Consider the following 230,686-nt stretch of genomic DNA (forward strand, 5'->3'; position numbering starts at 1 on the left):
GACAACGTGCCTACCTTCTTACAATAGAGTTTTTTCTATTTATGGACAGTTAATTTATACCATTTGGCTAATGTCAGCTTTTATGCAACGCTAGTGGATTATCGCCACTTAATTCGGACCATATTGGTGCAATCTTTAATTTTCGTTGAGATTAAGTGGCGATTATCAATTTAGCTTTGCATTCACATCCATACAGGTGAAATTTAGTTGGCGATTTTCCACCTAAATTTCTGAAGAAAGCTTGTAGCGGAATCACAGACTATTGGCCATTGTATCCCCACTATTGCTTCCCCTTCCCCCTCCCCCTGCCCCTAACCCAGGAAACTCCCAGCAGGAGCAGCGGAATCGCCACCATATTCACAGGCAGCACGTAACGGATCCAGACCCCTTTCAGCAGGTGGCCGGCTGGGGGATTCAATGTAATAACGATCATCGTGAGGATGAACGTCACCGGAGCTACGATCCAGAGCATCTTCTTCCAGCTGCCTGTCTTCCCGGTCCATTCGGCAATTCCATAGCTGGTGATGAACATCATGATGGATAATTTGACGAAGATGCAGACCAGCCAGATTGCCATCACAAAGATATCCATATTCTGAATAAACTCCATCAGATAGACCAGCTTGACCATCTCAAAGAAGGGGAACTGCAGCCGCCCGCCGACAGCAGGTCCGAAGGTCATGATGATCCACAGCACGCCCAGCAGCAGCACGACCCCAGAGATCGCTACACCCAGCAGCAGCGCCTTGCGCGTTCCCTTTCCTGGCTTCTCCGCGAAGGGGAACAGCATCAGGAGCAGGACAGCTTCGCCAAGCAGCGAGAGCGGTGCAAACGCGCCGTTCATAATGGCCCCGGGGCCCGTATCTGCATATACAGGCAGCAACAGGGTCCAGTCGAGATTATTGAAGGTCAAGCCAAAGGTCAAGGCCAGGATAACCATCAGAATCGGGCCCCAGAGCTCGCTGACTCTGCCGATTGCTTCAATTCCGCCATGATGCACCGTATATAACACTACTGCAATCATGGTTCCGATAATTACCCAGGCAGGTGTTTTATAAAGGACACTTAAGCGGATAAACAGGTACTCGTCCCGCAGAATCAGGCCCATCACCCAGAACCATTGCAGAACAAAAGGAATGACGATCAGCCTGCCGGCCCATTTCCCCAGTATAGCCGTACTCAGTCCTACCAGGGTCTGCTTGGGATACCGGGAGCTAAGCTTGGCGGCGATATAAGTAATGGCCAGCGCCAGGACTCCGGCCACAATAAATGAAATCCAGGCGTCCTGCTTCGCCCTCAGGATGGTCGGCGTCATCGAGACCAGCAGGTTGATTCCAATCTCCAGCATCATGATGATCCAGAATAGCTGCCGGTTGCTGATCTTCATCTATTTCTCACCGCCGTCCCGGGTGGGCAGCAGGGATTCTGCGGTAATGCCCGTTCCTGTTATATTCAGCTTCACCTTGATGTCCAGCTCTACTTCCGGAAAAAGGGTTTCCCAATCGGAGGCCAGCTTCTTCCAGCGGTACGGATGACGGCGGTGTATAGTATCCCCGAGGCCAAAGATATCGCTCTTGAACTCCTTCTGCACCTTCGCGACGACTCTTTCTACCTTCTCTTCCAGGTACTGATTCATCCGATCCTCCACCTTCTGTACATTCCCGGGCTGGGAGAGGTTTAGCGGCGAATCATTCTCTTCAATAAACCCTTTGCCCTCCAGCAATATGCGAAAGCTTGGCCGGTCACCATCAAATCCAGGTGTAATATGGCTCTTGAAGTTATCAACGTTGACCGTTACCGTCTGTCCCTTGGTTGCTCCGGAAAGGGCATCTGCAGCCCCTCCCCCCGGCTGATCCGCATCCACGGCATTCACGATTGTAGTAAAAGCCCGCTGGCTCAGCCGGTTGGTCATCCAGAGCCTGACCCAGTATTCATCAAACTTCAAATATCCCGCCAGCTTCAGGCGGTTATTGAACACAGCGGCTCCGTATAACCCGAGCGTGGTTTGCGGCGGGCTGTCGTTCTTGCTCTTTTTGTCTAGCTTGACTTCAGGCGGCAATAGGATAAGGGCCGGCATAACTCCGCACCCGGTGCCGTTGGCCGAGATGTAGAAATCGAGCAGGGAGCGGCTGATGGACGCCCCGCTCTTTTCCTGGATTTTCTGCACGGCGATTGCCGGGTTGGTCTCCAGCTGGTAAGCCAGGCTCATCGCCTCCTGCGCGGTCCCTTCCCTGACGACAAATATATTCGTCCGCGGACGCATCAGCGGGCTTCTGCCATACTCGTCCATGATGGAGAATACCCCCTGCTCCGCCAGCTTCTCCCCGATAAAAATATTCCGGCGGTGCCCCGGGAAGAGCACCCGGGACAACTTTCTCTGCATGTTCTGCTGGGCATCCCTGTTATTGCGGCCATAGGCGCTTTCCGTCATGAAGCCGGACCGGCCTCCCTGCTCACCACCCTGCTGCCCCCCGGTTTGCGAGGCCAGCGGCAAGACCAGGTTGGCCGTCGCCAGATAGCTGCCGTTCTCCATCAGATCCATGCCCCAGCCCAGGATAATCGCCTGGTCGTTCAGTTCCTGGCGGTCCCAGCAACCGGTCAGGGCCAGCGGGAAGACGAGAAGTATGAGCCCTATTTTTCTGACCATAAGCCGTTTCCCCTTCCCGCCTGTAAGATTATCCGCCGCGTTTGGGGAACCTCTCGGTTTTGCCGTCTGTCAGCCAAGGCAGCAGCTTGCGCATTCTGTATTTGGGTGCACGCACCAGCACATCATTCAGATTGCCGATGGAGCGCGGCGCATAAGGCGCCATATAAGGCACGCCGAAGGGCTTAAGCGTAACCATATGCACCGAAAGCAGGATCAGAAATAACACAATTCCATAAAAACCGAGAATGCCGGCGATAATCAGCAGGGGAAAACGCATCATCCGGTAGGCCGTCCCCAGATTATAGAGCGGGAAAGCAAAGGACGCAATTCCCGTCAGGGACACGATAATGACCATCGGCGTGGAGATGATTCCCGCTGCCACGACCGCTTGCCCGATCACAAGCGCGCCCGCAATGCTGACCGCAGGCCCTACCTGCTGGGGCAGCCGGATACCGGCCTCACGCAAGCCTTCAAAAATAAATTCCATAATGAGAGCCTCCGCAACAGCCGGCAGCGGCACGCCCTCCCTGGCCGAAGCAATGCTGACCACAAGCGGCGTCGGAATGACCTGCAGATGGTAGGTGGTGAGGGCCACATACAGCGAAGGCAGCAAGAGGGAAATATGTACAAAGGTATAGCGGATCCAGCGCACAAAGGTAGCGTAAATGAACCGGTCGGTATAATCGTCTACCGCCTGCAGGCCGGACCAGTACGTCATCGGCAGAATGAGCACAAACGGTGTATTGTCCGTGATAATAATAACCTTGCCTTCCAGCAGGCTGGAGACTGCCACATCGGGCCGCTCCGTGTTCTGGATTTGCGGGAAAGGAGAGAACGCTTTATCCTCAATATATTCCTCGATATTGCTGGAATGGATAATTCCGTCGATATCAATCTTTTGCAGCCGGGATTTCACTTCCTGCACGAGGCTGTCTTTAACAATGCCCTCCATGTAGCCAATTACAATCGCCGTTTCGGTCAATCTGCCCAGTGTCATGCTCTCCAGCTTCAGCTTGGAGGAACGGATGCGCCGGCGGAGCATGGTGGTATTGGTCCGCAGCGATTCCATGAACGCATCCCGCGGGCCGCGGACGACCTTCTCCGAGGTGGGTTCCTCAATCGAACGCTGCTCCAGCTTGACCAGGTCGGCCAGCAGCGCAAAGTTATTCCCCTCGATGAGCACTGCCGTTTCACCGCACAGCACGCCCTTGATGACTTCCTGGGCATCATATACAGCACGGAGCTTCAGCGTAGGTATAAAGATCCCTTGGAGCTCCGCATCCCGGTGTTCGTCCACGAGCGGATCATGACGGAGGTACTCCTGCAGCGGCCGCAGTACAAATTCATCCAATGCACGGGTGTCGCACATGCCGTCCACATAAATCAGTGTTGCCCGGTCCACGCCGCCAATGCTGCAGCTCCGGTACATAATATCTGAGCAATTCTGAAATTCCTGCTGCATCCGCCCGATGTTAACCGCAAGCTCCGGCTGCAGCAGTTCCGGCTGCATTTGCTTGCCCGCTGTTGTTGTCTGTTGTTCCATGCGGCACCCCCTAATGTTGGTATTTGCCGCAGCTGGGGAAATTATGCATTCTAACAGCCATAGCTGCCGCAATCTAGGCCGGAAAGGCCAACAGACATATTTGCAGGCTTTCGCAACGATTGCGTATAGAGTCTTATGCTTAATGCTTAAGAATCAACTTTTATGTTCCATCTAATCCTGGCCATATTTCTTGCCGTTATTAATTTATAACTAGCAAGTCAGACACCTGCATGCCCGCAATAATTCTCCTGGTAACTAACAAATGATATGTTGGGAGGTATGACTTAAGATGGTGACTGACTATTACCGATCATTTACCGGTAAACGCTTACTGAATAATATTTATGACGCCACGGGTGTTTTATTAATCTCTAAAGATACCATTCTTCTGGAAAGCCACATCGAAAAACTGGCCAACTTTAACATCCGCACGGACGAGATTCAAGCTGTCGCTAACAACAGCTCCGGAGCGAACAATGCTGTTCCGGAGCCTGTGTAGCCCCGTATAAAGCAGGCCGAAAAGCATCTGAACGACATTAACAGCTTCGTGCAGCAGAGCGGGGTTATCCCCATTGCCGAAGTTGAGGGCAAGGTACTTCCTTTCATTGAAGAAACCGCCAGAAGATATAATTTGTTTCAGGTGTTCTCCGCGCTGAAAGATCAGGGTGATTACCGGCACAAGCACTGTATCGGGGTAGCCGTTATCGCCGCCTCGCTTGGTAAACTGCTGGGGTTAACACAGCAGGAGCAGACCCTGCTGGCCACAGCAGCCACGCTCTATGACATCGGCATGGTGAAGCTCCCCTCCTCCATCCTCAGTAAGACCGGGCGGCTGGATTCCCATGAATATGCGATCATGAAGCAGCATACCGTTTTTGGTTCCGAGCTTTTGCAGCATTCGGATGTGGACCCCCGGGTTGCCTTGGTAGCCCTGCAGCATCATGAGCGGGAGGACGGCAGCGGATATCCGCACGGCCTAAAGGGAGACCGGATCGATCCATTGAGCAAAATCGTTGCATTGGCCGATGTATATGTAGCCTTGACTTCTGAACGCCCTTACCGGGCCGCCCTTCCTACTTTTGAAGTCATTGCGGAAATACATAAGCAGATCATTCAGAACCGGTTCGACTCTGGTATTGGGCTGACCCTGCTCGATATGCTTCTTGCCAGACAGATAGGCTGTGAGGTGCTGCTGTCGGATGAGCGTAAAGGAAAGATTCTGCTGACCAATGTGAATTACCCCGCAAGGCCGCTCGTTGTCCTGGATAATCAGGAATGTATCGATCTTCAGAAAATACATAACCTTCATATCACACAAATTATTGGGTAAGAAGACTTCTTATTGATGTACCTGCTCTAGCTTTGATTCATGAACATGAGAGTGGAGGCCCCTTTTTGCCGGTGGGGGTCAGGCACCTTCAGCATATTCGTGTCGACTAAATATTTAAGGATGTAGGCACGCATGGCTCCCGATGCCATACTGTTCTGCGACCAGTAACGTACATACTTACGCGCATGCTCCGGCTGGCCTTCGAGATTCAAGCGGTAGACCTCCTGATCCAGTTTCATTGCAGCCGCTTTGACCCGTTCTGAGGGTTGCGGGATATTCGCTTGCAGACGTTCCCCGGTTTGCTTATCTTTGCAATAGACGATGTTCACTTCAAGACCGGATCCGGTACGGAGCAAATATTGCTTGTCAAATAGACGGCGGTAGATATCAATATTCGCATCGTTTTGCGGCAGACTCCCGTTGATCACTTGCATCAGATAGATGAAATCCGAACTCCAGTTGTCTCTCCAGCCGTACTGCCTGCCGCACCACCGGGTATCGGCTTGCCATGCCTTCAGCATGAATTCATCGGAATCACGGTACATGTCACCGCAAAAATAATATTCAGCACGGTTAAAGCTGACGTTAAGCGGTCTGTCGATTGTTGCGTGAGCAGCATAATAGCCGCCATCTATCCGGCTGACTGCAACCTCTGAATGACTCACTTTGCCCAATTCTTTGAAGTTCAAGCGGTTACCGGCATACGGAATGAGGCTCCATAACAGCATATTAAAGTCGCCGCCAGGAATATAGACACCGGTCTCCCGGAACACCTCCTCCTGCGCAAAGAATGGTCTGAAATATTGCTCGGCAGCGATTTCCGCATACTCTGCAAACAAACGGTGCAGTGCTTCGATTTTCCCTTGAGAGGGATCCTCAATGTACATATTCGTACGATATTTACCGCCCGGTAGTGGTTCCAGGAATCCGTATTTCTCCAGTATGGCAATCTCATCCCCGATAAAGACAGGCGGAACCCCCAATTCTTCAGCCATTTCCTGAACCGTTAGCAGCTTGTGATAGGCGGCATAAGCGATATTTTGTCTGATCGCTGTTCCCAGGCCATCGTAATAGTATTTCACTACGATTTCCCGTTGCTGGTGAGATAGGAAGGCGATTTCCCGCCGCAATGCGCTGGCTGTTTCCTGTCGGATGATTTCGTCGAAGCCCTCATCTCTGGACATCAGCTCATAGTCTTCTATCCGCAAATGATTGGCCGCCTTCACTCTCTCACCGGCGTATTTTGCCCACACATAATGCGCGATCTTAAACACGTAGCTGTTCAAATCAAAAACCTCGCTCTTCTTGAGCAGCGTCCGGTACACCTCCAGCGTTATTCTTCCCGCCAGCTCCTCGGCTTCGGCAATATTGCCCGTCTTATTCAGCGCAAATCCGTACAGCGGCTTCATATACGCCTTGATGACACGGTCTGCATGTTGTTTATCCATGAATTGAAAGCTCCCTCTTCCCGGATGGCACTCTATTAAATACTGCAACGAAAGCGAAAAAGGTTGGGCAGATCAGGGTGGAAATTTTGCGTGGTTATCATTTCAAAGCTACAGGATGAATCTTCTTAGGGTTTCTATTTTACCTTCTGTAAAAACAATACTACAAGCAGCTGATCTGCCACCATTTCTCATTTGGTGAGAAAAGAACAACCAAAGTGTGGATTGTGCAGTCCAGGCCATGTAACCGTCAGGCTCATTCACTTAACCAAGCGGTCATTGAGCAAACTTCCGGCCAAATGTAATATGTAGTTGACTAGTCGCTACTACCAATACCGGAGGTTGTCCAAATGAATATAGAAATCGGGAATAAGATCAGAGCTCTGCGATTACAGAAGGGACTAACTCAGGAACAACTTGCTGCAAAACTGAACATGTCGTCCCAAGCCGTCTCCAAGTGGGAGAATAATGTATCCCTGCCCGATATTCAGCTGCTGCCGAGCCTGTCCGTCATATTCGGCGTCACAATTGATGAGCTGTTTGCTTTAACCGATGATACCCATTTCGCGCGGATTGAAAATATGTTGAATACGGAGCAATTTATAACCACTGAGGATTTCACCTATGCCGAACAATTTCTTAAAGAAAAGTTAAAGGAGGAAGCTAAAAAAAGCCATTCTCTCACCTTGCTGGCCGAACTGCACCTTCAACATTTAGAAGAGCACCGGGAAATCGCCTCCCATTACGCCAAGGAAGCACTGAAATCCAATCCTGACAGCAAACGGAACCATAATGCATTACGTGATGCAGAGAATGGTGCCATATTGGACTGGAACTTCTCTAATAACCATAACCTGATCGAGTATTACACCCATTTTGTGCAAAGTCATCCTGATTATTGGCAAGCTTATGTATGGCTCTTGAACTACTTGCTTGCAGACGGCAGAAGCACTGAGGCTAAAGCCATTTTGGAACAGTTAAATCGTATACATCCAGGGTATTTGTATCCACTCTATGGGGGACTGATCTGTAAGGAAGAGGGGGAGCTTGCCCAGGCCCTATTGCTTTGGGAACAGATGACAGATTTGTATGCCGATGAATGGCTGGCGTGGTCTTCCAGAGGAGACTGCGCAGCTAAACTGTGCAGATATGACGAAGCAATTGAATACTACAACAAGGGCTATGAACTGCAGCCGCATCCAAAATATTCAGATGCATTAATAGCAAGGGTTCACATTTACAAAATACAAGAGAAGTACGATAAAGCGATTGAAACGCTTGAAGAAATCCTTTCACTGCTGGAGAAGGATTGGCATATTACAGAGGGCAAAACTGTTGATGCATTCAAAGAGGAAATTAATGATCTAGAAATATTGCTGCATCAATAAGTACGGGTAGAAAGTCAAAGAAGCCAGCCGCCTATGCAGGCGACTGGCTTCTTAACAACGGATAAACCACTCATATCAGCCAACTGCTGATGTATCTATGATCAGAACACCATATGGCGGCATGTCAAACGTTCCCTCAAGCCGATCCCCTGTTAATAGATCGGCAGCTGTTTTTTTAAATTCAAGCTGTGCCGGTTTATTGGAATAATTCAACAAGAAGAGATAGGAGGCTCCATTAAGGGCACGGATTCCCGCTTCTACTTCTGCCGGAGCAGTCAGCCATTCGTCCACCGGTGATTTCAGCTGGATTTCTTCAATCACTGCGTCCACTACCGGTTCATTGAAGGCAGCACCATAATACCATACCTCACCCTGGCCCACTGCTCTTCTGGTTAAAGCCGGCTTCCCGCTGTAGTACTCCGAAGCATACTCCGCCATAACCTCCACATCTTTACTTACTACGCTGATGACTTCATTGAAACCTACAGCAGCTGTTCCCGGAGACAATACCCCTTTGCCTTTCCAGCTCAATTCAGCTGGTGCGATAATCCCTTTAATCAAGGTGAAATCTTCAATGGTAATTCCGCACAGCTCAGCCACAGGGCCAGGAAAAGGGCGCATGTAACAATGCCCATTTGGATCTTTATACCCGGTTCGTGCGCCCAGGATCAGCTTGCCTCCAGCTTCAACATATTCTGTCAACAACGCCGCTGTTTCATCTGTCATTATTGCAGCATGTGGATAAACAATCACCTTATATTTTAATAAATCCTCCAGTAGGTTCTCTGCTCTCAAGGTAATCAAATCTGCAGGAATATGTTTATACTGAAGCTGCTTGTACCACGAACGCACACTTTGCCACTGAAGCGGTCCATGCCATTTATCCAGTTCACCATCCCAAGTATTGTCATAATCCTGCATGATTGCAATTTCAGCCTGATAGACCGTCCCTGCAATCAGACTGCCAACTTTGGAGAACTCCTCACCGACCTGTGCAACCTCACGAACCCGTCTGTTCGGCTGGTTATGATAGTCATTTATACCATGCCAGTACATTTCGGTGCCAAAGGTTGCCGTGCGCCATCTGAAGTAGACCAGCAGATCGGTACCGTGAAGCACGGACTGATAGGACCATAAGCGGATTTGGCCCGGTCTGGGTGTACCCATATCAATGCGGTTTACCCATCCTCCGGGACCTGACTGTTGCTCCATCACGCAAAAATTAGGTGATATCGATCTGGTATTGGACAGGTTCATACTCCAGGCACGATCCAGGAGCGGATGGTCCTCGGTACTCGGGGAGATGGTAGAGAACTGCGGATAAGAATCGTAGGAGAAGAAATCCAGATGCTTGTCCGTTAATTCATGACTGTCCAAGTGACCAAATGTTCCGTTATGAGTAATCCAATGACGGGGAGCGAATGCCCGGATAATATCGGATTGAACCTTGGCAAAGGATATCGCATTGGCCGAAATGAATCTTTTCTCGTCCAAAGCGAGGTGCGGATTGGGCGAATCAGCGGTCGTAGGCCGGGTTAAAAACACCTGCTCCCAATCACTGTAGGTTTGGCTCCAGAACACCGTTCCCCAAGCCTTATTAAGGCTATCCAGCGAGCCATAACGTTCCTTTAACCACTCCCTGAATGCAATATGATCAGCCTCTGCATAAAATACATTGATCTCACAGTTAAGCTCATTGTCAATCTGCCAGCCGATAAGCGCAGGGTGATCCTTATAGGCTTGTACCATATTCGTTACAATCCGTGTACAGAGCTCCCGGTATTTGGGACTGCTGTAGTTGTAGTGGCGCCGCATGCCATGTCTGTACAATACGCCCTCTGCATTGGCATTTAAGACCTCAGGATATTTATGCGTCAACCAGGCCGGCGGCGTGGCCGTCGGAGTGCCCAGGATCACCTTTATTCCATATTTATGTGCCAGGTCCATGACTTTGTTAAAGAACTGAAATTCAAATGTACCCTCCACCGGCTCAAGCATTGCCCAGGAAAACTCAGCCATTCGAATAACTGAAATATTCATGTCCCGCATCCGCCGAAAATCATCTTCCCACAGCTCTTCCGGCCAATGCTCCGGATAATAACAGACACCTAAAGTCAGCTGATCCATTTGGATTGAATTATTCATGATTTCTGTTGCCTCCTATTCTTGATAATTCCATTGTAGTGGAGGCCCGGAAATAATAGAATGACAATATGATGCGAAGTATATTAATATCTTGTCCAATCACATGTATCTATTAATGACAGCAGGTATACTTCTCATAGTGCTATATTATTATTTTGTGTTAAGAGGTGTCTTATGAAGGAGCATATATTCTTTCCGAAACCGCGCTTTCAGCGGCATATTTGCTTTCCGGATTTCATCGGAGGCTACAATGAATACCCTGAACACCGTGTAAACCGGGAGTACGCTACCCGAGAGAATCACTTGGACCGTTACTACAATTTACATATAGTGCTTGACGGTAAAGGTGCTTTATATTATGAAGGCAAGACTTTTGAATTAGCGAAAGGGCAGGGATTTCTGTATGGTCCCGGCTTGAGGCAGACCTATCAATCCGATGAATCTGAGCCTTGGGATATCCGCTGGGTGCATTTTTATGGGGGAGGGCTTGAAGAATTTCTGGATGGAAAGGGTCTGGATGAACCCTGGCTGTTCCGCCTGGCTGATATGGTTCCATTCGATAATAGTATTGAAAGACTGCTGCAACTGGGCAGGACATATAAAGTAGATGATGAATTTGAAGTAGCCGCTGCCCTATACGAGCTCTTAATCAGACTTCAATTATCGGCGAGCCAGTTAAATATTCCAGCCAATCAGACCGACGAGAAAATACGGACAGCCGCCAATTATGTGCGTGCACACTGTAAAGACCGTCTCTCTCTGGAACAGGCAGCGGCTATTGCAGGCTACAGCACACACTACTTCAGCCGGAAATTCAATCAATTGTTTGGAATCTCATTTTCCGATTTCGTACTGGAATCCAGGCTACTCCGGGCCAAGCAGCTGTTATCTTCCACAAACCTTTCGATCAAGAGAATATCCATGGAGACCGGCTTCTCCCAAAGCAGCTACTTTGGCAAGTGTTTCCGGGCATTCGCAGGAATGACGCCATTGGAATTTCGTGATATACATAAGGCTTACGGTTCCTCGGCCAATGGATCCTTCATTCCGGAGGAATAATTTCCGGGCATTTGTGCTTTCCTGAGCCGTTCAGATGCCGGTTGGTTTTACCCTGAATAAATTGAAGACTTCGAGGCGAATAGCCCCGAAGTCTTTGGATGAGTATAAACGAGTTCCTTCTTATCAACTATCTCAAAACTCCCTGTAGAAATCGTCGCGCATTTCCGAGAACACCAGGTAACACTGCTTACCGTTCAGCAGCCTGGCCGGCACACGCCATACTTCCCCGTAATAATAGCTGTCTGCAATCAGTTCTCCGTCCGCATAAATCTGGGCTGCGTCGCCATAGTAATCAATGTTCACAAAGCCTTGCGAGCCTGTAACCGTGATCTGTTTCCAGGTCAGCTTGCGCTCCCCGCCGATGTGGAGCTCCCCGGCATATGCCGGTTCGAACGGAGGCTGCTCCACCTCTTCGAACGTGGCGACCGGCTCGATGAACGGCTGCTGAACGGACTGCGCTGCGAATTTCCCGCCATCCCAAATCCAATAGCCGAAGTCTCCGTCTTCCACGGAACACATCTGGCCCTCCCGCTTGTACAGATCGCAGGCGTCGCCTGCATAAATTGCGCCATCCAGCCGGCGTACATACTTCGCCTGTTCCCAAGTGAGCGTGACAATGGTAACACCGTCTGCCTGCAAGGCCGATTCAAGTCCCGCTTCCGGTTTAAACACCGTTCCGTCTTCCCATTGATATTCTGCGGCTATGCCGGGAATCTGCGCGAAGAAATACGTATCTCCCTGTCTGCACAGCGGCTGAGTTGTTGCATATTTCAGTACTTTCCCCGACAGATTCATCCGGAACGGCATAAAGAAGCTGATCTCCCCGCATATGTCAATCGGCGGGAAAGTAACGGTCCCCGTATTGATTACGGCCCCCCGGATATTCTCCAGTTTGGAAAGACGCTGATAATGGTTGACAAAGACAAACCCGCTTTGACCGTCGGTGCGCATCACATACCGGAGAGAATCCGTATCCTCCCGTTTCACGGCATCCTCGGCCTCTATTCTGGCCATCGGGGCAAGAGCCTGTCCGAAATCCTGTACAAACAAGTGCAGCAGATTCAGCAGCCTGTACTGCTCCCGCACCTCGCCGTACTCCGACAAGGCGGTCTGAAAATCATAAGACAGAATCGGATAGTCGTTCGGATAGCCCGTGGCCTTCGACTCCTGGAACGTGGACAGCTTGCCGATCTGATTCGTTCCGCCATGGTACATATAGTAGCCGATCAGGTTATTGCCGTCCCCGAGCTTCACCAGTGAGATGGCGTAAATATCCATGCCGCTGATGATAGGCCTCCGGTGATGGGTCACCTGCAGTCCACCGCCCAGTTCGCAGGTCGCGAAGGGATAGCGTTCATACGGGAGCTGCCAGTCTCCGTCTTCATCGGTGCTCTGCGGAAGAAGGTCCGCCCCTATCCCTGTATCGTTGCGCATGCCGGTAAAGAAATAATGGGGAGACGGCGGAAGCGGATTCAGGTGGTCCTCCCAGGGCGCTTCACAGTACCCGCCAAATACAGGCACCACTTCATCGACAGGAATCTTGGCACCGGTGACGGCATTCCAGCCCGTAACGGTGTAGATGGGGGCAATCATTCCGCAGGCGATCGCCAGCTCTTTGAGGGCGGCCAGATGCTCGGCATCATTCGTCAGCTCATTCTCCAGCTGGACGGCAACGATATTGCCTCCATCCTTATAGAAGAGTCCTTCTACCTGCCCGGAGATCTTCTCATACAGAATGTGGACTTTGTCCAGGTATTCCGGATTATTCTCGCGCAGCTTGTACGGTTTATCAAGCAGCCAATCCGGGTATCCCCCGTTCCGGCATTCACCGTGCGCCCACGGGCCAATCCGCAGCACAACCTCAAGTCCCGCCCTTGCGCATTCGAGAATGAAGGCGCGCAGATCGTTGTCGCCGGTAAAGTCGAATACCCCTTCGATTTCCTCGTGGTAAATCCAGAATACATAAGTGGAGACCAGCGTAATGCCGCCTGCTTTCATTTTACAAAGCTCGTCGTACCAACACGCTCTGTCATACCGTGAATAATGGAATTCCCCCATCACCGGAATCCATGGCGCGCCGCCGCGCGTTATATATAGGCTCGTTACATCGATTTTCTCACCCGCCGGATTTTCTCCTCCGAGATTTAAATGATGGGTCAGCATTTCGGGCTGCTTATAGTCCTTGAACTTGTACATAGGCAGTCTTCCTCTCCGGTTTCGATAGTTCATTCCCCAGTGTACCATTCCTTCTCCCACTGCGGGTATCCCCAATGTAACGCAAGCCGGAGTACAAGCCAATTGATGATATTCGGCTAAGCATGGATTATGTTCTTGCCCGGCGCCTGGCGGGGCGGCCTGACGGGTACCGGCGTGCTGCTATGATGCGATAATCCCTGCACCGGACCCGGTGTACGTAATCAGTTGGCAACAGGCAGGATTGGTATGAGTGAACCGTCTTGTACCACAGCACCTAAAGCTTCCTCGAAAAGTAAACCATCAGGGCAAAAAATATAACCAGGATAAACAGCAGCGCAGCCAATAAGGTATAGAAGACCAGAGAATTAAAGAAACCGGCGACAATGGCGGCAATGGCCAGCCCCACAAGAATTACGCTCATACTGAGCGACCCGGCACTCAGGAGAATCTGACTGCTGCGCTCGTCGTTTTCCTTAATGTACAGCTTCTTCAGCTCCGTATCGCTTTTGGATGCTCTCATGTACTTGGCAAGATAAGAAACCACGAACACCTCTACGCCGATAAACGCACCGATATGAAACCCTTTAATAAAGCTGGGCAGCTCGGGCAGCCCCCCGCGGAACATCAAAAGCCCTACATAGATGAGCAGCGTGGCAGCGGCCACCAGTGACAGTGCGTTCGTGCGGTTCCTGAGACTTACCTTATATTTCTCCATTACATCTCCTCCTCCACTTCGCTGAAATCGAAAACATCCTCAATCGTCAGACCGAAATACTTCGCGATCTTATAAGCAAGCACCAGGGATGCCGTATATTTCCCCACCTCCAGTGAGGTAATCGTCTGCCGGGTAACACCCACGGCTAAGCCCAGCTCCTCCTGCGACAGCTTATGCTGCTTGCGCAGCTCGGCAATTCTTGTCTTCAAGCGATCACTCCCTTGCAACGTTTACTTTGCATAATCAGCATAGTTTACTTAGCATTTTATGTCAAGCAAGCTTTGCAAGTTTTGCAAAGTTTATTTTGCACTAATACATGGTCAAAAACTGAATCCCTGCGGTATGTGACCACATCAAAAACCTTCCGTTCGTTGAATGGAGTTACCATACAACGAACGGAAGGTTTCTATCAGGGTCCTTCAATTTACCAATTGAAGGAGATGATTGCGCAGCTGATGATATGCCGGCTCCCCGACTTACGTATACAGCCTAATCAGGTCTTCGAGAAACATCCGGAAATCATCGGCATAGGATTGCGGCCCTATAATTTCCAGATTTGTTCCGAACCCGGCCAGGAACTGAAATCCGTACCGATCCTGCGGAACCTCAATGAACACTTCCGAACGCCCGGAATCATAAGGCTGAATGCTTTTATGCCCGAATCTTTCCACAAACTGCTCCTTTATGCTGTGCGCAACCAAAGCCTTAACGGTGACCAGCTCCGGCTCGTAATGCTGCTGAACGGGCAGCTCATCCGCCTCTCTGGGGACAAAGGTCCGGGGAGTCATCTGAAGCTTCTCCATCCGGGACAGTTTAAACGTCCGGTAGTCCATCCGGTCTACGCAGAACCCCCGCAGATACCAGCTCATTTCACTAAAATGAAGCTGGTACGGCTCGACCTGCCTGTTCGTCAGGGAGCCGCCCCGGTCCACATAATCGAAGGCAAGTAGCTTCGTCTGCATGATGGCCTCCTGGCACATTTTCAGATAAGGGATCATCTCCGTACGGCCATCCCAATTATAGAAAGACAGATGAACAGAGCTTTTCCCGGCGCCTGAGCCAACCATCGATTCGATCTTTTTAATCGTCAGCGCTACATCCTCACTAACCAGAAGTTGTCCCAATCCGCCAAGTGCGGTCAGAATATTCTCCAGATCCTTGCTGCTCAGGAGCCGTTTATCGATCTTATATTCATCCATAATGCCATAGCCGCCGTGAACGCCGTGTAGCGCATAGATGGGGATATTGGCCAAGCTGAGCGTTTCCATGTCGCGTATGATCGTTCTCTTAGACACGTTTAATAACTGCGAGAATTCAGTAGTTGATACAATATTCTTCTGCAGCAGGATCATGACAATGGAGATTAACCGCTCTATTTTATTCATGGAACCACCCTCTTTTGCGTCAAAAATAATATCTGCGAGCCGCTAATGGTGACAATCTAATTGTCACCTATTATAGCCTATACTTCGGTTATAACAAGAAGGAGGTTTTCATTATGTCAGTAATTGCATATCTGAACTTTGACGGAATCACAGAGGAGGTCATTGATTTCTATGCAGAGGCTTTGCAGGCAAGCAAAGTAAAAAAAGCCAGATTCAAAGATATCCCGCAAGACCCAAATTTCCCGATGCCCGTCCATGAGCTGAATATGATTATGGAATCATCCGTGGAATTCGCCGGCGGAACCCTCATGATGTCGGATATTCCGCCCTCAATGAAGAGCACAATGGGCGAGCTGGTGCAAGGCAATAACGTACTGATCAGCATCATTATCGATGATAAGCAAACACTTGCCACTTATTTCGCAAATTTATCGGAGGGCGGTCATGTGATCATGCCGCTGTCCGAAGTGCCATGGTCCTCATGCTTCGGCATGCTGGTTGACCGGTTCGGCATTGTGTGGAAGTTTAACCGGGATGCGGAGAGGTTCCTGGAGCGGCTAGTATAGTATTGGGCAAAAAAGGTAAGGGCTTCACATTAAAAAGCACCCGATTCCCTTGCGGGGGCCCGGGTGCCTTTTATCGAACATCCATATATTCGCTCACCGGGGAGAATTTCAGCCCTACATTAACAAAACGGGTCACCCTGCAAAGGTCGCCTCTCCCTGCTGATCCACCTTAGTCATCCTTTTCATGAGCCGATGACCGTGGATGAAGCCCACCTCACGTTTTCATAACCTCCGTTCACACCATTAGTTGGATTTTCGTACACTAATTTTGTCCTAAGAACGGATTGCAGTAAGCTAAATGGATTATCGCCACTTAATTTGAACAATAATAGCACAGTAATTCATTTCCACCCAGATTAGGTGGCGATTATCCCACTAAATCAGTGATACCCTCGATATCGGCGAATTTAGGTGGCGTTTATCCAACTATTCACAGCTGGACATAACCGGTAGTCCCCGCATTGCTGCTATAACCTAGTGGTAACCACCAAGAAATCCGGAGAGCAAGCAGCGGCCTTGGTCTTCATGTTTTTGACAAGCTGGTTGAACACTTCACTTCGGAATTAACGCGGAATCCTAACCGGCTTGCGGAAAGGCTACTTGAAATAATCTCCGTTACTCACCCAATCCACACACCAACCAACTCCCTCTCCCTGCATGCCACCTTGATCATTTCCAGGGCATTTCTTGCTCTAAATTCAATAAACTCCCGGGTGTAGCCTGTTTGCTGATTAATAACCTCAATATTATTAAGCACTATTAGGAATTCTCTTTCCAGCTTCTCCAAATCGTCATCAAAAGCAAAGATATCCATTTCCTTTAACGAAGGGATTAACTCACAGCCAAGCTCCTGCACAATTGGATGTCCCCAGAGTGTATGCCTGCATACCTCGAAACCAAACAAATCATTGTGCGGTTCCGGCACTTGCTGTTCCAATAAGTCAGTATCAACCTCTATAGAAATATCCCTCTTTCGCAGCAGACTCACCATTAACGTCATAACGTCATCTAACCCCCTCTCTTTAATTATCCAGATTATAGCGCAATCGCCCAAAAGATTCAGTGTCAAAAGCATTGCAGGAAAAAAGAAAAAGAGACGAAGCGCTCACCCCCGCTTCGTCTCACAAATATAAATTTAATGATTCCGTGCCTGCCCGACGCGGGAGATCAGTTCGCCGATCAAATCGTCCGGCGACCGCTCACCCAGCCATTTCTGCCCGAACATCTGGAACACTTTGATAACCGGGAAGTCCTCCCAGAACCCGACGAATTCCTCGTTGAGGTACACCTTGTCCGTCACATGCCCGTTCATTTCATTCAGCGTCTGCTCTAGTACATCCTTCGCCGCAGGATCGCTTATCCATTCGCTCAGCAGGCTGAACTTGTGGAAGCTGATTTCTTCCTTCCCGAAGTCGCAATGCAGCCGTTCCGTGATCCGGATATCCCGGGAGGAGCTGCCCAGCGCGATCTGAAAATATCCGCTTTCCGCAACCCAGCGGTTGTACTTCGTGTTGTAATAGGAGAAGTCTCTCTCTTCCAGCTCAAAGACCACTTCGCGTTTCTCGCCCGGCTCGAGCTCGATCTTGGCAAAAGCCTTCAGCTCCTTCTCCGGCCGCACCCACTTGCATTCCTCATCGTGCACGTACAATTGCACGACTTCCTTCCCTTTCCGCTTGCCTGTGTTCTCCAGCCGGAAGGATACCTTAACGCCGTTCTCCCCTTGAGCCACCTTGAGCTCCGTATAGGTAAACGAAGTGTAGGACAAGCCATGACCGAACGGGAATTGCGGCGCCAGCTCTTTACGGTCATAATAACGGTAACCCACGAACAGGCCTTCGCGGTAGTACAGCTTGCCGTTCTCTCCCCGGATCCGCATGTGCGACGGGTTATCCGACAGCTTCACCGGGAAGGTCTCGGACAATTTACCCGACGGGTTCGTCTGTCCAAACAGGACCTCCGCAACCGCTCTGCCCATCCCTTGGCCGGACAACCAGGAATGGATGACGCCGGGAACATGCTGCACCCATGGGCGCATAACCAGAGCGGAGCCGCTGCTGGTCACCACGATGCACTTCGGCTGCACCGCTGCAACCGCCTGAATCAGCTTCACCTGATGCTCCGGAAGCTCGATGCCCTGCAAATCATGCATCTCCGATTCGGCATATTCCGGTTGGCCTACGAACAGCACAGCCACATTGGAATTCACGGCCAACGCCACACTTTCTTGAATCAGACCTTCATTAACGGAGTCATCTTCAGGGTAGCCTGCCGCATAGCCCAGTGTAACCGAATCTCCGGCAAGCTCCTGCATTTCATCCCAGGGGATATCGACCCGGGTAGGAGTTACCTTGGCACTGCCCGCCCCCTGGATTCTCGGCTTCTTGGCGAACCGTCCAATGACAGCAATAGACGAGAGGGCTTCCTGCCGGAGCGGGAGAATCGAGTTCTCGTTCTTCAGCAGCACAATGCTTTCTGCCGCCGCTTGACGGGAGAGTGCATGGTAGTCCGGTGCTTCGCCAAGCTCCGCAGTTTGGTTGCCGGTAACCCGCTCCACCAGCTTCAGGATGCGCGCTACGCTCCGGTCCAGCTGTTCTTCGGCCAGCGTCCCGTTCTGGACCGCTTCCACGATCGCCTTGGTGTTGTAGTCGGCAGGACCCGGCATTTCCAGATCAAGCCCGGCCTTCAGCCCGCGTATCCGGTCATTGACGGCTGTCCAATCCGACAGTACAACCCCCTCATAGCCCCACTCTTCTCTTAAAATATCGTTCAGCAAATGCTCGTTCTCACTTGCATACGTTCCATTCAGCAGGTTATAGGAGCACATCACCGTCCAGGGGTCGGATTTCTTGATGATGCGTTCAAAGGCGCTCAGGTAAATCTCGCGCAGCGTCCGCTCATCGATTTCCGAGCTGGTCACCATCTTCTCAAACTCCTGGTTGTTGCCCGCAAAGTGCTTGAGGGAAGCGCCCACCCCTTCGCTTTGAATCCCGTTGATGAAGGCGGCCCCGAGTTCACCGGTCAGGCAGGGATCCTCCGAATAATATTCAAAGTTTCTTCCCCCCAGCGGCGTTCTCTTCATATTCACACCCGGCCCGAGCAGCAGCTCGACATCCATGGCCTTCGATTCACGGCCCAGCGCGACGCCAACCTCATGCAGCAGCTCCGTATTCCAGGAGGAGCCGATTGCAGAGCCTGTCGGGTAGCAGGTCGCGGGGATATTTTCCGTCGTAATCCCCATTTCCTCGTCGCTGTTGGTCTTCCGGATGCCGTTGGTGCCGTCATACATATGAACGGGCGGGATGTTCAACCGTTCAATCCCCTTGGTCATCCACATATTTAAACCGGCGCAGATGGAGGCTTTTTCGTTAAGCGTCAATTCCTTCAACAGTTCATTGATCGATCTATTCATAGGTTTCCACTCTCCAATCCATTTATATCCTGTTCTTTCTTCAGCTCCTGGGCATCATACAGCTTGAAGAACGGGAACCAGACCACGAATACAATCAGCAGGACCACCGCCAGCAGCAGGAGTCCGCCCACTCCGGACATCAGGTAGGTCGACAATCCGATCGGCGTATACCACAATTGAAAGATTTGACTTGGAATCCGCGCAAAGCCCATATCCAGCGCCAAATATACAATAATCGGGGTGATGAGTCCGTTGATCCACATCGGTACCATGAGCAGCGGGTTGAAGGCAATCGGCGCCCCGTAGACGACAGGCTCGTTAATATTGAAGAGGGACGGGACAATCGTCGCCTTGCCGACAGACTTCAGTTTCTTCGATTTGGCCATCAGGAACCAGATGACGAGCGGTAGTGTAGCCCCCATCCCCCCGATGCCCAGCCATCCCGAGAAAAAGGTCTCGAAGGTGTTGATATTGACCGGATCGGCTCCGGCCGCGACAAGAGCGGCATTCTCTTCGATGGCAGGTATCCATATGGCATACCAGATCGGTGTCATGACCCACGGGCTTACGCCGAAGGAATACAGCACGACGCCAATGAAGTTGAAGAGTACAAATCCGGTCAGGCTTTGTCCCACGGCATTGATGGGTTCAAACACGTTCACGATCAGCGCGAAGATGTCGAAATGCAGCTGGTACACCAGCAGCCAGCCTGTCGTTAAGACCAAGGCGATGGGCACGAGAAAATCGAACCAGTCCATGATGAATTCGGGAAGCGAGGACCCTTTTTTAAAGAAGGAAAACTTATTGCATACATTCATGACCAGGGCAACGAATACGCCCACCAGGAGCGCCGTAATCATCCCGGAAGGGCCAAACCGCTCAAGGATGAACTGAATGGTTCCATCCTCGTTCACGGTCGGGCCAAGCAGCATCACGAAGAGCGAAACCCCCGTCATCCCCGCAAGCAGCTTGATTTTGTGGCGTTCCTTCTTTTCCATGACCACATAAGGCGTCAGAAAAGCAATAAACAACCCGAGCAAGCCGAAGCTGAATGTCGTGATGGGCGTCAGATCCGGCATTCCCGGAATGAAATCCTGCAGAATCGAAATTAACGTAATGATCGAGCCGATAAAAATCATCGGAATCGCCACCATGATGGCTTCCTGAATCGACGCCACCCAGATATTCTTCGTAAACGCCTCCAATTTGGGTGCAAACGATTCGGCCATCCACTGCATAAAACGCTTCATCTTATTTCCCCCTATCTTTCTCTTAGCTGCTACAACCCTAGTATAAAGTGAAATGTTATCGCTTTCTTGTTGTAACTTGCCGCGTACAGGTTCGTTTTTTGTCCACTTCAGGTCCTTAGCTTCAGTTTTTCTTTCCGTTCCCGAAATAAACAACAAAAAACATCCCTCCGCTACGGAAAGGATGCTTTTGAATCGAATTTTGAGTTCCAGTTAATACTGCCGGTCGAGTGTAAGCAGCATTACGCCGTGCGGAGGCAGCACGATCTCTTTACGCCAACTCTCCTCCTGCACCAGCTCTGTGCGGATGACCGGGCCGCTTCTGCCGTTTAAATAGGCGATTTCTTCCTCCGTTAAAGCATGGGGCGCTCCCATGCGGACCCACTCGTCAAAGACCGACCCGTGCTCCCGGTCCAGCCGGTAAGTAACACATCTATATGTACCTGTGAGCGAATCCAGCGTAAGCTCGAAGGCCTTGCTGCCTTTCTCCTCGAACACTTCATAACGGCTGGAATCGGATAATTCCGACCAGTCTCCACTGGCAAACAGCTGATCTACATGGACATAGTGGTAAAATAGAAACTGCATGCTGCCGCCCTGTGTCCGGGTTCCGACATAACCGTCCCCCCGGATCAGCAACTCATCACCCAGCTTCTGCATCAGCTCGAACGCGTAATAAGCCGGCTTCTTCAGCCCGTCGCGGTTGATCAGGCCAAACCCTCCATAGAACGGGGAAGCGGGAACGATGCTTTCTTCAAAGATATCGGTAAAAGACCAGAAGGCCATCGCCTTGACATCGCCAAGTGTATTCATCGTGTGATAGATAACGAACGGAGCCATAAACATCGTATCATGCAGCAGGTTCCGGTCATACAGTGAGAAGTTCCACTCGGTAATGTGAAGCTCAACCTCTCCGTGCAAGGACGCATTCAGTTTCTGGCGCAGCCGGTCAATGCTCTCCTTATAGAAGGAGGGCGCCATAATCTTGGTCAGACGGTCCTCTTCAGACTTGAGCTTAGGATACTCCGAATAAATATGGAACGAAAAGAAATCCAGAGGCACCTCACGCTCCCGGCAATAGGCCAGGAAGTCTTCAGCCCAGGTATCGTTCCAGAGGGAGCCGTAACCCATGGCCGGACCGCCTGTTCTCAACCCGGGCATCACCGATTTGATGGCATGAACGGTGGATTCATAGAAGGCGAAGTACTCCTCCTTGCTGCCGGCCCAGCAGACCCCGGACAGGTCAGGCTCATTCCATACCTCGAAATACCACTGCTTCACTTCCTCTGCACCATACCGGTTCAGGCAATGACGGATGAATTCGCGGATCAGCGCTTCCCACCGGGCAGGATCGGCCGGCGGACTGATATTCCCCTTCCACCAGAACAGCGTTTCCCTGGACCGCGCCAGCTGGCTTGGCATGTAGCTTAGTTCTACAAACGGCCGGACGCCCTGCTCCAGCAGGAAATCATAGAGCTTGTCTACATAAGACCAATTGTAGCTGGGGCTTCCCTCCTCATTCTCGCTGTACACCATCATCTCGTCATTGAATATGCCGTGAAAGCGGATGTAGCGAAACGGAATCCGGGACCTTATATCGCTCAGCTGCCTTCGCCAATCCTCGCGCAGACCTTCGGCCGCCCGGCCGGCGGTCATCGTGATATTCCAGTGCTTCTCATAGGCAACCGCGGGGGACTCTCCCCTGAGCTCGATCCGTTGATGCTCTGCCGCCGGGGACGCGGATGGTGCGGGCAGCGCCTGGGCTGCATCACTTCCCGCGTCCAGATACCGGTACAATACGCCTATTGCGTTCAGCGTATCTACCTCATAATACACACCGCTGGAAGATTCCTCGTACGTCTGGGGCTTCCGGTTCAGATTCAGCTTCCGGGGCTCCGGCGCAAGCGCAGCCTCCCGGTAGGCGCCGGGGGTGCATCCATACTTCTCCTTGAAGTATTTGTTGAACAGCTTAATGTTGGCGAAGCCGCAATCCAGAGCGATTTCCGAAATCGTCTTCTCGCTCGCGGTTAGCTGCGCCAGGGCTTTCTCCAGCCGGATGAGCGTCAGGTACTTCTGGAAGGGGATGCCGATTTTACCGGTAAAGAAATGGGAGAAGTAATGCATGCTCAGATGCTCGGAATCCGCGATATCCTGCAGCGTAATCTTCTCATTATAATGGCTGTCGATATAGGCCAGCACCCGGTTCAGCCTTTTGTAATCGAACTCTTTGCCGCTCTCCTCCGTGTCCGGATTCGTCCCGTCGGCGAAATACCGCAGAAGGCAACCGCATAATGCCTGCAAGCGGGCCTGTGTATAATTCCGGTAGCCCGGCGATTTCTTGTTAAGCTCCCATACCATTTGCGCCAGGTTGTGCTTGATGCTGGTGATATGGTCCACTGCCCCATTTCCATCTATGGCTGAACTACAGGAAATAAAGGTATTATTGTTCAGCAGCTCCGGCCCAAACTGTAAGGTCAGCAGCACATTATCCTGGTGGGTGAGCTCGATTTTATGGACAGACATGCTGTTAATCACGATCACGTCATCCTCACGGAGCGTATACTGCTTCTGATTCAAATACATGGTGACGGAGCCGTGAAGGACATATACCAGCTCCACTTCCTTATGCCAATGAAAATCGACGTGCTGCACGCTGTTGACGAAGAGCTTCATCGGCTGGTCTTCCTGATGCTGAATGAACTCGTACAGATATCGAATGGTCTCTCCCCCCTCTAGGTGCGTACGATAATCATATCATTAGCAGGAAGACATAAGAATACACCAGCCGGTTCTGATTGTACAATTGCAGGTTTGGTTTATTGCCCCATCAATATTTTGGCATACGGCGAATCAATCGGGATCATGATCACCGGCTCATTCTGCAGCGTGGTTACATAACTCTCCAGTGTACGGTAGAAGCTGTAGAACTCTGGAGACTTACCATAGGCTTGATTATAGATTCTGGCGGCTTCCCCTTCGCCTTCAGCAATGATTTTTTTGGCGTCGGCTTCGGCTTGAGCCATCAGCTCAGTGGAGGTACGGTCGGCCTTGGAGGTTATTTTCTTGGACTCCTCATCCCCTTCAGACAGATAACGCGCGGCAATGGATTGACGGTCCGAAATCATCCGGTTGTATACACTTTGCTTGTTTTCTTCCGGCAGATCCGTACGTTTGATCCGTACGTCAACTACTTCAATTCCGTAATTATCACGGGTTAAGGCGGCAATGACGTCCTTGGTGATCTCGTCGTTAATGTTGCCCCGTCCGGTGTCCTCGCTGATAATATTTTCATAATTGACTTCCGACAGCTTACGGCGCACCGAGTTATATACCGCTTCATCAATACGCTGAATCCCGCCGCTTACCGATTGTACGGTTCTCAAGAACTGCGAGGCATTGGTAATTCTCCAGACGGTATAATTATCAACCACAATCGGCTTCTGGTCCTTGGTCAGAATGGTGGTTGGCGAGCTTTCGTAAGTCATCTGATATTTAGGAAGCTCCGTGACATTCTCGATAAAAGGAATTTTAAGCTTCAGCCCAGGCTCTTCAACGGTACGCATAGCTTCACCGAAACGGAGGACTACCTTGTATTCCCCCTCTTTCACGATATACATAGAGCCGGCAAGCAGAATCACTAGAACTACCGATGAGATCAGGGCAATGATATGGTTTCTTTTCACTGGGCATCTCCTCCTTGCGGTGCGGCCGCAGCTGGCGGATTCACAGTTGCCGGAGCAGGCGTGCTGGCCGGGGTGCTGCGCATCAGCTCATTCAGCGGCAGATAATTCACAGTATCACTATTCGAGTTGGTAATGAAGATTTTGGCGTTAGGCAGAATGGTTTCCAGCGTCTCCAGAATCAACCGGCTTTCAGTTACGCTCTGGTTGTTGGCGTATTCGGCATAAATGGCGTTGAACTGGGCTACGTCACCCTGTGCGTTCAGGATACGCGATTTCTTCTCCCCTTCGGCATTCTCAAGCAGCGCTTGCGCTTCCCCGCGTGCTTTGGGAATGATATCGTTCTCATATTTCTTGGCGTTGTTGATCTTCGTGTTCTTCTCTTCACGGGCATTGGTCACCTCGCGGAAAGCTTCCTCGACCTGGCCGCTCGGCGGCTCAATATCCTGGAATTTGATATCAATGATCTGAATGCCGGTATTGTATTTCTTCTGCAGGTCAACCAGCAGCTCCCGGACTTTATCCTGAATCACTGTCTTTCCGTCGGTAATCGCATAATCCAGCTTCTCGGAACCAATCACAGCACGAATCGAAGAGCTGGCCGAATTACGCAGGAATTTGTCCGGGTCGTCAATGTTATACAGATAATCGTGAATATTGCTGATCTTCCATTGTACTACAGCATCGGCAGATACGATATTCTCATCGCCCGTAATCATCATCGCTTCTTCTTCAACGGCTACCGCTCCTTCAGCCTCCTGACGGTACCCGATATGGATCCGCTGGGTCAGCTCCGCAGGCACCGTGACCACTTCCTGTATGGGATAAGGCCATTTGAAATGAAGTCCCGCTGAGGACTCGTTCGTATACTTGCCAAATGTCAGGATCGCTGCACGTTCCTGCTCCTGCACGGTATAAAATGAAGTGGAGCCCAGATAAATCAACACCGCGGCAGCGGCTACCCCCCAACCAATCTTCTTGTACGTTCCCGGCTTCAGCTCCGGCATTTTGCGTCCTGGCGCCGGACCGCCGCCATTCTGATTCATGAAATCCAAGATACATCGCTCCTTTTTTGCGTATCTAAGTCCCTATAAAGCTTCATATACGTAAATAAAACAAAAAAGTCGCAACATTCGCGACTTTATTCAGGCTTGCTGGATTTTGCTTTAGTTCTCTCTGTTTTCACTCAATCTCATGTCGATGCAGCCCATTCCAGCGAGGAAGTTGGCTGCTTCCCACGCCCCCTCAGAACAAGTTACTATTGGTTAAGGTAATCATCTAAAAATTGATTTAAACATTTTGATTCTTCTTTTTCTAAATTCGTCAATAGCAAATTCATTCGTTCTAGTATATGTTTATTATTCGTTAAATTGTATTTTATTGCATGGTTTGTAGTAATTTTAGCTTGAGCTTCAATGAGTGAGAAATTATCTATGAATCCGCAGTTCATTTTCCCCAAATGCTGATTTTCATGCAGATATTTCATTCTTAATGTCGCTATTCTCTTATGCTCATAAAGTAGATAAAAGGGTCTGATATCAAGTGAACCTTCATTATCAGATGTGTTATTTACATAATTTTTAAGTGTAGAGTATATCTGCATACCAAAATCAATGTTTATCTGGTTGTGATAATTATAAAGCTTCCAGTATTCCGGAATTTCATTAAACAAATAATTATTTATAGAATTAATTATACCTTCGATACTAAAATCGTATTCAAACTCCTTATTGAATTTATATAAATAAACCATTCCATTTAGATAATCAGGATTATTAGTTAGATTTTTTTTGGTAAACGCAAGATCAAAATCCGAAAAAGATATTTCTTCTTGGCTATAGACCCCATCTTTAAAAAAATCAGAAATGTAGAAAATTCTTCTATCTAAATCATATCCATAAACAAACATGTCATGACTTTTATGTACATTTTTATATCGATCACTTACAGGTACATAAAAATAATTCATCATTATATGAACATAATAGTTTGAATCAATATTCTCTATTATAAAATCAATCACCGAGTCCCATTTTTTCAAAATAACTTCTCGATCTATTTTTTGGCTAATTAAATATCTGCAAGTATCCGATGGTCGCAATTCATAAGGTATTGGAAAATAAAAATCGCCCCAATTATGTTTGTAATCCTTATTAATAAATAGCTGAATATAATTGCTAAAAATCCATGGATAAGTATTCTCATAACAGGTAAGAATGGATAAAATATGAGCATGTTGCGTGTATGTCGTTATCATCGGATATGTAACAGGTAATATTCTGTACCCCTTATTTTGTAATATTAAAATCCTCTCCTAAGTTTAATTTTTTTTCTATATATTCACTCAGTGTATTTAATGTGGGGAATTTCGAAAAATCAAGTGCATCATCATCAAATTCTATATTGAAATACTCTTCTATACCGACTACCAATCTTACGAATGTAATAGAATTCACGTCCAATAACATGGATCCATCGTTCTGTATAAAAATAATCCTCTTATCATCAATTGTTATAGCATTTGCTATTTCAATAATTTTTTCATTTAAGGTCATTCAACTCACTCCATTCAATATTTTTCATAGAACCTAATGATCATCATCAATATATGCATAAAGCTTTAACCACTTATGTTCTATGATGTAATTACTATTTATATTTCTGATTATTTCTTCAATAACCATGGGATCATCTTCTAAATGATAAGTACATATTGAAAGTTTCGGAGAGTACTTCCTTATTGTATTTGCTGCTCCAAGCAACATAAATCGTTCAGCACCTTCAATATCTGCCTTAATAAAGGATACTTTAGTAATATTATTTTCCTTTACATAATCGTCAATAGTAGTTACTAGACAATTTATTTTTTCATCGTATTCGTTTTTAAATACCATAGAACTGCCTGTCTCCCGGCCTTGTGGTACCGAAAACTCTACAGTGCATTTCTTATCGGATAGCCCCATATTACATATGTTGTATAGAGAGGGCTCATAATGGCTCAAGTTTTCCTTAAGAGTAGTAAATGTCCGTGGTATAGGCTCAAATGCGTGAATCTGGCAACCTTTAGATAAGGCTATTGCTGAAAAAGAACCTATATTTGCTCCGCAGTCAAAAACAATATCTCCTTGTTGTAAAGCCACGCTATTATATTCAAATGGCCCTTCTTCAGGCATAGATAAATCTGAAAACAAACTTGGTAAAATAGAATCACCCAGTTGGACTTTACAATTTTCTTCCATAAAAAAATTATCAATAGTATAATTACCAATTTTAATAGTGGTTGATTTAGTATCTACATTTCTTTCATTAAGATAGTTAATATAATAGTTATTGTAGAGAACTTTAATATCCTTCTTTGAGAGTCCAATAATATTACTTCGTGAGTACTGATGCAGTAATTTAAGAATTATATGCTTATTTTCTGATTTAGCATTATTACAAATTAAAATTTTGTATTCTTGATCACCTATTTTATCTGCTTCATCATTCAATATCATATCCCTTACGTAATTACAGTCAGTGAAAAAGTACACTTTTTCTGCTTGTAGTCCTGTTAAGATTTTTACAATGTGGTCTTCCATATAATTTGAAATGAAAAGGATAATTTTTCTCTTTTCAATTAAATTAATAATATTATTTTTCATAACACAGCCCTCACTTCATATTATGATTTTGCTGTATATCCGCCATCGACCATTAAGTTCTCACCTGTAATAAAACTTGCATCATCAGAAGCTAAGAACAATACACTTTTGGCTACTTCCTCTGGTGTACCCACCCTCTGGAGTAAATGTTTGCCTCCAATTTCGGGGTGTCTATCAGCTTCCTCACGATTGACTCCATAATCTCTGCCTATATAAAACTCGTTATTTTTTGTCCATATCGTTCCCGGACAAACGTTATTTACTCGAATGTTATATTTCGCTAAATCCATCGCCAGGCATCTGGCCATATTAACAACAGCACCTTTAGAGGTGTTATACGTTAAATATTCTGGCTGAGCAATGAATCCTGATATGGAGGCGATATTTACAATTGCACTGCTTTTGTTTTTTTTCATAGCTTCAAGACAATATTTTACGCAAGTAACGTATCCAACCACATTAGTCATAAAGACCGCCTGCCACTCCTCCACAGAAGCATCTATTCCCTTTATTATGCCTTTGGCAGCACAGTTCACAAGAATATGAATAGCACCGAAATGCCTATAAACCTTATCTGACATTGCAGCTATATCTTCTTCCTTTGATACATCTGCATATATGAATAATGTTTCAAATCCCATTTTATTCAATTCCTCTTGTAGCGCCGTTCCTTTTTCAATATCAAAGTCAACAATAGCTACTTTTGCACCTTCTTTAGCAAAATTTTCACAAGTAGCTCTACCTATTCCTTGCGCACCACCCGTCACAATAACTACTTTGTCTAAAAATCTCATTAAGGATTCCTCACTTTTTTTGGTTTTTAATAACTATACAAAAAAACGCTCAATCAATTTATATCTATACTCATACGGAATTTCTAACCCCTTTAAACTGTCAATGCTGTGACTATCTTCTATCACTCCGTGATAATCACTTCCCCCGCTTATGATCAGTTTTTTATTATTAGTCATCTCTATTAAGTGTGATGTTTCTTTCTGAGTATGTTTTGGATAAAAACATTCCATCCCGTTAATACCCAGTTCTATTAAATTGGAAAAAATTGAGTTTATTCTATTCATATTTCTGGTAATTCTCATCGGATGTGCTAAAACCGCAAACCCTCCTGAGGCATGAATGCATGCAATGGCGTTTTCAACCGGTACAGCCGCTTCAACATTTATCTTTAACAGTATCCTGTCAAGATAATAACTGAATGCCTCTTTTTTATTGGCTACATAACCTTTTTGGATCAATTGTCGAGTGATCTCATTCAAGTTTGCGTGACGGACTTTTAAGCAGCTATAATCTAATTTGACATTTTCTCTGGAAAGATAAAAAAGAACTTTTAGAATTTTCTGGGATTGTATTTTATTAATATCCTTTATTAAGGAGTCTAATTCGGCACAAGGAGATAACTTATATCCCAATATGTGTATTATTTTTCCTTCATAAGACACAGAAAACTCTGCCCCATTTACTAATTTAACTTTATGAAACGAACTATCAGCCGGCAAAGTCAGCTGATTATGATCTGTGAAGGAGGCATATTCCACTCCGCTCTTCTCTAGCTGGCCTATTAAAGCGGATGGTGTATGAGCTCCATCAGAGTGACATGTGTGTATATGAAGATCTATTTTACACATTTATTTAATCCCTCTTTCTTTGTTCATGCCACTCGGCACAAATAAGCTCTGTAACCTTTTTCATATCTTTATTGTTTCTAACCAACATCACTTTACTTCCCTCCTTCACTGTAATACTGTTCTTAAAAAATAAATGCTGATTGACGGCATATCTTAATAAACCTTCTTTTGACAATAAGAAAAGAATATTTTCTTCATTACCCCCACAGACTTTTGTTTTATGTAACATCCTTTTTATACTTCGTTTTATTATTCTAAACAGAAGAACTGGTAGTGATATTTCCATTTTTATCAGAATAGTTGCACGAGTATTCAGATATTCACTGGCAAGTTCATAATAACCATCAATAATCCATTCATTGTTGTCTGCTATTGTTTTAACATCTTTAATAAAGTCTTCATCTTCTGGTCGGCTCCAATTACTTTTCCAATAAAAATTATCCAACTCATAAGTACAAACATTTAGCTTTTCAGAAAGTAAATGACTAAAATAAGTTTTACCTGCTCCAGGCGGACCGATTATCCATACTCTACTCATCAATAACACTACTTATCCATGCACTGGTTAAATGCATATGTTCTATATTCTGTTTTATTGCATACATCTCAATGTTTAAAAAATCAGGAAATAAAACTTCGAGTCCATTCGCTTCAGGAAAAAAATCTTTAAAATCCAAGAAATACTTGTTAATATCTACATCCAAGTTGTTCTCTAAATATAATAACTTTTCATTTTTATCTAATTTTTTTACTTGGAAATCGTTTTCACTCCAAAATTCAGGGAAAATTATCTTATCGACTTTATACTCAGGCACTATTTCACAGCCAAATAATCTGCACATATCAGCGGGATACAAAAATATATGGTTAGATAGTTCTTCTATAAAATTATCAGGGTGCTCTAATGAATGAGAAAAATCAAAATCTTTTAAAACATTTTCCATAGATTGGATTGCATCTTTACGTATAGATAAGGCTCTAGGCCAACCATATCCCAGGAATTCTCCCTTTTCATTAATTGTGATAGATAGATCATCGTTAGATACAAACTTGCCTTCTCCTTTTGATAATAAGGATAGAATAGAACTGGTTTTCCCAGCCTTCTTCGGCCCCATAAAACAGATACCTTTATCTTTATAAACAACCATACCTGAATGAAAAAAAGAAATACGCTCATCCAATAACAGGTGTTTTAAGATGTCCCTGCACAAACGAACAGCGATCTGCAATCTCAATCGACGATCCTGCGGTTGTAGAATACATATAGATTTTTCACCTGGATTAAACAGATATTCCCGCTTCGGTTCTAAATCACCTTTGAAAGATGGGGTTATACTTTCCCAGCCAGTCCGCTGATTCAGGTTAGAATAATCGACAAAAATTGACCAATACCTTTGATCGTTTATGCTAGTTGTAGTCACCTCAAAGAAGGGTTCTACTTTGTCTTTAATAAACTGAATATCATCCTTCATAACTAAAACAAACACCTTATGCTGTTTCCTCTTAATTTCAACCCAAGATAAATCCAATGTATAATCATCTCCACAGTATTTTAGAATATCAACTTCTGTATAATTGGACGCAGTTGACATTCGGCCATCTCAGAACCATTAAATGTCCAATTTATGTACCATAGTAGTTTATCAACATTATTACCGAAGCTCAGAAGGTGCTCTGGTTTTGGAATATAAGCGACTCCTAGTATTAATGGAATAAGGTGAATTTCTTCTTTGGTTAATTTCGCCACATTATGATATTGAGCTAAAAATCTCTCTGCCATACCCACATTTATAGCGAATGAATTATGCATACATCTGGATAGCAAATAGAAAGCCTTTGCAAAGTCAGAGACCCTTGGGCCTATTTTTGAATTATCCCAATCAATTACAGCCGAAAGGCCGTCATCATTAAAAATAAGGTTTCTGCTATGGAAATCCCCATGATTAATTACGTTCTTCAAATTCATCATTTGATACCCTGATTCTGAACTCCTCTTAATAAGAGCCGCATAATGTTTAGTCATCCTCGAAAGCGTATGATTATCTACAAACTTTCTGATTATTTCTGTTGAACGTTTTAATTTCTTTTCTCCTTCATTCGTCCAATAAACAAAATCTTCAATGGTATCATTATTATTTTTATCAACATCCATACTGTGAAGTTTTAATAATACATTTATGCAGCTCTTAGTATCATTTCTATCTCCGAGTTTATGAAACCGGCCGTTAACATAAGGCCTCAACTGCCATAGATAGGAGTTATGTACAAGTACAGTGTCACCACTTTTTGTAAAAACATTAGGCTTAAAGGGGATCTTAGTTTCTGCCAGTTTAGATGACAGCCAGTTTTGAAATTCAATGAATTTTTCCGGATGATGCATTGGCATTCTCTTTAAAACATAATCTCCGTTTGAGGTATGAACCTTCCAATTCATATTTGAACTTCCATTATATAAATCTTCATAGGATACCAGCTTTTCCCCATATTGCTGCAATGCATCTTCTATATGATTTTTCATATTCAACATCAAACTCTTTTTCATAGTATTTTTGAAATTTTATTTAAATAACCAATTTAATTCCGAATCATTCCTGAAAAATTTACCGTTTATATCTTGCTTATTTAGCGCAAATAATCTCTCCATAAAATGTACAGGTTTACTTGGCAGATCAAGGGCTGACATGGTTCCCATATCTGTCTTTATCCAACCGGGGCACACGGATGTAATGGCTATATCCTGTTCGATTGTGGAGAAATACTTCCCAAGGCTAATTGTAAGGGTATTCAGTAGAAGTTTTGACGCCCTATATGCATAGGAATATTCATCAAACTCGCTTATCCTTCCCATACCGCTTGAAATATTGATAATTCTCCCATAGCCTTGAGCAATCATAAACGGCATAGTATTATTGATTAATGTATACGGGGCTAAATAGTTTACTTGCAGTGTTTGTTCCAAATCATCAGGCGTCAACATGGTTATGTTCCCGAAGTTTTTTCTAGGATCATCCAAATATATACCTGCATTGTTAATCAATACATCAATTTGTCCATACCTTTCAATAACTGTATTTATGGAGTCCTTAACTTGACTCAGATCAGTTAGTTCAAGTTCGACAGAATCACATGGAATTAGTGATTTACCGCGAACGCCTCCAATCACAATATGCCCCTTTTCTACCAAAGATTTTACCAATTCAAGTCCTAATCCACGATTGGCACCTGTAACCAAGACAACTTTCCCTTCCATAATTGTCCCCAATCCACTGCTTTTGTGAAAATTATGACTTTTGATGAATTCCGGCATCCAATTTTAGCTCTGTATAATTTAGTTTTCCATTAATCATTACGGGTAGACTTTTTTTCCAAATATATATAATTGGAATCATATAGTCTGAAAGCTGTTTTTTTAATGAGTCAATAATTTTTTCTCTTTCAATCTGTTCTTCAGCTTGATAGAAACAGACTATTAAATTTGTTTCTGTTAATATAACCGCAGCTCTGCTAATATTTGAGATACACCTCTCAATAGTTTTCTCAATCTCATCAAGCTCAACTCTAAAACCCTTTATCTTTACCTGACGATCTAATCTACCGCATATCTCCAGTTCATCGTTCTCGTTCATTCGTCCTAAATCACCGGTTCGATACAGCCTGCTTCCCTTTTCATTAATAAAAAAATGTTTTTGAGTAAGTTCTTTTTTATTTAGATAACCTCTGGCAACAGCCGGTCCACCAATACATATTTCCCCTGTTAGAGATTCATTAGCCTCCTTCTGATCAATAAAAACGTTATACCCTCTTAGTGAATTTCCTATGCTTACCGGCTTATTGGGATCAAATCGTGCTGCTGTTGCCCAAATGGTAGCTTCTGTAGGACCGTAACAATTATATATGTCGGCTTTGGTATACCTGTATAATTTTCCAATTAAGACTTCCGGGAATTTTTCCCCTCCGATCAGTAGTTTACGCATTTGTTGAAAAAATTGAAGATCCGTATCAAAATAATCCAGAAAAAACTGCAGATAAGTTGGTGTAAACTGTAAGACATTTACCTTTTCCTTTAGCATGATATCTCTTAATAGTTTTGGATTAAGTTTTTGTCTCCTATTGACCAAAATACAAGTAGCACCGTATGCCAATGAAACCAAGGTTTCCAAAATAGAGATATCAAAAGTGAAAGAAGTACTTGCCAATACGCGAGCGTCATACTTTTCGAATTCCAGAACATCGTTTATTGCATCAAGAAAAGTATTAAAACTCTGATCCTCGATTATAACTCCTTTTGGATAACCTGTTGAGCCTGAAGTGTACATAATATACATCATGTCATCAGGTTCTCTTTCAGGGAGAATTTGAGTGACTTCCCCTCGATAAACTTCATTTAATACTTCGCAATTAATGATATGTATTGTGAACATGTTTACTGTATTTAAGTTGAAGGTTTTATTAATAATCAGATAATCCAGTTTGGCATCACTGATAATATAGTGTAATTTCTCAGTTGGCACTTTTTCATCAATGGGTAAATAAGCTGCTCCTGAAAAAATCACAGCCATAATGTTTATAAGAACTTCTAGGGATTCATCTGTAACTATGCCTACAATTGTATCCTTCTTAACACCTAAACGAACTAATATTGCAGCTCTTTCTTTGACGCAAGTTATTAATTCGCCATATGTCAGCCTTTCCTTAGTTGTGATAATCGCAGACTTATACTTTTTTTCCAAGGCAGTAGAATTCAACAAATCTATAAATGTTTTCATAATTAAACTACCCTTCTTATGCTATAACATACTTTTAAGAATCCTTCTCATATCCATATCAATTACACTAATCGAGGTTAAATTGCGGATGACTTCATCCATTTTTTTGCGTTTATATTTATAGTATTCTATGAAAAGATATACTTGATCTAACATCTTCAGCCTTTGTTTCTGCAAATCACTCAACTCTGCCCAATCCAGTTCCGGGTAAATATTATTTAAATAATTCAAATATTTTAAAGACCGTTTTGATAATACACGACAAATACCTACTGCATCCCGGGTAGAAGTTAACATTAAATCATCCAATGGGTCTTGTTGTATAACTTCCAATGCAGAAATTACATTATCTTCACTAATTACTGTTTTTATATGTTCCCAAAATCGGGCCACGCTTTTCAGTAAATAATCTGTCTCTGTCTTGACCGTATCAGGCAATGTCATGATATACATCGTATTATCATAACCCGCTTCAAATTTTTTTCTTGTCAATGTAAATTCCTTTTTTGAAATGAAATCTATAAATGTTACGTTAGTATTTATATCGGTAAGTAACACCAGATGATTGTCAACCTCACTTAGGTAAGAGGCCGTACTTAATAAGGAAATTCTTTTCGGTTCAATTTTGACTACCAACGGCAATGAGTGACTTGAATAATTTTTTTCCAATAAAGAAAAACTGCCCGTTTCCATATAAAAATTAACTAGATCCATATCATTTCCTATATGGTGCAATCTCCCGACTGAATCATAGGTCAAGTAATTTTGATTATTCTTGAGCATTCCATCCAAAACAGTATTTAAAGAAAAGAATGAACTATAATAAAGAATCTCCTCATTAAGTCCAAGGTATCGTAGAACCGCACAATAGCAATATTCAAAACAAGTAATATTATGACTTTCGGGTATATCGATCTTAAACATATTTTCCCCTATCCGAAATACTCGAACAGCTTAAAGTCATTCGCTTATTTCCATTCATCTGGTATATGCAATAGATCCTCAAAAAATGGTCCAGAAATATTTCTTTTCCATTCCATTAAACTCTGAAGTTCTTCATTAATTTTTAGCGTTTCATCATTTTGAACTGAAAAAACCTTAGTATATTCACCTTTCGTCCCATTAATTTCATAGAAACAATCTTTTTCGATCAGTTCTGTTGATTTCACTCCTATACAAGGGATATTTAATTCTCGTGCAATAATTGCGCTATGAGACAAAACTGAACAGGATTCTACTATACATCCAACTGCCTTTGCAGAAGCATGCAATACAGCACCGTTAATACGTTTAGCCAACAGTATCGATCCAACCTGAAACTTTTTTGCGTCTGCAATATTTGCGACATATTCTACTTTCCCGCTTACATACCCATTTACCAGCGGTAAAGCACTTCCTATTTCATCGTTACGAAATTCTATATTTCGAGTCGCACTTCTTATTTGTAAAAAAAACAGCTCATCGTTTTGATTTAAGCACCATTCAATATCATAAGTATCAAAGCCTAGCTTTTTTCCAGCTTCTTCAAAACCATATAAAAGGCTTTCAATACACTCATTGGTTAAGGTGCTGGTTTGTCTCATTTCTTCAGGTAATTTCACCTTGGTTAGAAGGTAGTCCTCTTCTTTTTCATCCAACTTTACAGTTTCCCCGTTATAATTCTTTTGGTCTAATTGAATACAAAAGTTTTCACCTTCAAGCGGGTTAGTTCTTGAATATATAGGATAAATACCGAATTCTTTCATTCCTCTAACTTCTCTTATTAGTTCATATCCGCTTTTTTTGTAAACCCATTGATCCGGTTCTGTTAACCCGTCTACCACAGCTTTTGTCAACCCAAAGCTGGAATTTATTACGATATGCTCTTGATCCTTAAATGTTACTCCGCCAACCTTTGAATTTACCATTGATTGAAGAATAACTGCACAAGGCCTAACAGAATCAATTTGATTTCTTGTGCAAAGTTCGTATACTGCCTCATTGAAGCTACTGGACCAAATGGAAATAATAGCGTCTACAATACTCATTATTTTTTTTACATTGACCACCGTAGTAAATATTCCAGCGAAAGAGAATACATCCGAATCCTCTAATGTGCTGGAACTTCGCACAACTAAGGAGGTATGGTTACAGTTATTAATGACCCGGCTAACCTCATACCAAAGCTCCCTTTTTATTTCGTTAGGAATCTCATTCATGAGGTAGCTTTCAGAACGTTTGAAATCTTCGAGATTCACATGATCGCAGTGAATTCCTGCCTGATTTAAAATCAGTTCAGGAATATTCGCTTCTATTATCCAGGTTTGCGGCACCCTAAACCCGGCATTTTTTAAATCTAAAATATTCTTCGCTTTATTACCAATTAAATGAAAGTTCGAATCGAGATAATCATCTAGATTCTTAACCAATATTGTTTTGGACATTGATTCTCTCCTTTACAACGGAAATTGTTTTTATAATTTCATTAATAGTTTTGAATCGGTCCACATCAATCATATCTTCATCGAACACTATCTCATACTTCTCCTCGAGAGCAAATATCAGTTGAACCAAATTCAGTGAATCAATACCAATTAAAAAAAGGTCATAATCATCATTTATCTCATAAATATCTATAAATAACATACTGCCTAAAGCCTCTTTAATAATTTCTCTAATCTCAACATTCATTTTCAGTTCTCCCCTTCCGTCTTAAACAACGTAATTTCATCATGACACCACAATCTATTTTCAATGCTACCTTCCCAATAGATTATCCCGTTATTCTGTCCAAAAGCATTATTGATGCTATTACTCTCAACTGTTAACCCCAAACTTTTGGAAATATCAGTTTCGAAGATTTGATCTGTATGATAAATAACCCAGCTAACCTGCTTATAGATCGAACTATCTTGTAAGATCAAAGGAAACTCCTCTACTAACTCTGATTTGAAATTAAGCCAGTACAGCAGTAAGTCATTAAACATGCTTAACCTGATACTAATATTTCTTTTTATAAAACGATATGACCATGCATGACGATATAAATGAAGTACTATATACAAAAAATGATAGGCATGATTTAAAACAGGAATCTTAAGGCGCTCATTGATCTCCAACTCAAACACTCCAGAATAAAGATATTCCCCAAATTTATTTTTACTCCCCCTATTTATCCAATCATAATCTGTTGATACGTCAATTTTTACTGTAGGAAGAATATCATCCCCTGTACTAATAAGATAATCTGACAAATGATCTTTGGTTAATTTAAATAGAAGCTGTTGCTGTCGTGAGTGAGAAGAAATTTGATTTGTCAGATAATCATATTTTCCTAAATAAACATTACCTTTGCTAAACAGTTCATTTACAGTGTCTCCATCCATTCCATCTATCAAGATATCCAGGTCAGATATTGTTTTAATATAGTGGTTATCGTAAATCAATTTTTCAAGAACGATCCCTTTTACAGCGGCAAATTTTATATTGTTCTCACTAAGCAAATCAAGAGCATGCGATATATATGTATAGTAAAGATTTGTCTTGTGTCTGTTTACCAAATAGTTGTTGGATAAGAACTCCTTTAAGTAAAAAGGAACTTGATCCAGCAGAATTGGGTTATCTTTAAAAACATGCCATATGAGTGGTAGCATTTTGTGCTTTATCCCTTGATCTATAAATACGCCCCAATCAACCTTATTATTTTCAAATATTTTCTCAATTTCATTGCTATTTTTATTGAAGAAGGATAACGCTAATTTTTTTAAAATTTCCGTGGCTGCTTCCATAGTTACCTCTTTTCTAGACAAAAATCATTTAAGGTTTAGATCAACAGATAAATAAGCAATTAACTTTGTTGTTGTTAATCTAGCAACATCAACATCTAAATTAAATGCGGATTTCCCAATAAAATACATAAATTTTGTGTTTATAATGTGCCGGTCCTCTTCTTCCGTAGCTACATTAAGCAGAAAAGTAATCAAATAATATAATCGATTATTTTTTTGTGCTTTTTTAGCATATTCTTCATCTAATATTTGATAAATCTTCTGTAACTGGCTGTTACGGCTACTATTAATGCGATTTAATTCCATATGAATATCTTCGGCTGTTAGCGTTCCATTTAATGTTTTTAATGCTTTTAGAATCAATTCGTCACTCTCTAATGCCGGTGTATAGAAATTCCACTCACTCTCCCTGGTAAAGAGAAATTCATTACATTTATAATTATCGATATCCTCTTTGGTGAGTGAATTATTTCGTAGCTTAAGCGATAGCTCCAGTTCCTTTTTCCTTTGCTGAATTCGGTGCGATTCTACCAAAGAAATCATGAAATCATCCACTGTATATTCACTTCTATAATCATTTTTAAATAATTGGTTTAATGTATCCGACGGCAAAATCAAATTAAGAAACGCATACCCCTGTGATATTGAATAGTAGTGAAAACACTTTTCCAATTCCTTACAATCCACATTTTTGTGATTGGCATATTTTTGGCTTAATGAATCGACAGATGTATTGAATGCTAATAAGTTGTCTCGCATTCTGGATGAAAATATCCTAACAGCATCACTGTCTCCAAACATCAAACGATATAGCTTTGAATAAAATGGAATCCATTCATCAACTCTGATTTGAACGGTATTGTCTATATACCGTACATTTTCAAATGGTGAATCCCCAAAAAAAGTAAATGGTAATTCTTTATATGTCTGTAGTATGGATTCAACCATATACTTTATTTTTACATTCTCAACACTAAAAATAAAATGATCAGCAGTTATACTAAACCCCATATAATCACTCCACTCGGATGGATAATATTGAAGATATTACATATCTAACCTTCATATTGTTACTCCTATCCTCTATTATTCTGTAATTGGAAGTCCTTATAAATTTTCAAAATAATATCTTCTATGTCCAGTTTCTCAACATAAATGTTAAGAATATTATTGTCCCTGGCAATACTGTTAATTACGTTACCTACTATGCCTGAGTCTTCTACTACAACTACTACGTTCCTGCCTTCTCTTTTATTAATTCTTGCTTTTGGAGGTACCACCAATTCCTCGTCTTCGGCAAGTTCCACATATACTTTCTTCTCAACGAAATAATCGCTAAACAGCTTATCAATTTTGTCATTAAAATAAATTTCACCTTTATTTATAATAATTAACTTATTACATAAAGACTGTATGTCATCTAAATCGTGTGTAGTGATAAATATCGTCACGCCCATCACTTCATTAATTTCCTTAATAAAGTTATGGAATTTCTTTTTCATCTCTATATCTATTCCGATTGTTGGCTCATCAAGAAAAACCAGCTTTGGTCTATGTAAAAAGGTTGCTGCCAGTTCGCACCTAACACGCTGTCCTAGACTTAACTGCCTTACAGGAGTATTTATCAATTCCTCAATACTTAGCATTCTTATCAATAATGCCAACGATTCGTTATATTCCGCTTCACTTAGTTTGTATATCCCTTTGAGCATCTCAAACGAATCCTTAGCAGGAAGATCCCAAAGAAGTTGTGAGCGCTGCCCGAACATTACTCCAATGTTCTTCACATATTCCTTTCTTGATTTCCACGGTATTTCACCGTCTACAAGACATGTTCCGCTGTCCGGCTGTAAAATGCCTGCTAATAATTTTATTGTTGTGCTCTTCCCTGCTCCATTGGGTCCTATATAGCCCACAATATCCTGCTTCTCAATAGTAAAACTCAAATTCTTGATAGCATCTACAGATTCAAACTCGTTTTTTGAAAATAGACTTGAAAATTTATGAATTCCCTTTTTTGGAGTTCGTTTAAACACTTTATATTTCTTACTAAGTCCCTTTACTTCTATGTAACTCAACATTTCCACGCTCCTCGATTGAAGCCTGCGATCAGCATGATTGAGGGATAAAGCCTATCTCCAATCCTTAATCACAGGCTTTTTTTAACTAAAAACAATTCGCTGTTCAGATATTATTATTTTTAAATTAACTTCCACTCGAAACATAAGATTTCTCGACTTTAAAAAATATCCATATTGAAATAATAAAAAAAATGTAACAAACAGCTGGTGCCCCAAACCCTACTATCCGAGGCACGGAAGTGGATTTATCCAGGATTGCAGAAATCGGGAAATAAGAAACGGTTGTCGCTGGAAGAACATATGTAAATATATTGCGTATCCAAGCAGGGAAAATAGTCATCGGATACTGCATTGTTGATACACTCCCTTGAATAAAGATGCTCATAAATTCGGTATATTGCATAATCTTGAATGAAATTATTCCAGTGATAATATACAGTGAAGCATACAGAAGCCACCCGCCGACTACAGTAAATAACAATATAATCCATTCTACTCCAGTAATGCTTCCTGCATTCATTACTATTCCTATACAAAGAACGACAATGGATTGCATAGCACGCCCAAGCCTTACAAACTGGAAGCTAAATGCACTGATCTGCAAGACTGTATTTCGGGGTCTTAATAAATATCTGTCATAATCCCCATTCCTGATAAGAGATGTCATATTAGTCTCAAAACCTCTCATCAGCACTTCTGCCATTGCAAATGAAAGGTTTATAATGCCATATGTAAGAAACACCTCGTTAAAAGTCCATCCTTTGATCTGACCAAACCTATAAAATAGCGCCCACATTGCTGTAAACTCAAGAAAAAATACTATAAACTGATTTATAAATCCTACAACAGCATTTAACGGGTATTCTAATTGGCCTCGAAGTTGCAAAAATATTATTCTCAAATACAAACGAATATTTCCCAATCTTTCCTACACCCCTATCCACCTTGTACAACTATTTTTTTTGTACCTTTCTTGAACATAACAGAATTCAATAAGAAGAATATCAAAAGCCAAACCAACTGAAGAAGTATATACAGCATGCTTTCACTGTATGTGTATTGCCCAGTCAAAATTAACGCAGGGGTATCAATAATTCCTTTAAAAGGCTGCAAGATTAATAAGACCTGAAGTGACTCTGGAAAATATGATAAAGGTATTATTGTGCCACTTAAGACCAAAGCCATTGAATTTATAATTCCCAAAAAATTAGATGCATCAATTGTGTACAGTGTAATTGAATACAAAAAGACCGTAATCATACAGCTTAACAGATATGCAATAGTGATACTGATAATAAATAACAGCAATATTTTACCTGAGGGTATTGTGATTGCAAATTCACCAAATCCTAGTATAGGAAGTAAAATCATATTGAAAATAACTATAGGGATAACCCGTATCAAACTGTTTGTAACCCGCCATGAAATGGTTTTTATATACATCAGAGCAAACAAATTCACAGGACGTACCAACTCATAGGCAATATTTCCGCTGCGAATGCTGTATAAATCTTCTCCATTTACATTCCAGGGGATGATCGTCAGGAATATTTGGGTCAGCCATATATATACAACTACTGAATCGGGATGAAGTGGTGAATTTTCCGTTCCTCCTTCCATAAATCCATATAAGGTGAATATTTTGAAGAAAGCAAAAAATATCTGCGCAACTATTCCTGATAATGCAGCTGCACGAAATACCATAACTGTCTTAAATCTTGTTGCAAACAATGCATTCCATGTTCCCATTTGAACTCCTTTCGAATTATATAAACTCAAATTTAGAAAAATTATTTTTAATAAATTTCACAATAAAATCAGTATCTTTATCTTCAGCAATGTCATAAATAGACTGTTCGCTTCCCTCAAACCAAACATAGGGATTTTTAGAAAGTTGTAATATTTGCTCTTCAGAAAATCCGCTATCGATCAATTTTAAACCTAAATTTGTTTCACCTACTGAAACGGGACGATTATTTTCGTTTGTAAAATATCGCATCGTTGCAAACATACCTTCAAGAGGACTCGGTGAAATATGAAATCCATTCAAAAAAACACCAACGTTTTTTAAACCAAGTTTTTCTTGATGAGAGTATATAAATCCACGTAATGAATCCTTTTTTGCCAGACTGGGATTAAAAACGCCAATAAGTTCAGAGGTAAGTACATGATAATCAGTATTCGATGAACAATCGAATGTCAATATAGCATGTTCCTCCTTATTGAAGTGCAGAACTTGATGGGGATGAAATGCATTTATTATTCCATATTTCCGAGTATCATCTTCGAAGAGAAGCATGTAGGTTCCGTTTCCAATCTTATGCGAGCCTACTTTATGTGCATTTTTTTCTAAGGTCTCCTCGGATATATTGGTATGGGTTTGTAAAAAGGGATATGCTCCTATGATCGTTCTATCTTTATATTCTTGCTCGACAACTTTCCTGTAACTTTCCGTATATCCATCGAGCCCTTGCTTAGCGCCTTTATTCAGAATGCTGTACTGTAATTCTATAAGCTTGTGTTCTTTCAGATATGTCCCACTGATAGCACAACAGTCGTTAATTCTAACCTGATGCAGGTTAAATAATTCAAGGAGCTTTCCGATTATAGCTCTAACATCAACTCCATCTAAAGTACTTAGGCATTCCGGTTTAACCATGATAAGGAACTGGTTTCTATAGTCACTTATATGATTGGTGAACTTATAACTTGAACCTGCAATTTTAGTTTTACTTATAGAGCCTTCCCCACATGATTTAAGCGCTTCCAAGATGGCGTCTACCGTGTTGACCTGTATCATCCGCTACTCCTGCCTATCTATTAGATTATCAAATGTAACTGGATTAAATTCCAGAGTTTGTTACCACATGATCTCCCCATTAATGATTAAGTTTTTCGAAATACTATTTACCTCATTCAAACAATCACATATCATTTGTGTGATTTCTTCTTTCTCATGCTGACTTTCTACCCATCCGGATATTTGAACAGAAATATGATCTGGCTCATTCATGGGAGCTTCCTTTGAAGTAAACACATGTACCTCTACAGCCTTTTCTATGTAATCATAAATTTTCAAGGCAAGTTTTTGGGCTAATACTCCGTAGATCTTGCCAGTATGATCCATGGGATTTTTCCCGGCCGGCGCCTCAATACTCATTGATCTCATAGGAGTTATCAGACCATTAATTCTATTCCCTCTTCCTACAACCCCGACATCTCCTGTATCAGCTACAGATCCCAATACCGTTAGATAGTAGTGCTGATTTTTGTCTTGTGGATTAACTGACAATTCAACCTGAAAATCGAACGCTTCCGAAATGAAATGTTCTATTTCATGAGTTATTTCAGCTTTACAGGCAAAATATTCATCAACACTGCTTACTCGCTGAGCCAAAAAAGGGATATTAATCAATAACTTATAGGTGTTATACTCACGGCTGCCAACTATCTTAATATCCCAACCTGTTTCAGGGTGATTTGTTTTAAATTTCTCTCCGTTTAAATACTGTTCTGTGTGTAAGACTAGTCTTTCTAAATTGCTTAATGGCGCATATGCAGATAATAAATTACAGTCATTGGAGACCGAGAGGTTATGATCCAAAGAAACAAGATCGTTTTCGGATTTTGGCTGGTATCTGGAATTAAGTCTCCCAGCTCCTTGATAATCCACTATCTCATTAATAACAGTTAGATGCTCTGAGGCTTCAAACCCTGTTAACACTTCACTCAAGACATCATCAGCTGCACTCCACAATATTCTGTCTAGAGGAATGCTCACACCCTTATAAGTTTTTGCGGCCTTACCGGCAAATATTACGCGATAAGGAGCAGTTATCTTTCCCTCGCCAAATTTAAAATCAGCGCAACCTCCGATAAGCATTACTTTATCAAACCAATGGTGTGCAACCTTTTCATAGTGGTCAAGAAAATATCGGGAATAATACACCGATGCTCTTTCAGCAATTGCATCGCATATTGTATCTGGGTGTCCAACCCCTTTACGTTCAACTAATTCAAAAGGAAGCTGATGAATGTCGGGCTTACTATTTTCAGTTATATGAATCATATTTTTATTCCCTTCTTTTGTTGAGTAGTTCATTAACACAAGCGTTTTATCAACGATTCAAACCATTAGAAATCCAGTTGAAAAATAAGCCTATCGTAAAAGTTCTGCTTCAATAAATCACCTATGGACTTGTTTAATCCATATATGGTATTTCCCTTGCGATATACTCGAATTTCTTTATTTTCTTTGGTTTGATTTAATTTCTCACCCTTTCTAAACATTTCGATCTGATAATGATCACAACTTTGCCCGCATGTATTATCTAACACAAACTTCAGATTATCAGGCCTCGTTAGCGTGCGCATCATACAATGCCTTCCGGTAGTAACAAAATAATAGGGAATATATACAGATATATTAATTGTGTCATCTATTTCAGGTGCGGCAAGCATCCCCTGAGGTGCAAAATCCAACTCTGCCCTTTTTATCCCGGAATCGTATAGAAACTTTCGGTATTCTCCGGCAAATAGACTGGAACTTTGTAAATATTCAAGACCCGCTTCATTGTAATATTCTTCATATTGCCCTTTTAAAAAGCGGGGATCCCGATTCATCTTGTCGATTGTCCTCCCTGCAACCGGCAAAAGGCTTGGATAGTTACATTGGAGCAATTTAAAAACGCCCCAATCATTAAACACAATTTCTATGCCGGGGCAATATTGTGCCAGATAATCAAAAATCTCTTCCAACCTTTTAATCCCATAATCCGTCACAACAGGAGTCAAAAATGTCAGCTCATAGTTCATTTTGACCCCGTCAATCGCTCTCTTCACTTCATTTAATGTAGGAATCAGAAATTCACAAAATTCAGCTCCATAATATATCCGATCCACTGCTATATGTTTTATTTCTTTATAAACTTCACTTCTAATTTTATAGCTTCTGGCGTCATATTTATCTTCTCTTTCAGTGTCCCATGTATAGGAAGAAATATTTTCGATTACAGATATATCATTAGTCATATACGACAGTTTAACCATGATATTACTCCTTTTATGATCATCTCATAGCCAATAAGCAACGAAATTTATTGTCACACAATTCCGGCCATTGAAAGGTCTCTTTCCCAAACTTCATCAGGTCTGCTCTTTCTGCCCCTTCTTCAGCTAATCTGATTGCCTTTTTTATGAATTTGACCATCCCCACTTTGTCTTTAGTAGACAAACCCCGTGTAGCTATTTTCAAAGCTTTAATAGAAGGAATCTGTTTCAGCGAAGGAATGGTACAGATAGCGCAGCCCATATTTCTCCATCCATTGATGGTATACCCTTTCGGAGAAGGGAATGTCCATTTATTAAATATATCTTCATTCCTGCACAATTCTTGATATTCCGAATAGTTCAATTCAGTTCCCCGCTGATTATGATAATATTCATAAGAAAATTTCTCAGTGCAAATTCCTCCTATATTGTGGCACACTTTGCAGTTTCCATCGTCATAAACACATTTCCCTTCTAAAATAAAATACTCATATTCCATGTCAGGATTAGCATTTATTATTGCCGTTATTTCGTTAACTGTCATATGTCTAGGAAAAGTAATCCGCTTAATATTTAGTTCCCCGTAAAATTTACCTGTCCATGAGTTGTTAACCTGTTGGCAGGTACTTAAAATAATATTTAAGTGTGGATACTTGTCTGTTATAAGTGATATAAGTCCTAAATCAGCTACAATAACATCGCGGATTCCAATCTGTGAAATTTCATCAAGATAATCAAACATCTCAGGGTAACTCTGTCCGGGAAAATATACTGCATTTATCGCTAAATAAAGTTTAACTTTTCGTTCTTTTGCTTCTTGAACCATTTTTTCCAGTGAACTTTTATCTTTCACATTGGTAGTAAGTTTTTCCCGTCTATTTAAAGATATAAATATCTCTTGATATCCACCGTAATCAGTGAAGTTCTTATTGTATTTCGCAATCCATGATTCTGGTAAATAGCCACAAAAGAATTCGTCCGCACCATATTTACTTAGAATAGGTATTTCCCCTTCTTTATCTACCCCAATCAATATATTCATATGACTCACTCATCCCCTTTTTAAAGCGCATACAAAAATTTTAAAACATAGATTCACTCTAAGGGTATTTCGATAGTTTTACATAAGCTCTCGATCCAGCTTCTATTTTTAGTTGTATAACCATTCTTTCTTGATATCGTTCCAAGCATGATACGATTATAAAATTCTTTTGAATCTTCCTTGTTATAAGAAATATTTGCAGTTAATCTTTTTTCGTTAACAGCCATCTTGACAGAAGGCAGAATATAATCAAAATTAGCCTTCTCATTTTCATAAACAGCATATATTTCTTCTTCATTAGTACATCTTTCAAAGAAGTTGACATTAAGTATGCCCTCAATCAGATGATTTTCATGGCTATACCATAGAATTTTTTCTAGAATGCTAAAGCTTTCATTTAAAAATCCAGTTCTTTTACATATAGATTCATGTGCTGAGACAGATATACCTTTTATTTTGTATAACTCTAATTCGAGAGCAACGGCAACGGTTGCACTATATGAAGTTGTGGTTCCATAGTTCAGCCCAAAATTCATACCTGATATTACTAAGTCAATAGATTTGTCTATTTCTTTCATATACTCAATTGCCACATGTAAACAATCTATCGGTGAACCTGAAACAATAAAAAGATTCTCAGCAGCTTTTTTCACATCAATCTGTTTTCCAGCACTAAATCTAAAGGAATACGCTGAACAATTCTCATAAGGAAAGAAACAAAAAACGCTATGACCTTTTGATAGTAAAAAAGTTCGCTGCTGTTGGATAACTGCTGAATTGTAACCGTCATCATTTATCAATACAATATTCATTGTTTATGGATTCATTAAAAACTCATCTGTAGCTTTATAAGCAAGTTCATCAGGCATTTGGATATAAGGTGACTTCATAAAATAAGCACTTGGTGCATCAAGTCTACCATAAATCCCCATCCGTTTTGCTACCATAATGCATCTTATTGCATCAGCAAGTACCCCTGACGAATTTGCTGAATCCACTACTGTCAATTTACCTTCAAAGGTCACAGGACAGCCACTAAAGTTCTGACCTTCAATCCAAATTCTGCAAGTTTTGTTGTCATCCTGATTTTCTATGTAACTTACGTTTACAGACAGATCAAAATTATTATCACTACCGGCTTTTATACCCCTGGCTTTGGATTTATGTTTCTCACTGCCTCTGGGTGTTTGTAAATTCAAAAAGTCAGTATTGCCTCCATAGTTTATTTGGTAGCTTTTATTTATCTCTATACCACGAATCTGAAACAAGTGCATAAGTGTATGATGGAGTATTGTACCACCAAGTTGACTTTTAAAATCATCACCAATAATAGATGTCTTATTTTCTTCCGCTAGTCTCACTATCTCTGGATCATGGCTTGCGAGAACCGGGATACCGTTTACAACTCCGATTCCAAGATTTAATGCCGCCTTGATATATGTATAACATGCTTGATCTGAGCCTGAAGGCAGTAAAATAACCATGACATCGGCCTTACTATCACGCAACACCTGTTCAATATCACATTCAGGTTCTGGTGATACTGTGACAATTCCCTCAAAATGTGGCCCCCAACCATCTAGGACAGGTCCTTTCTGGACTATTACACCCATTTCCGGCACGGATGTAATTGTTTTAGTACAATTTGGAGGAGCAAAAATCGCCAAGCTTAAGTCTTGTCCGACTTTTCCTTCAGCAATATCAAATGCCGCCACTACCTCCATATCCCCTATATCATACCCACCTGCAACTCGATGCATCAGTCCAACGCTGTTGCTTTTATCATTTCGATAATACTCAATGCCTTGAACAAAATTACTGGCACAGTTACCTACACCAACAATTGCCACCTTAACTTTTCCCATAAAATTGTCATGTGATGTATTTAATAAATACATCACTACCCTCCCCATCTAAATGTATTTATCAACATCACAGAATATAAAAGATACCTCTTCTTGCTGAATGTGACACTCCCCTTTCAAGATAGCTACAGATTCAACATTTTACACTATGTGATTTTATTCCAATTACATTCTAACATTAGAATACTTTTTTTTACAACGGATCATTTTATATCAATTCCAAGAGAATTATGTCGCTTTTTAAAACTTTATTGCAAGGTTGGGATAATCACACCAAACCAAGCTTAAATAAGCATGTAACTGAACATTTCATTTAATATTTTAAAAATCAATATTTAGATTGATCCATCAACATAAACAGCGGCATTCTAGACTTTATAAATAAAGCCTTAGACTGCCGCTGTTGCCGTTCAACTAACGTTTCCCGTTAGAATAATGTATAGTATTGCCAGATGGGCTGCCCCGACATCACTTGGTGTTCAGTGAAGAAGTCAACAGCTTCCTCGAAATTGGGTACTACAAATCCTGAGGATCTATTGTACCTGTAAAAATTGCGTTATATATATCCTAAATCTCCTTAAATAGAAGCTTTACTTTGCTCCCATTTCCAACGACCTGCAATCACATTTTGAGCTAATGTTAGCGGACAACCTTTTTCGATGGTGTCAAATGTTTGCCGTTTCAAGGGAGCTTAATAGCAGGGAGAAGGAGATATCAGAATGGGAAATATTTCCATTTACCTTCGGAAATCACTTCGACAGCTCCGTCGATCACTTGGATGGCGGTCTGATCATCAATTGTATACGCCGGCCTCCGCATCCCGGCGGCCCATTTCTCAGCAGCCGCCATCGTGTTATGCGGCAGCATTTCGTGATCCAGATGCGGAAACATGGCAAAATCAACCAGTCCCAGTGCTTCATCCCCCCCGCTGGGTGGTGTCCAACCTACGAAGAATTCCCCGATGTTAGGTGCCATCACCATACTCCCAGCGCTCATCCCCACATAGACTGCCTTAAGCGACGGCAAAAGGTCTGCCAGCCCGGATTGCCGCATCCAGTGGCACAGGTAGAGGGCATCGCCGCCCGCCACCAGCAGGACGTCCGTCTCCCGCACCAGCGGCACCCAGCGGGCTTCGCCGATGCTGGTCAGCGCAGTGAGCTCCAGCACACCAACGGACTTCCAGCCCAGGTTGACCATGGGATTCTCTTCTTTCCCGCTGATGAACTCCCAGGCTTTGACTCCGGGACCGACCCAGGGGTGTCCATACATCGCAGTGGGGATGCACAGAGCGTTAGAGTCGGCGATCGGCTTGCCCAGCATGTCAATTAGCGCGTCATGTATGCTTTTGTTATTAATACCCGCAGATGTCAGCAATAATTTCATACCTTCACTCCTTGTCATTTGGAACTCTTTAATTGAACCAGGAATTTATAAAGCATACATTAGAAATACCCTGCTTGAAAACTGACGTACCCCTTGGATTCAAAAAAACAACCACTGGGTGCCCTTGCGTTCTGAGTAGTTATTTCGAACTCGCTATTATAAACTGTTGATCGATAAAATTGTTTCGCTTTGTTTTAAACTAACCAGCTCAGCACTTTCATCCCTAAGCTTTCTTGCGGCCAGCTTATCATAGGAAGGTTCGGATGATTTTACTTCTTTACCGCGATCAATGTATTTCGCATTGCGACTGTTTACTGCAAGATTTGCTTCATCTATATTCCGTGAAGATGATTACAGTTCTTTTCTTCACTGCGATGCCTCCATATAAATGACCATAATCTACAGTAAAGATAGCATTGGTTATCAAGTTTCCAGGGAATATCTGCCCTTTGTGTGTGACCGGACAGCACTAAATTAACTTTTTCGTCAAGGAAACTGATCATTTGATCAAACGTTTTGCCTCCGTCATGATATCCGAGACTGCCATATACACCGTATGTCGGTGTAATACTCTTAAATAGCTTCATGGCCTTTTCAGGATTTTTCAAAGCTTTATAATCGTCATTAAAAATATCTCCAGCGATACATACAAGATCAGGCTCCGGAAGGTGTAGACAGGCCGTCCGTAAAAATCTGCACCATGGTTCACCACCTCCTCTGAAAAAGGAGAGGGAATCCCCCCTTCCACCCTCAGTAAATCTCTTCCCCGGTTATCCGGACTTACTTCCGCCCCGAACCGCTTCACCTTCCACATCCAGACTCGGAAGTACATGGTCCAATCATTTCACAAAGAGAACACCGTGGGCTAACGCCAGTCCCCCTACCTTAACCATTGGCTCTTCTACCAGAGTATTAGACGACTTATTCAAATTCGATAAAAGGTACTGGCTTCAGGTGTGAATTTTAAAATGGCCTTAACGTCATTATCTCCAACTGCGTGATTAACCTCTCGCCAGACAAACAGCAAGTATTTCTTGAGGCCTATCGTGTCCTTTAGCCCCGGCGGTCGTCTGTCTGGCCATATCATGCTCCGGGAAAGTGGCTTTACTGAGATCAGCATTGAACTAAAGATGAATCCAGAACATTTATCAAAGACTGGGTTCCCGGTACGAACGTTGATCAATACATCGTTTCTGCTGTAATTAAATCGAGAAAATAATTCTAAGGGGATGTGCGCATATGACCACTACATTAACTGTTCGCCAGACCACACCAGCGGATATCAAAAGCATCCTTCGTATCTACAATCAGGGGATCGAGGACCGGATTGCTACACTTGAAACAGAAGCGAAGGATTCATCTTATATGGAGGCATGGTGAGGGCCATCCTTCATAGGATGGCCCTCACGGCGAGTTTGAATCAATTTCTGCATGTTCGATGTCATGTTCTCAAACTTTTGTAAGAGCAATTCTAAAGCCAAGATCATCTATCTTGAAATCGGGCATGCTTTTCCTTCTACTCGTAGAACCGCAGTTGTTCTGGGCTTCAGCCCAACTCCCTCCCCGGAAGACTCTATAATTTCCGTATCGTTCAGTATCATATAAATCCCAACACCATTCCCATACGTTCCCAATCATATCAAAAAGCCCCCATGGGTTAGGAATCAACTGCCCTACTTGGTGAACTGATCCACCGGAGTTTTCTTGATACCATGCAATTTGATCAATGCTTTCATACCGGTATCCCGCGGTTCCCGCTTTACAGGCATACTGCCATTCAGCGTCTGATAGTAATCGGAAGCCATTCGCTGTCTTTTTAAATATCGTATTTTCACTTTCACTTGTGATGGTGTAGCATTCAGTCCTGCCAAGCATTCTGGACAATTGATTACAAAAGGAAATGGAATCTATCCACGAAACCCCCGTAATAGGAAGGTTATTTACAATCGGATCTATCTCTTCATCATACATGACAAAATGATACAACTGCTGTGTTACCGGATACTTCATTACATAGAAAGGTTCAATCGTTGTAGCCCATGTTATAGCCTTTTTATTACTTCCAGGGTTTGATAACGTGTAATCAGAGCTCAACCATTTATCCGTATTAACATAATCACGTAATTCTATAGTTCCTCCCTGTACGGGCACCATCAACTTCATTAACTCTTTTTGAAAATATTCTCTGTCACTTCTGTACTTTTGATTTGCCATGATAACTCCCTCTAAGCCCCCTACTTATGATACGATTCACTATGCTTATTTTCAACATTCCTGCCGCGGGACATAATCCCGAGCGTTAAAAGAAGCAGCGGCAGAACAAGACTTGATCTATAAAGTCTTAGAATGCCGCTGTTATTGAACTAGCGTTTCCCGTTAGCTTAATCATCCATCCTGTATTGTTTATTTTTCATTATCTCTTCGATAACCCATTGAATTTCTGCTACATTTTTCTGGCTCGTATCAAGAAAATATTTATTATTTAATTCTTACTCCCTGAATTCTTTGATCAAAGCTAGGCATCGATCTCCCATCTGTTGTTCGGGTAATCTAAGCTGGTCTCTTTTCAACAAATTCTCGGGGTCAGTCCATAACACCACATAAACGACATTTTGGGTTAACTCTTTCAGTTTATCTTTTAGCCAAAATGCCTCACCTGGAAAAGTAACATAATCAATGACAACATCAATTCCATTTTGAATGAAATTTTGCGTAAGACTGAAAATATTATTCCATATGAGGGACGTCTCTGATTTGCTTTCCCAAGGTTTCTGCCGCCCACTAACGTGCATATGGCTTACATCATCACCTGATATATAAGCACTGTTTTTTAAGGCGCTCACTAATGCACTTGAAGTTGTGGATTTCCCCACTCCTGCTGGTCCTGACAATAGATATACTGTTTGCATAAACGGTCCCTTCCTCCACAAAACTCATATATTCTCTCTACCCTTATAGAAGCAGTATTTTGTTTCCATCCGGATCGCAAAAAGTAAGCTCCCTGCCTCCCCATGCTGCCGTCGTTGGCGGTTGTATATTCGTAATCTTCTCTTTCAATTCTGCATAGGTTCTATCAAGATCATCACAATTGAACACGAAGTTTACTTTCCCTTCACTTGATTTCCCCCACTTCACTTCATCCCAAATCACTATGACTGGAGCATCTTCAATAAACCCCATAGAAACACCATCATAATTTTCATCCGGCTCTATGATAGGAATTCCTAAGATTTCATTATAGAATTCAACCAACGCTTTCGGATGAATAGACGAAATATTAACACAATGATACTTAATGATCATTTACTTTCCCTCCAAACCCTAATTCGTTTCCATCCAAATCTCTAATGGTGAACTTACGTGTTCCCCATGGGGTATCATACAATGATTCAACAATCTCAACCTTGTCCTTTAATGATTCCCAGAGCTCATCCACATGTTCAACGTCAAAGTTCATTCGGCCATGTGACTGCTTATCCTTCACTTCCATTATCGCAAACTTGGCACCTTCTTCAGATTTAAAATCATAATATGTAGGGTTCTCCATAGGCCAGCCACCGTCATTCTCAAATCCCAGAATCTCTTCATACCACTTCAATGCCCTGGTTATATTGGATACATTTACTCTTACATGATTAAGATGTGTCTTCATTCAGTTCTCCTCTTCACCATTGTAATTATCATATGAACCAATCTTATCTTAGTTAAAGCGTCCTTTAGACTAGCACTATCTGCCACCTTATTCCAAACCGGTCGATAATAACAGTGTACAACTTACTAAAGAACTGTGGTCCAACCTTTTGAATAACCTTCCCATCGTTACTTAGTACTTCAAAGGCATTCTGAAGCTCATCTTCCGAGTCCAGGAACACATTAAAACACACCATATTTCCTGCTGTTTTATTTTCCATTACATCGCTCATATTAAACTTTGTACCGCATAAAGTAATGGTTGAATGCATCACAAGATCAAACATATCATTAGTAATATCCATTCCATGATTATCAGGCGCATCCTTATACAAGGTTACTTGTTTATTGGAAACATTAAATGCTTTCTCATACAACCGAATTGCCTCCAAGCAATTCCCTGAAAAATGGATAACGGGTGATATCACCTTTATTCCTCCTATTCTTCTTTCTTAAGGTTTTTTAATATATTCTTCACGTGATCTTCAGAGTAACCCGTTTTATTGGCAATCGCTGATTCTGACATTCCTGATTTAGCCATTCTAACTAGAACAGCATCCATATCCTCCGCAATCTCAATGATATGGTTATCATAATCATAGAAACGTAAAACCATCTGTCCCCACGGTTGTTCCTTAATATCATGCACAAGCTCGAACCCGTCGGCGATAATCTGATCTCTTAACGATTGGATATCATCAAATTCAAAGTAAACAGCTAAATTCTGTGCTCTCGATAAAATATCATTACTAGTAATCAATTCTGCAAAAAGCGATTTCTTATAAAGTGCAAGACCACCCTCAAAGCCAACATTGTATATGCCAAAATCGGATTCCACTTTACACCCAAGCCATCCTTCATACAGCATTCTGGATCGAACCACGTCCTCAACTACTAAAATAGTCGATTTGAATCCCACAACCATACCTCCCAAAATGGTTTGAATACAATTAACAAATCAGTTCACAGTGATATTACTTAAGGAATGTCTTGTAACGTCCCCTCATTCACGAATTCAGCGTCTCTTGTATTCAATAATGTAGGCGTGTGGAATTTCATCTATTTCAAATTGAGTTCTAAATGCCATTCCGTGACCTGCGATAATTACATAATCATAGTTTGAGTACTTTTCGATAACTTTATCCAATCTTTGCTTCATCATTTCTTTCGATTCCCATAATCGGGTTTCTCCCGGTGGGTAAACTCCTTGATTCAAATCATAATCTGTTCCTAGTTCGTTCAATTGTTCTAAGGAATCATATTGAAAGGACAGATCAGGCTGCCACTCTCTCAAATCAAACTCAATCTGGATTTCAAGATGCAATTCTTTTGATAAAATAGCTGCCGTCTGCAAGGCTCTTGTATAGGGCGAAGACAATATAAGTTGGGCATTTTGAAGCCTTTCATCCTTGGCAGTTTGATGTACTTGTTCAATCCCGCGCGGCGTCAATGGAACCAGGTCCCTGCCATGCCCTTTCAGTTTATACTTTTGATTCATTTCCCAATCGGGTTCACCGTGACGAATCAGATAAAAAGTTGTCATTGTTCACCTTTTCTTTAAGTGAAATAAGTTCCTGGCCTGCCAGGCTAAATATTTCAAGCCTAAGTCGTGGCCGAACTGATGATTCCTTGAAACTGCCTGTGCTGCTTGATGCGTACGGGTCCATTTTCGGCAGCTTCAATTAGCGTCCGTCAAGAATGGCACCCGTCCCTTTTTGTTTGTCGTGTAGGATTGAATGGGATGTTTGCGAAATTTCCACTTTTGAAAACCGCATGAAAGATAACGGAAGAAGGGGTGATACGCTTGGTTCAGGTGTGGAGCTGGGCATTAGCTAATGCTAAACTGTCGACTTCTTTAAGAAAAGGGGAATCATTTTTGTATTGCGCAGGTGTAGGAATCTTCATTGTCTCGCCGATTTCCTGACTCCTCTTGTAGGATTCGATACGGTCATTCAGCATGAGATTGTATCTTTTACGCACACAGCCTAAGCTTATGGAAAAGAATGCAGCTTGTTTATCGTTTGGTACAACCGAACTTCTAGGCTTATCGCATAAGCAGCACCTCGATTCGCAGTGAATAAAAACAGGAATGTACGTTCGTAATCTTTATTTTACCAGACGTGCACCAAAAATCCAAGTTAAAGCCGTTGTCTTCTGTCGACGTCATTATCTCCAACTGCGAGTCGATTACATACTACAAATCTATGAAATAATTGATTGATAAAATGATCTTCGCTACTGTATGTCTCATTTACATTTCGAGGGAGCTTAATGAAGCTTTGACAGTCTTATACTTAATATTCTCAGTCTAGAACTTTATTTGCTTTGGATATAAAAATAAAAAACGTGGGAGCAGCTAAAGCTTCCCACGTTTTTTACATTGTTCTAAAAATAAAACTTGTTTTCAAAACCCACTACAAATCGAAGAAAAATCCATCTGCAATTTGATAAAAATGAAAATCGCTTTGTATATTCATAACAAAGAGGTATAAATCTACTTTTTCGCTTTTCCTGAGCCACTTTTTCTGCTTTCATGTTCATTTTTGCAGCTTCTATGATGCTCAGCTCTTGCTTACGTCACCCGCACCGGCTATACCCGCAGTTCCCGCAGGTCTTGCAGCCCTCGATGTTAATCAGAGAGGCGCTGCCGCAGGAGGGGCAGAGGTCGCGGGAGGCGGTGGAGTGGCTGTGCGTCCCATGGCCGCCGTGGCCGTGGTCCGCTGCAGGGACACTCGCTTTCAGCTCGGCGCTCAGCGCTTCATTGAAATCGAGTTCCAGTGTCGCCGCAATTGGAGCGGCGGCGTGGTCGTCCTGTGCGTTGTTCTGCACATGGGTCTCCAGCGCCTTCGCCACTGCGTCGGCGATCGACTCCACGCGGTTCGCGCCGAAGCCGATCGCGCCGGAGCCGCCGATGCCCTTGAGATGCTTGATCAAGAGCTCGACCTTCTCCCCGTGGTCGCCGTAGCGCAGGAACAGGGAGCAGACGCGGCCGAGCGCTTCCGCCATGGCGAAGACGTCGGAGCCGGCCTTGCCGACATTCAGGAAGATTTCCGCCGGAATGCCGTCCAGGTCATTGATCGTGATATACGCCATGCCGAACGGCGTGTTGATCTTATAGGTTGCGCCGCGCAGTACCTGCGGGCGTTTCTTGTATTGTTTATCCGTTACCCCTGCTTGAGGCGCAGGAACTGCTGCCACCGGTGCGGCCGGGACTGGTGCCGGAGCCGCCGGAACGGCCTTGTCTTCGGCAGCCGCTTCCTTCTTGTCGTCCTTCTTCGAAGTCTCCAGAACCTGCACGTCGCGGCTGCCGTCGCGGTAGATCGTGACGCCCTTGCAGCCCAGATCGAAGGCCAGCTCATACAGCTCCTTCGTTTCTTCGACGGTGAAGTCGTTCGGGCAGTTCGCCGTCTTGGAGATCGAGCTGTCCACCCAGCGCTGGATGGCGGCCTGGACGCGGATATGATCCTTGGCGGACAGGTCCATCGAGGTCACGAAGTGCTCAGGCAGTTCTTCGCCCGGATGGGCCTCCAGCCATTCCTGGGCAATCGGCACGAACTGCTCGTCGTAGCCGAGCCGGCTTTGCCGATAATACTTGAAGGCGAAGTAAGGCTCAATGCCGGTCGAGGTTCCGACCATCGTGCCGGTGCTTCCGGTCGGCGCTTGCGTAATGACGGTAACGTTGCGCATGCCGTTCGCACGGATGGCTTCACCGACCAACGGATAGGTTTTAGTCATATTTTGCATAAACCCGCTCTGCAGATATTTCTCCGCATCGAACGCCTGGAACGAGCCCTTCTCCTTCGCAATATCCGAAGAGGCCAGATACGCTTCGCGGGCCATGAAGCCGTAGAGCTTGTCCAGGAACTCCAGCGATTCCGCACTGCCGTAACGGATGCCCAGCTTGATCATCAGCTCGGCCAGTCCCATTGTGCCGAGACCGACGCGGCGTTCCTTCTGCTGGTTGGCTTCATTTTCCGGGAAATGATACGGCGTCTTGTCGATAACATTGTCCAGGAAACGCACAGAGTAGCGGGTTGTCGTCGCCAGATCGGCCCAAGCCACGTCATGATTCTCTTCGTCATAGAACTTGGAGAGATTCACTGCCGACAGATTGCAGACGCCCCAGCCCGGCAGCCCCTGCTCGCCGCAAGGATTGGTGCAGATAATCGGGTTGAAGTACCAGCTGTTGGACATCTGGTTGTAATATTCCATGAACACTACGCCAGGCTCGGCGGATTTCCAGGCCGATTCAATAATAATCTGCCAGATATCACGCGCCTTGACGGTGCGGTAAGGGATCACATTCCGGCCTGCGGCCTTCCACTTGTCCAGATCACCGTCCCAGACGTCGTCATATTCCGGATCGGTCGTGTCCGGGAAGACCAGCTCCCAGTCCAGATCCTCTTTGACGGCCTTCATGAAGCCGTTGCTCACACAAACCGACAGATTCGCATTGGTCACCTGGCCCATGGTCTGCTTAACTGTAATGAAATCGAGCACATCCGGATGCCAGTCGTTGATCATCAGCATCAGCGCGCCGCGGCGGCTGCCGCCCTGCTCAATCAGGCCGGTGGTGTAGCTGAACAGTCCGCCCCAGGATACCGAGCCGCTCGAAGATCCGTTCACGCCGCGGACAATCGCACGCCGGGGGCGCAGCGAGGACAGATTGATGCCTACGCCGCCGCCGCGGGCCATAATCTCGGTCATTTCCGACAGGGTCTGCATGATGCCGCCTCGGCTGTCTTTTGGCGATGGAATTACGTAGCAGTTGAATAAAGTCAGCTCTTCACTGGCGCCAGCACCTGCCGCAATCCGGCCGCCGGGCACAAGCTTCCAGTCGTCCAGCACCGAGCGGAATTTGGCCGTCCACTCCTCCTGCAGCTCAGGCGTCTTCTCCACGGATGCCATAGCCGCAGCGAGGCGGTCCCACATTTCCTCGGGGGTCTTCTCTATATTAAGCGTCAGCTTCTCGACATCGGATTTCACCAGCTCGCCGCTGCGCGTCTTCACGGTCACCACTCTGCCGCTGCGTTCAACAATCTCGCCGACTTCCTTGGTCGGAAATTTCGGATCATCCTTCGTCAGCACCAGCACCACATCGCCTACCTTGGCATTATTGGTGTCTGCATCCTTCCAGGCATAGCGGTCCAGAAAAATTTTCTCGCTCAGACCCTCCAGACGCTGCTTGCGTTCCACTGTACTCAATAGAAAAACCTCCCGGTGTAAGATATGTAGCACTTGTCCCGTTCCAATTGGTGGGCATGCTGGTGTTACCCACAACAATAACCTCCTGCAGCTCCGGCCTGTATGTAAGGCGGCAAGAAGTTCCTCTTGTCAATAACAAATAACCTCCAAATGGGACGGTAAAACAAAAATTCCCGCTTTTGTAACAATATATTGTGTGCATCAGCCTTTAAACTATACCACATATTGTATCGCAGGTCTTAACTGAAATCCTGAGGCTTGCGGCGGAAATTCGGCAAAAGATGGGGATATTGCCCGCTCCTGCTCGTTTTTTTAGAAAATATAGCATTTGCTGAAGTTATGAACTTGCTCTTTTACGCGCATACTACTTTTACGTATTTCATATAATTCAGCACCGGAGGAGGCTGCACCATGACGCAATTATCCCGAGATTTCCTGCCGCGGACAGGCGGCACCCCTGCCCCGCTGCTGCCCGTTCCCCTGTCTTTTGACCGCAATTGGCTGCAAGATTTGGAGGCGCGGCTCGACAAAGGCGGCCCCTGGGGCGACTGGCGGCTGGCCCGGCTCGCGCTGAAGGGCGAAGAAGCCGGTCTGGTGACGAGCTTTGAGGAGCTGCAGTGCATGAAGCATCTGTCCGGGCTCTCCCCCCTCCCACATCAGCTTGACACAGCCCGCAAGGTGCTGTTCGAGATGTCCGGACGGGCCATTCTCGCCGACGAGGTCGGTCTCGGCAAAACCATTGAAGCCGGCCTGGTGCTCAAGGAATATCTCGTGCGCGGTCTCGTCTCCAAGGTGCTGATTCTGGTGCCGGCCTCGCTGGTGCTGCAGTGGGTGCGCGAGCTGAATACCAAATTCGGCATTTCCGCCATTGCCCAGAAGAAAGCGTATTCCTGGGGCAACGATATCGTCGTCGCCTCCATGGACACCGCGAAGCGCGATCCGCACCGGGAGCTGCTGCTCCAGGGAGAATTCGATATGCTCATCATCGACGAGGCGCATAAGCTGAAGAATAAGAAATCGACCAATTACCAGTTCGTACAGCAGCTCCGCAAAAAATACTGCCTGCTGCTCACCGCCACCCCGGTGCAGAACGATCTCAGCGAGCTGTTCAACCTGATCACGGTGCTGAAGCCGGGGCAGCTCGGGAACCAGGGCGATTTTGCAGCGAATTTCGTGGTGGACAAGCGCCAGCCGAAGAACGAAGAACAGCTGCGCAGCGAGCTGGCCAAGGTTATGATCCGCAACCGCCGCGGCGAAGGTCCTGTACAATTCACCCAGCGTAAAGTGCGCAACATTCCGCTCACACTATCGCCTGACGAACAAGTATTATACGACGCTGTAACCGGCTTCGTCAAAGACCAATATCAGGAGGCCGGAGGCAATCTCAGCAGCATGCTTTCGCTTGTCACCCTGCAGCGGGAGGTGTGCAGCAGCCGTGACGCCGTGTTCATTACCCTGGTGAATCTGATCAAGAAGCTGCCGGCCGATTCGCCGCGCCGCGACAGGATGATGGAGCTGCTCCAGCATATCCGTGCGGTCAAGACGAACACCAAGGCGGAGAAGACGATGGAGCTGATCCGTGAGATGAACGAGAAGGTGATTGTCTTCACGGAATACCGGGCCACCCAGGAATATCTGCTGCAGTATTTCCGTGATCACGGACTGGTGAGCGTCGGTTACTCCGGCGGCATGAACCGCGGCAAAAAAGACTGGATGATGGACCTGTTCCGCGGCCGGGCCCAGGTGATGATTGCTACCGAAGCTGGCGGCGAAGGCATCAATCTGCAGTTCTGCCATCATATGATCAACTTCGACCTGCCCTGGAATCCGATGCGGGTCGAGCAGCGGATCGGCCGGGTCCACCGGCTGGGCCAGCAGAACGATGTCGCCATCTATAATCTCTCGACGCAAGGAACGATCGAAGAGCATATTCTCCATCTGCTCCATGAGAAGATCAATATGTTCGAGATGGTCATCGGGGGGCTGGACGTCATTCTGGAACGGTTCGAGCAGCAGGAATCGCTGGAGAAGAGTCTGTACAAAATCATGCTGGAGGCCCGGAGCGACGCGGAGCTGCGCAGCAGCCTGGATAACATCGGAGATTCGCTCAGCAGCTTGACCCGGGAGCTTCACCAGGAAAGCGGGGTGCAGCCATGACGCTGGATGCCCGGCAGGTCCGCCAGCAGGTGTTGGATTACCTGGAGGCGACGGAATGCAGCCTGATCGAGGTCTCCCCGCTGCATGTGACGGTGAAGCTCTCGCCGCGGGCAGACAAGATGCTGACCGACCGGCCATATTATTGGAGCTTCGTGGAGCGCACCGGCGCAGATCCGGAGACACTGTCGTTCTCCTTCGTCTTCGACCCGGAGAGCTACGACGCCCAGGCCCAGGCTGAACCGGGCAGATCGCCGGGTGCGCCGGGCGATCTGCCCGGCGGGAGTACGGGCGGGATTGCCGGCGGCATGTTTGGCGGGACGAACGTTGGAACTGTTGCCGGAGTCGCTGGCAACATGCAGGGCGGGCCCGTTGTTGGGGCAACCGGTAACGCACAGGGCGGGAATGCTGATGGCGCTACGGCAGGAAACGCTGACGGGACGCCGGGAGTGATATCGGCTGCCTCTGTCGGTGCACCTGCAGATGCAGCATCCGGGACCCAGGCGCCGCAGGACACGATCCTCGGCCGCTACTTCGGGATTGTCCCGGCGCTGCCGCGCTTCGGCCCCGGCATGATCCGCCGCGAGGATGTTATCTACGGCAGCAAGCGGCTGCGGCAGATCTGGGCGGCGGCCCGGGCTGATGGCGAATGCCTCTGCCTGTTCGAGGTACCCGGCGAGCGGCAGCGCAGCACGCTGTTCTCGGCGGCCTACGAGCCGTGGCTGGGCGTCTGTTACAAGGTGGAGATGACCTGTGATCTGAAATGCGAGGAACTGCATTTTGTCGGGATCTCGCTGGTCACCGGCAGGGTGATCCCGGACTTCGGGGCGATGCTCGCTAAGCGGGAGCTGTCGCCGCGTCTGCCGGAGAATGTGCATGTGGAGCCCTATGAGCTGTCCCTTACCGGCGGCGCCGAGCGGCTGGAAGCCTATCTGACCGGCAAACTGGCGGCACTTGACTTCGCCTGGGCTGAAGGTGCCCGGGAGCGCCTGGACATGGAGCTCGGCATCGTCGACATCTATTATGCGGAGCTGCTCAAAGAACCTGACGAGGAGAAGCGGAAAGAGGTCGAAGAGCAGTACAACCGGCGCCGTCAGGAGACTACGTGGCAATACGAACCGAAAATCGCCGTTTCCGCCGTCATTTACGGACTGTTTCACCTGCGCTCCACATAGAATGCGACCCTGTCCGCCAAAGACAGGCAAAAAAACTGTTTAATTCCGCTTACTCTGCGGACAGCATGCAACACCCTTTTCAGGGCTTGTCCCCTAGAATAAATAATATATCTGTGCATAGAAAGGTGAACTGCGACATGATCAAAAATGCCAGGCGGCGGTCTCTGCCAGGCCGCCGCCGTCTTCTGCTTGTCCTCTGTCTCGGCCTGCTCGGCGGCCAGTGGATCGCCGCCCAGCCTCAGGCGGAGGCGGCCCCGAACCCGGCCGGCCGGGCGACAGTGTCCGCCGCGGTTACCGGCAATGAGCCGCTGGCTTCGCTGGCTCTGAAGCCGCTTCCAGCCTCTGCGGCGCTGCAAGCTTTCGCGCAGGAGAGCATCGCGAAGCTGGCCCGGAACGCCCCCTTCACCGGCTGGAAGAATGCTGAAGCCGAGTACTTCCCCCTTGGTCCCGGAACGCACAGCTGGCTGGTCAATGTGCAGAAGGACGGCCTGCGGGTCGGTTATTTAATTATCACCGCCGTACAACAAGGCGGCTATAGCCTTAGTGAATACGGGGCCGGAACGACCGGTCTCCCCTACAGTCTCACCGAACTGCGCCGGGTTCTGGCGCAGGAAGCACTCATCCCTTCAGGTTATTCCGGCAAGCTTGAGCTTACCGCACTTTATGCCCCGTTGCTCCCCGTATGGAAGCTTACGCTGGGGCAAGAGACGCTGTATCTCAGCGCCGCCGTTCCGGGGCTGCTGCCTTGGGACGACAGCAAGGTGCAGACCTTCTTTAATGGGCAGGCGGCTGCGGACCGGACACAGGCGGGTCCGGACGCAAGCTTCATGCCCCAACCGGCCTACCAGGGAGGCGGCGAGGATGACCCCTACGCCGATTTGCGCTGGCTGAGCGCCCCCGGGCTGGGCAAGCTCAAGGCCGCCAGCCTGAGCCTGCTGCTTGCGCAGGGGAACGCCCTGGCCTTTCAGTCCGCCGGCCGCAATGACACGCTGGGTGCGCCGTTTATGGTTACAGGCTACCAGTGCTGGAACCCGAGAACTGCCAGCGGCGGCGCGCCGCTGATGTACGCCGCCTCCGGTCCGGGCGGCCGGCGCTTTCTCCCGCTCTCCCTGCTTGAGGAGCGGGGAACCCTGCATGCCTTGACCGCCGTCAAAGGCAATGTCGCCTCAGTGACGAAGTAGCAGTACCTTTCCGGAGAACTGACGAAATCTGAGCACCATTTCAGCACAAATAAACCTTCCTCTATTCCGGCTGGCTCCGGCAGGGGAAGGTTTATTTAGTGCTGCTGCTTCACGATTTCTTATTGCTGCGGTTCCGGTTGCTGCGCCAGATGGACAGTCCGAGCGGCAGCATCCCGAACCACCTCTGGGACCAGGGCTGCTTGTCGGCCTTACGGCGTTCCCGGCTGGCGCGCGGGTCCTCCATGTAGTCGACTACCTTTTCGGCAATGTATTTCACCAGTTCATCACCGCTGCTTGACGCCATGCCTCCCACCTCCTGTCTGTAACTCTTCTGTCTATAGTTTGCTCCGCAGCGGCCCCTTCTAAACCCGATGGACCTTTTCCGAATAGCTTTGGCAGCAGCGGCACAATCTATAATATATCCCCATAAAGTGGGCCACGGCATGGAGCCGGTTCATCTGCTTTGACAGAGGCTTCTATCTACACACTCTAATCGGTTATAAAACGGTGGCGGCGGCCTCACCGCCGCTTAAGCCACCGTCCGCAGGATCTGTACAAGGAGGCTATCCGCTTGAGCAAACACCCTTATTCCATTAACCGCAGCCGGTTCAACCAGTTAAAGGTTCTGCTCGTTTCCGCAGCGCTGTTCACCCTGGCCGCCGGGCAAGCCGGCACTGCCGCCGCCTCCCCCGCTTCTCCGGCGGTGTCTGCGGAGAACAAGCAGCAGATGCTGGGCCATGACCAGCGCATTATTCTGATCGACGCAGGGCACGGCGGCATCGACGGCGGTACCTCGCACGGTGATATTCTGGAGAAGGATATTACACTGGCGATTTCGCAGCGTCTGTTCCTGCTGCTGCGCAGCGACGGCTTCGATGCCATCCTGAACCGCACCGGCGATTACGCGCCCAGCGATGAGAACCGCTGGCTGCGCAGCAAATCCCGCCATCTGCGCGACCTCGCGCAGCGCAAAGAGCTGGCCGAGACGTTGCCGGCAAACGTCGTCGTCAGCATTCACATCAACTGGGCCAAGTCGCCGTCCAAACACGGGCCGCTGGTGCTGTACCGCAAAGAAGGCCGCAGCTATATGCTCGCCCAGTCGATTCAGGACCAGCTAAACCTGCTGTATGACACCAAGGAGAACCCGCGCGAAGGCCGGCCCTTTTATCTGCTCAACAAAATAACCGCCACAACGGTAATCGTCGAGGCGGGATTTATCAGCAGCCCTGCAGACCGCGAGAAGCTCTGCAGACCGCAGGGCCAGGAGGAACTGGCCGAGGCGATCGCCAGCGGCATTGCCGCTTATCTTATGGAAGCGTAAGCCGCGGGCTCCACTTCCAGCGGGTCTTGACCAGTTCTGTGATGCCGACAAATTCGATGCTCTCCTTCAGCTCGGCAACGCCGCTGCGGATACCCGCGGCGGTCTCTTTGCCCTGAATGCCGACATGGCCGATGGTAATACAGTAATTCTGCTCGAGCGCGTGATCCTTGACGAGCCGCATCTGCTTCAGCACATGCCCGCTGTTATGGACGTCGTCGAGGAAGATGTGATTCTCCACCGGCGGAAGACCGAACCTCCGGGCCGTGGCTCCCGCAATGGAGCGGTAATTGGTATGACTGTCAACAAAGAACAATCCGCGTTCCTTGCAGACGGCCAGGATGATGCTCATCACCCGTTCGTCGCCGGTAACCTTAGAGCCCATATGATTGTTAATACCGACAGCATAGGGTACCTGGTCCAGTGCTGCTTCGACCCGCTGCCGTACCTCGGCATCGCTCATCTGCGTCAGCACCGCGCCTGGCCCCAGCCATTCCGGCTTGCCCTGGCGGGGCTCCATCGGCAGATGCACCAGCACATCGAAACCCAGCTCATGGGCCCGGCGGGCATCCTGCACCGACGTCGGGAGAAAAGGCATTACGGCGACGGTAATCTTCACCGGCAGCTTGAACATCTCCTCCGACCCGCGCATGTTGTTACCGAAATCGTCGATAATAATCGCCACCTTAGGCTTGGCCCCCGATTCTCCGTACTTAGCCGCAGAGGACTGTGCCGGAGTAGCGGCAGCGGATGGCGCCGGAGCGGACGGACCGGCAGATGCCGAACCCCAGGTAGATGACGCTTCCCCGGCCCAAACGGTAGTCCCGGCTGGCAGCAGCAGGATAAGCGCAAGCAGCGCAGCGGTCAGCTTGGATACCGGATGACGGCGATAGTGTAATGCGTTTCTTTGCTTCAATATACAAACCTCCCTCATCCTCAATTATTGCTCTCATTGTTTGAAGCGGGGAGGTTAAATATGTACAGACGCCGCGCGCAATTATTAACAGATGCCTTAGTCCGCCCGGTGGCGCCGGTCTGCTGCAGCAATGGCAGTATAAACATCTGCGGGGGTCACGGCAAACGGCATGTTGCTCATCGGGCCATCAGCCGCGCAGGCCGCTTCGGCGGCAAACATCAGCCGCTCCCGGCCGGCATCCGCAAGTCCGAGCTCCTGCAGTGTAACCGGTAAGCCCGCCGAGCGGCAGAAGTCCGCCGCTTCCCTGATTTCCGCTTCCGGGGCCCCCTCCAGCTCCAGCTGCACCAGCGTGGCGAAGGCCACCTTCTCGCCGTGCAGCAGCCGTGCGCATTCCGGCAGCACAGTCAGACCGTTGTGAACGGCATGGGCCGCAGCCAGCCCGCCGCTCTCGAAGCCGATGCCGCTAAGATAAATATTGGCTTCGATAATATGCTCCACTGCAGCCGTAACTTCTCCTGCCCGCACATCCGCCAGTGCTTGTGTCCCTTCCTGCAGCAGGGTGTCCAGGCAGGCCCGAGCTAGCGCATAGGCGGCGATGGAGCCCGTTCCTCCGGCATGGGTTAATGCCCCGCTGCAGCGGCAGGCTCTCGCCTCGTAATAGGTGGACAGGGCGTCGCCCATACCTGCCGCGAGCAGCCGCGGCGGCGCCTTGGCGATGATATCCACATCGGCGACGACCAGGTCCGGGCTGTGCAGAAGCGGCAGATACCGGTCGAGCACGCCGTCTTCCGTGTAAAGCACTGACAATGCGCTGCAAGGCGCATCCGTAGAGGCGACCGTAGGCACGATCACCACCGGCAGGCCGCTCAAGCGGCTGACCGCTTTGGCCGTGTCAAGCGTTTTGCCGCCGCCGATCCCGACAACGGCTTCCGCACCGCTGAGCTGCAGCTCGTCCACCAGCCGCTGCACCTGCGGGAGGCTGCATTCCCCCGTGAATTCCCGCTGGGTCAGTCCTACATCTGCAGCGGCGAACGCTTCAGCAATCGCTGGTCCATACCCTGTCACCACAAAAGAATCCACAATCACAAAGGCATTGATTGCCCCCAGTTGGGCGCAGTAAGCCCCGAGGCGCGCGATTTCACCCCGTCCCTGAATATATTTTGCCGGTGAAACAGTAATTTGTGCCATGACTGCACCAACCTCCCGAATCGAGTTCCCTTCATTCTAAGGAAGAATTCCGGTGGATGCTGTGAAAAATGCCCGGTGACAGCGGTCCTGTTTTACACTTATCCGGAGCATGGCTTGCCTGCTGCAAAATCTCGATCATGTTCCGTGCCTGTGCCACTTTGTTCGGCCTGTTCGGCTCCTATTCCGAACGGTTCCATGCCTGTTTCGATCCTACTCCTCCAGCCGGCCGAACGCCCGCAGCAGCAGTACATTGTTAATGGCAATGACCGCCTTCCACCAGTTCTCGCTCAGGGCGAATTCCTGAGGATAGCCCTCCCAGCTCCAGGTCACATCCCAGACTCCATCGCTGTTGCGGCCGGCGAGTATGTAATCCAGCTCCCGCTCCAGCAGTGCGGCATTCGCCTTATAGCCGATACTGTTCGGTGTCTCAAAAAAAGCGGAAGGCCGGGTGCTGTATCCGCTCCAATCGGCAGCGCTGTTCCCCAGCAGACGGCTGATCCGCTCTTCTGCCGCAGCAAGCAGCCGTTCGTACGGAAACTGCTGCTGCAAGCCGCTGTGCCTGATGGATTCCAGCAGAATCAGCAAGCATTTCAGCGGATGCCTTTCAATGTCCGGATTCTGGAGGAAACTTTCACTCAGTTCCCGGGCGATCTTTAACCCCCGTTCATACAGCCGGCTGTCTCGATCAGCAACCCGCAGAATGAACCCCGCGAGAATCGCGGACGGATTATAGTGGCTGCGGGCAGTGCTGGACGAATCGGTATGCCACCATGGTGCATGGGGATAATCGTTGTTCGAGGGGATCACATTGTGCCAGGTGTCGCCGTCCATATCGGCGCCGCTGTCCAGATACTTCAGAATGCCCTGCACAACCGGATGGCGGTTGTCGGTCACTTCCAGCTCCAGCAGAAGTTCAACCGCAGTGGAGGTTTGCAGCGGTGCAGAATGCGGGTTCCAGCAGTCTGGCTCCAGCGCATGGCCGAAGCCGCCGTCTTCGTTCTGATAGGCCGTCAGCGCCTCCAGCACCTCCGTCACCGGTCCTCCTGCGAAATGAACATTCCACCTGGCCATTTCCAGCTGGCGGGCGTTCCGCCGCATCCACAGCTCAATCTTTGCCAAATCCGCCTGTACTAATTTCATTGTCAACTTCCCCTTCCGTTGGTATGAATGTTCAAGAGAGCGGCAATTGCGCTGCCTGAATTCCATTCCATTATAAACTGCGAACTGGTGTTCTGGAACATCAAAAGTCACTATGACGAGTAATTTTTTAACAAAAATCACAAAAGACACTCTTTGCGCCTTAGACCCTTCCGTCAGATTTGGTGTTAAAACCGTGCTATTCTATACATAATTAACAATAATGTCTCAACGGCAGAGGTTTGTTCTTTTTACGGCCGTGTTAATAATACAAATATGTACATGCATAATCAAAAAGTACGCCAAAGGCCGGGGGGGAAGCTATGCGCGCGAATGTCCGGGGAAGACCGCTGGATTTCATCAAGCAGCTCTATCAGCATATCAAAGCAGACGACGTACAGGGGATCAGCGCCCAGCTTACGTATTATCTGATTCTGTCCCTGTTTCCGTTCCTGATCTTCGTGATGACGCTGATCGGCTATGCCAACATTCCGCTGGAGGAACGGATTCATGAGCTGTACCGGATTATGCCGGTTGAAGCAGTCTCTATTATTGAAGAGATTCTGGCGGATGTTTCCGCCGGGCGGAATGAAGCGCTGCTCTCGTTCGGGATGCTGGCCACCCTGTGGGCCGCCTCCAAGGGGATCAATGCCGTCATCAAGGGCCTTAACCGCGCCTATGACATCGAAGAGAGCCGGGTGTTCTGGAAAATACGCGGCATCGCTCTCCTCGCTACGCTCAGCATCGGCTTTGTTGTCCTGCTAAGCATCCTTCTGCTCGTGCTGGGCAGCTGGCTGAAGACCCAATTCTTCCGGCTGGTCGATCTGCCGGTTGAATTTCAGAAGCTGTGGGATCTCCTGCAGTATATTGTGCCGCTCTTTATCTTATTTGTGGTCTTTACGCTGCTCTACTGGATTGCTCCCAGCCGCCGGCTGGCTTTGCGGGAGGTCACGCCCGGAGCGCTGTTCGCCACGGTCGGCTGGATCGCCACCTCCGTGCTGTTCTCGGTCTACGTCAATCAGTTCAGCGATTTCACCAAAACGTACGGCAGCCTCGGCGGCGTTATGGTGCTCCTGATCTGGCTCTATATCAGCTCGATGATTATTCTGATTGGCGGCGAGATTAACGCCATCCTGCTAAATAACGCAACCCGGCCGCCCGGCAGAAGCTGACCGACTATCCCGCCGCCTTATAATCCCCACCGCAAAATAGAGCGGGCTCAGGGCTCTGCGCAGGGAACCGCAAAGATTTGGCACCGCACGCGGAGCCTTGCCCGTGACTTGCCCGTGAAGCTGGTTCAGAGGCTTTACCGGGACCCCTGGGACCGCAATAACCCGGCCCCGATTAGTGCAGCCTTGCCGGTGAAGCCGGTTCAGGCCCGTAGGGGTCCCCGGGACCTGAGCAAGAAGAAGGCAGTCCCCGCCGGGGGGACTGCCTTCTTCTGCCTCGGGCACACGCCGCCCTCAGTGATACAGCACACCGCCGCTGCGGGTGCCGGAAGAAGAAGCGCGGCTGCTGCCCGCAGCCTCCGCCCCGGCCAGCTCCGGCAGGTAGGCGCCCTCCTCGCGCAGCCGCCGCCGCAGTGCAGGCACATCGACGGCATGCACGTCATGCCCCGGCAGCCTTGCGGCATGCGCGGCGGCGATGCCGGCGGCTTCGCCCATGGCCAGGCACACCGGCATGACCCGCACGCTGCCCTGCACCTCGCGCTCACAGGAAATCGAACGCCCGGCGACCAGGACGTTGATGAGGCCGCGCGGCGTGAGGCAGCGGTACGGGATGCCGTGCGATTCTCCCGGGCCGTAGCGCTTAATCGTCTCGGGCTTCCCGCCTTCCTGCTTCTCCTCCTTGGCCGTGCCGTGGATGTCAATGAAATAGCTGTTGCGGCAGATCTCGTCGGCGAAGCTGGCGCGCCCGACATAATCCTCTACGCTCAGCACATAATCGCCCGTAATGCGCCGGGTCTCGCGGATGCCCATCAGGGCGCCGGTCGCGGCGACGAACGAGCTCCCGAAGGCCGACGGCAGCGCTTCGGCCAGGGCTTCGCGGTAGACCGCCGCCAGCTTCCGGCCGTTCATCAGCGCCTCCGACACCGAGAAGGCGTCGGTGTTGTCCACATCCCAGAGATGCCCGGCGTTGAAGCCGACCGTCCGCGGTGCAATCATGTTATTGCAGATATGCGAATCGGGAATCTGCGGATATTTGCCCGAGCGCAGAATATCGAAGATCGGGCTGTTCTTGTTGTTCGCGTGCAGCAGCGGCCCGTTCAGATACGCATACTCATCGACATTCCCCAGATTGAAGCAGTGCGTGGCCGGCATCAGCTCGCCGGTCGAAGCGTCGCCCTTCAAGTATTCCGCTCCAGCCCAGGCAGCCACGTCCCCGTCGCCGGTGCAGTCGATGTATACCTTCGCCTGCAGCGCCATAAGGCCGTTCTTACCGGCAGTGACCAGCGCCGTTATACGGCCTTTGTCATCGGTTTCCACAGAACCCAGCTGGGTCAGGAACAAGACGGTCACGCCTGCCCCGCGCACCAGATCATCGTAAATGACCTTCAGCTTCTCCGGTTCGATTGGCACCCAGTCCAGCGCATCCTCCGGCACATGCGGCATTTGCGCCTTCAGCGCCTCGAACACCTTCTGGGCCAATCCCCTATAGATAATCTTCTCATGATCCGAAAAGGGACACCAGGCCGGGACGAGCCCCGACGTCCCCATGCCGCCGAGGCTGCCCGTGGCCTCGATCAGCAGCGTCTTCGCCCCCTCGCGCGCCGCCGCGGCGGCTGCCGTACAGCCTGCCGGACCGCCGCCGACGACGATAACATCCCATTCATTACGCAGCGGTATCTCGCTCTTGCGCATCATATATGTCTTCAAGCCGTTCTCCTCCCGCCGGCTCCTCCGAGCCGCAAATGGACAGGCCCATGGCCGTCCGGAACCGGTTGCTGTCCGGACGGCACGGGCCTGCACTACTGGCGCTGCCTTCTTCAATCGCTGCGGTCTGCTGAATGCTGCCTGCTAACCGCCATACTATTAACGCAGTCTTCGCCGCTGTTATCTGCTACTTGGTTGTGGCATACCATACATTGACTTCCTCGGCGCTCGCGCTGCCGCCGGCCGCATCATATTTGGCGGCAAAATCTGTTACGGCCTCCGGCGATTCTTCGCCGACGATGACCTTAACCGCGAAATCATTGATCATCTGATTCAGCGAGGCATTGTTCTTGGCGTATTCCGGCAGGGACGGCGCAAAAGCCAGCGGATCGGCCACCCGGCCCTCAGCCGGAATTTCCCTGTTCAGATAAGCAAAGCCTTCGAACAGCCGCTCATCCTTCTTGACGCGCGCCTGCCAGTAGATCGGATAGTTGACCTCGTCAATGCCGGTCAGATAGCTGCTGGCCAGGCCGCGCTCATCGGTGAAGATCGGCAGAATCGGGCTGTACACGCCATCGCTGAAGGTGTAGTGCTTGCCTTCCTCGCCGAGCGAGATCAGCTTAAAGGTCTCCGGCTCCAGCTTCGCGTTGATCCACTTGATGGCATCCTCCGGATGTTTGGCCGATTTCGGGATGAATGTGATGCGGTCATAGCCTCCGCTCATTCCGATACCCATCTGGCCGTCCTTGCCCTTCAGCGGCGGCAGATAAGCGAACTTCGCATCCGGGAAGTTCTTGTTCAGCGCGTCCGCCACGGTCGGAATATCATACCACGGCAGCTGAATGACTCCGATCTGTCCGCTGGTGAACTTCTCCTTCAGCGTGGCATCCTTGTTGACGGCGAATTCCTTGTCAATGAGTCCCTGCTTGTAGAGATCGGCCATATACGTCAGGTACTCCTTGAAGCCCGGATTCTGGGCCGTGGACACCAGCTTGCCGTCCTGTTCGGTCCAGCCTGTGGCGATGCCGAAGGCTCCGGTAATATTGGCGACTGTCGCGAGTGCCCCGTCGATCGACATCGGAGCGCCTTTGCCGCCGGCGCCGCCCGGGTCTTTTTCCTGGAAGGCCTTCAGCACCGCAGTGAAATCATCGAGTGTGGTCGGCATTTCAAGGCCCAGCTTATCGAGCCAGTCGGTACGGATCATCAGGTTATAGCCGGCGAATTCGCTGGAACGGTTCGGAATGCTGTAGATTTTTCCGTCCACCTTCATCGCTTCGAACGACGCTTCAGAGATGGATGCTTTAATGTTGTCGCCATACTTCTCAATCAGCGGGCCGAGATCCACCAGTGCGCCCATTTTGGCATAATCGGTGTAAATGGCTTTGTCGCCGGCGATGGAAATCACGTCATAAGGCTCGGCGGATGAGATCAGCAGGTTCAGCTTATCCATCGCTTTGTCGGCCGGCAGCATTTCGTACTTCACCTTGTAGCCGGTCCGTTCTTCAATGACCTTGGCCAGCGGATGGGTGTTGTAGTCGTCCTTCGACCAGAGGTTCAGCACCCGCAGCTCCGGTTTGGTATCGCTTTCAGGTTTGTCAGTGGCAGGAGCCTCCGTTTTCGCCGGAGCCTTGGTGGCTGCGCCGCCGTTTGCGTTATTCTCGCCTGCGCTGTTGTTGCCGGATGATCCGCAGGCCGTTGCCGCCAGCACCAGTCCTGTGCCGAGCAGAAGTGACAACCATTTTCTGTTCTTCATTCTTAATAACCCTCCTAATCTTGTGTGGGGGAACAGCATTTTGTATGAAACGCGCCGTTGCCGGTGCGGCTTCACCCTTTTACCGAGCCGATAAGCACTCCCTTGATGAAATACTTCTGCAGAAACGGATAGACGAACAGAATCGGGACCGTGGAAGCAACTACTGTTGCCGCCCGCACGCCTTCGGGGGACATGTTCATGAGATCGTCGATGCTTTTATTCAGCACATTGGTTGAGCTGGCGTTCATGACCACATCCTGCAGATAGAGCTGCAGCGTCTTCTTCGCCGTATCGTTGATATAGATCATCGGGCCGAAGTAATCATTCCAGAATCCGACGGCGTAGAACAGCGCAATGGTGGCGATGACCGGCATGCAGAGCGGCAAAATAATCCGGAACAGAATCGTATACGTCTTGGCCCCGTCGATCCGCGCCGATTCCTCCAGCGCCTCCGGGAGGCTTTCGTAATAGCTTTTGATTACCAGCATATTGAACACACTGATCATTCCCGGCAAAATCAGCACCCACAGGTTGTCGATCAGGTGCAGCTGCCGCATCAGCAGATAGTTCGGGATCAGCCCGCCGCTGAACAGCATCGTAAAGATGAACAGCACCATGAAGAACGGCATGCCGGGCAGGTTGCCTTTGGACAACGGATACGCGGTAAGCGCTGTCATAAGAATCGAAATGAGCGTCCCGACGACAGTTACTCCTACGGATATGCCGAAAGCCCGGAGGAAGGTGGACGAAGAAATGACTTCAGATATCGTATCCAGCTGGAAATCAACCGGGAAAATGCCGACCTTGCCGGAGGTAATCGCCCATTCCGCGCTGACTGCCTTTGAGAAGACATTCGCCAGCGGCAGCAGCATCATCAGTCCCAGCATGGTAAGGAACACATATACGGAGATGTCGAGCAGCCAATCGCCTTTGGTTCTGTGATTCATGGTTGAAGCTTCCTCCTTCCGTTACCAGATTCCGCGCTTCAGGAATTTTCGGCTGACATAGTTGCCGGAGATAATCAGGATAAATCCGACGACGGAGTTAAAAAGTCCTACCGCGGTGCTGAAGCTGTAATCCATCTTGCCGAGGCCGATCCGGTAGACGAACGTCCCGATGACATCGCCGGTTTCATAGACGACCGGATTGTACATGGTCAGAATCTGCTCCGTGCCGGCATCCAATACCGAGCCCAGCCGGAGAATAAACATCAGCACGATGGTTGGCATGATGCCCGGCAGCGAGATGTGCAGCATGCGGCGGATCCGGCCTGCGCCGTCAATGGCGGCGGCTTCGTATTGCTCCTGCTCGATGCCGGCAATGGCAGCGATGAAGACGATCGCATTCCAGCCGACCTCCTTCCAGCCCGCCGTGAATACCAGAAGGCTGCGGAAATACCGGTTATCAACGAAGAAGCCTACCGCCTCCCCGCCGAACCATTCGATCACATTGTTCACCAGTCCGCCCGAGGTGGACAGAATGGTAATGAACAGGCCTGAGATAATGACCCAGGACAGAAAATGCGGCAAATAGATAATCGTCTGGATCGTACGCTTGAACGCCATGAGCCGCACTTCGTTCAGCACGAGGGCGATAAAAATCGGAATCGGAAACAGCAGCACGATTTTGTACACGCTGATCAGCAGCGTATTGGTGAAGACCTGGGCGAATTCCTCCGATTCGATCAGCTTGCGGAACTGTTCCAGCCCTACCCATTCACTGCCCCTAATCCCCTCAAAAATATTGAACTCCTGGAATGCAATCAGCACACCGTAGAGCGGCGTATATTTGAACAGCAGCAGAAAGAGGAGGCCGGGGATCAGCAGTACGTAGTAATCCCTGTTTCTCCAGGCCAGCCGCCATCTGCCTGCGGCCTTGGCCTTCAAGGCCGGGGCTTTGCTCTTCCGGTGCAAATCGGTGATGCCCGCTCCCAAGATGACTCACCTCCATGGTTTGATGAGTCCATTATAATTCCGCGGCCGGTAGGGCTTGTAGGTGGTAAGATGATTATTTCTGGTCTCTGGCGACTGTAATCTATCGGGTCACCCGTTATTCCGGTGCAACGGCTTTAATGCGCACAGTGACTGTCGTTCCTTGACCCGGCTCCGTATCGATGGACAGCCCGTACTTGTTCCCGGCAAAATAGCGGATGCGCTCATGGACGTTATAGAGGCCGAAGGAGCCGCTTGCGCTGTCCGGCGCTTCGTCTGCGGACGGTCCGGACAGCAGCCGCTTGGCCTGCTCCCGGCTCATGCCGGTACCGTCGTCCGTGACGCTCAGCACAATGTCCCCGCCCTCACGCCGCGCGGTGACGTTGATGCTTCCTTGCTTCCCTTTGGTCTTGCGGATACCATGCAGCAGGGCATTCTCCGCCAGCGGCTGCAGCGTCAGCTTCGGAATAACATAGGCGTCCAGGCCGGGCTCCGCATCAATGGTGAACGTAAAGGTCGAGGGGAATCGGTTCTGCTGAATCTCCAGAAACACCTTTACCAGGTTCAGCTCGTCTTCAATGCTGACGTTGTCGCGGCCTTTGTTCAGGCTGAGTCGGAAATACCGGGCCAGTGATTCGATCATCTGGCTTGTATCCTCGGCACCGTGGGCAATCGCCGACCAGTTGATCATGTCCAGCGCGTTGTACAGGAAATGCGGATTGATCTGCGCCTGCAGCGTCCGCAGCTGGGCTTCGCGTTCCTGGATCTTCGCCTGGTAGGATTCCTCCATCACGTTGTTCAGCCGGCGGATCAGGTGATCGATGCTGCTCTCCAGCAGCCGGAAATCGCCGCCCGGCAGGGGACGCTGGTCCTCCAGCCAGCCGACGCCCTCCTTGCGCATCATCCGCAGGATCATCTGCACTCTCCGCTGCATCTCCTGCACCATGAACATCATCAGCACGAACACCAGAATCAGGAACATGACCGTAATTCCGGCCAGCGTGGCAATGCTGGTGAACTGGCTCAGCCCGGCGGCCCGGTCGGCGATTTCCCGCTGCGACACCTGCGCCACCAGCTTCCAGCCGGTCGCTGCGATCGTAGTGTAGACCACATGCACTTCCTGCCGCTCCTCTGTCCGCCTCAGCACCCCTTCCTCCGTACCGGCAACGGTATGAGCAAAGTCTTCCGGCAGCGTGCCGCTCTCCTGCATCATAGGCAAGCCTTCCTCCCCGGCGGGGCTGTAGATCAGTCTGCCCCCGGCATCCAGCAGCATCGGCGTGTACTTCTGCGAGAACTGCAGCTCGGACATGACCTCCGCAATCAATTCCTCCGGAATATCGAGCACCATCGCGCCGACAATCTCTTCGTAGGAATCCGGATTTCGCAGCAGCCTTGCCGCCGAGAAAATCCGTTTTTCCCCGGCATCCGTATAATTCTCTTCGTATACCCCGGTCCAGACCAACCCGCCCCCGGCTTCCAACACCGCCGGATACCACGGGTACCGCTCAATATCGGCCAGCGGATAGAGATTAATCCGGTCGCCGGCGAAGAGCCGCGAAGGCGCGGCGAACAGGCGCATCCGGTAAATATCCTCATTCACCCGGGCGCTGTCCGCCAGATAGCGCAGCTCCTTAATCTGCTGCAGCTGTGCGGTGACGCTCTCACCCGGCGCCAGATTGTCATACAGCACATGGTTCATGAAGATTGCGTTGCTGCTGTCCCGGATATGGTCCAGCTTGTAGGTCAGGTTCATTCCGGCCTGCTTCAGCGTGAGCTGCATCGTACGGGTCGCTTCCTGCTCCAGAATCCTGCTGGAACGCTCATAGAAGGAAGCCAGCATGATGCTGACGGGCAGCAAGATGAACACGGCGTAAGCCAGCAGCCATTTCCGCGCCGCCAGCATTCCCTGGCCGAGTCCGGCCAGATCCCGCCACCGCAGTTTCATAGAAGTATCACCACTTTCACTGCATGGAATAAGGCTGACTGCGAACCGCTCATAAATACCGCTCCCTGTAGGCGCTCGGCGTACTGCCGGTCATTTTTTTGAACAGCTTGCTGAAGTGGCTCGGATCGGTATAACCGACGGCATAACACACCTCATAGAATTTATGCTGCGGGTCGCGCAGTAATTGCTTCGCTTTGTCGATACGGACCTTCGTCAAATATTCGAACAGCGTCTCACCCGTCTCCTGCTTGAACAGCAGTCTGACATAGGTCGGGCTTAAGAATACGCCTCCGGCAATATCGGCTGCCGTCAGGTTGTCGGCATACCGCTCCTCGATCAGCCGCCGTACCCGCTCGATGATATCGCCGGCTTTGCCGCTGCGCTTTCCCTGCACAAACCCGCAGACCCCCTGCAAATAAGCACCGGTATACTCCAGCAGATCGCGCATCGTCTCCTGCTGCATCACCTGCTTCCAGGCCTCCAGCTCCCGCGCTTCCCACTCCGGGCTCATGCCGCCCAGCTCCAGCAGCACCTGTCCGGATTGCAGAATCAAATGCAGGCTGACATTCTGCGCGTACCGCGGGCCGGCGCCCCGGTTCAGCTCCAGCTGCGCGAATATACGGTTTAGCTCACTCTGCAGACCTTCCTGATTTCCGGCCCGCAGCGCTCCTATGACCTTCTCGCCCCATTCCGCGGCAAAACGGTGCTGCAGATGCTCCCCGCCCTCCATGTTGTCCATGGTCAGAATGCGATTTTTGCCCAAGTACCACTTCCGGTCGGCGGCGCCTTTGGCCTGGCGGTACGATGCAGGCGCCTCCGACAGCTGCCTGGCCCCTTCGCCCACGCCGATGGTTACACTGAGCTTCAGGTATTTGCGCAGACTGTCCCGGATCGCTTCCGCCAGCGTCAGCAGTTCAAGCTCGGGGGAGCCATCCGGTTCAGCCGGGTTAACCGGGTCCGTAAGGTCCACCGGGCTGACCGGGTCTGGTGAGCTCACCGGGTCTGCAGGGCGGATGCTGCCGCTGTCTCTGGGGCCTCCGTCCGCCGGGCCATCGGAGTTATCCCCATTCTTCCCGCTATCTTCGCTTTTCCCGGTCTCCCGTCTCTCCCTGATCTCTCCGTTATCTCCGCCGCCTTCGTTTGCTGTGCCTCCGTTTGCTGTGCCTCCCAAGCCTATCCACGGGTCCACAGCCGCTGCACTCAGCCCCTTCTGCGGCGGATGCGGCAGCAGAATGCCTACATATTCGCCCGGCTCCTTCTCAAAGGCTACGCCGCGCATCCGTTCATCGATCAGTTCCTGAATGATGTTCAGCACCGTGTAAGACAGCAGCTGCCGGCCCCGCTCGGAGCGTGTATCCATCACCAGCGGCACATCGTCGATGACGATGACCATGATGATATAGCCTGCCGATGAGCGCAGCGGCAGCCCAAGGAACCGCAGCTTCTCCTCGATATGCTCCGGGGCCATGCTGTCGCTGATCACCGAGAGCAGAAATTTCTCGCGCAGCAGCGGCATGCTCTGCACCAGCTTGATCTGCATCTCCTTCACCCGCTGCCGCTCACGCTCCTCGGCATCCAGCGCCTCCGTCACCCGGCTCAGCACCGCCGCCAGCTCCTTGCGGCTGACCGGCTTGAAGACATAATCGGCAGCATGGATCTGCAGCGCCGACTTCAAATATTCGGCATCGTTATGCCCGCTGATGAATACGATCTTCGTGCCGGGCAGAGCTTCGCGCACCCCGGCCGCCATCGTAATGCCGTCCATGGCAGGCATTTGCACATCGGTCAGCACAATGTCCGGCTTCAGCTCCCGGATCAGGGCCAGGCCGGTATCGCCGTCATCGGCCGTCCCGGCAAGCCGGATGCCAAGCGCTTCCCAATCCACATACTTGCGCAGCCCATTGACCACGGACGGCTCATCGTCAACAATCACCAGAGTTCTCATAAGCAGATTCCTTTCGCGCTATGCTAAATGGATTTCATTTACTTTCAACGATTAACCCAATTAAATACCATGCTGTCAAAATCTTCTGCAGGAAAAGATTAGAGGGCCTAGTACTTCCCTCGGACCCTGACTGTGCTGAAGAACATCCGCAATAAACCAATGCAAAATAAAAGCATTTTCTACCTCTAGCTTCAACTTATATTCTACTTTCAGAATATTAATGGAATTTCCCCCCTCTAATACGGTCCACTAATTTGCACCTGCCTGTTATTATAAGGTTTTTGCAAGCCCCTTTACTCCAATGCTGCCCGCTGCTTCCGCGCCATCCACTAACAACCGCCCGGATCACGCAACGCAAAAAAGACAGACGCGTCCGCCTGCCTGTCCAGCTCTTATTCGCGCAACTCCGTGATGAGCGTTTAACGCATAAACGAAGGCTTCCGGTCCGAAACTCTGCCGCTCACAATCTCTATATACTCCACGTCCATGCCGTCCACTGACGGCCCCAGATAAATCTGCGATTGCATTGCCCGCCCGGTTCCGGGATGTGCCTTACGTTTATGGCTTACCGCTTTGCGGGGGCTTGCGGACGACGCTTCTTTATTCATCACGAATCCCTCCTATCAGTTCTTTGATGGTGGAGAACAGATCATGATTAACTTCTTCAACATAAAATCTTAGCTGTTCCTCGGTCAGTTCCCGGTTCCCTGAGAAATGAACCGAAAGCACATGCTCCTTGCCCAAAGCATAGCACAGAACATATACCTGGGCAATCTGCTTCCGCCCGAAGAACGTCCAGTTGTCGGTGCCGTAAATTTTCAGCACAACAATCTGCTCTTCCTCCGTCTGCTTCCCCTCATTATCCGCCAGATGGTATCTCCGGCCTTTTCCTACATTTCCGCCGACCTGGCCGATATAATCCTCGTCCACCTGCGTCCAGATCGCCGCGCCTGTCACGCGGAATCCGGCCGGTACCAGAATGGAGTTCCGCACAGCCTCAGCCGCCGCCGCATAGCATTCCCCTGCATCGGGAATCGTCACATTGCGTAAATACTCCAGAAGCGACTGCAGCACACTGTCTTTTCGTGTCTGTACGCTCTCCATCTCTTCAAGCAGCTCATGCCTTTGCCGGAATACCCCTTCGCTGGCCACCGCTGCCAATATCCGGCCGCAAGCAGTGGTAACCGCACTGTCCGGTCCCCTTGAATGATCGGCCATATATTTCAGCAGGGTAAGGCCATCCAGATCAGACGGCAGATGCAGGGAGACCGGCTGGTCTTCGCCGCCGGACGGCACCGTATTGGGAATGATGCAGAAGACCCGTCTGCGGCCAAGGCGCCCCCAGAACAAGCCCATCTCGAATAACGTATTGTCACGGGTAACAAAGTAAGTCTGACCCCGGATGATGGCGACGTCCTCGGCGGCAAACACAAAGATGCCGAAATCGTTCGCATCCAGCTCCCGGTCCAATGCTTCCATAGTGTAGTCGTTGGGCAGAAATGTATTGGCGAACCAGGCATTCACTTCGACATGGAATTCGAGTCCTGCGGCAATCGCCTGAGCATAAGGAATCGCTTCGCGCGAGCTTCCGATAAACGCCCGGGGTCTTCTGTTCATCGTCATCGAATTATCCCCTTAGAGGTATAAATTGGACACCATGAAATTAAGTATACAGGCTCCTTCCGGCACTGGAAAGAGCCCCCGGTTCCCGGGCAGCCGGACATGTATACAGGAAGCCCTATCTTTGTCCCGTCGCCCATTCCCTCTGCCCCGCCGCCCGCACAAAAAAACTCCACAACGGCGAACCCGCTGCGGAGCTGAAAGCTCTAGTCCTGCAAATAGTAAGCGTAACAGGCCGCTGCTTCCGCCTCCCGGAAGCCTTCGCTGGTGTACAGCGCTTTGGCCCGCTCATTCTCGGCATTGACACACAGCATTGTCCGGCCATAGTCCCGCCCATCGGCGTAACGAAGCGCCGCCCGCAGCAGCAGCCTGCCAAGCCCCTTGCCCTGATACTCCGGCAGCAGCGCCAGCGGCCCGATATTCATCGCCGGCACGCCCTCATACTCGTCGGCCGCACCGCGCACAATGCCGACGGGTTTTCCTTCATGGCGGAGCATGAGCATGCCGCCTTCCAGATAATCTCTTCGGGCTGCCATTTGCCCCACCGTTTCCGGTGCTTGCGGCGCCTCGCTGCCCTGCAGCTTGGCGAAGCCGCGGTTGCGCACCTCGCACCAGGCCGCTTCGTCGCATCCCGGCCGGAATGGTACCAGCGCATACCCCTCCGGCAGCACCGGCTCCGGCAACCCCGTGTTTTCCCGCACCAAGATATACGAATAGCGCTCCACTGCGAAGCCCGCCGCAATGATCCGTTCCATTTCATCCGTATGTACGGTTGGCACAAACACATTCAACTTCTCACACCCTGCCGTGTGAGGCAGAACCGCCTGCAAGAGCGCGCTGTATACCCCGGAATCCCGGTCCTTCTCCGCATGCAGAATCCGGAAACGGCCCTTCCGCCCCCGGGACCTGTACTCACCCAGAATGAGCGAGACCGCTCCGGTCAATATACCCTGCGGATCCACTGCGATGTAAGTTGGATTCTCCGGCGACAGGCTGAATTTCTCCAAATCCTCGTCATACAGAAAGGATTCATCCAGCCGGCTGCGGTTCCTCCGGCAATATTCCAGAAACTCCTGCTTCCGCGCTTCTTCCAGCGCTATAACTCTCATCCCGTATCCTCCCGGCTCTCCATGTGACCACAGCATATTTACAAATTTTCGGCATGATAACAAGTATGCCAGGCGCCAGCTTTGGACGGAAGCCCTAAATCCGTATTCATCCCATATATTCCTTCGTGCCGCCAAGCTGAAAATTCACGGCAGGTTTAGCATAATCAATATAATTACCAGTGCGCCCGGCATCAGCGTCGCCGGAAAGCCTCTGTACCGCTCTTTCCGTTCGACAATAACAATCAGGATGATATTCAGCAGCTGGCCCAGGACAATCAGCGGCAATCCTGTCCAAGGATTCAGCTCATCCGGGAACTCCAGAACGGTCAACGTCAGAAAGGCATAATACATCAGATCACCGGCACCGATTATGGGCGTAAGGCCCGCCCGGCCCGGAACCGGCAGACAAATGGACAGCCGGGCCAGAGATTGCCGGTTGTTCATCAGTACGGCATTGGGCGTTCGGCGCCCGATCCGCATAAAGCTGAACACATCCGCCGCCACAATCCCCCCCAGAATAGACACACACCCGGACAGCGAGGGCTGAAGAAAGCCGAAGATTACCAAGGCCAGTGCCACCGGACAGAAGACATTAATAATATTATGCAGGTACAGCACTTTCACGCTTAACGCCTGTTTCCACAGCCGTACACTTACGCCGATTCCTGCAGCCAGCACAAGGAGTGCCGCCTCCGTACGGATCGGCCTTACTATTGCGGCCAACAAAATAACGAGCAGCGTCAGCAGGATCATGTAGTGAAATTCACGGCGCTGCCATTCTTTCCTCGCTACCAGCATCGCTATGCCTCCCTACATTTGTTTGCCGAGCTTCATCGTATACACGATCTGCAAGAGATATGCCAGCAGATAAAGCCCCACCGCCGCAAGTACCAGCCATAAGGGGGACTGCGCTGCAATCAGCAGGAACGGGACAACGATCATCACGATAATCATTCTGTCAAAAGCTTTCGCTTTCGCCTGATAACGGATCGCCATGCTGCGTTCATCCCCGGAGTCAATCCGCTTCTGCCGCTCCTGTTCCGGACGCTTGCGGTAATAACGCCGCGTCAGCAGCATTGCCGTATTGGACCCGATCAGGCCAGCGCCGATCCCCAGCCCCAGCCCGGCCCAGACTTCGGCGCCATTCCAGGCGGCCAGCAGCCCGGCGGCGGCAAGCAGCACGCCCAGGATCAGAAGCCCTCTCTCTACCCACAGCGGCCTATTCATAACGGCTCCTCCTCATAAATAAAAATATCCTCAATGGAGAGCTTAAAGTAGCGGGCGAGTTTGAAGGCGAGTGTAATCGAGGGATTATATCTTCCGTTCTCCAGTGAGCCTATGGTCTGCCGGGATACCTGCAGCGCCTCGGCCAGCTCTTCCTGCTTAATGCCCCGCTCTTTGCGGAGCTCCTCCAGCCGGTTGAGCATCTCCTCACCCCAAATTCATATGTAAAGTTTGCTTTCCATAATGATCATAACACCAGCCCCAAGCGATGTAAAGCGAACTTTCCATGCCATCCAAAAAAAGGTATGCCGTCCTGCTCCCAAATGTTCCGGGCAGCCCCGGCCAGAAAGCGGCGCCTAGGGCAGCCGCTCCCCGATACCGGCGAAGGCCGCCGCCACCAGCTGCCGCACGTATACATCATCCAGCGGCTCACCGGTCAGCAGCAGCCGGTAAAAAATCGGCCCATAGATCAGGTCCGTGCATAATCCGCTGTCCACATCCTCACGCAGCTCCCCGCACTGTCTCCCCCGCTCCAGCAGCTGCCGCGCCTCCTGGCGCCGCGGATGGAAATAACGGGTCTGGTAGGCCTCTTTAAGCCCGGGGTCCTTCTGCCCCTCACCGATAATTTCCGTGATGATTTTTCCTTCCCGGCTAAGCAGGAACCGGGCAAGACTTACTGCATGCTCCTCTATATCCCCGAACACGGAGCCGGTATCCGGCAGCGGCAGCCGTGAGGATGCGGCCGATAAATAACCGTCCATTACGACGGCGGCTTTATTCGGCCACCATTTATAAATGGTGGCTTTGCTGACGCCCGCCCGCTCGGCGATTTTCTCCACTGTTACCGCAGCGAAGCCTGTATCCAGCAGCAGGTCATAGGCGGCGGTAAGAATTGCCTGCTGGGTCTGCACATTGCGTGGACGTCCTCTTTTCATATTCATCTGCACTCTCTCCTTGTAATGGATCATCAACCACAGGTGATTCGCTGCAGCTTAGTCACAGAAACTATACGTTCATTTTACTAAAAAATGAAGGCAAAAGAAAAAGGCAAAAAGACTATTTACAAAACGCTGCGTTCAGTATATTATTTGGATATCGAATTAATAAACTAAACGTTCAGTATTTATTTTAAGGAGGATGATTTACTATGAAACCGGCAACGCCTGCTGCACCTCACCGCATTTCAAGCTGGATGATGTTCCTGCTGGCCGCTTCCTGCGGCCTCATCGTCGCCAATCTGTATTATGCCCAGACTCTGGTGGGTCCGATCAGCGCATCCACCGGCCTTTCTCCCGCTGCGGCGGGCTTTATCGTCACCATTACGCAAATCGGTTATGTGGCCGGTCTCCTGTTTATCGTACCGCTGAGCGATATGGTGGAGAACCGGCGGCTCGCGGTGATCTTCCTGACCATCGCCGCCCTTGCACTGCTCGGCGCCGGCTTTGCCGGCAGTGCCCCTCTCTTCCTGGCTTCGTCCCTGGTCGTCGGTGTAGGCTCGGTGGTCGCACAGATTCTGGTCCCCTACGCCACCTACCTCTCCTCTGAAGAGCAGCGCGGCCGCGTCGTCGGCAATGTGATGAGCGGTCTGCTGCTGGGCATTATGTTCGCCCGTCCGCTGGCCAGCTTCATCACCAGCCTGTGGGGCTGGCGGGCCGTCTTTCTTCTGTCAGCCGGCATCACCGCCGTCCTGACGCTCGTGCTTTCCCGTGCGCTTCCGCAGCGCCGCCCGGACCACAGCGCCCGCTACGGCCAATTGATCGCCTCGCTCGGCACCCTCTTCACCCGTACGCCGGCCCTGCGCCGGCGGGCCTTCTACCAGGCTTGCCTGTTCGGGGCCTTCAGCCTCTTCTGGACCACCGTGCCGCTGCGGCTGGCCGATGATTTCGGGATGTCGCAGCAGGGAATTGCCTTGTTCGCACTGGTTGGCGTCGGCGGAGCCATTGCGGCGCCCATTGCCGGACGTCTCGCCGACAAAGGCCTGACCCGGCCGATGACCGCACTGGCCCTGGTCATTGCCGTCCTGTCCTTCCTGCTTGTCTATCTCGTTCAGGGCCATTCGGCAGGTGCGCTGGCGCTGCTCCTGGTGTCCGCAGTAACGCTCGATATGGCCGTATCGGGCAACCTCGTGCTCGGCCAGCGGGTCATTTATTCTCTCGGCAGCGAAGCGCGCGGACGGCTCAACGGACTCTTCATGTCGATCTTCTTCATCGGAGGTGCCGTCGGTTCAAGCCTGGGCGGCTGGTCGTACGCCCACGGAGGCTGGAATCTCAGCGCGTTACTCGGCGCTCTTCTGCCGATCATCGCCATGTTCTACTTTTTGACTGAAAAGAAGATCCCTATCCCTGAGCAGCTTTCCCAAGGAACCAAGTAAGAAGACTGTCTACCAATCTTGGTCAAATCCGGCCGAGAATTAAACAACACACAAGCAAGCCGCCTTCCCGGGTCATTACGGAGGGCGGCTTGCCTGTGTTTTACGGGATTAGCCCGTCAAGAAACTTTGCCAATTCATTCAAATTATCGCATGTAAACCCGATTTCTGCCGTTTCTCGCCCGACCGGCAGATAGAACGCCAGATTCATACGCCCTTCCATACCGACAATCAGCGCTGTACCGGAATCATCGGCCTGCCCGTGCAACAGTTCGGCAATTCTCTCAGAATTGTCAACATTCCGGGCATCCTCGTCTATTTCGTAAACGGTAATGTTACCACTTTTCATCATGGATATATTATCGTTAAGGATAGTCAGCCGGTCATTCACCCGTTCACGCTTTGCCTCCCCGTCCAGCCCGTAACCGGACAAGATTTCCGCTTCCGTCGGCTTCTGGTCCCGGGCGGCATAGAAATAGTAACGGTCATGAACCGTATGCGCACCGCTTAATTCCGGGGTAATCCCGTATTCTGCGGAACGGTATAACTCAAATTTAAACACCGTTGAAGAAGCGTCATATACCAGCTCAAGCGGACCCGTCCCGGCAACGTAGGCCGGCAATATATAAGTATGGCCCTCAAGCGCCTGTTCCGCATTCCGGCGCCATTCCCGGTAGGACGCATCCGGTTCATTCTCCGTGAACTTGCAGGAAGATACTGTCACAACCAGACCGCCGAGGACTGCAATGAACCGCCATGTTTTAATGCTGACCACCTGCATCTCATGAAATATTCAGCGCTTTTGCTTCAGCATAACAGCCGATAAAGACCCGAATTATTAAGAAAGACATACATTCCGGCTCTCTTGCCAAACTTTAAGGAGGACTTCCGCCATGAACAAAAACCGCACGATTACCGCAGCCGTACTGCTCACCTGCACCCTGGCCGCCGGGGTTACAGCCGTTTCGGCAGCGCCGGCTTTCTTCCCGGGCACAAAGAGCAGTCCGCAGGTTGCCTCAGCCATTCCTGCCTCTGCAGCCACACCAGCCATCTCTGCCGAAACCAGGGAGCAGCTGGCCCGCCAGTGGGCGGAAGCCTGGAAGAGCAGGGACGGAAAGCTGCGCTTTGTCATCATGAGCGGTAAGCTGCAGGAAGAATACCGCAGCCGGCAGGCGCTGGAGACCGGCGATGCGGATAACGACGTCATCCGCTGGTCCAGCCCTTGGGTGGAGGAATATACTATAGCAACGGAGGAAGACACAGTACTTATCACCTACCAGTACACCGATTCCTCCGGCAACCGTTATGAAGGCAGCGAACGCTTAAGCTTCGGAGCTGAGAAAGGGCAGACAGTGGTTACCGGATGTGAAACCCTGGAGGAAATGAAGCAGCTATCCTGACAGCCGCCGCCCCCGGTATGCGGAAGAGGTGGAATCCAGGCTATTATTTTATCCAGTGGTCTCCTGCGTCGGCCGTCTTGTATTCATAACGCTCCGTTGTCTGACCGTCTGCGAATTCCATGCTCAGGCTGCCCTGCCGATGATCCGTTCCGCCCAACTGCGGCGGCGATACATTCCCGTATTTGGACCCTGGCGGCAGCTCTATCGGCTGCAGGATCGAGGTAACCAGCAGCCAAACCTTTTTCCTTCCGTCTTCTTCAACCATGGATACGAAAATATTGTCTTTGGTCAGCAGCTGGTTTAAATCCGGGTTAAGCCGAATCTCCGCCTTCGTCCAGGCCGCGCCCGTGTCCGCACTGTAATAGCACCATAAGCTGGCCCGCTCTCCTTCAACCGCCGAGTAGATAACCCATCCTTCGGCCCCGGTGAACCGGGTAAAAACTTCGTCCGAACCCGCCGGTACATCACCTGGCCTTGGATACACCGGACCCGAGCTGTTCACGGAAGCCGGACTACTGTGAACAACCAATATTTCCTGCAAGCAGAGACATCGCCACTATCATGAATATTATCCTCGGCACTCCGGCTCCTCCTTTAGCAGACGCTGCATGCTGTCATACGATGCAAACACACATTGATTATAGCCAAAATCAGATGGGATAAAGTTACATCCATTCTTGCATTTTCGTAATAACCATTTATACCGCAATGAATATCAGGTCCTCGTCTGTGATAGAGCCTTTGGTTGCTGTGGTCTGACTTCAAATTCCGTTAACTATAAAAAAGCAAAAAATCCCGCTGTTGCCGAAGCAACAGCGGGATTTCTGTAAGCAATGCGGTCGAGAGGACTCGAACCTCCACGGGGGGTTAGCCCACACGGACCTGAACCGTGCGCGTCTGCCAATTCCGCCACGACCGCGTATCTTGTGTGATCCGTTTTTCGCGGCCACAAGATAGATCTTACCACGCTGAGGAATTTGAGTCAACACTTTTTTATAAAACTTTTTTACAAACATTTATTGCATAATTCTTGCTTTCAAAACCTGGAAAGATGTATAATAAGAACAAAAGTTCGCATCATATAAATGAGGTGATTTATAATGGCGACTACTAAGAGTAACCCTTTAAATACAGCAACTATTCCGGCAGAAATAACCAAAGACGAAACATCCCTTGTCAGAAGCTACCTGCTGCTTACATTCATTCATAAAGTATTTGAACGCGATTGCCGGGTAATCGGCAAGAGCGGCCTGTTCAAGACCCCTCAGCTCTACATGGAGCTGGTATCCGGCGCTACGAAGAAGACCTCTGTCATGCTCCAGGAAGTAACCCGTGAGCTGACTTCCCATGGTCTGAAGATCACTACGGTCCGTCAGGATCAGCGCGGCGTTGAAGCCCGATACAATTGCCGGGGCTACACAGGAGAGATGACCATTGCCTGGCCCGGTTTCCGCAATGAGATGATGCAGCGGATGCGCGCCTATCTGGGATTATCCCAGGAAGTCTCTCTTATGCCCAAGGAGACCCATGTGGAGCAGATGGCTTTATCCATCTAAGCTGCAGATGAACCAAAATAAGGGGATGTTCCATTCAGCATTTGCTGATCCGAACATCCCCTTATTTTTAACTCCGGTCTTAATCAGTTCTGCTCCGGAACCCGTCTCGGCTCTTTCACCGGCTGGTAGACATAATTGCGGTCCAGCTTGACCACCCGTTTATTGGGACGGCGCACCATCACCTGCTGATCATCCCAGGCCAGCACAATTCCCCGGATATCGTTGGTCTCCAGCGCATCGCGCACCACGCGTATCTTTTCTCCGGAAATCCGGTAAGCATCCAGTTGTTCGTCGCTGATCATAACGCGCTTCCTCCTTCCACCTTCAAACCATAAAAAAGCCCCGAACATTAATCATCCAGGGCCTTATAACTTGATGAATAAATACGAATGTATATCTTGATGAAGTCTATATCAGCGCTTCATTCTTCTCAAACCAAAAATCAAGCACCTTCGCGGACATTACGCGTTGTTCTAGGTATTCCACCTGATGATCACTAAATTTCTGTCTCCAGTTGAATTCCAGTTCTTCGCACAAGCCCGTGATGGTCAGCAGCTCCGACCAGGCGACATATCGTTTGTACCAGAAAAATTGAGGATGTTCGATCATATAGGGATATAGATCGTCGAACTCCGTATGTTTACAATCCAGTGCACGCTCGAAATGATCTTTGGCCTCGGTTAGTTTATCAATAAAAAATTGCTCTGTCACCGGTTCTTTCCCCATTGTGACGCCTCCTCTCCTATGTCTAGGTTTATTATAAAGGAAAAGTCATGGGGTGAAAAGGAGATGTTTCGAAAATAGGCCTTGTTTCTGCAATTGTCACTTTTCAATCGCCGAAGATAATCTCTCCGCCGGTAAGCGACATGATCTTGACCAATGATTCCAGACGCACGCCCTGCTCCCGGATCGTACGGGCGCCGGCTTGAAAGCACTTCTCGACAACGACGCCAAGCCCGACCAGCTCCGCTCCCGAGCGCTCGATAATCTTGATCAGCCCCCGTGCGGCATCGCCGTTGGCGATGATATCGTCGATAAACAGCACCTTGTCATCCGGGGAAATATATTGGCGGGACAGCATGATGTCGGTAACAATCCCCTTGGTAAAGGACGGCACCCGTTCACACAAGGCGTCGGGATCGGCCAGCAGCGTCTTCTTACGGCGGGCAAATACAAGCGGCACCTTCATTTCCAGCGCAGTGGCAAATGCCACGGCAATACCCGAGGATTCCACCGTCACGACCCGGGTCACTCCGGTATCCGCAAATCTCCGGGCAAACTCCCGTCCCATCTCCACCGTCAGCTCGGGGTCAACCTGATGGTTAAGCAGTGCGTCAAGCTTCAGCACCTGGTCCGACACCACGATCCCTTCCTGCAAAATCCGTTGTTTCAATAACTCCATGACTTTGACCCTCCATTACCTCATAATCCGGACGTTCCTCTGTTACCCCTTGTTAAACCCAAGACGGAAGTCATGTCCTATCTCTCCCCATCATAACCTGTACTATATGGACAGCACAAGATCATGCACGCTTGCAGGCAACCCCCTGCGGGCATTTCTAAGGAGGGAGCCATGAAATCACATATCCGCGTCCTGCAAATCGCTTTTACCTATATCGGCACCATTGTCGGCGCCGGCTTCGCTACCGGCCAGGAGATTCTCCGCTTCTTCACACGTTACGGTCATTGGGCTGTGTTGACGATTCTGCTGTCCGCCGCCTTGTTTATCTGGCTCGGTACCAAAATGATGATCATCGCCAGACGCATTGCTGCGGAATCCTACGAGGATTTCAACCGCCACCTGTTCGGTGAGCGCACCGGAAGTGCTATCAGTCTGTTTACCATGATGATCCTGGTCGGCGTAAACAGCATTATGCTGGCCGGAGCCGGAGCAATTTTCGAAGAGCATCTCGGCTTGCCCTATCAGGCCGGTCTACTGGTAACCGTTCTAGGTTCCTATTTCATTTTGAAACGCGGAATCTCCGGCGTGCTTCAGATCAACAGTGTGGTTGTGCCCTTGATGCTTACTTTGTCGCTGATCATTATATTTAATACGCTTGGCCTCCCTGGAGCGGGCCGGTTCCTGTTCCTGCAGACGGATGAGAGCACGGCGGGCGCGTGGCTGTCCCCTGCTCTCTATACAGCCTTCAACCTCGGCATGGCTCAAGCCGTGCTGGTGCCGGTTGCCCGTCATACGGCAGATGAGAAGGAGCTGGTGCGCGGCGGCATTCTGGGCGGGGCGGGCATCGGCTTTATGCTGCTGGCGGCCCATTTTGCCATGAGCTCGCAGATGCCGGGGATTCTGCAGTACGAAATTCCGATGGGCAGCATCGCCGTCCGGCTCGGTCCGCTGGTGCAGATCATCTATCTGCTGCTGATCTTCCTGGAAATCTTCAGCACGTTCGTAGCCAGCATTTACGGTGTAGGCGTGCAGCTGCAGCAGCGTCTGCCGGCCGCCCCGGCGCTCATTACGCCGCTCCTGATGCTGATCTGCTATTTGCTGAGCCAATTTGGCTTCAGCTCACTGCTGGGCATTTGCTACCCGATCTTCGGAGCGTTATCCATGGTCTGGATCGTGATGCTGGTGCGCGCACCGATGTCTCCTCCCCCGCGTGAGGGCGGTGGCGGCATCAAGATCGCTGCTGCAGGAACCGATGCCCGCCTTCCCAAATAAGCCGGCAGACAGCTCTTATTGGGGGGCGGGGTCTAAACATATCCGCAAAGGGGGATCCGGCCCACATCCATCCGATAAACACCGTTATACTGGCCCTGGTACCAAAAACAGTGCCTGTCATCCCGTATCTGGCACCATCTGGACACTGCTCCCTTACCTCAGACCTGTTCACTTCTCCGCCAGAGGCCGGCTGTTCCGAATAGAGGAAATTACTGCCTCCATTTCAGCGGGCAGGCCCTTTTTCGAGGATTAGTGCAATTATCTACCTCTAATTTCGGCCGGCAAGACATTTTGCAAGCATTAGTGGAATTTTCTACTAATTCAGCTGAGTTCAGCCTAATCGGTCATTTCCGCGAAATCAGAAGTATATTTTACCTTTATTTATAAAAAAGAATAATCAATCCAGAATTTACTGTAACCGCGCGGCGCAGCCAGCCCTGTAACCATTCAGCAAAGCTTATTAATACAGCCGGGAATTGTAGCCCTCGTCCAGCCTTACTGCTATCTCCTCTGCCGACATGCCTTCTGCCCGTGCATGCTGTGCCAGCATCCGGGCGGCGGACGGAAGCTGCTCCGCCGAGGGCCAGGTGCCCGGCTCCCACAAACGGGAGCGCAGCATCGCCTTGCCGCAGTGGAGAAAACACTCCTCTACTTGGACTACAATGCCGACAACGGGAATCTGATTCTGAACGGCCATACCGGCCAGAAGCTCCTGATCCCTGGTGACATAAGCCCTGCCGTTGATGCGCAGGGTTTCCTTCAGGCCGGGGACCAGGAACAGCAGTCCGATCTGCGGATTGGAAACGATGTTGCGCAAGGAATCGATTCTTTTGTTGCCGCGGCGTTCGGGAATCACCAGAACCTCCCCGTCCATGACCTGCACGAATCCGGGGTGGTCACCCCGCGGTGACACATCGCAGCGTCCCGCGGCATCCGCTGTCGACAGGAAGGCGAGCGGCGACTGCGCGATAAACTGCCGGCAATGCTCATCCAGCCGGTTGACCACCTTGTTCTGCACAAGCGAGCCGGGATAGCCGATCAAGGCACGAAGCTCATCCTCACTGCCGACAAACTGGCTGCGGTCCAACTTCTCCATAACAGTCTCCCCCTTAAGTTAGATTAAACGTGAACCACCGCTGCCTCCGGAATCATCCGGGCGGCCGCTTCGGCTACATGGCGGTGGCAGGTCATCATTACGATCTGCCGCCGCTGCCCCAGTTCGCCGAGCAGCTCCAGGGCCGCGCCCAGCCGGCCGTCGTCAAAGTTGACGAACAGATCGTCAAAGAGCAGCGGCAGACGGACCTGCCGGCTCATGGTTTCAGCCAGCGCCAGCCGGATTGAAAGGTACAGCTGCTCCGCCGTACCCCGGCTGAGCAGGGCGCTGTCCAGCAGCCCCGCCTCGCGGTGTTCGGCCTTGAGCTCCTTGTGGCCGAAGGTCATGACGATGCGGCGGTACTCCCCGCCGGTCAGCCTGGCGAAGTAGACGGAAGCCAGACGAAGAACCTCCGGCTGCTTCTCCTGCTCGTAAATTCTGCGTGTTCTGCCGATCAGCTCGGCGGCCAGCGCATGAACCGCATATCGGGCGGCGATGTCACGCAGGGCTGACCGCTGTTCCTCCAGCTGCTGCAGCACATGATCCTTCATGCCGCGTTCCTTCAGGTACTCGCACTCCTGCAGCAGCTTGCCCCGCTGCTGCAGGAGTGCGCTCCGCTCTTCGTCCAGCCCGGCTGCCGCTTCCTCGGCTTCACCCAGCTCCCTCGCCAGCGCTTCGGCATCCCGCTGCTCCAGCATGTCAAGCAGCTCTTCTCTGCCTCTGCTCTCCCAGCCTCCGAACATGGCCAGTTCCCATTGGCGGATGCTGCGGCTCAGCTCCTCACGCCGCTGTACCGCCGCCGCGCGGCGCAGCAGTTCTTCGCCGTCTGCGGCCCCGCCTTCCCGCAGCAGGACGCCGCAGCGCCGCTGCAGCTCTTCCAGGTCTCTATTCCGCTGCACCAGCTCTTCCCTGTTCTCCTGCAGCCGCTCCAGATAGCCTTCACGGCGCAGCAGATCGCCCTTTAGCTGATCCCAGGCCCTGACACGCAGCTCCAACCAGGCCAGAGGTGACATGTCCTGCACTTCCCGTGGCGTTGAGCCTCCCGGTTCGGCCGGCTCCGCTTCGCTGCGCAGCCTGAACACTTCGTCTTTGTAAGCGGCACATTCTGCGGCCAGCACCTTCAGCCGGGCCAGCAGCTTGTTCTCCTGGCGCAGCAGCTCATTCCCTTGCTCCACCCGCGCGAAGACATCCGGCAGCCCGTCGGGCGATAACCCCTCCGGCAACCGCCGTTCCGCCAGCCACCGGACATACTCGCCGTCCAGTTCCATGAAATCGGTCTCGGCCCGCGTCAGCTCTTCGGCCAGAGCGCGCTCCTGCCCGGAGATCTTGTCCACCTCCAGCCGGCAGGCGTCCCGCTCTGCACTCAAGCGCTCGACCCGCTGCCGCCACTCCTTCCAGCTCTCCATCAGCCGGCGCAGCTCGCGCATGCCCGCCTCCAGCCCCTGCGCACCGGGGCTGTCTGTGCCGCCCGGCCTGCGTCCCGGCCGGGCCAGCCCGCTCTCCGGCTCCGCGCCGGAGAGCAAAAGCCCCCGCAGCCGCAGCATCTCGGCTGCGGCCTGGTCCGCCCCGCCGTGCTGCGGCGAGGCAGCTTCGGCCCGGCCCGCGGCGCGCAGGCCGGCCCACAGGGCCAGGTCCGCGGCGGCCAGCAGGCCGAGCGCGGACCAGACGCTGACCGGCGGCGCGCCGGTCAGCCACAGCGCGGCCGGCAGCAGCGGCGTCAGCGCTGCGCCTGCCGCAAGCCCGCGCCGCAGCAGCGCTGCGCGGCGCAGGGTGCCGGAGCCGCGGCCGGTGCCCGGGCCGCGGCGCGCTTCCCCGCCGAGCTGCGCTTCGCGCCAGCGCTCGGCGGCCTGCTGCAGCTCGTCCCAGAGCTGCAGCGTCTCCCGCGGGCTGCGCGGCGCGAGGCCCGCGAAGGCGGCGCCGCCGGCCGCCTCGCGGGCCAGCGCGCGCTCCGCCGCCTGCAGCGCAGCGGCGGCGGCAACCAGGCGGGTGCGGAGCTGCTGGCGCTCCGCCTCGCGGGCCTCCATCCGCCGGTCGTAAGCGGCGAAGGCGGCGGCATAGCGGCGGGCAGCTTCGCGGTCCGCCGCCCCCGCGGTGAAGGCCGCAAGCTCCGCGCGGCCCCAGCCGGCGTCGATACTGCGCAGCTCGCGCCGCAGATGATCCTGCAGGGCGTGCAGCTCGGCTTCCAGCCGCTGCAGCTCCGCCCTGCGCTCTTCATAGACGGACCGGCGGCGGTCGAGCTGCTCCAGCAGCGGCCCCTGCGCTTCCAGCACCCGGTCCGGAGGATTGCGGTCCAGCTCTGCGGTCAACTGTTCCTCCTGGCGTTTCAGGCGGAAGATCACGGCTTCCGCATTGCCGGTATCGTTCTCCAGCACCTGCCAGCGTTCTGCCGCATTCTCAGGGAACGCTTTAATAACCGGCAGCTCTGCCAGCTCCAGCTGCGCGTCGCGCCATTTCAGCCACAGGCTGCGGATATCCAGCGCCTTGCGCAGAGCAGCGCGCTTCGCCTCGGCTTCACCGCGCGCTTCATCCAGGCGTGTAAGCGCCAGCTCCGCTTGGGCAAGCGATGCCTGGTTCGCGTTAAACCGGGGCAGGTACGAGCGGCTTTCGGCTACTTCGCGCTCCAGCTTCTCTATGGTCTGCAGCACCTTGGCTGCTTCCTGGACCTTCCCGCGCGGTTTGTACAGCTTGTCAGCCTCCTGGACCAGCTTCTTCTCAGCGCGCATTATTTCCCCGCCGCCGCCCATGCCGGCATGAAACAGATAGCTGCTCATTTCTTCCGACTGCAAAGCGCTAAGTTCCTGCAGCTCATCCAGCGAAACGGCAAACAGCTGGCGGAACATGGGGCGGGACATGCCGCCGAGCAGACGGCGCTCGAGGTCAGCCTGCTGCAGTTCCTCCACGCGGCCGTCCGGGTGGCTCACCGTCACCGCCAGCCTCTCGCCCCGGCCCTGTTCGGCGCCGGAGGTATACCGGCGGATGCTCCACAGCAGGCCGTCCTCATCGAGCGCGCTCAGCGTTCCGCCGTGAATGCCGCCTTGTGCCGGCTCGTAGCGGCTCTCCGGATTAGCCCGGCCGGGGATGCCGTACAGCATCGCCCGGATGAACTGCAGCGTGGTGCTTTTGCCGGCTTCATTGCGGCCGTAGAGTACCGTCACGCCCTCCCCGAGCGAAAGCTCGCGGTTATGCAGCCGGCCGAATCCGCCGATTTTCAGTTGCTGTATTTTCATGTCGCGTCCCCCCGCTTCTGCCCGCCGGGGCTTCGCTCATTCGCGTCAGCCGCGGTCTTATCGTCCTGGACATCCGCACTTCGGGTCATCCTGCTGTGCAAAGGATCTCCGGCATTAGAGAACAGTTCCGCCGAATCATCGCCAGTCCGTCCCGCATCATCCCGGTTGTACTGCAAGGCGGCGGCCGTCTCCTCCCGGGCTTGTCTTAAGCCTGGGAGAAGCTGCTCACGGCTTGAAGGCAGCCCCGTATCGCCCGGCGGCTCCTGCTCCTCATCTCCGCTCAGCAAAGCGATAGAGAGCTCCACCGCATTCTGCAGCCAGCCGAGCTTCTCGCTCTCTCCGGCTGAAGACAGCAGTCTGCGCAGCTCCTGCTGCTCCAGCAGCGGCCTGAGTGCCCCGGTGACCAGCTCCTCCAGCGCCGCCGGCGATTCCTGGATACCGGCGGAGAGACGCAGCATTTCCCCGAGGAAGCTGTCTTCTGCAAGCAGCCGTTCCCGGTCGACAGGCAGACCCGACTCTATGGAGAAGCTCTCGACCCAGACCAGCCCGGCGTAATCGCCGCGTTCCGCCCGGAGCGTATCTCTGCGCCGCAGCTCTGTGAGTAAATCGTCAGCGGCCCCTTTCCGGGCAAGGCTCCGGTGCACTGCTCCGCGTCCGGTAATCCGGAAGCGGACCACTGTCATCATGCCGGGCAGCTCCTGCCGCAGCGCCTCGACCGCCTGCTCTGCAGCACCCGTCCACTCCGCTTCATCCGCCATCCCTTCGATGGACAGCTCCCGGATCTCCCAGCGCACGGCATCCAGCTCATGAAACGTCAGAGCCGGGACACCTCCCGCGTCCACCTCGACGATGTAGCAGCCTTTGGGGCCGGTTTCCTTCACGCTGCGGCTTTGAATATTGCCCGGGTAAACGATGGGCGGGCTTTCCTGAAGAATTTGCCGTTTATGTATATGCCCGAGCGCCCAATAGTCAAAGCCCCGGTCGAGCAGATCCTTACGGGTGCATGGCGAGTATGTTTCGTGCTGCAGATCGCCGTCAACGTTTCCATGCAGCATCGCAATATGGAACAGTGTACTGCCCGGGATACGGCTATACTTAAGCGCCGTATTCTCCGTCACCTTCGCGGTCGGATAGGAGATGCCGGTAACCACCGCTACTTCTTTGCCGTCACTGCGGCGGCGGGCAATCGCCTGCTCCGGCTGCACGCCGCCGAATACCGTCACCAGAGGCGGCGGCCCGCTGTTCAGCCGCGGGCCGTCCAGCGGATCATGGTTGCCGTGGATGATGTATACGGCAATGCCGTGCCCGCCCAACTCCTGTAGCGCCTCCCGGAAACGGAGCTGTCCCTGCAGCGAAGCGTCCGAGACATCGTAGACATCGCCGCTGATGACGATGAAATCCACTTCCTGCTCCACCGCCAGACGAACAAGCCGCCCGAGGGCGGCGAAGGTAGACTCCTTTAAATAAGAGCGTATCGGCTGCGGCAGGCCGGACAACCCGGCGAAGCGGCTGTCCAGGTGCAGATCCGCAGCATGCAGAAATCGAAACGCCTCCATCCGCTCACCCTTTCATTCCCGGCTGATACTGCAAATAAGTCTTCTTCAGCTCATTGGCCACCCGGGTCAGGGAGTATTGGCTCTTCGCCTTATCCCACGCTGAACGGGACAGTTCATAACGGTAGCCGGGATCTGTAATTACCTTCTCCAGCGCCTCGGCCAGCGCCAGCTCATCGTCCGGCCGGACCAGCAGCCCGTTGACCCCATCCTCGATCTGCTCGGGAATCCCGCCTACACAAGTGCCGACCAGCGCCAGGCAGCTGAGCGCAGCTTCAGCGAATACGGAGCCGAAGGCCTCCGCCCGCGACGGGAGCACGAAGATGTCGAAGAATGGCATGAATTCCTCCGGATGCAGCGTATATCCGTAAAAAATCGTCTCATTATATATGCCAAGGCTCTGCGCCAAGGCTTCCAGCGAGGCCCGGGACGGTCCGTCGCCGATAATATGCAGCACATATTCATGACCACGGCTTTTCAGCTCCGCACAGGCCTTAAGCAGAGTGTCCAGCCCCTTGGCCGGCACCAGACGGGTGACGGTAACCAGCTGCGGCACGCTGTTGTCGTGCGGAACGGGCTTGAATCTTTTTTCATCAAAGCCGTTGGGAATAACCCCGATCTCTTCGGGATGGTCGATATATTGTCCCATGTATCCGGCAAACGCCTGCGATACCGTCATCAGCCGGTCGCTCACCAGCTCCAGTTCACGGTAGATGGATACCAGAAAACGGTGCTCCGGCCCGTCTTCCTCAATTACGCCGTTTAGAATCAATTCCCGCTCATAGCTGGAGTGCAGCGTCTGGATCAGCGGAATTTCCGGATAAATCCGCTTCATGGCCAGCCCGGCAATCGGATGATGGGCATGGATCAGATCATAGCTCTTGCTCATCCGCAGCTTCGTCCACCAAATATAATCCCTGTAGGTCTGGATATATTTTTGCACAACCGGGCTTTCACCGTATTGCGTCCAATCAAAGGTCTGGAACACAATTTCTTCTCGTCCCTTGCCGCGGATCCGCTTGGGCAGCCAGAATAAATCCATATCCCAGCGGCTGGAACGGAAACGCTCCTGCAGGTATGGAATCATCGAGGATACCCCGCCGGGTTGCTCCGGAGGAAAGAACAGCGCTTGCAGCAAATTCATAAGGTACGTCCCCTTTACTATTGCCCTGATTACGGTGAGACCCGGCAATTATGATATAGTTGTAAATATGTACATGAACAGGTACGCTGAGGTCCTATAATTTGATTTTATCGGTAACCACCTGAAACAGCAACCAATAAGAACGGCTGTGCCCTTAATTTCCGTGGCCTATCCGTTTCATGTGAACAACACCGGAGGAGAATGACAGATGACAGAACAACGGCTGCCCGCCGCTTATATGGAGAGTATTGGCGAGATGCTGGGACAGGAGACGGAGGCTTTCCGGGAAAGCTACAGTACACCGCGGACACAGGGACTTCGTTTCAACATGTTAAAAAGCGTTCCCGGCCGCCGGGCCATCGAACAGGCCATAGCACACTTTGCCCTGACACCGGTTCCCTGGTGCCCGTCAGGCTATTATTATGAGGAGCCGGCCCGCCCCGGCCGCCACCCCTACCATACCGCCGGACTATATTATATTCAGGAGCCCTCGGCAATGTCCGCCGCTGAGCTGCTGTCGCCGCAGCCCGGCGAGACGGTGCTCGACCTTGCCGCCGCTCCCGGCGGCAAGACCACGCATATCGCTTCGCTAATGCAGGGACAAGGCCTGCTGGTCTCCAATGAAATTCATCCGGAGCGGGCCAAGATTCTCGCCGAGAATGTGGAACGGCTCGGCATCGCCCATGCGCTGGTGGTCAGTGCGGCACCGGGGGAGCTGTCGCGGCGCTTTCCCGAAGCTTTTGACAAAATCATGCTCGATGCCCCTTGCTCCGGCGAAGGCATGTTCCGCAAGGACCCGGCCGCGATATCCGAATGGTCGCCTGCCCATGTCGAGATGTGCGCGGCGCGGCAGTGGGATATTCTGCAGGACGCCTACCTGATGCTTAAGCCGGGCGGAAGCATGGTTTATTCGACCTGCACCTTTAACCGCAAGGAGAATGAGGAGACCATCGCCCGTTTTCTGGGCGCCTATGCCGACATAGAACTGGTAGAGCAGAAGCGGCTGTGGCCGCACCGGGCCAAAGGGGAGGGCCATTTCGTGGCGCTGCTGCGCAAGGCAGGGCAGGACGAGCCGGGTCCAAGCCGCGGCAAACGCAGCGGACGGGGCAAAGACGGGCAGAACATTCCTGCCGCTGCACGTGATGCCCTGAAGCAGTTCAGCGGCTGGGCCGCAGCGGAGCTGCCCGGCTACCGGACCGAAGGTGTACCGGTCATGTTCGGCGAGTCGCTATATCTGCTGCCCGAAGCGTTCCGGGACAGGCTGCATCTGGGCCTGCTGGACGGGCTGAAGGTGCCGCGCGCCGGGCTGCATGTGGCCCATCTGAAGAAGAACCGCATCGAGCCGGCCCATGCCCTGGCCATGGCCCTGCAGCCGGAACAAGCGGCGCGCGTCCATGATCTAGCGGCGGACAGCCTTGAACTTGCGGCCTGGCTGCGCGGCGAGAGCCTGCAGGTGCCTGCGGACCTGCACGGCTGGACCTTGGTCAGCGTGGACGGCCTGCCGCTGGGCTGGGGCAAGGCCAGCTCCGGCCAGCTTAAGAACCACCTGCCCAAGGGCTTGCGGATCCATAAAGGCTATTCGAGCGAAGCCTAGCTGCCGGATACAATTTCACTTACGAATACCACATAAAGGAATGGTGGCCAAATGGCCATCGGCGGACGTGTAATGGAAGCTTCGCATTCACCTGACTAACCGTCGCATATATTCACTGCTTATATGCACCTTATAAATTTGAAATTCGCCATTGAATGCGAATGCTTGCCAATGATGCGTATGGATTGCAGCATATGCTAACTCATCAAGAACATTTTCTAATAAAATCAACTATTTATTATAACGGCTGACTACTCTATCATTGACACTCTTGCTTGCTAACGAACCGTATAGCCCTTAGCTTGGAACAATCACCCTCTTTGCCGGCGTAACGGACACAGGTGCACTTATTCATAGCGGATAGCCGAATTTCCGCGCATCTTCACTCACATAAGAGCTCTGGTGTCCAATACGCTGCCCAAAACACCTGAATATTCAAAATAGCGTCATCTGGGTCCGTTACGGCGAAAAACCGCTGAAACTATCGTCTTTCATTTTTTTGGTAAAAAGTAAAGACATAAAGCTAGCCCCTTGGAGAGCTGCCTTATGTCTTTGCTTTTGCTTGTTTTTGCTTGTTTTTGCTTGTTTTTGCTTGTTTTTGCTTGTTTTTACTTGTTTTTGCTTGCTTTTGCTTTTGTATTGCTACTTCCTCTGTCCTTGCTCTTAGTGCCTCTGCTCTTGCTCTTAACGTCTCTGCTCCTGCTCTAAGTGCCTCTGCTCTTGCTCTTAACGTCTCTGCTCCTGCTCTTAGTGCCTCTGCTCTTGCTCTTAATGTCTCTGTTTTTGCCCCTGTTTTTGCCCCTGTTTTTGCCTTTTGCCTCTTCCCTTACCCTTGCTTTAACTTTTATTTCTATTCCGTTACCCTCACGACAAGCAATACTTCACCAGAGCGTCCCGTACACCGTGCTCATTGTTCGTTCCGGTCACAGCACCCGCTGCCGCTTTCACCTCAAGCGGGGAGTTGTCCATGGCTACGCCAAGCCCCGCGTAAGTAAGCATGGAAATATCATTATAATAATTGCCGATGGCCAGCACTTCTTCACGGACGATTCCAAGCTTTGCTGCCAGTTGCTTCAGGGCGTTGCCTTTGGAGGCCTCCGGGTGCATGAAATCGATGAAAAATTCGCCGCTGCGTAATACGTTGTACTGCTGGGTCCATGTAGCCCACTCCCGCTGAGCCTCGTCCAGAATCTCCGGCTTCGTAAACACCGTGAACTTCACCACCGGCTCGCGGAACTCCTCCCAGGCCGGCAGCGAGGCCGGCATGATGCGGAAATGCTCATACATATAGAGCGCTTCTTTCGTCAGGTTCTCTACATTATCCACGTACATATCAAAGGCCGTATTGATGTCAAAATGAATGGACCGCTCGCGGCAGTAATCAATATACGGATCAAGCCCGCGTGCATCCATCGCATATTGATGCAGCACCTTGCGGTCCTCCACACGCACCGTGGCCGCACCGTTGTGGCCCAGCACATACCCGCTTAGGCCCAGCTCTTCCATAAAAGGCAGCGAGTTCTGCGGGCTGCGTCCCGTACAGAGTACGATTTGCCCGCCTTGGCGGGTCACCTCCGCAATTGCCTCCTTGTTCTCGGCACTGAGCCGGTGGTCATCGTCCAGCAGCGTTCCGTCCACATCCAGGGCAATCAGTTTGTATTTCATACTCCACCATCCTTGTCTCTTACGATCTCTATTTATAAGCTGTAAATGGATAGCGATTTAAACGAAGTTTTGGCTCCTATCCGGCCGCCCACCCTCAGATTTCCAAATTTTGCGGTTTTGCGGTAGAAACTCGTGACAGTCAGCGCGCATTAGTTGGAAAATCGCCACCTAATTTCCTCTTTACGGAGACAACCAACAAACTAATTGGAAATCCGCCACTTAAAATGGACGAAAATTAAGGATCAACCCCATATCATTCAAATTAAGTGGCGAAAATCGAACTAGATAGCTGATACCCGTAACAATGCCAAAATTAGTTTGCGAAAATCCATCTATTTGCATAACTTCCCGCACCAGTCCTTCTATCAGTATATCCAGGCCATGTAAGTGCTCTTCTTTGCTTCGGTAAACCAAGTATAAAAGAAAACACGCGCTGAGCGGAAGGGATTAGCCTCCTGACTGTCCTGGTTCATTACTTGTCCGGACTCCTCAGTTGCTCACCCTCATCAGCCATTTCAGCCCACACGGCCAATTCACCCTGCACCAGCCAGTTCTCCACTGCAACAGCCAGTTCTCCACTGCACCAGCCCATTCTCCACTGCACCAGCCCATTCTCCACTGCAATAGCCCATTCTCCACTGCAATAGCCCATTCTCCCTGCACAGCTTGTTCAGCCTACACAATCCATTCCCCATGCACAACCATTTCTCCCTGCACTGCCAGCTCAGCCTACACAGCTGAATCACCGCTGCATTAGCAGTTCGCTCTGCACCAGCCAGTTCGCTCTGCACCAGCCAGTTCACCCTATGTAGCGATCTCACCCTGCACAGCCCTACAAGCGATCAGGAGTTACCGCCTAAGCTTCCCCCGCCGGGGCAAGCAGCTTCAGTTCTTCCTCCGTCAGCTCCCGGTACGATCCGGGCGCCAGGCGCTCATCGAGCTGCAGGGCACCCATGGAGACGCGCTTGAGGAAAACCACCTTTTTGCCGACCGCCTGGAACATCCGCTTGACCTGATGAAACTTCCCTTCGGTAATGGTCAGCGAGATATAAGAGATCGTCTTCGTGCCGCGTTCTCGGCTCAGGATGGTCAGCTGTGCAGGCTGTGTGACATAGCCGTCGTCCAGCTCCACACCGGCTGCGAACGCCGCGACATCCTCCGCGTCCACCTCGCCTTCCACCGTCGCCTCATAGGTCTTCGGCACATGCTTGCGCGGCGACAGCAGCTCATGGGCGAGCTGCCCGTCATTGGTGAGCAGCAGCAGTCCCACCGTGTCTTTATCCAGCCGTCCTACCGGAAAAGGTTCAAACTGCACCTGCTCCGGCCGGAGCAGGTCCAGCACCGTCCGGTCCCGTTTGTCTTCGGTAGCGGACAATACACCTGCCGGCTTATTCATCATCAGATAGATGTATTCACGGTAAACTACCCGTTCCCCTCGGACCTCCAACTCATCACGGTAAGGGTCCACATGGGCGCCGCTGTCTTTGACCACTTTGCCATTCACGCTCACCAGCCCCTGTTTGGCGAGCTTGCGGATATCGCTGCGCGAACCGATCCCCATATGGGACAGCACCTTGTCGATCCGCAGTTTTTTGCCGCCTTCATTCATCGCCATAATCTTAAGTCCACCTCCATCCAGCCGGATATTCATTCTTCAGTATCCCGTCCTGCCATTTGCCCCAGCCTGCGCTGTAGCCGTCCACGCAGACAAGCACATAGCCTTTCGCGCCGCAGTCTTCCTTCAGCATCAGCCGCTCTGCCGGGATCGACAGAGTCTCCCCTTTCAGATAGGAGACCGCTTCACCGGCCGCCGCTGATAGCGAGAGACTGCGGCGGCATTCCTCCGGCCGCAAAGCCGTGGCCAGTGGATGGCCGGGAATGAACCGGCCGTTGCGCACTTGGCCCATATACCAGCCCGGCCGGACGGTCTTCAGTCCGGCCAGCGCCTCCTGGGGGACCGGCGAGAGATACAGGTGCTCGCCGAACAGCACAGGTTGACCCGCTGGTGTCCAGCCCAGCTGGTCCCGGGTGAACTCGGCCCAAGCGGCGAACAGCTCGTCCGCACTCCCTGCCACTCTGCGGCTTCCTGCTCCGCCGCTCTGGCTGCCGGAGCGGCCGCCTTTGCCGGCGCGTCCGGCTTTCGTCCGGTCCGCCTGCCCTTTCGCTTCCCGTTCAGCCTGCAGACGTCCCGGGCCCCTGCCGTCGCCACGGCTGTCCGGCAGGCCACGCCCGGAGATGCGCAGCGGCTTATCCGTCCCTGTATCACCTGCTTTCGTCTCTGTATAACCTGCTTCCGCACCCATACCGTCTGCTTTCGCCCCTGCATCGCCTGCTTCCGCACCCATACCGTCTGCTTTCGCCCCTGTATAACCTGCTTCCGTACCCGTATCACCGCTTTCCACCCCGGCAGCACCGCAATGGCGCAGCACCGCCATGAAATGGCCCTCGCCCTTTACCTTGTGCGGCCACAGGCGCGCCGCCTCAGGCACATCGCCGAGCCCGCAGGCAAAAGCGCCGGTTCCGCCGGCGGGAACCGGCGTAAACTCCGGATGCCCGGCCAGGAACTCGCCGATCATCCCTTCATTCTCTTCGACCGCAAACGTGCAGGTCGAATAAACCATCGTCCCGCCCGGCTTCAGCGCCTTGGCCGCGCTCGCGAGAATCTCGCGCTGCATCGCGGCATACTTCAGGGGCGTGTCCGGGTTCCACTGCTTAACCATATCCTCGTCCTTGCGGAACATCCCTTCGCCGGAGCACGGCGCATCAATGAGAATCCGGTCGAAGAAGCCGGTGAAAGCCGCTGCGATCCGCTCCGGGCTTTCATTCAGCACGATTCCGTTACGCACCCCGTACAGCTCCAGATTCTTGGCCAGCGCCTTGGTCCGCTCCGGATGCAGGTCATTGCTGACCAGCATCCCTTTGCCTTGCAGCTTGGCCGCGATCTGCGTCGACTTGCCTCCGGGAGCCGCGCATAAATCCAGCACCCGGTCGCCCGGCTGCACATTCAGCAGCTCCACCGGAGCCATGGCGCTCGGCTCCTGGATATAATACAGCCCGGCATGGTAGTAAGGATGCTTGCCGGGCCGGGCTCCTTCTTCCGTGTAAAATCCGCCGGGACACCACGGAATAGATTCGAGAGCAAACGGCGCCAGCTCCCGGAAGCGTTCCACCGTTATTTTTAAAGTATTGACCCGTATTCCGCCGTAAGGCGCATCCTGGTAGGTCTGCATGAACCTTTCATACTCTTCTCCGAGCAGCTCCTGCATCTTACTCATGAAAGCGCCGGGTAATTGCACCGCCATCTGCCGTCCTCCTGCTTGTCCCCGGTTTAGGGGCTATGAATAATTTCAGGAACACCCGGCATGGGTGCTCCTGAATAAAGTTAAACCTATTTGTGCCGCTTGGGCCGCGGCGGCCGCGGGCCTCTCTGCTGCTGTTGATTAGGCTCGATCTGCCCGGCTGCCGCTTCGACCGCCCGGGCCAGCTCCGGATCCGTAATCTCAAGGGTCAGGTCGTAATAAGCAAACGGCTCCTCAGCATAACGTTCCAGCCGCAAAGTATACACCCCGGTCTCCCGGACCAGCTTGCCCATATCAATACCCAGCGTCCGGTCCGGATATTCCCGCAGCACCCGGTGGGCGTTCTCCAGCATCAAGGTCCCGCCGCGCACATTGCCGTTCCGGAAGTGATACAGCCCTACGGCAACCTGAAGGAGAGCTTTGTATAGCGGGTCGCGGTCCTTAGCCAGCCATAATTCCTCCAGCACCTCATGGCATTCGAAATAATCGCGGTCGCGGTTGAAGTAAACCAGGTAAGCCAGATAGAGCGGTTCATAGCCCATCCGGGATATTGTCCTTCTTGGCCTTAGAGATCATTCCCCGTACATGCTCCAGCAGCTCCTTCATCGCTTCCATATCGTGGGCCTGCCAGATCTCGTTGAATTTCTGCTGGCTTTCGATCGCCTCATTGACCAGGTGGTAGAAATACAGCTGATGAATCGCATGCAGCACCTGCGTGGTCGTATTCGAATTTTCTTCGAACGTCTTCTGCGCATCGAGAATTTCGTCGCGGATGCTCGACATTTCACTGTCCAGGATCGCAGCGGCTTCCGCTGCAGTCTTCAGCCGCTGGCGCATTTCATCAGGCAGGCTCTCCCGGTATTTATAATTGAGCGAGTGCTCGATCGTCGCCCAGAAATTCATCGCCAGCGTGCGGATCTGAATTTCAGCCAGCACAATCTTTTGCCCGAGCGCTGTCTGCACCGGATATTTAATAATCATATGGAAGCTGCGGTAGCCGCTTTCCTTATAATTGGTGATATAGTCCTTCTCATACAATACCTCAAGGTCCTTGCGGGCCCGGATATATTCAGCCACCCGGCGGATATCCTCGACGAATTGGCACATAATGCGGATGCCGGCGATATCCTCGATCCCGGTCTCCAGGTCCTCCATCTTCACGTTCAGGCGTTTGGCTTTTTCCAGAATGCTGGACAGCCGCTTCACGCGGCCGGTCACGAACTCGATCGGCGTATATTCTTCTCTTTTCTTGAGCTCCGCGCGCATCGTTTTAAATTTAACCTTCAATTCTTCCACTGTCTGTTCATAAGGAAGCAAAAAAGTTCCCCAGTCTCTGCCGTCCATCGCCATTGTCCTCCTGTCCATTCATCCTTCAGTAATGATCTGCGCCCACCGCTTCCAGGATATTCCGGTAACCGTCACGGCGCAGCAGCTGCCGCAGTCCGGCATGCAGCCGGCGGTTAATCTCCGGCCCTTCATAGATGAGAGCTGTATAAATCTCAACCAGGCTTGCGCCTGCCCGTATCTTGTCGTAAGCGTCCTGGCTCGTAAAAATCCCGCCAGAGCCGATAATCGGCAGCTTGCCCCCGGTCTGGCTGTAAATGCGGCGAATGACCTCCGTGGACCGGTCGCGCAGCGGTTTGCCGCTGAGGCCGCCGGTTTCGCCCGCTTTCTCGCTCTTCAGCCCCTCCCGGGAGAGCGTCGTGTTGGTGGCGATTACGCCGTCCACACCCGCTTCCGTCAGTGTATGTACCATATATTCAAGCTCGGCGTCGCTCACGTCGGGAGCAATCTTCACGAGCAGACTTTTGGCAGAGCCGCTGTTCCTTCGCTGGAAATCCATTTCCTCCTTAACCTCTGCCAAGAGCCGGGTTAAGTCGCTGCCGTGCTGCAGACTCCGCAGGTCAGGCGTATTCGGCGAGCTGATATTCACCACAAAAAAATCGCCGTACGGATACAGCGTCCGGATACACTGCCGGTAATCCTCATGGGCCTGCTCGTTGGGGGTCACTTTGTTCTTGCCGATATTCACCGCAACCGGAATCCGGCGCCTCTTCAGAGCCGCAAGCCGGCCCGCCATCGCCTCGGCCCCTTCATTGTTGAAGCCCATCCGGTTGATCAGCGCTTCATCCGGCACCAGCCGGAACAGCCGAGGGCTGTCGTTGCCCGGCTGACCCTTGGGGGTCACCGTGCCCACTTCCATAAAGCCGAAGCCGATCGAAGAGAAGCCACCGACCGCTTCCGCGTTCTTGTCGAGGCCGGCAGCCAGTCCCACCGGGCTGGGAAAATGAACACCAAACAGATCGACCGCCAGATCGGGCGTTTCGGGCACGCCGTACATCAGGCGCATGCCCGCGCTGCCGCCGGGGACGAAGGCCGCCTTGCTCAGTCCGCCGATTACGAAGTGATGCGCCTGCTCCGGGTCCATTTTAAAAAAAATCGGTTTACCAAGATGTCGATACAGCACCGTTCTCGCTCCTTCAAGGGATAACCCGTGTTGACCACCAATTCCCCGTATCTGTATAGTTTCTTCTTAATTTTATCCGTTTCCGGGGCAAAAGAAAAGTTTTTTACCGGGTCCGGTCCAGGTCCCCGAGGGCGCGGTATAGTAATTTTACGGCAAACCCATTACAATGTAAGGGTAATCAACGATTAAAGAAAGAAGGATGACAATTATGTCCCAAAAACGCAAACCGCCTACCATCCAGCAGAAAAAAGAAGAGGTCAACCGCAAAGCCATCCTGTGGATCGCCGGAAGCCTGGTTTTGCTCATCGCCCTTTTTGTGGTCCTTTTTATTGTTACAACCTAATTCAGCCAGTGATAGACCTTGCGGGGGTTGGTCTGACCGGGTGCCGTCTGCGACGGGAACCGTTTATCCGGCAGCAGCAGCTCATCGGGCAAGCCCCCTTTCGCAATAACCACCTTCGTGCCTTTCGGGGCCATGTCAAACAGTTCTTCCACGTCCACGCGCTTCATCCGGATACAGCCCAGCGATTCATCCTTACCGATGCTGTCTTCCTCATTCGTGCCGTGAATGGCATATTCCGTATCCGAGAGCTGCATGCCGCGGCTGCCGAATTCTCCATTGTCATGGCCGTTCGGATTGACGACCTTGTCGGTCAGCACGAACGTCCCCTCAGGCGTACGTTCCCCTCCCAAGCCCACTTCATAATTGCGCAGAATAACCGAACCGCTGGTCAGTGCCAGGCGGTGATTTTGCTTGTCGATCACGATCGTAAGCGGAGCATTGAAAAAAGGGACTTGCGCCGCCGTTCCCCCGCCCTGCCCCTGGCCTTGCGCCGGTAACACCGCGAAAGCCTGTGCCGCAGGCACTGAAGAAGGACCGGCGGCGGGTTCCATGCCTGTAGACTCCGCCGCTGCCCGCAGCCGAGCGAACGCCTCCTTCATGCCCGGCGTCGTACCGCCGAGGATGTTGCCGGGGAAGGGCGCCGTCAGCTGCTTCAGGGAATCCGGCAGGGTTCCCTTGCTGCCCTTATAGGCCCGCATGGCGCTCCACAGCACCGCGAGCTGCTCTTCCCGCTCCTGCCAGGCCGCCGCCTGCCGCTGCAGTGCCTCCGCCTCCGGCACCTCGCATTGGCATGCCGCTTTGTCATAGGACTGGACCACGGTCCGCCCGTTGCCGTTGTTCACTACAGCAGCGACAAGCGGCAGATGCTCTTGCCAGAGCAGCCATTTGCCGGCACGCTGCATGCCCAGCATCACCGTTGCCGAGGGTGCACCCTGCTTGATGAGCGCCGTCAGCACCTGACCCGATGCCGCGCTGTCTGCAGCAAGCGCCGTGAACTGCGGTCCCGGCGCCGGGCTGGCCGGCTGTGTTGTCCCGGCAGCGGGCAGCGGCGTGTCAGCCGGCTCTGCCGGAGGATCGTCTGCCATGAAGGACAGCAGACTTTCCGGCAGGGAAGGCACAGCAGGCAGTCCCGGCGCGTCCGCCAGCGGCAGGAACATGAGCAGCAACAGCATGGCCGCCACCCGCAGGCGGCGCTTGCGCAGCTTGCCGGCATGCCGCTGCCGGGCGGTATCGAGCAGCCCCGCCTCATATTCGCGGAGCATTTCCGCCGGCACCTTGCTCCGCTCGAAGGCTTCGTACACTTCTCCCGCCTGGTTGTAGCAGTAGTTCGCTTTGCCCTGCTGGCCGTTCTTATCATATTCTTTGCCCAGCAAGTACCATGCCATTTTGTTATCCGGATGCATTTGCACATAAGCCTTGAGATGCTGCGTATTGTTCATGAGTCTCCTCCGGGGCCATTGATTCTTTTTATTCACTATATGGATATATCGGATGCCCGCCCGCATAAAGTGTATATACCCCCGTCGTTAAGCAGAGCGCTCCCCGCCGGGATTTTCGTTTGCGAGCATGCAAAACAACCCCACAAAGTGGGGTTTTACACGGAGGCTGGCTCAGGTACATTGCGGGGACCCCGGTATATACTTTCTGTAAGTTCAAAAAAAGACATCTCCCGCACCGAACATACTTCCGGCACAGGAAATGTCTTTTATACGTATAGGAAAATATCCCTATCATTTGCGCAGAGCTGAAGCTTCCAATAATTATCCTTCTTTATTGAAAGGCGTGTCCGCAATTTTGATCGAATCCGTCGGGCATCCGTCGCAGGCGTCCTGCAGATCGTCGAACAGATCGTCCGGAATTACAGTTACACCGCGGTTGCCGTCGTTCTCGTAAATCACTTCCGCCAAGCCTTCATCGTCGTAATCATAAATATCAGGGGCCGTAGCGCCACATGCACCGCAAGCAATGCAGGTATCTTTCTCGACCCAGGTGTACTTAGCCATTTTATCTCTGCCTCCCGTTAAACAATACGGCCTGCTTAAACAGACTGTTGATTGTATCATATTAATATAAATAGATTGCAATTTCAACACGTTAACCAATTCGCCGCATGTTCGGCCGCCGCTTCTCCTTCCATTATAAACACATATGCATCATTCCTCTTCCGGTTCCGGCATATGCAGATTATCCTTCTGGAGTGAAGTGCCGCGCTCTTTATGATTGCGCAGACGCGCCGAATGGGTGTCGGACAGCATCCCGGCGGTAACCACTGCGTTCTCGCCGAATTTGTTGCGCAGCAGGTCCATGGCTTTGGTCAGCGATTCCTTCTTGGGCTGGCGTTCATAGTCGAACAGATCCAGCTGGATCGCCGATTCGTCCTTTGGTGTCAAGCCGTGCAGCGTAACGCCGAGCAGCCGCACCGGCTTGTCCTTGTTCCAGTGCCGGCTGAACTGCTCGCACGCGGTCTTGTAAATATCGTCCGCGCTTTCCGTCGGCGTATCGAGCTGCCGCGAGCGGGTGATCGTCTTCATGTCGGGGGTGCGGATCGTCAGCTGCACGCCCGAAGCGACCAGACCCTGCTTCCGCAGCCTCCGGGCGACCTGGTCGCTGAGATTCAGCAGGATCGGCCGCGCTTCGCCCAAACCCACCACATCGCGGGGCAGTGTGGTCGTATGTCCGATCGACTTGCTCTGCTCCCGCTGCGGATTGACCTCCGAGTGATCGATGCCGTTGCCGGCCCGCTTCAGCCAGTAGCCCATCACGCCGAAGTGATCCACGAGCATCTGCTCATCAGCAGCAGCCAGCTGCCCGATGCTGTAGATGCCCAGCTTCTTCAGCTTCTCCGCAGTCTTACCGCCGATCCCGAACATTTCATTGCACGGCTTGCCCCAAAGCACCACCGGCACATCGCGCAGCCGCAGCACGGAGATGCCGTTCGGCTTCTTCAGGTCAGAGGCCATCTTGGCCAGCAGCTTATTGGGCGCAATTCCTATCGAACAGGGCAGGCCCAGTTCCTCCAGGATGCGCCGCTGAATGGCTTCGGCAATCTCCGGCGGGGTTCCGAACTGGCGCGAGCCCGTGATGTCCAGATAACATTCGTCTATGGATACCGCTTCGAGGAGCGGCGTATAGCTGTAGGCAATCTCCATGAATGCCTTGGAGTATTTACGGTATAAGTGGAAATTCGGCTGGATCAAAATCAGCGAAGGACAGATCCGCAGCGCCTTCTGCACCTGCATGCCCGTGAATATCCCCAGCCGGCGCGCAGCATATGAGCAAGTCACAATGATCCCGCGCCGCTGCTCCACGCTTCCGGCCACTGCGGTAGCCTTGCCTTTATATTGCTCCGGGTCCTCCGCCTCATGCACCGAGCAGTAGAAAGCGTTCATATCCACATGCAGAATAACCCTGCCGCTGGCCGGATAATACTGATCCACGTTGTGCACAAGATCTACCTTCTTATCTGTCAGGGTTTGGTCTCTAAAATCAGCATAACTCTCCCTGCCGGCAAGGTCAACCGGGCCGCAGCAGACCGAAAAGTTCTTTGTTACATTCCCGCGTAAAAATGCTATAATATAAAAATTCAATTTGGTCACCACATGAATAGGAGGACACTCATGAATAAGTCCATCTCCATCTTCGACACGACTCTACGCGACGGGACCCAAGGCGAGGGCATCAGTCTGTCGGCAGACGATAAGCTGAAGATAGCCAAGAAACTTGATGATCTGGGTGTTCACTATATTGAAGGCGGTATCCCGGGCAGCAACAGCAAAGACATCGAATTTTTCAAAAGAGTCCAAGAGTTGCATTTGAACGCCAAAATCACCGCATTCGGCAGCACCCGGCGCAAGAACTCCGTTGCCGAGCACGACGACAATCTCCGGCGCATGATTGACGCCGGAGTGCCTGCGGCCACCCTCGTCGGCAAATCGTGGGATTTCCATGTGCATACTGCATTGCAGACCACACTGGAAGAGAATCTGGCGATGATCGGCGACTCCATTGCTTATCTGAAGCAGCAGGGCCTTGAGGTCATCTTCGACGCCGAGCATTTCTTTGACGGCTTCAAGCATAATCCGGAATACGCCGCCGCCGTTCTGGCCAGAGCCGGTGAGGCCGGTGCAGACTGGCTCGTGATGTGCGATACGAACGGCGGAACGCTGCCGCATGAAGTGCAGAGTATCGTTGCCGCTGTCTCCGCCAAGCTTCCTCTGGCTGCGCTCGGCATCCATACCCACAACGACTGCGAGCTGGCAGTGGCCAATGCGCTCAGCGCTGTCGGCGCCGGTGTCCGGCAGGTGCAGGGAACGGTCAACGGCTACGGCGAGCGCTGCGGCAACGCCAACCTGTGCTCCATCATTCCCACGCTGCAGCTGAAGATGGGCTATCACTGCATCCCGGGCGATTCGCTGCCGCAATTGACCAATACCGCCCGCTTCGTCAGCGAAGTGGCCAATGTCAACATGCCTGTCAATCAGCCCTATGTCGGTACCGCTGCCTTTGCCCATAAAGGCGGCATCCACGTTTCCGCCATTCTGCGCGATTCGCGGACGTATGAGCATATCGCTCCCGAGCTGGTCGGCAACAAGCAGCGCGTGCTGGTCTCCGAACTGGCCGGCCAGAGCAACGTGCTGTCCAAAGCGCAGGATATGGGGCTCAGTCTGGATCCCAGCAGCGAACAGGCGCGCAAGGTCATCGACAAGATCAAAGACCTGGAGCATCAGGGCTACCAGTTCGAAGGCGCAGATGCTTCACTGGAATTGTTGCTGCGCGAGGCTACCGGCGAGCTGAACGAGCTGTTCACCTTCGAATCCTTCAAGATGCTGGTGGAGAAGACGGCAGGCCATCCCGTCATGTCCGAAGCCTTCGTGAAGCTGAACGTCTGCGGAGAGAATCTGTATACCGCCGCCGAAGGCAACGGTCCGGTCAACGCGCTGGACAATGCGCTGCGCAAGGCGCTTGTGCCATATTTCCCGCGGTTGAACGAAATGCACCTCTCCGATTATAAGGTACGTGTGCTGGACGAGAAGGACCAGACGGCGGCCAAGGTAAGAGTATTGATTGAATCCAAGGATCAGCACAATACATGGAGTACGGTTGGTGTCTCCAGCAACGTTATCGAGGCCAGCTGGGAAGCTCTGGTCGACAGTATGCGCTACGCCCTGCTGGGACAGATTTCCCGGGAGGCGGCCCGCCACATCAGCAGCGAACCGCGCGGCCTGGTGAACCATTAACCAGCCGCTAAGTTTCGGTAAACCAAAGCCCCCCCTGCACCGGGATGATCCTGTGTGCCGGGGGGTTTTATGCGGGTCTCTTCTGTCATCTCTTGTTTATGCAGAGACAAGCGAAGCAATTTTACGCTCCAGCTCTTCCGCAGGCAGCAGTCCGAGAATGACTTCGCGGATATTCCCATTCCTGTCGATCAGCACATTCGTCGGGAATGCCTGACCGTTATACTTTGCGAACACTTCGCCCTTCAGATCGTACAGGACCGGAAAAGTCGGCATGTATCTCCGGACAAACCGCTCGGCACCGGATTTGGTATCCTGGCTGGTTACATTCACGCTGTAAACGTCCAGAACAGCTTTGTATTTCACGGCCAGCCGGTTCAGATCCGGCGCCTCCAGCTGGCAAGGCCCGCACCATGACGCCCAGAAGTTTACCAGCAACGCCTTTTCGCGCAGTCCGCCCACCTGGTAGGTGTTCCCCCCTGCATCCTGCAGGACAAATGAAGGAGCGGGCATTACCGGTGCAGCGCGGCCGGTAACATTCTCAGCAGGCTGCGACGCCGCTGGAGATTCATCCTGGACCGGGGGCGCAGCCTGAGCCTGACCCCCATCCGCCAGTACAGCCATCAGGAAAAGCAGTATACTTATCAACCGCTTGCATCTTTTATCAGCACTCATGGGCCATGTTCCTTTATGGGTGGAGCAGTTTTCTCCTATTGTGCCTCCAGTCATCATCTTTCAAACCTGTGAAATCAAAAAAAAGAGGATTCCGTCCAAAGACGAAATCCCATGAAGAGAGAGGGGTAACAAATGACAGCAGACCAGGGACAACCCCAAGCCGTATGGCTGGAATCCTCCGTACAGCAGAAGCTGGGGAAGCATCTGCTGACCTGTTATCCGCAGGAAGCCTGCGGAATTCTGCTGGGTGCTGCCGCAGCGGGCGGCATGCTTATCGACAACTATGTGCCCATGAGCAACGTAGCGCCTGACCCGCTGCACACTTTTACACCGAAGCCTAGCGAATGGGTGCAGGCCCAGTACAATCAGCCCCGGCTGATCGGATTGTTCCATACCCATCCGCAGGCCGCGCCTTGGCCTTCCGCGGCAGATCTCTCGGGATTGTCCGCGCTCAGCCCGGAATTCCGCCTCTATCTGATTGCCTCCCCTGGAGTTCCGCCGGAAGGCGGCCCCGACCTGAACGCCTTTTATATTGAGCGCTGCAGGAAGGCGGGCGGCGGAACAACCCACCGTTTGGTGCAGTTGCCGCTTCATGTTCTGCTTAAATAAGCATACAAGTCACCCAGCGTATCTACCTGTTTCCTGCCGGCAATTTCCTTGAGGTAAGAGACCCACAGCCGGGCTGTCATTCTGGAATCCTCCAGAGCGTGATGCCGCCCTTTGATCGGGATACCGTGGACTGCCAGCAGTTCATCTAACGTATAATTGCTGCGGCTGGGCTCCAGCCAGCGGGCCAGCATCATCGTATCCAGCACCCTGTGTGTCAGCTGCACCTTTGAGGTCTTCCACAACGCTGCATTCAGAAAGCCCTTGTCATGTGAGCTTCCATGGGCGACAAGCACCCGCTGGCCGACAAAGCTCATGAAATTATGCAGGCCGTCAATCAGTGAGGGCGCCTTGGCCGTCATCTCCTGGGAGATTCCCGTAAGCCTTGTTATATCCTCCGGAATGACCGCACTGCAATTGACCAATGTATAGAAGCAATCCTCTTCCTTAATATCGTAACCGACCACACGGATGGCACCGATAGACATAATCTCGTCTCCATGCTGGTGGGAGAACCCCGTCGTCTCCAGGTCAAAAATCACCGTCTCCAGCTCTGAAAGCGGGGTATGCAGCACTTCAGGCCGGCGCTTCTCGCGCATCAACGAACGGATAAAAGCCATTTGCTGCGCCGTCTGCTGTGCCGTCTCTCCGCCCCTGATCGAGGCGAGGGCTGACGGCATTCCTCCCTGCCGCAGATTATTCCAGAACCCCCCGCCTTTATTCGGCTCCTTCATGACTGTCTCCTTTCCGCTGACCGGAGCTGGCGCTGCAGAGCCCTGTGCAAGCGTCTGACAAGCAGCAAGCTTTCCCGCAGCTCCGTGAAGAGCTGCTTGTTCTTCAGTTCCTTCTCCCCCATATAGTCACTGCTGGAGAGCAGGCCTTCCCGCACCTCATACGGGGTATTGACCCGCATACGCAGCGCAGTCAGAACAGCCCGCCGGACAGCATCCAGATGCTCATACACCTCAAGCTCCTGCAGACGCTCCAGCCGTTTCAGGGTTGAACTCTCCTTGATGCCGTGAGCCAAGGATAAATGTCTGACAAAATTCACAAGCGGAATATATACACCGTATTTCACATCGAAGCCCCCGGCATAATCGCCGAAGCGCTCAGTCAGAACCTGTCCCAGCAAATTGAGAGTTGCTTTGTGGCGTACCGTATTGCGCAGCACGGCAACCGCAAGCTTCTCATTGCCCGAATAGCCGGCATGAAAGCTCTCCTGCCATTTGGCGGACAATTCCGCACTGCCAGCCACATGGCGCATATCGGACGCAATAATCAAATAGCGGACGGGCTCCCATTCCAGTTGTCCCATCCAGCCGGCGAGCTGTTCCTGCCACTCGGACAGCGTCTTGTTCCACAGCGGCTCGGAAGACATCACCTTGCCTTCACATTTCTCATAACCGGCACTCTCTAAAATATCTGACAGCATGCCGCCGAATGTCCTGAAATAGCTTCTCTTGCCGCCATCCGGTTCTCCATCCACAATCAGCCCGTTATCCTGGTCGCTCCACAGCGTAGCCTCTTCCCGGCCGGCACTGCCGAACACAATAAAGGAATAGGCGCAGGGAGGCGGGCCGTAGCCCGCCTGCTTCATCTGCGCCTCACTGAGGGATACCGCCTGCCGGGCAACGAGATCATGCATCTTGTTCACCTGCGGCATCCATTTCTCAATCGGGATAACATTCAGCTGTTTCAAGAGCACCGTTTGACAGGCAATGCGCCTTTCTTTCAGCTCTTGCGGCGAACCGGCCGTCAGGATGGACGTGTAAAGCTGTTCTAACTCCCAATCTGCCGACTCCATCGGTGCCACTCGGTCCGCCTCCCTGCCTGTGAGTTATTATTTATTGAGGGATTTGCCTTCCGATTCAGAGATCAGTTTCATTTGTTCAGGATATCCGTAAGTGCCATGTTCGCTGATATCCAGACCCATCAATTCTTCCTCTTCGGTTACACGCAGGCCATTGACCATCTTGATTACGTACAGAATGATGAAGGACAATACTGCTACGAAGATGAATGTGCCAACCACACCGAGCACCTGCACACCCAACTGATGGAAGCCGCCGCCGTAAAGTAAACCTGCTTTACCGACAAGCGCACCTTCTTCAATCAGATCCGGCGTAGCGAACAGACCTGTGGAAATCGCACCCCACACACCGGCGATGCCGTGTACAGAGAAGGCGTAGATCGGATCGTCGAGACCGGCCTTTTCCAACCATTGCGAAGTCATGAAGGTGAATGCGCCGGCTACCAGACCGATAACAATGGCCGCCCAAGGCTCAACAAATGCGCAGGCGCCGGTGATGGCAACCAGTGCAGCGAGGACGCCGTTCAGCATTGCAGGAATATCGGATTTGCCGAAGTACAGCCAGGAAGCAATCAGAGCGGCCAGACCGCCTGCTGCTGCAGCCAGGTTCGTTGTCAGTGCGACGTGGCCGAAGAATCCGCCCATCGGGGACAATGCGCTGCCCGGGTTGAAGCCGAACCAGCCGAACCAGAGGATGATAACGCCGAGTACAGTCAGAACCTGGTTATGACCAGGGATAATTACCGGTTTGCCTTCTTTATTGAATTTGCCGAGACGCGGCTTGAGCAGAATCGTCGCAACCACTGCCGCTGTTGCACCAGTCAGATGGACTACTGTCGAACCAGCATAGTCTTGCATTCCCATTTCAGCCAGCCAGCCGCCGCCCCATACCCAGTGAGCTACAACAGGATAAATAACTATGGAGAACAGAATGCCGAAGATAATGTACACACTCAGCTTGGCGCGTTCCGCCATACCGCCGGATACAATCGCCAGAGACACTGCTGCAAAAGCCATCTGGAACAGGAATTTAACGTTGAGGGTTACGTCGGAGAACGCCAGGGATTCGAAGAACGATGCATCCCCTTCACCACCGAAAAGAAAGCCCTCAGTGCCAATAAATCCGTTGCCATTCCCGAAGCCGAGACCAAAGCCCACTGCCCAGAAGCAAAGGCAGGCAATCGCCAGCGTCAGCACCGTCTTGCCGGCCACGTGTCCGGCGTTCTTCATCCGGACCGAACCGGCTTCAAGTAGTGCAAATCCCGCTTGCATAAAGAATACCAGAATAAATGCCAGGAAGGTAAATGCCGTATTGAGCCCGATCTGCAGATCCGGTGTAGCCGGCCCCTCAGCGGCGAATGCACTGACCGGATAGGCCATTAATGTAATCATGGCCAGAAACATCATCAACATCTTTTTTCTCATCTTTGCCCCACTCCCCTTAATGTTATGTTTCCTTACAAGTCGTGAAACTCTTGATGTCATTATAAGCGGAAGTCAGGGAAGTTGACAAGAGTATTTTTATGCAATGCTAAAAATAATTCCGGAAACCCAAAAAACCGTAACATTTTGATTACCGTATACCGCGATCAATAGTAGAAAAATGTCACTCCCCGCTATACTCACAAACTAATCCCTTAATTCGGAGATCTTTATTTCTAATTTTATATAGTAATATTTGCTCAACAATAAAAACATGCACTCATTATATGAAATCCATAAACTCCGTTTAAAATATAACATTACATGTAATATATTTGACTTGCAGATAATTGCGGTATGTATTCCGTTCTGCTGCATATACTTTTAGTAAGCATGACGTTTGACTGTATACTTTTTAGTTTGATATCATATTGTTAGGGATTAGAATCCTGTAATCGCAGCCGCTTAAGCTACAATGGGCTGCATGTAATAGCGAGGTGAGAATACATGGGGATATGACCTTATACCGCATCGGCGAGCTGGCCAAAGCGGCAGGCATTAGCGAACGGACCATTGACTATTATACGAAGCTCGGTTTGATCGCACCCGAGAAGCGGAGTATGAAGAATTACCGGCTGTACAGTCATGAAACCTTAACGGTTCTGGAACGTATTAATGATTTGAAGCAAGAGAAATATAGCCTTGAAGAGATCAAAGACATGCTCAGCAAGTGGAGCTCGGCCGCTCCTGAAGCCGATGTTTCCGACAAGCTGGTTGAGCTGGAGCTGCATATGCAGCGGCTGGAGCGCGAAGTGAAGGCACTGGAGCCGGTAATCAGCGGGCTGAAGCCCGGGCAAGCCAGACGTGCGCTGGCCGCACTGATTCCTCAAGGCGTTGCCTGCATGGAGGCAATCCGGGTCCTGCTGACGCAAGGACCCACAATGTAACCAGTATTTACACCAAAGTGGAGGAATGCACAAATGATGCCATTAATGTACCTATTGTTGATTCTCGCCTTTATCTTATCTGTATGGGCACAGTTCAGAGTTAAAGGCAACTTTAATAAATGGTCCAAAGTAGCGAATATGAACGGACTTACCGGTTATGAAGCAGCCCGGCGCATGCTGGATGCCAACGGACTGTACGACGTGCCGATCGAACCTGTCCGCGGAGCGCTTACCGACCATTACGATCCTGTCCACCGTGTCGTGCGGCTGTCCGAGCCGGTGTACTACGAAAGCTCCATCGCCGCCGTCTCCGTGGCCTGTCACGAAATCGGCCATGCCATCCAGCACAAGGAACATTATCCGATGCTGACATTGCGCCACAAGATGTTCCCGGTCGTCAACTTCGCTTCCGGCATCGCCCCGTTCATGCTGCTGGCCGGCTTCTTCTTCAGCTCACTGAACCTGATCGGTCTGGGCATCATCTTCTTCTCGGCTGCCGTCGCGTTCCAGCTTGTAACGCTTCCTGTCGAGTTCAACGCCAGCAGCCGGGCCCGCCGGGTTATGGTTGAGATGGGCTTTATCCGCAACGAAGAAGAACGCGGGGTCGCCAAGGTACTGAATGCGGCTGCCCTGACTTACGTCGCCGCCGCCCTGGTCTCCCTGCTCGAACTGCTCCGCCTGATCTTTATGTTCTTCGGCAACCGTGAATAATCAAGTAATAGAAATCAATACCCCGGAGGCTAAGTGCCTACCGGGGTATTATTTTGCCTGTCTCTGAAATATGTAAGCAGGAAATTGCGGAAGGATTGCGCCACCAGCGGCAGCTTGCCATCGCTGCGGTGAATGATCCCGACGGTTCTTGTTACCGTCGGGCCGACCACCCTAACCTGGGCCGGCTGCATCGGATTGGTCTGGTAAAGCGCCGTCTCCGGCAGCAGGCTGACCCCCATACCGGCGGCAACCAGGCCGCGGATCGTGTCCGTCTCTCCGCCTTCAAAAGCAATCTGCGGCTTGAAGCCTGCCGCCAGACAAGCCTGCCAGACAATCGGCCGCAGTGAATAGCCTTGACTGAACAGCACGAACTTCTCCTCCTTGAGCTGCTCCAGCCGGATTTCAGTTTCTTTGGCGAGCGGATGGTTCTGCGGCAGAATTGCAAACAATTCCTCCGTCATCACTACATCTCCGGCCACCTGGCCGTCATTCTCCGGAAAAGGCGAGATGAACGCCAAGTCGACTTCACCTGAAAGCACATCTTTAATCAGAGACGGATACGTACCTTGCTTGAAGCGAAACCGCACATTGGGATACAGCCGGCGAAACTCGGCGACAATCGTAGGTATGAGATGCGTTCCTAAGCTGTGCGGAAATCCGATGCGGATCTCGCCCCGTTCAGGATCGAGAAACTCATGAACCTCAGCCACCGAGCGGTCCAATTCTTTGAGGAGCGCCTCCACACGCTTGCGGAACAGCTGCCCTACAGGCGTAAGCTGCAGATTCCGCCCTTTTTGCATAAATAAATCCACCCCGAGCTCCTGCTCCAGCTGGTGTATCTGCCGGCTTACCGCGGACTGGGCCACATGCAGCTCCTCGGCGGCTTTGGTTACATGCTCCCGCTGGGCCACTTTCAAAAAGTACTGCAGTTGTCTCAGCTCCATCTTCGCCTTCTCCCCTAGAATCGTTTTGGTTTAAGCAGCCGGATAATCAGGCCGTATAGAAAGAAACCCGCTACCAGGCCGCCGAGATGGGCCGCCCAGCCTATATTAGGTACAGCAAAGGACATAATGATACCCATGACCAGCACTCCGTAAAGCGTCTTGCGCGAGCCTTCGTCCATCATCCCTCTCTGGAGTACTGCAATATAGAAATAAGCGCCGTATACGGCGTATATCGCCCCTGACGCGCCAACAGCAATCGTACCTCCGTCGATAACCCCGCGGCTGCTGACAAATACACCCAGCATATTGGCCAGAAAACCGCCGGCCAGGTACAGGAGGGCATACCGCCACCAGCCCAGCAGCCGCTCCAGGGGAGGCGCGAAAATCAGCAGAGAAAAGCAGTTAAAAAATATATGCGAAAATCCGTTATGCAGAAACATTGCCGCCCCGTAACGCCACAGCTCCTCCTTAAACGGGGAAATATTAACGGTCCCACCATACTTCAGCAGCGTGTTTACATTCGTTGAACCGCCGTCCAGCGTCAGTAAGATAAACATAATGACATTAGCCAAAATAAGCAGGCTGGTTACCGGATAATAGCGGATATAGCTCTTCCAGTTCTCATAGCGAATGAAAATCATGTCACCCATCCTTTATGTATTTATGGTCCGGCTCGACATCCTGTCTCTAAACAGATTATAATTTATTCTGGCAGTAAGAATCCAATTTTCCATTCAAGGAGGAAACAAGACATGACGCAAGAAAGAACAGGCGTAGCCGCATTTAAGGGCAGCCCCATTACTTTAATCGGACCCGAGCTGAAAGCCGGCGATCCCGCTCCCGCTTTTACGGTGAGCAAGAATCTGCTGGAAGAAAGCACGCTTAGCGATTATGCCGGCAAAATCAAGCTGATCAGTGTCGTCCCCTCTCTGGATACGGGAGTATGCGATGCCCAGACCCGCCGCTTCAATAGCGAAGCCGCCGGGCTCGGGGATAATGTCGTAATCCTTACCATCAGCATGGATCTGCCGTTCGCCCAGGCCCGCTGGTGCGGCGCTGCAGACATCGACCGCGTCATCACTCTTTCCGACCACAAGAACGCTTCATTCGGAGAAGCCTACGGCGTGCTGATCAAAGAATTCCGCCTGGACATGCGTTCGATCTTCGTGATCGATAAGGACGACAAGCTGGCTTATGTGGAATATCTGGCCGAAATGTCCGAGCATCCCGATTACGACGCCGCCATCGCTGCAGTCAAGGCTTTACTGTAGACAAGCTTGTCGCAAAGAAACCGGATATAAATCGTAAAAAGCGGAAGAAGGATGACCTTCTCCCGCTTTTTTGGCCTTTCCGGAAGCTTCACACTGCAGCGGCTGCTGCGCATTAGGGCATTAAGAGAAACCGCATACATCCTTAAACCGGCAATTTGCCGTATATTATTCCGTCTTGTATTTGCCCAGCTTCTTATCCAGTGCCTGGTACAGCTTCTGAATCACCCGGTAATTGGCGCCAAGATCGCCCAGCGAGCCTCTGGATGCGGAGTACATGTCCACACCGCAGCGCACCGGCGAAGTGTTCAGTATCGAAACGGTAATGTCCAGCGTACGGCCGAACCCCGTTCTCTTCTCCAGGGTAATTTCACCGACAGACTGCACTTCATGCAGCACCTTGAATCCCGGAATCTTCTTCAGCGTCGAGGATATCTCTTCCCATGCTTTGTCTTTCGAAAGTGAATAATAACGCGTCTTTAACAGCGGATCCTTGGCCCGGTCGCTTGTACCGTCATGACTGCGGAAGATCCCGACTAACGTTCTTTTTAGCGACAAACTGCTTCCCCCTCTTCAAATCCCTAGTTCGTTCTTATAGTTTATCATTGTTATCCAAGGAACAAAAGAGCAGCGGTCACTTTCAGGCAGGACTCTGCTCCCTCTTCCCCCGAATAACACAGATATGCAAACTAAAAGGTGCCTCTCCCGCATTTTAGCGGAAACAGGCACCTTGTCAAATACAGTAGAAAACCCGCCTATGCCGTCCGGTCGCATTGTCTTCTGAACCTGCTATAGCAGGTGGGTGACCGCAGAAGACGTTTTTGAATTCCCCGCGTCTTATAGACAGGGCCTTTCAGCTGCGCTTCGTGTTGATCTCCCTAGACAATATCATTGGTTCAAAACAACGAGCAACCATAACGTACATCGCAGGATTTATATCTATTATATTGCGTTTTGACGAAAAAGTAAACCTGTATGCGCTTTAATCTTATCGCCAGAAATTTCCCTGCCGGGCGAAATTTTACTTGTATTGTTCAAACCGCTTAATCAATTGTTCTTCTGTGCGAAGCATTGTCGGCATTCTCCGGCAATACAGCTTCTTCTGGCTCGCGGGTTTCCGCGGAATCACTTGTAACTTCCGGCTCGCTTGTAACTGCGGATTGGCTTATACTTTCGGATTCACGTTTAGCCGCCGTTGCAGCCTTATCTTCCGGATTACTTACTGCTGCGGATTTACGGGCTTCTTCGTAGCTACGTTCTTGCTTGGATTTTTGTCTCTCCTCGTAACTGCTCTCTGCCTCATAATCGTAATCATCCTCTGCATCTTCTTCCTCTTCGGCCGCTTCCAGTGCCTCTTCCTCCTGCAGCTTCTTTTTCTCCGCCTGCAATTGAAGCTTATTGTACGTTGCGTAGAAGTTAAAGAAGGCCAGCATGGAGACCAGTGTAGGTATGCAAACCGCATACAGCACAGTGTATTTAAGACCAATGTAGCCCAGCAACGCGGCACCCAGCAGTGTGGAGAACACACGGAACGGACGCGCGATGGTCAGCAGAATCGAGTTGGTCATCACTTGCTTAAAGGTCATCTGATAATGCACCACGATGGAGAAAAAATTAAACATTGAGACAAGCAAAATAATCATCAGCACCAGCATCAGGATGCCGACAACCCTAAAGTTGGGCATTCGTGTCATGTACACGGTAATATCAACGTACATTACCACGAACAGCAGTGTGTAAATGGCCCCCCCAAACATGCTCTTGAGATAGTTCTCTTTGTAACCTTGAAAAAAAGTGCGGAATGTGCCGACGTCGGTATTTCCCATGACCCATTTGCGGACTACCGTAAACAGCGCCGCCGTAGCCGGAAACACCGTAAACGGAGCCAAAAACCCGAGAACCCAGTTTAGCGTGATTTGTTCATTGGCTCCGCCCGTATCCGAGCTCATCATGATCAACTTCAAGAGTCCTACAAACAGAAACGGAACCGAACAAATCGCCCACAAAATATTGCTGAAGGCAATCCGCGAAATCCACTCCGTGAGACGGTATAAACCGCCCATTGCTCCTTTAAACTCCAATGCCCTTCCTCCTGTCTGTCTTGCGCATACTGCGTATCTTAACTATACCTTATTTCACCCGCTCTTTTCCAGCGCCCAATCTGACGATTCCGGGTCAAACGTCTAAGCAAGCTCCGCATTTGGTCCATATATTGAGGTCGTATCCTTGATCCCGAACATTCCTTAAAGGAGGTAGACCCTATGTCCACACCTGCAGCCTACGGCCTTTGGACTTCGACAGGCACAATTCTGGTGCTGTTCATCCTGCTTGTCATTATCACTCGCACTTTCATCTACTAAGATCAGGCAACCATAAAGCTCCAGACATACGCACATGCAAAAAAAGACGGGACACCCTCACCGGTGTCCCGTCTGTCATAATAATGATTTAGTTGTCGAAATCTTCGCGTCTGCTTGGACGAGGTGCCGGCTTGCGCTCGCCGCTGCGTCCGCTGTCACCGTCACGGTTGCCCTTATAGCCGCCGCCGTAAGTACCGCCGTAGCCACTGCTGTAACCGCCGCGGGTGCTGTTGTTGTCGCGGTTACCTTTGTAGCCGCCACCGTCGCGGTTGCCTTTGTAGCCGCCGCCATAGCTGCTGCTACCACTGCCGCCGCTACCGCCACTGCCGCTGTTGCCGCGGTATCCGCCGCTTGGCTTGCGCCCGCTGCGGAGATCGTATTTGCCGCCGCGGCGTTTCACGCGGATCGGTTCTTCCGGTGTCAGCTCTACCTGAGCATCCTTGCTCTCACCTGTCAACAGCTTCATAGCTGCGGAAAGCAGAGATACGGAATCGTATTGCTCCAGCAATTGAATCGCGATGCCTTTGTATTCGTTCAGCTCGCCGCCGCCTTCAACCATTGCCAGCAGGCGTTCTGCTGTAATCCGCTGCTTGCCTTCGATGGCTTCGGCCATAGTAGGCAACGGTTTGCGGGCGATCTTATGACGGGTTACACGCTCAATCAGATGCAGATGATCCATTTCGCGCGGAGTCACAAAGGACCAGGCCGAACCCTGCTTACCGGCACGGCCGGTACGGCCGATACGGTGCACATAGCTCTCAGGGTCCTGAGGCAGGTCAAAGTTAATAACATGCGTTACGCCGGATACGTCCAGGCCGCGTGCAGCCACATCGGTCGCTACCAGGACGTCAATGCTGCCGTCGCGGAATTTGCGCATAACAGCATCGCGCTGGTTCTGGGACAAGTCACCATGCAGGCCGTCGGCGGAATAGCCGCGCTTCTGCAGGCCTTCGGAGAGCTCGTCGACGCGGCGCTTCGTGCGGCCGAATACGATGGCCAGCTCAGGCGATTCCATATCAATGAGACGGCTGAGCGCTTCGAATTTCTGGCGTTCAGGAACTTCAATGTAAGCCTGGTCAATCAGCGGAGCGCTGATCTGCTTAGGAATAACGGATACGTGCTGCGGGTTCTTCAGGAACTGCTGAGCAAGACGCTGAATGTTTGGAGGCATGGTTGCCGAGAAGAGCATGGTCTGGCGCTCTTCGGGCACCATCTTGAGAATGGTCTGAATATCTTCCATGAAGCCCATATCCAGCATTTCATCGGCTTCATCCAGAACGACGGTCTGAACGTCGTCCAGGCGGATGGTCTTGCGGTTAATGTGGTCAAGAAGACGTCCGGGAGTCCCGATAATGATTTGCGGTTTCTTCTTCAATCCGCGGATCTGGCGGCCGATATCCTGTCCGCCGTAAATGGCCAGGGAACGCAGGCCCTTGAAGCGGGTCAGCTTGCCGATCTCTTCCGCAACCTGGATGGCCAGTTCGCGGGTAGGAGTCATAACGAGGGCGAGAATTTTTTCTTCCTCACGGCTAATCTTAGAGATGAGCGGAATACCGAAAGCGGCTGTCTTGCCTGTACCGGTCTGGGCTTGGCCGATCATATCTGCGCCGGTCAGCGCGATTGGAATCGCCTGCTCCTGAATCGGAGTCGCCTCCTCAAATCCCAGTTCTGTGATTGCTTGAAGCACTTTTGGCTCTAGGCCGAATTCTGCGAATGTTTTCAAATTATTCATGCTCCTTCTATACAGTGGACATTCCACATGCTTGTCTGTATTCTTAAGTAGCGGTAAACACATTTATAGGCTGTCCAATCATGCCGTAATCTCTGCATGGTCTACACGTATCGGGACGAAAAGATGTCCTAAAAGATCAGGCGACTCGGGAAGCCTGAGCATTGTAGCTTCTCTTCCGAAGCAATGCAAAAATACCATTGTAACGTCCTACTCAAGAATATCCTATACATTATATCACAAACCCCAGTAGGAATACCAGTGTATTCCTTTCTTTCATTACATACAATTAAACGCAGAGGTGAGGATATTTGTTAAGACTAAAATTCATCGGTAATTACCTGACGATCATTATCGGTTCGGCGATGATCGCCAGCGGATTCAACTTATTTCTGATCCCCCACCGGCTTCTGAGCGGCGGGGTGTCCGGGCTTGCGATGCTCGTCGGTTATTTCACACCATTCAATATCAGCCTGCTGTATCTGCTCTTCAATATCCCGCTGCTGGTTGCCGGATGGTTCCAGTTAGGTCGCAGATTTATCGTGTTCAGCATTCTCTCCGTTGCGGCGACCACCTGGCTGATGACCCTGATTCCTGAAAAGGCGGTTGCTTCAGATATGCTGCTGGCCTCCGTTTTCGGCGGAGCGCTGGTCGGCATCGGCAGCGGCATTTCTTTCCGTGTGGGCGGGTCAACCGGCGGTTTTGACATCATCGGGTCCATTATCACACGCTACCGTGATTTCCCGATCGGAAATGTGCTTGTAGGGCTCAACGGGCTGGTAATATTGGCGGCTGCTTACTTTGATAACAACTGGAATCTGGCGCTTGCCTCTATGGTTTCCATCTACGTCACCGGAAAAGTAGTCGATTTAATACACGTCAGCCACTTGAAGGTTACGGTATATATTGTAACAACCCGAACCAACGAGTTGCTGGAGCAGCTGCTTCCCCTTCAACGCGGCGTAACAAAGATCAAGACAGAGGGCGCTTATTCTCATGTGGAACGGGATATGCTAATGACAGTGACCACCCGTTACGAGCTCGCGGAGCTAAAGCGGATTATCAGAACCAGCGATCCGCAGGCTTTTGTCAATATCGTGGAAACCGTAGGCGTCATGGGCTCTTTCCGCAAAAGATGATTCGAACCCATGCGTTTTACTTAAAATTATGATATATTAGTCTCATGCAAGACCTTTCACAATTTCATGAAGATTGTGCATTACCCTCTTTTTTCCAAAGGCACTTCGTTTTCTGATGGACCTGAATGACAATTCAGCACATTCGAAAAAGGAAAGGGTGATTTTTATGGAAATGGAAACGGTAAAACTGTCAACAATCGTCATGAAGTGGTACCCTGATATGATGCCGTTTCTTCGGCAGGACGAACTGAATTCCGTTATCGTCCTGCGTGACGGTCTCAGCATCCTGGAACCGGCAGATGCCATGGATATCATCCAGTACAGCATCTGTGAGCATCAGAATTCCGGTTTTCTTCAATGAACAAACTGCCCCAAGCACATATCTTCATACCCGCCGCCAGGGTTCGGCCCACACGCCGCCTGGCGGCATTTATTTTGGAGCCGGGTTTAGAATCGGTGCATCCCGTTTATAAACAACAAGAACGGTGCTTTTTCGGCAAAAAATAAAATGATTGTAACCAGTCTGTTCTTTTTGCCGGCGGCCGTTCCATTATACTTTAATAGGAATGTACATAAGGGGAGAGAACAAAATGAATATCACTTGGGCATTACTGACTATGGCACTCGGGAGCGTCGGCGTTCCGCAGCAGAGCCATGAAGCCAACGTAACAGCCGTACTGGAATCCGCCCTGAAACCTCCTGCCGCAGTGCAGCAAACTGCGAATTCCGGCGGTACGGGGCTGGCCGGAGGAGGAGGAGCAGCATCCCCTGCACCCTCCGCTTCACCAGGAACCGCTGCACAAGACAACACTTTCCAGATTATTCACACCGATCCGCAGCCTGATGCCCCGAAGGTCAAAGGCATTTATGTCACCGCCTACAGCGCCGGCGGCGAACGCATGGAACAGCTCCTCGCGCTGCTCGACAAGACCGAGCTGAATTCAATGGTTATCGACGTCAAGGATGATGCCGGATATATCACCTACAAGACCGATAATCCCGAACTGCAGAAATTGGGTAAACCGCAGCCGTTTATCGGAGATATCAACAAGTTAATGACCCGCCTGAAGGAGCATGACGTTTATCCGATAGCCCGGATTGTTGTCTTTAAAGATACGATTCTTGCCAAGAAGAATCCCGAGATGTCGTTTGTCAATTCCGACGGCTCCGTCTGGGCCAACAAAGGCGGCGACAGCTTTGTCAATCCGTACAACGAAGAGGTCTGGAAATACAATGTTGAAATTGCCAAGGAAGCCGCTAAACTGGGTTTTAAGGAGATTCAGTTCGATTACGTCCGCTTCCCTGAAGGCTTCGAGAAACGCGCGGACACATTGAAATACACCAAGAATGACCGCCCGCGCGTCGAGATCATCGCCGATTTCGTGAAGTACGCCAAAGCCGAGCTCGGTCCGCTGGGCGTCCGCGTCTCTGTCGACATCTTCGGCTACGCTGCTTCCGTTCCCGCCGCCGAAGGCATCGGACAGGATTTCGTCAAGATCTCCAAGAATGTCGACGTCATCAGCCCGATGGTCTATCCGAGCCATTATTCCACCGGCTGGTTCGATGTGAAGGACCCTGACAAAGATCCTTATGCCACGATCAAAGGCTCCATGGTCGATACCCACAAGAAGCTGGACCCACTGGGCAGCTACAAGCCGGTCATCCGCCCCTGGATCCAGGATTTCACCGCAAGCTGGCTGGGCAGCGGGCATTATATTAAATACGGCAAGCAGCAGGTCGAGGATCAAATCCGCGCCCTGAAGGACGAGAACATCGACGAATTCCTGCTATGGAATGCCAATAACCGGTACACTTCAGATGTAGACTACGAGCAATAATCAAAGAGTGCACTAATTCATTATATTGGGTACACCCAAAGGACCCGGCACAGATGCCGGGTCCTTTCCTGAGCACGGCTGATTGCCGGAACTATTGCAGAATAGAGAAAATAACAGATAACGAGGCCTTATTCATGAAACAGACTGAAACCATGAAACAAAAAGCGGTGCAATTTCTGCACATTTTATTTCCCATTTTGATTACCCAGATCGCGCTGTCGGCGATCGCCTTCTTTGATACCAACATGTCCGGCAAACACGGCACGAACGATCTTGCCGGAGTCGCCATCGGTACCAGCCTTTGGAGTCCCGTCCAGACCGGTCTCAGCGGAATTCTGATGGGAATTACACCGATCGTGTCCCATTTGCTGGGCAGCCGCAGTAAGGAAAAGGTCGCCTACCAGGTGACGCAAGGGCTCTGGCTGTCGCTGATCATTTCCCTCATCGTGATCGGCGCCGGCAGTTTGATTCTGTCCCCGGTGCTGGACTTCATGAACCTGGAGCCGCAGGTGCGCGATATCGCCTTCCGTTTCCTGTGCGCCATCGGAGCCGGCATCATCCCGCTGTTTGGCTATACGGTAGTCCGCAGCACGATTGATGCATTGGGCCAGACCCGCATTTCGATGCTGATAACGCTGATTGCCCTTCCCGTAAATGTGGGACTCAACTATCTGCTGATCTACGGCAAATTCGGGTTCCCGGAGCTGGGCGGCGTGGGCGCAGGCGTAGCCTCGGCCATCACATACTGGGTTATTTTTGCCATCGCGCTGCTGATTGTATTCCGCGCTGAACCCTTCCGCAGTCTGCGGCTGTTCCGGGAGTTCTTCTGGCTGTCTCCCAAAAGCCTCAAGGAGCTGCTTAAAATCGGTGTGCCGATCGGCTTTTCGATCTTTTTCGAAACAGCGGTCTTTGCCGCCGTTACCTTGCTGATGAGCCGTTTCGATACCGTGACTATTGCAGCGCACCAGGCGGCGATCAATTTCGCCTCCACGCTGTATATGATCCCGCTCAGCATCTGCATGACCCTGACCATTCTTGTAGGATTCGAGAACGGCTCTGGCCGGCTGAAGGACGCTCGGCAATACAGTGTCATGGGCATCAGCCTCGCTGTCTCTCTCTCGATGGTGACAGCGCTTGTGCTGCTGTTCGCCGGAAACTCCGTTGCCGGACTCTATTCGGATGAACCGGAGGTTATCGCTCTGATTCAGCACTTCCTGATCTATGCGATATTCTTCCAGATCTCCGATGCCGTCGCCACTCCGACTCAAGGTGTTCTGCGGGGTTACCGCGATGTCAATCCGGCCTTTATCATTTGCTTTGTCGCCTACTGGGTCATCGGGCTGCCGACCGGCTATGTCCTGGCCACGCATACCGGCATGGGAGCCTACGGCTATTGGGTGGGACTGATTACCGGCCTCGCCATCGGAGCCGTCCTGCTGCTTATCCGGCTGGTTCGAGTGCAGCGGCGTTTCGCCAAGGAGTATGCGGTGCAGCATTAACTCCACCCAAACTGATATTTATACAGGACAAAAGAGAGGAACACTCCTTCTTAGCGGGAGTTCCTCTCTTTGATTTGACGCTATGGCCGATATTGACTCAGCGGCTCTTGACCAGCAGTTCAACCGCCTCTTTAATCACCTTATCCGGCGGGTTGCCCTGCTCCAGCTCTTCCTGGATGCAATGCTCCAGATTGGCACCAATCACTGCACCGACTGTCCGGTCTACCGCAGTACGGATCGCCGTCAGCTGGGTAACAATTTCCCGGCAGTCCTGTTCCTGCTCCAGCATGGAAAGTACGCCCCGCACCTGTCCTTCAATCCGTTTCAGCCGGTTCTTGATCCCTTTATCATATTCCACTTTCGCCCACATCCTTTAAATAAATAAATTCACACCCGAATCTTCTGCAGCGCCCAGATAGCTCGCCACCCCACCGAAGTCGACACCGGAGATAAGCTCATCCCGGCGTATGCCCATAATATCCATACTCATTGTGCAGGCGATCAGCTTGACGCCCGCATTCAGCGCTCCTTGCATCAGGGACTCTAGTGAATCCACATTCTTGCGCCGCATGGCGTAACGAATCAGCCTTGCACCGATACCGCCCATATTCATGCGGGACAACGGCAGCCTCCGGGTTCCCTGCGGCATCATCATTCCGAACATACGGTCCAGGCCTGCTTTGCGGACTGGGACTTTACCCTCCTTCCGCAGGACATTCAGCCCCCAGAAGGTAAAAAACATGGTCACTTGCTTGCCCATAGCTGCCGCACCGGTTGCAATGATGAATGAGGCGATCGTCTTGTCCAAATCCCCGCTGAAGACAATCATGGTCGTGCCATCTTGCACTCCGGGGGCGTCTGCCTTAGGGCTTTGTCTATCGGCTGCCCCTTTGCGCAGTACGGCCTTCACCTGACCTCCGCTAACATCTACTTCTTCCAGCGTATTATTCGTCTTTAAACACCACTGGCGTATATCCGCCGCGAACCCGAAGTCAGTGGCGGCAATTTCCAGCCGCTGGCCTTCTGACATGGACCGCACTGTCTCATATACCTTGAGTATAGGGCCGGGACATTGCAAACCGCAAGCGTCCAGAAATAATAGCCGGTCCTTCTCTCCAGCCGGGAGCGCCGGAGAAGCAGCATTCTCCGCAGCATCCTGCTTCTTAACCGATGGCGGATCATTAAGCTGAGGCGGAACTGCAGCCATGGCCGAGTAGGTCTTATAGCCACCGTCCACATTGCGGACACTGTAGCCGTGCTGGCTCAACAGACGAGCGGCGATGTATCCTCTAAGCCCGACTTGACAGGCTACCGCAACTTCCTGCTCCAGCGGGATTTCGGCTAGCCTGCTCCGCAGGTCGGGCAGCGGAATATGAAACGATCCGGGTATATAGCCGGCCAGACGCTCTCCTTCATCCCGTACATCGATAAGGAATCCGCCGCGTTTCCGGAAGTCATCCACCTCATGCCACTGCAGACTGCCGACAAGCCCTTCCATCACATTCCCGGCTACATAACCCGCCATATTAACCGGATCCTTGGCCGAGGAATAAGGCGGAGCATAAGCGATTTCAATATCCGCCAGCTCATCGGCCCGCAGCTGCCCGCGGATCGCTGCGGCGATGATATCTATCCGCTTGTCAACGCCTTCACTACCTACGGCCTGCGCGCCGTATATGGTCCCGTCTTGCGGGTGAAACAGCAGCTTTAGGGCAATGGGGGAAGCTCCCGGATAATACCCGGCATGGGAGCCGGGATGAATGTGAACCGCTTCATAAGGTACGCCTAGTGCTTTGAGCGTCTTCTCGTTATTGCCGGTTGCCGCTGCCGTTAACCCGAAGACCTTAATGATCGCCGTGCCCAAGGCACCGCGGTATTCCGCCGGCCGGCCGTTGATGTGGTCTGCGGCCAGGCGTCCCTGCCGGTTCGCACCCCAGGCCAGTGTGACTCGGGCGGCAAAGCCATGGTTGCGGTCTTTCACTTCAATGGCATCTCCCACAGCATATATGGAGGGATCGCTTGTTTGCAGGGTGGCGTTCACCTTGACCGCGCCGCCGACGCCGAGCTCCAGACCGCATTCACGGGCCAGCTCGTTCTCCGGAGTAACGCCGATTGCCATAATGACCATATCGGTGTCAAGAGTGCCACCGGCAGATAAACGCAGCCTGCTGCCTTTCTCCTCAAACGCGGCTACACCTTCATCAAGCCGCACATCGACGCCGTGAAGACGCAGGTGATCCTCGACCGGCCGGACCATTTCGGCATCCAGCGGCGAGAGGATTTGCCTGCCCCGGTCAATTACGGTCACTTCCAGACCGCGTTCCCGGAGATTCTCCGCCATTTCCAGGCCGATAAATCCTGCGCCGATTACAGTTGCATGCTGCGGGCCGTTGCTGTCAAGGTATGCTTTGATCCTGTCCGTATCGGCAATGTTCCGCAGCGTGAATAATCGCTCCGCTTCCGCAATCCCCGGAATGTCCGGTATAATCGGTCTGGCGCCCGGCGAGAGTATAAGCTTGTCATAAGAAAGTTCACCCTGCTCCCCTGTGCCTAAATTCCTGTACTGAACCACCTTCCGGTCACGTTCAATGCCGGTCACTTCCGTAAGGACCCGGACATCAATGTTAAACCGGCTCCGGATTCCCTCCGGGGTTTGCAGAAACAGCCTTTCCCTGGAGGTTATCGTCCCCCCGATATAATACGGCAGACCGCAATTGGCAAAGGAGACATGCTCCCCGCGTTCAAATATCACAATCTCATCCTGCTCGTTCAATCTCCGCAGACGGGCAGCGGCCGAAGCTCCTCCGGCCACTCCTCCGATAATTACAATTCTTCTATCCATCATTTAACCCCCTTAATATAATACCCCATGGGGTATATAATATACGGGCGGGGGTATATAGTCAACTGTATTTCTCACCCTCCAATTCCAATGGAGTGAAGGTCGCCATTAACAATGCCTGAGAATAAGCTGAGGGGAACGACAAAAAACCGCCTGTCTCCAGGCGGTTTCCCGTATCCTATATGTTGCTGTTCATGCCTTATTGCGAAAGGCGGAGAGCGAGCTCGTAGAGGGCGGTGTCGAAGTCTTTCTTCGTATTAACAACGGTATCGATATCGGTAAGCGTCAATTCACCTTTAATAATGCCGCAGGCTTTATCGGATTCCCCGGAGATCAGGCTGCGTACGGCAAAGTCGCCCAGACGGCTTGCCAGATTGCGGTCAGCCGGCGTCGGTGTGCCACCGCGCTGGATATGTCCCAGCACCGTTACGCGGGCATCGAGGGAAGAATGGCGGTCTTTCAGCGCTTGAGCCACATCTTCGCCCTTGCCGACGCCTTCGGCCACAATAACGATACTGTGGCGTTTGCCTCTGGTAAAGTTATCCTTCATGCGGTCAGCCACTTCATTCAGGTCATACGGCATTTCCGGAACCAGAATGGTCTCCGCACCGGAAGCAAGACCAGCATGCAGGGCGATATCGCCGCAGTGACGGCCCATGACTTCCACGATGGAAGAACGTTCATGGGAGGACATCGTATCGCGGAGCTTGTTCACCGCATCCACTACTACGCCTACTGCTGTATCGAACCCGATAGTATAGTCGGTAAAGGAGATGTCGTTGTCAATCGTTCCCGGCAGGGCCATCGTGTTGATGCCCAGCTTACTGAGCTTGTTGGCACCTTTATAGGAACCGTCCCCGCCAATGACAACCAGGCCGTCGATTCCCAGTTCATTCAGGATATCCGCACCTTTCTGCTGGCCTTCAGGCTTCACGAACTCCAGACAGCGCGCGGATTGCAGAATGGTTCCGCCGCGCTGGATGATGTCGCCCACACTGCGCAGATCCATCGGGAAAATATCCCGGTTCAGAAGGCCTTGATAGCCGCGCTGAATACCGAATACTTCGATGCCGTAATAAAGCGCGCTGCGGACAACTGCACGCACGGCGGCGTTCATGCCCTGCGAATCTCCTCCACTGGTCAGTACTGCGATTTTTTTAACATTTGACATCTTGTAAGTTCCTCCTTAAATTGCATCAGGAGCCGCAATCCATACGGAATGTTGCTCCGCAGCATCTAGTACATGTGCTTGCGGATCCAGCGGCTGTTCACGAAGAAGAACAGCCGGGTCAGCGGGCTTCTTCTCATCAGCCGTTTGGAAACCAAGCGAACCTCCTGCTGTTCGCTGACTTTCGGATCGGATAAATAAAGCGCCAGCAGGCCCTCGATAACCATGCGGTGCATGGAGGTCTCGGGCAAAGCCCTTACATCCTCGCGGGCCCATTCCACAATGGAAGCGATCCGGCTGAGCATCGTATCCGCATCGTCATAATAATTGCAGAAATTGAGGTCGCCCCCGGCACGGTCTTCATCCTGATCAATCAGGTAATCCAGCATAATGTGCAGCCCGCAGACATGCGGAAAGTACGCCGCACGGATCGAAGCCGATTTCGATTCGTTCAGAAGAGGGTCGCAGGCGGACAAAAATAACATAAAGATGCCCAGCGTAGAACCGGTAGCAGCCGCAAATTCATTCCAGTGCAGATGCGGTGCACGGCCTCCCTCTACAGCCCACCATTCCTGCAGGGCGGGCTCCCGCAGCTCGGGACGGATATGCTTATACACCTGCAGATCCGTGTACAGAACGGCCAACTGACGAATCTCCTCAGCGGCCGCAGCGTATCCCGGCAGCTGTGCCGTCATCTCCTGACATTTACGGACCAGCTTCTGCAGATAGCCGCCGTCGTTCTGCTCACTGCGCAGCGCATAATAATTCCCAGGTTCGGCGCCGGGGGTAACCGCATCCAGCATCGATTGATGCAGCAGCCGGAAATCGGCCGGATCCAGCGAAGTGCTGCGGTCGCACAGGTTGTCCAAATAATCGCTGATCGTTTGATAGGCGACAATTAGCGGAATCAGTATATGTCTCATCGACAAATTCCCGGCGGCGTAAATCCCTCCGCCCTCGCAGTGAAATTGCTTGGTCTCAATGCTGGCCAGCGCCTGCCGCCGCAGCTCGGGATCAGGAATCCCTTCCGCTTCTCTGCGCCACTTGCCAAGACATTGCCTCACTTCCGGCAGCACGTACTTATAAACCCTGTTCATCAGCCCGATGGGGCCGCGCGGGCTTAAATAACGGCCTTGCTCCAATCCACTCAATGACTGTGCCTCCACGTTGTTGTCTCCTTATCCAAATCATCACTTATTATAATATCATCCCTTTATTTCTACAAACAATAAAATCACTTGCGAAAAGGCATGTAAGTTTCAGAATTAACTTGAATTTCACAAACATCGGCACTTTAGTTTATGCTATACTATCGATATTTCATAATCGGGGGAGTGCAACTCATGGAATCAGGACGCGGCGGCCAGTACAGTGACCAGAACTGGCTGCGATCCTTTATGTTTGTCGTTTTCGGCACAAGCGTGCTGGCAGTCTCGTATTTTCCGCTCTTTTACAGCCATCTCGGCTTCAGCAGCACCCAAATCGGCATGCTCTATGCCGTGGGTCCGCTGATCTCCATACTATCTAATCTGTTCTGGAGCATGATGAGCGACCGGCTGGGTACGGTCAAACGGATTATGGCGATCCTGCTTGCCGGGCAACTGGTCTCGGCGCTGCTTTTGTCCAAAAGTACCAGCTTTTCGGAAGTAATGCTTATCATATCCTTCTTCTACTTCTTCTATTACCCGATATTTCCGCTGTCCGACACGATGGCGATCAAAATTGCGGAACGCCACGGGCGCAACTTTATCGCCATCCGGGTATTCGGCTCTCTCGGCTACTCTTTTTTCGCGCTGACGGTAGGTTATGTGCTGAGAGCTTTGAGCCCGTCATGGAGCGTCACCCTCTGTATCATCATTATTACTGCCGCACTGCTGCTGAGCATCGGCCTGAAAGACGTACAGCGGAGTCCAGCACCCAAGCAGCCTGCAGACCCTGCCGCCGGCGGGCGGAGAGCAAAGGGCGGCGGGATCACTGAAATCCTGCTGCAAAAAGAAGTGCTCTGGTTCTTCGGCTGCGTATTCGTGCTGGCCATCGGCCACCGGATGAATGAAGCCTTTCTGACCATCAGTCTGAAGGAGCTGTCGGCCGGAGACGAAGTTATCGGCTGGGCCCTGCTGGCCTCAGCCCTTAGTGAGATTCCCGTCTTCTTCGCACTCAGCAAATACGGCGAACGCTTCAAGGAGCTGCCGCTGCTCGCGATTGCCGCATTGATGTATGCCTTGCGCTTTCTCTTCATGGCGCTGACGAACGAGCCGCTTGCCATCGTATTTATTCAAGCCATGCACAGCGTCTCCTTCGGTATCTTCTATGTAACAGCCGTCCGTTATATTACTCGGATCATTCCCGACCATCTCCGGGCAACCGGCATGGCGATTTTTACAGTGGTCTGGTCCAGCGCCTCCGGCCTGCTCAGCGGGACCATCGGCGGCTTGATCTATCAGGGTTCCGGGCGGGTTTTCTTCTATATGACTGCCGCTCTCTTCTGCCTGCTGTCGTTCGCCGGTTTCATGGCCAAACATCTCGCCGATATCGGCGGAGTCTCCCTGCGGAGGAGAAACAAGCGGCCGGTTGCCGAAAACCCGGCCCCGGCCGAACCTGCCGCGCCACTTCCCGCAGCCGAGCTTGCCGCACCGAACGAAGCGGCACTCTGAGGATTTCAAGGCCCTGTGCCGCCCTGTTGGCAGCCAGGGTCTTTTTTTTATAAACATTCAACGAAAACAAAAAAACGTACAGTTTCCGAAGAAACTGTACGTTCGTAGTTACCGGTTTGTCACTCTTGCAAGTGCCTGCGATATCAAATATATATGGCGATCGGCAACAAGTGCCGGACCGTTTCTTATAATTTAACTACGTTAGCTGCTTGAGGACCGCGGTTGCCTTCAGTGATGTCGAATTCTACCGCTTGACCTTCATCCAAAGTCTTGAAGCCGTCGCCTTGGATCGCCGAGAAGTGAACGAATACGTCTTCGCCGCCTTCTACTTGAAGGAAACCATAACCTTTTTCTGCGTTAAACCATTTTACTGTACCTTTCAAATGAACAACCTCCTAAAAATACCGCCATATATGGCGTATGCTTACATTATACCCCATCTTTTTCTGCAAAGCAATCCATGATTTCCCTATTCCCGTGAATTTATTTGCTTTTCACTTCCCCGGTGCGTTATCATTGACCCAAAAGCCAAAAATCGCCAGGGTGGTAATGACTATGATCAAAAAACATGAGATATACAAAACAGACAAATGGAATATGATGACCGTTGAGGTGCAGGGGCGGTATATCATCCTGCGGGAAATTTCCGATCAATGGGGTGAAGATACCCATACCTTTATGAGCCGCCCGGCTATGATGGAATGGGCGCACACACGCTTTAATAAGGAAGCCTACAAGGATAACGAAGAGGAATACCACAAAATTATCGAAGCTTTCAAGCAGGTCTAAGGCAGCATGGGCAACGAAAATGTGGCAATCTACGCCGTTGTCGTGCTCTGCCTGGGAGCGGTGCTCGTGATGAGCAAGGACAAGCTGCCGCCGCGCTTCCGGCGCGGCATGGCTTTGACCGCTGTCATCATGATCGCTCTATCCTTTGTTTTCATTATTTCCAGCCTGCTGTCATAACTTCGCAGGTTTCGGTCTAAACGTTAATAATCAGGATTTGGCAGGGCATACTAAGCCGACCATCAATTGTTTACGGGAGGCCGCCGTTATGTCCTTTACCGCCAAGACGCTGCCGCTGCTGCTGGCCTTATGTCTGCTGCCGGGCGATCCCGCATCGGCCGCAAGCGCCGGCTCGCAGCCTATGACTACTTCATCCCATCATTCAAGGAGGATATCTATGGAACAATTATTGAAGAGAAGCGAAGTACCCGCCGAACACCGCTGGAAGCTGGAAGATATGTTTGCCTCGCAGGAAGTATGGGATAAGGAATATACCGAAGTTAAAGAGCTGATTAAGCAGGCTGCTGATTTTCAGGGCAAGCTTGATTCGGCCGATTCGCTCAAAGCCTGCTTTGAGCTGGACGACCGCGTTTCACTTCTGACCGAACGTCTTTACGTCTATGCCCATATGCGCCAGGACGAGGATACCGCAGAACCGGTATATCAGGCGCTGACCCAGAAAGCCAAGAAGCTCAGTGTGGAAGCCGGAGAAGCCCTCTCCTTCGTTACACCGGAAATTCTGGCGCTGCCGGACGGAAAGCTTGACGAGTTCATCGCCGATCCCAAGCTCTCCGCCTACACCTTTACATTGACCGAAATGAAGCGCGAGAAGGCGCATGTCCTCTCTAAAGCCGAGGAAGCGCTGCTTGCACAGGTGGGCACCCTTTCCCAGGCGCCGCAGAATATTTTTGGCATGCTGAACAATGCCGACCTTAAGTTCCCGAAGATCAAGAACGAAGAAGGCAAGGAAGTCGAGCTGACGCACGGCAGCTACATTCAGTTCCTGGAAAGCACGGACCGTGAGGTTCGCAGGAACGCTTTTAAAGCGGTATATGAAACCTACGGCAAGCAAAAGAACACCATCGCCGCCACGCTGAGCGCCAATGTGAATAAGAACGTATTCTACTCCCGCGTCCGCAAATATCCGTCGGTGCTGGAAATGTCGCTCTACGGCGACAACATTCCGAAGGAAGTCTATACCAATCTCATCGATACCATCCACGAGAGCCTGCCGCTGATGCACCGCTACATGAAGCTGCGCCAGAAGCTGCTCAAAGTCGACGAGCTGCATATGTATGACCTGTTCGCACCGCTGGTCGACGAATACAAGCTGGATATTACATTTGAAGAAGCCAAGCAGATCACTAAGGAAGGCTTGAAGCCGCTCGGCGACGATTACTTAAGCGTGCTGCAGGAAGGCTACGACAGCGGCTGGATCGATGTCTATGAGAATCAGAACAAACGGACCGGCGCATACAGCTGGGGCTCCTACGGCACCCACCCTTATGTCCTGCTTAACCACAACGATAATCTGAACAGCATGTTTACGCTGGCGCATGAGATGGGCCACGCCCTGCATTCCTATTACTCGGACAATGCGCTCAGCTACCGCGATGCCCAGTACACGATTTTCCTGGCCGAAGTCGCTTCCACCACCAACGAAGCTCTGCTGATGGATTATCTGCTGAAGAAATCGACCGATCCGAAGGAAAAAATGTATCTCCTGACCTACTACGCGGACCAGTTCCGCACCACTGTGTTCCGCCAGACGATGTTCGCGGAGTTCGAAAAGATCATCCACCAGCGCGCCGAAGACGGCGAATCGCTGACACCGCAGGACTTGTCCAAGATCTACTACGATCTGAACGTAAAATACTACGGCGAAGATATGGTGGTCGATAAGGACATCGAAATGGAATGGGCGCGCATTCCGCATTTCTATAACAGCTTCTATGTCTATAAATACGCGACCGGCTTCTCCGCCGCCACCAGCTTCTCAAAGCAGATTCTTGAGGAAGGCAAGCCGGCGGTTGACCGTTACCTCGGCTTCCTGAAGAGCGGCGGCAGCGACTATTCCATTAACATTCTGGCCAAAGCCGGTGTCGATATGTCCTCGCCGGAGCCGATCCGCGAAGCGATGAGCGTCTTCGAAAGCGTCATTGAGCAGATGGAAGAGTTGACCAAGTAAGCAGGCAACGTTTAGTATTGCATGGATCCCTTGTCCTTAGCGGCAAGGGATTTATATTGTCACACGTTTCAAGGGGAGGAAATGTTATGAGATTGCAATGGTCGCTTATTCTTGGTCTCATCTTTGCACTGCTGATTGCTCTGTTTGCTGTAATCAATGTCGATCCGGTACAGGTCAATTTCGGGTTTGATCAGGTGGAAATTCCGCTGATTCTGGTTATTCTGGGCTGCGCCCTGATCGGCGGCGTCATTGTCGGCACCTACGGCATCTTCCGCCAGTATAAGCTGCAGAAGCAAATTAAAGGATTGAATGCTGAACTCGCCAAGCTGCGCGCAAACGAGCCTGCGGCGGAAATCCTGCCCGAAAGTGGTCCCTTTCTTTCCGGAAGCGAGCCGCGTGGGTAAATAAGAAGTAGAGCTTATACAACATGGCTGCACGTTAATCCTGTTAATACTATCATTTAGGAGGAGATCCCATTGCTAACCATACATCCGCGCGAAGACTACATTTTATCCTTTCTGACCAAGCTGCTTAACACCCCCAGCCCCAGCGGCTTCACCGCCAAGGCCATGAATCTCGTAGCGGAAGAGGCGGCTGCGCTGAACCTTCCGTTCGAATGGAATGAGAAGGGCGGACTGGTGCTGCGTGTTCCCGGCCTCGACCCTTCCCGTACCATCGGCCTCAGCGCCCATGTAGACACGCTTGGTGCGATGGTCCGCTCGATCAAGCCGGACGGCAAGCTGCGGCTTACCTCCGTCGGCGGCTTCACCATGAACAGTATCGAGAATGAATACTGCGTCATTCATACCCGCACCGGGCTGACCTACACCGGTACCATTCTGTCCAGCCATCCGTCGGTGCATGTGTATGCTGATGCCCGGGATTTCAAGCGTTCGGAAGAGAACATGGAAGTTCGTATTGATGAACTTGTCTCGACCAAGGATGAGGTTCTCAAGCTGGGCATTGCCGTAGGCGACTTCGTCTCCTTCGACGCCCGGGCGGTGATTACGCCCAGCGGATTCATCAAATCGCGCCATCTCGACGATAAGGCCAGCGTAGCTGCACTGCTCGGCATGCTCGAAAGCATGAAGCGCGAGAACTGGAAGCCGCTGCATAATCTGGTTCTGCTCATCTCCAACTATGAAGAGGTCGGCCACGGCGCCAGCTGGATTCCGGGCGAGATCGACGAGATGATTGCCGTGGACATGGGCGCCATGGGCGAGGATCTCAGCTGTAAGGAAACCGATGTCTCCATCTGTGCCAAGGATTCCTCCGGCCCTTACGATTACGCCATGACCGGCCGCCTGATCGAGCTGGCCAATGGTCTTGGCATTCCGTTTGCGGTGGATATCTACCCGTATTACGGCTCTGACGCCTCCGCTGCTCTAAAGGGTGGCCACAATATCCGCGCCGCGCTGATCGGCCCGGGCGTGCATGCCTCCCACTCGATGGAGCGCACGCACCAGTCGGCCGTGCTGAATACGGCCAAGCTGCTCGCCGCGTATGTCGGCGCCCATTAAGCCGGCCGGGCGGAGCGGCCGGCCTCTCTGGAGGCGGCGGGCGCTGCTCGCCGCCGCCGCTCTATTGGCCGTTGCCGCAGCAGCATACCTGCTGGCACGGCCCCAGAGGCAGGCCGGAGAGGTCTTCTCCGGCCTGCCGCACCGCTACGCCTATGAAATGGCGGAAGCGGCTGGTGGGGTCCGGCTGCACATGATGGCCGTGCAGCCGGAAGATGTGGAGCTGCGCGCGGTGAACGCGCCGCTGCGGGAAATTGCCGCCTACGGCATCAACGGCGGCTTCTTCTACGGCACCGATCTGCTGTCGGTGGCGGTCGTGAACGATGCGCCGGCAGCGGGCGCGCGCGGCGCTTACGGTTCGGGCTGGTTCAACGCCAAATATGCGCGGGGAACCCTGGTCTGGGACGGCGCGGCGGACAAGCTGTCCGTGCAGGTGGTTTCCTCCGGCGACGACATCGCCGTCGCCGACCGCAGCCGCTACTGGGCCCAGGGCGGCATCAGTATGAACCTGCAGCGCGAGGACAAATGGGCAGCGGCGGCAGAAGCGGAGCATCTGCCCTTCGCGGCGGACAAGCGGCTGCGCTCCGGCCTTGTCTATAACGCTGACGGGCAGCTGTGGCTGCTCGTCACAGATACACTGTGCACAGCGGCGGATTTCCGCAGCGCCGTGCTGCAGAGCGTTCCGGGCGCGGGCCTGGAGGGCATCTTTCTCGACGGGGACGGCTCGTCGCAGATGAACGCCGATGAGGCAGTCCTGCCGGGCGATTCCCGCCCCGTTGTGCAGATGATCGCGCTCAGGAGCGGCGAATAAATACAAAGAGCCGGGAGGTCTCAACGCAGACCCGTTCCGGCTTTTTTTCATGAGATTACTGAAAAGTGAACGATGTACGGATGACATCCACATAGGAAGCCAGCTTCTGATATTCGGCGGCTTCGTCCGGCTGGCCCGGATCGTACTGCACATCCCCCGGCATAATGACCACAAATACGCGGTCCCCTTTCCGGCCTGCCTCCCATGCTCGCACATTTTCCCTTACAGTTGCCCCCTGATCCTCCCATGCCTTCTGCGGCCACACGGCCAGGCTGAAGACAATACCGCCGCTTTGCGCAGTAAAATGGATATTCTTGATGCCTGATTCTCCGTTTGCAGCAGTTTGCACTCTGTATTTTCCGCTCCAATACTCCGGAAGCTGGAGGGTAAACCCGTATTCCTCGTTCTCATAGGTTATTGTTTTAGCTTGCGGCACCGCTTTGCCGTTTACAGCATCCACATGCAGCAGGACCATATCATACTTGCGGAAGTCACCTTTTCCCGAAGCTGTAAAGGTGTGAGCTTCCACGCCGAAGCCTTTTCCCGAAATCTCTGCCTTGCCGATGCTGCGGTTCCGTTCATCATAGAATGTTAAAGTGGCGGCCACCGCATTCGCTGAATTGCCCACACCGGCCATTTGCAGCTGTCCTGTGACGGCCGTGCCGCTTCCAGACTTGGTCAAAATCAGATTCCCGGCGGTAATGCCGGCGTAATCGGGATCGGAGAGGCTCAGCTCGCCGTTCTTGACAAAGATAGTTGCCGTATCCGCATCATAGCCGACCACGGCCCCCAGTTGCTCGCCGATGAAGCGCAGCGGTACATAAGTACGCCCTTCGACGTTCAGCGGCATTTCGCCGCCCGGGGCCGCTGCGGCACCGTTAATTTCAATGCTTGCCGGAAACAGTACGGCCTTAATACTCTCCCGGGCGAAAGCAACCGAGGTAGTCGCGAGGAGCAGACCGCAAACTAGGCCCAACAGATACTTTTTCAAATCGAGCATCTCCTTCATCTGTGTGATTTCCATATATTTACTCCATTTCTGCAGATTTGTTGCGCTCTCTTCCAGCAAAAAAAAGCCTGCGGCGATGGCAGTCATCAGCCGCAGGCTTGTTCTTTATTTCAGTGTGTTTCTTCTGGATTAGCCGGCAGATGGGTTCTTATGACTTGCCGCCCGCGGCGATCTTTTCGGCCAGCTCGTTCAGATAGGTCCAGCGTTCCATCAGCCGCTCCAGCTCGGCTTCGCCCTGGCGCTGCTGCTCCAGCAGCTCCTGCAGCCGCGCAGAATCGGCAAACGCCGCCTCCATCTCGCTATTGATGCGGGCCAAATGCTGCTCGGCCTGTTCAATCTGCCCGTCGATGGCCTCATATTCCCGCTGTTCCTTGAAGGTGAACTTCAGCTTCTCCCTGGAGGGAGCGGCCGCAGCCCCGGCATTCTCCGCCGCTGCGGCTCCGCGTTTGCCTGACGCTTCTTCTTTGGCGGCACCCTGTGCCGGGACATTCTTCGCCAGCCACTCCTCATATTCGGTATAATCGCCGACATGAATGCGGATCTGTCCATTCTCGAAGGCAATCAGCTTGTCTACGGTGCGGTCAAGGAAATACCGGTCATGCGACACTGTGAAGACCACGCCCGGAAATTCTTCCAGATAATCCTCAAGCACCGCCAGCGTGCCGATATCCAGGTCATTGGTCGGTTCGTCGAGAAGCAGCACATTCGGCGCTCCCATCAGCACCCGCAGCAGATACAGCCGCCGTTTCTCGCCGCCGGACAGCTTGGCAATCGGCGTCCATTGCGCCGCCGGAGGGAACAGGAAACGCTCCAGCATCTGCGCGGCCGTAATGACGCTCCCGTCCGCCGTACGGACAATCTCCGCCTCTTCCTTCACATATTCAATAACCCGCATGCTGCCGTCCATATCCTGATGCTCCTGGGTGAAATAGCCCAGCTTGACGGTAGTGCCCAGCTCTACTTCACCGCTGTCCGGTGCAAGCCGCCCGGCAATCAGGTTCAGCAGGGTCGATTTGCCGCTGCCGTTCGGTCCGACGATCCCCACTCTGTCCTGGGGCACGGCAATGTAATTCAGGTCTCTGATCAAGGTCCGGCCATCCCAGGCTTTGGTCAAGTCATGCATTTCGATGATCTTGCGCCCCAGCCGCGTCGAAGCCACCGAGATATCCAGCGATGCCCCCGAGGCGCTTCCGATGCTGTCCTTCAGCTTCTCAAACCGGTCAATACGGGCCTTCTGCTTCGTGGACCGGGCTTTGGCGCCGCGGCGGATCCAAGCCAGCTCCGTGCGCAGCAGATTCCTGCGCTTCTGCTCCTCCGACGCCTCCCGTTCTTCCCGCTCGGCCTTCAGCTCCAGAAAACGCGAATAATTCGCTTCATACCGGAATAGCCGGCCGCCGTCCAGCTCCAGCATTACGCCGGCAACGCGTTCCAGGAAGTACCGGTCATGCGTCACCATCAACAGCGCGCCGCGCCGCTTTTGTAAATACTGCTCCAGCCAGGCGACCGAAGCGGTATCAATATGGTTGGTGGGCTCATCCAGAATGAGCAGCTCGGACGGTGTAATCAGCGCAGCAGCCATCGCTACACGCTTGCGCTGGCCGCCGGATAGCGTCTCCATCCGCGCGCCGAAATCGGTTATGCCCAGCTTGGTCAGTACGGTCTTGGCTTCGCTTTCGAGCTGCCAGGCGCCGGCGGCGTCGATCTCCTGCCCCAGCCTGACAAGCCGGTTCTCCAGCACCGCATCGCCCGGACTGCGTTCCAGGCCGGCAAGAACCTCCATATACTCACGCATCAGGGCCAAGGCCGGATCATCACCCGCGAAGACCTGCTGCAGGACCGTATGGTCCGGATCATACGGCGGATTCTGGGCGAGGTATTGTACCCGCACATTATTGCCGACGGCGATCTGGCCTTCATCGGGCGTGTCCAGCCCGGCGATAATTTTCAGCAGCGTTGATTTCCCGGTGCCGTTCACGCCGATCACACCGATCTTGTCCCTTTCATCCATTCCGAAAGAGGCGTCCCGGAACAGCACCTTGTCCCCGTAGCTTTTGGATAAATGTTCAACAGTCATTATATTCATGAATGGTTCCTCGCTTGCCGTATATATTCAGGGCGTTCTACTGTCCCTGCTTACTCCGCTTATATTTCCTGCTTGCCCGCTCCGGGCGTCAACCGCTGCGCTGCTCCTTCCAGAAACAGCCCCGCGGCAAACGCCGCCCGCGCCTGCGCATCCGCTTCGCTGAAGTCGGGCTGAAACAGAATATCCATCTTCAGCCGGTCCAGCATCCCGATGTAGGATTGGGCCAGCAGCTCCGCTTCCTCAGCCCCGCCTTGGGACAGCACACTCTGCACCGTCTGCATGTAGGTCTTCATGAAATAACTCATGTATTCCTTCAGCTCGGCATTGTTGTGCGGCGTACGGAAGAAGAGGTTGGTATGCCGTTTGCGTTCATAATAGTAACGCATGTGGTGTTCTGCAATGACAGCCAGCTGTTGTCCCGTGGTTTCACAGGCCCGCAGCCGGCGTCTCAGCTCGTCGATGAACCCTTCGCAATCGCGCCGGGTAACGGCCATAAACAGCTCTTCTTTATTTTTGAAATACAGATAAACTGTACCTTTGGCAATGCCCGCCTGCTCGGCAACCTCAGATATTTTCGTTTCATAAAAGCCTCTTGTGCCGAACAATTCGTAGGCGGCGTCAAGAATCGCATACGTTTTGCGTTCTGCAGATACGCTGTTCAAACCCGGTGCACCTCCTGCCTATCTTATGCTTATATATTCAGTCGTTTTATGCAGGCCGGATTGCTCCGGCTTCGGCGCTATAACAGGCCAACGCCCAGCGCAAACGCTCCGCCGATAACCGAGCTGAGCAGATTCACGGCATCATTGTTCATCCATTGCCAGCCGCGCGCATGAACGGCCGGTCTGCCGCAATGCTGCGCTGCCTCCAGCTCCCGGCCGCAGACGGTGCAGCGATTCATGCGCTGCACCGTCGCACCAAGGAAGGAATCGGCGAATGCCCCAACCAGTCCCCCGGCCAATCCGGCGAGGACCAGCGAAGACATGGGCTGCTGATCCATACCGGAGAGCATGCGCAGTATCCAGGCTGCGGCTCCGATCATTAGGCCGCCGGCGGCCGCACCGAGTGTCCCCGGCCAGGATACGCCGCCGGATGTGCCCGCCGGCAGCACTTTGCCGGTCAGCACCGAACGCGGCGGCTTCTTGGCCAGTGTGCCGATCTCCGTAGCCCACGTATCTGACGTCACAGTCGCCATCACGCCGATAAAGGCATACTCCCAGAGCGCCGACGGCAAAATGGCGTTCAGCAGCACCAGCAGCATGCCGAGGCCGCCATTGGCGAAGACCTGGCCGGCGTCGCGGCGGCCGGTCTTGTCATAGGCTGCTTCCAGCTCCGCCTTATTCTCATGGTGAAGCTTCGAGAGCAGGCTGGAGCTAATGAAGAACAGCAGCAGTATACCGAACCAGAACGCATTGCCTGCCCCGAAATACACGGTGCCCATGATGACCGCTGCCAGCATGCCGGAGAAGCTCAGCGACTCCTTGCGGTAGGCCGCTCCGGCCACCAGCAGGGCGCCGAAGAATCCGGCAGCCCAAAGCAAGATCTGCATCGCCGTTTACCCGATCAGGCACGAGCCCATCAGCCGCTCGCCCCAATACAGCTCGAAGGAATCGCCAGGGACCACCGGCCCCACCCCTGCCGGAGTGCCGGTAAAAATAAGATCGTCCAGACCGAGGCCGTGGCGTTCCGCAATAAAATCGACGATCCGCTGCAGGGAAAAGATCATATTCCTGATATTGCCGCGCTGCACCTCGACCCCGTTCTTACGGACCGTGAAATCGGTCGCTTCCAGCTCTTCCTTGTCCGGGAAGGCAAAGTACGGAGTCAGCGGAGCCGCATTCTTGAAGCCTTTGGCCGCCGTCCAGGGCAGGCCTTTCTTCTGCAGGTCGTTGTGAATATCACGCAGCGTAAAGTCCAGGCCAAGCGCCATCGTATCCACCAGCTCCTCCACCTTCATCCCCGGGGCATATTCACGCGCGATGCGCAGCACCAGCTCCCCTTCATAATGAATCAGGCCGGATAGCTTCGGCAGCTCGATTACCGCCTTATCCAGCGGTACTGCCGCATGGGACGGCTTCAGAAAAATCAGCGGTTCCACCGGCACCTGATTGCCCAGCTCCTCGGCATGCAGCTTATAATTGCGTCCGACACAATAGATATTGTTAACAGCAGCGCACATTTCACTTCAGCTCTCTTTCCGTCACAGTTTTATCAATGAATTGAAGCCAAGGGTCAAGCCTCCAAAAACGTATCGGCCCAAATATCCGGCCGGTTCGTGCAGATCATAATATCTGAGTGCATAGCCGCCAGGCGGCGCATCTCCTTCGTCTTGTTGACCGTCCAGGCCATCATCCGGACGCCGCGTTCGGCAAGCAGCTTCGCCAGTACCGGAGTAATCCGGGCAAAGCTGATCGAAAGAAAGGAACAATCCAGCTCGCTTAGCTTGCCCGGAAGATCGCCGGAGCGGGAATCGAAGATGAGCCCGGTCTGGAAACGGGGATCGATCTCCTTGATCCGCCGCAGCGCTGCGGAATCAAACGAGGTAAGCACCACATCTTCCCGCATGCCCCGCTTATTGACAAGATCAATCACCGCCTGCTCCAGCCCCGGGTACATCGGGCCGCTGGTCTTCAGCTCAATATTGAGCCGCAACCGGCCGTGTGCCAGATCCAGCACCTCTTCCAGCGAAGGGACCTTCTCTCCGCGGAACGCCCTGCCCTTCCAGCTTCCCGCATCCAGTCGGCGGATATGCGCGAAATCCATATCCTTGACCTTGCCATGGCCATTGGTTGTGCGGTCCAGTGTAAAGTCATGAATGACCACAGGCACGCCGTCACGGCTCAGCTGCACATCAATTTCCATCCAGCGTACATACGGCAGCGCAACCGCCATCTTCACGGCCGCCAGCGTATTCTCCGGTGCTTTGCCGGAGAAGCCGCGGTGCGCGACACATAAATTCTTCATCCTCAGCACCTCCACCAAAATGGGGCTTTACACAGCATTAGAGTCAGCGGGCCTCGGTCACGGTGCCATCGCTGCCGATCTTGACCCGGCCGGCCGACAGTGCCTCGACCCGCTGCAGCAGCAGCGCGCCGTCAGTGTTATCCATCGGCACCGGACGGGCCAGCTCGGCGTGCATCGGCGCAAGCTTCAGTCCGCATTCTCCGGAGGCCGTACATTCGGCCTGGAACACTGCCGTTTCCCAGGTAGCGGGCACGGTCGATCTGGTAAATATAAAATTGCCGGTGCTGTAGGCTATCCATTTGCCCTTGTAGGGCTCAATGCCCTGCAGCACATGCGGATGGCCGCCGATGACCAGATCGGCTCCGGCATCGACGAAGCTGCGGCCCAAGACCTGCTGGGTTTCGTCGTACTGCTCTACCCGCTCCTTGCCCCAATGGACCACGACAACGACCAGATCGGCCTTCTGCTTGGCGGCGGCAATAGCCTTTAGACCCGCCTTGCTGTCATAAACGGCAGCAACGCCGGTGCTGTCCGGGCCGGCGGCCCAGCCGCTGTCCGGAATGACCCGCGTAAAGCCAAGCAGCGCAATCCTGATTCCCTTGCGTTCGAAATACTGTGCCGTAAAAGCTTCCGTGCTGTTCTTGCCGGCACCGACATAAGGAATGCCCCGCTCCTGCAGATGCTTGAACGTGTCGAGCAGTCCCGTCTCCCCCTGGTCGAGCGTATGATTGTTGGCCAGGTTGACAGCATCGATGCCGGCCGCTTTGAGCGCATCCAGCGCCTCCGGTGCCCCCTTGAATACAAATTGCTTATTCGCAGCCCCGACGCCTCCGTTCGTAATCGGATTCTCCAGATTAACCACCGTCAGGTCATCCCTGGTGAACATGCCGTCCAGCGCGGAATAGGAATAAGCGAAGCCCTGCTTCTGCAGCAGCTCGCCGGCTTTGCCGGCAAAGATGACATCTCCGGCAAAATTCAGCGTCACGGTCGTACCCGGATCACCGCCCGGCAATCCCGCCGTTCCCTGGCCGTCATCTGCAAGATTGCCCTCTGCCGCACCCGCACTTTCCTCCGGTTCTGCGGTTGCTTCCGCAGCAGGCTGCGGAGTTTCGGTCACTTCAGGAGAAGGCGATACCTCCGGTGTAACAGAAGGTGACGGGCTTGCCGGCGGCTCTGTTGCCGGCGGCGGCGTTACCGTAGGCGACGGCGGCGGTTCAGCTTCAGCCGGCATAGAGGCTTCCGCCGTTTCCGGTGGCGGCGCGGATACCTTCTTGTCCTGCCCCCCGATAAAATAATAGAGAATAAGAGCGGAAATCATAAGAAGCAAGCTTACATTCGTCCATGCCCAGACCGTGCGGCGTCTGCGTTTCTTACGGCTCTGCCGGCTTTGCCTGTTGCTTGATCGCGGCGGATACATGGCTACAAACCTTCTCCTTTGCATTTAAAGTGTTTCTATTATAGCATAACTGGCTTTCACCCACATTCGCAGCGGCAAAAGCCGGCGGATACGCCAAGGGGGCGATCGTCGGAGAAACCGACAATCGCCCCCAGGCAATGATGATAGAATCAGGCCGTTCCCTTCCGGCGGGCTTAACGTATCAGCCCATCCGCAGCCCGTTCGGCCGTTTCTTTAGCCTGCTTGATGCAGTCGGGCAGGCCGATGCCGTCATAACCGGCCCCGAATGCGTAGACCCCGGGCAGCTTCTGCGCCAGCTCAGCGCGCAGCCGCGCGATATTCGCGGGATGACCGACAGGATACTGCGGCATAGAGGACTTCAACCGGGTAATCTCGGTGAACAGCGGCACCGCCGTGATGCCCATAATCTCCCGCAGGTCCTTACGGACCAGCTCCGTGAGAGCTTCATCGGGAAGGTGGACGCTCTGCTCATCGCCCGAGCGTCCCACATAGCAGCGCAGCAGAACCTTATCGTCCGGGCTGGTGTGCAGCCATTTCGTCGAAGTCCAGGTACAAGCCGTAATGTTGCGCGATTCCTTGCGAGGCACCAGAAAGCCCGATCCGTCATACTCCGTTACAATGTCCTTCTTGTTGAAAGCAAGAACCACATTGGCGACGGAGACATAATTGACGGCTTCGAGCGGGGTGACATCCACATGCGGCTTAAGCAGCTGCGCCGCAGCGAAGTTCTGTACTGTAACATAAATATCGTCGGCCGAGAGCGTTTCGCCGGTCGAAAGCGTGATTTCATAGCGGTCCGAAGTTGAAGAATCCGCTGCTCCACGGGCATGGATAGCGGCTACGGATGTCCCCGTACGCTGTTCGACATCGTGCAGCTCTTCGATTAAGGCCTTGACCAGGCTCTGCAATCCATGGCGGAAGGTCAGAAAGGCACTCTTCTTCGTTCCGGTATGCGTCTCCACCGGCTTCTTGCCTGTGGTCATCCCGCGGATTAGGCTGCCGTAACGGCGTTCCACCTCGCCGAACTGCGGGAAGGTTGCCTGGAGGCTGATCTTGCGCATGTCTCCGGCATATATTCCCGCAAGCAGGGGCTCAGTCATGCTCTCCAGCACCTCCGTGCCCAGGCGTCGTTCGATCAGCGAGCCCAGCGATTCATCCTCGGTGCTGCGGCGCGCCGGAATGACGAAATCCAGCAGCGCGCGCAGCTTTCCGCTGAAGCTGACCAGATTGCTCTTCAGAAACGGCTTGATCTCCGTCGGAATACCCAGCACCAGTCCCGCCGGCATGGAATGCAGCACACCGCGCTGCAATATGTACGTCTTCTTCGCATTCGGATTCGTCGTTACCAGCTCTCCGCCGATTCCCAGCTCTTTGGCCAGGTCGCTCATGACGGTCTTGCGGGCCAGAAAGGAATCTGGCCCCCGTTCAATCACAAACCCGTCACGGTGCAAGGTATCAATCTTGCCGCCGAGCTTCTCTTCCTTCTCCAGCAGCACGATATCGGGCTCTACTCCGGCCTTGCGGTAAGCCTGGCGCACATAGTAAGCGGCGCTGAGGCCGCTGAGGCCTCCGCCGATAATAACGACTTTACGGGGTGAGCGGCTCATGCCCGGCTCACCTTCAGTTCCCCCGCCTTTTTGCGCACGACGTCACTCAGTACATCCATATAGCCCGGATCGCTGTTCAGCGATTCAATCCGCATCAGGCGCATATCCAGATCCGCAGCCAGCGCCTGGGCTTCAATATCCAGATCATACAGCACTTCCAGGTGGTCGGAGACAAAGCCGATCGGCGCCGACAGCACATATTTCACCTGGGCTTCGCTGAGCTCCTTCATTGTGTCGAGAATGTCGGGCCCCAGCCACGGCTCAGAGGTACGGCCCGCACTCTGCCAGGTGAACTGCCAGTTCTTCACGCCTGTCTTGTCCGCAATCGCCTGCGAGGTCTCCAGAAGCTGGTCCCGGTAGGGATCGCCCATAGCCAGAATGCGTTCCGGCAGACTGTGCGCACTGAAGAGCACCTTTACATCCCCGCGGACCGCTCCGGTCTCTTCAAAGGCGTCCAGCTTGACCGCCACTCTGCGGCTGAGCACCTCGATCAGCTGCGGATGCAGATGATAGCTTTCCACTGCTTCCAGCTCAATTCCGCATTCTTCCGCCTTCTTCTTGGCACGCTTAATGTAGATGCCGACGCTCATGACGGAATAATGCGGTGCGAGCACAACCCCTACAGCATGCTTGATGCCGTCCTTCGCCATCGCCTCGACGCCGTCCTCAATAAACGGCCGGGCATGCTTAAGCCCCTGATAGCAGACATACTGCGGTTCTTCCGGGGACCGGCCGCGGTTCAGTGTTTCCTGTAGCGCCTCTACCTGCCGGTCGGTGTTCTCCCGCAGCGGGAATACCCCGCCCACAATTGCCTCGTACCGGTCCTTCAATTCCTTAAGCTGTTCAGGCGAAGGCGGATTGCCGTGCCGGATATCCGTATAATATTCTTCCACTCCGTCCATGCTCTCCGGTGTACCGTAAGACATGACAAGAACTCCGATTTTTGCTGTCATTAAACCCATCTCCTTTTACGATTAATGTCAAGAATTAAGCTTTCCGGATGTAAGCTAAATATAACGAAAAAAAGCTTTATGCCGGTGAAGCGCCGGATTATTGATGCAAAGCTTCACGTGAGTAGGCGTGTACATATTCGGTCAGTTCCTTTAGCGTGTCCAGCGAGGCCTCCGGAAATAAACCATGACCCAAATTAAAGATATAGCCCGGTTCGGCAATGCCCTCGTCGATCAGATCTTTAGCCCGCTGCTTCAACATATCCATAGGAGCAGTCAAAAGATAAGGGTCCAGGTTGCCTTGCACAGCAAATCCCCCGCCCGTTCTGCGGCGTCCTTCGCTCAGGCTGACCCGCCAATCCAGTCCGATAACATCAGTCTTAAGCCCCCTGAGCGTCGGCAGCAGCTCTCCCGAACTGACACCGGGGAAGTAAATCTTCGGCACATCCAGATCAGCCAACTCGGCAAAAATACGCGAAACGGTCGGCAGCACATACCGCTCAAAATCACGCGGCGCCAGCGCTCCCACCCAGCTGTCAAACAACTGGAACGCCTTGCCACCGCTCTTCACATGGGCCCGCAAATACGCGATCACCATATCGCCCAGCTTGTCCATGAGACGATCCCACACTTCCGGCTCGCTGTACATCAGTTCCTTCGTCCGGTGATAGCTCTTGGAGGGCTTGCCTTCAATCAGATAGCTCGCAATGGTAAACGGCGCCCCGGCAAAGGTGATCAGCGGTACATCCAGCTCCTTGTCCAGAATGGCGATCGTCTCCAGAATATGCCCGAGGTCTCCCTCCACATCCACCGGACGCAGGCGGTCCACATCGGCGGCGGAGCGGATCGGCCGTTCAATAACGGGCCCGATATTCTTCACAATGTCAAAATCGACACCCAGGGAGGCGACGGGATTCATGATATCGGAATACAGAATCGCCGCGTCCACACCCAGCTTGCGCACGGGCATCAGCGTCACTTCAGCGGCCAGCTCAGGCTGGCGGCAAATTTCAAGCAGCGAGTATTTCTCCTTGATTTTACGGTATTCAGGATCGTAGCGGCCGGCCTGGCGCATATACCACACAGGCACATAATCCACCTTCTGGCGCTTGCATGCGCGAATAAAAGTATCGTTGTAGGTCATGATAAAATCTCCGTTTAAGTTTGGATTTAATAGAATTAGGGGAATGTATATTCTTAATTATGCCCGCTTTTTTGGCTGGAAACAACCGAATTGCGCCCAATGAAATGACAATCCAATGACATTACTATGACATCTGTTGCACCTTAGAAGTTAAATTTTGTGGTATACTAATGAGAATGTCAAAATTTCGTGAATTTTGTTGAACAACAGCATTAGAATCCCTTGAAAGGAAGTGAAAGCACATTGAAGAAATTGAATCTGGAAACCTGGAAAATCAATCTCATTGTGCTTTGGTTCGGCCAGTTTCTCGTCAATGCCGGTATGACTATGATTACCCCGTTTCTCTCGCTTTATCTCGCCAAAGATTTGGGTGTCACCGGCGAGCATGAGATCGGAATGTGGGCCGGCCTTATTTTTGCCGCGAATTTCCTGACTTCTTTTATTTTTCAGCCGCTGTGGGGCAAGCTGGCGGACAAATACGGGCGCAAAATCATGCTACTGCGCTCCAGCTTCGGCATGGCCGTGGTCATTGTGCTGATGGGCTTTGCGCAGACGCCGTGGCAGCTCCTGCTGCTGCGTCTGTTGAACGGGACCATCTCCGGCTTCAATCCCGCTTCCATCGCCCTGGTCTCGGGCACTACGCCAAAGCCGCGAATGGGCTTCGCCATGGGCCTGATGCAATCCGGATCGGTGGCGGGGACCATTCTCGGGCCTTTGATCGGCGGAGCTTTAGCCGACTGGGTCGGCTTCCGGCCGATCTTTTATGTCGTGGGTACACTGCTTTTCGTGGCTTCGCTGCTGGCGCTGTTTCTGGTCAAGGAGAAATTCGACCGCACTGAAGCCGCACAGGTGCCGCAGGTATCCGTGCTCGAAGGCTTCAAAGAACTGGCCAAGGTGCCGCAGCTTCCGGCCCTGTTCGGTGTCACTTTTCTGCTGCAGTTCGCCATGATCAGCCCGATGTCGCTGCTGCCGCTGTATGTAGAGAAGCTGCACGGGTCAGCCGTCGATATCGCCTTTTGGGCGGGGGTGGTCAGTGCGGTAACGGGCATCTCCAACATGCTGGCCTCCCCGCTGCTCGGCAAGCTCAGCGACAAAGTGGGCGCACACCGGATTCTGACTTACGCGCTGGTGGGCGCTGCGCTCTTCCTGATTCCGCAGGCCTTCGTCACCAGCGTCTGGCAGCTGATTATTGTACGCTTTCTAATGGGTGTCTTCATGGGCGGCCTGCTGCCAAGCGTCAATGCCCTGATCCGTTCTTATACGCCTGACGGCAAGGAGAGCCGGGCTTTCGGCTTCAACAGCAGCACGATGGCGCTCGGCAACATGCTGGGAGCGGTGATCGGGGGATTCCTGTCGGGTTACATCGGCATCGAAGGATTATTCATTATTTCCGGAGGATTTCTGCTCATCAATACGGTCTGGGTGCGCTTGAAATTGTACAAGCATCCCCAGACCCGTTCGTTCCGCTAAAGCTGCGTCTGTAGGGCGGCTACTTCACCCTGGCCAGCGCCAGGCCGTCAAAGGCGGGCAGCAGCGTGCTTTCCAGCCGGGGATCACCGGCGATCATTTCGTTGAACCGGCGCATCGCCTGTACGGCAGGCCCGTTCTTCTCCGGGTTCAGCGTCCGTCCGCGCAGGAAGATGTTGTCTCCGGCAATCAGGGCGCCTGTTCGGCCCATTCTGATCGCATATTCCAGATAATTCGGATAATTCTCTTTGTCGGCGTCGATAAAAAAGAAATCAAACCGTCGTCCTTCCGCCTCCAGCCGTTCCAGGCTCTGCAGCGCCGGGCCGATCCGGTATTCCACGGCTTCTCCGAAGCCGGCCTGTGTCAAATGGCGTTCTGCCAGGGATGCGTATTCGGGCTTCAGCTCCAGGGAGGTCAGGCCTCCCCCCGCCGCCATGCCGCGGCAGAGACAAATGCCGCTGTAGCCCCCCAACGCGCCGATCTCCAGGATATCGGCAGCGCCGGATACTCTGGCGAGCAGCGTCAGCAGCCGGCCGTAGCCCGGTGCGATGGATACTTCGGGCATATGATGCTCGGCAATGGAACGTTTGACCTGCAGCAGCAATTCGTCCTCCGGATAGAGCTGCTCGCTGTATTCTTCCTGATTGGGCATAGATTTTTCTCCTTCGATTTACATTAATACGGGCTTATGGCCGGGAAAGCATTGTGCAGCCCCGCTCATTCCCCTATACTTGAACAGACAAGCCATTCCTTATTGTAGCGGCAACCAGCCGCCATTCACAAGTGTAAACGGAGTTGAGAGCATTTGGGCAAATTACAACTGATCGCCACCGCCCCCATGGGGCTGGAAGCAGTAGTGGCGCGTGAATTAAATGAACTGGGATATGAAACAACTACCGAGAACGGACGGGTACTGTTCAGCGGCGATTACATCGATATCTGCCGCTGCAACCTGTGGCTGCGCACCTCCGACCGCGTGCTGATCAAGATGGCGCAGTTTCCGGCCACGACCTTTGAAGAGCTCTTTGAAGGGGTCAAGGCCGTCAACTGGGAGGATTTCATTCCGGAGGACGGAGAGTTTCCGGTGGAAGGCCGCTCGCATAAATCGCAGCTCAGCAGCGTTCCGGCCTGTCAGGGGATTGTCAAGAAGGCCATTGTCGAGAAGCTGAAGCAGTCCTACCGCACCGAATGGTTCCCGGAGAACGGCCCGCGTTATGTTGTTGAGGTCATTCTGCTTAACGACATCGCCCTGATCACACTGGATACGACCGGCCCAGCGCTGCACAAGCGCGGCTACCGCCGCCATGCAACCGAAGCGCCGCTGAAGGAGACGATGGCCGCCGCGCTGATCCAGCTCAGCCGCTGGAACGGCAGCCGCCCGCTATACGATCCGTGCTGCGGCTCCGGTACGATTCTGATCGAGGCGGCAATGATCGCCTGGAACATCGCGCCGGGCCTGCGGCGCACCTTCCCGTCCGAGCGCTGGCCGGAAATTCCGCAGCGGCTGTGGCAGGAGGCCCGCGAGGAGGCCATTGACTCCGTACGCGATGACTATCCGCTGCAGCTCACCGGCAGCGATATCGATCCGGCTGCGATTGAGATCGCCGAGGCGTCGGCGAAGAGCGCCGGTCTCTCCGGCGAGATTACCTTCAAGACACTGGCCGCTGCCAAAGCGCGGCCGCAAGGAGAGTACGGCTGCATTATCACGAATCCGCCGTACGGCGAACGCCTTGGCAGCGACAAGGAAGTCGAGCGGCTGACGCGCCAGTTCGGCGAAATGATGCTGTATCTGCCGACCTGGTCCTTCTTCGCGATCAGCCCGGTCAAGGAATTTGAGCAGCTCTACGGGCGCAAGGCGGACAAGCGCCGCAAGCTGTTCAACGGCCGGATCGAGTGCCAGTATTATCAGTACCTGGGCCCGCTTCCGCCGCGGCAGCCTAAATAAAAATAAATCGTAAAGGAGCTGCCCCGCAGGCCGTGAATGGCTTGCATGGGCAGCTCCTTTGTCGTAAATCTGGCACACCATCTTATCTTCCGATGATATAACGGCTGTACGGTCCGTTGCTGTACGGTCCGTTGCTGTATGTCTCTTCACGCTCAAGTTTACAATAAACAGTAAACACGCATCGAGAGCTCGCTGCTGGAAGCCGCATTTTAGAAGAAGCCAAACTCCCCATTTCCGGAGCGACCCGGCTTCCGCATGAAATGTCGGATCGGCGGCCGTGTAAATTTGGTTCTCATTGGAATATACGACCTCTCCATCCTTAACGAGTACCGCTCCAAAAGGCTCATTCCCATGCTCGACCGCAAGGGCAGCCTGCTTATGGCTTCCTTCATGAAGACCAAGTCTTGAATCATTCTTTCCATCCTCAGTATTCAGATTTTTCTTTCGTAAACAAAAACCCCTCCGGGTACACTCTTGGCCTGAGCCTGAGCTTATGTACGCTGGAGGGGATGGTTCACGGCTTCCGGAGAAGTTACTCCTTCAAAGCCGGCTTCTTGACAAAAGCTTCCGCTTTGGCCAGCACTTCATCCTCGGTAGGAGCGCTGACGTAACGGCCGTTGATATAGATAAAAGCGCGTTTGCCGCAAGGCCCGCAGTACGATTTGCAGCCGACCTTGATCTCGGCGTCGGGCGCCATCTTACGCAGCTTGGGCACCACGCTCTTTATACTCATGAAATTGCATTCATCACAAATGCGGATATCGTTAGCCATGGCACAACCCTTCTTCGCTTACAGTCTTAATGATCGCCGTGGTTTCCCTGAGACGGGTTGGTAATGACGAACCCTTCTTCCGGAAAATACAGATAATCAATCTTTACACCGTCGAGCAGCGGCTGGTTCGGATCAAGAATGACATCGATCTCCTTATCCGTAGGCACGACCACATCGTTCTCCTTCGGCGTGTCCAAATCCATGCCGTAATGGGCATGATCGCCGTGGGCATGGGTGATGAATACACGCAGCTTCAGCTCGGCATTGCCTTCCTGCTCCATCGTTTTCTTTATCACTTTAGCCGCGTTGCGGGTAATTTTGACGTTCATCTCATCCATCTCCCAAACCAAAAGTGTAAAACCTCAATCATATATTTTAAGGAATCCATCCGTTAAAAGCAACCATAAGTGCAAATATTGGCGAAAAACCTGCTATTCCGGCCCGGTTATTGCCGGACCCTACCACTGCCCAGCGCCGGATATTTCCGCTCCATGCGCTCTGCGAACCAGCCGGCCAGCAGCATGGTTACTCCGATATCGTCAATCGGCAGAAATGGCAGCACATCGGGAAGCACCCAATAGAGCGCCACCGGCACGACAAACAGCAGCTTGTCTGCTGCAGACACCTCGCGTGAAGCCAGGTACCGCCAGCTCATGCGGAACAGCCTGGTCCAATGATGCAGGGACAGCCATTTTCTCTTCTTCACCCGGAACCCTCCTGTCCTTGATGACACGCATCAGAAAAGGGCGCGACCGCGAAGCGCCGGATAAGGTGGATGGCGGCCGTGCCCTTTGGAGGTATATTACGCAAATTTACAGCAAATGTTTCAATTTTAATTGAAATTTGATAGAATCGCCGCCAAAATGAGTCCCGTCTCCAGGGCCATATCCTCATAATCGGCTAACGGCAGGGGATTCCTGCCGCTGCCCAGCTCCACGGTGAAGCCGGGCTTGCGGAACCGCTGGATGAACCAGTCCTTATAGCCGGCGTCGCTGCCCGTCAGCTCCACGGCCCTGTAGCCGCTGGCCGCCGCGAGCTTAGCGGCAAGCGCCTTGCTCTCAGGCGGCTCATATCCCCGGTAGTTCCAGTAGATCTCGCTCCCTTGGCTGTGCAGCGAGACGGCGGCGTCCCCGGGGTACCGCTCGGCAAGCCGGGCCAGTGCAGAGGCCTCCGGCTCGCTGAGCGGTGCCGTTCCGCCATAATCGCGGGGTGCAGGACCCGGAACTCCGCGCCGCGCCTGCTCCTCCTCCCAGTGGGCGGGAAACTGGTCGCCGAGGTCCACACCCCGGATGTTCGCTTTCCAGTGCCGGAAGCTGCGCCTGCCGGAATTCCAGCACATCAGCTCCGCATAACGGGCGTCTGCAGGCAGAATGCCTTCCTGGACCAGCTCCACGCCGTCCGGATTGGCCATCGGCACAGCCCAGAGCGTCCAGCCGCGGAACCAGTCTGCAGGGTCATGGTTATGCCAGCTCCGGCCAGCCGCATAGGCGGACGCGTACTGCTCGATGAACGCCAGCAGGCACGGCGAGGTCAGCCACTCATTGGCATGCAGCGCGGCGTTCACATGCAGGTGGCGCGGTCCCTCGCCGATCCTCACCAGATGCAGCGGCTTGCCCAGCACGCTGGTACCGGCCGGCTCATGCCCGATGAACGGAAAGCATGCCTTCAGCTTCCCGATATCCTCCTGCAGCTCCTGCGGTCCGTATTCGCCCCGCAGGTACACTATATGCCGGGGGGCAGCCTGCGGGATAACCAGCTCTTTGCCGGGCCGGCAGTGCCGGGCAGAGCTGATGCCCGGATTCACCTGCTCCAGTTCGTCCATACCGATGCCGAACAGTGCGGCGACGGATGCCGCATCGTCGCCCTCCTGAACACGGTAGCGCCTGCGCGGGGCGTTCGGCAGGTATAGTATCTGACCTGGATATAAATAGGGCTGGCTCCCCGCCCACGGGTTACCCTGTATCACATGCTCCGGTGCAAGTCCGTGCCTGGCGGCAATCCGGCTGACGGTATCTCCTTTACGGGCTATATACTGCTGCATCTTCCTCATCCTCCCGGCCCTCTAGTCGCCGTAATCCCTGTTCGCTAAGCTTTCATGCGCGACAACGGGTCACAGCCTTCTTCCCATTCTATGCTCACCTTATCCCCCTGCATGAACGAAATGCGCAAGGAATGTAACCGTATACAAAAATGAATGGCCAGCCTGTTCCCCCTAGCGCTGGAGTGCTGTCCGAAACGGTTGGGGCCGCCCCTTCAAAGCCTGCTGACGACTTTGAAGGGGCGGCCCCATGCTTCATCCCCGCTTCAGGGGATTGTCCATATTTCTTTCACCCGGACTAATTATAATGTAGATATTTGCCAAACCACCGGAACACGCTGGAGCTGCTCGCCGAGCCAGTCTCTGGCGATCCGCTGGAACATTTCGGCGTCCCCGCTGCAAAAAAACTGATGAATCGGACTGTCGTCCCCGCTGGCCAGCTGGCCTTTGTCGTAGAGGATCGTGCTGATCTCCCTGGCGGTCTCGTCTGCGGAGCTGATCAGCTTCACGCCGGGTCCCATCACTTTGCCGATCGGGTCGATCAGGAACGGGTAATGCGTACAGCCGAGGATCAGGGTATCGATCGGCTCAAATTTGATTCCATTCAGCGATTCCGCCACCGCCGTCTCACTCTCTGCCGTGCGGAACAATCCCTGCTCCACATACGGCACCAGTGCCGGGCAAGCCTGGCTGACTACCTGAACAAAGGGCGACAATTGCTTGAGAGCCGCAGTATAGGCCCCGCTGTTGATGGTTCCAATGGTTCCGATGACGCCGATCCGTCCCGTCTTGGTCGCCGTGATGGCTGCGCGCGCACCCGGATGAATGACGCCGATGACAGGCATCGGCACTTTGGCCGCAATGTAATCCAGCGCGGCCGCCGTTGCAGTGTTGCAGGCGATGACGATCATTTTCGGATTAAACTGAATTAAATAGTCCACGATTTGTTCGGTGAATAACTTCACTTCTTCGGTTGAACGCGGGCCGTACGGAGCTCTCGCCGTATCGCCGAAGTAGATGATTTTCTCCCGCGGGAGCTGCCTCATTACTTCCTTGACGACGGTAAGTCCTCCTACTCCCGAGTCCAATATTGCTATCGCTTGCTGCACGAACACACCGCTTCCTTTTACTTGTTTTGTGTAGCTTATGTAAGGCTAAATGAATTGGTACCTGGGCGATGCCCCAATTGCTGATGATACCCCATTTGGCTCCGCAGTTCAAGGGAAGGGTAACGGCGGCTAAGCATAGGCATCCAGAACACTCGCTGAACGGGGCTCAGTATCGGACGGAGCCAGGCGCTTTGTATAGACAGCGGGAAAAGTAAAAAGCCGCTCCTCACCATACGGTGATAAGCGGCCTATCAGCTTCCGTTCTGCGGCTTATTTCTGCGCTGCCGCATCCGTATCTAAGATGGTGTCCGTGCGGTCAGCAGCCTCAGCTGTCAAACCTTCTTCCTCTGTGAAAATGCCGCTGACGGAGGCGGTCTCCTCCTGACTTTCTTCTTCCTGCACCTGTTTGCGCCATTCCTTGATCTCGGTTACGACCGAGCCCACCGCATCCTTGGCTTTGCCGTACAGCTCCGCGCTCTTATCCCCTGCCTGGGTGGCGATTCCCTGCACCTTGTCGATCGCTCCGGCAGTGCCGTCGGCAATATCCTTGCGCAGCTCTTTACCGGGCTTGGGAGCCAGCAGCAGCGCCGTCACCGATCCGGCCACTCCACCGGCCAGCAGTCCCCAAAGCAAGCTTTTGGTGTCTTTTTTCATCGCTCATCTCTCCTTTAGTTCGGTTGCCGGGTGCCTGGAGCATCCGGGCGTTCGCCTAGTTCTGCTATATCATAAGCAATGAGAGCATGTCTGGTGACACCTGAATAAGCTGAACTCAAAATCTTTATATGTGCGCCGCCACTATTCCGCAGCCTTGCTGCCCTTGAGTGCTGTCCCCGGAACAATCGCGTAACGGCAGCATTGCCCGCCTTCGGCCATACATTCACTCCGGGTAACCTTGGCGCCCAGCAGCTCCTCGAACAGCCCCTGCTCACATTCACAGGCTTTACGGTACTGGGCAGCTACCTGACGGATCGGGCAGTTGTATTCGCGCAGCGTATAGGAGCCGTCTTCCTCCTGGTTCCACTCCGCCATATAGCCGCCGGAATTCTGAATCGCCGACAATTCAGCCACACGCTCCTCCAGACTGCGGTTCTCCATCATCGGGGAATACTGCGCAAGCATCCGGCGCCGCCGGCCTTCGAACAGCACATGGACAGCCTCCAGCCCGCTTCCGTGGTCCAGCTCCCGCAGCAGCTCCAGCGCCAGATTATGGTAGCTCTTAGGAAAATGCTCCTCGGCCCTCTCCGTCAGCGAATAGACATGCAGGGGCCGGCCCATGGCCTGGCGGACCACTTTGGTTTTGGCCAGCGATTCCTGCTCCAGCTGCAGCACATGGCGGCGCACCCCCATTTCGGTAATCCCCAGCTCCTCGGCGAGCGCTCCGATCGTCAGCGGCCCTTTTGTTTTCAGTAGGGTCATAATATGGCGACGGGTCGCTCCGCTTTCCTGCCCCTTTTTCATTTCTCATGCCTCCTTTCCTCTTGTCTCTATCCCGTAAATTACTGCGGAAGTCCGGCGCCGAGCTCCCGGTCCAGGTAGCTGCGTACACTTGCCGCAAACTGCTCCAGCACATCCGGCAGCGTCTTGGCCAGCGGGTGCAGCGCCAGGCGTTCCCACGTAAAATAATCCTGTACCAGCGGCTTGCGCAGACCGACCAGCTCGATCAGCAGCGCATACATGCCGGCGTCTTCAAACACTTTTTCCCCGAAAATAATGGCTATAATATCCTCATAGCTGCCTGCGTCACGCATAATGAAGCCATCGATGAGACAGCTTCCGACATCGGTTACCACCTCGATCGCCAAATGCAGGCAGCGTTCCTGCACCAGCCCCTGCAGCAAGCTTCCGTCCCATTCCGCCGCCGTCCGCCGCAAGCCGGAGTTGATATCCTCAATCTGGTTCAGTACTGTTTCGATTTGCTTCCGGTTGACATAATACAAGGCTGACCCTCCGCTCCTAGATCTCGTAATCTACCGCTACCGAAAGCTCCTTCACTTCATTGATGTGAACGATAACCTCTTTGTGGGCGGGATGAACCTGGTAGGCCTGCAAATCCTCAAGCGAAGCCACCACGGTCACCAGCGCAATGTCAAAAGACCGTTCGGAATGCACAATATCCGTGCCGACCTCGATGGAAATCAGCTGCGGAATTCTGCCCTCCATATTGCGGAGTACGGCGGCTGTGGTCTCCACACTTTCCGGTGAACGGTCTTTCAGTTTAAAAAACACAATGTGCTTGATCATCTTCAATAAACACCCCTTGATTCATTCTATGGCCGGGAAGCGTCCCGGAAGGTATGAAAGTGAGCAATCTTTATAAAAATATATCATAACACCACCGCTTCTGCACCGCTTCTGAAAGAAACTTCATCTCTTATGTAAGCAATTACAGCATTAACCATTGCAGCGTCCCGCAAAGTATTGTAGTATATCTTTAAAAATTTCGGAGGAAGTATGTCTAAGAATCAACCAGAATCTCACAACATTCAGGCTTGGTCGCTGATCAACCGCAAATATCTTGGACAAGGTGTTCGTGTCAAGCGGTTCCGCCGTCCGAAACGCAGCCAAATCCGCAACCGTGTTCTGCTGGCTATTCTGATGGCCAAGGATATTAAGCTGTCCCGCTTGGCCGAAGAGCTCTCCGTTTCCTCGCGCAGCGTCAGCGCCTGGGTCTACGAGGGCCGGATCCCCTCACGGAATAATATGGATAAGACCTGCCGTCTGCTCGGATATCCGCAGCATGTATTGTTCAACGAAGCGCTTTTGCGCCAAAGCCCGATTGTCTGCCAGCCGACCCCATCCCGGTTTATGAAAAGATCGGCGGCCGGCTCTCCCCGCAGCAATGTAATACTGACCGGACTATGTATGGTTTACGATTTCTCTGTAACCGATGTCAGCATCTGGATCGGCGTTCATCCCGGCACCTTCCGCAAATGGCTGCACCATAACCATCTGCCTTCCCTGGCGCTTCAGGAGAAAGCCGAGCAGTTCTTCCGCATCCCGCGCAGCATTCTGTTTGCCGATTGTGAACCGAAGTAGGCGCTGTAAAGAATGGCGCCTCCAGTTAATTCAACACATATTTTAGAGATCGTTCGAAGATATGGTCCTGTCTCTGTCAACCGGAGAAGGGCCTTTTTCGGCATAACCGCAAAGAGAATTACCTCCCCGGTAAGCGTGAGTTACAGGCTAATCGGCCATACTAGCAAGGAAATGCTCATATGATATCCAGGAGGTGTGCTATGGAATTCAACGGTATTGTGACAGCCGGCCTCACGGACAGCTGGGATGTGGCACCGGGGGTATGCGGGCTGCGCACATTGTTTGCCAATCTCGCCTTTGTCTCTTCGTCCCCGGAACATTGGATTCTTGTCGACGCGGGCCTCGGCAACTTTGCCGGCGCCATTGTGCGGATGGCCGAGCGCCTCTTCACGGGCGCGCCGCAGGCCATTGTTCTGACCCACGGCCATTTCGACCATGTCGGGAACCTGCGGGAGCTGCTGGAGGAATGGAAGGGAACGCCCGTGTATGCGCACCGCGAGGAGCTGCCTTTCCTTACCGGCCGGCAGGATTATCCGCCTGCCGACCCATCCGTAGGCGGCGGCCTGATGAGCGCGGCCGCCCCGCTTTATCCGCACCGGGCCATCGATCTCGGCCCGGCGGTTCAGGCGCTGCCGGACGACGGCAGCGTTCCCGGCGCCCCCGGCTGGGCATGGGTGCATACCCCCGGCCACAGTCCGGGGCATGTTTCACTCTTCCGCAGCGGGGACCGGGTTCTGCTCTCCGGCGATGCGCTGCTGACCGTCAAGCAGGAATCGGCGCTGGCGGTAGTTACGCAGCACCAGGAGCTGCACGGGCCGCCGGCCTACTTCACCACAGACTGGGAGGCCGCCGAGCAGTCGGTCCGCAGGCTGGCGCTGCTGGACCCGCAGGTGCTGCTGCCCGGCCACGGGCTGCCGGCGGACGGTCCGCAGCTCGGCCCGCAGCTTGCCGAGCTGTGCCGGACGTTCAAGGAGAAGGAGCTGCCCGCGCAAGGAAGGTACGTATAAAGCCCAGAGAGCCGGAGGATTACCCTCCGGCTCTCTTTTCAAGCGTGCCTTTCCTCTATTTCTTGCGGGCAAGGATATAGCGCAGACTGTAAGAATGACTGCCGTCCTGCACACTGTGGAAGAGCTCGGTGAACGAACCCGTCTCCAGAATGTCCGTACCGGCAAAATGCGCGCGCAAATCACGGTCACTAAAGAAGTGGGCGTATTTCCCGGCCTTATACTCGTAGGTTCCCTGTTCGCGCAGGGGGCCCTGCCCGTTCATCGGGTCCTGGTCGGAGAAGCCGGTGAAGTAGAGCAGCCCGCCGCTGCGTACCTGACCGAGGCATACCTCAATGAGACGGCGGCGCTCCGCATCAAGGAACAAATGAAGCACATCGTAGCAGTACACGGCATCCACCGGGGTCTTCAGCTGTGTCTCCAGAGCAGACCCGGCAATGAACACCGCGTCCGGATCCCATTCGGCGGCGAGCTTAAGCGCTGCCGGGCTGATTTCAATTCCGTATGTAGCAAAGCTGCCGGAGAACACTTTGGTCTGCCGGCCGTAGCCGGCGCCGGGAACCAGCACCGCTGCAGCCCCCGCGTTCTTAAAGTGCTCAAAGGCAGCGTAAGCAGAAGAGCTGGGCTCTGTCCCCCAGATCATGCCCTCCTGTGCGAAACGCTCCTCCCAATAGTTCGACATTCCAATCCGCTCCTTCATGATTGTTCACTGGCTGCACATCCTATCCCGCCTTCAGCCCCGTTTGCTGCGCATCGCGTCCAGCAGCTTCACTCCGGGTTCGCCGCCCGCCGCGTAATGGTCGTATTCCGGCGACTCCATCGCGTATAAAGCAATTCTTCCTTCCCCGTTGAAGTGGACGCCCCACCCGTACCGCTTGGGCAGCATCGATGCCCGCAGGCAGGGATGCTTCTTCGCGAACAGCCCGCTCCAGATTTCCGCACGCCGGCTTATCCGTTCACATTTAGGATGCTCTTATCATACCCGACCACGGCTGGCAGGCCAAGCTTCTGCCCAAATCCAGCCCCTGGGCGTAAGCTTCCCGCCTTCCGCACAGGCGGCAGGTTCTGCGGCCGGGCCTGCACGCCAAAGAAGCTGGTCCCGCGGAAATGGAGGCACCCGGCCGCCATACGCGCGGATCAGCTTCTTAAACTTCAAGGCTTCCCCTGTTACCAGCTTGATTTAACGACGCCGGGAATCCGGCCCTGCAGCGCCAGCTCACGGAACACAATCCGCGAGACCTGGAATTTACGCAGATAGCCGCGCGGTCTGCCGGTAACGGCGCAGCGGTTATGCAGGCGCACAGCCGCAGAGTCACGCGGCAGCTTCTGCAGCGCCATGTAGTCTCCCGCATCCTTCAGCGCTCTGCGCTTGTCCGCATATTTAGCCGCCAGTTCCTGACGCTTCCGTTCCTTTGCCACTTTAGATTTCTTCGCCACGGTGATCACCTTCCTTTCTACTCTGCATATCCGGCAAGCATCCCTTCCGCCACCCACGGCAGCGGGTTCGCAAATCCGTTCCAGTCCAGCTTCATTTCCTCAGCACTGAGCAGGCAGCGGTCCAGGTCCGCTTCAATACGTGTGCGGTCCATATCCATGCCGATGATGACGATCTCATTCATGCGGTCGCCCCACTGTTCGTCCCAGCGTGCCTTCATGTCCGGTTCGCCGGCCAGCACTTCAAGCTGCTGCTCCTGCGGCAGGGTGGCCAGCCAGTATCCCGCCGGACCGAACTGGATGGAAGGTCCCGCCTGGCTCAGAGTGGCGGCGAAGTCCCCCCTGGCCGCCAGCCATACGAGCCCTTTGGCCCGCACCACTTGTTCCGGCCAGCTGCCCAGGAATTCGCTCAGGCGCTGAGGATGGAACGGCAACCTACGCCGGTAAACAAAGGACCCGATGCCGTATTCCTCCGTCTCCGGGGTGTGCTCCTCCTTGTTCAGCTCGGCAATCCATCCCGAGGACATGCTGGTCTTGGCGAAATCGAACAGCCCGGTGTTGAGGATGTCCTGCGGGTCCACAGCCCCCTTGACGGTCCGGATAATTCGAGCCGCAGGCTGGAGCTTCCGGAGCACCGCTTCCAGCTTATCCAGCTCGGCAGCACCGACAAGATCGCATTTGTTCAGCAGCAGCACATCGCAGGTTTCAATCTGATCGATTAACAGGTCCACGATATCCCGCAGATCGTCTTCGCCGGATACCTGGCCGCGGTCCAGCAGGCTTTCGCCCGAGGCAAAATCATGCCAGAAGCGGAAGGCATCGACTACAGTAACCATCGTATCCAGCCGGCAAAGCCCGGTCAGGTCGATATCCAGCTCAGGGTTTGCGTACGTGAAGGTCTGAGCGACCGGTACCGGTTCACTAATGCCGGAGGACTCGATCAGAATATAGTCGAACCGCCCTTCGGCTGCCAGCTTGCTCACCTCCCGCAGCAGATCATCGCGGAGCGTACAGCAAATGCAGCCGTTCGACATTTCCACCAGCTTCTCCTCGGTACGTGACAATGTGTTACCCGCTTGCACGAGCCGGGCATCCACGTTGACTTCGCTCATGTCGTTGACAATAACAGCTACCTTCATTCCGTCACGGTTATGCAAAATATGATTGAGCAGGGTGGTCTTGCCGGAGCCCAGATATCCGCTGAGCACAGTTACAGGTATTGGTTTCATGGATCTTCTCCTTATGTGTTGGTTCAGCTTACAAATACGCCGTCTTAGCGGGTCTCACGGTGCAAGGTCATCCGCTTGAGCCGCGGGCTGTATTTCTTCAGCTCCAGCCGCTCGGGATGATTCTTCTTGTTCTTGGTGGTCGTATAGTTGCGGTCGCCTGTCTCGGTGCAGGCCAGGGTGATCGTTACGCGCATAAACTCAGCTCCTGTTGTTTATTCGTAATTTTTACGATTAAGCATCATTCTACACACACCTCCGTTCGGTGTCAACTGTGCAGGCGAAATTTGCTCCTCCAGCAGGCTTACAGGTCTTTCCTGCGGACAAGGCACGTATACATAGCCATATGAAAATATAAGTCTTGCAACTAAGTAAGGATGAGGTCAAAAGCGGGAGGGTGAACGATGGAAATACCTGTATTGATTCTTGGCGGATTTCTGGGCAGCGGGAAAACGACGCTTCTGCTGTCGCTGCTGGAGGAAAGTAAAGCGCGCGGCTTAAAGCCCGGTGTGATCATGAACGAGCTGGGTGCCCGCGATGTGGACGGATATATTTTGCAGGAGCATACCGGAGTCAATGTGGAAAAGCTGCTGGACGGATGCGTGTGCTGCACACGCAAGGATGAGCTGCCGGGCAGTCTGAATAACCTGCTGGCCAGGCGGCCGGACCTTATCTTTATCGAGCTTACGGGGGTGGCCGACCCTGCGGAAATCGCGGAAATGCTGCAGACGGAGGCCTTTGCCCGCAGGCTGAAGCTGCATTACACGGTTACCCTGCTGGACGCGGAGCACGCCCTGGAGTACAGCAGCCGCTTCTCTGCGGATAAACAGCTTGTCCGGACGCTGCGCAAGCAGCTCAGCAGCGCCGACCTGATCATCGTGAACAAGAGCGACCTGGCCGAGCAGGAGACTCTCTGGAAAATTGAAAAAACGGTGCGCAAAGTGAACAGCGCTTCCGAAGTGGTCTTCACCCATTACAGCCGGATTAATCTGGCCCCGCTGCTGGCAGGCCTCACTCCGCAGGCTCCCCGCAGCACAGCGCCGCAGCGGGGGACGGCGGCAGCCGGCGGGGCTCCGCTGAAGCGGATCCAGGCTGCGCCGCAGCCGGCGGCAACGGCTGTGCAGGAGCCGCCGGCAGGGCAGCAGGAGCCCGGCGGCAGCGGCTCCTATTCCCAGGTATCCGCCGTCACCCTGACGTTTCCCCAGGCGGGCGGAAGCGGAATCGACCCGCAGCGGCTGGAGAGCCTGTTCCGGGTGTGGGGGCATGTCCTGCTGCGGGCCAAAGGACATGTGCGGCTGCAGGGGGACGCTGCCGTGCAGCTGGTGCAATATGCCGGGAACCGCACGAGTTGGGAGCCGTCGCGTTATCCGGGACAGCCCTATGTCGTCTTCATCGGGCTGAATCTGGACGAAGAACGGCTGGCGGAGCAATGGACCGCACTGTTCGGCTGATACCTTGGCGAATTTGTCTGCGTTCAAACTGAAATGGTTCCCGCTGCTCCTGCCCGCCGCTTTCCTGCTTGCCGCCGGAAGCATCTGGCTGCAGAGGCTTCCGGCGCCGCCGGACAATGTCTATCTCGACACTTTCAAGACCGCCTTTCTCGGCATCCTGCTCGAAGCGCTGCCCTTCGTGCTGCTGGGGTCCCTGCTCTCCTCGGCTTTGCGCGTGTTCGTCCCCGACGAGACGCTGGCGCGGTGGATTCCGCGCCGTCCGCTGCCGGCCATTCTGCTCAGCTGCCTGCTCGGCGTGATCTTTCCCGTCTGTGAATGCGGCATGATTCCGCTGGTCCGGCGGCTGATGCACAAAGGGATGCCGGTATATTCCGCCATCACCTTCATTCTCGCCGGACCGATCCTGAATCCGGTGGTGTTCGGCGCCACGCTGACCGCCTTCCGGGCCCATCCGGACCTGGCTTATGCCCGGATGGGACTTGCCCTGGCCGTTTCCGTACTGGTCGGCCTGGTTCTGTACGCGGCGGTGAAGAAGCCGCCGCTGCGGCTGTCCCTGGCCCGCAGCGGCGGCGAGCCGCACCGCCCGGAGATGCGCGGCGGCAAGGCGGTCTCCGTCTTCGTGCACACCGCCGATGAATTTTTTGAAATGGGCAAGTACCTGATTATCGGCTGCCTGCTGACCGCAGGCATCCAGACCTTTCTCGACCAGGGGAGCCTTTCCGCGATCGGGGACCGACCGCTGCTGTCTTACCTGTTCATGATGGGCCTGGCCTTTGCGCTCTCGCTCTGCTCCACCTCCGATGCGTTTGTCGCCTCGGCGTTTCTGCATACCTTTCCGGAGGGTGCGCTGCTGGCCTTTGTGGTGCTGGGGCCAATGCTCGATTTCAAAAACGCACTGATGCTGCTGTCGCTGTTTAAGACCGGCTTTGCTCTGCTGCTCTTCTTCCTGATCTTTGCCCTGGTCTTTACGGGCTCGGTGCTCTTCTCGCTCGTTCTCTGATCGGTTCAGGCGAAATTACCGGTTCAAATCAAAGACATATCCTTATGGGAAATCCCCGTTCCAGGAGGCCATGCTGCTTATGAACGACCCCCGTGTGATCCGGGTACACTACATGCTCCGTGCAGCAATCCTACTGCTGTTCGCCCTGTTCATCGCCCATCTCGTCCAGCAGGATGCGCTGCATTATTACGTCGCGCCGCGCCTGGCCCGCTGGGTCAGGCTCTGCCCGCTGCCGCTCGTGCTGATGGCTCTGAGCCTTGCGCTGCAGGCGCTCTTCGGCAAGCGGGGCGACCTGTGCGACTGCGAGCACCGTCTGCCGGCCTCGGGCGTTGCCGGAGGCGCGCTGTACAGCCTCTTTCTGTTCCCGCTGCTGCTGGGGCTGCTGCTGCCCGACCGGGCGCTCGGCAGTGCTGCCGCCGCCCGGAAAGGCTTCGAGTTCGCCTATACCTCCCCCGAGGCCGGCAACCGGAGCCCGGGCGGCTTCAGCGCCGAGGACCCTTACGAGGCTGAATTCGCTGCGCTGGCAGGCCGGCTGCACAGCTTGCCGGTCATCCCTGTGCTGCCGGAGCTCTTCTCCGAAACCGTCGGCGCCATGAACCTGTACAAGGAACAGTTTGCCGGAAAAAGCGTGCAGGTGACCGGCTTCCTATACCGGGAGAAGGGGCCCGGGGGCCTGGAAACTTTCGCCGTCAGCCGCTTTCTGGTCCAGTGCTGTACGGCTGACGCTACCCCCGTAGGCATCCTGCTTCATCCGCAAACGCCAATAAGCCTGCCCGCCGATACCTGGATTCAGGTCCGGGGCAAGCTTGCTGTAATCTCTTACGGCAGCGGTGATGTGATCGGGCTGGTTCCGGATGAGATCCGCACTGTCACGCAGCCCGCAGCACCTTATGTCTACACCAGCGCGGATTCGGTAGCCGCCTGGGATGAGCTGTCATCGGCAGCAGGCTATTAAATGACCGCATCGAGCGCGTCTTTGTCATCCGGCGATGGGTCCGGATTGACTACCTCGACCATCAGCCTGGCCGGAATGCAGATAATCTGCTGCTTCGGACGGGAAATAAAGCCCATATCCAGCGCGATCGGCAGCGGCGCATCGGAGTACGTCATTTCAATGCCGTAATCGTACACTTTCAGCGTGTTGTGGCCGAACTTGGTCTTAATGTCGATGATTTGTTCTTCTTTGGTCAGAGGCACCGTCTGATACGTCTTGCCGTTGATCGAAATGACCGCCTGCAGTTCCCCTTGCGTAAAGTGCTCATTGCGTTCATTCAGCCACTTCACTCCATAGAAGGCAGCTGCCGCCAGAAGAACGACCAGAATCAGCACGATATCACCTCGTTTCAGCTTTTGCAATGTTGTAGTCCTTTCGCATCCAATTTATAAACGTAATATTTACGAATAGTTAAAATATAGCCATGCCGGCTGCGCCTTGTCAACCCTGGCGCAGCCTTTTTATCGCTATCCAGGCTATGCCGAAGCCCCTAAATCTGATGCTTTCAGCATTGCCCTTGGCCGCAGCAAGTACATCAACTACTTGCGGACATGCGGTGTCCACTCCCGGAGCACCCGCTCCAGATCCGCTGTGCGGATCGGCTTTGAAATGAAATCCTGCATCCCCGCTTTCAGGCAGATGTCTCTGTCTTCATGCCTTGCAAAAGCCGTTGCGGCGACTATAACCGGATGCAGCCCGAGCTCTCCCCGAATCTTTCTGGTTGCTTCTATCCCGTCCATAACAGGCATCTGTATATCCATAAAGATCAGATCATAACGGCGGGACAACGCAGCTTCCACTGCCGCTCTCCCGTTTGCCGCCTCATCGGCGGCATAGCCCAGATTGCGCAGATACGTCTTCAGCAGTTCCAGATTCACCGGATGATCCTCGGCGATCAGGATGGACAGCGGGCCGTATTGTCCGGCAGACTTCACCGCAGACGAAGACGCAGCCAGCGGCTGTGAGTAGTATCCGGGAACGAAGCCGCTCTCCTCCCTGGGCAGAGCGGCGCTGACCGTAAAGTAGAATTCCGAGCCTTCTCCCGGCACGCTGTCCACCCCGATCGCGCCGCCCAGCAGCTCGGCCAGCTTCTTGCTGATTGCGAGGCCCAGTCCGGTCCCCCCGTATTTGCGGTTGATGGCGGGGTGAAGCTGGGAGAAGGATTGGAACAGCAGCTTCTGGCTGCCTTCGGGAATGCCGATCCCGGTATCGGTGACTGTAAATTTCAGCGTGACCTGATGGGGTGCGGCAGCCGACACTGCGGCAGCCTTCACCGTAATCTCACCCTCTTCGGTGAACTTCACCGCATTGCCGACCAGGTTGACGAGGATTTGCCGCAGTCTGCCCTCATCGGTCACTACCAGCGGCGGCAAGGCCGGGTCCGGTTCCATGCGCAGCGTCAGTCCTTTTTCCTTAACCCGCGGGTAAAAAATTTCCGACACATTCTGCATCACCTGGCGTAATTCGACGGTCTGCGGCTCCAGCGTCATCATTCCGGCCTCGACTTTGCTGAAATCCAGCACCTCGTTTATGATGTGCAGCAGTTGGTTACCGCTTTTGGTGATGATTGCTGTGTAGTATTGCTGCTCTTCGTTCATCTCCGTTCCCGCCAGGAGATCGGCCATCCCGATAATTCCGTTCATCGGCGTCCGCAGCTCATGGCTCATAATCGCCAGAAACTCCGATTTGGCCCGGTCCGCCTGCTCGGCGGATTCCTTGGCGCGCATGATCGCCTTCTCCTCGGTAATGTCGCGGAACACAACGACGGCCCCTTTGCGGACCCCGTTGTCGAACAGAGGTGTCATCCGGTAGCTGACCAGGAAGCTTGAACCGTCCTGCCGCCAGAATACCCCTTCCTTCTCTTCGTAGGACAAATGCTCCAGCAGCCACTCCTCGGCCGAATGGCGCACGCCCGGGAACGGTTCTCCCGCCAGCCAGGTCTGCCCAATCGTATTCAGCCTGCCGCCCCGTTCAAGCTCCTTGAGGCCGTAACCGAGCATGGCCGAAGCCGCCGGATTGATAAAGACCGTCTCTCCCTGCAGATTCATCCCGAAGATTCCTTCGGATACCGAGTTCAGAATCAGGGCATGCTCGTAGCTCAGCTTCTCGATCTGATCCAGATGCCGCTTGCGGTCGGTAATATCACTGATAATGGCGAAGACGCCCACAGCCTTGCTGACCTCCATGATCGGCACATAAACGATGCCGACATCGACGGCGTGTCCGTCCTTGTGGATGATCCGGCTCTCAAAGGTCTGGGCCATACCTTCCGCCGCAGCTGCAAATCTTCCCGCCACAAAATCGAGCTCGGACGGGTCCATAATGTCACTGTAACCGGACATCTGCAGGCTTTCGCAGGAATATCCCGTCAGCCTGCGCAGACTCTCATTGAGAGAAAGAATGCGTCCTGAACAGTCCATCGCACTGACCGCCGCCGGATTGTAATCAAACAGCGACTTATAGCGGTTCTCGCTCTGCTGCAGCTGCAGTTCATATTGCTTGCGCTCGGAAATGTCGCGGGTTATGCCGATAACCTCAGAGGGTCCTTCCGCATCTTCGTATGTATAGCGCAGCGTCGTTTCCGTCCATATGTACGAGCCGTCCTTGCAGCGGAAACGGAAAACGACCGGCTCAAGCCGGCGCCCCTCTCTAATGAGGCGCAGATAATCGCGGACCTTGAGCTCATCCTCGGGATGGACGTAATCCATACCACGGGAGCCGACCATCTCTTCGGGGGTATAACCGAACATCTGGAGGCTTGCGGGCGAGGCATACAGATAAGTGGCATGAAGATCCGCAGCATTCCGGGAGATAAAGTCACGGGAATATTCCGAAATCAGGCGCTCTTCCTGCCTAAGCATGGTTAGTTCAGCAATCATATATGAAGGGAGGCCGTCCTCCTCCCGAAAGGTCAAATAGAGATGCAGGGATCCCCGGAAGCTCCCGCCGTCCTCACGCAGAAACCGGAACTCCAGATCGGCTTCCGCTCCGGGACACTGCCGCAACGCTCCCACCGCTTGCCCGCAGGTGTACAAACGCCTGTCTTCCGGGTGAAGCAGGTTCAAGCAGTCCATCCCCGCCAGCTCATCCTCGGTATAGCCGAACATGCGGAGAAATGCGGGATTGGCCATCCGCACCGCGCCGTCCCCGGCAGATATCGCCGCAAACCCGGTGGAGGAGCGCATATACAGATTTTTTAATATTGTATCTGACAATGTTGTAGCCTCCTCTGTGCAAAATTGGGGGACTTTGGTTATTTAACAGTATACCTTTTTTTCGGCGAATCCGCTTTAGATATGAAGTCTATCACAGAGTTCCGGGATGAAGAATGAGACAAATGCCGCAAAAAACCGGGATTTGCGAAACAGCCGGCTATGTATAAAGAACGAAGGGAGGGCTAACGCAAAATGATATTCCAGGGAATTTGTCTTATTACCGGGGACGTAGTGCCTGGCCCAATTCTACGACCGTATCCTGCAGACCACTCAGAGCTGGAACATGAATAAATAACCGCAAAAAAGCATTCTCCGCTGTTACGCGAAGAATGCTTTTTACATGTGGAACGGATCGCCATGGGCAGGGGGATTCAGTCCAGCCTCCGCCTCGGCAGCAGCCAGGCGCAGAATAGGGCCAGGGCCAGAGCAAGCGCGCCCAGCAGCCATTGATCCCGTCCCCAGCCATGCTTCAGGAAGCCGAACAGATAGAAAGCACCGGTCAGCTTGCCTTTCGTGGAATAATCGATTAAATACCAGGCAAATCCCGTGATATAACCGGCCGGCAGGCTGCGCAGCAGCAGTGCCGCAGTCATCCCGCACGACCCCAACGCCGCTGCGGTAACGGCCACACTGGCAGTGAGGGCCCATACGCTGACGGACGCGCCTTGCTGCCGGAGGTACATATACAGCAGTCCCACCGCCAGGACAATAAAAGCGAAGGTTATGAGCCAGCGGAACAGGAAAAGCGGGAACGGACGGATGACTTTGCCGAAGACAACCTCACCGGTCCCCCCTTCCTCCAGCAAGGCCAGGTGGGGGAAAACAATCAGCCCAATGAAGCTCAGCAGCAGCGCGCCCAGCTTGGCCGCCTGGGCGGCGCCCATCAGCCCGGGATCCATGAAGAAGGGGATTACCACCAGCAGCAGCAGGGACAACAGCCAGGAAGAATTGGCGGTCAGCTTGAGATTGTACCAGCCCAGCTTCACCGTACCTTGGCCCGGCATCAGAGCGCCTCCGCCCGGGCTGACGTCTTCTTGGCCCTTCGAGGCCTTCTGACCACAGCGCCGGCGTCTGCCCTGCTGCGGTCCCGCTCCCATAACCACGCGGCTCCCGCCGCCAGGAGAACGGCCAGCACCAGATAAAAGCTTCTGTTCAGAGCGATTTCATCCATCCAGTCCCGGTACAGGGCATAATCATTGGGCGAATTGAACCGGATCAGCAGCTTGAATAAGCCATAGGAGCCCATCAGCGGCAGCACGGAAACAAACCACCAGATTAGCTGCAGGGCAATCGGAACGATGCCCCGGCGGAACAGCATGGAGCCGAACATTCCAAAGGCGACCGAGGTCCAGACCGTCGGCAGCAGCCACCAGGCTGTGTATCCAAGGAATGCAACCAGCGCTTCTCCCAGTTGCCCTTCCAGCTCGAGTACGCTGACCGTCTGCCAGGCACCAAGGACAGCCAGCAGGAGGTATACGACAGACAGTATGGCGCCCAGCGCTATGAATTTGGAGCCGACATAGGCCCGGCGGGATACGCTGCGGCTGTATATCAGCTCGCTCATCCGGCTGGAGCGGTCCCGCAGCAGCAGGAATGCTGACAGGAACACCGGAAATACGCCGGCCGACAAGGCCAGGTAATCACAGAAATAACGGGCGGCTCCAGGCAGCAGTTCTCCGGCGGATACCTTCTTCTCATAGGCGGCTAAATTTAGCTTCTGTGCGGCGAGGCCTTCTTCCGGTGTGGTCAGATTCATTTCATAACTTTCCAGCCCGCTGCGGTATTGCGTATTGCCGCCCAGCTGACGGTTTAGCTTTGCGGATACTTGATATACATCCTCCATGGTGTACTTGTCCGCTTCCCGGATAATCTCCTCCAGTCTGGACACCGCCGCTGCGAACGCCTGCTTCTCTTTCTCGCTAAGGCGTTTATCGACAAGAAATCCGATACGGATCTTCTGGACGGTGCCCGACTGCAGATTCCAGCCCATCTCCTGGCGCATCCTCCCGGCTAATTCCTCGACATTGGCCGGAGCCCGCCAGCCGTATAACGGGTGCTCGGCCGATCCGATATTCTGCGGAGCAGCGCTTGACGGCGGGCCGAGTTCACTCCAGGTCTCGCTGGTGGCGTACTGGGTAAAGTAAAAGAAGCAGGAAACCACAACGAACAGGTAGAACACCAGGCTGCGCAGAGTCATGCGAAGCTCCTTGCCGATCAGCTCCTTCACCGGACACCCGCCTCCTTGCGCATCAGGTACAGGTAGGCATCCTCAATCGTCGGAACAGCCGGCTGTGCGCCTGCATAGGGCTGCTCATCGGCAAGGATGCGGATACGCATGCCGGCTCCTTCCGGCACGGCGGACAGCACCGGAAATCGCTCACGTTCCCGTTCCCACTGGCCGCGTTCCATTTCCGCCGTCCAGATCCGGCCGGCGGCTGCGGCGGTCAGCTCTCCGGTCCGGCCATGATAGCGCAGCTCTCCCCGGTGCAGCACGGTCATCTGCTCGCAGGTCGATTCCACATCCTCCACGACATGCGTGGAGAGGAGCACGATCCGCCCTTCGGAGAACCGGTTCAGCAGCTGCCGGAAGCGGATCCGCTCCTCAGGATCGAGCCCTGCTGTCGGCTCATCGACGATCAGGAGCTGCGGCTCATGCACCATAGCCTGGGCAACGCCCAGCCTGCGCTTCATCCCGCCGGAGAGGGCCTTCACCTTCGTCCGCCGCTGCTCGGTCAGATTGACCTGCTCCAGCAGCGCGTCAATTCTCCGTCTGCGCTCGGCCCGGTTTCTCATCCCGGACAGCAATGCCAAATAATCCATCGCCTCCAGGACCGACATTCCCGGGTAGACGGCGAATTCCTGCGGTAAATATCCGACCATCCGGCGGATTTGCGCTTTGTCGCGCAGCGGTACCCCGCCGATCGCGGCAGTGCCGGAGCTTGGCTCCAGCAAGGTGGCCAGCAGCCGCATCAGTGTGGTTTTGCCGGCTCCATTCGGACCCAGCAGTCCGTGTATGCCTTCTCCGATCCGCAGGCTGATTCCGTTTAAAGCCGTTTTGGCTCCATACGATTTCGTTAAATGCTCAATCTCCAGTTCCACTTAAGGCCCCTCTTCCCTGATTAATTACTTCCACTGCCGGAGCTCTTGTCCGGATTCCAGGTCAACTCCGCCTTCTCCACCGCTATTCCCGCGCCGATCAGCAGCAGCGACAGCACGACACACAGGGCTTGATCGACTTGCCCGTACAAGCCCGCGCCGGCAACCGATGCTGCGGAACCCAGGATGAGCGCCAGCTTCATCCGGTGCTGTCTCGCCAGCATTCTGCGGTTGCGCAGCACCTTCTCCGCCTCGCGTTTGTCATACTCCAGCAGGCGGGCTTTCCGGTAGACCTCATCCAGAAATGCCTGCTCCCGTTCGTCTAAGTTCACCTTCCCACTCCTCCTGTTCATAAATCTGCCTGAGTTTCCTGCGGGCGCGGTGCAGCAGCACCTTAAAGCTGACTGTACTGCGCTGCATTATGGCCGCCGCCTGTGCATACTTCAACTGGCTCACGTCCACCAGATAGACCGCCATCCGGTAATCCGGCTTCAGCGCCTGCAGGCGCCCTGCCCATTCCCGGTCCTGCTCGCGGATCACGGCAAGCATTTCCGGATTATCCGCCGCCTCAGGCGCCGCTCCTCTTCGCCGCAAAGCCGCAGCACAGTCCTCGCTGCAGTCCGCCACGCCTGCCGTGTATGTACTGGTCAAGACTCTGCCCCGCCTGCGCAGGTCATCAATGCATTTGCGGCGCAGAATCGTGAACAGATAGGTTTTGAACGAAGCGCGAAAATCATATTTTTCCGGGTACACCAGCACCACAGCAAAGCACTCCTGCGCCAGATCCTCGGCCATGTAGTAATCGCCGGTCAAATGATAGGCGAAGCCTACCGCCGGCTGCCGGTATTTCCGGACCAGCCATTCAAACGCTTCACGCTCACCGGCCCGAAACCGCCGCAGCACCTCTTCCTCCTCTTCGGCTGCACCTGCAGAAAGCTCCTCCGGCCGCCTTTCCCCGCCCAGCTTGCTTCCGTCCGTTCCGTCCCCCTCCTCTCTGCGTGGTTCTATTCCTTATTCGTACAAGGTCCACAAATGGTTACACTGCTGTCCAAATCAATAAAAAAAGCCCGTCAACTGCCCATAGCAATTGTGCGGGTCTGTTCTTCATAAACCGGCGGTGCCGGGATGCTTTAAGCTTCGAACTGTTGATCGCATTTGTTACTATTCGCGCACTGGCCGGCGGAATCCTCTCACCATGTTCTAAAACGGAAAAAGGGGCTTTCTTGTGCATCTGAGGCAACAATACACCTTGGAGTATGCTGCAAGTCAAGGGTGGCTGCATCGCAAAATTCTATTTATATGATACAAAAAACAGGCTTCTTATTGACATTGCTGTCAATCGGAAGCCTGTTTCTGAACAAATGATGCGGTCGAGAGGACTCGAACCTCCACGGGGGGTTAGCCCACACGGACCTGAACCGTGCGCGTCTGCCAATTCCGCCACGACCGCATATTATGTATCCGGCGTTTCAATCACCGTAATTAAGAATATACACTCTTCTGCAGTAAAAAGCAAGAGTTTTATTAAAAAGTTTTTATCCCGCCAATCCGCCCAGGGAGAAGCCGGCCCTTGCCGGCGCGGGTGATAGGCAGCAGCAATAAGTGCAATTCGTTTTCGATATTTCACTGGACCTCTGTCAAGAAAGTGGACGGTTAAGCTGCGACTTTTCTATTAAATTGCTCAGCAAAACGTGCAGGGGAAAGATACCCTAGCGCACTGTGCATCCGCTTGCGGTTGTAATAAAACTCAATGTACTGAAAGGTAGCATTGTAAGCTTGCTCCCGAGTCTTAAACTTGGGGTTACAATAAATGAGTTCCTTCTTTAAAATACTGTGCCAAGAATCAATACAGGCGTCCTTGATCTCTGCTTCAAGATCCCGCACCCGGTCTATGCTGGCTGCCGGTTCGTTCTTGAGCTCACGATATTGGCCCATCCACTGGTGCAGGGTGCTCTTCGGGATGCCCAGCTCCTCCGCCAGTTCCCCCAATGTTTTCGTCTGTTCTTGAATGAACTTTACCGTCTGTCTTTTAAATTCTTCGTTGTACCGTTGTCGTTGCTCTCCCATGTGAACACACCTCCGTTGGTCTTATTATCGTTTGTCCGTTAACGGGGGTCCACTTTAAATTCTACCAGCATACGGTCCGTTCAGTATACGGCGGTTCATCCGCATAAGTTCAACTAACGTTAATTTTCGTAATGTGCATCAAATGTTTCTATCGAAAAATCCTGCATATGGTATAATCCCCTAAAAAGAAGCGCTATTTCATTGGCCTTACTGTTTGGGGTAACGGATTACTATATACTGGCGCTGTAGGTTAATACGCTATTCGTCCTAAGCCTGCGCAACAATCACTATGACTCTCGATTAAAACAGCTTCATTAAGCTACCGATTGGACGGAAGTATTATCATTACTCTGGATATGTTACTTCATGAAAATGAGGTGTATAGATTGGGATCTAGGATAATGCACTATTGTATTACTGTGCAACTTGCAGAGAAGTTAAAAATCAATTCAGAGCTTTTACATCTCGGTGGACTTGCTCCAGATGCTATTGGTTCTGACGATCAATCAAAAGACAGATCACATTTCATAACACCTAAGGAAAATGGAAAGAAACGCATCAACTTAGGCTTATTTTTAGAGAAATATGGTGATCGAATGCATGATCCATTCTATCGTGGATTTTTCAGTCATTTGGTCGCTGATTATTTATGGTACGACTGCATAATGGTAAAATACTTCAAACCGCTAAGCATGGAGGATCGTCGGAAAGCAGAAAAAATCGGTTATTTGGATTTTCGAATACTAAATGCAAAGCTAATTGACCACTTTAATTTAACTGAATGCAAACTGACGACGATTGAACAAAGTGAAATGGACATAATTGATATGCATGCTTTATCTGGTGTTATCCATCAGTATGAAGCTGATTTTATTATTGATCCTATTGCGGAAAGTTCACCGTTGAGACTATATTCTTTTGAAGATATCCTCTCATATCTCGATTGTTCAGTTAAAGAAACAGTTAGTAGATTAGAAGAAATTAATAGAGAGACAAAGATCTAAGTAATACGTTGAGTTCAACAACATAGCATTTAGGTTGGCTGTGTTTTTCTTCTGCCTCTCCCATCTGCTGCGCAGTTTCCGTCTTTAACGCAGCCGTTCACATCAGCTTTGCAAGATCCGTTTCATACCGGCTGCACAGAACCGGCCTACCCCACCCGAATGTTGACTTTCACCTTCTCCATAACTTGTCGAACATTACTCCCCTGACTGCGGCTCGTCAGTTCTTTTATCTTCCCATTTGACAAGGGGTTGAACAGGGGCGCAAATATATTTCCCTTTTCCGTCCTTCCCAAGGCAAAGCCCAGTAAACTTGAAATACTTCCGGCCACTATGCCCGCGGCTCTACCACATTCATCCGGACTCTCCGATGATTCTCCCGAAACTTACGGCAGGATTCAAAAAGCCGCGCTGCTACCTGTTTGCCATTCGCTACGGTTAGCGTGGATTGCTTGCACAGCAGATGCATCAGCAGTAAACAAGAGCTGTATCTGCAGGGAGATTACCTATTGAATCACCCGGTCGATGACCATAGGGATGCCAAGCTTCCGGACTCCGTTTTCATCTGGTTTGGAAATTTCTTTGCGCCGTACCGGGCTAGGCATGTACCCGCCTTCCAGGAAACTTTGCAGAAGCTCACCCTAATGTTCCAGAAACCATGGCAGTGCCTCTACTACGGTCATTCCGTCGATTCCAGGAGCCCATGGTTGCGGTTAACCTGCTTCATTACAGTCCCTACTCCAAGCCTGTAGCGCACTCTCACCGTCAAGTTATCGTCCATGCCGGGTGCTCACAGCAGAACAGCTCCATCTAGTTTGTGTGTACAGCCTTAACGTTGTCGTTCATCGCCTACAAACCTGCCGCTCCCCGCTCCCCAGCCGGCAATCAGCAGCAGTACGCTTGCCGCCAGAAGCAGCGCCAGGGGAATATCCCAGCTGTGCACGGCATCATGAAGCAGGCCGAACAGCGCCGGGCCCGCTGCCGCCAGCAGATAGCCGACGGACTGAGCCATGCCGGACAGTTCACCGGCCTCCCGGGTGCTGCGGGTACGCAGGCTGAAGAACATCATGGCCAGCCCGAAGGCGAAGCCGCCGGCAATGCCGATGCAGATCGCAGAGAGCGGCATCCAGCTGCTGTCTCCAAGCCAGACCCCCAATATACCGGCCAGGAACAGCAGCGCTGTGACCAGCACCAGCGGACGCTGTGACTTCAGCTTTCCCGCCCAGATCGGCACAAAGAACGTGAACGGCAGCTGGGCGAGCTGCATCAGCGACAGAATCCAGCCTGCCTGCGCGGAGGACATTCCCCGCTCGCCCAGAATGACGGAGAACCAGGCAATCAGCACGTAATAGAGCAGTGACTGCAGCCCCATGAACAGGGTGACCTGCCAGGCCAGGGGCGAACGCCACATCTTTGCCCCGCTTCCGGCGCTGCGGCTGCCGCTTCCTTGATGCAGGCCGCGCATTTGCGGAAGCCACAGCAGCAGAGCCGGAACGGCAATGATGAGCCACAGGGCGAGCGTGCCCCGCCAGCCCAAGCCCGCCTGCTCGGCCAGTGGTACACTAATCCCGGAGGCCGCCGCAGCGCAGATATTCATTGATACGGTATATAGTCCAGTCATCAGGCCGAGACGCTGCGGGAATTGCCCCTTGATCAGCGCCGGCAGCAGCACGTTGCAGACGGCGATAGCCATGCCGATCAGCGCTGTGCCGGTGAACAAGTATGAGGCTCCCGGCAGGGCGCGGATCAGGATGCCGATGCACAGCGCCAGCATCGCTGCCGCCAGCACGGCGGGCGTGCCGAACCGGCGCGCCAGCTGCGGCGCATACGGCGACAGCAGCGCGAAGGCCAGCAGCGGCAGCGTCGTAATGGCACCGGCTGCGGCACTGGAGAGGCCGAGATCGCCGGCGATCATCTCCAGCAGCGGGCCGACCGAGGTGAACGGGGCGCGGAGCGCCGCCGCGACAAGCAGAATGCCTGCGATAAGCAGCGCCCGTCCGCCCGAACTGCTGCGGGGGCGGACGGAGCTTTTGCCGGCAGAAGTGTGTGAGTCCGTATTCATCTTGCTCCTCCAAGTTGTCATATAACGCCTTACCCCGGCCAAGCACAGGCTTGTCCGGCTGTAGAGGCTGTATGTAGTCGAACCGGGATGGACGAGGAATTATTCCTGCTTGTCCCCCGGCACATTGTACCATTATAGCTCCGCCGGACAAGAAGCACCACTACAGCATAGACGGGCGGCAGATGGAGGCAGATGGAGGCAGATGGAGGCAGATCTCTCGCGGATATCCTTGAAGATCTGTTCGCGCCCATTTAACGTTTATTAGGGCTGCCCTAGCGGGCAGCCCATTTGCAGCGCTGAAGAACAGAATTTACACCCAGAAGGACTTAGTGATGATTACCAGAAGGATGAACAGAACCAGAATCGCTCCGGTCGAAGTAAACATGTTGTAGCCGCCGACATTTTCGCTCATGAATGTCTCCTCCTTTTTGCTTGGGATACAAATTAACGTATGTGGAAAAAGGCCTGCGGGATTGGGTATAACGGCAAACATTCAGCAGTAATCCCGTAAATTTCAGCCTTTATCGTTGACAAAAGCCCAGTCCGCCGTTAGTATCCTAAGAATACAGGTCTATTGAGAATGAATCTCAACTAAGTATACATAATCTAACAGAAATGAGTGAATTCAAGATGCTACGCCGGTTTTTCTCTTATTATAAGCCTTACAAAAGGCTGTTCGCGCTCGATTTCATTTGTGCGGTGGCCGCCGGTCTGCTGGAGCTGGCTTTTCCGGTCGCCGTCAACAAGTTTATCGACGAGCTGCTGCCGGGTCAGGACTGGCCGCTGATTCTGCTTGCCTGTGTCGCCCTGTTGGCGATTTACGCATTGAATGCCCTGATGCAATATATCGTTACCTATTGGGGACATATGCTGGGCATCAACATTGAAACCAATATGCGCAAAAAAATGTTCGACCATATCCAGAAGCTAAGCTTCCGCTTCTTCGACAACAATAAGACCGGCCATCTGCTCGGCCGGATCACAAACGATCTCAATGACATCGGCGAGGTCGCGCACCATGGTCCCGAGGATGTGTTCATCGCCGTGATGACCCTCGCCGGCGCCTTCGTGCTGATGGCGGATATCAATATGAAGCTTGCCGTTATCACTTTCATCATTGTACCGCTGATGGCCTGGGTAATTCTCCATTTCGGCCGCAGCATGACCAGCACCTATCACCGTCTGTTCGGGGATGTCGGCAACTTCAACGCGCGGATCGAGGACAATGTCGGCGGTATCCGCGTTGTTCAGTCGTTCGCCAATGAAGAACATGAGAAGGCGCTGTTCGCCGTGGACAACCAGAAATTCCGGGCAACAAAGCTGCTGGCCTACAAGCTGATGGCCCGCAGCTCTTCGATCAGCTATATGATGACCCGGCTGATTACGATTGTCGTGATGATTTGCGGCGCCTGGTTCTTCATTCAGGGAGAGCTACAGATCGGCGAGTTCGTGGCCTTTATTCTGATGTCCAACATTTTCTTCCGCCCGATTGAGAAGATCAATGCCGTCATCGAGAGCTATCCGAAGGGCATTGCCGGCTTTAAACGTTATCTGGAGGTCATCGATACAGAGCCGGATATCGCCGATAAGCCGGACGCGGTCGAGGTCCAGCACCTGCGCGGAGATATTGTTTTTGACCATGTCAGCTTCGGCTATGACCATAACCGGCAGGTGCTGAATGATATCAGCCTGAAGGTAAAAGCCGGTGAAACCATCGCTTTCGTCGGTCCCTCGGGAGCCGGGAAAACGACGATTTGCAGCCTGCTGCCGCGCTTCTATGAGGTCACCGGCGGGGCCATCACCGTCGACGGCATGGATATCCGTGACCTGCAGCTGCAATCGCTGCGCCGCCAGATCGGGATCGTGCAGCAGGATGTGTTTCTGTTCTCCGGCACCATCCGCGAGAATATCGCTTACGGCAAGCTCGACGCCGGGCTCCCGGAAATTTGGGAAGCGGCAAGACGCGCCCATCTGGAGGATCTCATCCAGAGCCTGCCGGAAGGCATGGAGACGGTCATCGGCGAGCGCGGCGTGAAGCTGTCCGGCGGACAGAAGCAGCGGCTGGCCATCGCCCGGATGTTCTTGAAGAATCCGCCGATTCTGATTCTGGACGAGGCCACCTCGGCGCTCGACACCGAGACGGAAGCGGCGATCCAGCAGTCGCTGGCCGAGCTGGCCGTCGGACGCACGACACTGGTCATCGCGCACCGCCTGACCACGATCAAGAATGCCGACCGGATTATTGTCGTCGGCGAGAACGGCATTGCCGAGGAAGGCCGGCACGAAGAGCTGCTGAATGCCGGCGGCGTATACAGCCGCCTGTATCAGGCGCAATATGCGTTATCCTAAGCTCCGCTGCCGCATGTGTGAGGGACACGAAAGAGGCACGCTCCGGAACAGCCGGTGCGTGCCTCTTTCCGTTACTTGCTGTTGTTTGGTACTCGTACAATGTTGGTTACCGTTAGCATGTGTTGTACTCCGATGTCTCCCCTATCTGCCGCTGCTGTAAGGTCTGAACCCGCCAGACCCCGATCCCGTTATTGCGGCTCAGTTCCCCAGACCAGAACACCATTCCGGTACAGGGTGACTTTGGCTGAATCGGCGAATGCCGTCTGCAGCCCGTTGTAGGAATAATCGTTGCTCTCATTGAAATTCGACCAGTCGGCCTTGTGCATCCGCGTCTGAATTTCGCCCGTGCTGGCGCCCGGTGCGAGGGTGCCGGCAGCGGCTCCGAATTTCAGCTCCACATAGTAGTCCGCCCCCGTGCGCGGTGTATCCAGCTTCACAAAGCTGGCCGACACATTGCCGCCGCCGATCTGGGCATAGTCACAGAAGAAGGTCTGGGCCTTGTCGCCGTCAATGGTGTACCAATAGCGGACGGTCAGCTCGTTCAGATTGACCGTGGAGGCACTGCCGTTCTTGATGTTCAGGAACGGCTTCATCGTGTTGTCCCCAGGGTTCGAATCGCCTACCCGGTAGGCGACGGACAGCCCCGTAATCGGGGTAGTTGTGCCGCTTGGCGTCGCCGATACCTGTGTGGAAGCAGGGCTTTCTCCGGCAGTATTCACCGCCTTAACTACGTAATAATAAGTCGTGCCATTCGTGACAGCCGCATCGGTGTAGCTGGTTCCCGCCGTGTTCGCAAAATCCGTGTAAGGCCCCCCGCTGGTAAGCGACCGCTGCACTTTATAGCTGGCTGCGCCGCTCGAAGCGCTCCAGCTCAGATTGACCAGCGCGCTGCCGGCCGCCGCGCTGACATTGGCCGGGGCCGCCGGAACCGCCGGAGTGGCCACGGTTTCCAGCACAGACCAGTAGGCCGGCTTCGACTGCAGCCGCTCATCGAACAGCAGCGGCCAGTCGTTGCGGGTAACCGGGAAGGTCCGCAGCCAGGTATTGCTGTCATCCTTACCCCACACCGTGACGCTGGTGACCGTGTCGGTATGGCGCAGGAAGATCTGGAACAGCGACTTGTACAAATTCGCCTGGCGGGTCTTCAGATCAGCCGGGAACGTATCGTAGGACTGGGAGCTGCTGGAGTAGACGCTGACATCCAGCTCTGTGATATGCGTTTCCAGTCCAAGGGCCTTAAATTTGATGATCGAATTTTCAATTTCGGACAGGGTCGGATAATACAGGCTGACATGGGTCTGGTGGCCGACGCCGTCAATCGGCACGCCCTTGGCCTGCAGCCGGGTAATCAGATTGTAGAGCGCCTGGCTTTTGGCAGACTCATGCGTGTTGTAGTCATTAATGAAGAGCTTCGCATCAGGATCGGCCGCATGGGCGTATTCAAAAGCCTTCTCAATGTATTCCTCGCCGGCGATCTGGTACCACAGGCTGCGGCGCAGACCGTCCGGCTGGGAAGCGTCAATGACTTCATTGACCACGTCCCAGGCATAAATATCGTCTTTATAACGCTCCATCACGGTGTCGATATGAGCCTTCATCCGCGCATACAGCACCTCTTTGGAGACCAGCGCGCCGTTCGCGTCATAAAATACCCAGTTCGGCGTCTGGTTGTGCCAGATCAGCGTATGCCCGCGCACTTCCTGCCCATTGGCTGCGGCAAAGGCAACCGCAGCATCCGAGTCATCAAAATCAAACACGCCCTCCTGCGGCTCCGTGCTGTCCCATTTCAGCACATTGCCCGGCGTCAGGCTGTTGAAATGCTTGGTCAGCAGCTGCTTGTCCGGAGCGGTAATCAGCTCGCTGTTCGTAAAGGCCGTTCCCACCAGGAACTTTCCGGCAAAAGCGTCCTTCAGCGAAGGAACCCCCTCTTCAATGACAATCGGCCCCTGATCAGGCAGCTGCTCCAGCCGGAAATCATCCAGATAGAAGGACTGCGTGGCACTGCCCGGTATTTCAAAATACACCGCCAGGTTATCGGCCTGCTCCAGCACCTTGTACTGGGCCTGCAGCTTCACCCAGCCGCTTGAGCTGGCGGAGGCGTAAGTCAGATTCTCGTAGTAGGTGTTAGCCGGCATCGTTCGCTGCAAAGACATATATACATTGGTATTGGAAGCGCCGGCTGGCAGCTTCACATAGCCAATAAAAACATAAGTCTGTCCCACCTGCAGCTGTGAGGTGACATCCAGCGTCGGCCCGTGCCAGGTTTTGGTCCGCCCGCTGATGCCAAGACCGTAGGAACCGCTGCGGGCGGCGCCGGCTTCGGCAGCCAGCACCTCGACGCCGCCGCGTCCGGACCAGTCCTGGACCGTGCCGTCCTCAAAATCGCTTTGCGTGACCAACGTGTTCTCGGCATGCGCAGGGGTTGTCCAGTATGCAGGTAAGAGCAGGCATAAAACGAATAGCATGTTAAGCGCTTTCAGAAAGCCTGATTTTTTCATCCCGTCTTTCTCCCTTCACGGATTGAAGTGAATTTTGTCCAGATGTATTCGTCCAGGTGCAGATACTGCCTTGCAGCCTTGTCTTACTTCCGGCATACCCTCCTCCCCTGCAGCTATAATGAAAAGCCCGGCTGACGGTGAATACTCAGGTGAGGTTCATCCAGGCAGCCGGGCTCTTTATTTGTATTTTAACATAAATAATTCCAATTATGGAATAGAAAATATGCATTTTTGCGTTTTTTTGCCACATAGCGACTATTCCTGCACAGCTGTACTTCCTAAGTAATGCAGTGCCAGCTCCCGGTAAAAATCAATCGACCGCAAATAAGCACCGATATCGACCCACTCATTCGGTTGATGGGCCTGCCCTGGTTCTCCGGGCCCGTAAATCAGCACCGGCAGACGGCCTTCGTCATGCAGGATGGAGCCATCCGTGTAGTACGAAACGCCCTGGACGGATTCTCCCGCATTCCCATTCAGCTCAAGCGCCGTGCGGATCAGCTCATGGCCGGGATCCGTGTACACCACACTCCGGTCCAGCAGCTGCTCCACCTGGTAACGGTAATCGGGGTGCCGCGTGCGGATAGCCTCCAGACGCGCGGTAATTTCCGCCTGCAATGACGCATGACGCAGCGGCGGAACGGTCCTTATATCGACATCGATGACGCAGCGGTCAGGGATGACGTTGGTCTGCACGCCCCCTTCCATCCGGTTCACCGACAGGCTGCTTGTCCCCAGCACCGGATCGGCGGCCCGCCATTCCAGCGCATGACTGTGCAGCAGCGATATAATCTCCGCCATGCCTTCAACGGCGTTGACCCCAAGCTGCGGCATCGAGCCGTGGGCGCTGCGGCCGGCAAGTGTAATCCGCAGCCAGAGCGCGCCCTTGTGCCCGATGGCCACCTTGCTTGCGGTCGGCTCGCCGATCACGATGGCGGAGAGGTCCCGCAGGGCGGCGTGACCCGCATAATGCCGGGCGCCGCAGCTGTCCACTTCTTCGCCTGCGGTCGCCAGCACGGTCAGCCCGCCGCCGAGGCTGACGCCTTCCTGGTGGAGCGACACGGCGGCGAGCAGCATGGCCGCCAGGCCGCTTTTCATATCGGAGGCTCCCCTTCCATACATCCGGCCGTGTTCAATGACCGCACCATGCGGCGGATAGCTGCCGGCCTCCGGTGTCCAGGCGCTGACCGTATCCAGATGGCCGCAGAACATCAGCTTCCGGCCGCCGCCGCAGCCCAGCGTCAGCTCCAGATTGCAGCGTCCCGCTGCAAACTCCTCTATCCTGCTCTGCAGCCCATACTCCTGCAGGAAATCCCGCACCACGGCAGCCAGTGTAAGCTCATTCCCCGGCGGATTGCAGGTGTCGGCCTGAATCAGCTTTTGCAGGAACGGTACAGCAATCTCCCGCTCTCTGACATCCTTCATCGCGATTTCCCTCCCTTAACTCACTTATGTAACAACTTACGCTAAGCGGGGAGGGGAATGCAGCCGCAAAAATCACTTCACACGCCAATCACACGCCAATTCGCTCTAGCTATGAAGCTATAATCTGTTTCATTCCGTTCCCTGATTCCACTCGCGGTAAAACTGCTCCAGATACAACAGCATAAACCGGTGCCGCTCCTCCGCCAGCTTGCGGCCGTAATCCGTGTTCATCAGGTCCTTTAATTTCAGCAGCTTCTCATAAAAATGGTTGATCGCCGTCCCTTTGGAATAATCGCGGTATTCCTGCTTCAGCGTTTCTTCCCGCGGCGCCGTCTCCGGATCGTATACCGGCCGGCCTTTGGCTCCGGAGAAGACCATGGTCCGGGCAATGCCGATCGCTCCCAGCGCATCCAGACGGTCGGCATCCTGCACGCAGCGCCCTTCCGGCGTCGCCATCGGCTGTCCGCCTCCTCCGCTGAAGGACATGGTCTCAATGATGCTCATAATATGCTCCAGACGCTCCCCGTCATCCATCCGCCCGGCAAGCCAGCTGCGGACCTTATCCAGCCCTGCTTCCTTGGAAGGATTCAACTTCTCGTCGGCCACATCATGCAGCAGTGCAGCAAGGATACAAATGCCCCGGTCCGCTCCTTCCCTTTCCGCGATTAATGCCGCGGTATTGCGCACGCGCCGGGTGTGCCACCAGTCATGCCCTGTGTGGTCCCCGCCCAGCTCCGCTTTGGCGAACTCCTCCGCTGCGGCAATCAAATTCTGTTCATTCATCATCGTTCAGTCCCCCTGCTTTACGCTTGCCTCTCCGGTATGTCATATCATTTTCAGCTTGCAAGGCTGCGCCTTGTCCGCTATAATGTGCTGTAATCCAGTCTGAGAGGAAATGATTCTCATGAACAGCATTACCATCATACAGAATCAGTTTTATTATCACAAGCAGCGTTAGCACTCCTGAAGATCATTCAGGGAGGGCTAACGCTATTCGCGTTCTGACCTCCCTGCGGAATATGAAACGCGCAGGACCAAGAGGTCCGGCGCGTTTTTTTATTTGCTATTAAGGCCTGGCACTGTCAGGCCGCCTAATCCAAAGGAGCTGTTAACCGATGCAAAATGTTAAAGGAACCTATGATTTTTTTGGACGTGAACAGGCGCTGAGACAGCAGGTACAGGACACGCTGCGCGCCTGCTTCGAGCTGTATGATTTCACTGCGATGGACACGGCCTTGCTCAATGAACTGGAGGTGCTGGCCTCCAAATATGCCGGCGGCGACGAAATTCTGAAGGAGATGTACCGGCTCAGCGACCAGGGCGGACGTGATTTGGGCCTCCGCTACGACCTGACCATCCCGTTCGCCAAAGTGGTCGCCCTGAACCCGGGCATCGAGCTTCCCTTCAGACGTTATGAAATCGGCAAGGTCTTCCGCGACGGTCCGGTCAAGAAGGGGCGGCTGCGGGAATTTCTGCAATGCGACGCCGACATCGCCGGAATCGCCGGGCCGCAGGCGGAGGCGGAGCTGATCCAGGTTGCCGTGCAGGTCTTCCGCACTCTGGGCATCCCCGTCGTGCTGAAGTGGAATAACCGCAAGTTCCTCGGCGAGCTTCTGGAAGCGGTGGGCGTGCCCGGGGAAGCGCAGCTCTCCGTCATGCTGTCGCTCGATAAGCTGGCCAAGATCGGCATAGACGGCGTGCTGGCCGAGCTGAAAGACAAGGCGCTGTCACCGGAAGCCGTTTCGGCCATCGCCGCTATGCTGGCGCAGCAGAACCCGGGCTTCGAACAATTGACGGAGATGTACGGACTGGAGGGCAAGCCCGGCGCTCTTGAAGTAGCCGAACTGGAGCAGCTGATTGCCGCCATCGGACTTTCCGGCGTCTGTTCCTTCGATCCCTTTCTCTCGCGCGGCCTCTCCTTCTACACCGGAACGGTGTATGAGATCTTCGATGCCTCCGGCAGCTACACCTCCAGCCTGGGAAGCGGCGGAAGATACGATGCCATCATCGGCAAGCTGTCCGGCAGGGAGGATATCCCCTACCCTACGGTCGGCATTTCCTTCGGCATGGAAGCCATCATGGCCCTGCTGGCCGGCCGTCCGCTTCCGGAGGCCGCTTCCGCTGTGCTGGTCGTACCGCTGGGCAGCACGCTGCCGCAAGCGCTGCTCACCGCGTCCGCGCTGCGGGAAGCGGGCATCCGGACTACGCTTGCCTCCGGCGGCCGCAAGCTCAAGAAGATACTGGCCTCCGCTTCGGCCAAGGGTACCCGTTATGTTGTGCTGATCGGCGAGGACGAAGCCGCGCAGGATATGGTGCTGCTGAAGGATATGCAGGAAGGAACGGAGGAGCTGCTGAGCGTGGAGCAGGCGGTCTGGACGATCGAGGGCTAGTCCCTCGATCGTCCGGATGATAGAAGGGTAACACTGATTGGCTGGACGATAAAGGACGGGTACCTTAATGTCCAGTCGATAAGGGAGCTAGTACCTTATATCCTGGCGAGAGAGCGCTGACACCTTGGTCGCAACAAGGAATAGCAGTGAAGAAAATGGCGTGAGTTGTATTTTAGAGATAAACTGTATTGTTGTTCCAGGAAAGTTCACACCACTAAATGGTATATTATATATTATTAAGGTATATTCACCATTGGTAAGTATGCTTTGACTAATCAATAATTACGAGGCTGGTGAGAATAATTAAAGAGAGAATAGTACTATCTCCTGCTGCTTTAGCCGATGTAGAATTTATCGTTGAGACAAAAACTTGCACTTCCCTATGGTCATTTGAAGATTTCATTCCTACTGATAAAGAGGAAGTCAAGAGAATGGTAACAGAGAGAATTAGCAGTGACTGGTATAAGCAATACTTAATAAAGCTTAATAATACAGAAAAAACAACTATTGGAGAACTACATATTCATTGGTATGTGAAAGAACGTGAAAGCTGGGAAATGGGCTATAGCATTTTTCCTGAGTATCAAGGACAGGGATATTCCATTGAAGCTGCCAGGATAGCGCTAAAGTATGCTTTCGAGGAATGGAATGCTCATAAAGTCGTTTCCATGTGTAATGAATTTAATATTGCATCCTACAAAGTTCTTGAAAAAATAGGGATGATCAGAGAAGGGGTATTTAGAGAAGAATTGCATAGGCAGGGGAAATGGGTAGATCAATACTTCTACTGCATACTCGACAGTGAATATCAAAAAATGAATTTTTGAATTTTGACTGATAACATGCATGAGTGCTCAGCTCTCAGCCTCCGCATCCTGCAGGACTTTCCTCCGCCAGGAGGCGCCCGGTCAGTTCCATGTACCCAAGCCAATTGTATGCGAAAAATCGAATACAATGCGCTGCTGTCTCGCCTAACGAGCCAATTGTATGCGAAAAATCGAATACAATGCGCTGCTGCATCGTCATACGAGCCATATGTATGCGAAAAATCGAATACAATGCGCTGCTGTCTCGCCAAACGAGCCAATTGTATGCGAAAAATCGAATACAATGCGCTGCGGCATCGCCAAACGAGCCAATTGTATGCGAAAAATCGAATACAATGCGCTGCGGCGTCGCCTAACGATCCAATTGTATGCGAAAAATCGAATATAAGCGCAATGGACCGGGGGAATATCGGCGGATTGGCCCTGTTCCCCGGTCCATTTTCCCGGCATAATGGGTACAACTTTACTATCAGCTTGCAAATGGAGGATTTCGAAGGTGAACATTTCCTACACGATTAATCATCCGCTTACGGCGGAAGTCGCGGCGGATATTTTCCGGAGCGCCGGTCTGCGGCGCCCGGTAGACGATCTCGGCCGCATCGGAAGAATGCTGCAGCATGCCGACATTCTCGTTGCCGCCTGGGACGGAGATACTCCGGTCGGGGTGGCCCGCGCGATTACCGACTATGCTTATTGCTGCTATCTGTCCGATTTGGCTGTCCGCAAAGAATACCAGTGCCGGGGCATCGGCACAGAGCTGGTCGCCGCCCTGCGCCGGCATTTGGGCGAAGAAGCGATGCTGCTTCTGCTCTCCGCCCCTACTGCGATGGAATATTACCCGCGGCTCGGGTTCCAGAAGCTGGCGAACGCTTTTGAAATCTCACGCATCCGGTAATACCGGCATCATTCGTTCAAACAGAAAGGAATTTCCCTGCAAAAATTGCCGCAGATAAGCCAATGCATAGGGCTGCTCTTCCCGCAAGCCGGAGATCTCCTCCGGATTGTCGGCATGATGGCTGTAATTCCCGAGCATCACCATGACAAAAAAGCATTCCAGCTGCGCCACCGCATTCTCCGGCAACGGCCGCACCGAAGCATATCCGTCAATGCACAGCTTCCGCTGGCAGGGAGTCAAGCCCAGCAGCATGGCAGCCAGATCATAGAGGTAATAGCCGTAACCGCATCTGCCGAAATCAATCGGCAGCAGCTGCCGGCCGTCGTCAATGATATTGCCGGAATGCAAATCGCCGTGGATCAGCCCGTATCCCTCACCGGCAGGCTTCAGGGAAGCGAACTGGCGCAGAATCTTCGCAGCGGCCGCCTGGTAATCCAGCCATTCCCGCTCTGAAAGGAAGGACGGATAATGCCGCTTCAGCCGCTCCATTTCCAGCTTAAAGCTGTCCGCGCCCCAGCGCGGACGGGTGAAGCCGGCCGGAGGCGCAAAACAGGCTGCCGCCTGATGAAGCTCGCCGGCCATCCTCCCCAGTTCAGCCGCCTGCAGCTCGGAAAGATCGTCTTCGAGCAGATTCCCTTCCACCCAGTGCGTCACAGTTACCGGCGGCAAGGAAAGCCCTGCTTCTCCGGAGTGTACAATATACTCCCCGGAAGCAGCCGCAAGACCGGTCGGCACCGGATAGGGCAAGGTGCGGCTGAGCGTGTCAAGCAGCTGCAATTCGGAGGCAAGCTCCGCAGTCCGTGTCCCCTCGCTATGAACGCGCAGGAGGTAGCTCCCGGTAGAGGCGGTTTCTACTTTAAAGGTGGCGCTGTCAGAGTACCCGATAAAGACAAGCTTGTCCCAAGCCAAACTGTATTGCGGCAAAGCGGCCAATGCAGCTGCCCTCGCCTTATTTAATCCTTCATTTCGGTGATTGCTATTCATATTCATGTTATTCGCTCCGCTCCTTAAAATTGGGTTTAAGGCAGCAAAGTCTGTCTATCTCCACGACAATCAGAGGTTACTGAACAGCAGCGGTTTCTTTTCCGGCTCCATGCAAGCAACCGCCGTCGCTTGAAATGCACAGACTTTGCATAGAGCAGCCCGTAAACCTTGTCACAGAAGTCCCCTCCCTTGATACCACAGGTTTCGTAAAAGTATTAGCATAAGTATATACCAGCCGGAAGAATCTTGTAATTCTTATTTACTGCCCAATTCACAGCTCAAAAAAAGGGCCCCGCCGGGCGCCGGCGGGGCTGAAATGTATATAATAAGGGGATATGAGACAAGTATAGATGGCCAAGCTTAAATTAAGCTGAAAGCCGGCTAAAGATTCCCTTAAGAAGACATCAGACTTTGAATTTCGCCACCAGCTCCTGTAAGGCGGTTGCACTTTGCGTATTCTCGTCGGCCATATTCGCTTCCTGGAAGGTCTTCTCCACAATATCCGCCGTCTTCTCCGCGATATCCTGCACCCCGACAGCCCCTTCGTTGACTGTGGCCGCAACCTCATGAATCGCCGTGCCGATGGCGGACACGGTCTCGCTTAAGTGCTCCGCCGCCGAGCCAAAGCGGAGCATCAGGTCATTGACCGTCGATGCATCGCTGTGGTATTGCCGGCTGACCTCAAGCAGCCGCTCGTAATCGCTGAGCACATTGTGGTCAATGAAGTTCAGCATCGCTTCTGAGTTCTCTTTCATCTGTTCAACGGAGGAGTACACATTATGAACGACATCCTGAATCCCGGCGGCTGTCTTCGAGGACTGGTCGGCCAGCTTGCGGATCTCGCTGGCCACCACCGCAAAGCCGCGGCCAGCTTCTCCTGCCCGTGCGGCTTCAATGGCCGCATTCAGCGCCAGCAATTGAGTCTGGCTGGTGATGGAAAGAATGGTATCGGCAAGCGTATGAATATCGCTGATTGCTGCAGAGCGGGCAATGGCCTGCTCCATATCGGTCCGTACCTGTTCATAGATCATTTTGGCCTGCTCCGTGGATGCGCTGGCATTATCCTGCAGCGATAATGCGCGCTCCGCGATGCCGCCGGATGCTTCCATCCCGGCTTGTGCCTCTTCGGTAATTATCTGCACATGACTGCCGATATCCTGAACCGCTGCCGTCATCTCCTCCGCCGAGGCGGCCGTTTCCTCCATGCCTGCCGAAAGCTGCTGCGCGGTAGCCGAGTTGTCGTGGGCATTCTCGCGCACCTCAACCGACAGCTTTTCCAGCGTCTGCGCATTGTCCAATACCTTGCCGGAGATGGACACCAGACTTTCTGCCATTCCCCGCAGAACGGAGCGGGTGTGGAACATCGCCCGCGCGATCGTTCCCGTCTCATCCTTGTTCTTGAGCAGAGATTCGTACTGCGGATCATAGACGAGATCCAGGTCCGCCGTCTTGTTGATCATGCCGGTCAGCTTGATGATCGGTGAAGAAATGCGCTGGGCTACGAACAGCCCGATCAGCAGGGACAGCAGCAGACAACCTATTCCCAGCAAAATAATATAACGGGTCATATCGTTAACCGGAGCCATGACTTCATCGAGCTCGCCGGTCAGGACAAGCGTCCACCTCGTTTCGGGAATCAGTTCATAAGCCGCTTTTTTCTCAGAACCGTTATACATATATTCAATGTTACCAGGCTTAATCTGTTCTCCGGCTTTCACCCGCTTCACCACTGCTTGTATCTGCCCGTTCTCAACCGGCAGGCCGATCTTCGACGCATCGGGGTGATACAGCATATTACCGGTTTCGTCCACCAGATAAGCATAGGAGGAGGGGGCGTTCGCCACCTTGGCATCAGCCAGATAATCAATCATTCCGTCCGCATTGACCGCTGAAGCGACAAATCCGATCATCTCACCCCCGCTTGTTACCGGATGGACAAAAGCGAGCACATACGCTCCGGTAGACTTGGACTTCAGTGTTTCGCTGATGACAGGCTTACCGGTTTCGAAGACACGCTTCGCATAATTGCGCTCGCTGAAATCGGTGCCCACGAGCTTGACATCGCTGTCCGCGATTCCGATGCCGTTCATGTCTACTACAAACATATGCTCCAGGTTGCCTGCCTCCTGCACCAGCTGCTGCAGCTTCGCATTGACCTCCGCCTGCAGCGGGCTGCTGCCCGAAGCTTCGCCTTCTGCCTCCTGCTGCAGCAGCCGAATAATCTCCGTCTCCTGCGCAACAAGCGCCATACTTCTCTGTTCTTTGGAAATTGCAGCTTTAATGGTGTCGGCCTTGCCTCTGTTCATATCGGTCATCGCCGTTTCAGTCAGTTCCAGAATCGTCCCCGTGGATTTGTTATACGTAAACACACCCATAATCACCGTAGACAACAAGGTAACGGCAATCATAATTACAGCCAGCTTCATACGGATCTTCATCAGCCACACGTCCTTCATTGTGTTCTACTGGTACCCATCCCCCGTGAAAGGAATATATCCATTATCACAATAATATCGGCATAAACAGGATATATGTGAATATTCCGTGATGTTTTTCTGAAAATTTTGCAAAATAATGTCGAATATAAGGTCTATTCCAGGCCTAAAGACTCAGATACCGGCACCGGATAGCGGACGATTCTGCGTATCCACGAAAAAAACAGACGGATGAGTTCCGTCTGCTGGTAATTGTGCGTAACTGTTTGTCGTCTTAAAGCCCCGCTGTATTCGCCGTTATATTAAGCCATACTGTTCGCGATACCAACCACAATCCACGAAAGAATCAGGACGACATTGCCCCAGAGCAGCAGCTTTTTGGGAGCGGCAAAGCCTTTCCACTCGCCGTCCTTCAGCCCCCAGGCATTGCTGATAATCAGCGAAAGCCCGTTAAAGGCCAGCCAGCCCACGACCGAGCCGAGCGGTCCGAGCAGCGCCGTTGCCTTAGCGTAAAAGCCGAGCGCCAAATACCAGATCAAGGCCGTTACCAGCGCCTTCAAATAGGCCATACCGGCGCCTTTGGCTACGTAATCGCGGTACGTACGGTTCTTGATTAACAGCACCAGTGCGTACACGAAATTGGCGACAAAACCGCCCGAGAGCGTAATTACCCAGGAAATAAGGCTGGCGCTGATCCTGGGCGTGCCTGCGAGTACCGCGATGTCCGCCGCTTCGCTGGCGTAAGAGAAGCCGATGTTCATCGCCGCCGAGCCGAGTCCCGCCACCGAAGCGATGATCAGCCCTTTGGACAGACCGGCGCCGGCGCCAGTCCCCCCGGAAGCTGCTGCAAGCATCCGCTCCTTAACCAGCCCGGCCCGGGTAATCACCACCACTCCTCCGAGCATAATCGCCGTCCCGATCAGCAGCACCGTGAACGAGCCCGCTGCCGGAATATTGCCGAAGATAAACAGCGGGATCAGCGAGCCCAGCGAAGCGGAAATGCCCATATTGACGCCGTACGTCAGCGACACGCCGATCGTGTCGATCGCCTTGCCGAACATAATCGAGCTGATGCCCCAGATGAAGCCGCAGATCGAAGCCGTCCACAGCACGTCGCCCGGCGTCTGCCGGATATAACTGAAGAAGTCCGGGACCTCAATCCAGGTCCAGAGCACCGGGATCATCAGAATGCCGACCAGGGAGAAGATCGTCCAGAACGCCTCCCATGAGAAGGGCTGATACTTTTTCATTCCCAGACCGAAGCTGCCTTGAAAAAAGCACGCCAGCAGCAATAACAAAAATCCGTAAACCATGATAATCCTCCTGCCCCCATATCCACCTTATGTATCGGAATCCGGCAGAGAAAAGCTTCCGCCCTCCCTGCACATGCTGATGATTATACATGAAACTTTTCAGTTTGTATTGAAATTTACAAGAATAAATGGGAGCGCTCTCCTGTTTTCAGAAAATGCTTTCTCCACCATCGTGCAGCCGCCGTGACAATCGTTTTGCAGGGGCAAGACCAGCGGGATTGACTCTGTACAGCATCCCAAAAAACCGCAGCGCCTGGCGCTGCGGTCTGAGCATCCCTTTTACAACTTCAGGTTAAACACCTTGCGGGAACAATGCATCCAGTGCCGGGCAAGGCCGCTTCTCCAGATATTCCTCCAGCGGCTTCGGCATATTGCTGTACAAATCATTCAAAGAGGTGCCGTTGTAAATATTTCCGATAATAACCGGATGGCACAGCTCGGAAATGAGAATATCGCCGTTGCCGTGCAGGTGAAGCTGCTTCATGCCTTCGATACAATGCGGGAAATACACGCCCGGCTGTTCCTGGAAGCCCATAGCGTCCATGAAGCGGTCCATGCAGGTAAAATAGAGGGTGGTGTCTTCTTTTTTGCCGGCAATCAGTTCGTTTACCGCATTCTTCAGCTGTTCGCGGGCAGCAATCGCCTTCCACCCGGTATGTCCCATAATGATGCTGTTCTGGATTTCATGCGTGCGCACACCCATGGCATAGACATGCTCGCTGATTTCCTTCATGTTATCCTGAGTTTCGTTGAACAGGAGCGTTTCCAGCACGACGTTTACGCCGGTCTTGGCGAACATCGTGATGTTCTCCCTGATCTTCACATACACGCTTGGATGAATATTGTAGTAACGGGAGAAGGCCTCCGCATCCGTAAAATTAAAGGAAATATGTATGGTGGTCAGGCCGGCCTGCTCCAGGCTTGCGATCCGCTCCGCATTCAGCAGACTGCCGTTGGAATTGAGCTGGGTGGCAATCCCCCTGGACGCGCAATAGGTGACGATCTCCAGGCAATCCTGGAATTTCAGCGTCACCTCTCCTCCGGAGAGGCGTACGCGTTTCAAATTCGGCAGCTCCTCGAGAATGCGGATCACTTCTTGGCCGTTGATGCTTTGTCCGTCGTTTCTATTATAGGCGCAGCAGTAGTCGCAGCGGAAATTGCAGTTCGAGGTGACGCCGACCTCCAGCCCTTCCAGTTCATAGGTCAGCGGTTTGTCCAGCTCAAGCGCTTTATATTTTGTACTCATGCCCGTAGTCCTCCTGAAAAATTAAAATATTCTGCATAGCGGTCAACCTTTCAAATTATAAGGGTTTACGGCAGCGGATAATGTGACATTTGTCAGCCTGCTTCCACTGTATGCCTTTTGTCGGCCAGATGTATAAAAACAAAAAACAGCCGCCCTGCGGCGGCCCAGAGTGTCGAGAAAGTCCAGGGGACTTTTCGACACTTCTATTTTTATGTGGGGAGACTCAACTCTCTAATCAAAAATCGATTTAAAACGCTCTGAGGACCCTGTTTTTTAGACCACCAAGACAGTTTTAAACCCCCTGCAAAAAAACAGGGGGTTTCTCGACAGCCTGAGCCGCCCTGCGGCGGCCATTTTATTGTTTTCTTCAATTCCAGCTGCAGCTCCTTTTGCTCTTTCAACAACTCCAGCTGCTGCTCTTCGTTTGATTAAGCAGACCATACAGCCTATTGCAGCTCCATCGATTTGCCCATTTCCGCCCACACCGGCTGACCGATCAGGCCGAGGCGCCAGACGGCAATGCCCTTCAGGCCGTAGCGCTTGGCCAGGCCGATCTTGGCGTTGACGGAAGTCTCATTCTCGCTGTACACCGATATTCCGAGGATCAGCTTTTCCTTGGGCACCTGCTTCAGGGCGAGGCGGATGCCTTCGTCCACCTTGTTCATCGGCTCCGGTCTTGATTCATCTTCATAGGCATAAGCCATCACAATCAGATCATCGGCGATTTGAGCGAGCGTCTTGTAATCGTAGCCTTTGTAGGAGCCGTTCAGCGGCGGCACGATTACGGTTACCTTCAGTCCGGCCGCACGCGCTTTGACGGTCAGGTTCCGTACAAAGGTATTATACTGGGCCTGCACCGCAGCCTTGTCCCCGGTCAGGCCAAGCCCTTCCAGATCAAGGCCGATGCCTTTAAAGCCTTTCTGCACCGCCAGATCCACGATGCCGGTGATCGTCTGCTGCTGAAGGGTCAAATCCTCCAGATTCTTGGTCAGCTCCAGTTCCTTGTCCCCGGAATACACCATCAGGTAAGGATCGGTTCCCCCGGCGGCGGCGTTCTGGACAATCAGCTCCGGCGTGACATCTCCGGCCGGCACCGGCCACCAGAAGTCCGTACTGGATGTGGTGAACTGGCCGCTGCGGTCAATCCGGCTCCAGCCGAAAGCCACCGCATCGAACCCCGGAATCAGCGATACTTCGCCATACGCACCCTGAGCGTAGAATCCGAGCGTGTACAGATCCTTCTTAGGGGAGGTAATCGACACGGTCTTGGTGGCCTGGTTCCAGGACACGGCGGCACCGAACTGTTCACTGAAGAATTTGAGCGGCACCATCGTCGTTCCGCGCACATTCTGCGGCGCCACCGCCAGCTTTACGGCGGCACCGTTGACGGTGGCCGCTGTTTTGCCCAGTGTCAGGACCACGGTTTTCTTTCCGGTATCACCGGTAGTAGTGGCGGTAATTTGCTTGGCCGTCTGATTCCACAGCACATTGATGCCCAGCGCCTCGGAAATCGCCCGGAACGGAACCATCGTCGTCCCGCTCATCATCGCGGGCTCCACCGGAAACGGCAGCGGATAACCGTCCAGCATAATTGTGACACTGCTTGCCGCAGCGTGGGTAGTGGCCGGAACCGGCAGCGCAGCCCATCCGCCCAGCGAGATAGCGGCGCACAGCAACAGCTTGGGTAAACGTTTCATATCCTAAGCTCTCCTATCTGAAAATGAAAGTAAAAGGGAATGGCCTCGGCTCTCACAGCCTTCTATCATTCTACCAAACCTGCTATTTATAGCAAATTAATAGATTGTTACTTTTAGCAAGGGCCAGACCGCTTTCTCTCATTTCAAATAGCCGGCAGCTTATATAAACACGCTTAAAAATGCACCGACCGCCCGCTCGGCGTCGACATCGACGGCTACCTCGATATACTCTCCCGCTTTGGGCTGGGCCCGCAAATCGGCGACCACCATGCCCGCAGTGAACTCGCCCTGCTGTTCCACCCGGACCTTCATCCGGCGGGTCGTTATCAGGTCAGGCTGCAGCGCGGCCATTAAGGCCAGCGGATCATGCAGCGGCGCGCCGTCCAGCACATAGTTGGCTTCCCGGTAGAACCGGAAATAGTGCTGCAGCGTCTGCTCCATAAAGTCGATGACCGGCAGGTTTCCGGCCTTGCCCAGCCGCTTCAGCATCGCGATATGCTCACCCTTTATGAGGGTCTGCAGCGTAACGTCCAATCCCACCATCAGGAGCTCAAAGCCGGCGGTGAACACCCGGTCGGCGGCCTCCGGGTCGCCCCAGATGTTGGCCTCCGCCACCGGCGTGACATTGCCCGGCTTATAAATCGTTCCGCCCATTACTACAACCTTCTGAAGCTTGCCGGGCAGCTCAGGATCCAGCTCCAGGGCAAGCGCCAGATTGGTCAGCCGGCCCAGCGTAACCAGCACCAGCTCGCCCGGCGACTCGTCCGCTAGCCGTACAATGAGTTCAGCGGAAGTCTCGCTGACCGGCTGCTGATTGGACGGTGGCAGCGTGACTCCGCCGATGCCGTTCGCCCCGTGCACATGGGGTGAATAGATGCCGGGCTCGCGGACAAGCGCCTGAGCAGCGCCTACCGCCACCGGAATGTCATAATCCGGCTGGGCCAATGCCAGCAGCCGCAATGTGTTCTCCGCCGCCTGCTGCACTCCGATATTGCCGAATCCGGTAGTGATCGCCTCTACGCGCACTCCCGGTGCACGCAAGGCGTAGAGAATGGCGAGGGCATCGTCTATGCCTGTATCGCAGTCAATAATGATCCGTGTATCTTTGCTGTCCATCTAATCTCTCTCCCATTCCTCTATATATATTGCAGTATGTGCGGCATGCTCATCATCTTATCACGCCTGTCCGCGCAGGCTCAAGACTTCTGCAGCAGCCACAAAAAAATCCGCCGGACCCTGGATTCAACAGGGAGCTGGCGGATGCATCAAGGATCTGCCGCAGCAGTTCCGTGTTCACTTTAGCTTACAGTGTAGGGCGCCGCCGCCCGGCAGAAGCGCTCCAGCGCCTCGGCCAGAACGGACCGCGGGCAAGCCAGATTGAGCCGCAGATAGCCCCGGCCTTCCTCGCCGAAGATGGAGCCTTCGGTGAACGCCACCTTTGCTTCCCGGTACATCAGACGTTTCAGGCCCTCCACATCGAGTCCAAGCGGACGGCAGTCCACCCAGAGCAAATAGGTGCCTTCCGGCTGCATAACCTTGACTTGCGGAAGCTTCTCCGCAAGGAACTGCGTGGCAAACTGTACATTGTCAGACACATACAGGAGCAGCTCGTCCAGCCACTCGCCGCCTTCATTATAAGCGGCTTCCACCGCCTCATGGGCGAAGAACGAAGCTGAAAGAAGGCTGAGCTGCTTCAGCTTCCGGTCAAAGCTGCGCTTGATGTCGCGGTTCCCGGAAACGATGAACGAGGTCTGCAGCCCCGGCAGATTAAACGTCTTGGTCGAAGCCAGCGCAGTCAGCGTAATCTCCGCCAATTCGTCAGACAATGACGCAAACGGCGTATGCTTATGGCCGGGCAGGATCAGATCGCAGTGAATTTCATCGGAAATCACCTTCACGCCGTAGCGCAGGCACAGTTCGCCGAGCCGCAGCAGTTCCTCTGCTTCCCATACCCGGCCTCCCGGATTATGGGGATTGCAGAGCAGGAGCAGCCGGGCGCCGCCCTTCATCAGCTCCTCCAGCTTGCCGTAATCCATTTCATAACGCCCTTCTGTATGCAGCAGCGGGCTCAGCGCCGTCTTGCGCCCGTTCATCCGGATGACGTCAAAGAACGGATAATATACCGGCGGCTGGATGATCACCTCACCGCCCGGTTCGCTGAACAGCTCTACCGCCAGACTCAGCGAGGTGACAACCCCCGGCGAGTCAGACAGCCAATCCTCCTGCAGCTCCCAGCCGTGCCTTCCGCTGAACCAGCGGATAATCGCCTGCTTATAGGACACGCTCTCCGTGCTGTAACCATATATGCCGGCACCGGCGCGGCGGATGAGCGCTTCCTTCACCGCCGGCGGACATTCGAAATCCATATCTGCTACCCAGAGCGGCAGCACTTCATTGCTGCCGTACAGCTGCTCCAGCTGGTCCCACTTCAGGGATCGGGTACCCAACCGGCTAGTTACCCGGTCAAAATCATACTTCAAAATCCTGCACCTCCAATGGACCTTCCGGTTTTATCCGCCTATTGTATCACAGGCGCCGGCTTCCTGCACTGCTGCCAGGAAGCTCAGCTCCCCACCCGGAGCCGGTCAAGCGACTGGACCAGCCGCATCTCCTCCAGCGGCTTCAGCACATAATCCGACACGGCATGGTCAAAAGCCCATAATGCATGCTGTTTACTCTCCGTAACGACGACAATCTGGATCTGCGGCAGCTTCCGTCTGGCCTGCTCGGCCAGCAGAATTCCCTGCAGGTCCGGCAGCTGCAAATCCAGGAACAATACATCCGGCTGCAGTCGGAGCAAGGTCTCAACCGTGCCGGAAGGATGTGTGGACATGCCGATGACTTGAACTCTCCCCGACTGCTGCAGCATGGAAGAAAGCTTGTACAGATCCTTCTGGTTTACATCAAGTAAAAATGCTCTGATCATTTCCTCCCACCTCCCGCCGAAGAATCAAACCGGGCAGCCCTTCCTGTCCTTAGAAAAAAGCTGTCCCCGCGTCAGGCCGACGCATGGGGACAGCTGAAAGTTGAATACCGCCGCTTTACTTCAGCGCCGCCGGCAGCAAGCTGCGCAAATCCTCCATATTCACGACGAGATGAATATTGTCCATCGTCCGCAGCGAGCCGGAAATAATTCCGGCAAGCTGCCCGTGCGCGTCAATCAGCGGACCGCCCGACATGCCGCTGGCCACCTGGGATGAAGTCAGAATCCGGCTGCGCCCGTTGATCTGCGCATCGGGTGTATTGACGATCCCTGAAGTGATAATGCCGGTATTCTTGAGCGGATAGCCCAGCGCGAATACGGCTTCGCCGTGCTCCAGCGCCTCTTTGCGGATGTTGAGATAAGCATAGGCGCCGCCCTTCACTTTGGCCGCCGCCGGTGCCGGCAGTTCAAGAACCGCGACATCCTTAAGCTCATCGTATTTTGTTACCTTGATGGGACTGACCACCGTACCGTCCGCCAGCACACCTTCCAGCCGCTCCGCACCTTTGACTACATGATAAGCCGTTGCCGCCGTCCCCCCGGAGGACAGGATGATTCCCGTCCCCGTGGAACTGGCGGTGCCGTCGCTTTTCAAGACCCGCAGGTAGAACATGGCATTCTCGGCCAGCCGGTAGGTCTGTTCGGCATTGTTGACGACAGGGGTATCGGCGCCGGCAGGACGCGTAACCAGCAGACCGGCGGAAGCCATTGCAAGCAGCAGGCACAGCGCCATAAGTTTATTTCTCATCCGCTAAATCTCCTTCTTCTCTCTTGTAAGACTCTATTCCTATTGCACCGCCGACATAATGTCCTTGAACGCCCAGTGTGAAGCCGGAACGTCAGTGAAGCGGACGGCTGCCGCAGGCAGCTTCTTGGTACCTGCAATGCGGTTGATCAGCACGACTGCCTGGGCCCGGGTAATCGGGGCGTTCGGCTTGAAGGTTCCATCCGGGAAGCCCTGGATATAACCTGCAGCGGTCAGTGCATTCACATAAGCTTCGGACCAGTGGCCCTTAAGATCATTTTGCTTCGTGACGCCCAGCGTTTGAGTGTCCAGGTGAAGCATGACTGCGACGATTTTGGAGAACTCGGCCCGGGTCAAGCCCTTCTCCCCGCCGAAGCCTCCGTCCGGATAACCTTCTACAATGCCCGCAGATGCGAAGAATGCAGTGAGCGCCTCTTGCTCGGCCGGCACATCATTGAACAGGTTTCCGAGGTTCACTTCCTCCATATCGAGCAGCGGAGCAAGCGCATGAATCGTTTCAAAACGGGTAATGGTCACATTCGGCTTAAAGAGGCTGTTCGGATAAGCGGTCATATACTTGATCTCTGCGGAGTTCTCCTTGAGATTGTATTTGGCGTTCTCCACCTCGTACTGAATGGTGATTACAGTGTCGTCTTCGCTTGTAATCATTTTGATCGTCATGCTGCGCGTAATCAGAAGCTCGCCGGTGTACGCCGGGCTCTTATCGGTCGGCGTGCTGCCGTCGGTCGTATAGTAAATGATTTGACCTTCCGGTGCGGTCAGCTTCAGCTTGCTGCCCCGCGCAACCTTCAGCGGTGCTTCGCTGTCGCCGATCTGCGTTACAGTTCCTGCAACGGCAGTAATAGCCGGTTCAGACTGAGGAGGAGCGACAAAGCCGCCACCGCCGCCGGTGCTGCCCTGAGGTGTCCAGTAGCCGGTGACAACATTGCTGTACTCTTTTCCTTCGACGATGGTAATCGCCTTGACGGTTGTTTGGCCCACCAGCTCCAGCGGAGCGGTATACATCGGCGACATTTCTGTCGGCACCGATCCGTCCAGGGTATAGTAGATCGTTCCGCCCGGTTCCGTCGTTGTCAGTGTTACCGGGTTCTTGAGGATCATCGTACCAAGCAGCTGCTCAATCTCCGGCGCTTTAGCCGTTTCCGGATATTTGAAGGCTGGTTCGTTGACGGTGATTACTCTGCTTGCTTCGCCGTATTTAACGGTTAGCTTAGCTCCTGCCCCATTGTGGATCTTGCCTGTTCCGTTGCCGACAGCAGCCTCATTGGCAGAAGCGCTCCAGCTTAATCCTGGGCTAACGCTCAAACCAAAGCTGTTGTCAACCCGGTTGATCAGGTCATTGGCATTCAGGATAACTGCAGCGGTGCTAAGCAGACCCGGTTCCGTGTCTTTAAAAGCAACCAGTCCCGGATAGAAGGAAGCCGCCGCTGTCCACTGGCCGTTATTCAATGCCTGTGGAACACTGCCTGCCGTCAGTTCTGCGGCAGACATTCCTGCGGCTTCGCCGGCGTTGCCGGAAACCGCTTTGCCGCTTGCATTAAAGTAAGCCGTCTTGTTCTTCAGCATCTGTGCATTGTAGATGCTGTCCTTGATCTCAGCCTGGTCTGCCTTCGTTCCGGCGATGCCGCCGAAGAAAGCTTGTCCGGGAGCGATTACTCCGTTGATTCCGGCCTTCACCTCTCCGGTATTCAGCGCAGCAGTAATCGTTCCTTCCTTGGCGTGACCGGCGATGCCGCCGGCCTGAGCCAGCCCGGTGCCTTCCGCCGTAACGCGTCCGGCATTATAGCTGTCTGCAATCGAACCGGTATTCACACCGGCGATACCGCCCGCATTCGCTGCAGCTGCAGCGGCTGTAACCTCCGCATAAGACAATGCCTCGGCAATCTCGGAGCGGTTGTCGCCCGCAATACCACCGGCAGCGATGGCTCCCTTGATGGTACCCGCAGAGCTGACCGTGCTGAGCTTGCCGGTGTTGATGCCGGCAATACCACCGGCGGTTTGTCCTTCGGCAATGCCGCTGAACCCGCTGTGCTCAATCGTATTGCTGTTCTCACCGGCAATCCCGCCAGCCGTAGCGCCGTTGACGTTGCCGTTATATTCGGCATGCTCAATCGCGCCGCTGTTCTCTCCGGCAATCCCGCCGGCCATTCCTGCAGCGGAAGTAACGCTGCCGGTGGCTTCAGAACCGGAGACGGTTTGGCTGTTGATGCCGGCAATGCCGCCTGCAGCCTGCGTTCCGTTGACTGTACCGTTCGTATACGCGGAACCGGAGATGGTATCCCCGTTCGTTCCCGCAATGCCGCCGGCCGTCAGTCCGTTCACAGTACCGCCGAATCCGGACTGGTCAATCAGGCCGTTATTCTCTCCGGCGATACCTCCGGCTGCACCTTCGGTCGAAGTGACAGTGCCGGTGGCTTGAGAACCGGCAACCGACTTCGCGTTGCTGCCGGCGATGCCGCCTGCAGCCAGCTTGCCGTTCACTGTGCCGCCGGTATACCGGGAAGCCGTAACCGTATCTGTGTTGATTCCGGCAATACCGCCGGCCCATTGACCGTCAATGCTGCCGCCGAATACGGATTGGTCAACCGTTCCGTTGTTCTCTCCGGCGATGCCGCCCGCAGCCTGAACAGCGGAAATGCTGCCCGCAGCCTTAGAGAGTGCGATGCTGCCGTTGTTGACACCGGCGATGCCGCCGGCTTTGCCCAGGTTCAGGCTGGCGGCGAAATCAAGCTCCGCCGCTTCGATTCCGGTAAGCGTTCCGTCGTTGACGGCTGCCGCGCCGCCCAGAACAGCGGCATTCCCGGCTTCTACCGATACACTCAGCTTCACGCCCGAAATCATGGCTCCGCTGTGGTTAATGCCCGCAACTACAGCAGCATTTGTGCCGCCGGCTATTACGGCATCTGCGAAGTTCAGATTGGCAATCTCGCCGTGGTTCTCGGCGACAAAGCCGACATTCTGCGCTTGCTGCGGGTTAAGACGGAGCCCGCGGATGGTATGTCCGTTGCCGTCCAATTTGCCGGTAAGGTCCGTAAACGGTACCCAGGACTGTCCGGCGAGATCAATATCGCCGCCCAGCACCATGGAGGTAATCTCCGGTTTCGCTGCAGCCGTTCTGTCGTACAGGTTAAAGTACGCCAGGCCTGTCTCATTATAGAAGAAGGCTGCACCGCGCAGCTGCTGCGCTGTATTTACCGTAATGATGCCGTCAAAGGCGCTGTCCAGGAACGTTGTGTCATATTCCAGATTCCACAGCCCCGAGTCGGCCGGATTCTTGGCTGCGGCAACCTGTTCAGCTTCAACGGTTCCGTTCACATTGTGCTCTACAGCCTCAATGCTTCCGGTAAATTCGGAATCCAGAATCTTACCGTCGCGGAAGTTGTAGCCCACCAGTGCGCCCGTGTAACGGTCTGCTCCAGGTGCGTTGTTGGCGATGCCCGCCACATTGGTGTAAATTCCCTGCAGTACTCCGTCGTTGTATCCGGCGAAGCCGCCGGCATACGAGCGGGTTGCCGATTTGATTCCGGTCGCCGAAACCACCGGCGACAGTCCGTAGGACCCGGAAATTTCGGTGTTGCGGTCGATCGAGCCGGCAAAGCCGCCGGTACGCAGATCCAGCGCTGTATTGGCTACATTGCCGGAGCTATAAGCGTCGCTGATGTTGAAGTTGTCGACCGAACCGGCAAAGCCGCCGGCATAGGAACCCATTTTGCCGCTGACGGTTACGCTGCCCGTTGCATAGGACACGGAAATCGAGCCTTTCCGGGTATCATTTTCCCCAAGCAGACCGGCGAACCCGCCCGCATAAATCGTATTGTCCTGGTTGGTGTCCGTAACCTTAACCGGAATGTCCGAACGGGTATAAGTAATCGTTGCATAATCGCCCATTCCGACTACACCGCCGGCATGCGTCACCGGAAGCAGATCCTCCAGTGTCAGCGCACTGCCGACTGTAATGCTCTGGCCGCCGGAAGCTGTGCTCTTGCTGTGATGAATCTGGCCGCCTTGAGCCCAGCCGACAAGTCCGCCGACATTGTACACGGCTGCCGCACCCGCACTAAGATTGCTCTCCGCCGAAGAATCGACGATAATGCCGCTGCTGTAACCGGCGATACCGCCGGCATTGACGGTGCTGCCGCCGCTTGCATGTACATCGGCAGCCGAATCAGAGCGGTAGATGGATGCGGCTGTGTTCTTGCCGACCAATCCGCCGGCGTAGACATCCATCCGGTTGTCCGTTCCGGCAGCCTCAATGCTGCCTCCGTTAACATGGGCAAGATAGATTCCGTTGTAGAGCGGATAAGTCTTGCCGAAATCAAATCCCTGGTTCATATGATCCGAGGACAGGCTGCCGGCGATTCCGCCTACTACTACGTCTCCCGTACCCGCCACTGCCTGCAATTCCGGAAGGGCGTTGACGTCATAGAGAATGCTGTTTGCCGCTGCACCGGCGATCCCGCCGGCAACTGCGGTTTCACCCGGCGCGGCAATCGCACCTTCGTAGGAAACAGCGTTCAGCGCTGCAAGAGAAGCCTTGCCGACAAGTCCGCCGACCACAGCGTTCAGGCTGTCTCCGGTGGATGTGAGGTTCAGGCCCGCTGCGCTTACCTGGTCGATATCGAAGCTGCTTGGTCCAGAATCCGCTGCCAGAAGCATAATGCCGCCAAGCGTACCTTCCTTGATACCGGCTGCGCCGCCAACGGTGCCGTTGCCAGTAAGCTGCACACCCGTTCCCGGTGCGGTAATTTCAATACCGCTGAGCACCGTTCCGGCTTCTGCCCGGCCTACGATGCCGCCCAGCGTGGAATCCAAGCCGCGCGCCTCAACGGTGCCGTCGGTGAAGGTCAGGCTCAGCACACTTGCCTTGCCGGAAGTGAACCGGCCGATGATGCCGCCGACCGTATTCTCGGCACCGGTAGCCGCAATCCGGTAACCTGCGCCAAGCGTAACTTCGAGTCCCGTGACATCGCCTGACTGCACGCCTACAGCCCCGCCGACAACGGCGTCTTCCGCCGCTGACCCGATGCTGCCGTCAATGGCTTCAATGCTGTACGTGGAAGAAACAACCGCGCCGGTGTTATCGCCGACGATTCCTCCTGCAATCCCTGCATTCACGACGGTTTCGATCCCGCCGCCGTTCAGGGTAAGCTTAAGTCCGGTCATACTGCCGGTGTTCTTGCCGATGAAGCCGCCCACGGTGCCGCCGCTGATCTTGGCTCCGTTCAGAAGCTTCAGATGGGCATCATTGACCTGGCCGAGACTGAGTCCGGCCAATGCTCCCGTAAAGGCGCTGCCGCTGACATTTACCGGCTCCAGGTTGATGTTCTGTACCGTTGCCTGTTCACCGATAACCCCGAACAAGCCGGAGTAGGAATAGGCAGGCTGCACGGTTAAGCCGTCAATCAGCTGGTTGGCGCCGTCGAAGATACCCTGGAACGGATGCTCTTCACTGCTGCCGATTGGAGCCCATTGCTTCGACTGGATATGAATCGGATTCTGCACAACAATCGTTCTGCCGGCAAAGTCGAATCTGTCCACACCGGCAATCGTTCCGTTGACGATAGAGGCCAGACCGGCCAGCTCAGCTTCCGTAGTAATCTGGAAGGTGATCGCATCCTGGTCTTTCATGTACCAGTTAATATTGGCATTGACCTGATTTCCGCTATCTCCGCCGGTGTTGGCCGCACGGTTGACTTCCGGATAACGGTACGTCGCATTCAGCGAGCCGTATTTCCAGGCGCCTGTGAAGTCCCAGCCTGAGAGGGCAGGAAATTCATTGCGGTCCTTCAGCGTCTCCGAGAGAATCGTGCTGAGACGGACCTGCACATTCAGCCAGCGGTAATTGCCTTCTGCAAAATCAGGCAAATCCTTGTTGATGTTCAAAGAGCTGTCTTTAATATAGTAGGACTTGTACAGCAGATCTTTGCTGGAACTGTCATAACGTCCGGCGAATCCGCCGGCATAGCTGCCGGAAGCTGCATTGACTTCGGCCGCCGAATAGACATTCGATACTTTACCGGCGGTAATGCGGCCGATGAAGCCGCCCGCGTAGGAACCTGTTTTAGCGGCGGAGACGCTTTTGGCAACATAAGAGTTCTTGATATTGCCTGAAGCATGCTCGCCTACCAGGCCGCCGACAATGGTGTAAACGCCATCGGCTTTGACGTTGGACGCAGAGTACGAAAGCTCAATATTCCCTCCGCTGTTTCTGCCGATGAGTCCGCCCAGATACACCGGCTGTCCGGCCGTACCTGTGGCTTTGCCCGTTACATCGATGTCCACATAAGAGCCTTTGACGGCACCGTTGTTCTCACCCACAAGTCCGCCGGCAAGTGTTCCCGCGCCTTCAATCGTCAGGTTAGCATTTGAATACGTGTAGTACAGCGTTCCTGATGTTGTATTGCGTCCGGCCAGACCGCCCATAACCACATTGGCGCCCTTGGAAATGACCGGGATTTTGTCCGTGATGCTGTTGTTGGCAATCAGGCTGCGGTTCTCGCCGACCATGCCGCCGACCGTGGACGAGGCCGAAGCCGCAGATACGGTACCCAGAGTCCGGGTATTCTGCATGGTGCTGACCGCCGTTGCCGGATTCGGCACGGGATCGGCCGCTTGTGCATCATTGATGCCCGCAATGCCTCCGATGAAGGAAGATACAGCGCCGGCATTCGCTTTAAGGCTGAGGCCGGTAATGTAAGTGCCTGTGATGACTGCCGAAGAAGTGCCGCGGTTATAGCCGGCAATGCCGCCCGACGTTGCCCGCGGACCGTTCAGCACCAGATTGATTCCGGTTCCGACCACACGCTCCAGTCTGGATTCTTCGTTATAGCCGACCAGACCGCCCGCAAATACATCTTCACCTGCCGGGGAAACCATCAGATACAGGTTCTCCAGGTTGACGGTGGTGGCGTCGCCGGTAACTTCAGCGTTCTTGAGCGCTCCGGCCAAACCGCCGGCCTGCACACCGGCTGCCTGAATGTCGATGATTGCCTGCAGCGGTGTTACGGCATTCACTTCCGGCGCCGTGATATTCGTGTTCACAGCATAACCGGCTACCGCTCCTGCCTTGGAATCCGCACCGGTAACGGTAATCAGCGTTTCATCGCTGACTACATTCAGCTCAGGGCTGGTAATTACGGCGCGCGTATCCGTCCCCTCCGAAGTCCCGGCGATTCCGCCGGCTGCAGTGCCAGTGCCGCCTGCGGCAATGGTCAGCCGGGTTACGGCTGCATCCTCAAGCGTTCCGGTATTGACTCCGGCATAGCCGCCGAGCTTGTTGTCCGCACCGTCCGCAGCAATGGCGATGTTCTCCGCCAAGCTGTGCGGTACAGCGGCACTGTTCTCGCCGAATACGCCGCCTGCCCGGACACTCGCTCCAGCCGCCTGGATGTTAAGTTCGTCCGTATGCGCGTGAATCTGCACAGTAGCGTTGTTACCAACGGCACCGCCGAAGCTTGTATCATCGGCATTGAGACCCACTTCGATATGCTGTACTTCCACAGGCGCTTCTGCCGTGCCTACCGACGCATCCGCCGTCAGCTTACCCGCAGTGCCTCCAATGGTATAGCCGCTTCTTCCGGCTTCCGTCACGAAGGCTGCCCGTGTAGTCAAGCCGTCCGTCAATGTCAGCGGCTTCTCGTTCAAGCCGATCAGACCGCCGTAAGTTACGTTATTGATTCCATCTGCTTTAAATACAACTGTTGCATAGCCTTCCGAGTCCGCGTTCCCGGAGGTCACTCCGGACACCGAACCTTGTGCGCTGCCGGCAATACCGCCGATTACGCCGTTCTCGCTTGTCGCTTGCAGCGTCAAATCCTGTACCTTCGCATTGCTCAAGGTACCTTCCAGGTAACCTGCGATCCCGCCGATGGTTCCATCCGAAACGATCGAGGCCGGAGCCGCTTCCGTGTTGCCGGCGCTTGCCGCAGCAATCGTGCCGCCGAGCTCATACCCGGCAATGCCCCCGGTGTACACACCGGCTGCGCCGGCAACGTTCAGGCTGCCCTTGAAGAAGGACTGATTCAGCGAGCCGCCGGCGTCATACCCGGCAATCCCGCCCGTATACACTTCACTGCCGCCGTTTACGGTAATTCCAGCCTGCTGCTCGTAAGCTGCTGCAGCATCCGGAAGCACCAGACCGGCCGCAGCATAGCCGACGAAGCCGCCGGTATAAATGTTCTGCGTCCCGGATGCCGTTACCGGCACCGTATTGGCGTAAGAGGATACCCATGTGAACCGGCTTTGGGTGTAACCTGCGATTCCGCCGGTGTATACATTGGTTCCGCCGTTATTGATAACCGGCGCCGTATTGGTAAACGTAATCGCTACATCCGGCACGGTGCTCAGACCAACTGCACCTGCCAAAGCCCCTGCCGCCGAGCGTCCTGCCGCCGGCGCTTCAATGGTAACTGCACCGGAGTTGCTGGTGGCATTAGAGAACACGACCGATGCATCAATTTCCCCGATGATTCCTCCCGCAGTGGCTGTTGCTGCGTTATTCACCGTGACCGGGCCGCTGTTGGAGATCGGCGTATCCTCATCATTCATAGACAAGGTGCCGGCATTACGGCCGACAATGCCACCTGCTGTAACCTGATCTCCGTTCGATGCCTGGATACTGCCCGTATTGCCCACTTTCTTAATAATCATGCCGCGGGAATCCGTATATCCGGCGATGCCGCCGGCATCGGCAGAGCCGGAGGTCGTAACTGCACCATTATTGAAAGAGTTCGAAATCATGCCTTCGCCCATGCCTACAATTCCGCCTGTGTAGGCGTGATACGGAGCGGAGTCGGAGGAAACGCTGATATTGTTGGTAATATCGAACACAATGCTGCTGCCGCTCATTTTGCCTACTGCTGCACCGGCATAGGCATCATAGGTAACGCTTGTGACGGAAATGGAACCCGAATTAAAGGTCAGACCGCCTACAGTTCCGCCTTCCATATTCCCTACCAGACCCTGATAGGAAAGATTCTGAACCACATTCATGCCTGAAATCTCAAGAATAGCCCCATTCTCTGTAATAAGCGTGCCTCTGAAAGGATGCTCTCCCGTACCAATCGGTACCCATTCTAAGCCCGACAGATCAAGACTTTTAGTTATTTCGAGAATTTTATCTTCGAGCCCGTCGTCTATTCCTTCGTTGACCAGCTCGGCTACCCCGGCTAGATCCTCCGGGCTGTTAATTTTGAAGGTATTGTAGGTAGATTCATACCAACCCGTCTCTGCCAGACTGGCCCATGTCTGCGGTGCTGCCTTGGAGTGAATTCCTCCGGCGACACCCGCAGCGGCAACGACAGCCAGCGCGCTGAGATACCCTATGATAGCTTTACGCTTTAAAGCCATGATGACACCACCCCAGGTAATTTGTAAATCTGTAGAACAGAGTTGCCCGTACCGCCGGTTACACAGCGGTACGGGCACATCTGATATTGGTTAATCGGTAATCAGCTGATCAAGACGGACAGCAATGGCTGCCGCTTGAACCCGGGTCAGCGGAGCTGCCGGATTCACCTTGCCGTTCTCGCCAAGGATGATTCCGTGCTTGATGCTGGCTGCCACGGCTTGACGCGCCCAGGCCGGGATTTGCTTCTGATCGGCGAAGCCGGCGAGAATTCCTTCCGCTGCGGCGTCCGTCAGCGCATATTCGCTGCTGAGCTGCGCCAGCAGGCGGCCGAGCATCGTCATCGCTTCAATGCGTGTCAGCGTCGCTTGCGGTGCATATCGTCCGTCTTCCATTCCCGTGACGATACCCAGTCCGGCAGCAATGGATACGCTGAGGTTATACCAGCTTGCATCCGCCACATCCGTAAATCCGGCCGCTGCCGCGTTCTTGTTCATCAGACCGGCGGTGCGGAGCAGGATTGTCGGATACTCGGCCCGTGTTACTTGGCCGGAAGGATCAAAGATACCGGCGGATTTACCAAGCACGAACAGCTTGGCTGATGCTGCATCGATGGCTTCCTGGCCCCAGCCCGCAGGCACATCCTTGAACGATTTATCGTTGCGGATAAAGTACACTGCGCCTTCTCCGGTCAGCTGCACATTCACCGTTTTGCCGGAAGCATCCAGCTTCCAAGGCACGGTTGTCCAGTGCCCGGCTTCATCCTTGAGGACGATGGCCGTGATCTGATCCGCCGCAATCGGCGAAGGAATAGCGGCCTTCAGCTTCAGCGCCGGTGACCAGCTGCCTTCCGGCAAATTGCCGGAGACGCTCACGCCTTGACCGGCTGCCAGAGCGGTGAAGCCCTGCTGGGCGGCAATGCTGTTCATGGCTGCCTGATCACTGCTGCTGTTCAGGCCGATATTGATCTGGAGCTCACTCTGTACCTGGGACAGGTTCTCCGGTGCAAGCACCAGCGTACCCATTGGTACCTCAAGCGTGAAGTTCTTCTTGGCTGTCTGCAGCTGTTTAATGACTGCTGCATCCACAGCGATGCTGAATCCTTCTGCTGCTGCATCGGCAGACTGGATGACCAGATCGCTGCCTGCTGCATATTCTTTGTCCGTAATATGCAGAACGGCAGTGCGGCCGTTCCAGTTAGCTTCTACGTCCTGCCCATTAACGGTGATGGCTGCAGGCTGTCCAGGCTCTTCGGTCGCTGCAGGCAGTGCACCGCCTCCGCCTCCGCCACCGCCGCCTGTGCCGGCTCCGCTGTCTCCGCCGACCCAAATGTTCGCAGCTACCTGACCGGCACCTGTTGCCAGCTTAGTAGTGGAGGTACGCTTGGCAACAATGATCGTGTTGCCGATATCGGCGTCGACTATACCGTTCAGCGGCAGCAGTTCCCAGGAACTGATGTCCTCTTGGAAGGCCGGAAGCTTGGCGCCGGAAGCATACACTTTATAAGCAAGCTGCTGTCCGGTCATGTCACCGTACTCTGTGACCGTTATCTGGGTATTCTGATAATCCCCTGTGACAGGCGACGCTGTTACCTTCAGGGCTCCCAGCGCTACCGGTTCAGGAACCTCAACCGTAGTTGCGGTCATGCCTTCCAGGGTGATATCGTCCGACAGTTTGTACTCCGCCTGGATCAGTCCGGCCCCGACAGAAAGCGCCGAGATGTTGCCGCCTGAACTCAGGCTTACCGCATCTTCACCTGCAGCCACTGTATAAGTGACCTTGGCGAGCTGCTCTGCAGTCAGCGGCTCTTCCTTGAATTTCGTTTTGCCGTTCGCATCCTTGCCGTCCGCATACTTGAAGTAAGCTTTCACGTTGCCGCTCTCGCCCGGTTCAAGCACGTCCGGCCCTTTCACGATCAGTGCCACCGGAGCCTTAAAGCCGTTATTGGTGATATTTACCACGGCGCTGTTCTCGTTGCCCGCTTCATCGGCAGCCTTCAGCGTCAAGGCGATGGTGGAATCGCCGGAGCTGATCGCAACTGTACCGCTGAACGCGCCGTTATCCTGCACCTGAATCGGCTCCGATGTTGTCTTACCGTTTACGGTGTACTGCGCACTGAGCAGTGTTCCTGCTGTCGTCGTTCCGGCAACCTGGATCAGCTCTTGACCATTCGTCAGCACCGTTCTGTCTCCCGTAACCGGAGAGTCAATGTAGAGTACCGGAGCGATGGTGTCGACGGTCAGATAAAGCATGGTTACCGAGACGTCCTTGGTCTTCATGTTTCTGGCTTTCAGCTCGATGGCAAACGGTCCGTCCGTCTGGAACTGATCCAGCTTCAGGGTTCCTTTGCTGCCGCCGGCCGTTTGGTTCGTAAGTGCCACCTTGCCGATCGACTTCTCGGCATAGAAAGCTTCTACTGTTATATCCTTCTGTTCCGAAGAGATGGTCAGCGTCTGCTCGGTCTGGTTCGTCAACAGGTTAATGTAATTGCCCGTATCCTCTACCTTGCCGGAGGAGCTGATCTTCAGCTTCGGCTTGCTGATCGCCGGAAGCAGTGTCTTCGGACTGCTTGCAGCTTCTGCATAGTGATAATTCTGATTCTTGTCGTCAGCTTCGGTAGGTACCGTTGCTGCCGAAACGCCGATGCTGTATTCACGTTTCACTTCGAGACCGGTATATTTGACCTTCTCGACATCAATGACGGTGCCTTCAAGGCTCTCCGTGTTCACCTCGTCCGAGGTGGACAGAGCTTTCCAGCCGCCGATCAGAAGGTTCTCATATTTCCCTGTGCCTGTATTCCAGTAAGGCTGCAGCTCCTCCTCGGTAAACAGAATTTCGCCGAATGGGGCGTATTCTTCCATTCCGCTCTCGGTCGCTACCTTGGCGTCGATCACATAGCTGTGCTCGTAATCCTCATGACCCGCCTTCTTGGCTCCCGGTTTGAACGAGAGGGCGAACAGCCCGTTGCCGGCCGGCTCTACCTGCACATCGCTCACCTCTTGCGGAGCAAGCGGATCGATAATTTCGAACTTCTGCGGCGAAGTCTTCGTTCCGAAGGTCGCGCTGGACTTCAGCTCTGCACGCAGGTAGTAGTTGCCCTGGCGCAGCAGTCCGCGGATATCCTCCTGGCTGTTCATCAGCGTTACGTTGGTTACATCAATCACCGTGCTGCCGGTAGTCACACCGCCGCTGACATTACCGTTCTTGTCCACCGGTACGTCCTTGGCGATCAGGAGCCCCGGATCGCCCGGCTCCAGCACTTCCTCGCCGTCAATAACCGTGGTCTTGGAAGTTACCGCGTCTTCGGCCAGATACAGGTTGACGGTATCGCCTTCCTGCGCATTCGCCACTTTCCAGGAAGCATTGAACTTGTTGGCATTGGTGCTGTCCTTGGCCAGATTTACTTCATTCAGCTGTGGCAATGTCGGAATGTTGAGCAGTTTCGTTTCCACTGCCGATTCCGCCGTCAGCTTCCAGATGCCGCCTTTGGAAGCTTGAGCTTCAGGAACAATGACGTATGCTCTGCGGATATCGACTTCGTCGTTCAACTTATCCTTATCCGGAGAAACATAGCTTGCCGGTACATATTGGGTAAAAGCATTGGCTGTTGGATCGGTATTCGTATTATCGAATTTGATCGGGTAGTTCTTGCCGGCTGCGTCCTGAAGCGTGAACTTCGGCATGTCCTTGCCGTCGTACTCCACTTCAATGATGGCGTTGCCTGTAGTGCCGCCCATCGGAATCTCATGGATGCGGCCGCCGTTCTTCACAGTAATGGCGGTTGCGCCGACATTCATGGAGCCGTTCTCCACATACTTCACGCCTTCGGCAACTTCGCGGTAGATGATTTCCTGGTTCTCGTCTTCCGTTGCTACACGGGAAGTCGCCAGCGTCTCTACGCCTGAGCCGATAACCATGAGGCGCGGTCCCCGCTCCGGATCATCAACAACCAGATGAATCATACCTTCCGGCAGGTCCTCGGCCGATGTGCCGAATTCAACGCCGCCGTTCCAGTAATACGTGATGCCCAGGGAGATGAGCAGAATGCCGATGCTGCCCCAGACCTTGTCGTTATTGACGCCGAAGAATACGCTCGACAGCGGCATGCCGCCAACGACCGGCACATCGTTCGGTACCTGTACCTTCGAGCCGATGTAGCCTTCGAAATCCGTCCGGTTCTTCTCCAGATTCTGGCCGACAAAAATCCCGGCTTTACCGACGATAATATCCCAGCCGCCGATATCGACTTCCGTCGCTACCCGGACGAACCAAGGGGTGACCCACTGGGCTTCAAGCAGCGCCAGAGTAAGCATCGGCAGACGGTCGTCCTCCTCAGCATCTGCATCGGCGGAGAAGTCGAGCTTGCCTTCAATCTTCAGACCGGTACGCTTCACGGTCAGATCCACATCGCCGAAGAAGTAGGCCGGAGCAATACCGAAGCGCATGCCCACACCTGCTTCAACGGTCAGCGGGAACGGATCTTCGTCCGTGCCGCCGGCGATGGTATCGGCCAGCTCACGCACGGCACCGCGCACAGCGGTCAGATAAGTTGCGCCGGTTACGAGAATCCCCGGTGAAGGGAGCTCGGCGCCGAAGCCGATGACATCCGGGAGGATGCGGCCGTCAGCCACTTTTTTCAGCGAGAATTCAATTTCCACACCCAGCATGTTCTTCAGCTGCGCAGCGAACTGCAGGCCGTATTCATTGCCCTCGCCGGAGCCTTGCACCACATGGTTAATCGTAATCTCGCCGCTTGGCGCATCAGGACCCTCGTCGTCGGATTTATCCTCCTCCGGTCCGAACAGACCCATGTCTTCGTTCAGATCGAAGCCCAGCGATGCTTCCACGCCATAGAAGCCTTTATTGTTAAAGATAACGTTCTGGATTTCTGCAGTGACCACCTTCAGCGACAGCGAGCCGCCAAAGGAAATTCCGCCTTCTCTAAGGATGAAATCATTGAAAGAGAAGCCGAAGCCGTCAATCGCGAAGCTTGGTGCACCAAACAGCGACTGCTTGTTAAAGTACACATCTTCGATCATGACCTGGCGCAGCGGGTTAATCCGGTCGCCTACACCGCCGATCGCCCACTTCAGACTGCCGTTCAGGCTGTCGTCTTCCGGATTGCCGTCATTCCCTTTCTCTTCTTCTCCCTCTTCTTCTTCCTCATCCTCCGGCGTTTCTGCCTTGGGAATGTTATAGTTCTCGTCTCCGAGCGACTTGGCGAAGCCGTTGAAGAAATCGAGTGTCCATTCGCCTTTATGGAAGACGAAGCCGCTGCTGGCCACGCTGAGCGTACCGTCGCCCTTCACGAACAGGGTGTCGAGGAACGGCATATCATCCGGCACGTTGGCGTTGAAGATCTCCAGCTTGCCGCGGACAAATGCCAAATCCTTGCCGGTATAAGCCACGGCATCGTTGATGATGGCCGGCTCCGTCTTCGTATCGACGATAACCTGCTCATCCGCGCCGCTGCCGACCTGCTTGATCATCCCGCGGACGGTGACCAGAATCTCGCGCTCGTAGTCGGCTTCCTCATCTTCGACTTCCTCCTGGAAGGCTTCGAAGTCTTCTTCAGAATCAAACAGCTTGTAATTATACAGCGGTGTTTCCTCGAGAGCCTCATCATCCATGAACTCGCTGAGCTCGAAATCCGGATCGACCGCTTTGCTGGCCATGCCGAACAGCGCTTTGGTCTTCTTGTACTCGGTGACGGCACTCCACAGGAAGTCCCCGTCTTCAAACGGCTCATCCGGGAACAGCGAATTCAGCTGCTCCAGCAGATCATCGCTGACCGAGGTGCCGTTGGCTACGCCGCTGACATCCACCAGTTCTTTGTAGATGACCATAATTCCGGCTTCACGGATCCGCGATTCATCGTTATCCGTAACGAGGAAGGTCTGCGGTGTCGACAGGTCGTACATCGCGGCCACTTCTTCATCGCCGCCGGCATCGCCCTTATAGTCGATCTCCACCTGGTATTCGCCAAGCGGCAGCTCAGGGCCAAGATCGGCTTCAATGACATTGCCGCCCTCGTCGACCAGGTCGCCGCCGCGGTACGTAATCCGCATCGCGCCGGAGAATCCGTCGTCAGTAGGCTGCATGACTACGGCGTCCTGCACATCCACTTTGTAGCGGCTGTCGTCGGCCACATTCTTGAAATACAAATCGAAGTTCGGCTGTGTCGTTTCATTGCCTGTATTGTAAGCTTCAAGATTGGACAGGTTGACTGTCACATACTTCACATCCGCGCTGTACAGCTCTTCCGGCGCAAGCGAGTACGAATATGTCGGTGTCGCTTCGCCAACCGGAGGCAGCAGGATGAAGTTCGATTTGTTCGATTCATACTGCGCCTTGATGCCTTCATCCTCGATGCCTTGAATCTTGCCCTGCGTCTCCGGACTCCGGGCCGAGAGCATATACTGTCTCGTAGTCGGCCACGGTCTGCCCTTGGCCTGCACCCGGAACGTCGCGGTAATGGCGTCGCCCGGCTTGTACTTCGGCTGGATCCCCAGCGCCGCTTCCTCCGGAGTCGCTGATTTCTTGAACTCCAGCAGCTTGCTGCGCGTGTTCTCCAGCACCGGGTTTCCGCTGGCATCCAGCACATCGTTGCCCTTCTCGTCCTGCTTGACGAAGCTGAGCCCGCTTTCCAGCGTCATTTCCACTTCGATCTTGGAATGCTCCATATTGTACGCCTGGAGATTCTCGATTTCGGCAGTAATATCGAACACGCCGTTATCTACATATTTGTTCGGAACCGTCTCGCCCGGCTCAAGCTCGGTGGCCAGCTGCTGCACCGTATCGAGATAGCGGATCGAGAATACCTTGTCCGGAGCAACAATTTCGCCGAGGCCGTATACGGTCTCGAAGCTCTGGAAGCCGCCTGGAGCGATTTTGTCAGGATTCCAGTAGAAGGCTACGGCGGAGTCCGCCGAACCGAAATCGTTGGTGTCCCGCGTAAAGTCAAGATTTGGGTTCACCTTATAATCCCACTTGGTGTTCGCCAGACCGTTCCAGTGACCGACGATCATCTCGTCGACAATGTTGATGTTCTGCTCGGCAAAGTTGTTGAAGCCGTACGCCACCACATTCGTTGCCTGCGGATTGGTCAGATCGAGCTTGTCGCGCATTACCCAGTAGGCCGGAATTTTAAAATAATTGCGGTCCTCTTCCGGAATGGCAGCATCGGCTTCCGGGTTATGCACGAGCTTGCGCTCCACCTGCAGCGGCGATTTGTAGGCTGTGCCGATCTGGAACTGTGGACCGTCATTGCCGCCGACCATCGTATCCAGCAGAATACGGCTGCCCACCATGACCTGCGCTCCGCTCTTGTTGTTCACTTCATAGCGGATGTTGACGTTGCCGGAGTTAACGGCATCCTTGCTGTCCGTATAGAGCATCAGAATCTGCTTGATCTCTACGCCCTTGATCTTCCAGACCATCTCCAGCTGCTTCGTGCCGTCCGCATTGGTTACCACTTGCGGTGCAGTCGTTTCGGAGTAGTGGCTGTTGTCGAATTTGTACTTGTTGCCGTAAATGTAATCTGTTCCGTCGATCCGGAACGTCGTAAACGACGTTTCCGGGTCGTCGCCCTGGAACAGCAGATTTACGTTGTCGTCATTCTTGCGGATCGGCTGGCCGTCTACGGTACGAATACCGTAGCGGCCAGTCTTGTTATCCACTGTTACCTTGATGAAGTCATTCTGGATGGTCGTCGTATCCGGAGCCGTAACGGCATCCGCCAAGGCATGCACACTCTCGGAGGTGGACAAGAACACCATGACTATTGTGAGCATCAACGCTGTTGCGCGTTTGACTAGCTTCACCGTGAGTTCCCCCTGTTCATCTCGTTTCTCTATTTCACGCTGCCGACAAAGAATGTGGCAAATTCACGGTCCCGCTCCTGGGTCCGGACGATAATCGTGTACCAGCCCGTTTTCGGGAATGTAACCTTAAATTGGCTGCTCACTAACTGGTCATAGGTCAGCTTCTGCTGCAGCACCTTCATCTGGCCTTCGCGGAACAGACCGGAGTAGTACAGGATGTCAAATGTGCCTGCCTGGTTCACTTTCTCCGTTCCGCCCACGTTCATCAGGTTGTAGCCGGATACTTTGAAGGTGATGGTGTTCGTATTGAACAATGCCGACTCACCGGACGAAGCCGAGATGAGCGTGTCATCGCCGAAGATCAGCAGTCCGCCGTCCTTCACGACTACAACATCCTGATAAGCAACTGTTACATTGCCTACCTGGTCAACCGCCGTATACGTCACTTTCTGTCGGCCGAGCTTGGTCAGATCCAGTCCTTCGACGGATACCTTGATGTTGCCGGATTTCGAGACATTGTCCGTTACGGTGTAACCGCCGAGATCGGTCGCAAAGTTAAAGTCCTTCTTGTTCTGTGCGATACCGACAGACGCCTTGTTCAGCGTCAGTTCCGGCGCTGTGTTGTCGATACCTGAGATGGTCACAGGCACCTTGTTTACGTTACCCAGCAGGTCGGAGATGCTCATTACCGTCGAGCCGCTGTTCTCAAATACTCTGGAGTAGCTGAAGGTTCCATCGGCATTGCTGATCTGATTCGTAAACCCGGCTCCGCTCTCAATCGGTTTAACGCCGGAGAACAGCTTGTTGGGCGCCGCGATCTTGCCGCTGAGCGTTACTTTCACTTTGCCCTTGGCGTACTTCTGGCCGTCGATGGTCACAATCTTGTCGGCCGGAACTTCCTTGCCGTCCTCGTCCACAAAGGTATAGACAATCTCTTCCGGCTGCGCCACGGCGGTAACGATGTTGTCAACCTTCTCTTTAACTACAGTCGTATTGCCGAATTTGTCGGCTACGGTAAAGGAAACTGTGCCATTCTCAGTCAACATTACAGTCTGCTTGCCGCTGATCAGCACGATATCCTTGGCGGACCCGTCGGCTTTCTCTACAGTAAGTGCCACCCCGGTAGAGTAAATGACATTTCCGCCTGCGTCTTTAATCGTTCCGAACGGCTTGTCTTTACTGAATTCATAAGACCGGACAACCTTGACCGCAGGAGCTTCCTTGTCAATATTGTTGACGGTTGCCGTTACGCTGCCCGGGTTGCCGGCAGCGTCCTTGAATTCAAAGGTAAAGCTGCCGTTCTCCTTGAAGGTATAGGCGTTCTTGCCGCCGTTGTTCGTGATGACTACCGGCTCCGAAGTCTTCTGGAGATAAGCCGTTACATTGCCGTTAGTGAAGGCTGCATTAGAGTATTCAACGGTACCCTGAGGAATGGTTTTGTCTATGTTCTTCACCACTACGTATAGCGTATCCGTGCGGCTCTTGTCGGCCATATCCGTCAGGTCAAAGCTGTAGAAGCCGTTCTCCTGCACATTGAACCGGTTACCGGTACGGGTCGGCTCGGCCGGATTGATCTTCGACGGCTGCACCCGGATTCCAGCCGGAAGTGCGATGTCGATATCCGCTCCTGCAGCGGCCGTTACCGGCCCGCTCGTTCCTTGCGTTGCCAGTGCGTATACCGGCTGGTCTTCCAGTGCTTCCGCATCGAATTCAAGCTTGGCGGCGTCGCTGATCTTGCCGCCCGGCGTGCGGTATTTCACCTGAACCTGCAGCGCATCCGGATCACCCGAAGGCACCTTAACGGCTACAAAGTTCGTATACGGGCGCCAGTTCTGCCAGCTTGCACCGTTATCCGGCGATACGGAATATTCGTATCCCGATTTATCTTCCGTCTCCAGGCTCAGCTTCAGAATAGCTGTATAACCATCTTCTTCGTCGCCGGACAGATAGACCAGCGAGGACTGCGCGTCAGCCGGAGGTGCATCCTTGTCTCCGGATGCCGAGACCTTAAAGATACCTGCCGTCGACGTCACGATGCTGTTACCTGCTCCGTCAATTGCATGAACATACAATCTGTAGTCGGCGATTTCGCCCGGCTTCAGCCCCTTGCCGCTAATCTCAGCCAGGCCGCTTGCAGGGAGATCCTGCCAGCCTCCCGAGACTTCAGTCGGGGCAGTTTCGCCCTCTTTCACCCACTGGTAATAGCTCTTTACATTGTTCTTGCTGTAAAACTCCGACACTTTGACCGTCGTATCTTGCTCCGCCAACGGATAAGCCACCTCGTTGATGCTGAAGGTTACGGCCGGGGCTTCATTATCGAAATAGTAAGCTTTGGAATAGTAGTACGTCTTGTCGCTGTGCTTCACCATCAGGTGAATGTATTGCGTGCCGCTGAACGAAGTGTCCGCAGGAATCACATAACCGTAAGTCGCTGCGGTTGCGGTAACCGCCTGTGCTTTGGCCGCCGCTTCCGGCCCGGCCTCTGGCTCGCTGCCTGGTTCCGCAGGCGCTGCCGCCGAAGTTTCCGGCACTGCTGTTCCCTCAGGTGCTGCGGCTGCTTCCGGCGTCGCTCCACCTTCCACCGGTTCTTCTGTATCCAGCGGTTGCAGCGAAGTAAGGTTGTTCTCCAATGCTCCGGAGGACAGAAGCTTCAGAATGGCCACCGGCCCTACTTCAGCGGTGACTTCAGGCTGGGCCGCTTCTTCCGGTACGGACACAGCGTCTTCTGTTTCTGCGCTGTTCAGTCCAGCCGGCGCCGCGTCAATCTGCATAGCGTCGAGCGGCTTAAATGCGCCGTCCGCCGGGCGCAGTGAGCTGCCGCTGATGACATAGCCGACATATTCCGGCTTCGTTCCGCCGATTTCAAAGATGACATCATGACTCTTCACATATTCCGGATTGGCTTCCGGCGTGAAGGCTGTCGGCATGCTTTCCTGAGAGCTGACGTTCAGCGGCTCTTCCATCGGTGTCTTGACAACTTCGTTGCCTGCCTTGTCAAGTGCCTTCAGGTACAGCCAGTAGGCGCCATCTTCGTCGATATCATCATAAGCCGATTGGGTAACCGTAGTGCCGGAATAGTTGGCCGGCTTCCACTCCACGTCAGCCGGCGCTCCGTCGTTCTTCACCCATTGGTACTGTACACTTTGGATTCCGCTGTGCGGGTCCTGCACCAGAGCCTGGACAGTGGATTTGTTGTCCGTAGCCGCCAAAGTGATGGACGGCACCTGATTGTCCAGCTTCAGCACACCCACTTCATGCGTCCAGTTGGAATCGTCGTGCATGAAATCTTCCAGCGGCCAGACGTCTAAATCGTCGTATTGGCCTACAGCAGCCAACGCCTTGTTGTTGGCATAAAATTCCTTGTCAGCCTTTGATCCGGCAGCTTCGGCGAACCAGGCATCATATTGAGCCTGGTGACCGGCCACGTAATCCTCCATCTTCTCATACTGCATTAATTCCCGGGCGGAGTCCCAGGTCATATCCGCAGTCCAGGTATGCAGATACCATTCGCCGCTGTTCTCCGAGGAGAACGCTTCAGGAGGCGGCGAGAGCAGGTTGGTCTTGTTGTTGACGACCTGCAGCTGAACATCCTGATACTTGCCCGGATACAGCTGATCAGACGGCTGCTTGGCGGCAAGGGAATAACGCTTAAGCGCCGCAAAATTCTTGTCCCCGGCCAGCGGATCGGCCTTATCCTGGCTCCACATGTAATACACGAGACCCACTGAAGGCGAAGCCTCGGCCGACATGTTGGAAGGACGGTAGATCCCGCGGCTCGGCCGTTCCTCGCTCGGGTCCTTGAGATCCGGATCCATATAAGGAACCTTGATCGAAGGATCGTTGGCATCGATCGTGACCTTGCCTTTTTTCTGGTAAGTAGTACCACTGGCCCCGCCGGTTTCATACCGGTAACTGATCAGCGGCTTAGTGTTGTCGATGAACAGGTTGGCCCAGTCAATCTTGGAATTGACCAGCGAGATGTCGCTGCCGTACGGCGGTGTCTCATCTTCATACGTTCCATCGAAGTTGGCAGGCTGGATCAGCAGGTTTCCTGCGTAGTCCTGGATAACGTTTTTATCCACCTCGTTACCGGTTTTCGCATCATTGGAGATGGCGATAGCCTTTAACAGGGGAGTCTCTACCGTAATGCCATCGGGCACCGTCATGCGGAAGGTCCAATTTTTCGTATTGGAGCCTGCAACATAATAGGCCTTCATTCCGTTATTGAATAAAATATAAGTGTTCTTTACTTCCCAGCCGGTCTTTACAATCGCTTCCTCGGTCATCTGGAGCGTAAAGTCGATTACGTCCCCTTTGTTCAGCGTGACCCCGGTAAGAATTTCCGGCTGGATGCCGTTGGCCGTCTTGCTGTATTTCGGACGCACCGCATCGACGATGACACGGAAGCCGCCATTTTCGAAGTCGAACGGGTTAACCCGTTTTTTGTCTTCACTCAACCATTCATTGCTGCTCGCCGAGCTGGGCAGATTGTTAAAGTTCACTGTCGCCAAGTTCCCTGCGGCGTCGCGCAGTTCCGAAGTCAGGAACTTGTTTTCCAGCGACAGATCCATCTGGGCAGCTCCGCTTGTTCCGCCGGTAATCAGCGGCTGCAGCGGAAGGTTTCCGCTGTTATGGAACGGCACTCCCGTATAACGGTAAGAGATTTGATTGTAAAGTGAACTCAAGTTGCTTTTCGTGTACGTTATATTGGTTAAATACTGCTGGTCACCTGCTGCCGGCAATAAGGTGTCCGGATCATTCATAAACAACTTATGCTGCAAAAAATAGTCGGCATTGCTGGCAGTCAGCGTAGCAGGATAAACCGGCTCTGAGAAATTATAGGACAGCGTAATGTTCTCGTCCCGTTTCACAAACAGCTCTTGCTGGTTAATGTTAGTGTTAAGACGTTCTGCACCATTACCAGTGAATGTGTAGCTGTTCAGCACCGGGCGCTGCTTGTCCTGAAATTTAATGTAGAATCCATAAGCGCCTGGTACTTCACCGCCGCTGTCTTCACCAGAAACGCCAATGGTGATTACGGAATTAGGACCAATAACCGCCGTAGCGCTCTTCGCAGATTCATTATTATTATGTGAACCGTCGATCAAGATCACCTTTCCATCCAGTGTGACGGATGCACCACTGACGCTTGATCCCCACGTCCAACCCGAATCATAATTCAGGTATCTCCAACCTACCACGAGCTCAGTATGACCGCTCAGTGCCATATTTTTTAGGGTGGGATTGTCGGCAACATTCAATTGAAATTCAACAGATCCACCCTTTTTGTTAGTGTTAAGGATATCCCCATTGTCCCAGTTAATCTGCATCGCATCGTTCGACTTAACCTTAAATCCGGCTTCCCGGTTGTTATTAAAGTTAACCAATGCATTCTCTGCTTCATTGGATGCATTGCCTACCACGGACAATCCGACATAAACTTTCTGATCGCCTGCGCCCGCGGCTTCTGCTTGTCCCGCCCAAGAAACAGGCAGCAGCGAAATTAATATACTCAAGATCACACTGATAGCGGTGAATTTCTTCACCTTCCTGCTGTTCAGCAACTTGATGTTCCCCCTTATTCTTTCGTTCAATTCCATCCGCCGTCCTCAAGAATCGCAAGTATTATTGTCTTCTCTTTCTGTGCACGATCCTGCATTCGCTCCTTTCCATCCGGCTTGACGGACAAAAATTAAATTCTAAGTACCCAATTTGTGATAGCTTCGATTTATTTTATCAGCCGGCTCTAAACAAACTCTTAACAAATCTCGACAAAATTCTAGTAAAGTAGTACTAATTTCGACAAAATGCAAAAAAACCTCGAGAAATTTTCTCGAAGCCCGAAAAATACTTATTTTTTATGAGATATTGTGATATTTAGAACAGCGCTAGATCGAGAGATCACTCTCCACGCAGTATCAATTAATTGAAATAAATGACATTATTCTATTCTTCTTATAAACAAATCTCAGAATTATAGCGTTGTAACCTGCCACAAGCTGACCTGCAGCCCTTCGTAATTTAGCACATCCAATGCTTCAGAATAGATTTCATTCCCAGCCTATTTGATTCCAATTGGTCAAATTCCCCTTCGACATGGGCAGTTAGCCTAATACGACAGCTTTTTTTCAAAGGGTGTTTTGGCTCAGTATAAATGACGTCAATATTTTGCCAATCCATTTGGTCCTCCAGATTTCTAGAATTGAAGCGTCAATACGATTGGAGTCCGATGATAATTGGATAATCGCCACCTAATTTCACCTGTATGGAGCTTACCGCAATTCTAGTTGGATTTCCGCCACTTAATAGGAACGAAGACCAATGATAACAACAAAATCCTCCAAATTAAGATGCGATAATCTAATTAGATGTTTCAATTCTGTAAAATCGGCTAAATTAGTGTGCCAAAATCAAACTAAAACTATATCAGCGCTGCAACTCTTGAGGATCTTCGAACTTTCTAGCACTGCCCACACCCAACATCCTGATAGCTTATGAATTTAATCATACGCATCTCCCAATGAAATGAAATCTTCCTCCAGCCAAAATAAATTCTCTCCTTTACTTTCCACCAATCTGCACAGTAATTCAGTGAACGTCTATGCGATGACTGCATTTTCCCCGGCGACACCATGTCTATCCCAAAAGCTGTCATAGCACTTGCCGGTTCTTTCATTAGACAAATCTATTGTTATGTATTGAGACCCCTCATCATATCCGATAATGTACCAATTAGCTGACCGATCCTCCTTCAAAGAGTACCGCACCTGAGCATTGTTATTGAATGTGACCACAATGAAGACTTTATTTCTAAAATGGAGTATACAAATTAAGTGGACAACTACTTCATGTGGTTCTGTTTCTTGGAGTTTCAAAAAGTGTGTAAATCTTTTAAGTTAGAGGCTCAAAGTATGTTACTTTCTTACCATTTTGACTAGCATATTCAATTTCTTTTTTCGTGCTTTGACCAATATATCCCTTTACATTGATTACGTAAATTTCATCTGACATATCAATTTTGTGAAAGTGCAGTCTTTCAAAAAGTTTAACTTGTTCTTCTGTTACTTCAATATGATCACTTTGTTCAAAGAACCCCAGACTAAGAACGATATTACCTTTCAATGTCAAGTTAGCCATTGCCTCTTCAAACTGTTGTTTGAACTTTGTTGAGCCGCAAAGCGTAATAACAGTTGGTTTTGTAATTTTAGAAAATTCGTTCATTTAGATTGCTCCATTTCATACTATTTTTAGAGTAATTGTATCATATAGTAACAAAGTTTATGAAAAAACCCATGCTTCTCCCCTCCTTGTTATATTTCTCTACTATTATATAGGCTATATAGGCAATCGTTGAACCCAAACAAATCAAATAACCACATGCCTGCCGCATGCGGTTAATAACGTCCACTGGTTTAGTCCTCTATTAAGCAGCTCCCCTACAAACTACTTCAGCTGCCCTTCCTCTACAATCCTCGCCACCACCTGCTCCTCTTCCCACTCCGCCGCCGTCTCCAGTCCCGCGCAGGCTTCCCGGGTCGAAGAGGTGATGATGCCCTTGTCATAGAGAAAATATTTACCCGACTTCTCGTCGTAAATATGGCTTGGCGGCGGCCACTGCTCTTCGTCACTGCCGAACGGGCGATGATCCACCACCGGCCAATGGCCGGACTGCAGAGCCGCTTCCTCCACGGCTACGGTAAACTGGCTCTCGCTTTCGCTCTCCTGCGGCAAATCCTTGGGCGTCTCTCCCACATAATCATAGATGCTGAGCGAAGTGTCCCGGTAAAGTCGGCCAAACGCATATTTTCCATCAGGCAGCGGAATCGCCAGCACATCTCCCAATTGTATCGTCGACTTTTTGACTCGCATGGATCACCAAACTCCTTATCCAGTATACATGTATATTTTTTCAATATTTATTAATCTGATTTTCCTTATATGTCCAATAAAATACCATGATTCACTGAATAATCACTGAACAATTGCAGCAATAAAGCGGTTACATTAAATGACAAATTGCCTTCAGGGCAAAATGTCTATAATTTTGTAACAAAAAACGGCGCCACCCTGGCGCCGTCCTCATCATTCATAAACTTTTAACGAACAATCGTCTTCCCGACCTGGCGCAAAATCTCGTCCATTGAACCGGAGTCATGCACATCGTAGTCGTCAATGTTCAGCCGCAGCACCGGACAGGCGCTGAATTCCCCGATCCACTGCGCGTAACGCCCGTGCATATGCTCCCAGTAAGTAACGTCGGTCTGCACCTCCATCTCCCGGCCGCGTTCATTGATCCGCCGCAGAATGGACGGCAGGCTGCCTTCAATGTAAATCAGCACATCGGGATGCGGGAAGTAGGGTGTCATCACCATGGCCTCGTACAGGCTGGTATAGGTCGCATAGTCAGTCTTCGACATGGTGCCTTGATCGGCATGCATTTTGGCAAAAATCCCGGTGTCCTCATAGATCGAACGGTCCTGCACGAACCCGCCGCCCATTTCAAACATCTTCTTCTGCTCCTTGAAGCGTTCGGCCAGGAAATAGATCTGCAGATGAAAGCTCCAGCGCTCGAAATCATGGTAAAACTTCTCCAGGTATGGATTATGGTCCACCTGCTCCAGCGAGGTCTGGAAGTTCAGGCGCCCGGCAAGCGCGGCCGTGAGTGTCGATTTGCCGACACCTACCGTACCTGCAACGGTAATAATGGCATTGTCCGGAATCTGGTATGGGTTCATTGCATAAGCTCCTTTACTTTGGCGGCAATGGCGGCATAATCTTTCGGGTTCTCGACAAAATCAACCTGTTTCCCGTCAATGGTCACGATGACCGTGGACGGTTCCGATTGCGCGAGCGAAGCCATGGCCTGATCGTAATCTTCAATTAATTGCTGCAGGTAGGCCGGGGAAATATCATCCTCGAACGGGCGTCCGCGCTTCGCGATCCGCGCCAGCAGCGTCTCCAGATCGGCCCGGATATACACGATAAGATTCGGCTTCGGCAGATCGCCGGTCAGCACCTGATAAATCTGACGGTATTTCTCCCTCAGGGTACCCTTCAGCGTCCGCTCGGCAAAGATCAGATTCTTGTATATATGATAATCCGAGATCACCGCTCTCCCCTGGCTTATGTACTCCTTCACGGTGTCCTCCAGCTGCTTGTAACGGTTGCATAGGAAGAACATTTCCAGCTGGAAGCTCCAGTCGTCCATGTTCTGATAGAACTTGTCCAGGAACGGATTCTCCTCGACGATCTCCTTAATCAGGGGAAGTTCAAATTCGGCCGCCAGCATGGTGGCGAGTGTGGTTTTGCCGGCGCCGATCGGGCCTTCCACAGCAATAAACGGTGCATGTTTCATTAATGCTACTTTCCTCCTCAAGTCTACGGCCTTACAGCAGACTCCGGCACCGCCGGCAGACCCGCTCAAAAAACAGACTAAATCATTGTATCACAGACACGGGGGCCTGGGCGGAACATTTTGCGAAACTTTTCCCGGTGCGGACGCGTCTATTTGGGTGCTGAGGTTGTTTTTTCCAAATCACGCAATTTCATCAATGCAAAGTGAGGAGATCGTTATGAATACAAAAATGTGGGTTACCGGCACGCTGCTTAGCTTGGGAGTGCTGTCGGGGGTATTACCTGCGAATGCCGGCATGATTTCGGCTGCGGGGACGGCTGCGGAGACGGGTACAGTGGCAGCTATAGGAGGCACGGCAGCCGCCGGGACGGATTCAGCTTCAAGTGAAGCTTCGGCACCAACTCCGGCTGCCGCCGCTGCACAAGCCGTAAAGACTTCTTCCGCTTCAAGCATCACCGCCTTTGGCGCGGGCTGGCTGCTCAAGAACGACGGCAGCTTCTGGATCTGGGATTATAACCAGTCGGTTCCGACACAGGTACCGGCCCTGACCGGCGCGGTCGCTTCCTATCCCGGGGGCTTTGCGGTTATGAACGACGGCTCCATCAAGCACTGGTATAATGATTACTACACTCCTGCTATTACCGTGGAGCCGGTTAGCGGCATAAGCTCCATTGCGGATGTGCAGATCTGGAACAACACAGTCGTCGCAGATACAGAAGGTGCGGTACATGTAATGGTCAGAACGGATGATCCCTACATTTCCGCCATACCGCCCGAGGACGAAGTGGTGTTCGTGCCACTTGAGGGCATTGACCATGTCACCGATATCGGCAGGTTTAGCGAAATCCGTTCGGATATGATCGATACCCGCAATACGTTTCTTAAGGATGACGGCACGGTCTGGGTCGATGACGGTAAGCTGAAGACAATCGCCCCGATTGTCAATCTGCAGAACATCGTGCAGGTCGCCGAGAACTATGCCCTCGACAAGGACGGTGCGGTCTGGACCTGGCCGGACAGCTATGCCTATGATCTTCCGGCAGGCGGAACCATCGCCACCAAGTTCTCTGCACTGCCTAGCATCAGGAGCATTAAGCATAATAAGAATTCTACGCTGGCGATTGACAGCCAGTCGCAGCTGTGGTTCTGGGGCGGCACCGTGACCGGCTATTCCGACGGCTGGGTCTATGAGAATCATCCCGACCCTGTGCTGATTAAGAGCCTTGAGAACGTCAAGGACGCTTTTGTGGTGGAGCACTCACTTATAGTATGGACCAAGGACAACAAAGTGTATGAGACCACCATTGCCCGTGACAGCATGCCGTCCAATCCGGAGTTTACGCTGCTGGCTGCGGATGTGACCGCCATCCTGC

Annotated in this window: 201 protein-coding genes, 2 tRNA genes, 1 other RNA gene and 3 pseudogenes (1 of these 207 cut by a window edge); 49 read left to right on the forward strand and 158 right to left on the reverse strand. The window is 52.9% G+C overall.

Annotation, left to right across the window (positions count from 1 at the left end; genetic code table 11):
• Nucleotides 1–280: 280 nt before the first annotated feature.
• The 3 genes from F1381_RS16840 to F1381_RS16850 are packed head-to-tail and all read right to left on the reverse strand — an operon-like array spanning nucleotide 281 to nucleotide 4,190.
• Nucleotides 281–1,387: a GerAB/ArcD/ProY family transporter gene (locus F1381_RS16840; protein WP_151736013.1), complete on the reverse strand. Its 1,107-nt coding sequence runs from the start codon at nucleotides 1,385–1,387 to the stop codon at nucleotides 281–283.
• Nucleotides 1,388–2,647 (reverse strand): Ger(x)C family spore germination protein, encoded by a 1,260-nt coding sequence (locus F1381_RS16845; RefSeq protein WP_151736014.1) that lies wholly within the window; start codon nucleotides 2,645–2,647, stop codon nucleotides 1,388–1,390.
• A gap of 28 nt (nucleotides 2,648–2,675) precedes the next feature.
• On the reverse strand, nucleotides 2,676–4,190 hold the full coding sequence (locus tag F1381_RS16850; RefSeq protein WP_151736015.1) for a spore germination protein: 1,515 nt from the start codon (nucleotides 4,188–4,190) through the stop codon (nucleotides 2,676–2,678).
• A gap of 289 nt (nucleotides 4,191–4,479) precedes the next feature.
• Between F1381_RS16850 and F1381_RS16855 the strand changes: the two genes are divergently transcribed.
• Together F1381_RS16855 and F1381_RS16860 are read left to right on the forward strand one after the other, a co-directional pair.
• A complete protein-coding gene (locus F1381_RS16855; RefSeq protein ID WP_151736016.1) occupies nucleotides 4,480–4,689 on the forward strand; it encodes a hypothetical protein in 210 nt (69 codons plus the stop codon).
• A gap of 48 nt (nucleotides 4,690–4,737) precedes the next feature.
• On the forward strand, nucleotides 4,738–5,520 hold the full coding sequence (locus F1381_RS16860; RefSeq protein ID WP_187355395.1) for an HD-GYP domain-containing protein: 783 nt from the start codon (nucleotides 4,738–4,740) through the stop codon (nucleotides 5,518–5,520).
• A 26-nt stretch (nucleotides 5,521–5,546) separates the two neighbouring features.
• Here F1381_RS16860 and F1381_RS16865 read toward each other — a convergent pair whose 3' ends face one another.
• Entirely contained in the window at nucleotides 5,547–6,968 is a 1,422-nt protein-coding gene (locus F1381_RS16865; RefSeq protein ID WP_151736018.1) for an RNA polymerase sigma factor, read from the reverse strand.
• Nucleotides 6,969–7,315: 347 nt separating this feature from the next.
• On the opposite strand from F1381_RS16865, the gene F1381_RS28370 reads away from it, so the two are divergent.
• Nucleotides 7,316–8,353, forward strand: coding sequence for a helix-turn-helix domain-containing protein (locus F1381_RS28370; protein WP_187355396.1), 1,038 nt, complete (start codon nucleotides 7,316–7,318; stop codon nucleotides 8,351–8,353).
• A 75-nt stretch (nucleotides 8,354–8,428) separates the two neighbouring features.
• Here the strand turns inward: F1381_RS28370 and F1381_RS16875 are convergent, their stop codons facing one another.
• On the reverse strand, nucleotides 8,429–10,498 hold the full coding sequence (locus F1381_RS16875) for a beta-galactosidase (protein WP_151736019.1): 2,070 nt from the start codon (nucleotides 10,496–10,498) through the stop codon (nucleotides 8,429–8,431).
• 174 nt (nucleotides 10,499–10,672) lie between these two features.
• On the opposite strand from F1381_RS16875, the gene F1381_RS16880 reads away from it, so the two are divergent.
• Entirely contained in the window at nucleotides 10,673–11,557 is an 885-nt protein-coding gene (locus tag F1381_RS16880) for a helix-turn-helix domain-containing protein (protein WP_151736020.1), read from the forward strand.
• Between the two features lie 132 nt (nucleotides 11,558–11,689).
• On the opposite strand, the gene F1381_RS16885 is transcribed toward F1381_RS16880, so the two are convergent.
• The 4 genes from F1381_RS16885 to F1381_RS16900 form a co-directional block, all read right to left on the reverse strand.
• Nucleotides 11,690–13,753 (reverse strand): beta-galactosidase, encoded by a 2,064-nt coding sequence (locus F1381_RS16885; protein WP_187355397.1) that lies wholly within the window; start codon nucleotides 13,751–13,753, stop codon nucleotides 11,690–11,692.
• Nucleotides 13,754–14,027: 274 nt separating this feature from the next.
• A complete protein-coding gene (locus F1381_RS16890) occupies nucleotides 14,028–14,468 on the reverse strand; it encodes a hypothetical protein (protein ID WP_151736022.1) in 441 nt (146 codons plus the stop codon).
• Nucleotides 14,468–14,677 (reverse strand): helix-turn-helix transcriptional regulator, encoded by a 210-nt coding sequence (locus tag F1381_RS16895; protein ID WP_151736023.1) that lies wholly within the window; start codon nucleotides 14,675–14,677, stop codon nucleotides 14,468–14,470. Before F1381_RS16895 ends, F1381_RS16890 begins: the two co-directional genes overlap by 1 nt.
• A gap of 267 nt (nucleotides 14,678–14,944) precedes the next feature.
• Nucleotides 14,945–15,853 (reverse strand): helix-turn-helix transcriptional regulator, encoded by a 909-nt coding sequence (locus F1381_RS16900; RefSeq protein WP_151736024.1) that lies wholly within the window; start codon nucleotides 15,851–15,853, stop codon nucleotides 14,945–14,947.
• 113 nt (nucleotides 15,854–15,966) lie between these two features.
• Here F1381_RS16900 and F1381_RS16905 point away from each other — a divergent pair, with 113 nt between their 5' ends.
• Nucleotides 15,967–16,419, forward strand: a complete 453-nt coding sequence (locus F1381_RS16905; protein ID WP_151736025.1) for a VOC family protein — start codon at nucleotides 15,967–15,969, stop codon at nucleotides 16,417–16,419.
• 619 nt (nucleotides 16,420–17,038) lie between these two features.
• Here the strand turns inward: F1381_RS16905 and F1381_RS16910 are convergent.
• The 31 genes from F1381_RS16910 to F1381_RS17060 all read right to left on the reverse strand — a co-directional run bounded on the left by F1381_RS16910 (nucleotide 17,039) and on the right by F1381_RS17060 (nucleotide 49,995).
• The gene (locus F1381_RS16910; protein WP_187355398.1) at nucleotides 17,039–17,494 is read right to left on the reverse strand and encodes a hypothetical protein; all 456 of its coding nucleotides are present in this window, start codon (nucleotides 17,492–17,494) and stop codon (nucleotides 17,039–17,041) included.
• A gap of 60 nt (nucleotides 17,495–17,554) precedes the next feature.
• Nucleotides 17,555–19,828 (reverse strand): beta-glucosidase family protein, encoded by a 2,274-nt coding sequence (locus tag F1381_RS16915; protein ID WP_151736027.1) that lies wholly within the window; start codon nucleotides 19,826–19,828, stop codon nucleotides 17,555–17,557.
• Entirely contained in the window at nucleotides 19,825–21,078 is a 1,254-nt protein-coding gene (locus F1381_RS16920; protein ID WP_151736028.1) for a PTS sugar transporter subunit IIC, read from the reverse strand. Before F1381_RS16920 ends, F1381_RS16915 begins: the two co-directional genes overlap by 4 nt.
• 210 nt (nucleotides 21,079–21,288) lie before the next feature.
• Nucleotides 21,289–23,748 (reverse strand): GH39 family glycosyl hydrolase, encoded by a 2,460-nt coding sequence (locus F1381_RS16925; protein ID WP_151736029.1) that lies wholly within the window; start codon nucleotides 23,746–23,748, stop codon nucleotides 21,289–21,291.
• A 143-nt stretch (nucleotides 23,749–23,891) separates the two neighbouring features.
• Entirely contained in the window at nucleotides 23,892–24,758 is an 867-nt protein-coding gene (hflC, locus tag F1381_RS16930; protein ID WP_246188076.1) for a protease modulator HflC, read from the reverse strand.
• Nucleotides 24,755–25,801 carry an FtsH protease activity modulator HflK gene (gene hflK / locus F1381_RS16935; protein ID WP_187355399.1) on the reverse strand — a complete coding sequence of 349 codons (1,047 nt, stop codon included), beginning with the start codon at nucleotides 25,799–25,801 and terminating at the stop codon, nucleotides 24,755–24,757. The genes hflC and hflK overlap by 4 nt, the downstream gene beginning before the upstream one ends.
• A gap of 212 nt (nucleotides 25,802–26,013) precedes the next feature.
• A complete protein-coding gene (locus F1381_RS16940; RefSeq protein ID WP_187355400.1) occupies nucleotides 26,014–27,012 on the reverse strand; it encodes a hypothetical protein in 999 nt (332 codons plus the stop codon).
• A gap of 31 nt (nucleotides 27,013–27,043) precedes the next feature.
• Complete coding sequence (locus F1381_RS16945; RefSeq protein ID WP_151736031.1) at nucleotides 27,044–27,310, reverse strand: acyl carrier protein; 267 nt, start codon at nucleotides 27,308–27,310, stop codon at nucleotides 27,044–27,046.
• A 33-nt stretch (nucleotides 27,311–27,343) separates the two neighbouring features.
• Nucleotides 27,344–28,399, reverse strand: a complete 1,056-nt coding sequence (locus tag F1381_RS16950; protein ID WP_151736032.1) for an FkbM family methyltransferase — start codon at nucleotides 28,397–28,399, stop codon at nucleotides 27,344–27,346.
• 20 nt (nucleotides 28,400–28,419) lie between these two features.
• Nucleotides 28,420–29,193 (reverse strand): SDR family NAD(P)-dependent oxidoreductase, encoded by a 774-nt coding sequence (locus F1381_RS16955; protein WP_151736033.1) that lies wholly within the window; start codon nucleotides 29,191–29,193, stop codon nucleotides 28,420–28,422.
• Between the two features lie 33 nt (nucleotides 29,194–29,226).
• Entirely contained in the window at nucleotides 29,227–30,042 is an 816-nt protein-coding gene (locus F1381_RS16960) for a PHP domain-containing protein (protein WP_187355401.1), read from the reverse strand.
• A 4-nt stretch (nucleotides 30,043–30,046) separates the two neighbouring features.
• Nucleotides 30,047–30,580 carry a P-loop NTPase family protein gene (locus F1381_RS16965; RefSeq protein ID WP_151736035.1) on the reverse strand — a complete coding sequence of 178 codons (534 nt, stop codon included), beginning with the start codon at nucleotides 30,578–30,580 and terminating at the stop codon, nucleotides 30,047–30,049.
• Nucleotides 30,573–31,514 (reverse strand): hypothetical protein, encoded by a 942-nt coding sequence (locus F1381_RS16970; RefSeq protein WP_187355402.1) that lies wholly within the window; start codon nucleotides 31,512–31,514, stop codon nucleotides 30,573–30,575. The genes F1381_RS16965 and F1381_RS16970 overlap by 8 nt, the downstream gene beginning before the upstream one ends.
• A gap of 80 nt (nucleotides 31,515–31,594) precedes the next feature.
• A complete protein-coding gene (locus F1381_RS16975) occupies nucleotides 31,595–32,569 on the reverse strand; it encodes a phosphotransferase enzyme family protein (RefSeq protein WP_187355403.1) in 975 nt (324 codons plus the stop codon).
• Nucleotides 32,570–32,599: 30 nt separating this feature from the next.
• Complete coding sequence (locus tag F1381_RS16980; protein WP_222850452.1) at nucleotides 32,600–33,292, reverse strand: SDR family NAD(P)-dependent oxidoreductase; 693 nt, start codon at nucleotides 33,290–33,292, stop codon at nucleotides 32,600–32,602.
• Between the two features lie 31 nt (nucleotides 33,293–33,323).
• Nucleotides 33,324–34,808, reverse strand: a complete 1,485-nt coding sequence (locus F1381_RS16985; RefSeq protein WP_151736039.1) for an amino acid adenylation domain-containing protein — start codon at nucleotides 34,806–34,808, stop codon at nucleotides 33,324–33,326.
• Between the two features lie 21 nt (nucleotides 34,809–34,829).
• Nucleotides 34,830–35,732, reverse strand: coding sequence for a hypothetical protein (locus F1381_RS16990; RefSeq protein WP_151736040.1), 903 nt, complete (start codon nucleotides 35,730–35,732; stop codon nucleotides 34,830–34,832).
• A gap of 44 nt (nucleotides 35,733–35,776) precedes the next feature.
• Entirely contained in the window at nucleotides 35,777–37,231 is a 1,455-nt protein-coding gene (locus F1381_RS16995) for a PEP/pyruvate-binding domain-containing protein (protein WP_151736041.1), read from the reverse strand.
• Nucleotides 37,209–37,478 (reverse strand): phosphopantetheine-binding protein, encoded by a 270-nt coding sequence (locus tag F1381_RS17000; protein WP_151736042.1) that lies wholly within the window; start codon nucleotides 37,476–37,478, stop codon nucleotides 37,209–37,211. Before F1381_RS17000 ends, F1381_RS16995 begins: the two co-directional genes overlap by 23 nt.
• Nucleotides 37,479–37,480: 2 nt before the next feature.
• Complete coding sequence (locus F1381_RS17005; RefSeq protein ID WP_151736043.1) at nucleotides 37,481–38,575, reverse strand: nucleotidyltransferase family protein; 1,095 nt, start codon at nucleotides 38,573–38,575, stop codon at nucleotides 37,481–37,483.
• 24 nt (nucleotides 38,576–38,599) lie between these two features.
• Nucleotides 38,600–39,586: a hypothetical protein gene (locus F1381_RS17010; RefSeq protein WP_151736044.1), complete on the reverse strand. Its 987-nt coding sequence runs from the start codon at nucleotides 39,584–39,586 to the stop codon at nucleotides 38,600–38,602.
• Between the two features lie 65 nt (nucleotides 39,587–39,651).
• On the reverse strand, nucleotides 39,652–40,653 hold the full coding sequence (locus F1381_RS17015) for an ABC transporter ATP-binding protein (RefSeq protein ID WP_187355405.1): 1,002 nt from the start codon (nucleotides 40,651–40,653) through the stop codon (nucleotides 39,652–39,654).
• A gap of 127 nt (nucleotides 40,654–40,780) precedes the next feature.
• Nucleotides 40,781–41,578: an ABC transporter permease gene (locus tag F1381_RS17020; RefSeq protein ID WP_151736046.1), complete on the reverse strand. Its 798-nt coding sequence runs from the start codon at nucleotides 41,576–41,578 to the stop codon at nucleotides 40,781–40,783.
• 14 nt (nucleotides 41,579–41,592) lie between these two features.
• On the reverse strand, nucleotides 41,593–42,405 hold the full coding sequence (locus tag F1381_RS17025) for an ABC transporter permease (RefSeq protein ID WP_151736047.1): 813 nt from the start codon (nucleotides 42,403–42,405) through the stop codon (nucleotides 41,593–41,595).
• Nucleotides 42,406–42,421: 16 nt separating this feature from the next.
• The gene (locus tag F1381_RS17030; RefSeq protein WP_151736048.1) at nucleotides 42,422–43,456 is read right to left on the reverse strand and encodes a hypothetical protein; all 1,035 of its coding nucleotides are present in this window, start codon (nucleotides 43,454–43,456) and stop codon (nucleotides 42,422–42,424) included.
• A gap of 60 nt (nucleotides 43,457–43,516) precedes the next feature.
• The gene (locus F1381_RS17035) at nucleotides 43,517–44,758 is read right to left on the reverse strand and encodes a methionine adenosyltransferase (protein WP_246188090.1); all 1,242 of its coding nucleotides are present in this window, start codon (nucleotides 44,756–44,758) and stop codon (nucleotides 43,517–43,519) included.
• A gap of 32 nt (nucleotides 44,759–44,790) precedes the next feature.
• Nucleotides 44,791–45,705 carry a hypothetical protein gene (locus F1381_RS17040; protein WP_151736050.1) on the reverse strand — a complete coding sequence of 305 codons (915 nt, stop codon included), beginning with the start codon at nucleotides 45,703–45,705 and terminating at the stop codon, nucleotides 44,791–44,793.
• A gap of 19 nt (nucleotides 45,706–45,724) precedes the next feature.
• On the reverse strand, nucleotides 45,725–46,747 hold the full coding sequence (locus F1381_RS17045) for a peptidase U32 family protein (protein WP_151736051.1): 1,023 nt from the start codon (nucleotides 46,745–46,747) through the stop codon (nucleotides 45,725–45,727).
• 53 nt (nucleotides 46,748–46,800) lie between these two features.
• Complete coding sequence (locus F1381_RS17050) at nucleotides 46,801–47,559, reverse strand: 5'/3'-nucleotidase SurE (RefSeq protein WP_151736052.1); 759 nt, start codon at nucleotides 47,557–47,559, stop codon at nucleotides 46,801–46,803.
• Between the two features lie 3 nt (nucleotides 47,560–47,562).
• A complete protein-coding gene (locus F1381_RS17055; protein ID WP_222850453.1) occupies nucleotides 47,563–48,645 on the reverse strand; it encodes an inositol-3-phosphate synthase in 1,083 nt (360 codons plus the stop codon).
• Between the two features lie 681 nt (nucleotides 48,646–49,326).
• Nucleotides 49,327–49,995 carry a Type 1 glutamine amidotransferase-like domain-containing protein gene (locus F1381_RS17060; protein WP_151736053.1) on the reverse strand — a complete coding sequence of 223 codons (669 nt, stop codon included), beginning with the start codon at nucleotides 49,993–49,995 and terminating at the stop codon, nucleotides 49,327–49,329.
• 967 nt (nucleotides 49,996–50,962) lie between these two features.
• Between F1381_RS17060 and F1381_RS29100 the strand changes: the two are divergent.
• Nucleotides 50,963–51,214, forward strand: a pseudogene (locus F1381_RS29100) (methyltransferase domain-containing protein); the annotation flags it as partial.
• A 20-nt stretch (nucleotides 51,215–51,234) separates the two neighbouring features.
• Nucleotides 51,235–51,372 (forward strand): annotated as a pseudogene (locus tag F1381_RS17070) (arsinothricin resistance N-acetyltransferase ArsN1 family A); the annotation flags it as partial.
• A 72-nt stretch (nucleotides 51,373–51,444) separates the two neighbouring features.
• Here F1381_RS17070 and F1381_RS17075 read toward each other — a convergent pair.
• The 9 genes from F1381_RS17075 to F1381_RS17115 form a co-directional block, all read right to left on the reverse strand.
• Nucleotides 51,445–52,209: a formylglycine-generating enzyme family protein gene (locus F1381_RS17075; protein WP_151736054.1), complete on the reverse strand. Its 765-nt coding sequence runs from the start codon at nucleotides 52,207–52,209 to the stop codon at nucleotides 51,445–51,447.
• Between the two features lie 275 nt (nucleotides 52,210–52,484).
• The gene (locus tag F1381_RS17080; protein WP_246188077.1) at nucleotides 52,485–52,904 is read right to left on the reverse strand and encodes a P-loop nucleotide/nucleoside kinase family protein; all 420 of its coding nucleotides are present in this window, start codon (nucleotides 52,902–52,904) and stop codon (nucleotides 52,485–52,487) included.
• Nucleotides 52,905–52,947: 43 nt separating this feature from the next.
• Nucleotides 52,948–53,298: a VOC family protein gene (locus F1381_RS17085; RefSeq protein WP_151736055.1), complete on the reverse strand. Its 351-nt coding sequence runs from the start codon at nucleotides 53,296–53,298 to the stop codon at nucleotides 52,948–52,950.
• Nucleotides 53,288–53,647, reverse strand: coding sequence for a VOC family protein (locus tag F1381_RS17090; protein ID WP_151736056.1), 360 nt, complete (start codon nucleotides 53,645–53,647; stop codon nucleotides 53,288–53,290). The genes F1381_RS17085 and F1381_RS17090 overlap by 11 nt, the downstream gene beginning before the upstream one ends.
• Nucleotides 53,648–53,711: 64 nt before the next feature.
• Nucleotides 53,712–54,113 carry a VOC family protein gene (locus tag F1381_RS17095; protein WP_187355406.1) on the reverse strand — a complete coding sequence of 134 codons (402 nt, stop codon included), beginning with the start codon at nucleotides 54,111–54,113 and terminating at the stop codon, nucleotides 53,712–53,714.
• 11 nt (nucleotides 54,114–54,124) lie between these two features.
• Complete coding sequence (locus F1381_RS17100) at nucleotides 54,125–54,604, reverse strand: VOC family protein (protein WP_187355407.1); 480 nt, start codon at nucleotides 54,602–54,604, stop codon at nucleotides 54,125–54,127.
• 96 nt (nucleotides 54,605–54,700) lie between these two features.
• Nucleotides 54,701–55,228: a histidine phosphatase family protein gene (locus tag F1381_RS17105; protein WP_151736059.1), complete on the reverse strand. Its 528-nt coding sequence runs from the start codon at nucleotides 55,226–55,228 to the stop codon at nucleotides 54,701–54,703.
• A 266-nt stretch (nucleotides 55,229–55,494) separates the two neighbouring features.
• A complete protein-coding gene (locus F1381_RS29295; RefSeq protein ID WP_151736227.1) occupies nucleotides 55,495–55,776 on the reverse strand; it encodes a helix-turn-helix domain-containing protein in 282 nt (93 codons plus the stop codon).
• 486 nt (nucleotides 55,777–56,262) lie between these two features.
• Nucleotides 56,263–58,890, reverse strand: coding sequence for an adenosylcobalamin-dependent ribonucleoside-diphosphate reductase (locus F1381_RS17115; RefSeq protein ID WP_151736060.1), 2,628 nt, complete (start codon nucleotides 58,888–58,890; stop codon nucleotides 56,263–56,265).
• A gap of 411 nt (nucleotides 58,891–59,301) precedes the next feature.
• On the opposite strand from F1381_RS17115, the gene F1381_RS17120 reads away from it, so the two are divergent.
• From F1381_RS17120 to F1381_RS17135, 3 genes are all read left to right on the forward strand, one after another.
• Nucleotides 59,302–61,047, forward strand: a complete 1,746-nt coding sequence (locus F1381_RS17120) for a DEAD/DEAH box helicase (protein WP_151736061.1) — start codon at nucleotides 59,302–59,304, stop codon at nucleotides 61,045–61,047.
• On the forward strand, nucleotides 61,044–62,219 hold the full coding sequence (locus F1381_RS17130; RefSeq protein ID WP_246188078.1) for a YqhG family protein: 1,176 nt from the start codon (nucleotides 61,044–61,046) through the stop codon (nucleotides 62,217–62,219). Before F1381_RS17120 ends, F1381_RS17130 begins: the two co-directional genes overlap by 4 nt.
• 137 nt (nucleotides 62,220–62,356) lie before the next feature.
• Entirely contained in the window at nucleotides 62,357–63,400 is a 1,044-nt protein-coding gene (locus F1381_RS17135) for a hypothetical protein (protein ID WP_151736062.1), read from the forward strand.
• A gap of 109 nt (nucleotides 63,401–63,509) precedes the next feature.
• Here the strand turns inward: F1381_RS17135 and F1381_RS17140 are convergent, their stop codons facing one another.
• Complete coding sequence (locus F1381_RS17140) at nucleotides 63,510–63,704, reverse strand: YqzE family protein (protein WP_151736063.1); 195 nt, start codon at nucleotides 63,702–63,704, stop codon at nucleotides 63,510–63,512.
• A 267-nt stretch (nucleotides 63,705–63,971) separates the two neighbouring features.
• On the opposite strand from F1381_RS17140, the gene F1381_RS17145 reads away from it, so the two are divergent.
• Nucleotides 63,972–64,721 carry an N-acetylmuramoyl-L-alanine amidase gene (locus F1381_RS17145; protein ID WP_246188079.1) on the forward strand — a complete coding sequence of 250 codons (750 nt, stop codon included), beginning with the start codon at nucleotides 63,972–63,974 and terminating at the stop codon, nucleotides 64,719–64,721.
• On the opposite strand, the gene F1381_RS17150 is transcribed toward F1381_RS17145, so the two are convergent.
• From F1381_RS17150 to F1381_RS17160, 3 genes are all read right to left on the reverse strand, one after another.
• Nucleotides 64,708–65,634, reverse strand: a complete 927-nt coding sequence (locus tag F1381_RS17150; protein WP_246188080.1) for a divergent polysaccharide deacetylase family protein — start codon at nucleotides 65,632–65,634, stop codon at nucleotides 64,708–64,710. The genes F1381_RS17145 and F1381_RS17150 overlap by 14 nt on opposite strands.
• Nucleotides 65,635–65,730: 96 nt before the next feature.
• A complete protein-coding gene (locus tag F1381_RS17155; protein WP_151736065.1) occupies nucleotides 65,731–66,822 on the reverse strand; it encodes a glycerol dehydrogenase in 1,092 nt (363 codons plus the stop codon).
• A gap of 210 nt (nucleotides 66,823–67,032) precedes the next feature.
• Nucleotides 67,033–67,962 (reverse strand): hypothetical protein, encoded by a 930-nt coding sequence (locus F1381_RS17160; protein ID WP_151736066.1) that lies wholly within the window; start codon nucleotides 67,960–67,962, stop codon nucleotides 67,033–67,035.
• Between the two features lie 320 nt (nucleotides 67,963–68,282).
• On the opposite strand from F1381_RS17160, the gene F1381_RS17165 reads away from it, so the two are divergent.
• Nucleotides 68,283–69,131 (forward strand): YihY/virulence factor BrkB family protein, encoded by an 849-nt coding sequence (locus F1381_RS17165; protein WP_151736067.1) that lies wholly within the window; start codon nucleotides 68,283–68,285, stop codon nucleotides 69,129–69,131.
• 291 nt (nucleotides 69,132–69,422) lie between these two features.
• On the opposite strand, the gene F1381_RS17170 is transcribed toward F1381_RS17165, so the two are convergent.
• The 13 genes from F1381_RS17170 to F1381_RS17230 all read right to left on the reverse strand — a co-directional run bounded on the left by F1381_RS17170 (nucleotide 69,423) and on the right by F1381_RS17230 (nucleotide 83,300).
• Nucleotides 69,423–70,835, reverse strand: a complete 1,413-nt coding sequence (locus F1381_RS17170) for an FAD-dependent oxidoreductase (RefSeq protein WP_187355408.1) — start codon at nucleotides 70,833–70,835, stop codon at nucleotides 69,423–69,425.
• A gap of 184 nt (nucleotides 70,836–71,019) precedes the next feature.
• Entirely contained in the window at nucleotides 71,020–72,585 is a 1,566-nt protein-coding gene (locus tag F1381_RS17175; protein WP_187355409.1) for an extracellular solute-binding protein, read from the reverse strand.
• A gap of 71 nt (nucleotides 72,586–72,656) precedes the next feature.
• Entirely contained in the window at nucleotides 72,657–73,532 is an 876-nt protein-coding gene (locus tag F1381_RS17180) for a carbohydrate ABC transporter permease (protein ID WP_151736069.1), read from the reverse strand.
• Between the two features lie 21 nt (nucleotides 73,533–73,553).
• Nucleotides 73,554–74,471 (reverse strand): ABC transporter permease, encoded by a 918-nt coding sequence (locus F1381_RS17185; protein WP_246188091.1) that lies wholly within the window; start codon nucleotides 74,469–74,471, stop codon nucleotides 73,554–73,556.
• A 163-nt stretch (nucleotides 74,472–74,634) separates the two neighbouring features.
• Nucleotides 74,635–76,461: a cache domain-containing sensor histidine kinase gene (locus F1381_RS17190; RefSeq protein WP_151736070.1), complete on the reverse strand. Its 1,827-nt coding sequence runs from the start codon at nucleotides 76,459–76,461 to the stop codon at nucleotides 74,635–74,637.
• A 49-nt stretch (nucleotides 76,462–76,510) separates the two neighbouring features.
• Nucleotides 76,511–78,406: a response regulator transcription factor gene (locus F1381_RS17195; RefSeq protein WP_151736071.1), complete on the reverse strand. Its 1,896-nt coding sequence runs from the start codon at nucleotides 78,404–78,406 to the stop codon at nucleotides 76,511–76,513.
• Between the two features lie 419 nt (nucleotides 78,407–78,825).
• Nucleotides 78,826–79,014, reverse strand: a complete 189-nt coding sequence (locus F1381_RS17200) for a hypothetical protein (RefSeq protein ID WP_151736072.1) — start codon at nucleotides 79,012–79,014, stop codon at nucleotides 78,826–78,828.
• On the reverse strand, nucleotides 79,007–80,029 hold the full coding sequence (locus F1381_RS17205; protein ID WP_151736073.1) for a TIR domain-containing protein: 1,023 nt from the start codon (nucleotides 80,027–80,029) through the stop codon (nucleotides 79,007–79,009). Before F1381_RS17205 ends, F1381_RS17200 begins: the two co-directional genes overlap by 8 nt.
• Before the next feature lie 203 nt (nucleotides 80,030–80,232).
• The gene (locus F1381_RS17210; RefSeq protein WP_187355410.1) at nucleotides 80,233–81,135 is read right to left on the reverse strand and encodes a GNAT family N-acetyltransferase; all 903 of its coding nucleotides are present in this window, start codon (nucleotides 81,133–81,135) and stop codon (nucleotides 80,233–80,235) included.
• A 144-nt stretch (nucleotides 81,136–81,279) separates the two neighbouring features.
• Nucleotides 81,280–81,933: a hypothetical protein gene (locus F1381_RS17215; protein ID WP_151736075.1), complete on the reverse strand. Its 654-nt coding sequence runs from the start codon at nucleotides 81,931–81,933 to the stop codon at nucleotides 81,280–81,282.
• 12 nt (nucleotides 81,934–81,945) lie between these two features.
• A complete protein-coding gene (locus F1381_RS17220; RefSeq protein WP_151736076.1) occupies nucleotides 81,946–82,362 on the reverse strand; it encodes a hypothetical protein in 417 nt (138 codons plus the stop codon).
• Nucleotides 82,359–82,562 carry a helix-turn-helix transcriptional regulator gene (locus tag F1381_RS17225; protein ID WP_151736077.1) on the reverse strand — a complete coding sequence of 68 codons (204 nt, stop codon included), beginning with the start codon at nucleotides 82,560–82,562 and terminating at the stop codon, nucleotides 82,359–82,361. The genes F1381_RS17220 and F1381_RS17225 overlap by 4 nt, the downstream gene beginning before the upstream one ends.
• Nucleotides 82,563–82,715: 153 nt before the next feature.
• On the reverse strand, nucleotides 82,716–83,300 hold the full coding sequence (locus tag F1381_RS17230; RefSeq protein WP_151736078.1) for a TetR/AcrR family transcriptional regulator: 585 nt from the start codon (nucleotides 83,298–83,300) through the stop codon (nucleotides 82,716–82,718).
• A 206-nt stretch (nucleotides 83,301–83,506) separates the two neighbouring features.
• Between F1381_RS17230 and F1381_RS17235 the strand changes: the two genes are divergently transcribed.
• Entirely contained in the window at nucleotides 83,507–84,730 is a 1,224-nt protein-coding gene (locus tag F1381_RS17235; RefSeq protein WP_151736079.1) for an MFS transporter, read from the forward strand.
• A gap of 100 nt (nucleotides 84,731–84,830) precedes the next feature.
• Here F1381_RS17235 and F1381_RS17240 read toward each other — a convergent pair whose 3' ends face one another.
• Nucleotides 84,831–85,502, reverse strand: a complete 672-nt coding sequence (locus tag F1381_RS17240) for a hypothetical protein (protein WP_151736080.1) — start codon at nucleotides 85,500–85,502, stop codon at nucleotides 84,831–84,833.
• A gap of 118 nt (nucleotides 85,503–85,620) precedes the next feature.
• Here F1381_RS17240 and F1381_RS17245 point away from each other — a divergent pair, with 118 nt between their 5' ends.
• Nucleotides 85,621–86,127, forward strand: a complete 507-nt coding sequence (locus tag F1381_RS17245) for a hypothetical protein (RefSeq protein ID WP_151736081.1) — start codon at nucleotides 85,621–85,623, stop codon at nucleotides 86,125–86,127.
• Between the two features lie 43 nt (nucleotides 86,128–86,170).
• On the opposite strand, the gene F1381_RS17250 is transcribed toward F1381_RS17245, so the two are convergent.
• Both F1381_RS17250 and F1381_RS17255 read right to left on the reverse strand, forming a co-directional pair.
• Complete coding sequence (locus F1381_RS17250; protein WP_187355411.1) at nucleotides 86,171–86,629, reverse strand: hypothetical protein; 459 nt, start codon at nucleotides 86,627–86,629, stop codon at nucleotides 86,171–86,173.
• A gap of 332 nt (nucleotides 86,630–86,961) precedes the next feature.
• Nucleotides 86,962–87,046: transfer RNA gene (locus tag F1381_RS17255), tRNA-Leu, on the reverse strand.
• Between the two features lie 181 nt (nucleotides 87,047–87,227).
• Between F1381_RS17255 and F1381_RS17260 the strand changes: the two genes are divergently transcribed.
• Entirely contained in the window at nucleotides 87,228–87,683 is a 456-nt protein-coding gene (locus F1381_RS17260) for a YhjD family protein (RefSeq protein WP_151736083.1), read from the forward strand.
• Between the two features lie 83 nt (nucleotides 87,684–87,766).
• On the opposite strand, the gene F1381_RS17265 is transcribed toward F1381_RS17260, so the two are convergent.
• The 3 genes from F1381_RS17265 to F1381_RS17275 all read right to left on the reverse strand — a co-directional run bounded on the left by F1381_RS17265 (nucleotide 87,767) and on the right by F1381_RS17275 (nucleotide 89,085).
• A complete protein-coding gene (locus F1381_RS17265) occupies nucleotides 87,767–87,985 on the reverse strand; it encodes a hypothetical protein (RefSeq protein ID WP_151736084.1) in 219 nt (72 codons plus the stop codon).
• A 106-nt stretch (nucleotides 87,986–88,091) separates the two neighbouring features.
• A complete protein-coding gene (locus tag F1381_RS17270; RefSeq protein ID WP_151736085.1) occupies nucleotides 88,092–88,409 on the reverse strand; it encodes a hypothetical protein in 318 nt (105 codons plus the stop codon).
• 103 nt (nucleotides 88,410–88,512) lie between these two features.
• Nucleotides 88,513–89,085, reverse strand: a complete 573-nt coding sequence (locus F1381_RS17275; protein ID WP_151736086.1) for a xanthine phosphoribosyltransferase — start codon at nucleotides 89,083–89,085, stop codon at nucleotides 88,513–88,515.
• A 171-nt stretch (nucleotides 89,086–89,256) separates the two neighbouring features.
• On the opposite strand from F1381_RS17275, the gene F1381_RS17280 reads away from it, so the two are divergent.
• Complete coding sequence (locus tag F1381_RS17280) at nucleotides 89,257–90,357, forward strand: YkvI family membrane protein (RefSeq protein ID WP_151736087.1); 1,101 nt, start codon at nucleotides 89,257–89,259, stop codon at nucleotides 90,355–90,357.
• 460 nt (nucleotides 90,358–90,817) lie between these two features.
• Here F1381_RS17280 and F1381_RS17285 read toward each other — a convergent pair whose 3' ends face one another.
• From F1381_RS17285 to F1381_RS17300, 4 genes are read right to left on the reverse strand one after another with little or no spacing between them, the layout of a single operon-like run.
• Nucleotides 90,818–91,453 (reverse strand): pyridoxamine 5'-phosphate oxidase family protein, encoded by a 636-nt coding sequence (locus F1381_RS17285; protein WP_151736088.1) that lies wholly within the window; start codon nucleotides 91,451–91,453, stop codon nucleotides 90,818–90,820.
• 23 nt (nucleotides 91,454–91,476) lie between these two features.
• On the reverse strand, nucleotides 91,477–94,677 hold the full coding sequence (locus tag F1381_RS17290) for an AAA family ATPase (RefSeq protein WP_151736089.1): 3,201 nt from the start codon (nucleotides 94,675–94,677) through the stop codon (nucleotides 91,477–91,479).
• Nucleotides 94,674–96,233, reverse strand: a complete 1,560-nt coding sequence (locus tag F1381_RS17295) for a metallophosphoesterase family protein (RefSeq protein ID WP_151736090.1) — start codon at nucleotides 96,231–96,233, stop codon at nucleotides 94,674–94,676. The genes F1381_RS17290 and F1381_RS17295 overlap by 4 nt, the downstream gene beginning before the upstream one ends.
• A gap of 4 nt (nucleotides 96,234–96,237) precedes the next feature.
• Nucleotides 96,238–97,374, reverse strand: coding sequence for a glycosyltransferase family 4 protein (locus tag F1381_RS17300; protein WP_151736091.1), 1,137 nt, complete (start codon nucleotides 97,372–97,374; stop codon nucleotides 96,238–96,240).
• 208 nt (nucleotides 97,375–97,582) lie between these two features.
• Here F1381_RS17300 and F1381_RS17305 point away from each other — a divergent pair, with 208 nt between their 5' ends.
• Nucleotides 97,583–98,968, forward strand: coding sequence for an RsmB/NOP family class I SAM-dependent RNA methyltransferase (locus tag F1381_RS17305; RefSeq protein ID WP_151736092.1), 1,386 nt, complete (start codon nucleotides 97,583–97,585; stop codon nucleotides 98,966–98,968).
• Between the two features lie 864 nt (nucleotides 98,969–99,832).
• Here F1381_RS17305 and F1381_RS17310 read toward each other — a convergent pair.
• The 7 genes from F1381_RS17310 to F1381_RS17340 all read right to left on the reverse strand — a co-directional run bounded on the left by F1381_RS17310 (nucleotide 99,833) and on the right by F1381_RS17340 (nucleotide 106,399).
• Nucleotides 99,833–100,633, reverse strand: coding sequence for a Cof-type HAD-IIB family hydrolase (locus F1381_RS17310; RefSeq protein ID WP_151736093.1), 801 nt, complete (start codon nucleotides 100,631–100,633; stop codon nucleotides 99,833–99,835).
• 472 nt (nucleotides 100,634–101,105) lie between these two features.
• Nucleotides 101,106–101,285, reverse strand: coding sequence for a hypothetical protein (locus F1381_RS17315; protein ID WP_151736094.1), 180 nt, complete (start codon nucleotides 101,283–101,285; stop codon nucleotides 101,106–101,108).
• Nucleotides 101,286–101,489: 204 nt separating this feature from the next.
• Complete coding sequence (locus F1381_RS17320; RefSeq protein ID WP_151736232.1) at nucleotides 101,490–102,242, reverse strand: pseudouridine synthase; 753 nt, start codon at nucleotides 102,240–102,242, stop codon at nucleotides 101,490–101,492.
• A gap of 10 nt (nucleotides 102,243–102,252) precedes the next feature.
• Nucleotides 102,253–103,935 carry an RsmB/NOP family class I SAM-dependent RNA methyltransferase gene (locus F1381_RS17325; protein ID WP_151736095.1) on the reverse strand — a complete coding sequence of 561 codons (1,683 nt, stop codon included), beginning with the start codon at nucleotides 103,933–103,935 and terminating at the stop codon, nucleotides 102,253–102,255.
• Nucleotides 103,936–104,021: 86 nt separating this feature from the next.
• On the reverse strand, nucleotides 104,022–104,474 hold the full coding sequence (locus F1381_RS17330; protein WP_151736096.1) for a DUF309 domain-containing protein: 453 nt from the start codon (nucleotides 104,472–104,474) through the stop codon (nucleotides 104,022–104,024).
• A complete protein-coding gene (yjbM, locus tag F1381_RS17335; RefSeq protein WP_151736097.1) occupies nucleotides 104,464–105,276 on the reverse strand; it encodes a GTP diphosphokinase in 813 nt (270 codons plus the stop codon). The genes F1381_RS17330 and yjbM overlap by 11 nt, the downstream gene beginning before the upstream one ends.
• A gap of 28 nt (nucleotides 105,277–105,304) precedes the next feature.
• Nucleotides 105,305–106,399 (reverse strand): quinone-dependent dihydroorotate dehydrogenase, encoded by a 1,095-nt coding sequence (locus tag F1381_RS17340; protein ID WP_151736098.1) that lies wholly within the window; start codon nucleotides 106,397–106,399, stop codon nucleotides 105,305–105,307.
• Between the two features lie 208 nt (nucleotides 106,400–106,607).
• Here F1381_RS17340 and F1381_RS29105 point away from each other — a divergent pair, with 208 nt between their 5' ends.
• Complete coding sequence (locus F1381_RS29105) at nucleotides 106,608–106,742, forward strand: hypothetical protein (protein ID WP_281349925.1); 135 nt, start codon at nucleotides 106,608–106,610, stop codon at nucleotides 106,740–106,742.
• On the opposite strand, the gene F1381_RS17345 is transcribed toward F1381_RS29105, so the two are convergent.
• From F1381_RS17345 to F1381_RS17355, 3 genes are all read right to left on the reverse strand, one after another.
• Nucleotides 106,739–108,181 carry a L,D-transpeptidase gene (locus tag F1381_RS17345; RefSeq protein ID WP_151736099.1) on the reverse strand — a complete coding sequence of 481 codons (1,443 nt, stop codon included), beginning with the start codon at nucleotides 108,179–108,181 and terminating at the stop codon, nucleotides 106,739–106,741. The two genes, F1381_RS29105 and F1381_RS17345, sit on opposite strands and share 4 nt — an antisense overlap.
• 321 nt (nucleotides 108,182–108,502) lie before the next feature.
• Nucleotides 108,503–108,745: a ferredoxin gene (locus F1381_RS17350; RefSeq protein WP_151736100.1), complete on the reverse strand. Its 243-nt coding sequence runs from the start codon at nucleotides 108,743–108,745 to the stop codon at nucleotides 108,503–108,505.
• A gap of 150 nt (nucleotides 108,746–108,895) precedes the next feature.
• Nucleotides 108,896–110,188 (reverse strand): DNA polymerase IV, encoded by a 1,293-nt coding sequence (locus F1381_RS17355; RefSeq protein WP_151736101.1) that lies wholly within the window; start codon nucleotides 110,186–110,188, stop codon nucleotides 108,896–108,898.
• Nucleotides 110,189–110,359: 171 nt separating this feature from the next.
• On the opposite strand from F1381_RS17355, the gene cimA reads away from it, so the two are divergent.
• Nucleotides 110,360–111,979 (forward strand): citramalate synthase, encoded by a 1,620-nt coding sequence (cimA, locus tag F1381_RS17360; protein WP_151736102.1) that lies wholly within the window; start codon nucleotides 110,360–110,362, stop codon nucleotides 111,977–111,979.
• 96 nt (nucleotides 111,980–112,075) lie between these two features.
• Here cimA and F1381_RS17365 read toward each other — a convergent pair whose 3' ends face one another.
• Nucleotides 112,076–112,624 (reverse strand): TlpA family protein disulfide reductase, encoded by a 549-nt coding sequence (locus tag F1381_RS17365; protein ID WP_246188081.1) that lies wholly within the window; start codon nucleotides 112,622–112,624, stop codon nucleotides 112,076–112,078.
• A gap of 159 nt (nucleotides 112,625–112,783) precedes the next feature.
• Between F1381_RS17365 and F1381_RS17370 the strand changes: the two genes are divergently transcribed.
• A complete protein-coding gene (locus tag F1381_RS17370) occupies nucleotides 112,784–113,260 on the forward strand; it encodes a M67 family metallopeptidase (RefSeq protein ID WP_151736104.1) in 477 nt (158 codons plus the stop codon).
• Here the strand turns inward: F1381_RS17370 and F1381_RS17375 are convergent.
• From F1381_RS17375 to F1381_RS17385, 3 genes are read right to left on the reverse strand one after another with little or no spacing between them, the layout of a single operon-like run.
• Nucleotides 113,242–113,991 carry an exonuclease domain-containing protein gene (locus tag F1381_RS17375; RefSeq protein WP_151736105.1) on the reverse strand — a complete coding sequence of 250 codons (750 nt, stop codon included), beginning with the start codon at nucleotides 113,989–113,991 and terminating at the stop codon, nucleotides 113,242–113,244. The two genes, F1381_RS17370 and F1381_RS17375, sit on opposite strands and share 19 nt — an antisense overlap.
• The gene (locus F1381_RS17380) at nucleotides 113,988–115,061 is read right to left on the reverse strand and encodes a DUF294 nucleotidyltransferase-like domain-containing protein (RefSeq protein ID WP_246188092.1); all 1,074 of its coding nucleotides are present in this window, start codon (nucleotides 115,059–115,061) and stop codon (nucleotides 113,988–113,990) included. Before F1381_RS17380 ends, F1381_RS17375 begins: the two co-directional genes overlap by 4 nt.
• A gap of 36 nt (nucleotides 115,062–115,097) precedes the next feature.
• Complete coding sequence (locus F1381_RS17385; protein ID WP_151736107.1) at nucleotides 115,098–116,492, reverse strand: ammonium transporter; 1,395 nt, start codon at nucleotides 116,490–116,492, stop codon at nucleotides 115,098–115,100.
• A gap of 512 nt (nucleotides 116,493–117,004) precedes the next feature.
• Between F1381_RS17385 and F1381_RS17390 the strand changes: the two genes are divergently transcribed.
• Nucleotides 117,005–117,436: a MerR family transcriptional regulator gene (locus tag F1381_RS17390; RefSeq protein WP_151736108.1), complete on the forward strand. Its 432-nt coding sequence runs from the start codon at nucleotides 117,005–117,007 to the stop codon at nucleotides 117,434–117,436.
• Between the two features lie 33 nt (nucleotides 117,437–117,469).
• Nucleotides 117,470–118,147 (forward strand): zinc metallopeptidase, encoded by a 678-nt coding sequence (locus tag F1381_RS17395; protein WP_425495280.1) that lies wholly within the window; start codon nucleotides 117,470–117,472, stop codon nucleotides 118,145–118,147.
• 29 nt (nucleotides 118,148–118,176) lie between these two features.
• Here the strand turns inward: F1381_RS17395 and gltC are convergent, their stop codons facing one another.
• Together gltC and F1381_RS17405 are read right to left on the reverse strand one after the other, a co-directional pair.
• Nucleotides 118,177–119,091 carry a glutamate biosynthesis transcriptional regulator GltC gene (gene gltC, locus F1381_RS17400; protein ID WP_151736109.1) on the reverse strand — a complete coding sequence of 305 codons (915 nt, stop codon included), beginning with the start codon at nucleotides 119,089–119,091 and terminating at the stop codon, nucleotides 118,177–118,179.
• Between the two features lie 14 nt (nucleotides 119,092–119,105).
• A complete protein-coding gene (locus F1381_RS17405; RefSeq protein ID WP_151736110.1) occupies nucleotides 119,106–119,732 on the reverse strand; it encodes a rhomboid family intramembrane serine protease in 627 nt (208 codons plus the stop codon).
• A gap of 111 nt (nucleotides 119,733–119,843) precedes the next feature.
• Here F1381_RS17405 and tpx point away from each other — a divergent pair, with 111 nt between their 5' ends.
• Nucleotides 119,844–120,362 carry a thiol peroxidase gene (gene tpx / locus F1381_RS17410; protein WP_151736111.1) on the forward strand — a complete coding sequence of 173 codons (519 nt, stop codon included), beginning with the start codon at nucleotides 119,844–119,846 and terminating at the stop codon, nucleotides 120,360–120,362.
• A gap of 165 nt (nucleotides 120,363–120,527) precedes the next feature.
• Here tpx and F1381_RS17415 read toward each other — a convergent pair whose 3' ends face one another.
• The 3 genes and pseudogenes from F1381_RS17415 to F1381_RS17425 all read right to left on the reverse strand — a co-directional run.
• Nucleotides 120,528–120,917 carry a DUF1499 domain-containing protein gene (locus tag F1381_RS17415; RefSeq protein WP_151736112.1) on the reverse strand — a complete coding sequence of 130 codons (390 nt, stop codon included), beginning with the start codon at nucleotides 120,915–120,917 and terminating at the stop codon, nucleotides 120,528–120,530.
• A gap of 186 nt (nucleotides 120,918–121,103) precedes the next feature.
• Nucleotides 121,104–121,295, reverse strand: a non-coding RNA gene (ssrS, locus tag F1381_RS17420) — 6S RNA.
• Between the two features lie 386 nt (nucleotides 121,296–121,681).
• A pseudogene (locus F1381_RS17425) lies at nucleotides 121,682–122,440 on the reverse strand (YesL family protein); the annotation flags it as partial.
• Between the two features lie 180 nt (nucleotides 122,441–122,620).
• Between F1381_RS17425 and F1381_RS17430 the strand changes: the two are divergent.
• The gene (locus F1381_RS17430; protein ID WP_151736113.1) at nucleotides 122,621–122,719 is read left to right on the forward strand and encodes a dihydroorotate dehydrogenase; all 99 of its coding nucleotides are present in this window, start codon (nucleotides 122,621–122,623) and stop codon (nucleotides 122,717–122,719) included.
• 88 nt (nucleotides 122,720–122,807) lie between these two features.
• On the opposite strand, the gene cshA is transcribed toward F1381_RS17430, so the two are convergent.
• A complete protein-coding gene (cshA, locus tag F1381_RS17435) occupies nucleotides 122,808–124,442 on the reverse strand; it encodes a degradosome RNA helicase CshA (protein WP_151736114.1) in 1,635 nt (544 codons plus the stop codon).
• 317 nt (nucleotides 124,443–124,759) lie between these two features.
• Between cshA and F1381_RS17440 the strand changes: the two genes are divergently transcribed.
• The 5 genes from F1381_RS17440 to F1381_RS17455 all read left to right on the forward strand — a co-directional run bounded on the left by F1381_RS17440 (nucleotide 124,760) and on the right by F1381_RS17455 (nucleotide 128,924).
• The gene (locus F1381_RS17440; protein ID WP_151736115.1) at nucleotides 124,760–125,587 is read left to right on the forward strand and encodes a YitT family protein; all 828 of its coding nucleotides are present in this window, start codon (nucleotides 124,760–124,762) and stop codon (nucleotides 125,585–125,587) included.
• A gap of 166 nt (nucleotides 125,588–125,753) precedes the next feature.
• Nucleotides 125,754–125,948 (forward strand): hypothetical protein, encoded by a 195-nt coding sequence (locus F1381_RS17445; RefSeq protein ID WP_151736116.1) that lies wholly within the window; start codon nucleotides 125,754–125,756, stop codon nucleotides 125,946–125,948.
• On the forward strand, nucleotides 125,945–126,094 hold the full coding sequence (locus F1381_RS28580; protein ID WP_222850454.1) for a hypothetical protein: 150 nt from the start codon (nucleotides 125,945–125,947) through the stop codon (nucleotides 126,092–126,094). Before F1381_RS17445 ends, F1381_RS28580 begins: the two co-directional genes overlap by 4 nt.
• A gap of 83 nt (nucleotides 126,095–126,177) precedes the next feature.
• A complete protein-coding gene (locus tag F1381_RS17450; protein ID WP_246188083.1) occupies nucleotides 126,178–127,425 on the forward strand; it encodes a putative glycoside hydrolase in 1,248 nt (415 codons plus the stop codon).
• Nucleotides 127,426–127,559: 134 nt separating this feature from the next.
• Complete coding sequence (locus tag F1381_RS17455) at nucleotides 127,560–128,924, forward strand: MATE family efflux transporter (protein WP_151736117.1); 1,365 nt, start codon at nucleotides 127,560–127,562, stop codon at nucleotides 128,922–128,924.
• Nucleotides 128,925–129,021: 97 nt separating this feature from the next.
• On the opposite strand, the gene F1381_RS17460 is transcribed toward F1381_RS17455, so the two are convergent.
• The 4 genes from F1381_RS17460 to F1381_RS17475 all read right to left on the reverse strand — a co-directional run bounded on the left by F1381_RS17460 (nucleotide 129,022) and on the right by F1381_RS17475 (nucleotide 134,085).
• Entirely contained in the window at nucleotides 129,022–129,282 is a 261-nt protein-coding gene (locus F1381_RS17460; RefSeq protein ID WP_151736118.1) for a metal-sensitive transcriptional regulator, read from the reverse strand.
• 15 nt (nucleotides 129,283–129,297) lie between these two features.
• Nucleotides 129,298–131,766, reverse strand: coding sequence for a CoA-disulfide reductase (locus F1381_RS17465; RefSeq protein ID WP_151736235.1), 2,469 nt, complete (start codon nucleotides 131,764–131,766; stop codon nucleotides 129,298–129,300).
• 199 nt (nucleotides 131,767–131,965) lie between these two features.
• Nucleotides 131,966–132,937: a 6-phosphofructokinase gene (gene pfkA / locus F1381_RS17470; RefSeq protein ID WP_151736119.1), complete on the reverse strand. Its 972-nt coding sequence runs from the start codon at nucleotides 132,935–132,937 to the stop codon at nucleotides 131,966–131,968.
• Nucleotides 132,938–133,002: 65 nt separating this feature from the next.
• On the reverse strand, nucleotides 133,003–134,085 hold the full coding sequence (locus F1381_RS17475; protein WP_187355412.1) for a tetraprenyl-beta-curcumene synthase family protein: 1,083 nt from the start codon (nucleotides 134,083–134,085) through the stop codon (nucleotides 133,003–133,005).
• A gap of 192 nt (nucleotides 134,086–134,277) precedes the next feature.
• On the opposite strand from F1381_RS17475, the gene F1381_RS17480 reads away from it, so the two are divergent.
• On the forward strand, nucleotides 134,278–135,588 hold the full coding sequence (locus F1381_RS17480) for an MFS transporter (protein WP_151736120.1): 1,311 nt from the start codon (nucleotides 134,278–134,280) through the stop codon (nucleotides 135,586–135,588).
• Nucleotides 135,589–135,773: 185 nt separating this feature from the next.
• Here F1381_RS17480 and F1381_RS17485 read toward each other — a convergent pair whose 3' ends face one another.
• Nucleotides 135,774–135,971 (reverse strand): cold shock domain-containing protein, encoded by a 198-nt coding sequence (locus F1381_RS17485; protein ID WP_151736121.1) that lies wholly within the window; start codon nucleotides 135,969–135,971, stop codon nucleotides 135,774–135,776.
• Between the two features lie 172 nt (nucleotides 135,972–136,143).
• On the opposite strand from F1381_RS17485, the gene F1381_RS17490 reads away from it, so the two are divergent.
• From F1381_RS17490 to F1381_RS17505, 5 genes are all read left to right on the forward strand, one after another.
• A complete protein-coding gene (locus F1381_RS17490; protein ID WP_151736122.1) occupies nucleotides 136,144–136,377 on the forward strand; it encodes a hypothetical protein in 234 nt (77 codons plus the stop codon).
• A gap of 6 nt (nucleotides 136,378–136,383) precedes the next feature.
• Nucleotides 136,384–136,554, forward strand: a complete 171-nt coding sequence (locus F1381_RS28380; protein WP_187355413.1) for a hypothetical protein — start codon at nucleotides 136,384–136,386, stop codon at nucleotides 136,552–136,554.
• Nucleotides 136,555–136,771: 217 nt separating this feature from the next.
• Nucleotides 136,772–138,562, forward strand: a complete 1,791-nt coding sequence (gene pepF, locus F1381_RS17495; protein WP_151736237.1) for an oligoendopeptidase F — start codon at nucleotides 136,772–136,774, stop codon at nucleotides 138,560–138,562.
• 86 nt (nucleotides 138,563–138,648) lie between these two features.
• Nucleotides 138,649–138,966: a LapA family protein gene (locus F1381_RS17500; protein ID WP_151736123.1), complete on the forward strand. Its 318-nt coding sequence runs from the start codon at nucleotides 138,649–138,651 to the stop codon at nucleotides 138,964–138,966.
• A gap of 72 nt (nucleotides 138,967–139,038) precedes the next feature.
• Entirely contained in the window at nucleotides 139,039–140,082 is a 1,044-nt protein-coding gene (locus tag F1381_RS17505; RefSeq protein ID WP_151736124.1) for a M42 family metallopeptidase, read from the forward strand.
• A gap of 61 nt (nucleotides 140,083–140,143) precedes the next feature.
• Here F1381_RS17505 and F1381_RS29110 read toward each other — a convergent pair whose 3' ends face one another.
• Nucleotides 140,144–140,272: a hypothetical protein gene (locus F1381_RS29110; RefSeq protein ID WP_281349927.1), complete on the reverse strand. Its 129-nt coding sequence runs from the start codon at nucleotides 140,270–140,272 to the stop codon at nucleotides 140,144–140,146.
• A 123-nt stretch (nucleotides 140,273–140,395) separates the two neighbouring features.
• Between F1381_RS29110 and F1381_RS28915 the strand changes: the two genes are divergently transcribed.
• Nucleotides 140,396–140,890: a phosphodiester glycosidase family protein gene (locus tag F1381_RS28915; RefSeq protein WP_246188084.1), complete on the forward strand. Its 495-nt coding sequence runs from the start codon at nucleotides 140,396–140,398 to the stop codon at nucleotides 140,888–140,890.
• Between the two features lie 55 nt (nucleotides 140,891–140,945).
• On the opposite strand, the gene F1381_RS17515 is transcribed toward F1381_RS28915, so the two are convergent.
• The 10 genes from F1381_RS17515 to hemE all read right to left on the reverse strand — a co-directional run bounded on the left by F1381_RS17515 (nucleotide 140,946) and on the right by hemE (nucleotide 152,064).
• Complete coding sequence (locus F1381_RS17515) at nucleotides 140,946–141,986, reverse strand: stalk domain-containing protein (RefSeq protein ID WP_151736126.1); 1,041 nt, start codon at nucleotides 141,984–141,986, stop codon at nucleotides 140,946–140,948.
• Between the two features lie 61 nt (nucleotides 141,987–142,047).
• Nucleotides 142,048–143,982 (reverse strand): ABC-F family ATP-binding cassette domain-containing protein, encoded by a 1,935-nt coding sequence (locus tag F1381_RS17520; protein WP_151736127.1) that lies wholly within the window; start codon nucleotides 143,980–143,982, stop codon nucleotides 142,048–142,050.
• A 59-nt stretch (nucleotides 143,983–144,041) separates the two neighbouring features.
• Nucleotides 144,042–144,644 carry a TetR/AcrR family transcriptional regulator gene (locus F1381_RS17525; protein WP_151736128.1) on the reverse strand — a complete coding sequence of 201 codons (603 nt, stop codon included), beginning with the start codon at nucleotides 144,642–144,644 and terminating at the stop codon, nucleotides 144,042–144,044.
• Between the two features lie 77 nt (nucleotides 144,645–144,721).
• The gene (locus F1381_RS17530) at nucleotides 144,722–145,531 is read right to left on the reverse strand and encodes a DUF92 domain-containing protein (RefSeq protein WP_151736129.1); all 810 of its coding nucleotides are present in this window, start codon (nucleotides 145,529–145,531) and stop codon (nucleotides 144,722–144,724) included.
• Between the two features lie 6 nt (nucleotides 145,532–145,537).
• The gene (locus tag F1381_RS17535) at nucleotides 145,538–146,161 is read right to left on the reverse strand and encodes a fumarylacetoacetate hydrolase family protein (RefSeq protein ID WP_151736130.1); all 624 of its coding nucleotides are present in this window, start codon (nucleotides 146,159–146,161) and stop codon (nucleotides 145,538–145,540) included.
• A gap of 53 nt (nucleotides 146,162–146,214) precedes the next feature.
• Nucleotides 146,215–146,946 carry a glycerophosphodiester phosphodiesterase gene (locus F1381_RS17540; RefSeq protein WP_151736131.1) on the reverse strand — a complete coding sequence of 244 codons (732 nt, stop codon included), beginning with the start codon at nucleotides 146,944–146,946 and terminating at the stop codon, nucleotides 146,215–146,217.
• A gap of 43 nt (nucleotides 146,947–146,989) precedes the next feature.
• Complete coding sequence (locus tag F1381_RS17545; RefSeq protein WP_151736132.1) at nucleotides 146,990–148,363, reverse strand: CapA family protein; 1,374 nt, start codon at nucleotides 148,361–148,363, stop codon at nucleotides 146,990–146,992.
• 173 nt (nucleotides 148,364–148,536) lie between these two features.
• On the reverse strand, nucleotides 148,537–149,970 hold the full coding sequence (gene hemG, locus F1381_RS17550; RefSeq protein ID WP_151736133.1) for a protoporphyrinogen oxidase: 1,434 nt from the start codon (nucleotides 149,968–149,970) through the stop codon (nucleotides 148,537–148,539).
• Nucleotides 149,967–150,923, reverse strand: a complete 957-nt coding sequence (gene hemH, locus F1381_RS17555) for a ferrochelatase (protein WP_151736134.1) — start codon at nucleotides 150,921–150,923, stop codon at nucleotides 149,967–149,969. The genes hemG and hemH overlap by 4 nt, the downstream gene beginning before the upstream one ends.
• 97 nt (nucleotides 150,924–151,020) lie before the next feature.
• Nucleotides 151,021–152,064 (reverse strand): uroporphyrinogen decarboxylase, encoded by a 1,044-nt coding sequence (gene hemE, locus F1381_RS17560; protein WP_151736135.1) that lies wholly within the window; start codon nucleotides 152,062–152,064, stop codon nucleotides 151,021–151,023.
• 258 nt (nucleotides 152,065–152,322) lie between these two features.
• Between hemE and F1381_RS17565 the strand changes: the two genes are divergently transcribed.
• A complete protein-coding gene (locus tag F1381_RS17565; protein ID WP_151736238.1) occupies nucleotides 152,323–153,534 on the forward strand; it encodes an MFS transporter in 1,212 nt (403 codons plus the stop codon).
• 19 nt (nucleotides 153,535–153,553) lie between these two features.
• Here F1381_RS17565 and F1381_RS17570 read toward each other — a convergent pair whose 3' ends face one another.
• Nucleotides 153,554–154,183 (reverse strand): O-methyltransferase, encoded by a 630-nt coding sequence (locus F1381_RS17570; RefSeq protein WP_151736136.1) that lies wholly within the window; start codon nucleotides 154,181–154,183, stop codon nucleotides 153,554–153,556.
• A 153-nt stretch (nucleotides 154,184–154,336) separates the two neighbouring features.
• On the opposite strand from F1381_RS17570, the gene F1381_RS17575 reads away from it, so the two are divergent.
• Nucleotides 154,337–155,476, forward strand: coding sequence for a THUMP domain-containing class I SAM-dependent RNA methyltransferase (locus F1381_RS17575; protein ID WP_151736137.1), 1,140 nt, complete (start codon nucleotides 154,337–154,339; stop codon nucleotides 155,474–155,476).
• 532 nt (nucleotides 155,477–156,008) lie between these two features.
• Here the strand turns inward: F1381_RS17575 and F1381_RS17585 are convergent.
• The 9 genes from F1381_RS17585 to F1381_RS17625 all read right to left on the reverse strand — a co-directional run bounded on the left by F1381_RS17585 (nucleotide 156,009) and on the right by F1381_RS17625 (nucleotide 161,636).
• Nucleotides 156,009–156,248, reverse strand: a complete 240-nt coding sequence (locus F1381_RS17585) for a YuzB family protein (RefSeq protein ID WP_151736138.1) — start codon at nucleotides 156,246–156,248, stop codon at nucleotides 156,009–156,011.
• Nucleotides 156,249–156,274: 26 nt separating this feature from the next.
• Nucleotides 156,275–156,577 (reverse strand): HesB/IscA family protein, encoded by a 303-nt coding sequence (locus F1381_RS17590; protein ID WP_151736139.1) that lies wholly within the window; start codon nucleotides 156,575–156,577, stop codon nucleotides 156,275–156,277.
• Between the two features lie 116 nt (nucleotides 156,578–156,693).
• Nucleotides 156,694–156,954, reverse strand: coding sequence for a hypothetical protein (locus F1381_RS17595; RefSeq protein ID WP_151736140.1), 261 nt, complete (start codon nucleotides 156,952–156,954; stop codon nucleotides 156,694–156,696).
• Nucleotides 156,955–157,080: 126 nt separating this feature from the next.
• Entirely contained in the window at nucleotides 157,081–158,289 is a 1,209-nt protein-coding gene (locus F1381_RS17600; RefSeq protein WP_151736141.1) for a M14 family zinc carboxypeptidase, read from the reverse strand.
• Nucleotides 158,290–158,588: 299 nt separating this feature from the next.
• The gene (gene racE / locus F1381_RS17605; protein ID WP_151736142.1) at nucleotides 158,589–159,395 is read right to left on the reverse strand and encodes a glutamate racemase; all 807 of its coding nucleotides are present in this window, start codon (nucleotides 159,393–159,395) and stop codon (nucleotides 158,589–158,591) included.
• Nucleotides 159,396–159,665: 270 nt separating this feature from the next.
• On the reverse strand, nucleotides 159,666–160,049 hold the full coding sequence (locus F1381_RS17610) for a YtxH domain-containing protein (RefSeq protein ID WP_151736143.1): 384 nt from the start codon (nucleotides 160,047–160,049) through the stop codon (nucleotides 159,666–159,668).
• A 141-nt stretch (nucleotides 160,050–160,190) separates the two neighbouring features.
• Nucleotides 160,191–160,853, reverse strand: a complete 663-nt coding sequence (locus F1381_RS17615; RefSeq protein WP_151736144.1) for a helix-turn-helix transcriptional regulator — start codon at nucleotides 160,851–160,853, stop codon at nucleotides 160,191–160,193.
• A gap of 38 nt (nucleotides 160,854–160,891) precedes the next feature.
• The gene (locus F1381_RS17620) at nucleotides 160,892–161,332 is read right to left on the reverse strand and encodes a DUF86 domain-containing protein (RefSeq protein ID WP_151736145.1); all 441 of its coding nucleotides are present in this window, start codon (nucleotides 161,330–161,332) and stop codon (nucleotides 160,892–160,894) included.
• 16 nt (nucleotides 161,333–161,348) lie between these two features.
• Entirely contained in the window at nucleotides 161,349–161,636 is a 288-nt protein-coding gene (locus tag F1381_RS17625) for a Dabb family protein (protein ID WP_151736146.1), read from the reverse strand.
• A 210-nt stretch (nucleotides 161,637–161,846) separates the two neighbouring features.
• Here F1381_RS17625 and F1381_RS17630 point away from each other — a divergent pair, with 210 nt between their 5' ends.
• Both F1381_RS17630 and F1381_RS17635 read left to right on the forward strand, forming a co-directional pair.
• The gene (locus tag F1381_RS17630) at nucleotides 161,847–162,431 is read left to right on the forward strand and encodes a helix-turn-helix domain-containing protein (protein ID WP_151736147.1); all 585 of its coding nucleotides are present in this window, start codon (nucleotides 161,847–161,849) and stop codon (nucleotides 162,429–162,431) included.
• 200 nt (nucleotides 162,432–162,631) lie between these two features.
• Nucleotides 162,632–163,438: an MBL fold metallo-hydrolase gene (locus tag F1381_RS17635; RefSeq protein ID WP_151736148.1), complete on the forward strand. Its 807-nt coding sequence runs from the start codon at nucleotides 162,632–162,634 to the stop codon at nucleotides 163,436–163,438.
• A 55-nt stretch (nucleotides 163,439–163,493) separates the two neighbouring features.
• Here the strand turns inward: F1381_RS17635 and F1381_RS17640 are convergent, their stop codons facing one another.
• The 5 genes from F1381_RS17640 to rpmG all read right to left on the reverse strand — a co-directional run bounded on the left by F1381_RS17640 (nucleotide 163,494) and on the right by rpmG (nucleotide 166,292).
• Nucleotides 163,494–164,117, reverse strand: coding sequence for a class I SAM-dependent methyltransferase (locus tag F1381_RS17640; protein WP_151736149.1), 624 nt, complete (start codon nucleotides 164,115–164,117; stop codon nucleotides 163,494–163,496).
• 51 nt (nucleotides 164,118–164,168) lie between these two features.
• Nucleotides 164,169–164,387, reverse strand: coding sequence for a DUF6157 family protein (locus F1381_RS28385; protein ID WP_343043428.1), 219 nt, complete (start codon nucleotides 164,385–164,387; stop codon nucleotides 164,169–164,171).
• Nucleotides 164,388–164,602: 215 nt separating this feature from the next.
• Nucleotides 164,603–164,872: a 30S ribosomal protein S14 gene (rpsN, locus tag F1381_RS17645; protein ID WP_151736150.1), complete on the reverse strand. Its 270-nt coding sequence runs from the start codon at nucleotides 164,870–164,872 to the stop codon at nucleotides 164,603–164,605.
• A 17-nt stretch (nucleotides 164,873–164,889) separates the two neighbouring features.
• A complete protein-coding gene (locus F1381_RS17650; protein WP_151736151.1) occupies nucleotides 164,890–166,098 on the reverse strand; it encodes a GTP-binding protein in 1,209 nt (402 codons plus the stop codon).
• A gap of 44 nt (nucleotides 166,099–166,142) precedes the next feature.
• The gene (gene rpmG, locus F1381_RS17655; protein ID WP_151736152.1) at nucleotides 166,143–166,292 is read right to left on the reverse strand and encodes a 50S ribosomal protein L33; all 150 of its coding nucleotides are present in this window, start codon (nucleotides 166,290–166,292) and stop codon (nucleotides 166,143–166,145) included.
• A gap of 207 nt (nucleotides 166,293–166,499) precedes the next feature.
• On the opposite strand from rpmG, the gene F1381_RS17660 reads away from it, so the two are divergent.
• The 3 genes from F1381_RS17660 to F1381_RS17670 all read left to right on the forward strand — a co-directional run bounded on the left by F1381_RS17660 (nucleotide 166,500) and on the right by F1381_RS17670 (nucleotide 169,501).
• Complete coding sequence (locus tag F1381_RS17660) at nucleotides 166,500–167,546, forward strand: CobW family GTP-binding protein (protein WP_151736153.1); 1,047 nt, start codon at nucleotides 166,500–166,502, stop codon at nucleotides 167,544–167,546.
• A 13-nt stretch (nucleotides 167,547–167,559) separates the two neighbouring features.
• Nucleotides 167,560–168,546, forward strand: coding sequence for a permease (locus F1381_RS17665; RefSeq protein ID WP_343043424.1), 987 nt, complete (start codon nucleotides 167,560–167,562; stop codon nucleotides 168,544–168,546).
• Between the two features lie 79 nt (nucleotides 168,547–168,625).
• A complete protein-coding gene (locus F1381_RS17670; RefSeq protein ID WP_187355416.1) occupies nucleotides 168,626–169,501 on the forward strand; it encodes a TIGR03943 family putative permease subunit in 876 nt (291 codons plus the stop codon).
• Here the strand turns inward: F1381_RS17670 and F1381_RS17675 are convergent.
• From F1381_RS17675 to F1381_RS17715, 10 genes are all read right to left on the reverse strand, one after another.
• Nucleotides 169,498–169,902, reverse strand: a complete 405-nt coding sequence (locus F1381_RS17675; RefSeq protein WP_151736156.1) for a NusG domain II-containing protein — start codon at nucleotides 169,900–169,902, stop codon at nucleotides 169,498–169,500. The two genes, F1381_RS17670 and F1381_RS17675, sit on opposite strands and share 4 nt — an antisense overlap.
• A 177-nt stretch (nucleotides 169,903–170,079) precedes the next feature.
• Nucleotides 170,080–172,755 (reverse strand): PAS domain-containing hybrid sensor histidine kinase/response regulator, encoded by a 2,676-nt coding sequence (locus tag F1381_RS17680; protein ID WP_151736157.1) that lies wholly within the window; start codon nucleotides 172,753–172,755, stop codon nucleotides 170,080–170,082.
• Nucleotides 172,756–173,126: 371 nt separating this feature from the next.
• A complete protein-coding gene (locus F1381_RS17685; RefSeq protein ID WP_187355417.1) occupies nucleotides 173,127–173,759 on the reverse strand; it encodes a hypothetical protein in 633 nt (210 codons plus the stop codon).
• Nucleotides 173,759–174,982, reverse strand: a complete 1,224-nt coding sequence (locus tag F1381_RS17690; protein ID WP_151736159.1) for an ABC transporter permease — start codon at nucleotides 174,980–174,982, stop codon at nucleotides 173,759–173,761. Before F1381_RS17690 ends, F1381_RS17685 begins: the two co-directional genes overlap by 1 nt.
• Nucleotides 174,979–175,854, reverse strand: a complete 876-nt coding sequence (locus tag F1381_RS17695; RefSeq protein WP_151736160.1) for an ABC transporter ATP-binding protein — start codon at nucleotides 175,852–175,854, stop codon at nucleotides 174,979–174,981. The genes F1381_RS17690 and F1381_RS17695 overlap by 4 nt, the downstream gene beginning before the upstream one ends.
• 20 nt (nucleotides 175,855–175,874) lie before the next feature.
• Nucleotides 175,875–176,183: a hypothetical protein gene (locus F1381_RS17700; protein WP_151736161.1), complete on the reverse strand. Its 309-nt coding sequence runs from the start codon at nucleotides 176,181–176,183 to the stop codon at nucleotides 175,875–175,877.
• The gene (locus F1381_RS17705) at nucleotides 176,146–176,754 is read right to left on the reverse strand and encodes an RNA polymerase sigma factor (protein WP_187355418.1); all 609 of its coding nucleotides are present in this window, start codon (nucleotides 176,752–176,754) and stop codon (nucleotides 176,146–176,148) included. The genes F1381_RS17700 and F1381_RS17705 overlap by 38 nt, the downstream gene beginning before the upstream one ends.
• A gap of 462 nt (nucleotides 176,755–177,216) precedes the next feature.
• A tRNA-Leu gene (locus tag F1381_RS17710) sits at nucleotides 177,217–177,301 on the reverse strand.
• A gap of 3 nt (nucleotides 177,302–177,304) precedes the next feature.
• A complete protein-coding gene (locus F1381_RS28390; protein WP_187355419.1) occupies nucleotides 177,305–177,478 on the reverse strand; it encodes a hypothetical protein in 174 nt (57 codons plus the stop codon).
• A 26-nt stretch (nucleotides 177,479–177,504) separates the two neighbouring features.
• Complete coding sequence (locus tag F1381_RS17715) at nucleotides 177,505–177,918, reverse strand: transposase (RefSeq protein WP_151736163.1); 414 nt, start codon at nucleotides 177,916–177,918, stop codon at nucleotides 177,505–177,507.
• A 356-nt stretch (nucleotides 177,919–178,274) separates the two neighbouring features.
• Here F1381_RS17715 and F1381_RS17720 point away from each other — a divergent pair, with 356 nt between their 5' ends.
• Nucleotides 178,275–178,922 (forward strand): hypothetical protein, encoded by a 648-nt coding sequence (locus F1381_RS17720; RefSeq protein WP_187355420.1) that lies wholly within the window; start codon nucleotides 178,275–178,277, stop codon nucleotides 178,920–178,922.
• An 826-nt stretch (nucleotides 178,923–179,748) separates the two neighbouring features.
• Here F1381_RS17720 and F1381_RS17730 read toward each other — a convergent pair.
• Together F1381_RS17730 and F1381_RS28585 are read right to left on the reverse strand one after the other, a co-directional pair.
• Nucleotides 179,749–180,981 (reverse strand): CynX/NimT family MFS transporter, encoded by a 1,233-nt coding sequence (locus tag F1381_RS17730; RefSeq protein WP_151736165.1) that lies wholly within the window; start codon nucleotides 180,979–180,981, stop codon nucleotides 179,749–179,751.
• 310 nt (nucleotides 180,982–181,291) lie between these two features.
• A complete protein-coding gene (locus tag F1381_RS28585) occupies nucleotides 181,292–181,393 on the reverse strand; it encodes a sporulation protein YjcZ (RefSeq protein ID WP_203457039.1) in 102 nt (33 codons plus the stop codon).
• Nucleotides 181,394–181,611: 218 nt separating this feature from the next.
• Here F1381_RS28585 and F1381_RS17735 point away from each other — a divergent pair, with 218 nt between their 5' ends.
• Complete coding sequence (locus F1381_RS17735) at nucleotides 181,612–183,330, forward strand: ABC transporter ATP-binding protein (protein WP_151736166.1); 1,719 nt, start codon at nucleotides 181,612–181,614, stop codon at nucleotides 183,328–183,330.
• A 188-nt stretch (nucleotides 183,331–183,518) separates the two neighbouring features.
• Here the strand turns inward: F1381_RS17735 and F1381_RS17740 are convergent, their stop codons facing one another.
• The 3 genes from F1381_RS17740 to F1381_RS17750 form a co-directional block, all read right to left on the reverse strand.
• Nucleotides 183,519–185,795, reverse strand: coding sequence for an endo-1,4-beta-xylanase (locus F1381_RS17740; protein WP_246188086.1), 2,277 nt, complete (start codon nucleotides 185,793–185,795; stop codon nucleotides 183,519–183,521).
• A gap of 288 nt (nucleotides 185,796–186,083) precedes the next feature.
• Entirely contained in the window at nucleotides 186,084–187,253 is a 1,170-nt protein-coding gene (locus tag F1381_RS17745; protein ID WP_151736168.1) for a M20 family metallopeptidase, read from the reverse strand.
• Between the two features lie 129 nt (nucleotides 187,254–187,382).
• Nucleotides 187,383–188,036: an HD domain-containing protein gene (locus F1381_RS17750; RefSeq protein WP_151736239.1), complete on the reverse strand. Its 654-nt coding sequence runs from the start codon at nucleotides 188,034–188,036 to the stop codon at nucleotides 187,383–187,385.
• A 332-nt stretch (nucleotides 188,037–188,368) separates the two neighbouring features.
• On the opposite strand from F1381_RS17750, the gene F1381_RS17755 reads away from it, so the two are divergent.
• The 3 genes from F1381_RS17755 to F1381_RS17765 all read left to right on the forward strand — a co-directional run bounded on the left by F1381_RS17755 (nucleotide 188,369) and on the right by F1381_RS17765 (nucleotide 191,365).
• Nucleotides 188,369–189,643 carry a histidine--tRNA ligase gene (locus tag F1381_RS17755; RefSeq protein ID WP_151736169.1) on the forward strand — a complete coding sequence of 425 codons (1,275 nt, stop codon included), beginning with the start codon at nucleotides 188,369–188,371 and terminating at the stop codon, nucleotides 189,641–189,643.
• Between the two features lie 293 nt (nucleotides 189,644–189,936).
• Nucleotides 189,937–190,470, forward strand: coding sequence for a GNAT family N-acetyltransferase (locus F1381_RS17760; protein WP_187355421.1), 534 nt, complete (start codon nucleotides 189,937–189,939; stop codon nucleotides 190,468–190,470).
• 496 nt (nucleotides 190,471–190,966) lie between these two features.
• Nucleotides 190,967–191,365, forward strand: coding sequence for a GNAT family N-acetyltransferase (locus tag F1381_RS17765; RefSeq protein ID WP_151736171.1), 399 nt, complete (start codon nucleotides 190,967–190,969; stop codon nucleotides 191,363–191,365).
• On the opposite strand, the gene F1381_RS17770 is transcribed toward F1381_RS17765, so the two are convergent.
• The 16 genes from F1381_RS17770 to F1381_RS17845 form a co-directional block, all read right to left on the reverse strand.
• Nucleotides 191,351–192,289 carry a phosphotransferase enzyme family protein gene (locus tag F1381_RS17770; RefSeq protein ID WP_187355423.1) on the reverse strand — a complete coding sequence of 313 codons (939 nt, stop codon included), beginning with the start codon at nucleotides 192,287–192,289 and terminating at the stop codon, nucleotides 191,351–191,353. The two genes, F1381_RS17765 and F1381_RS17770, sit on opposite strands and share 15 nt — an antisense overlap.
• A 464-nt stretch (nucleotides 192,290–192,753) precedes the next feature.
• Complete coding sequence (locus F1381_RS17775; RefSeq protein ID WP_151736173.1) at nucleotides 192,754–194,787, reverse strand: methyl-accepting chemotaxis protein; 2,034 nt, start codon at nucleotides 194,785–194,787, stop codon at nucleotides 192,754–192,756.
• A 299-nt stretch (nucleotides 194,788–195,086) separates the two neighbouring features.
• Entirely contained in the window at nucleotides 195,087–196,097 is a 1,011-nt protein-coding gene (locus F1381_RS17780; RefSeq protein WP_151736174.1) for an L-rhamnose/proton symporter RhaT, read from the reverse strand.
• 292 nt (nucleotides 196,098–196,389) lie between these two features.
• A complete protein-coding gene (locus F1381_RS17785; protein WP_151736175.1) occupies nucleotides 196,390–197,343 on the reverse strand; it encodes a radical SAM protein in 954 nt (317 codons plus the stop codon).
• Nucleotides 197,344–197,789: 446 nt separating this feature from the next.
• Entirely contained in the window at nucleotides 197,790–199,040 is a 1,251-nt protein-coding gene (locus F1381_RS17790) for a stalk domain-containing protein (RefSeq protein ID WP_151736176.1), read from the reverse strand.
• 159 nt (nucleotides 199,041–199,199) lie between these two features.
• Entirely contained in the window at nucleotides 199,200–200,156 is a 957-nt protein-coding gene (locus F1381_RS17795) for a nucleoside hydrolase (RefSeq protein ID WP_151736177.1), read from the reverse strand.
• A gap of 182 nt (nucleotides 200,157–200,338) precedes the next feature.
• A complete protein-coding gene (locus F1381_RS17800; RefSeq protein ID WP_151736178.1) occupies nucleotides 200,339–201,520 on the reverse strand; it encodes a MalY/PatB family protein in 1,182 nt (393 codons plus the stop codon).
• Nucleotides 201,521–201,603: 83 nt separating this feature from the next.
• Nucleotides 201,604–201,966, reverse strand: coding sequence for a LytR/AlgR family response regulator transcription factor (locus F1381_RS17805; protein WP_151736179.1), 363 nt, complete (start codon nucleotides 201,964–201,966; stop codon nucleotides 201,604–201,606).
• 115 nt (nucleotides 201,967–202,081) lie between these two features.
• Complete coding sequence (locus F1381_RS17810) at nucleotides 202,082–202,771, reverse strand: S1 family peptidase (RefSeq protein WP_151736180.1); 690 nt, start codon at nucleotides 202,769–202,771, stop codon at nucleotides 202,082–202,084.
• Nucleotides 202,772–202,810: 39 nt separating this feature from the next.
• Nucleotides 202,811–212,137, reverse strand: coding sequence for a chitobiase/beta-hexosaminidase C-terminal domain-containing protein (locus tag F1381_RS17815; protein ID WP_151736181.1), 9,327 nt, complete (start codon nucleotides 212,135–212,137; stop codon nucleotides 202,811–202,813).
• A 90-nt stretch (nucleotides 212,138–212,227) separates the two neighbouring features.
• The gene (locus F1381_RS17820; RefSeq protein WP_151736182.1) at nucleotides 212,228–219,958 is read right to left on the reverse strand and encodes an S-layer homology domain-containing protein; all 7,731 of its coding nucleotides are present in this window, start codon (nucleotides 219,956–219,958) and stop codon (nucleotides 212,228–212,230) included.
• A 29-nt stretch (nucleotides 219,959–219,987) separates the two neighbouring features.
• Complete coding sequence (locus F1381_RS17825) at nucleotides 219,988–225,522, reverse strand: hypothetical protein (protein WP_151736183.1); 5,535 nt, start codon at nucleotides 225,520–225,522, stop codon at nucleotides 219,988–219,990.
• Nucleotides 225,523–226,849: 1,327 nt separating this feature from the next.
• A complete protein-coding gene (locus F1381_RS17830) occupies nucleotides 226,850–227,179 on the reverse strand; it encodes a hypothetical protein (RefSeq protein WP_151736184.1) in 330 nt (109 codons plus the stop codon).
• A gap of 222 nt (nucleotides 227,180–227,401) precedes the next feature.
• A complete protein-coding gene (locus tag F1381_RS17835) occupies nucleotides 227,402–227,827 on the reverse strand; it encodes an Imm26 family immunity protein (protein WP_151736185.1) in 426 nt (141 codons plus the stop codon).
• 227 nt (nucleotides 227,828–228,054) lie between these two features.
• Nucleotides 228,055–228,693, reverse strand: a complete 639-nt coding sequence (locus F1381_RS17840) for a deoxynucleoside kinase (RefSeq protein WP_151736186.1) — start codon at nucleotides 228,691–228,693, stop codon at nucleotides 228,055–228,057.
• Complete coding sequence (locus F1381_RS17845; protein ID WP_151736187.1) at nucleotides 228,690–229,313, reverse strand: deoxynucleoside kinase; 624 nt, start codon at nucleotides 229,311–229,313, stop codon at nucleotides 228,690–228,692. Before F1381_RS17845 ends, F1381_RS17840 begins: the two co-directional genes overlap by 4 nt.
• A gap of 217 nt (nucleotides 229,314–229,530) precedes the next feature.
• On the opposite strand from F1381_RS17845, the gene F1381_RS17850 reads away from it, so the two are divergent.
• Nucleotides 229,531–230,686 carry the 5' portion of a stalk domain-containing protein gene (locus F1381_RS17850; protein WP_187355424.1) on the forward strand. 491 nt of this gene lie beyond the right edge of the window, so the window shows 1,156 of its 1,647 coding nt (coding positions 1–1,156); it begins with the start codon at nucleotides 229,531–229,533; its stop codon lies beyond the right edge, outside the window.

Origin of the sequence: Paenibacillus tengchongensis (assembly GCF_008973665.1) — a bacterium.
Lineage (GTDB): Bacteria > Bacillota > Bacilli > Paenibacillales > Paenibacillaceae > Paenibacillus_AQ > Paenibacillus_AQ tengchongensis.

Coding starts and splice junctions, on each gene's coding strand:
- F1381_RS16840 (WP_151736013.1), bottom strand. CDS start 1,387: ATGAAGATCAGCAACCGGCAGCTATTCTGGATCATCATGATGCTGGAG.
- F1381_RS16845 (WP_151736014.1), bottom strand. CDS start 2,647: ATGGTCAGAAAAATAGGGCTCATACTTCTCGTCTTCCCGCTGGCCCTG.
- F1381_RS16850 (WP_151736015.1), bottom strand. CDS start 4,190: ATGGAACAACAGACAACAACAGCGGGCAAGCAAATGCAGCCGGAACTG.
- F1381_RS16855 (WP_151736016.1), top strand. CDS start 4,480: ATGGTGACTGACTATTACCGATCATTTACCGGTAAACGCTTACTGAAT.
- F1381_RS16865 (WP_151736018.1), bottom strand. CDS start 6,968: ATGGATAAACAACATGCAGACCGTGTCATCAAGGCGTATATGAAGCCG.
- F1381_RS28370 (WP_187355396.1), top strand. CDS start 7,316: ATGAATATAGAAATCGGGAATAAGATCAGAGCTCTGCGATTACAGAAG.
- F1381_RS16875 (WP_151736019.1), bottom strand. CDS start 10,498: ATGAATAATTCAATCCAAATGGATCAGCTGACTTTAGGTGTCTGTTAT.
- F1381_RS16880 (WP_151736020.1), top strand. CDS start 10,673: ATGAAGGAGCATATATTCTTTCCGAAACCGCGCTTTCAGCGGCATATT.
- F1381_RS16885 (WP_187355397.1), bottom strand. CDS start 13,753: ATGTACAAGTTCAAGGACTATAAGCAGCCCGAAATGCTGACCCATCAT.
- F1381_RS16890 (WP_151736022.1), bottom strand. CDS start 14,468: ATGGAGAAATATAAGGTAAGTCTCAGGAACCGCACGAACGCACTGTCA.
- F1381_RS16900 (WP_151736024.1), bottom strand. CDS start 15,853: ATGAATAAAATAGAGCGGTTAATCTCCATTGTCATGATCCTGCTGCAG.
- F1381_RS16905 (WP_151736025.1), top strand. CDS start 15,967: ATGTCAGTAATTGCATATCTGAACTTTGACGGAATCACAGAGGAGGTC.
- F1381_RS16910 (WP_187355398.1), bottom strand. CDS start 17,494: ATGCTTTTGACACTGAATCTTTTGGGCGATTGCGCTATAATCTGGATA.
- F1381_RS16915 (WP_151736027.1), bottom strand. CDS start 19,828: ATGAATAGATCGATCAATGAACTGTTGAAGGAATTGACGCTTAACGAA.
- F1381_RS16920 (WP_151736028.1), bottom strand. CDS start 21,078: ATGAAGCGTTTTATGCAGTGGATGGCCGAATCGTTTGCACCCAAATTG.
- F1381_RS16925 (WP_151736029.1), bottom strand. CDS start 23,748: ATGAAGCTCTTCGTCAACAGCGTGCAGCACGTCGATTTTCATTGGCAT.
- hflK (WP_187355399.1), bottom strand. CDS start 25,801: ATGAATCAGAATGGCGGCGGTCCGGCGCCAGGACGCAAAATGCCGGAG.
- F1381_RS16940 (WP_187355400.1), bottom strand. CDS start 27,012: ATGATAACGACATACACGCAACATGCTCATATTTTATCCATTCTTACC.
- F1381_RS16945 (WP_151736031.1), bottom strand. CDS start 27,310: ATGACCTTAAATGAAAAAATTATTGAAATAGCAAATGCTATAACAATT.
- F1381_RS16950 (WP_151736032.1), bottom strand. CDS start 28,399: ATGAAAAATAATATTATTAATTTAATTGAAAAGAGAAAAATTATCCTT.
- F1381_RS16955 (WP_151736033.1), bottom strand. CDS start 29,193: ATGAGATTTTTAGACAAAGTAGTTATTGTGACGGGTGGTGCGCAAGGA.
- F1381_RS16960 (WP_187355401.1), bottom strand. CDS start 30,042: ATGTGTAAAATAGATCTTCATATACACACATGTCACTCTGATGGAGCT.
- F1381_RS16965 (WP_151736035.1), bottom strand. CDS start 30,580: ATGAGTAGAGTATGGATAATCGGTCCGCCTGGAGCAGGTAAAACTTAT.
- F1381_RS16970 (WP_187355402.1), bottom strand. CDS start 31,514: ATGAAGGATGATATTCAGTTTATTAAAGACAAAGTAGAACCCTTCTTT.
- F1381_RS16975 (WP_187355403.1), bottom strand. CDS start 32,569: ATGTTGAATATGAAAAATCATATAGAAGATGCATTGCAGCAATATGGG.
- F1381_RS16980 (WP_222850452.1), bottom strand. CDS start 33,292: ATGGAAGGGAAAGTTGTCTTGGTTACAGGTGCCAATCGTGGATTAGGA.
- F1381_RS16985 (WP_151736039.1), bottom strand. CDS start 34,808: ATGAAAACATTTATAGATTTGTTGAATTCTACTGCCTTGGAAAAAAAG.
- F1381_RS16990 (WP_151736040.1), bottom strand. CDS start 35,732: ATGTTTAAGATCGATATACCCGAAAGTCATAATATTACTTGTTTTGAA.
- F1381_RS16995 (WP_151736041.1), bottom strand. CDS start 37,231: ATGTCCAAAACAATATTGGTTAAGAATCTAGATGATTATCTCGATTCG.
- F1381_RS17000 (WP_151736042.1), bottom strand. CDS start 37,478: ATGAATGTTGAGATTAGAGAAATTATTAAAGAGGCTTTAGGCAGTATG.
- F1381_RS17005 (WP_151736043.1), bottom strand. CDS start 38,575: ATGGAAGCAGCCACGGAAATTTTAAAAAAATTAGCGTTATCCTTCTTC.
- F1381_RS17010 (WP_151736044.1), bottom strand. CDS start 39,586: ATGGGGTTTAGTATAACTGCTGATCATTTTATTTTTAGTGTTGAGAAT.
- F1381_RS17025 (WP_151736047.1), bottom strand. CDS start 42,405: ATGGGAACATGGAATGCATTGTTTGCAACAAGATTTAAGACAGTTATG.
- F1381_RS17030 (WP_151736048.1), bottom strand. CDS start 43,456: ATGATACAGGTCAACACGGTAGACGCCATCTTGGAAGCGCTTAAATCA.
- F1381_RS17035 (WP_246188090.1), bottom strand. CDS start 44,758: ATGAACTACTCAACAAAAGAAGGGAATAAAAATATGATTCATATAACT.
- F1381_RS17040 (WP_151736050.1), bottom strand. CDS start 45,705: ATGGTTAAACTGTCGTATATGACTAATGATATATCTGTAATCGAAAAT.
- F1381_RS17045 (WP_151736051.1), bottom strand. CDS start 46,747: ATGAATATATTGATTGGGGTAGATAAAGAAGGGGAAATACCTATTCTA.
- F1381_RS17050 (WP_151736052.1), bottom strand. CDS start 47,559: ATGAATATTGTATTGATAAATGATGACGGTTACAATTCAGCAGTTATC.
- F1381_RS17055 (WP_222850453.1), bottom strand. CDS start 48,645: ATGTATTTATTAAATACATCACATGACAATTTTATGGGAAAAGTTAAG.
- F1381_RS17060 (WP_151736053.1), bottom strand. CDS start 49,995: ATGAAATTATTGCTGACATCTGCGGGTATTAATAACAAAAGCATACAT.
- F1381_RS17075 (WP_151736054.1), bottom strand. CDS start 52,209: ATGGCAAATCAAAAGTACAGAAGTGACAGAGAATATTTTCAAAAAGAG.
- F1381_RS17080 (WP_246188077.1), bottom strand. CDS start 52,904: ATGCAAACAGTATATCTATTGTCAGGACCAGCAGGAGTGGGGAAATCC.
- F1381_RS17085 (WP_151736055.1), bottom strand. CDS start 53,298: ATGATCATTAAGTATCATTGTGTTAATATTTCGTCTATTCATCCGAAA.
- F1381_RS17090 (WP_151736056.1), bottom strand. CDS start 53,647: ATGAAGACACATCTTAATCATGTAAGAGTAAATGTATCCAATATAACC.
- F1381_RS17105 (WP_151736059.1), bottom strand. CDS start 55,228: ATGACAACTTTTTATCTGATTCGTCACGGTGAACCCGATTGGGAAATG.
- F1381_RS17120 (WP_151736061.1), top strand. CDS start 59,302: ATGACGCAATTATCCCGAGATTTCCTGCCGCGGACAGGCGGCACCCCT.
- F1381_RS17130 (WP_246188078.1), top strand. CDS start 61,044: ATGACGCTGGATGCCCGGCAGGTCCGCCAGCAGGTGTTGGATTACCTG.
- F1381_RS17135 (WP_151736062.1), top strand. CDS start 62,357: ATGATCAAAAATGCCAGGCGGCGGTCTCTGCCAGGCCGCCGCCGTCTT.
- F1381_RS17140 (WP_151736063.1), bottom strand. CDS start 63,704: ATGGCGTCAAGCAGCGGTGATGAACTGGTGAAATACATTGCCGAAAAG.
- F1381_RS17155 (WP_151736065.1), bottom strand. CDS start 66,822: ATGGCACAAATTACTGTTTCACCGGCAAAATATATTCAGGGACGGGGT.
- F1381_RS17160 (WP_151736066.1), bottom strand. CDS start 67,962: ATGAAATTAGTACAGGCGGATTTGGCAAAGATTGAGCTGTGGATGCGG.
- F1381_RS17165 (WP_151736067.1), top strand. CDS start 68,283: ATGCGCGCGAATGTCCGGGGAAGACCGCTGGATTTCATCAAGCAGCTC.
- F1381_RS17175 (WP_187355409.1), bottom strand. CDS start 72,585: ATGAAGAACAGAAAATGGTTGTCACTTCTGCTCGGCACAGGACTGGTG.
- F1381_RS17180 (WP_151736069.1), bottom strand. CDS start 73,532: ATGAATCACAGAACCAAAGGCGATTGGCTGCTCGACATCTCCGTATAT.
- F1381_RS17190 (WP_151736070.1), bottom strand. CDS start 76,461: ATGAAACTGCGGTGGCGGGATCTGGCCGGACTCGGCCAGGGAATGCTG.
- F1381_RS17195 (WP_151736071.1), bottom strand. CDS start 78,406: ATGAGAACTCTGGTGATTGTTGACGATGAGCCGTCCGTGGTCAATGGG.
- F1381_RS17200 (WP_151736072.1), bottom strand. CDS start 79,014: ATGAATAAAGAAGCGTCGTCCGCAAGCCCCCGCAAAGCGGTAAGCCAT.
- F1381_RS17205 (WP_151736073.1), bottom strand. CDS start 80,029: ATGACGATGAACAGAAGACCCCGGGCGTTTATCGGAAGCTCGCGCGAA.
- F1381_RS17210 (WP_187355410.1), bottom strand. CDS start 81,135: ATGAGAGTTATAGCGCTGGAAGAAGCGCGGAAGCAGGAGTTTCTGGAA.
- F1381_RS17215 (WP_151736075.1), bottom strand. CDS start 81,933: ATGCTGGTAGCGAGGAAAGAATGGCAGCGCCGTGAATTTCACTACATG.
- F1381_RS17220 (WP_151736076.1), bottom strand. CDS start 82,362: ATGAATAGGCCGCTGTGGGTAGAGAGAGGGCTTCTGATCCTGGGCGTG.
- F1381_RS17225 (WP_151736077.1), bottom strand. CDS start 82,562: ATGCTCAACCGGCTGGAGGAGCTCCGCAAAGAGCGGGGCATTAAGCAG.
- F1381_RS17230 (WP_151736078.1), bottom strand. CDS start 83,300: ATGAATATGAAAAGAGGACGTCCACGCAATGTGCAGACCCAGCAGGCA.
- F1381_RS17235 (WP_151736079.1), top strand. CDS start 83,507: ATGAAACCGGCAACGCCTGCTGCACCTCACCGCATTTCAAGCTGGATG.
- F1381_RS17245 (WP_151736081.1), top strand. CDS start 85,621: ATGAACAAAAACCGCACGATTACCGCAGCCGTACTGCTCACCTGCACC.
- F1381_RS17260 (WP_151736083.1), top strand. CDS start 87,228: ATGGCGACTACTAAGAGTAACCCTTTAAATACAGCAACTATTCCGGCA.
- F1381_RS17265 (WP_151736084.1), bottom strand. CDS start 87,985: ATGATCAGCGACGAACAACTGGATGCTTACCGGATTTCCGGAGAAAAG.
- F1381_RS17270 (WP_151736085.1), bottom strand. CDS start 88,409: ATGGGGAAAGAACCGGTGACAGAGCAATTTTTTATTGATAAACTAACC.
- F1381_RS17275 (WP_151736086.1), bottom strand. CDS start 89,085: ATGGAGTTATTGAAACAACGGATTTTGCAGGAAGGGATCGTGGTGTCG.
- F1381_RS17280 (WP_151736087.1), top strand. CDS start 89,257: ATGAAATCACATATCCGCGTCCTGCAAATCGCTTTTACCTATATCGGC.
- F1381_RS17285 (WP_151736088.1), bottom strand. CDS start 91,453: ATGGAGAAGTTGGACCGCAGCCAGTTTGTCGGCAGTGAGGATGAGCTT.
- F1381_RS17290 (WP_151736089.1), bottom strand. CDS start 94,677: ATGAAAATACAGCAACTGAAAATCGGCGGATTCGGCCGGCTGCATAAC.
- F1381_RS17295 (WP_151736090.1), bottom strand. CDS start 96,233: ATGGAGGCGTTTCGATTTCTGCATGCTGCGGATCTGCACCTGGACAGC.
- F1381_RS17300 (WP_151736091.1), bottom strand. CDS start 97,374: ATGAATTTGCTGCAAGCGCTGTTCTTTCCTCCGGAGCAACCCGGCGGG.
- F1381_RS17305 (WP_151736092.1), top strand. CDS start 97,583: ATGACAGAACAACGGCTGCCCGCCGCTTATATGGAGAGTATTGGCGAG.
- F1381_RS17310 (WP_151736093.1), bottom strand. CDS start 100,633: ATGAAATACAAACTGATTGCCCTGGATGTGGACGGAACGCTGCTGGAC.
- F1381_RS17315 (WP_151736094.1), bottom strand. CDS start 101,285: ATGGGCTATTGCAGTGGAGAATGGGCTATTGCAGTGGAGAATGGGCTG.
- F1381_RS17320 (WP_151736232.1), bottom strand. CDS start 102,242: ATGAATGAAGGCGGCAAAAAACTGCGGATCGACAAGGTGCTGTCCCAT.
- F1381_RS17325 (WP_151736095.1), bottom strand. CDS start 103,935: ATGGCGGTGCAATTACCCGGCGCTTTCATGAGTAAGATGCAGGAGCTG.
- F1381_RS17330 (WP_151736096.1), bottom strand. CDS start 104,474: ATGGGCTATGAACCGCTCTATCTGGCTTACCTGGTTTACTTCAACCGC.
- yjbM (WP_151736097.1), bottom strand. CDS start 105,276: ATGGACGGCAGAGACTGGGGAACTTTTTTGCTTCCTTATGAACAGACA.
- F1381_RS29105 (WP_281349925.1), top strand. CDS start 106,608: ATGTCCCAAAAACGCAAACCGCCTACCATCCAGCAGAAAAAAGAAGAG.
- F1381_RS17345 (WP_151736099.1), bottom strand. CDS start 108,181: ATGAACAATACGCAGCATCTCAAGGCTTATGTGCAAATGCATCCGGAT.
- F1381_RS17350 (WP_151736100.1), bottom strand. CDS start 108,745: ATGGCTAAGTACACCTGGGTCGAGAAAGATACCTGCATTGCTTGCGGT.
- cimA (WP_151736102.1), top strand. CDS start 110,360: ATGAATAAGTCCATCTCCATCTTCGACACGACTCTACGCGACGGGACC.
- F1381_RS17370 (WP_151736104.1), top strand. CDS start 112,784: ATGACAGCAGACCAGGGACAACCCCAAGCCGTATGGCTGGAATCCTCC.
- F1381_RS17375 (WP_151736105.1), bottom strand. CDS start 113,991: ATGAAGGAGCCGAATAAAGGCGGGGGGTTCTGGAATAATCTGCGGCAG.
- F1381_RS17380 (WP_246188092.1), bottom strand. CDS start 115,061: ATGGAGTCGGCAGATTGGGAGTTAGAACAGCTTTACACGTCCATCCTG.
- F1381_RS17385 (WP_151736107.1), bottom strand. CDS start 116,492: ATGAGAAAAAAGATGTTGATGATGTTTCTGGCCATGATTACATTAATG.
- F1381_RS17390 (WP_151736108.1), top strand. CDS start 117,005: ATGACCTTATACCGCATCGGCGAGCTGGCCAAAGCGGCAGGCATTAGC.
- F1381_RS17395 (WP_425495280.1), top strand. CDS start 117,470: ATGATGCCATTAATGTACCTATTGTTGATTCTCGCCTTTATCTTATCT.
- gltC (WP_151736109.1), bottom strand. CDS start 119,091: ATGGAGCTGAGACAACTGCAGTACTTTTTGAAAGTGGCCCAGCGGGAG.
- F1381_RS17405 (WP_151736110.1), bottom strand. CDS start 119,732: ATGATTTTCATTCGCTATGAGAACTGGAAGAGCTATATCCGCTATTAT.
- tpx (WP_151736111.1), top strand. CDS start 119,844: ATGACGCAAGAAAGAACAGGCGTAGCCGCATTTAAGGGCAGCCCCATT.
- F1381_RS17430 (WP_151736113.1), top strand. CDS start 122,621: ATGTCCACACCTGCAGCCTACGGCCTTTGGACTTCGACAGGCACAATT.
- F1381_RS17445 (WP_151736116.1), top strand. CDS start 125,754: ATGGAAATGGAAACGGTAAAACTGTCAACAATCGTCATGAAGTGGTAC.
- F1381_RS28580 (WP_222850454.1), top strand. CDS start 125,945: ATGAACAAACTGCCCCAAGCACATATCTTCATACCCGCCGCCAGGGTT.
- F1381_RS17450 (WP_246188083.1), top strand. CDS start 126,178: ATGAATATCACTTGGGCATTACTGACTATGGCACTCGGGAGCGTCGGC.
- F1381_RS17455 (WP_151736117.1), top strand. CDS start 127,560: ATGAAACAGACTGAAACCATGAAACAAAAAGCGGTGCAATTTCTGCAC.
- F1381_RS17465 (WP_151736235.1), bottom strand. CDS start 131,766: ATGGATAGAAGAATTGTAATTATCGGAGGAGTGGCCGGAGGAGCTTCG.
- pfkA (WP_151736119.1), bottom strand. CDS start 132,937: ATGTCAAATGTTAAAAAAATCGCAGTACTGACCAGTGGAGGAGATTCG.
- F1381_RS17480 (WP_151736120.1), top strand. CDS start 134,278: ATGGAATCAGGACGCGGCGGCCAGTACAGTGACCAGAACTGGCTGCGA.
- F1381_RS17490 (WP_151736122.1), top strand. CDS start 136,144: ATGATCAAAAAACATGAGATATACAAAACAGACAAATGGAATATGATG.
- F1381_RS28380 (WP_187355413.1), top strand. CDS start 136,384: ATGGGCAACGAAAATGTGGCAATCTACGCCGTTGTCGTGCTCTGCCTG.
- pepF (WP_151736237.1), top strand. CDS start 136,772: ATGGAACAATTATTGAAGAGAAGCGAAGTACCCGCCGAACACCGCTGG.
- F1381_RS17500 (WP_151736123.1), top strand. CDS start 138,649: ATGAGATTGCAATGGTCGCTTATTCTTGGTCTCATCTTTGCACTGCTG.
- F1381_RS17515 (WP_151736126.1), bottom strand. CDS start 141,986: ATGACTGCCATCGCCGCAGGCTTTTTTTTGCTGGAAGAGAGCGCAACA.
- F1381_RS17520 (WP_151736127.1), bottom strand. CDS start 143,982: ATGAATATAATGACTGTTGAACATTTATCCAAAAGCTACGGGGACAAG.
- F1381_RS17530 (WP_151736129.1), bottom strand. CDS start 145,531: ATGCAGATCTTGCTTTGGGCTGCCGGATTCTTCGGCGCCCTGCTGGTG.
- F1381_RS17535 (WP_151736130.1), bottom strand. CDS start 146,161: ATGTGCGCTGCTGTTAACAATATCTATTGTGTCGGACGCAATTATAAG.
- F1381_RS17540 (WP_151736131.1), bottom strand. CDS start 146,946: ATGAAGAATTTATGTGTCGCGCACCGCGGCTTCTCCGGCAAAGCACCG.
- F1381_RS17545 (WP_151736132.1), bottom strand. CDS start 148,363: ATGTATCCGCCGCGATCAAGCAACAGGCAAAGCCGGCAGAGCCGTAAG.
- hemG (WP_151736133.1), bottom strand. CDS start 149,970: ATGAGCCGCTCACCCCGTAAAGTCGTTATTATCGGCGGAGGCCTCAGC.
- hemH (WP_151736134.1), bottom strand. CDS start 150,923: ATGACAGCAAAAATCGGAGTTCTTGTCATGTCTTACGGTACACCGGAG.
- hemE (WP_151736135.1), bottom strand. CDS start 152,064: ATGACCTACAACGATACTTTTATTCGCGCATGCAAGCGCCAGAAGGTG.
- F1381_RS17570 (WP_151736136.1), bottom strand. CDS start 154,183: ATGCCCAATCAGGAAGAATACAGCGAGCAGCTCTATCCGGAGGACGAA.
- F1381_RS17585 (WP_151736138.1), bottom strand. CDS start 156,248: ATGGCTAACGATATCCGCATTTGTGATGAATGCAATTTCATGAGTATA.
- F1381_RS17590 (WP_151736139.1), bottom strand. CDS start 156,577: ATGAACGTCAAAATTACCCGCAACGCGGCTAAAGTGATAAAGAAAACG.
- F1381_RS17600 (WP_151736141.1), bottom strand. CDS start 158,289: ATGCAGCAGTATATAGCCCGTAAAGGAGATACCGTCAGCCGGATTGCC.
- F1381_RS17610 (WP_151736143.1), bottom strand. CDS start 160,049: ATGAAAAAAGACACCAAAAGCTTGCTTTGGGGACTGCTGGCCGGTGGA.
- F1381_RS17615 (WP_151736144.1), bottom strand. CDS start 160,853: ATGAAAAAGGGGCAGGAAAGCGGAGCGACCCGTCGCCATATTATGACC.
- F1381_RS17625 (WP_151736146.1), bottom strand. CDS start 161,636: ATGATCAAGCACATTGTGTTTTTTAAACTGAAAGACCGTTCACCGGAA.
- F1381_RS17630 (WP_151736147.1), top strand. CDS start 161,847: ATGTCTAAGAATCAACCAGAATCTCACAACATTCAGGCTTGGTCGCTG.
- F1381_RS17635 (WP_151736148.1), top strand. CDS start 162,632: ATGGAATTCAACGGTATTGTGACAGCCGGCCTCACGGACAGCTGGGAT.
- F1381_RS17640 (WP_151736149.1), bottom strand. CDS start 164,117: ATGTCGAACTATTGGGAGGAGCGTTTCGCACAGGAGGGCATGATCTGG.
- F1381_RS17650 (WP_151736151.1), bottom strand. CDS start 166,098: ATGAAACCAATACCTGTAACTGTGCTCAGCGGATATCTGGGCTCCGGC.
- rpmG (WP_151736152.1), bottom strand. CDS start 166,292: ATGCGCGTAACGATCACCCTGGCCTGCACCGAGACAGGCGACCGCAAC.
- F1381_RS17660 (WP_151736153.1), top strand. CDS start 166,500: ATGGAAATACCTGTATTGATTCTTGGCGGATTTCTGGGCAGCGGGAAA.
- F1381_RS17670 (WP_187355416.1), top strand. CDS start 168,626: ATGAACGACCCCCGTGTGATCCGGGTACACTACATGCTCCGTGCAGCA.
- F1381_RS17685 (WP_187355417.1), bottom strand. CDS start 173,759: ATGCCGGGCCAAGGTACGGTGAAGCTGGGCTGGTACAATCTCAAGCTG.
- F1381_RS17715 (WP_151736163.1), bottom strand. CDS start 177,918: ATGGGAGAGCAACGACAACGGTACAACGAAGAATTTAAAAGACAGACG.
- F1381_RS17720 (WP_187355420.1), top strand. CDS start 178,275: ATGTTACTTCATGAAAATGAGGTGTATAGATTGGGATCTAGGATAATG.
- F1381_RS17730 (WP_151736165.1), bottom strand. CDS start 180,981: ATGAATACGGACTCACACACTTCTGCCGGCAAAAGCTCCGTCCGCCCC.
- F1381_RS28585 (WP_203457039.1), bottom strand. CDS start 181,393: ATGAGCGAAAATGTCGGCGGCTACAACATGTTTACTTCGACCGGAGCG.
- F1381_RS17735 (WP_151736166.1), top strand. CDS start 181,612: ATGCTACGCCGGTTTTTCTCTTATTATAAGCCTTACAAAAGGCTGTTC.
- F1381_RS17740 (WP_246188086.1), bottom strand. CDS start 185,795: ATGCTATTCGTTTTATGCCTGCTCTTACCTGCATACTGGACAACCCCT.
- F1381_RS17745 (WP_151736168.1), bottom strand. CDS start 187,253: ATGAAGGATGTCAGAGAGCGGGAGATTGCTGTACCGTTCCTGCAAAAG.
- F1381_RS17750 (WP_151736239.1), bottom strand. CDS start 188,036: ATGAATGAACAGAATTTGATTGCCGCAGCGGAGGAGTTCGCCAAAGCG.
- F1381_RS17755 (WP_151736169.1), top strand. CDS start 188,369: ATGCAAAATGTTAAAGGAACCTATGATTTTTTTGGACGTGAACAGGCG.
- F1381_RS17775 (WP_151736173.1), bottom strand. CDS start 194,787: ATGAAGATCCGTATGAAGCTGGCTGTAATTATGATTGCCGTTACCTTG.
- F1381_RS17780 (WP_151736174.1), bottom strand. CDS start 196,097: ATGGTTTACGGATTTTTGTTATTGCTGCTGGCGTGCTTTTTTCAAGGC.
- F1381_RS17785 (WP_151736175.1), bottom strand. CDS start 197,343: ATGAGTACAAAATATAAAGCGCTTGAGCTGGACAAACCGCTGACCTAT.
- F1381_RS17790 (WP_151736176.1), bottom strand. CDS start 199,040: ATGAAACGTTTACCCAAGCTGTTGCTGTGCGCCGCTATCTCGCTGGGC.
- F1381_RS17795 (WP_151736177.1), bottom strand. CDS start 200,156: ATGGACAGCAAAGATACACGGATCATTATTGACTGCGATACAGGCATA.
- F1381_RS17805 (WP_151736179.1), bottom strand. CDS start 201,966: ATGATCAGAGCATTTTTACTTGATGTAAACCAGAAGGATCTGTACAAG.
- F1381_RS17810 (WP_151736180.1), bottom strand. CDS start 202,771: ATGAGAAATAAACTTATGGCGCTGTGCCTGCTGCTTGCAATGGCTTCC.
- F1381_RS17815 (WP_151736181.1), bottom strand. CDS start 212,137: ATGGCTTTAAAGCGTAAAGCTATCATAGGGTATCTCAGCGCGCTGGCT.
- F1381_RS17830 (WP_151736184.1), bottom strand. CDS start 227,179: ATGAACGAATTTTCTAAAATTACAAAACCAACTGTTATTACGCTTTGC.
- F1381_RS17835 (WP_151736185.1), bottom strand. CDS start 227,827: ATGCGAGTCAAAAAGTCGACGATACAATTGGGAGATGTGCTGGCGATT.
- F1381_RS17840 (WP_151736186.1), bottom strand. CDS start 228,693: ATGAACCCATACCAGATTCCGGACAATGCCATTATTACCGTTGCAGGT.
- F1381_RS17845 (WP_151736187.1), bottom strand. CDS start 229,313: ATGAAACATGCACCGTTTATTGCTGTGGAAGGCCCGATCGGCGCCGGC.